Annotated in this window: 255 protein-coding genes, 5 tRNA genes and 1 pseudogene (2 of these 261 cut by a window edge); 127 read left to right on the plus strand and 134 right to left on the minus strand. The window is 62.0% G+C overall.

The features are described from left to right. Positions 1-535, minus strand: the 5' portion of a protein-coding gene (locus ACZ1II_RS11690; protein WP_465146578.1) for an RcnB family protein. The gene continues 131 nt to the left of window position 1, outside the view; only the first 535 of its 666 coding nucleotides appear in the window; the start codon lies at positions 533-535; its stop codon lies off the left edge, out of view. Between the two features lie 297 nt (positions 536-832). Between ACZ1II_RS11690 and dnaE the strand changes: the two genes are divergently transcribed. Further along, entirely contained in the window at positions 833-4432 is a 3600-nt protein-coding gene (gene dnaE, locus ACZ1II_RS11695; RefSeq protein WP_465146579.1) for a DNA polymerase III subunit alpha, read from the plus strand. Positions 4433-4441: 9 nt separating this feature from the next. On the opposite strand, the gene ACZ1II_RS11700 is transcribed toward dnaE, so the two are convergent. The 6 genes from ACZ1II_RS11700 to ACZ1II_RS11725 form a co-directional block, all read right to left on the minus strand. Further along, positions 4442-4666 (minus strand): hypothetical protein, encoded by a 225-nt coding sequence (locus ACZ1II_RS11700; protein ID WP_465146580.1) that lies wholly within the window; start codon positions 4664-4666, stop codon positions 4442-4444. Between the two features lie 71 nt (positions 4667-4737). Continuing rightward, entirely contained in the window at positions 4738-5088 is a 351-nt protein-coding gene (locus ACZ1II_RS11705) for a hypothetical protein (RefSeq protein ID WP_465146581.1), read from the minus strand. A 169-nt stretch (positions 5089-5257) separates the two neighbouring features. Beyond that, on the minus strand, positions 5258-6328 hold the full coding sequence (locus ACZ1II_RS11710; RefSeq protein ID WP_465147287.1) for a PA0069 family radical SAM protein: 1071 nt from the start codon (positions 6326-6328) through the stop codon (positions 5258-5260). A 299-nt stretch (positions 6329-6627) separates the two neighbouring features. Further along, positions 6628-6819, minus strand: coding sequence for a DUF6771 family protein (locus tag ACZ1II_RS11715; protein WP_465146582.1), 192 nt, complete (start codon positions 6817-6819; stop codon positions 6628-6630). Between the two features lie 107 nt (positions 6820-6926). After that, positions 6927-7460, minus strand: coding sequence for a hypothetical protein (locus ACZ1II_RS11720; protein WP_465146583.1), 534 nt, complete (start codon positions 7458-7460; stop codon positions 6927-6929). 195 nt (positions 7461-7655) lie between these two features. After that, entirely contained in the window at positions 7656-8327 is a 672-nt protein-coding gene (locus ACZ1II_RS11725) for a hypothetical protein (protein ID WP_465146584.1), read from the minus strand. Between the two features lie 100 nt (positions 8328-8427). On the opposite strand from ACZ1II_RS11725, the gene ACZ1II_RS11730 reads away from it, so the two are divergent. Then, entirely contained in the window at positions 8428-8853 is a 426-nt protein-coding gene (locus ACZ1II_RS11730) for a D-Ala-D-Ala carboxypeptidase family metallohydrolase (RefSeq protein ID WP_465146585.1), read from the plus strand. A 91-nt stretch (positions 8854-8944) separates the two neighbouring features. On the opposite strand, the gene ACZ1II_RS11735 is transcribed toward ACZ1II_RS11730, so the two are convergent. Further along, positions 8945-9694 carry a hypothetical protein gene (locus tag ACZ1II_RS11735; protein ID WP_465146586.1) on the minus strand — a complete coding sequence of 250 codons (750 nt, stop codon included), beginning with the start codon at positions 9692-9694 and terminating at the stop codon, positions 8945-8947. Positions 9695-10852: 1158 nt separating this feature from the next. On the opposite strand from ACZ1II_RS11735, the gene ACZ1II_RS11740 reads away from it, so the two are divergent. From ACZ1II_RS11740 to ACZ1II_RS11760, 5 genes are all read left to right on the plus strand, one after another. After that, on the plus strand, positions 10853-12298 hold the full coding sequence (locus tag ACZ1II_RS11740; protein ID WP_465146587.1) for a DEAD/DEAH box helicase family protein: 1446 nt from the start codon (positions 10853-10855) through the stop codon (positions 12296-12298). Positions 12299-12342: 44 nt separating this feature from the next. Then, complete coding sequence (locus ACZ1II_RS11745; RefSeq protein WP_465146588.1) at positions 12343-12675, plus strand: hypothetical protein; 333 nt, start codon at positions 12343-12345, stop codon at positions 12673-12675. Beyond that, the gene (locus ACZ1II_RS11750; protein WP_465146589.1) at positions 12672-12974 is read left to right on the plus strand and encodes a hypothetical protein; all 303 of its coding nucleotides are present in this window, start codon (positions 12672-12674) and stop codon (positions 12972-12974) included. Before ACZ1II_RS11745 ends, ACZ1II_RS11750 begins: the two co-directional genes overlap by 4 nt. Positions 12975-13194: 220 nt before the next feature. Further along, positions 13195-13926, plus strand: coding sequence for a DUF6440 family protein (locus ACZ1II_RS11755; protein WP_465146590.1), 732 nt, complete (start codon positions 13195-13197; stop codon positions 13924-13926). Beyond that, on the plus strand, positions 13923-14165 hold the full coding sequence (locus tag ACZ1II_RS11760) for a hypothetical protein (protein ID WP_465146591.1): 243 nt from the start codon (positions 13923-13925) through the stop codon (positions 14163-14165). Before ACZ1II_RS11755 ends, ACZ1II_RS11760 begins: the two co-directional genes overlap by 4 nt. A 56-nt stretch (positions 14166-14221) precedes the next feature. Here the strand turns inward: ACZ1II_RS11760 and ACZ1II_RS11765 are convergent, their stop codons facing one another. From ACZ1II_RS11765 to ACZ1II_RS11885, 25 genes are all read right to left on the minus strand, one after another. Beyond that, on the minus strand, positions 14222-14425 hold the full coding sequence (locus ACZ1II_RS11765) for a hypothetical protein (RefSeq protein ID WP_465146592.1): 204 nt from the start codon (positions 14423-14425) through the stop codon (positions 14222-14224). A 34-nt stretch (positions 14426-14459) separates the two neighbouring features. Next, on the minus strand, positions 14460-14720 hold the full coding sequence (locus ACZ1II_RS11770; protein ID WP_465146593.1) for a helix-turn-helix domain-containing protein: 261 nt from the start codon (positions 14718-14720) through the stop codon (positions 14460-14462). Beyond that, complete coding sequence (locus ACZ1II_RS11775; protein ID WP_465146594.1) at positions 14710-15048, minus strand: type II toxin-antitoxin system RelE/ParE family toxin; 339 nt, start codon at positions 15046-15048, stop codon at positions 14710-14712. Before ACZ1II_RS11775 ends, ACZ1II_RS11770 begins: the two co-directional genes overlap by 11 nt. An 89-nt stretch (positions 15049-15137) precedes the next feature. Beyond that, on the minus strand, positions 15138-15326 hold the full coding sequence (locus ACZ1II_RS11780) for a hypothetical protein (RefSeq protein WP_465146595.1): 189 nt from the start codon (positions 15324-15326) through the stop codon (positions 15138-15140). Further along, positions 15316-15543, minus strand: coding sequence for a hypothetical protein (locus ACZ1II_RS11785; protein WP_465146596.1), 228 nt, complete (start codon positions 15541-15543; stop codon positions 15316-15318). The genes ACZ1II_RS11780 and ACZ1II_RS11785 overlap by 11 nt, the downstream gene beginning before the upstream one ends. A gap of 38 nt (positions 15544-15581) precedes the next feature. Next, a complete protein-coding gene (locus ACZ1II_RS11790; RefSeq protein WP_465146597.1) occupies positions 15582-16199 on the minus strand; it encodes an SPRY domain-containing protein in 618 nt (205 codons plus the stop codon). Positions 16200-16202: 3 nt separating this feature from the next. Next, positions 16203-17324 carry a hypothetical protein gene (locus ACZ1II_RS11795; RefSeq protein ID WP_465146598.1) on the minus strand — a complete coding sequence of 374 codons (1122 nt, stop codon included), beginning with the start codon at positions 17322-17324 and terminating at the stop codon, positions 16203-16205. 141 nt (positions 17325-17465) lie between these two features. After that, positions 17466-17825 (minus strand): hypothetical protein, encoded by a 360-nt coding sequence (locus tag ACZ1II_RS11800; RefSeq protein ID WP_465146599.1) that lies wholly within the window; start codon positions 17823-17825, stop codon positions 17466-17468. Positions 17826-17882: 57 nt separating this feature from the next. After that, complete coding sequence (locus ACZ1II_RS11805) at positions 17883-21806, minus strand: hypothetical protein (protein WP_465146600.1); 3924 nt, start codon at positions 21804-21806, stop codon at positions 17883-17885. 45 nt (positions 21807-21851) lie between these two features. After that, on the minus strand, positions 21852-22004 hold the full coding sequence (locus ACZ1II_RS11810) for a hypothetical protein (RefSeq protein WP_465146601.1): 153 nt from the start codon (positions 22002-22004) through the stop codon (positions 21852-21854). Further along, positions 22001-22378, minus strand: coding sequence for a hypothetical protein (locus ACZ1II_RS11815; protein ID WP_465146602.1), 378 nt, complete (start codon positions 22376-22378; stop codon positions 22001-22003). The genes ACZ1II_RS11810 and ACZ1II_RS11815 overlap by 4 nt, the downstream gene beginning before the upstream one ends. Continuing rightward, positions 22375-25140: a hypothetical protein gene (locus tag ACZ1II_RS11820; RefSeq protein WP_465146603.1), complete on the minus strand. Its 2766-nt coding sequence runs from the start codon at positions 25138-25140 to the stop codon at positions 22375-22377. Before ACZ1II_RS11820 ends, ACZ1II_RS11815 begins: the two co-directional genes overlap by 4 nt. 522 nt (positions 25141-25662) lie before the next feature. After that, the gene (locus ACZ1II_RS11825; RefSeq protein ID WP_465146604.1) at positions 25663-26439 is read right to left on the minus strand and encodes a hypothetical protein; all 777 of its coding nucleotides are present in this window, start codon (positions 26437-26439) and stop codon (positions 25663-25665) included. Continuing rightward, positions 26436-26810, minus strand: a complete 375-nt coding sequence (locus ACZ1II_RS11830; protein ID WP_465146605.1) for a hypothetical protein — start codon at positions 26808-26810, stop codon at positions 26436-26438. The genes ACZ1II_RS11825 and ACZ1II_RS11830 overlap by 4 nt, the downstream gene beginning before the upstream one ends. 21 nt (positions 26811-26831) lie before the next feature. Next, a complete protein-coding gene (locus tag ACZ1II_RS11835; RefSeq protein WP_465146606.1) occupies positions 26832-30923 on the minus strand; it encodes a tape measure protein in 4092 nt (1363 codons plus the stop codon). 44 nt (positions 30924-30967) lie between these two features. Continuing rightward, on the minus strand, positions 30968-31333 hold the full coding sequence (locus tag ACZ1II_RS11840) for a phage tail assembly chaperone (protein WP_465147288.1): 366 nt from the start codon (positions 31331-31333) through the stop codon (positions 30968-30970). A gap of 8 nt (positions 31334-31341) precedes the next feature. Next, entirely contained in the window at positions 31342-31776 is a 435-nt protein-coding gene (locus tag ACZ1II_RS11845) for a hypothetical protein (RefSeq protein ID WP_465146607.1), read from the minus strand. Between the two features lie 123 nt (positions 31777-31899). After that, positions 31900-32874 (minus strand): phage tail tube protein, encoded by a 975-nt coding sequence (locus tag ACZ1II_RS11850; protein WP_465146608.1) that lies wholly within the window; start codon positions 32872-32874, stop codon positions 31900-31902. Positions 32875-32923: 49 nt separating this feature from the next. After that, the gene (locus tag ACZ1II_RS11855; protein WP_465146609.1) at positions 32924-33343 is read right to left on the minus strand and encodes a hypothetical protein; all 420 of its coding nucleotides are present in this window, start codon (positions 33341-33343) and stop codon (positions 32924-32926) included. Further along, positions 33343-33744: a hypothetical protein gene (locus ACZ1II_RS11860; RefSeq protein ID WP_465146610.1), complete on the minus strand. Its 402-nt coding sequence runs from the start codon at positions 33742-33744 to the stop codon at positions 33343-33345. Before ACZ1II_RS11860 ends, ACZ1II_RS11855 begins: the two co-directional genes overlap by 1 nt. Further along, positions 33744-34094: a hypothetical protein gene (locus ACZ1II_RS11865; protein WP_465146611.1), complete on the minus strand. Its 351-nt coding sequence runs from the start codon at positions 34092-34094 to the stop codon at positions 33744-33746. Before ACZ1II_RS11865 ends, ACZ1II_RS11860 begins: the two co-directional genes overlap by 1 nt. Further along, entirely contained in the window at positions 34094-34693 is a 600-nt protein-coding gene (locus tag ACZ1II_RS11870; protein WP_465146612.1) for a DnaT-like ssDNA-binding protein, read from the minus strand. Before ACZ1II_RS11870 ends, ACZ1II_RS11865 begins: the two co-directional genes overlap by 1 nt. A 96-nt stretch (positions 34694-34789) precedes the next feature. Next, on the minus strand, positions 34790-36040 hold the full coding sequence (locus ACZ1II_RS11875) for a phage major capsid protein (protein ID WP_465146613.1): 1251 nt from the start codon (positions 36038-36040) through the stop codon (positions 34790-34792). A 105-nt stretch (positions 36041-36145) separates the two neighbouring features. Next, the gene (locus ACZ1II_RS11880; RefSeq protein ID WP_465146614.1) at positions 36146-36835 is read right to left on the minus strand and encodes an HK97 family phage prohead protease; all 690 of its coding nucleotides are present in this window, start codon (positions 36833-36835) and stop codon (positions 36146-36148) included. 39 nt (positions 36836-36874) lie between these two features. After that, entirely contained in the window at positions 36875-38173 is a 1299-nt protein-coding gene (locus ACZ1II_RS11885) for a phage portal protein (RefSeq protein ID WP_465146615.1), read from the minus strand. A 300-nt stretch (positions 38174-38473) separates the two neighbouring features. Between ACZ1II_RS11885 and ACZ1II_RS11890 the strand changes: the two genes are divergently transcribed. Continuing rightward, the gene (locus ACZ1II_RS11890) at positions 38474-38959 is read left to right on the plus strand and encodes a hypothetical protein (RefSeq protein WP_465146616.1); all 486 of its coding nucleotides are present in this window, start codon (positions 38474-38476) and stop codon (positions 38957-38959) included. Here the strand turns inward: ACZ1II_RS11890 and ACZ1II_RS11895 are convergent. Both ACZ1II_RS11895 and ACZ1II_RS11900 read right to left on the minus strand, forming a co-directional pair. Further along, entirely contained in the window at positions 38956-40329 is a 1374-nt protein-coding gene (locus ACZ1II_RS11895) for a terminase large subunit domain-containing protein (RefSeq protein ID WP_465146617.1), read from the minus strand. The genes ACZ1II_RS11890 and ACZ1II_RS11895 overlap by 4 nt on opposite strands. Further along, the gene (locus ACZ1II_RS11900) at positions 40319-40858 is read right to left on the minus strand and encodes a hypothetical protein (RefSeq protein ID WP_465146618.1); all 540 of its coding nucleotides are present in this window, start codon (positions 40856-40858) and stop codon (positions 40319-40321) included. The genes ACZ1II_RS11895 and ACZ1II_RS11900 overlap by 11 nt, the downstream gene beginning before the upstream one ends. An 81-nt stretch (positions 40859-40939) precedes the next feature. Here ACZ1II_RS11900 and ACZ1II_RS11905 point away from each other — a divergent pair, with 81 nt between their 5' ends. The 4 genes from ACZ1II_RS11905 to ACZ1II_RS11920 all read left to right on the plus strand — a co-directional run bounded on the left by ACZ1II_RS11905 (position 40940) and on the right by ACZ1II_RS11920 (position 44298). Then, entirely contained in the window at positions 40940-41740 is an 801-nt protein-coding gene (locus ACZ1II_RS11905; RefSeq protein WP_465146619.1) for a hypothetical protein, read from the plus strand. Continuing rightward, positions 41737-42234 (plus strand): hypothetical protein, encoded by a 498-nt coding sequence (locus ACZ1II_RS11910; RefSeq protein ID WP_465146620.1) that lies wholly within the window; start codon positions 41737-41739, stop codon positions 42232-42234. Before ACZ1II_RS11905 ends, ACZ1II_RS11910 begins: the two co-directional genes overlap by 4 nt. A 715-nt stretch (positions 42235-42949) precedes the next feature. After that, the gene (locus tag ACZ1II_RS11915; RefSeq protein WP_465146621.1) at positions 42950-43591 is read left to right on the plus strand and encodes a hypothetical protein; all 642 of its coding nucleotides are present in this window, start codon (positions 42950-42952) and stop codon (positions 43589-43591) included. A 14-nt stretch (positions 43592-43605) separates the two neighbouring features. After that, positions 43606-44298 (plus strand): hypothetical protein, encoded by a 693-nt coding sequence (locus ACZ1II_RS11920; protein ID WP_465146622.1) that lies wholly within the window; start codon positions 43606-43608, stop codon positions 44296-44298. Here the strand turns inward: ACZ1II_RS11920 and ACZ1II_RS11925 are convergent. Continuing rightward, on the minus strand, positions 44295-44699 hold the full coding sequence (locus tag ACZ1II_RS11925) for a hypothetical protein (RefSeq protein WP_465146623.1): 405 nt from the start codon (positions 44697-44699) through the stop codon (positions 44295-44297). The two genes, ACZ1II_RS11920 and ACZ1II_RS11925, sit on opposite strands and share 4 nt — an antisense overlap. Before the next feature lie 497 nt (positions 44700-45196). Here ACZ1II_RS11925 and ACZ1II_RS11930 point away from each other — a divergent pair, with 497 nt between their 5' ends. Then, entirely contained in the window at positions 45197-45931 is a 735-nt protein-coding gene (locus ACZ1II_RS11930; protein ID WP_465146624.1) for a hypothetical protein, read from the plus strand. Positions 45932-46044: 113 nt separating this feature from the next. Here the strand turns inward: ACZ1II_RS11930 and ACZ1II_RS11935 are convergent, their stop codons facing one another. Further along, entirely contained in the window at positions 46045-46728 is a 684-nt protein-coding gene (locus ACZ1II_RS11935) for a hypothetical protein (protein WP_465146625.1), read from the minus strand. Positions 46729-46775: 47 nt separating this feature from the next. Beyond that, entirely contained in the window at positions 46776-47504 is a 729-nt protein-coding gene (locus tag ACZ1II_RS11940) for a hypothetical protein (protein WP_465146626.1), read from the minus strand. A 187-nt stretch (positions 47505-47691) separates the two neighbouring features. Between ACZ1II_RS11940 and ACZ1II_RS11945 the strand changes: the two genes are divergently transcribed. Beyond that, entirely contained in the window at positions 47692-47856 is a 165-nt protein-coding gene (locus tag ACZ1II_RS11945; protein ID WP_465146627.1) for a hypothetical protein, read from the plus strand. A gap of 419 nt (positions 47857-48275) precedes the next feature. On the opposite strand, the gene ACZ1II_RS11950 is transcribed toward ACZ1II_RS11945, so the two are convergent. Further along, positions 48276-48608 (minus strand): hypothetical protein, encoded by a 333-nt coding sequence (locus ACZ1II_RS11950; protein WP_465146628.1) that lies wholly within the window; start codon positions 48606-48608, stop codon positions 48276-48278. Continuing rightward, complete coding sequence (locus ACZ1II_RS11955; protein ID WP_465146629.1) at positions 48605-48892, minus strand: hypothetical protein; 288 nt, start codon at positions 48890-48892, stop codon at positions 48605-48607. Before ACZ1II_RS11955 ends, ACZ1II_RS11950 begins: the two co-directional genes overlap by 4 nt. Positions 48893-49029: 137 nt before the next feature. Between ACZ1II_RS11955 and ACZ1II_RS11960 the strand changes: the two genes are divergently transcribed. Beyond that, positions 49030-49554 (plus strand): tyrosine-type recombinase/integrase, encoded by a 525-nt coding sequence (locus ACZ1II_RS11960; RefSeq protein WP_465146630.1) that lies wholly within the window; start codon positions 49030-49032, stop codon positions 49552-49554. A gap of 94 nt (positions 49555-49648) precedes the next feature. Beyond that, positions 49649-50062 carry a hypothetical protein gene (locus ACZ1II_RS11965; RefSeq protein WP_465146631.1) on the plus strand — a complete coding sequence of 138 codons (414 nt, stop codon included), beginning with the start codon at positions 49649-49651 and terminating at the stop codon, positions 50060-50062. Positions 50063-50211: 149 nt separating this feature from the next. On the opposite strand, the gene ACZ1II_RS11970 is transcribed toward ACZ1II_RS11965, so the two are convergent. After that, complete coding sequence (locus ACZ1II_RS11970; RefSeq protein WP_465146632.1) at positions 50212-50571, minus strand: DUF2958 domain-containing protein; 360 nt, start codon at positions 50569-50571, stop codon at positions 50212-50214. A gap of 196 nt (positions 50572-50767) precedes the next feature. On the opposite strand from ACZ1II_RS11970, the gene ACZ1II_RS11975 reads away from it, so the two are divergent. Both ACZ1II_RS11975 and ACZ1II_RS11980 read left to right on the plus strand, forming a co-directional pair. Then, the gene (locus ACZ1II_RS11975; protein WP_465146633.1) at positions 50768-50962 is read left to right on the plus strand and encodes a hypothetical protein; all 195 of its coding nucleotides are present in this window, start codon (positions 50768-50770) and stop codon (positions 50960-50962) included. A 225-nt stretch (positions 50963-51187) separates the two neighbouring features. Then, positions 51188-51571 carry a hypothetical protein gene (locus tag ACZ1II_RS11980; RefSeq protein ID WP_465146634.1) on the plus strand — a complete coding sequence of 128 codons (384 nt, stop codon included), beginning with the start codon at positions 51188-51190 and terminating at the stop codon, positions 51569-51571. A gap of 81 nt (positions 51572-51652) precedes the next feature. Here ACZ1II_RS11980 and ACZ1II_RS11985 read toward each other — a convergent pair whose 3' ends face one another. The 3 genes and pseudogenes from ACZ1II_RS11985 to ACZ1II_RS11995 all read right to left on the minus strand — a co-directional run bounded on the left by ACZ1II_RS11985 (position 51653) and on the right by ACZ1II_RS11995 (position 55106). Next, positions 51653-53359, minus strand: coding sequence for a recombinase family protein (locus tag ACZ1II_RS11985; protein WP_465146635.1), 1707 nt, complete (start codon positions 53357-53359; stop codon positions 51653-51655). Between the two features lie 53 nt (positions 53360-53412). Further along, a pseudogene (locus ACZ1II_RS11990) lies at positions 53413-53661 on the minus strand (PA0069 family radical SAM protein); the annotation flags it as partial. A 221-nt stretch (positions 53662-53882) separates the two neighbouring features. Next, the gene (locus ACZ1II_RS11995; RefSeq protein ID WP_465146636.1) at positions 53883-55106 is read right to left on the minus strand and encodes an NADP-dependent isocitrate dehydrogenase; all 1224 of its coding nucleotides are present in this window, start codon (positions 55104-55106) and stop codon (positions 53883-53885) included. Between the two features lie 481 nt (positions 55107-55587). On the opposite strand from ACZ1II_RS11995, the gene ACZ1II_RS12000 reads away from it, so the two are divergent. The 5 genes from ACZ1II_RS12000 (at position 55588) to ACZ1II_RS12020 (ending at position 59541) form a co-directional block, all read left to right on the plus strand. Next, positions 55588-56613, plus strand: coding sequence for a hypothetical protein (locus ACZ1II_RS12000; protein WP_465146637.1), 1026 nt, complete (start codon positions 55588-55590; stop codon positions 56611-56613). Next, on the plus strand, positions 56613-56813 hold the full coding sequence (locus ACZ1II_RS12005) for a hypothetical protein (RefSeq protein WP_465146638.1): 201 nt from the start codon (positions 56613-56615) through the stop codon (positions 56811-56813). Before ACZ1II_RS12000 ends, ACZ1II_RS12005 begins: the two co-directional genes overlap by 1 nt. Continuing rightward, a complete protein-coding gene (locus tag ACZ1II_RS12010) occupies positions 56810-57142 on the plus strand; it encodes a hypothetical protein (RefSeq protein WP_465146639.1) in 333 nt (110 codons plus the stop codon). The genes ACZ1II_RS12005 and ACZ1II_RS12010 overlap by 4 nt, the downstream gene beginning before the upstream one ends. After that, on the plus strand, positions 57139-57783 hold the full coding sequence (locus ACZ1II_RS12015; RefSeq protein ID WP_465146640.1) for a hypothetical protein: 645 nt from the start codon (positions 57139-57141) through the stop codon (positions 57781-57783). The genes ACZ1II_RS12010 and ACZ1II_RS12015 overlap by 4 nt, the downstream gene beginning before the upstream one ends. Positions 57784-58662: 879 nt before the next feature. Then, positions 58663-59541: a DUF6236 family protein gene (locus ACZ1II_RS12020; RefSeq protein ID WP_465146641.1), complete on the plus strand. Its 879-nt coding sequence runs from the start codon at positions 58663-58665 to the stop codon at positions 59539-59541. 90 nt (positions 59542-59631) lie between these two features. Here ACZ1II_RS12020 and ACZ1II_RS12025 read toward each other — a convergent pair whose 3' ends face one another. Continuing rightward, a complete protein-coding gene (locus ACZ1II_RS12025; RefSeq protein ID WP_465146642.1) occupies positions 59632-60243 on the minus strand; it encodes an SOS response-associated peptidase in 612 nt (203 codons plus the stop codon). Between the two features lie 31 nt (positions 60244-60274). Beyond that, the gene (locus ACZ1II_RS12030; RefSeq protein ID WP_465146643.1) at positions 60275-60607 is read right to left on the minus strand and encodes a hypothetical protein; all 333 of its coding nucleotides are present in this window, start codon (positions 60605-60607) and stop codon (positions 60275-60277) included. Positions 60608-60667: 60 nt separating this feature from the next. Between ACZ1II_RS12030 and ACZ1II_RS12035 the strand changes: the two genes are divergently transcribed. The 8 genes from ACZ1II_RS12035 (at position 60668) to ACZ1II_RS12070 (ending at position 64181) form a co-directional block, all read left to right on the plus strand. Then, on the plus strand, positions 60668-60919 hold the full coding sequence (locus ACZ1II_RS12035) for a hypothetical protein (protein ID WP_465146644.1): 252 nt from the start codon (positions 60668-60670) through the stop codon (positions 60917-60919). A gap of 13 nt (positions 60920-60932) precedes the next feature. Beyond that, positions 60933-61310: a hypothetical protein gene (locus ACZ1II_RS12040; protein ID WP_465146645.1), complete on the plus strand. Its 378-nt coding sequence runs from the start codon at positions 60933-60935 to the stop codon at positions 61308-61310. Positions 61311-61695: 385 nt separating this feature from the next. Further along, a complete protein-coding gene (locus ACZ1II_RS12045) occupies positions 61696-62160 on the plus strand; it encodes a Panacea domain-containing protein (protein ID WP_465146646.1) in 465 nt (154 codons plus the stop codon). Further along, a complete protein-coding gene (locus ACZ1II_RS12050) occupies positions 62135-62554 on the plus strand; it encodes a hypothetical protein (RefSeq protein WP_465146647.1) in 420 nt (139 codons plus the stop codon). Before ACZ1II_RS12045 ends, ACZ1II_RS12050 begins: the two co-directional genes overlap by 26 nt. A 13-nt stretch (positions 62555-62567) precedes the next feature. Then, positions 62568-62819: a hypothetical protein gene (locus ACZ1II_RS12055; RefSeq protein ID WP_465146648.1), complete on the plus strand. Its 252-nt coding sequence runs from the start codon at positions 62568-62570 to the stop codon at positions 62817-62819. Positions 62820-63189: 370 nt separating this feature from the next. Continuing rightward, entirely contained in the window at positions 63190-63498 is a 309-nt protein-coding gene (locus ACZ1II_RS12060; RefSeq protein WP_465146649.1) for a hypothetical protein, read from the plus strand. Positions 63499-63600: 102 nt separating this feature from the next. Further along, the gene (locus ACZ1II_RS12065; protein ID WP_465146650.1) at positions 63601-63765 is read left to right on the plus strand and encodes a hypothetical protein; all 165 of its coding nucleotides are present in this window, start codon (positions 63601-63603) and stop codon (positions 63763-63765) included. A 68-nt stretch (positions 63766-63833) separates the two neighbouring features. After that, the gene (locus ACZ1II_RS12070; protein WP_465146651.1) at positions 63834-64181 is read left to right on the plus strand and encodes a hypothetical protein; all 348 of its coding nucleotides are present in this window, start codon (positions 63834-63836) and stop codon (positions 64179-64181) included. Positions 64182-64185: 4 nt separating this feature from the next. Here the strand turns inward: ACZ1II_RS12070 and lysC are convergent, their stop codons facing one another. Genes lysC through ACZ1II_RS12135 form a run of 13 tightly spaced genes read right to left on the minus strand, consistent with a single transcriptional unit; the run spans position 64186 to position 75895 of the window. Beyond that, a complete protein-coding gene (lysC, locus tag ACZ1II_RS12075) occupies positions 64186-64458 on the minus strand; it encodes an Rz1-like lysis system protein LysC (protein WP_465146652.1) in 273 nt (90 codons plus the stop codon). Further along, positions 64385-64777, minus strand: coding sequence for a hypothetical protein (locus ACZ1II_RS12080; protein ID WP_465146653.1), 393 nt, complete (start codon positions 64775-64777; stop codon positions 64385-64387). The genes lysC and ACZ1II_RS12080 overlap by 74 nt, the downstream gene beginning before the upstream one ends. Continuing rightward, positions 64774-65139, minus strand: coding sequence for a phage holin family protein (locus ACZ1II_RS12085; protein ID WP_186830211.1), 366 nt, complete (start codon positions 65137-65139; stop codon positions 64774-64776). The genes ACZ1II_RS12080 and ACZ1II_RS12085 overlap by 4 nt, the downstream gene beginning before the upstream one ends. A 16-nt stretch (positions 65140-65155) precedes the next feature. After that, positions 65156-65746: a hypothetical protein gene (locus tag ACZ1II_RS12090; RefSeq protein WP_465146654.1), complete on the minus strand. Its 591-nt coding sequence runs from the start codon at positions 65744-65746 to the stop codon at positions 65156-65158. A 5-nt stretch (positions 65747-65751) separates the two neighbouring features. After that, on the minus strand, positions 65752-66039 hold the full coding sequence (locus ACZ1II_RS12095) for a hypothetical protein (RefSeq protein WP_465146655.1): 288 nt from the start codon (positions 66037-66039) through the stop codon (positions 65752-65754). Further along, complete coding sequence (locus ACZ1II_RS12100; RefSeq protein WP_465146656.1) at positions 66032-66520, minus strand: hypothetical protein; 489 nt, start codon at positions 66518-66520, stop codon at positions 66032-66034. Before ACZ1II_RS12100 ends, ACZ1II_RS12095 begins: the two co-directional genes overlap by 8 nt. A gap of 53 nt (positions 66521-66573) precedes the next feature. Continuing rightward, complete coding sequence (locus ACZ1II_RS12105) at positions 66574-67305, minus strand: hypothetical protein (protein ID WP_465146657.1); 732 nt, start codon at positions 67303-67305, stop codon at positions 66574-66576. Beyond that, complete coding sequence (locus tag ACZ1II_RS12110; RefSeq protein ID WP_465146658.1) at positions 67305-67568, minus strand: hypothetical protein; 264 nt, start codon at positions 67566-67568, stop codon at positions 67305-67307. Before ACZ1II_RS12110 ends, ACZ1II_RS12105 begins: the two co-directional genes overlap by 1 nt. A gap of 41 nt (positions 67569-67609) precedes the next feature. Continuing rightward, complete coding sequence (locus ACZ1II_RS12115) at positions 67610-71623, minus strand: hypothetical protein (RefSeq protein WP_465146659.1); 4014 nt, start codon at positions 71621-71623, stop codon at positions 67610-67612. Beyond that, positions 71620-72048, minus strand: a complete 429-nt coding sequence (locus tag ACZ1II_RS12120; RefSeq protein ID WP_465146660.1) for a DUF6950 family protein — start codon at positions 72046-72048, stop codon at positions 71620-71622. Before ACZ1II_RS12120 ends, ACZ1II_RS12115 begins: the two co-directional genes overlap by 4 nt. Continuing rightward, complete coding sequence (locus ACZ1II_RS12125) at positions 72045-72680, minus strand: hypothetical protein (RefSeq protein WP_465146661.1); 636 nt, start codon at positions 72678-72680, stop codon at positions 72045-72047. Before ACZ1II_RS12125 ends, ACZ1II_RS12120 begins: the two co-directional genes overlap by 4 nt. Continuing rightward, entirely contained in the window at positions 72680-73279 is a 600-nt protein-coding gene (locus ACZ1II_RS12130; protein WP_465146662.1) for a hypothetical protein, read from the minus strand. Before ACZ1II_RS12130 ends, ACZ1II_RS12125 begins: the two co-directional genes overlap by 1 nt. Positions 73280-73324: 45 nt before the next feature. After that, a complete protein-coding gene (locus ACZ1II_RS12135; protein WP_465146663.1) occupies positions 73325-75895 on the minus strand; it encodes a tape measure protein in 2571 nt (856 codons plus the stop codon). 53 nt (positions 75896-75948) lie between these two features. On the opposite strand from ACZ1II_RS12135, the gene ACZ1II_RS12140 reads away from it, so the two are divergent. The 3 genes from ACZ1II_RS12140 to ACZ1II_RS12150 all read left to right on the plus strand — a co-directional run bounded on the left by ACZ1II_RS12140 (position 75949) and on the right by ACZ1II_RS12150 (position 77550). Further along, entirely contained in the window at positions 75949-76410 is a 462-nt protein-coding gene (locus ACZ1II_RS12140) for a zinc ribbon domain-containing protein (protein ID WP_465146664.1), read from the plus strand. Positions 76411-76895: 485 nt separating this feature from the next. Continuing rightward, positions 76896-77186 (plus strand): type II toxin-antitoxin system RelE/ParE family toxin, encoded by a 291-nt coding sequence (locus tag ACZ1II_RS12145; protein WP_465146665.1) that lies wholly within the window; start codon positions 76896-76898, stop codon positions 77184-77186. Positions 77187-77223: 37 nt separating this feature from the next. Beyond that, a complete protein-coding gene (locus tag ACZ1II_RS12150) occupies positions 77224-77550 on the plus strand; it encodes an addiction module antidote protein (protein ID WP_465146666.1) in 327 nt (108 codons plus the stop codon). 160 nt (positions 77551-77710) lie between these two features. Here ACZ1II_RS12150 and ACZ1II_RS12155 read toward each other — a convergent pair whose 3' ends face one another. From ACZ1II_RS12155 to ACZ1II_RS12335, 37 genes are all read right to left on the minus strand, one after another. Next, entirely contained in the window at positions 77711-78160 is a 450-nt protein-coding gene (locus tag ACZ1II_RS12155; RefSeq protein ID WP_465146667.1) for a hypothetical protein, read from the minus strand. Continuing rightward, a complete protein-coding gene (locus ACZ1II_RS12160; RefSeq protein ID WP_465146668.1) occupies positions 78157-78597 on the minus strand; it encodes a phage tail tube protein in 441 nt (146 codons plus the stop codon). Before ACZ1II_RS12160 ends, ACZ1II_RS12155 begins: the two co-directional genes overlap by 4 nt. A gap of 37 nt (positions 78598-78634) precedes the next feature. Continuing rightward, the gene (locus ACZ1II_RS12165; protein WP_465146669.1) at positions 78635-78904 is read right to left on the minus strand and encodes a hypothetical protein; all 270 of its coding nucleotides are present in this window, start codon (positions 78902-78904) and stop codon (positions 78635-78637) included. Positions 78905-78916: 12 nt separating this feature from the next. After that, complete coding sequence (gene gp17 / locus ACZ1II_RS12170; protein ID WP_465146670.1) at positions 78917-79336, minus strand: tail completion protein gp17; 420 nt, start codon at positions 79334-79336, stop codon at positions 78917-78919. 44 nt (positions 79337-79380) lie between these two features. Continuing rightward, complete coding sequence (locus ACZ1II_RS12175) at positions 79381-79815, minus strand: HK97-gp10 family putative phage morphogenesis protein (RefSeq protein ID WP_465146671.1); 435 nt, start codon at positions 79813-79815, stop codon at positions 79381-79383. After that, entirely contained in the window at positions 79815-80189 is a 375-nt protein-coding gene (locus ACZ1II_RS12180) for a hypothetical protein (RefSeq protein WP_465146672.1), read from the minus strand. Before ACZ1II_RS12180 ends, ACZ1II_RS12175 begins: the two co-directional genes overlap by 1 nt. Beyond that, positions 80189-80584 carry a DUF4054 domain-containing protein gene (locus ACZ1II_RS12185; protein ID WP_465146673.1) on the minus strand — a complete coding sequence of 132 codons (396 nt, stop codon included), beginning with the start codon at positions 80582-80584 and terminating at the stop codon, positions 80189-80191. Before ACZ1II_RS12185 ends, ACZ1II_RS12180 begins: the two co-directional genes overlap by 1 nt. 471 nt (positions 80585-81055) lie before the next feature. Continuing rightward, positions 81056-81358, minus strand: a complete 303-nt coding sequence (locus ACZ1II_RS12190; protein WP_465146674.1) for a Rho termination factor N-terminal domain-containing protein — start codon at positions 81356-81358, stop codon at positions 81056-81058. A gap of 3 nt (positions 81359-81361) precedes the next feature. Then, on the minus strand, positions 81362-82378 hold the full coding sequence (locus ACZ1II_RS12195) for a major capsid protein (protein ID WP_465146675.1): 1017 nt from the start codon (positions 82376-82378) through the stop codon (positions 81362-81364). 11 nt (positions 82379-82389) lie between these two features. Further along, complete coding sequence (locus ACZ1II_RS12200; protein ID WP_465146676.1) at positions 82390-82755, minus strand: head decoration protein; 366 nt, start codon at positions 82753-82755, stop codon at positions 82390-82392. A 3-nt stretch (positions 82756-82758) separates the two neighbouring features. Then, positions 82759-83835: a DUF2213 domain-containing protein gene (locus tag ACZ1II_RS12205; protein ID WP_465146677.1), complete on the minus strand. Its 1077-nt coding sequence runs from the start codon at positions 83833-83835 to the stop codon at positions 82759-82761. A gap of 497 nt (positions 83836-84332) precedes the next feature. Continuing rightward, a complete protein-coding gene (locus ACZ1II_RS12210) occupies positions 84333-84512 on the minus strand; it encodes a hypothetical protein (protein ID WP_465146678.1) in 180 nt (59 codons plus the stop codon). A gap of 63 nt (positions 84513-84575) precedes the next feature. Next, the gene (locus ACZ1II_RS12215) at positions 84576-85379 is read right to left on the minus strand and encodes a phage minor head protein (protein WP_465146679.1); all 804 of its coding nucleotides are present in this window, start codon (positions 85377-85379) and stop codon (positions 84576-84578) included. 88 nt (positions 85380-85467) lie between these two features. Next, positions 85468-87390, minus strand: a complete 1923-nt coding sequence (locus tag ACZ1II_RS12220; RefSeq protein WP_465146680.1) for a phage portal protein — start codon at positions 87388-87390, stop codon at positions 85468-85470. A gap of 68 nt (positions 87391-87458) precedes the next feature. Further along, positions 87459-87863, minus strand: coding sequence for a hypothetical protein (locus ACZ1II_RS12225; RefSeq protein WP_465146681.1), 405 nt, complete (start codon positions 87861-87863; stop codon positions 87459-87461). Between the two features lie 35 nt (positions 87864-87898). After that, positions 87899-89284, minus strand: coding sequence for a phage terminase large subunit (locus tag ACZ1II_RS12230; protein ID WP_465146682.1), 1386 nt, complete (start codon positions 89282-89284; stop codon positions 87899-87901). Further along, positions 89281-89544, minus strand: a complete 264-nt coding sequence (locus ACZ1II_RS12235; protein WP_465146683.1) for a hypothetical protein — start codon at positions 89542-89544, stop codon at positions 89281-89283. Before ACZ1II_RS12235 ends, ACZ1II_RS12230 begins: the two co-directional genes overlap by 4 nt. Further along, the gene (locus ACZ1II_RS12240; RefSeq protein WP_465146684.1) at positions 89541-89867 is read right to left on the minus strand and encodes a hypothetical protein; all 327 of its coding nucleotides are present in this window, start codon (positions 89865-89867) and stop codon (positions 89541-89543) included. The genes ACZ1II_RS12235 and ACZ1II_RS12240 overlap by 4 nt, the downstream gene beginning before the upstream one ends. Continuing rightward, entirely contained in the window at positions 89864-90040 is a 177-nt protein-coding gene (locus ACZ1II_RS12245) for a hypothetical protein (protein WP_465146685.1), read from the minus strand. Before ACZ1II_RS12245 ends, ACZ1II_RS12240 begins: the two co-directional genes overlap by 4 nt. Beyond that, a complete protein-coding gene (locus tag ACZ1II_RS12250; protein ID WP_465146686.1) occupies positions 90037-90306 on the minus strand; it encodes a hypothetical protein in 270 nt (89 codons plus the stop codon). The genes ACZ1II_RS12245 and ACZ1II_RS12250 overlap by 4 nt, the downstream gene beginning before the upstream one ends. After that, the gene (locus ACZ1II_RS12255; protein ID WP_465146687.1) at positions 90303-91139 is read right to left on the minus strand and encodes an HNH endonuclease family protein; all 837 of its coding nucleotides are present in this window, start codon (positions 91137-91139) and stop codon (positions 90303-90305) included. The genes ACZ1II_RS12250 and ACZ1II_RS12255 overlap by 4 nt, the downstream gene beginning before the upstream one ends. Then, positions 91136-91792 (minus strand): DUF551 domain-containing protein, encoded by a 657-nt coding sequence (locus ACZ1II_RS12260; protein WP_465146688.1) that lies wholly within the window; start codon positions 91790-91792, stop codon positions 91136-91138. Before ACZ1II_RS12260 ends, ACZ1II_RS12255 begins: the two co-directional genes overlap by 4 nt. A 23-nt stretch (positions 91793-91815) precedes the next feature. After that, the gene (locus ACZ1II_RS12265) at positions 91816-92193 is read right to left on the minus strand and encodes a terminase small subunit (RefSeq protein ID WP_465146689.1); all 378 of its coding nucleotides are present in this window, start codon (positions 92191-92193) and stop codon (positions 91816-91818) included. After that, positions 92190-92390: a hypothetical protein gene (locus ACZ1II_RS12270; protein WP_147222467.1), complete on the minus strand. Its 201-nt coding sequence runs from the start codon at positions 92388-92390 to the stop codon at positions 92190-92192. The genes ACZ1II_RS12265 and ACZ1II_RS12270 overlap by 4 nt, the downstream gene beginning before the upstream one ends. After that, a complete protein-coding gene (locus ACZ1II_RS12275; protein WP_465146690.1) occupies positions 92377-92949 on the minus strand; it encodes a hypothetical protein in 573 nt (190 codons plus the stop codon). Before ACZ1II_RS12275 ends, ACZ1II_RS12270 begins: the two co-directional genes overlap by 14 nt. Further along, a complete protein-coding gene (locus ACZ1II_RS12280; RefSeq protein ID WP_465146691.1) occupies positions 92946-93275 on the minus strand; it encodes a hypothetical protein in 330 nt (109 codons plus the stop codon). The genes ACZ1II_RS12275 and ACZ1II_RS12280 overlap by 4 nt, the downstream gene beginning before the upstream one ends. Next, positions 93272-93916 carry a hypothetical protein gene (locus ACZ1II_RS12285; RefSeq protein ID WP_465146692.1) on the minus strand — a complete coding sequence of 215 codons (645 nt, stop codon included), beginning with the start codon at positions 93914-93916 and terminating at the stop codon, positions 93272-93274. The genes ACZ1II_RS12280 and ACZ1II_RS12285 overlap by 4 nt, the downstream gene beginning before the upstream one ends. Next, positions 93852-94760: a helix-turn-helix domain-containing protein gene (locus tag ACZ1II_RS12290; RefSeq protein ID WP_465146693.1), complete on the minus strand. Its 909-nt coding sequence runs from the start codon at positions 94758-94760 to the stop codon at positions 93852-93854. Before ACZ1II_RS12290 ends, ACZ1II_RS12285 begins: the two co-directional genes overlap by 65 nt. Positions 94761-94923: 163 nt before the next feature. Beyond that, complete coding sequence (locus ACZ1II_RS12295) at positions 94924-95205, minus strand: hypothetical protein (RefSeq protein ID WP_465146694.1); 282 nt, start codon at positions 95203-95205, stop codon at positions 94924-94926. Then, entirely contained in the window at positions 95202-95354 is a 153-nt protein-coding gene (locus ACZ1II_RS12300) for a hypothetical protein (protein ID WP_465146695.1), read from the minus strand. Before ACZ1II_RS12300 ends, ACZ1II_RS12295 begins: the two co-directional genes overlap by 4 nt. Continuing rightward, positions 95351-95551 (minus strand): hypothetical protein, encoded by a 201-nt coding sequence (locus ACZ1II_RS12305; RefSeq protein WP_324695471.1) that lies wholly within the window; start codon positions 95549-95551, stop codon positions 95351-95353. Before ACZ1II_RS12305 ends, ACZ1II_RS12300 begins: the two co-directional genes overlap by 4 nt. Continuing rightward, positions 95551-95838 (minus strand): DUF2312 domain-containing protein, encoded by a 288-nt coding sequence (locus tag ACZ1II_RS12310; protein WP_465146696.1) that lies wholly within the window; start codon positions 95836-95838, stop codon positions 95551-95553. The genes ACZ1II_RS12305 and ACZ1II_RS12310 overlap by 1 nt, the downstream gene beginning before the upstream one ends. Before the next feature lie 38 nt (positions 95839-95876). Further along, positions 95877-96284, minus strand: a complete 408-nt coding sequence (locus tag ACZ1II_RS12315) for a hypothetical protein (protein WP_465146697.1) — start codon at positions 96282-96284, stop codon at positions 95877-95879. Between the two features lie 13 nt (positions 96285-96297). Next, positions 96298-96699 carry a hypothetical protein gene (locus tag ACZ1II_RS12320; protein WP_465146698.1) on the minus strand — a complete coding sequence of 134 codons (402 nt, stop codon included), beginning with the start codon at positions 96697-96699 and terminating at the stop codon, positions 96298-96300. Positions 96700-96702: 3 nt separating this feature from the next. Further along, on the minus strand, positions 96703-97017 hold the full coding sequence (locus tag ACZ1II_RS12325; protein ID WP_465146699.1) for a LexA family protein: 315 nt from the start codon (positions 97015-97017) through the stop codon (positions 96703-96705). After that, the gene (locus ACZ1II_RS12330; protein WP_465146700.1) at positions 97014-97223 is read right to left on the minus strand and encodes a hypothetical protein; all 210 of its coding nucleotides are present in this window, start codon (positions 97221-97223) and stop codon (positions 97014-97016) included. Before ACZ1II_RS12330 ends, ACZ1II_RS12325 begins: the two co-directional genes overlap by 4 nt. Then, positions 97220-97429 carry a hypothetical protein gene (locus tag ACZ1II_RS12335; protein WP_465146701.1) on the minus strand — a complete coding sequence of 70 codons (210 nt, stop codon included), beginning with the start codon at positions 97427-97429 and terminating at the stop codon, positions 97220-97222. Before ACZ1II_RS12335 ends, ACZ1II_RS12330 begins: the two co-directional genes overlap by 4 nt. A 99-nt stretch (positions 97430-97528) precedes the next feature. On the opposite strand from ACZ1II_RS12335, the gene ACZ1II_RS12340 reads away from it, so the two are divergent. The 18 genes from ACZ1II_RS12340 (at position 97529) to ACZ1II_RS12425 (ending at position 108029) form a co-directional block, all read left to right on the plus strand. Continuing rightward, positions 97529-98245, plus strand: coding sequence for a S24 family peptidase (locus ACZ1II_RS12340; protein ID WP_465146702.1), 717 nt, complete (start codon positions 97529-97531; stop codon positions 98243-98245). Between the two features lie 53 nt (positions 98246-98298). Next, entirely contained in the window at positions 98299-99132 is an 834-nt protein-coding gene (locus tag ACZ1II_RS12345; protein WP_465146703.1) for a hypothetical protein, read from the plus strand. Positions 99133-99656: 524 nt separating this feature from the next. After that, positions 99657-100064, plus strand: coding sequence for an HIRAN domain-containing protein (locus tag ACZ1II_RS12350; protein WP_465146704.1), 408 nt, complete (start codon positions 99657-99659; stop codon positions 100062-100064). A gap of 120 nt (positions 100065-100184) precedes the next feature. Further along, positions 100185-100568: a hypothetical protein gene (locus ACZ1II_RS12355; RefSeq protein ID WP_465146705.1), complete on the plus strand. Its 384-nt coding sequence runs from the start codon at positions 100185-100187 to the stop codon at positions 100566-100568. After that, a complete protein-coding gene (locus ACZ1II_RS12360; RefSeq protein ID WP_465146706.1) occupies positions 100565-100882 on the plus strand; it encodes a hypothetical protein in 318 nt (105 codons plus the stop codon). The genes ACZ1II_RS12355 and ACZ1II_RS12360 overlap by 4 nt, the downstream gene beginning before the upstream one ends. After that, a complete protein-coding gene (locus tag ACZ1II_RS12365) occupies positions 100882-101211 on the plus strand; it encodes a hypothetical protein (protein WP_465146707.1) in 330 nt (109 codons plus the stop codon). The genes ACZ1II_RS12360 and ACZ1II_RS12365 overlap by 1 nt, the downstream gene beginning before the upstream one ends. After that, complete coding sequence (locus ACZ1II_RS12370) at positions 101208-101420, plus strand: hypothetical protein (RefSeq protein WP_465146708.1); 213 nt, start codon at positions 101208-101210, stop codon at positions 101418-101420. Before ACZ1II_RS12365 ends, ACZ1II_RS12370 begins: the two co-directional genes overlap by 4 nt. After that, entirely contained in the window at positions 101420-101647 is a 228-nt protein-coding gene (locus ACZ1II_RS12375) for a hypothetical protein (RefSeq protein ID WP_465146709.1), read from the plus strand. Before ACZ1II_RS12370 ends, ACZ1II_RS12375 begins: the two co-directional genes overlap by 1 nt. A gap of 111 nt (positions 101648-101758) precedes the next feature. Further along, positions 101759-102529 (plus strand): hypothetical protein, encoded by a 771-nt coding sequence (locus tag ACZ1II_RS12380; protein ID WP_465146710.1) that lies wholly within the window; start codon positions 101759-101761, stop codon positions 102527-102529. 14 nt (positions 102530-102543) lie between these two features. Next, positions 102544-103533: a hypothetical protein gene (locus ACZ1II_RS12385; protein ID WP_465146711.1), complete on the plus strand. Its 990-nt coding sequence runs from the start codon at positions 102544-102546 to the stop codon at positions 103531-103533. 2 nt (positions 103534-103535) lie between these two features. Next, a complete protein-coding gene (gene ssb / locus ACZ1II_RS12390; protein ID WP_465146712.1) occupies positions 103536-104090 on the plus strand; it encodes a single-stranded DNA-binding protein in 555 nt (184 codons plus the stop codon). 11 nt (positions 104091-104101) lie between these two features. Next, complete coding sequence (locus ACZ1II_RS12395) at positions 104102-104458, plus strand: hypothetical protein (RefSeq protein WP_465146713.1); 357 nt, start codon at positions 104102-104104, stop codon at positions 104456-104458. Continuing rightward, complete coding sequence (locus tag ACZ1II_RS12400; RefSeq protein WP_465146714.1) at positions 104448-104879, plus strand: hypothetical protein; 432 nt, start codon at positions 104448-104450, stop codon at positions 104877-104879. Before ACZ1II_RS12395 ends, ACZ1II_RS12400 begins: the two co-directional genes overlap by 11 nt. Before the next feature lie 17 nt (positions 104880-104896). Then, positions 104897-105388, plus strand: a complete 492-nt coding sequence (locus ACZ1II_RS12405; protein WP_465146715.1) for a hypothetical protein — start codon at positions 104897-104899, stop codon at positions 105386-105388. Next, positions 105388-105843, plus strand: a complete 456-nt coding sequence (locus ACZ1II_RS12410) for a Lar family restriction alleviation protein (protein WP_465146716.1) — start codon at positions 105388-105390, stop codon at positions 105841-105843. The genes ACZ1II_RS12405 and ACZ1II_RS12410 overlap by 1 nt, the downstream gene beginning before the upstream one ends. 2 nt (positions 105844-105845) lie before the next feature. Beyond that, positions 105846-106259 carry a hypothetical protein gene (locus tag ACZ1II_RS12415; protein ID WP_465146717.1) on the plus strand — a complete coding sequence of 138 codons (414 nt, stop codon included), beginning with the start codon at positions 105846-105848 and terminating at the stop codon, positions 106257-106259. Beyond that, the gene (locus ACZ1II_RS12420) at positions 106256-106531 is read left to right on the plus strand and encodes a hypothetical protein (RefSeq protein WP_465146718.1); all 276 of its coding nucleotides are present in this window, start codon (positions 106256-106258) and stop codon (positions 106529-106531) included. The genes ACZ1II_RS12415 and ACZ1II_RS12420 overlap by 4 nt, the downstream gene beginning before the upstream one ends. Positions 106532-106709: 178 nt before the next feature. Continuing rightward, complete coding sequence (locus ACZ1II_RS12425; protein ID WP_465146719.1) at positions 106710-108029, plus strand: tyrosine-type recombinase/integrase; 1320 nt, start codon at positions 106710-106712, stop codon at positions 108027-108029. Between the two features lie 40 nt (positions 108030-108069). Here ACZ1II_RS12425 and ACZ1II_RS12430 read toward each other — a convergent pair. Both ACZ1II_RS12430 and cpdR read right to left on the minus strand, forming a co-directional pair. Continuing rightward, positions 108070-108144, minus strand: a tRNA-Val gene (locus ACZ1II_RS12430). 137 nt (positions 108145-108281) lie between these two features. Then, positions 108282-108656 (minus strand): cell cycle two-component system response regulator CpdR, encoded by a 375-nt coding sequence (gene cpdR / locus ACZ1II_RS12435; RefSeq protein WP_465146720.1) that lies wholly within the window; start codon positions 108654-108656, stop codon positions 108282-108284. Positions 108657-108821: 165 nt separating this feature from the next. On the opposite strand from cpdR, the gene ACZ1II_RS12440 reads away from it, so the two are divergent. Then, positions 108822-109775 carry an N-formylglutamate amidohydrolase gene (locus tag ACZ1II_RS12440; protein ID WP_465146721.1) on the plus strand — a complete coding sequence of 318 codons (954 nt, stop codon included), beginning with the start codon at positions 108822-108824 and terminating at the stop codon, positions 109773-109775. Positions 109776-110101: 326 nt separating this feature from the next. On the opposite strand, the gene ACZ1II_RS12445 is transcribed toward ACZ1II_RS12440, so the two are convergent. Together ACZ1II_RS12445 and ACZ1II_RS12450 are read right to left on the minus strand one after the other, a co-directional pair. After that, on the minus strand, positions 110102-110881 hold the full coding sequence (locus ACZ1II_RS12445) for a SapC family protein (RefSeq protein ID WP_465146722.1): 780 nt from the start codon (positions 110879-110881) through the stop codon (positions 110102-110104). 155 nt (positions 110882-111036) lie between these two features. Then, on the minus strand, positions 111037-112455 hold the full coding sequence (locus ACZ1II_RS12450; protein ID WP_465146723.1) for an FAD-binding oxidoreductase: 1419 nt from the start codon (positions 112453-112455) through the stop codon (positions 111037-111039). Between the two features lie 166 nt (positions 112456-112621). Here ACZ1II_RS12450 and ACZ1II_RS12455 point away from each other — a divergent pair, with 166 nt between their 5' ends. Then, positions 112622-113227: a hypothetical protein gene (locus ACZ1II_RS12455; RefSeq protein WP_465146724.1), complete on the plus strand. Its 606-nt coding sequence runs from the start codon at positions 112622-112624 to the stop codon at positions 113225-113227. A 206-nt stretch (positions 113228-113433) separates the two neighbouring features. Next, a complete protein-coding gene (locus ACZ1II_RS12460; RefSeq protein WP_465146725.1) occupies positions 113434-114870 on the plus strand; it encodes a DEAD/DEAH box helicase in 1437 nt (478 codons plus the stop codon). A 96-nt stretch (positions 114871-114966) separates the two neighbouring features. Here ACZ1II_RS12460 and ACZ1II_RS12465 read toward each other — a convergent pair whose 3' ends face one another. The 3 genes from ACZ1II_RS12465 to ACZ1II_RS12475 are packed head-to-tail and all read right to left on the minus strand — an operon-like array spanning position 114967 to position 119232. After that, on the minus strand, positions 114967-117264 hold the full coding sequence (locus tag ACZ1II_RS12465) for an ATP-dependent helicase (RefSeq protein ID WP_465146726.1): 2298 nt from the start codon (positions 117262-117264) through the stop codon (positions 114967-114969). Positions 117265-117313: 49 nt separating this feature from the next. Next, complete coding sequence (gene rsmD, locus ACZ1II_RS12470) at positions 117314-117889, minus strand: 16S rRNA (guanine(966)-N(2))-methyltransferase RsmD (RefSeq protein ID WP_465146727.1); 576 nt, start codon at positions 117887-117889, stop codon at positions 117314-117316. Continuing rightward, positions 117886-119232: a pseudouridine synthase gene (locus tag ACZ1II_RS12475; protein ID WP_465146728.1), complete on the minus strand. Its 1347-nt coding sequence runs from the start codon at positions 119230-119232 to the stop codon at positions 117886-117888. The genes rsmD and ACZ1II_RS12475 overlap by 4 nt, the downstream gene beginning before the upstream one ends. A gap of 99 nt (positions 119233-119331) precedes the next feature. On the opposite strand from ACZ1II_RS12475, the gene ACZ1II_RS12480 reads away from it, so the two are divergent. Further along, a complete protein-coding gene (locus tag ACZ1II_RS12480; protein ID WP_465146729.1) occupies positions 119332-121002 on the plus strand; it encodes an AmpG family muropeptide MFS transporter in 1671 nt (556 codons plus the stop codon). Here the strand turns inward: ACZ1II_RS12480 and ACZ1II_RS12485 are convergent. The 3 genes from ACZ1II_RS12485 to trpB form a co-directional block, all read right to left on the minus strand. Next, a complete protein-coding gene (locus tag ACZ1II_RS12485; RefSeq protein WP_465146730.1) occupies positions 120999-122294 on the minus strand; it encodes a bifunctional folylpolyglutamate synthase/dihydrofolate synthase in 1296 nt (431 codons plus the stop codon). The genes ACZ1II_RS12480 and ACZ1II_RS12485 overlap by 4 nt on opposite strands. 103 nt (positions 122295-122397) lie before the next feature. Beyond that, a complete protein-coding gene (trpA, locus tag ACZ1II_RS12490; RefSeq protein ID WP_465146731.1) occupies positions 122398-123174 on the minus strand; it encodes a tryptophan synthase subunit alpha in 777 nt (258 codons plus the stop codon). A 3-nt stretch (positions 123175-123177) separates the two neighbouring features. Further along, a complete protein-coding gene (gene trpB, locus ACZ1II_RS12495) occupies positions 123178-124419 on the minus strand; it encodes a tryptophan synthase subunit beta (protein ID WP_465146732.1) in 1242 nt (413 codons plus the stop codon). Positions 124420-124663: 244 nt separating this feature from the next. On the opposite strand from trpB, the gene ACZ1II_RS12500 reads away from it, so the two are divergent. Beyond that, positions 124664-125131 carry an outer membrane protein gene (locus ACZ1II_RS12500; protein WP_465146733.1) on the plus strand — a complete coding sequence of 156 codons (468 nt, stop codon included), beginning with the start codon at positions 124664-124666 and terminating at the stop codon, positions 125129-125131. A 132-nt stretch (positions 125132-125263) separates the two neighbouring features. Here the strand turns inward: ACZ1II_RS12500 and ACZ1II_RS12505 are convergent, their stop codons facing one another. Then, on the minus strand, positions 125264-125914 hold the full coding sequence (locus ACZ1II_RS12505; RefSeq protein ID WP_465146734.1) for a phosphoribosylanthranilate isomerase: 651 nt from the start codon (positions 125912-125914) through the stop codon (positions 125264-125266). A 47-nt stretch (positions 125915-125961) separates the two neighbouring features. Here ACZ1II_RS12505 and ACZ1II_RS12510 point away from each other — a divergent pair, with 47 nt between their 5' ends. Continuing rightward, the gene (locus tag ACZ1II_RS12510; RefSeq protein ID WP_465146735.1) at positions 125962-126384 is read left to right on the plus strand and encodes a DUF4019 domain-containing protein; all 423 of its coding nucleotides are present in this window, start codon (positions 125962-125964) and stop codon (positions 126382-126384) included. Positions 126385-126537: 153 nt separating this feature from the next. Here ACZ1II_RS12510 and ACZ1II_RS12515 read toward each other — a convergent pair whose 3' ends face one another. From ACZ1II_RS12515 to purB, 4 genes are all read right to left on the minus strand, one after another. Next, positions 126538-127296 (minus strand): SIMPL domain-containing protein, encoded by a 759-nt coding sequence (locus ACZ1II_RS12515; RefSeq protein ID WP_465146736.1) that lies wholly within the window; start codon positions 127294-127296, stop codon positions 126538-126540. Between the two features lie 150 nt (positions 127297-127446). Then, entirely contained in the window at positions 127447-128124 is a 678-nt protein-coding gene (gene pyrF / locus ACZ1II_RS12520; RefSeq protein WP_334183570.1) for an orotidine-5'-phosphate decarboxylase, read from the minus strand. A gap of 4 nt (positions 128125-128128) precedes the next feature. Next, the gene (locus ACZ1II_RS12525) at positions 128129-128473 is read right to left on the minus strand and encodes a LapA family protein (RefSeq protein ID WP_465146737.1); all 345 of its coding nucleotides are present in this window, start codon (positions 128471-128473) and stop codon (positions 128129-128131) included. Between the two features lie 191 nt (positions 128474-128664). Then, positions 128665-129978: an adenylosuccinate lyase gene (gene purB, locus ACZ1II_RS12530; RefSeq protein WP_465146738.1), complete on the minus strand. Its 1314-nt coding sequence runs from the start codon at positions 129976-129978 to the stop codon at positions 128665-128667. Between the two features lie 411 nt (positions 129979-130389). On the opposite strand from purB, the gene ACZ1II_RS12535 reads away from it, so the two are divergent. Continuing rightward, complete coding sequence (locus ACZ1II_RS12535; RefSeq protein WP_465146739.1) at positions 130390-131385, plus strand: alpha/beta fold hydrolase; 996 nt, start codon at positions 130390-130392, stop codon at positions 131383-131385. Positions 131386-131410: 25 nt separating this feature from the next. Here the strand turns inward: ACZ1II_RS12535 and ACZ1II_RS12540 are convergent, their stop codons facing one another. From ACZ1II_RS12540 to radC, 3 genes are read right to left on the minus strand one after another with little or no spacing between them, the layout of a single operon-like run. Further along, the gene (locus tag ACZ1II_RS12540) at positions 131411-132544 is read right to left on the minus strand and encodes an endonuclease/exonuclease/phosphatase family protein (RefSeq protein ID WP_465146740.1); all 1134 of its coding nucleotides are present in this window, start codon (positions 132542-132544) and stop codon (positions 131411-131413) included. 37 nt (positions 132545-132581) lie between these two features. Beyond that, positions 132582-133343 carry an NRDE family protein gene (locus ACZ1II_RS12545; RefSeq protein WP_465146741.1) on the minus strand — a complete coding sequence of 254 codons (762 nt, stop codon included), beginning with the start codon at positions 133341-133343 and terminating at the stop codon, positions 132582-132584. Position 133344: 1 nt separating this feature from the next. Continuing rightward, on the minus strand, positions 133345-134082 hold the full coding sequence (gene radC, locus ACZ1II_RS12550; protein WP_465147289.1) for a RadC family protein: 738 nt from the start codon (positions 134080-134082) through the stop codon (positions 133345-133347). Positions 134083-134123: 41 nt separating this feature from the next. Here radC and ACZ1II_RS12555 point away from each other — a divergent pair, with 41 nt between their 5' ends. From ACZ1II_RS12555 to purT, 10 genes are all read left to right on the plus strand, one after another. Further along, on the plus strand, positions 134124-137375 hold the full coding sequence (locus ACZ1II_RS12555; RefSeq protein WP_465146742.1) for an intermembrane phospholipid transport protein YdbH family protein: 3252 nt from the start codon (positions 134124-134126) through the stop codon (positions 137373-137375). 50 nt (positions 137376-137425) lie between these two features. Next, positions 137426-137659: a YnbE family lipoprotein gene (locus ACZ1II_RS12560; protein ID WP_465146743.1), complete on the plus strand. Its 234-nt coding sequence runs from the start codon at positions 137426-137428 to the stop codon at positions 137657-137659. Beyond that, a complete protein-coding gene (locus tag ACZ1II_RS12565) occupies positions 137659-138054 on the plus strand; it encodes a YdbL family probable chaperone protein (RefSeq protein ID WP_465146744.1) in 396 nt (131 codons plus the stop codon). Before ACZ1II_RS12560 ends, ACZ1II_RS12565 begins: the two co-directional genes overlap by 1 nt. Before the next feature lie 399 nt (positions 138055-138453). Further along, positions 138454-138774 carry an AtpZ/AtpI family protein gene (locus tag ACZ1II_RS12570; protein ID WP_465146745.1) on the plus strand — a complete coding sequence of 107 codons (321 nt, stop codon included), beginning with the start codon at positions 138454-138456 and terminating at the stop codon, positions 138772-138774. A gap of 53 nt (positions 138775-138827) precedes the next feature. Further along, positions 138828-139613, plus strand: a complete 786-nt coding sequence (locus ACZ1II_RS12575; RefSeq protein WP_021233351.1) for a F0F1 ATP synthase subunit A — start codon at positions 138828-138830, stop codon at positions 139611-139613. A gap of 40 nt (positions 139614-139653) precedes the next feature. Beyond that, positions 139654-139878 carry a F0F1 ATP synthase subunit C gene (locus ACZ1II_RS12580; RefSeq protein WP_007013775.1) on the plus strand — a complete coding sequence of 75 codons (225 nt, stop codon included), beginning with the start codon at positions 139654-139656 and terminating at the stop codon, positions 139876-139878. A gap of 98 nt (positions 139879-139976) precedes the next feature. Continuing rightward, entirely contained in the window at positions 139977-140471 is a 495-nt protein-coding gene (locus tag ACZ1II_RS12585) for a F0F1 ATP synthase subunit B family protein (protein WP_465146746.1), read from the plus strand. After that, positions 140464-141057, plus strand: coding sequence for a F0F1 ATP synthase subunit B family protein (locus ACZ1II_RS12590; RefSeq protein WP_465146747.1), 594 nt, complete (start codon positions 140464-140466; stop codon positions 141055-141057). The genes ACZ1II_RS12585 and ACZ1II_RS12590 overlap by 8 nt, the downstream gene beginning before the upstream one ends. A 278-nt stretch (positions 141058-141335) precedes the next feature. Beyond that, positions 141336-142694 carry a magnesium transporter gene (mgtE, locus tag ACZ1II_RS12595; protein WP_465146748.1) on the plus strand — a complete coding sequence of 453 codons (1359 nt, stop codon included), beginning with the start codon at positions 141336-141338 and terminating at the stop codon, positions 142692-142694. Between the two features lie 31 nt (positions 142695-142725). Further along, positions 142726-143892: a formate-dependent phosphoribosylglycinamide formyltransferase gene (purT, locus tag ACZ1II_RS12600; RefSeq protein WP_465146749.1), complete on the plus strand. Its 1167-nt coding sequence runs from the start codon at positions 142726-142728 to the stop codon at positions 143890-143892. Positions 143893-143925: 33 nt separating this feature from the next. On the opposite strand, the gene gloB is transcribed toward purT, so the two are convergent. The 4 genes from gloB to aroA form a co-directional block, all read right to left on the minus strand. Beyond that, positions 143926-144684 (minus strand): hydroxyacylglutathione hydrolase, encoded by a 759-nt coding sequence (gene gloB / locus ACZ1II_RS12605; RefSeq protein ID WP_465146750.1) that lies wholly within the window; start codon positions 144682-144684, stop codon positions 143926-143928. Positions 144685-144818: 134 nt separating this feature from the next. Further along, positions 144819-146531, minus strand: coding sequence for a 30S ribosomal protein S1 (gene rpsA / locus ACZ1II_RS12610; RefSeq protein WP_334183582.1), 1713 nt, complete (start codon positions 146529-146531; stop codon positions 144819-144821). A 302-nt stretch (positions 146532-146833) separates the two neighbouring features. After that, positions 146834-147457, minus strand: a complete 624-nt coding sequence (locus tag ACZ1II_RS12615) for a (d)CMP kinase (RefSeq protein WP_465146751.1) — start codon at positions 147455-147457, stop codon at positions 146834-146836. A 78-nt stretch (positions 147458-147535) separates the two neighbouring features. Next, a complete protein-coding gene (gene aroA, locus ACZ1II_RS12620; protein WP_465147290.1) occupies positions 147536-148858 on the minus strand; it encodes a 3-phosphoshikimate 1-carboxyvinyltransferase in 1323 nt (440 codons plus the stop codon). 204 nt (positions 148859-149062) lie between these two features. Here aroA and ACZ1II_RS12625 point away from each other — a divergent pair, with 204 nt between their 5' ends. The 5 genes from ACZ1II_RS12625 to rimM all read left to right on the plus strand — a co-directional run bounded on the left by ACZ1II_RS12625 (position 149063) and on the right by rimM (position 152464). After that, a complete protein-coding gene (locus ACZ1II_RS12625; RefSeq protein WP_465146752.1) occupies positions 149063-149383 on the plus strand; it encodes an FYDLN acid domain-containing protein in 321 nt (106 codons plus the stop codon). Positions 149384-149748: 365 nt separating this feature from the next. Beyond that, positions 149749-149824: transfer RNA gene (locus ACZ1II_RS12630), tRNA-Ala, on the plus strand. 201 nt (positions 149825-150025) lie between these two features. After that, positions 150026-151477, plus strand: coding sequence for a signal recognition particle protein (gene ffh, locus ACZ1II_RS12635; protein WP_465146753.1), 1452 nt, complete (start codon positions 150026-150028; stop codon positions 151475-151477). 30 nt (positions 151478-151507) lie between these two features. Continuing rightward, the gene (rpsP, locus tag ACZ1II_RS12640; RefSeq protein ID WP_086493416.1) at positions 151508-151936 is read left to right on the plus strand and encodes a 30S ribosomal protein S16; all 429 of its coding nucleotides are present in this window, start codon (positions 151508-151510) and stop codon (positions 151934-151936) included. Positions 151937-151954: 18 nt separating this feature from the next. Next, complete coding sequence (rimM, locus tag ACZ1II_RS12645; protein WP_465146754.1) at positions 151955-152464, plus strand: ribosome maturation factor RimM; 510 nt, start codon at positions 151955-151957, stop codon at positions 152462-152464. Positions 152465-152499: 35 nt separating this feature from the next. Here rimM and ACZ1II_RS12650 read toward each other — a convergent pair whose 3' ends face one another. Next, complete coding sequence (locus ACZ1II_RS12650; protein ID WP_465146755.1) at positions 152500-152817, minus strand: hypothetical protein; 318 nt, start codon at positions 152815-152817, stop codon at positions 152500-152502. A 128-nt stretch (positions 152818-152945) separates the two neighbouring features. Between ACZ1II_RS12650 and ACZ1II_RS12655 the strand changes: the two genes are divergently transcribed. The 4 genes from ACZ1II_RS12655 (at position 152946) to ACZ1II_RS12670 (ending at position 155726) form a co-directional block, all read left to right on the plus strand. After that, a complete protein-coding gene (locus ACZ1II_RS12655) occupies positions 152946-153836 on the plus strand; it encodes a LysR substrate-binding domain-containing protein (protein ID WP_465146756.1) in 891 nt (296 codons plus the stop codon). A gap of 61 nt (positions 153837-153897) precedes the next feature. Continuing rightward, on the plus strand, positions 153898-154644 hold the full coding sequence (gene trmD, locus ACZ1II_RS12660; protein WP_465146757.1) for a tRNA (guanosine(37)-N1)-methyltransferase TrmD: 747 nt from the start codon (positions 153898-153900) through the stop codon (positions 154642-154644). Beyond that, positions 154641-155009, plus strand: coding sequence for a 50S ribosomal protein L19 (rplS, locus tag ACZ1II_RS12665; RefSeq protein WP_147219281.1), 369 nt, complete (start codon positions 154641-154643; stop codon positions 155007-155009). Before trmD ends, rplS begins: the two co-directional genes overlap by 4 nt. 444 nt (positions 155010-155453) lie before the next feature. Next, the gene (locus ACZ1II_RS12670; RefSeq protein ID WP_147219283.1) at positions 155454-155726 is read left to right on the plus strand and encodes an HU family DNA-binding protein; all 273 of its coding nucleotides are present in this window, start codon (positions 155454-155456) and stop codon (positions 155724-155726) included. Positions 155727-155855: 129 nt separating this feature from the next. Here ACZ1II_RS12670 and ACZ1II_RS12675 read toward each other — a convergent pair whose 3' ends face one another. After that, on the minus strand, positions 155856-156689 hold the full coding sequence (locus ACZ1II_RS12675; RefSeq protein ID WP_465146758.1) for a hypothetical protein: 834 nt from the start codon (positions 156687-156689) through the stop codon (positions 155856-155858). Positions 156690-156713: 24 nt separating this feature from the next. Continuing rightward, the gene (locus ACZ1II_RS12680; RefSeq protein WP_465146759.1) at positions 156714-157541 is read right to left on the minus strand and encodes a TrmH family RNA methyltransferase; all 828 of its coding nucleotides are present in this window, start codon (positions 157539-157541) and stop codon (positions 156714-156716) included. 164 nt (positions 157542-157705) lie between these two features. On the opposite strand from ACZ1II_RS12680, the gene ACZ1II_RS12685 reads away from it, so the two are divergent. From ACZ1II_RS12685 to tsf, 7 genes are all read left to right on the plus strand, one after another. Further along, a tRNA-Tyr gene (locus ACZ1II_RS12685) sits at positions 157706-157791 on the plus strand. A gap of 142 nt (positions 157792-157933) precedes the next feature. Next, positions 157934-158683, plus strand: a complete 750-nt coding sequence (locus tag ACZ1II_RS12690) for a phosphatidylserine decarboxylase (protein WP_465146760.1) — start codon at positions 157934-157936, stop codon at positions 158681-158683. Between the two features lie 95 nt (positions 158684-158778). Further along, positions 158779-159585, plus strand: a complete 807-nt coding sequence (gene pssA, locus ACZ1II_RS12695) for a CDP-diacylglycerol--serine O-phosphatidyltransferase (RefSeq protein ID WP_465147291.1) — start codon at positions 158779-158781, stop codon at positions 159583-159585. 185 nt (positions 159586-159770) lie between these two features. Continuing rightward, positions 159771-159989: a hypothetical protein gene (locus ACZ1II_RS12700; RefSeq protein ID WP_465146761.1), complete on the plus strand. Its 219-nt coding sequence runs from the start codon at positions 159771-159773 to the stop codon at positions 159987-159989. Next, positions 159986-160456 (plus strand): hypothetical protein, encoded by a 471-nt coding sequence (locus ACZ1II_RS12705; RefSeq protein WP_465146762.1) that lies wholly within the window; start codon positions 159986-159988, stop codon positions 160454-160456. Before ACZ1II_RS12700 ends, ACZ1II_RS12705 begins: the two co-directional genes overlap by 4 nt. A 608-nt stretch (positions 160457-161064) precedes the next feature. Beyond that, a complete protein-coding gene (rpsB, locus tag ACZ1II_RS12710) occupies positions 161065-161820 on the plus strand; it encodes a 30S ribosomal protein S2 (RefSeq protein WP_465146763.1) in 756 nt (251 codons plus the stop codon). 146 nt (positions 161821-161966) lie between these two features. Next, positions 161967-162890: a translation elongation factor Ts gene (tsf, locus tag ACZ1II_RS12715; protein WP_147219298.1), complete on the plus strand. Its 924-nt coding sequence runs from the start codon at positions 161967-161969 to the stop codon at positions 162888-162890. Positions 162891-162967: 77 nt separating this feature from the next. On the opposite strand, the gene ACZ1II_RS12720 is transcribed toward tsf, so the two are convergent. Beyond that, entirely contained in the window at positions 162968-163576 is a 609-nt protein-coding gene (locus ACZ1II_RS12720) for an NAD(P)-dependent oxidoreductase (RefSeq protein WP_465146764.1), read from the minus strand. 54 nt (positions 163577-163630) lie between these two features. On the opposite strand from ACZ1II_RS12720, the gene ACZ1II_RS12725 reads away from it, so the two are divergent. From ACZ1II_RS12725 to rpmE, 11 genes are all read left to right on the plus strand, one after another. Then, a complete protein-coding gene (locus ACZ1II_RS12725) occupies positions 163631-164062 on the plus strand; it encodes a winged helix-turn-helix transcriptional regulator (RefSeq protein ID WP_465146765.1) in 432 nt (143 codons plus the stop codon). 167 nt (positions 164063-164229) lie between these two features. After that, positions 164230-164952: a UMP kinase gene (gene pyrH / locus ACZ1II_RS12730; RefSeq protein WP_147219303.1), complete on the plus strand. Its 723-nt coding sequence runs from the start codon at positions 164230-164232 to the stop codon at positions 164950-164952. A 3-nt stretch (positions 164953-164955) separates the two neighbouring features. Next, a complete protein-coding gene (gene frr / locus ACZ1II_RS12735) occupies positions 164956-165513 on the plus strand; it encodes a ribosome recycling factor (protein ID WP_465146766.1) in 558 nt (185 codons plus the stop codon). A 31-nt stretch (positions 165514-165544) separates the two neighbouring features. Beyond that, positions 165545-166234, plus strand: coding sequence for a polyprenyl diphosphate synthase (uppS, locus tag ACZ1II_RS12740; RefSeq protein WP_465146767.1), 690 nt, complete (start codon positions 165545-165547; stop codon positions 166232-166234). Continuing rightward, the gene (locus ACZ1II_RS12745; protein ID WP_465146768.1) at positions 166221-166991 is read left to right on the plus strand and encodes a phosphatidate cytidylyltransferase; all 771 of its coding nucleotides are present in this window, start codon (positions 166221-166223) and stop codon (positions 166989-166991) included. The genes uppS and ACZ1II_RS12745 overlap by 14 nt, the downstream gene beginning before the upstream one ends. A 5-nt stretch (positions 166992-166996) precedes the next feature. Continuing rightward, positions 166997-168148, plus strand: a complete 1152-nt coding sequence (locus tag ACZ1II_RS12750; RefSeq protein WP_465147292.1) for a 1-deoxy-D-xylulose-5-phosphate reductoisomerase — start codon at positions 166997-166999, stop codon at positions 168146-168148. A 32-nt stretch (positions 168149-168180) separates the two neighbouring features. Then, positions 168181-169566 carry an RIP metalloprotease RseP gene (gene rseP, locus ACZ1II_RS12755; RefSeq protein WP_465146769.1) on the plus strand — a complete coding sequence of 462 codons (1386 nt, stop codon included), beginning with the start codon at positions 168181-168183 and terminating at the stop codon, positions 169564-169566. Between the two features lie 186 nt (positions 169567-169752). Beyond that, positions 169753-172389: an outer membrane protein assembly factor BamA gene (gene bamA / locus ACZ1II_RS12760; protein ID WP_465146770.1), complete on the plus strand. Its 2637-nt coding sequence runs from the start codon at positions 169753-169755 to the stop codon at positions 172387-172389. Further along, positions 172389-172991 carry an OmpH/Skp family outer membrane protein gene (locus ACZ1II_RS12765; RefSeq protein ID WP_465146771.1) on the plus strand — a complete coding sequence of 201 codons (603 nt, stop codon included), beginning with the start codon at positions 172389-172391 and terminating at the stop codon, positions 172989-172991. The genes bamA and ACZ1II_RS12765 overlap by 1 nt, the downstream gene beginning before the upstream one ends. Before the next feature lie 21 nt (positions 172992-173012). After that, a complete protein-coding gene (gene fabZ / locus ACZ1II_RS12770) occupies positions 173013-173465 on the plus strand; it encodes a 3-hydroxyacyl-ACP dehydratase FabZ (RefSeq protein WP_334183611.1) in 453 nt (150 codons plus the stop codon). A gap of 122 nt (positions 173466-173587) precedes the next feature. Further along, the gene (gene rpmE / locus ACZ1II_RS12775; protein ID WP_232494211.1) at positions 173588-173815 is read left to right on the plus strand and encodes a 50S ribosomal protein L31; all 228 of its coding nucleotides are present in this window, start codon (positions 173588-173590) and stop codon (positions 173813-173815) included. A 102-nt stretch (positions 173816-173917) separates the two neighbouring features. Here the strand turns inward: rpmE and ACZ1II_RS12780 are convergent, their stop codons facing one another. Next, positions 173918-174295, minus strand: coding sequence for a PilZ domain-containing protein (locus ACZ1II_RS12780; protein WP_465146772.1), 378 nt, complete (start codon positions 174293-174295; stop codon positions 173918-173920). A gap of 182 nt (positions 174296-174477) precedes the next feature. Between ACZ1II_RS12780 and ACZ1II_RS12785 the strand changes: the two genes are divergently transcribed. Then, complete coding sequence (locus ACZ1II_RS12785) at positions 174478-175032, plus strand: superoxide dismutase family protein (RefSeq protein ID WP_465146773.1); 555 nt, start codon at positions 174478-174480, stop codon at positions 175030-175032. Positions 175033-175091: 59 nt separating this feature from the next. Here the strand turns inward: ACZ1II_RS12785 and ACZ1II_RS12790 are convergent, their stop codons facing one another. Continuing rightward, the gene (locus ACZ1II_RS12790; protein ID WP_465146774.1) at positions 175092-175724 is read right to left on the minus strand and encodes a prolyl hydroxylase family protein; all 633 of its coding nucleotides are present in this window, start codon (positions 175722-175724) and stop codon (positions 175092-175094) included. A gap of 178 nt (positions 175725-175902) precedes the next feature. Between ACZ1II_RS12790 and ACZ1II_RS12795 the strand changes: the two genes are divergently transcribed. The 10 genes from ACZ1II_RS12795 (at position 175903) to ACZ1II_RS12840 (ending at position 184495) form a co-directional block, all read left to right on the plus strand. After that, a tRNA-His gene (locus tag ACZ1II_RS12795) sits at positions 175903-175979 on the plus strand. Between the two features lie 105 nt (positions 175980-176084). Then, on the plus strand, positions 176085-176813 hold the full coding sequence (ccmC, locus tag ACZ1II_RS12800) for a heme ABC transporter permease CcmC (protein WP_465146775.1): 729 nt from the start codon (positions 176085-176087) through the stop codon (positions 176811-176813). Between the two features lie 54 nt (positions 176814-176867). Further along, entirely contained in the window at positions 176868-177008 is a 141-nt protein-coding gene (locus ACZ1II_RS12805; RefSeq protein ID WP_465146776.1) for a hypothetical protein, read from the plus strand. Between the two features lie 2 nt (positions 177009-177010). After that, the gene (gene ccmE, locus ACZ1II_RS12810; protein WP_465146777.1) at positions 177011-177499 is read left to right on the plus strand and encodes a cytochrome c maturation protein CcmE; all 489 of its coding nucleotides are present in this window, start codon (positions 177011-177013) and stop codon (positions 177497-177499) included. Between the two features lie 10 nt (positions 177500-177509). Continuing rightward, on the plus strand, positions 177510-179501 hold the full coding sequence (locus ACZ1II_RS12815) for a heme lyase CcmF/NrfE family subunit (protein ID WP_465146778.1): 1992 nt from the start codon (positions 177510-177512) through the stop codon (positions 179499-179501). Next, positions 179498-180052 carry a DsbE family thiol:disulfide interchange protein gene (locus ACZ1II_RS12820; RefSeq protein ID WP_465146779.1) on the plus strand — a complete coding sequence of 185 codons (555 nt, stop codon included), beginning with the start codon at positions 179498-179500 and terminating at the stop codon, positions 180050-180052. Before ACZ1II_RS12815 ends, ACZ1II_RS12820 begins: the two co-directional genes overlap by 4 nt. A gap of 20 nt (positions 180053-180072) precedes the next feature. Then, entirely contained in the window at positions 180073-180495 is a 423-nt protein-coding gene (locus ACZ1II_RS12825; RefSeq protein WP_465146780.1) for a cytochrome c-type biogenesis protein, read from the plus strand. After that, a complete protein-coding gene (locus ACZ1II_RS12830; RefSeq protein ID WP_465146781.1) occupies positions 180492-181181 on the plus strand; it encodes a tetratricopeptide repeat protein in 690 nt (229 codons plus the stop codon). The genes ACZ1II_RS12825 and ACZ1II_RS12830 overlap by 4 nt, the downstream gene beginning before the upstream one ends. A 104-nt stretch (positions 181182-181285) precedes the next feature. Further along, on the plus strand, positions 181286-183256 hold the full coding sequence (locus ACZ1II_RS12835) for a potassium transporter Kup (protein ID WP_465146782.1): 1971 nt from the start codon (positions 181286-181288) through the stop codon (positions 183254-183256). Between the two features lie 96 nt (positions 183257-183352). After that, positions 183353-184495, plus strand: coding sequence for a glycosyltransferase family 2 protein (locus ACZ1II_RS12840; protein ID WP_465146783.1), 1143 nt, complete (start codon positions 183353-183355; stop codon positions 184493-184495). 38 nt (positions 184496-184533) lie between these two features. Here the strand turns inward: ACZ1II_RS12840 and ACZ1II_RS12845 are convergent, their stop codons facing one another. From ACZ1II_RS12845 to ACZ1II_RS12865, 5 genes are all read right to left on the minus strand, one after another. Then, positions 184534-185187 (minus strand): inner membrane-spanning protein YciB, encoded by a 654-nt coding sequence (locus ACZ1II_RS12845; protein WP_465146784.1) that lies wholly within the window; start codon positions 185185-185187, stop codon positions 184534-184536. Further along, positions 185187-186128, minus strand: coding sequence for a signal recognition particle-docking protein FtsY (gene ftsY, locus ACZ1II_RS12850; RefSeq protein ID WP_465146785.1), 942 nt, complete (start codon positions 186126-186128; stop codon positions 185187-185189). The genes ACZ1II_RS12845 and ftsY overlap by 1 nt, the downstream gene beginning before the upstream one ends. Beyond that, positions 186125-187315 carry a MiaB/RimO family radical SAM methylthiotransferase gene (locus ACZ1II_RS12855; protein WP_465146786.1) on the minus strand — a complete coding sequence of 397 codons (1191 nt, stop codon included), beginning with the start codon at positions 187313-187315 and terminating at the stop codon, positions 186125-186127. Before ACZ1II_RS12855 ends, ftsY begins: the two co-directional genes overlap by 4 nt. Next, positions 187312-188130, minus strand: coding sequence for a diaminopimelate epimerase (dapF, locus tag ACZ1II_RS12860; RefSeq protein WP_465146787.1), 819 nt, complete (start codon positions 188128-188130; stop codon positions 187312-187314). The genes ACZ1II_RS12855 and dapF overlap by 4 nt, the downstream gene beginning before the upstream one ends. Positions 188131-188233: 103 nt before the next feature. Further along, complete coding sequence (locus ACZ1II_RS12865) at positions 188234-189169, minus strand: isopenicillin N synthase family dioxygenase (RefSeq protein WP_465146788.1); 936 nt, start codon at positions 189167-189169, stop codon at positions 188234-188236. A gap of 141 nt (positions 189170-189310) precedes the next feature. Here ACZ1II_RS12865 and ACZ1II_RS12870 point away from each other — a divergent pair, with 141 nt between their 5' ends. The 3 genes from ACZ1II_RS12870 (at position 189311) to ACZ1II_RS12880 (ending at position 190436) form a co-directional block, all read left to right on the plus strand. Continuing rightward, entirely contained in the window at positions 189311-189724 is a 414-nt protein-coding gene (locus tag ACZ1II_RS12870) for an EVE domain-containing protein (protein WP_465146789.1), read from the plus strand. A 118-nt stretch (positions 189725-189842) separates the two neighbouring features. Further along, a complete protein-coding gene (locus tag ACZ1II_RS12875; protein WP_465146790.1) occupies positions 189843-190025 on the plus strand; it encodes a CsbD family protein in 183 nt (60 codons plus the stop codon). A gap of 276 nt (positions 190026-190301) precedes the next feature. Further along, positions 190302-190436, plus strand: a complete 135-nt coding sequence (locus ACZ1II_RS12880; protein ID WP_465146791.1) for a hypothetical protein — start codon at positions 190302-190304, stop codon at positions 190434-190436. 4 nt (positions 190437-190440) lie between these two features. On the opposite strand, the gene ACZ1II_RS12885 is transcribed toward ACZ1II_RS12880, so the two are convergent. Then, positions 190441-191754 (minus strand): MFS transporter, encoded by a 1314-nt coding sequence (locus ACZ1II_RS12885; protein ID WP_465146792.1) that lies wholly within the window; start codon positions 191752-191754, stop codon positions 190441-190443. Between the two features lie 177 nt (positions 191755-191931). Between ACZ1II_RS12885 and pgsA the strand changes: the two genes are divergently transcribed. Next, positions 191932-192525 (plus strand): CDP-diacylglycerol--glycerol-3-phosphate 3-phosphatidyltransferase, encoded by a 594-nt coding sequence (gene pgsA / locus ACZ1II_RS12890; RefSeq protein ID WP_465146793.1) that lies wholly within the window; start codon positions 191932-191934, stop codon positions 192523-192525. A gap of 243 nt (positions 192526-192768) precedes the next feature. Continuing rightward, positions 192769-193887, plus strand: coding sequence for an MFS transporter (locus ACZ1II_RS12895; protein WP_465147293.1), 1119 nt, complete (start codon positions 192769-192771; stop codon positions 193885-193887). A 201-nt stretch (positions 193888-194088) separates the two neighbouring features. Here ACZ1II_RS12895 and ACZ1II_RS12900 read toward each other — a convergent pair whose 3' ends face one another. The 3 genes from ACZ1II_RS12900 to ACZ1II_RS12910 form a co-directional block, all read right to left on the minus strand. Beyond that, on the minus strand, positions 194089-194985 hold the full coding sequence (locus tag ACZ1II_RS12900) for a hydrogen peroxide-inducible genes activator (protein WP_465146794.1): 897 nt from the start codon (positions 194983-194985) through the stop codon (positions 194089-194091). Continuing rightward, positions 194982-196202, minus strand: coding sequence for a ribonuclease D (gene rnd, locus ACZ1II_RS12905; protein ID WP_465146795.1), 1221 nt, complete (start codon positions 196200-196202; stop codon positions 194982-194984). Before rnd ends, ACZ1II_RS12900 begins: the two co-directional genes overlap by 4 nt. A gap of 81 nt (positions 196203-196283) precedes the next feature. Beyond that, entirely contained in the window at positions 196284-196499 is a 216-nt protein-coding gene (locus ACZ1II_RS12910) for a hypothetical protein (RefSeq protein WP_465146796.1), read from the minus strand. Positions 196500-196673: 174 nt separating this feature from the next. On the opposite strand from ACZ1II_RS12910, the gene aspS reads away from it, so the two are divergent. From aspS to mltG, 4 genes are all read left to right on the plus strand, one after another. After that, the gene (aspS, locus tag ACZ1II_RS12915) at positions 196674-198458 is read left to right on the plus strand and encodes an aspartate--tRNA ligase (RefSeq protein WP_465147294.1); all 1785 of its coding nucleotides are present in this window, start codon (positions 196674-196676) and stop codon (positions 198456-198458) included. Positions 198459-198690: 232 nt separating this feature from the next. Next, entirely contained in the window at positions 198691-198927 is a 237-nt protein-coding gene (locus ACZ1II_RS12920) for an acyl carrier protein (protein ID WP_007013838.1), read from the plus strand. Positions 198928-199113: 186 nt separating this feature from the next. Then, a complete protein-coding gene (gene fabF, locus ACZ1II_RS12925) occupies positions 199114-200373 on the plus strand; it encodes a beta-ketoacyl-ACP synthase II (RefSeq protein WP_147219376.1) in 1260 nt (419 codons plus the stop codon). 19 nt (positions 200374-200392) lie between these two features. Continuing rightward, positions 200393-201367, plus strand: coding sequence for an endolytic transglycosylase MltG (gene mltG / locus ACZ1II_RS12930; protein WP_465146797.1), 975 nt, complete (start codon positions 200393-200395; stop codon positions 201365-201367). Between the two features lie 19 nt (positions 201368-201386). Here the strand turns inward: mltG and ACZ1II_RS12935 are convergent, their stop codons facing one another. Continuing rightward, positions 201387-201797, minus strand: a complete 411-nt coding sequence (locus tag ACZ1II_RS12935; RefSeq protein ID WP_465146798.1) for a sugar transporter — start codon at positions 201795-201797, stop codon at positions 201387-201389. A 120-nt stretch (positions 201798-201917) separates the two neighbouring features. On the opposite strand from ACZ1II_RS12935, the gene ACZ1II_RS12940 reads away from it, so the two are divergent. The 11 genes from ACZ1II_RS12940 to ACZ1II_RS12990 all read left to right on the plus strand — a co-directional run. Continuing rightward, on the plus strand, positions 201918-202460 hold the full coding sequence (locus ACZ1II_RS12940; RefSeq protein WP_465146799.1) for a 2'-5' RNA ligase family protein: 543 nt from the start codon (positions 201918-201920) through the stop codon (positions 202458-202460). A 109-nt stretch (positions 202461-202569) separates the two neighbouring features. Further along, positions 202570-202646: transfer RNA gene (locus ACZ1II_RS12945), tRNA-Met, on the plus strand. 201 nt (positions 202647-202847) lie between these two features. Continuing rightward, a complete protein-coding gene (locus ACZ1II_RS12950; protein ID WP_465146800.1) occupies positions 202848-204221 on the plus strand; it encodes a tyrosine-type recombinase/integrase in 1374 nt (457 codons plus the stop codon). A 192-nt stretch (positions 204222-204413) separates the two neighbouring features. Then, positions 204414-205136: a FadR/GntR family transcriptional regulator gene (locus ACZ1II_RS12955; RefSeq protein ID WP_465147295.1), complete on the plus strand. Its 723-nt coding sequence runs from the start codon at positions 204414-204416 to the stop codon at positions 205134-205136. A 163-nt stretch (positions 205137-205299) separates the two neighbouring features. Then, on the plus strand, positions 205300-207825 hold the full coding sequence (gene galA, locus ACZ1II_RS12960; protein ID WP_465146801.1) for a beta-galactosidase GalA: 2526 nt from the start codon (positions 205300-205302) through the stop codon (positions 207823-207825). 14 nt (positions 207826-207839) lie between these two features. Further along, entirely contained in the window at positions 207840-208943 is a 1104-nt protein-coding gene (locus tag ACZ1II_RS12965; protein ID WP_465146802.1) for a glycoside hydrolase family 53 protein, read from the plus strand. A 232-nt stretch (positions 208944-209175) separates the two neighbouring features. Beyond that, positions 209176-211821: a TonB-dependent receptor gene (locus ACZ1II_RS12970; RefSeq protein ID WP_465146803.1), complete on the plus strand. Its 2646-nt coding sequence runs from the start codon at positions 209176-209178 to the stop codon at positions 211819-211821. Between the two features lie 332 nt (positions 211822-212153). Next, positions 212154-212660 carry an RNA polymerase sigma factor gene (locus ACZ1II_RS12975; protein ID WP_465146804.1) on the plus strand — a complete coding sequence of 169 codons (507 nt, stop codon included), beginning with the start codon at positions 212154-212156 and terminating at the stop codon, positions 212658-212660. Continuing rightward, a complete protein-coding gene (locus ACZ1II_RS12980; protein ID WP_465146805.1) occupies positions 212657-213697 on the plus strand; it encodes a FecR family protein in 1041 nt (346 codons plus the stop codon). The genes ACZ1II_RS12975 and ACZ1II_RS12980 overlap by 4 nt, the downstream gene beginning before the upstream one ends. 151 nt (positions 213698-213848) lie before the next feature. After that, complete coding sequence (locus tag ACZ1II_RS12985) at positions 213849-216914, plus strand: TonB-dependent receptor (protein ID WP_465146806.1); 3066 nt, start codon at positions 213849-213851, stop codon at positions 216912-216914. A gap of 96 nt (positions 216915-217010) precedes the next feature. Next, positions 217011-218481: the 5' portion of a S9 family peptidase gene (locus tag ACZ1II_RS12990; protein ID WP_465146807.1), read on the plus strand. Its footprint extends 569 nt past the window's final position; 1471 of the gene's 2040 nt are visible here — the first part of the coding sequence; it begins with the start codon at positions 217011-217013; its stop codon lies off the right edge, out of view.

Raw genomic sequence — 218481 nt, forward strand, 5'->3', positions numbered from 1 at the left:
GGAACAGGTAGGTCGACGACAGGAAGATCGCCGGCAGCATCATGTTGATCGACCAGCGGCGATACTTGTAGCCGCGAGGGTAGCGATAGGCCGGAGCGCGCATCGGCCGGAACGTGCTAGGCCTGCCCGCGCCGGGACGATGCGGACGGCTGACTACGGGCGGACGCTGATGGCCCGGCTGGCCGGGGCGGTAGGCGCCTTGCGGAGGCCTGTGGTCATTGCCTGCGCCGGGGCGGCCAGGTTGCCCGTGGTTGCCGCCGGGCCGGGTGGGTTGCGGCTGGGGAACCGGCTGCGGCGCGGGCTGAGGCCGATTGCTGCCCGCACCCGGATTGGTCGGTCTTCCCCCGCCCGGTTGGCCACCTCCGGGCTGACCCGGACGATTGGCACCGCCGCTGCCTCCACCGCCGGGCGGTCTCGCGCTCTGGCCGTGCGACCCATCGGGCCGGTTTTGCTGCGCCAAGGCTGCGAACTCCGATGGCAGGATGCCTTCGGGTGCCAGCAGGAGAGGGACGAAAGCGAGATAGGCGAACTTCATTCACGCGTCTCCAGAACCGTCGCTTGGACAAAAGACGTTAAGCGCCGGAACCGGCGCGGCATGTGCATGAATTCTCAGGGTTCTTGAAGAAGCCGGAGCGGAATGTCCGGCAAGGACAGGAACGTGCGCGACCATGAGCCGATTTCCCGTCGTTATCAAGGCGCTCTTTGGAGGAGGGCGTGGTCGGGTTCCGGCAAGGTCAATCTGCGCCATTTTGGAGGCACCGATCTCCCTATCCCCCGGCTTATCCCCAGACGCGCCTTGATCGGGCATGGGGGCAATGCCTAAATTCCGCCGATGGCCCACGCACCTTTCGTACCGCTCCGCATCTTTTCCAGTTTCACGATGCTGGACGGCGCGATCGACCCCAAGGCCGCCGCCAAGCTCGCCAAGGAGCGCAATTTCCCCGCCGCCGCCATCTGCGACCGCAACGGTCTCTACGGTGCGCCGACTTATGCCCAGGCCTGCAAGGGCGCCGGAGTACAGCCGATCGTCGGCACTTTCCTCGCGGTCGCCCGACCCGGTGCGGTGAAGCAGGGGCAGGACCGCCCGATCGACTGGCTGGCGCTCTTCGCCCAGAACGAGGCGGGCTGGCTCAACTTGTGCGATCTCGTCAGCCGCGCACACCTCGACCGGCCGCTGCATCTCGAAGCCCATGTCGAACTGGACGACTTGCGTGGTCATACCGACGGGTTGATCTGCCTCACCGGCGGCGGCGAAGGCGCGCTCGCCCGGCTTTACGCGGCGGATCGGGTGGAGGCCGCCGAAAGCTATTGCGACAGCTTGCAGGCGCTGTTCGGCAACCGCCTCTACATCGAGATCGCCCGCACCGGCGACGCGGCCGAGGACGGCAGCGAGGAAGACCTCATCGCGCTCGCCTATGCCCGCGACATTCCGCTCGTCGGCACCAATCCCGCGCAATATGCCGAGGCGAAGTTCCACGCCGCGCATGATGCCATGCTCTGCATCGCCAATTCGACCCAGGTCGATGCCGCCGACCGCCCGCGCTCCTCGCCGGAGCGCTGGGTCAAGCCGGTCGAGACGATGCAGGAGATGTTCGCGGACCTGCCCGAGGCGCTGGCCAATACGCTCGTCGTCGCGCAGCGCTGCGCCTATATGCCGCCGCGCCGCAAGCCGCTGTTGCCCAGCCTCGCGGGCGACCTTGAGGGCGAGGCGCGGATGCTGGCGGACAATTCCCGTGCCGGCCTTGCCCGCCGACTCGCGCCTTACTGGCCGGAGGTCACCGAGGACGAACTCGACGCCGCCATGGCCTTGCAGGGCGAGGAGCGCGAGGCTGCCTACAAGGAGCTGGCCGAACGCGGGGTGACCGAGGATTTCCTCGACTATGCCAAGCGCCTCGATTTTGAAGTGCAGATCATCGTCGGCATGGGCTTCCCCGGCTATTTCCTGATCGTTGCCGACTTCATCAAGTGGGCCAAGGACAACGACATTCCGGTTGGGCCGGGCCGTGGTTCGGGCGCAGGCTCGCTGGTCGCCTGGGCGCTGACCGTGACCGACCTCGACCCGCTCAAGCTCGGCTTGCTGTTCGAACGCTTCCTGAACCCGGAACGCGTCTCGATGCCCGACTTCGACATCGACTTCTGCGAAACCCGGCGCGGGGAGGTGATCCGCTACGTCCAGAGCAAGTATGGGCACGATCACGTCGCCCAGATCATCACTTTCGGCAAGATGAAGGCCCGCGCGGTGCTGCGCGACTGCGGCCGCATTCTGCAGATGAGCTATGGCCGGGTCGACAGCCTCTGCAAGATGGTGCCCAACCATCCGACCGACCCCTGGACCCTGACCGAGGCGCTTCATGGCCGCAAGCAGCACGGCGTGACCAAGGACCCGCCGGTCGCCGAATTCCGCCGCGAATACGATGTCGATCACGAGGTGAAGCGTCTCGTCGATCTTGCCGTGCAGCTGGAAGGCCTGCCGCGTAACTCGTCCACCCACGCGGCGGGCGTGGTCATCGGCGATCGCCCGCTGGCGCAGCTGGTGCCGCTCTACCGCGATCCGCGCTCCGATATGCCGGTGACGCAGTTCGACATGAAGTCGGTGGAAGACACCGGCCTCGTGAAGTTCGACTTCCTCGGCCTCAAGACTCTCTCGGTGCTGAAGAAGGCCTGCGACCTGCTGGAACGGCGCGGCATCTCGATCAACCTCTCGACCCTCGCGTGGGACGATACGGCGGTCTACGAGTTGCTCAAGCGCGGCGATACGGTCGGCGTGTTCCAGCTCGAATCGGAAGGCATGCGCCGCACCCTGGCGGCAGTGAAGCCGACCAATTTTGGCGACATCATCGCGCTCGTTTCACTCTACCGTCCCGGCCCGATGGACAACATTCCGCTATTCGGTCGCCGCAAGAACGGGCTGGAATCGATCGAATATCCGCATGAGAAGCTCTCGGGCATCCTGAGCGAGACGTACGGGATCTTCGTCTATCAGGAACAGGTCATGCAGGCCGCGCAGATCCTGGCGGGCTACTCGCTGGGCGATGCAGACCTTCTGCGCCGCGCCATGGGCAAGAAAGTCCAGGCGGAAATGGACAAGCAGCGCCAGCGCTTCGTCGACGGCTGCAAGGAAGTTTCGAATATCGAACCGGCCAAGGCCAACGAACTGTTCGACTTGATCGACAAGTTCGCGGGCTACGGCTTCAACAAGTCGCACGCCGCCGCTTACGCGCTGCTCGCCTATCACACGGCGTGGTTCAAGGCGCACTACCCCCACGAATTCTACGCCGCTTCGATGTGCTTTGACATGCACCAGTCGGAAAAACTGGCGATCTTCGTGGACGACGCCCGCCGCAACGGCATCCAGCTCGCCGCGCCCGATATCAACATGTCGGAAGCCGAATTCTGCGTCGAGGAAACGCCGGACAGCCACGCGGTACGCTATGCGCTGGCGGGCATCCGCAATGTCGGCGAAAAGGCGATGGACGCGCTCGTCGCCGAGCGCGAGGCGAACGGCAAGTTCGTCAGCCTGGACGACGTGTTCCGCCGTGCCCCGGCCGGATCGATGAACCGCCGCCAGCTCGAAAGCCTTGCCGCGGCAGGCGGTTTCGACGGGCTGGAGCCGAATCGCGCCAAAGTTCTCGCCAATGCCGACACGCTACTGGCCGAGGCCGACCGTTCCTCGCGTGAGCGCAATTCGGACCAGAACAGCCTGTTCGGCGGCGACGATCATGTCGAGCAGGGCCTGCGCCTCGTGGAGGCCGAGCCCTGGAATCGCACCGACCAGATGGCGAAGGAGCGCGAGACTTTCGGCTTCTACTTCGCCGCGCACCCGGTCGAGCAATATCGCGCGGTGGCTTCGGCCAATGGCGCGCGGACTTATTCGAGCCTGATGACCGGCGGCGGCGCCGGGCGCACCGGCGGGGTGATGGCGGCCATGGTCGAGAACGTCCAGAAGCGGAAGACGAAGCGCGGCAAGGATTTCGTCATGGCCGACTTTTCCGACCAGTCCGGCAATTTCTCGGCCTCGTGTTTCGAGGAAAGCCTGGTCGAGAACTTCGTGCGCTGGTCGAAGGAAGGGGCCTGCGTGCTCCTCACCGTCGAACTGGACAGCCCCAGCCCGGATGAGCCGCCGCGCGTGACAGTGCGGGGGGCGAGGCCGCTGAATGAGGTGAAAGCGGACGCGCGGATGCTGCTGACGCTCGATATCGACCGGGTCGACGCGGTGCAGGAACTGGCGATGCTGATGCGTCCCGGAGCACCGGGCTGCGGCGAAGTCGTGGCAAGGCTCGATCTGGGCCAAGGGCGGCAGCAGAAGGTCCGGTTAGGACGTGATTTCGCGTTGGACGGTGACTTCGCAGAACACCTTTCCAGCGTGGCGGGAATATCCAACGTGTCGCTGATCGCGCGTCGCGGCCCCGAGGGTCTGCGCCGCGCTGCCTGACAGGCTTGTTCAGGTGCCGAGATTGCCGCCTGCTTCGGCAGCGGGATCGTCGTTTGCGGCGTGGTTCTTCGTGCCTTGGCTGAACAGATAGATTCCCCCAGCCACGACGATCAGCAGGATAAGCGCCATCACGATCCCGGTCGCACCCCCGGACGAGCCGCGTTCGCGAATGACCGTGGTCGTCGTCGAAGGGGCTTCAGGTGCGCGCTCGATGCGCTCGGGTTGATCGGCCATTCCACATCCTGTCCAATTCTGTCGTTGGGCAGAAAAACGTCCGAGCCAGCGTTTGGTTTCTGGCGTCCGCTTCAGGTCGTCACGCGAATCTGGTTCGCTTCGCCGACGCGGACATGGATTTGGTAATAGTATTTGTCGGAGGGTTTGCCGTTGCTGCTGAACGCGATCCGCACCCTTTGCGCCACGCCGCGTACGATAACGCGGTGACCTCCCAGTCGTTTGCGAATGCGGTCGAGGTCGGTGGTGCCGACGAGTTCCCGCATGGCGGTCGGCGTCATCGCCACGGTCAGGCAATTGCGGTCGCGATAGTCGGATTCGGAATTGAGGTAGAACAGACCGTTCTGTTGCCCCACTTCGGCAATCGGCATCTCGAACATGCCCGCGACCCCGGCCTTGTCGCCGAGGTATGAGGCATATGTCACGGCTTCGATGGGAGAGAGGCAGCCCCCGGCGCATGAAAGCTGCCGGAATACAGGGCGAGCGGCCTGGGCGACTGGCGGTAGGGATGCGGCGGAGAGCGCTGCTTCGGTCAAAAGAACGAGACTTGCCAGGAACATGCCGTCTGCCTCCGGAAAGGGTAGGATCGAAAGGCTATAGCAGCGAGAGTTGACCGTCCAGCGACGGTCTTCGAAAGCTGGAGCAGTCGAAGGCGTGGGCGGGGCGGGAAAACCCCATGCGCGTCATCGCCAGCCGGAAGCGGTGGCGGAACAGGTCTGCCCAGACGCCTTTGGGGCGCATGCGCGTGAAGAAATTCGGATCGTTGTCTTTGCCCCCGCGCATGGACTGTATCGTCGCCATGACCTTGCCAGCCCGGTCGGGGAAGTGGGCCTCCAGCCATTCGCGGAACAGCGGCGCCACTTCGTGCGGCAGGCGGATCATGATCCAGGTGGCATGACGGATGCCCTGGTCCAGCGATGCTGCGAGAATTTCCTCCAGGTACTGATCGGTGATCGAGGGAATGACCGGCGCGATCGAGACATGGGCGGGAACGCCCGCGGCGGCCAGCTTGCCGAGTGCCGCGATCCGCTTGGCGGGGGCCGCTGCGCGCGGTTCCAGCAGGCGGGAGAGCCGGGGGTCCATGCTGGTTATCGATATGGCCACGGATATGAGGCTATGCCGCGCCATTTCGGCAATCAGGTCCAGATCCTGCAACACTCGGTCGGACTTGGTGGTGATCGTGACCGGGTGGCGCGTTTCCAGGCAGAGTTCCAGCACGCTGCGGGTGATCCGGTAGCGTCCCTCGATCGGCTGGTAGGGATCGGTGTTCGTGCCCATGGCTATCGGTGCCGGGCGATAGCTCGGTTTGGCGAGCGCCGCACGCAGCAGGCGCGCCGCGTCTGGTTTGGCGAAGAGCTTCGTTTCGAAATCGAGACCGGGGGAGAGATCGTGATAGGCATGGGTCGGCCGGGCGAAGCAATAGATGCACCCGTGCTCGCATCCATTATACGGTTGCACGCTCCGATCAAACGGTATGTCCGGGCTTGAATTAAAAGACAAAATGGATTTCGGGAAAAGCTCTTGAACGGTCGTGCGTAGTTTCCCTGCAGGACCATCGATTGCTTCCCTTTCGTCGAGCCAATCCAAATCAGCTTCGCGCTGGGGCAGGTTGAAACGCTTGCTTACCGCGTTGCTAGGAGCGCCGCGTCCTGAGATTGGTTCGATCATTTTAACCTCGTAAGCGCCGGGCGAGTTCTTTCCATTTTCGATCATCAGACATCCACTCGGGCCGGTCAGGTTGTGCCGGGGTCGGGCGTATCTTGACCGGGCGGCGCTTACACTTGCGGCAGCGCAGATGAGCAGGAACCATTTCCATCGCGACGCTCCAACCGTGGAGCGCATACCATTGCCCAAGCTTTCCTGCGTCGAGCACGCCCTTATGCCCACAGCGGCAAAGCGCCTCTAGGTTCGCATCCCGGCGAGGGAAGTCGTAGAGGCTACGGAAGCTGATGTTCGCTGCCACGTCACGGGAACAGGTCTAGCTGGTCTGGGTCTGGAATGCCGGGATAGTCCTCGATTCGCTCAACGATTGACTGAGCGAGTTCGGCAGCGGCTTTCTCGCGCATCTTCTCGTCGGGCATGGTGATGCCAACCCTAGCCCACGCAGGGGCGTTGAGGATCGCCATTGAGAGTTGCTGGGGGTCGATTCGTTCCATGCGCTCAGGATAGAACAAATGTGGAACATCAAGCAAGGCCGCGACTCATGGAGAAGCCCGCCAGTTTCCTGACGGGCTCCCATACCAACTATAAGCGTACCTATTTATCAGTCCCTTAGGGGCCTGCCTGCTAGCGCGTCGCCAATCGTAGATACCAAATGGCGCACATCGTTCGGGTGAACCGGATCGAGGCGGTCATTCAGCCAACTCGCATACGCGGTTTTGATTAGGGCCATCGCAGCTTCGTTGCGCTCCTCCACGGAGGGGAAGTGATGCGGCCTCTCGTTGATCTTCATGCGCGGACCTTCCTTGAAGGTTGGCAACTGATCTCCACCGATAGCGAGATTCTTTATCTCGGCGCATACCACCTTGGCGGCTTCGGGCTGCTTTCCGTAAAGCTTCACCGCCTCGTCCCAAGCGTCACTGTAAGCTTGCTCGGTTTCCTTGATGTAGAGGTCAGCACGAACGCTATTGAGGATCGAGCCCACAACATCTAGGCGTTCCTCAAGCTGGCGAATGGCATCCCTGTTATCGTCATGAAGGGCGCGCATCTTATCGTCGAGCATCGTCAGACGAGCGTTCAAGGCGGTTAGCGCGGCGATCAAGTCAGCGTCGGCCATAATATCAATTTGTGTAGTCATCTCAGGTTTTCTCCCACTTCTTCTGGTGGTTTGTTGTTCAGTCGTTCTACTTATCAGGGCTTGTGAGCCTCGATAGCGCGATCCAGCGCAGCGAACATGATCGCCCAAAAGTCGGGCTTGCTCTCACTCAGAGTGGCGAGGTCTGTAGACATGATATCCACAACCTCCTCCACAGGCATCGGCGCGGCTGGAAGTTCAGGCATCGGAAGCACCTTCCAACTGGAAGAGGCCGGTTTCGTCGGTCTGGATGGGGGTTGCCTGATAATCGCGGGCATCAGTCCAGACGCCTTTGTTGGATGCCAGGAATTCATCAGCGTTCAGGAAAACGCGGTCCTCGATCACGAGGCTGATGGACGGCTCCGTACAAACCTGAGCAAACGGAGCGAACAAGAAGGTTGCTGAGAAGTCGCCTGCCGAATGGCCTTCAATTCCGATCTGGTCGGCAAGCAGGCTGGCGATGCGCGTGTAATCGTTGGGGCTGGTAATCGGCCTTTCGAGCACGACTGCGAGGATCAGTCGTTCCTCTGGTCGCTTGGTATAGGTCTCGTGCTGGCCGTGGATGAGGTAGCTGACATATGGGAAGTTTTGTAGCCTAGCGATAAGATGGGCTTTAATCTCGTATGGGAACGACAGCACCACTGCGGTCATTTCCTGAATGTCGATCTTGCTATGGGTTTGCTTGTAGCTTGCGAATGACCAGTAGTGCTCTTGCTTGTGCTTTCTGCTGTGCTCGATCAAGCTGTAGATATGGTCACTAGCTGGTGCGAAGTCATCAGTGCCGAAGAATGTCCCTACATAGGTTTCACGGACTTTGGCGCTTTTGGTTCGACGCTTGAATAGGCTCAAGCGGATAGATGGTTCGATCATTGTGTCTCCAATACAACGCGATAACAGCTTTGTTTGCTGTCAATATATTTATTGGAAACTGCCGATTTTTGGGGTCTATGGGCGACTGCTAAGTAGGTCTATGACAAACCTATCACCTCATTTCACGCTCGCAGAGCTAACCACGACCACTACCGGGATTGCCAACAATCCTAACGCGACTGAGTTGAAGCGCCTGACTGCGACGGCACAAGCAATGGAAGCTGTTCGAAAGCTTCTAGGTCATCCCATACGAGTGAACAGCGGCTTTCGTAGCGCGGCGGTCAATCGTGCTGTCGGGGGCTCTCCAACATCGGCCCATGCTCTCGGCTACGCGGTCGATTTCGTCTGCCCGGCCTTCGGTGATCCCATGGCAATCTGTCGCGCCATTGCGGCGTCAGGCATCAAGTTCGATCAGTTGATTATGGAGAAGAACCGTTGGGTTCATATCTCGTTCGATCCCCGCATGAGGCAGCAAGTGCTTTCGTGGTGGGGAGGGGCCTACAAGGTTGGTCTGGTCGCTAAGTAGAGCGACGACAGAATGCTCAACAGGGGCTGCTCAGTCTTGTGGTCGGAATCAAAGAACCCCGGAAAGCGGTTAAGCCTTCCGGGGTTTGCTCTTACTCGGTTTCCGCGAGTTCGGCGTTCTTGGCGGCGACCTGAGCCGCCTTCAAAAGCACCTTCCCGCGCTTCTTCGCGAGGTTGTCACGAGCAGCATCCTCAAGGGCTTTGAAGCCCATCAGGTAAACCTTGCCGCCTTCGACCTTGAACCAGACTTGGCCCTGCTGGGCGTCATCCGGGAGATCAATGACGGCTTCTCGCACGTCCTTCAAAGAACCAATCTCCAACGCGCCTCGCACAGACAGGCCGCGCTTCAACTCCTCCGCAGAGGAAGTCGCCGCACTCGCCTGCTGGTGTTCCTTCCGGTCCAGAATCTCGATGGCCTTGAGATGACCTTCGGTCCCCTCAATGTGGTCAACGATATCCTCGAGCGTCTGGAACTTCGATGCGCGCTTGTTGAAGTAGCGCATGACGCAAGCGTACTTCTCTGCGCTCCGATTGGGTTCGAAGAGGGTTGCGTCCTCTTCGTTCCACTTCCCGTAGAGAAGCTGGACAATCGGCAGATATGGGTTCGCACCGGGCTTGGTCGAAGCTTTGAGGCTGCGCTCCTTGAGAGCAGCATCCAAGCTCGCCTTCGGCTCGGCCTTGATCTTCTGGGCAACAAAGTACGCTTCCGCAATTTGCTTCCAGACGACGCGGTAACCCAAGACTTCAAACTCACGCTGCTTTTCGAGCGACTCAGGCAGAGTTGCCTTGAAGCCCTGAACCAGAGTGTTGACAGAGTTGGTCGAGTTGATGGTCTTCGTCATTGTTCGGCTTCCTTCTACCGAATTAACGGCCTAAGGGCCGCCAACATCACCTGATGTTGGCAACTCGGTTGTTGACCTTGTCGATCAACCAGCCAGCGCGAATGCTGACTGAGGACATCCGGTGAGCAGATACGACCAACGCACCATAGGGCTATGCGAGGGAAGAACAGTATCGCGACACTGCTGGGTCTGGCTCCTACATTGCTGCTGAGCCTACTCACACTAGGAGTGAGCACCACCACTGCCTGAGGCGAACCTCAACCAGATTTCCACGGCTTGTGACCGCAGCGTTTTTACTCATGACAAGCATGAGGCAACAGGTGAGTGGAGATGAAAACCTGACGATGATTTCAAAGAGCACTCGGGGTTGCCCCCGATGACTGCTGGGTAGATCGGCATTCGTTAATATCGGGTTATTCCTCAAAGATTTCGACGCAACGGCGCACCACCCCAAAAGCGGCTACGCCGTGTTTCTTTGATCCTTTCGTTCTGGCATGTTGACGAATTGGAAGGCCAGAACAAATCGTAATCAGAGGAACCGCAGTCCAGATAAAACCCGGCTGGAATGCGAGCTTGTCTCGCATGGAGGCAGGGAATTTATCTGGATTGCCGGTAGGGCCGCGAACGCGGTCATGCCGCCAGTCAGCTAGTAGAAGCTTTGGCATGTGGTGATTGATTGGAAGGCAAAGCCCTCAGGTCGGACAAGCCGCCCAGATGGCTTGCCTGCGAATGAGACTTCTCGGCCTGTCTCTTACGAGCCAGTCCAGAAGTCCCATCCGCGTTTTCTTCTGAAATAGATCGACGCAACGAAAAACCTATTAGTATATATTAATCGTTGCGTATGTACGGGTAGTGCGCCGTTGCGTCACTTCTATAATGACGCGGAAATATCGGATTTGTTATAAATAGAACTGTAGACGCAGGGCTCGAAACGCTGCCGTCTATGGCAGCAGAGTCTTGTTCTACCAGAAACAATGAATCAGACCCGTTGCGCAATTCGAGCCTGCGCAGCGGGTTCATTGTTTTCTGGAGTAAATGAATGTCCAAATCTTCTACCAATCGAAGCGAACTGCTTCCAGACAGCCACACGAGACACCAACTCTCATTCGCTGATTTTAACTCGGCATTGATGTTCACGCTGGCAATGGGTGGCGCAGTATGAGCCAGGTCATCCACTACGTCAGCGCGCCCGCAGGTTCGGGCAAGACGCACCAGCTAGTTCACCACGCGATCAACGAAGCCCACAACGGCCAGAAATATCTCATCGCGCAGCCCACAATCGAACTCATCAAGCAGACCCAGCGCAAAATCAAGGCAGCCGGATACGCTGGCGTGACCTCGATCTACAAGCTGTACGATTGGGAGAACGTAAGCGCCAAGATCAGCAAGCACCTGACACAGAGCGTTCCCGATCAGGGCGAGATTCTGCTCATCACCCATGAAGCTTTGCGTCGTTTCCGCGACAAGGGCTTGCTCACTCATTGGCACCTCGTCGTCGACGAATTCATGGGCGTATTCGAGCATATCCCACTGAACATCGCTTTGACGCACCACATCGTAACGGACCACCTAGAGCTATCTGAGGAGGTGAAACCGGGCGTCAGTGTCGTGCTTGCGAAGACGCCAGTTGAACTCGAAAAGCTGATTGCCAACCGCAAGGAAGACATAAACGTCGAAAACTTCCTGCCATTGCTGCGCCCGATCCAGAGCCTAGACCACAAAGTCTACGTGGACACCGAGCGCTATCTGGACCTCAGGAACAATGCCGACACAGAAGGCAGGATGAACTTCTTTGTCATCCTAGAGCCGACATTCGTTGAGGGTTACAAGTCCGTGACCTTCCTTGGCGCTAATGCCGAGCAGACAGAAATGTACGTGCTCTGGCAGCACTTGTTTGACGTTAAGTGGAAGCAGCACGAAGCTTTATCAAAGGGCTTGCTCTATCAGCAGCACACCTCAGGGCCACGTCTGACGATCAGCTATCTGTTCGAGAAGCCTTGGAGCAAGAAGCACGCAAGGTCGTTCGATGATGACGGTACGACGCTCGACAAGGTGCGCTCATTCGTAGTGAAGCACTTCGAAAACGAGCGTTTCCTCTGGCATGCGAACACGATGGTCAAGGATGGCTTCTTCCCTGCCGAAGATCGCCTGCCGAGTGTCGCCCACGGTCTTGATCGCGCCGACTACCGCAAATGTAATCGTGTGGTGCTCATCAGCGCGCTGAACCGCAGGGACGAGGCTTATGCGTTTCTCGACAGCATCGGTATCGACGCGCAGGCATCACATGCGATGATTTCCTATCAGGCCGACTATCAGGCCATGATGCGTTGCTCGCTTCGTGACCCAGCATCCATCGCGGAAGTTGAGGTTGTCGTCGGGAGCAAGGGCAATGCCGAATGGCTGGCCGAACGCTTCCCCGGCTGTTCGGTGCGCCAGCTTGACCATGGCATCGCAGGGCCTCGCCGTCGCGGTCGTCCAGAAGTCGAAAGGCCAATGACCAGCACGGAGCGTTCACAGAAGCGCCGCGCAAATGAGAAGGCCGCTAAGGAAGCCGCTTTCAGGGCACGTCAGGAAGCCGCAAAGAGGTTAGACGGCAAAGCCTAAATACCAACGAACTCCGTAGAACAAAACATAAGGAGAGAATGCAAATGACGACTTTTCACTACCCGCTAAAGGTACGCGCTCATGGTAGCTGGTACAGTTACAGCCAACCGTCCGTAGGCTGGCAGTCTGGCGATTGGCTTTGGTCCCTCGAAGATGAGTTGACCAAAATGCCTGAGGCGTTGGCCGAGAAGCTTGAAGGCTGGGAGGCTGTCTACATCGAGGACGACCGCGCCGAGGATTGCTGCGTATGGGCGCTATCCAGTGCTCAGGCGCAATGGTTCCACCGCGAAAGCGAGATCATGTCCGGCACGGTGTTCTGGTTTAGCGCGTCCTCTGATGCCGTGTATGCCAAGCTGGCGTTCGGAGGTTCGCAGTGAACGGCAATTCCATGTCCTACGGTCCAAGTCGCTCCGGCAAATCGATGGTCGGAATCAGCAACCTGTTTCCTGAGCATTTCATTCAACCCGAATGCTATTTCACGGTGGAGCGGTGGGCCGACAAATTCCGTGTCACCTTCCACGTCGATGAAGCCGAATTCAAACTCATCCACCAATGGTTCATAGAGCGTGATCTGAAACCCAAGCGGATCGCGTATGCCAATATCGCGGGCTGGGAAGTGGTTTGTGATCGTGACATAGCTATGCTGGCAAAGCTTTCGTGGGGTGGTGTTGTTTAATAGTGACGCAGTTATCTCTGAGATAGTATGATGTAATGGTAGGCCGGGTTATCTAGCGGTTCTCGGCCTACAAAGTGCTCTCGATAAATAGATCGAACGCAGAGGGCCACATTAGCGTTTCACGAGATTCAGCATCAAAGCGCGTAGCAGAGCAATGATGTAATGACCTCTAGGAAAGGTGGCCCTTTCCTAGAGGTTTTCTATTTGAAGGGCCACAACAATGACCATTAAGAAAGTCCATAGTCTCACGATAATCGAGCCATACAACGAAAGCATACATCGTCGTCCGGTATGGTCATTTCGCCAACAGTTCCATGAAGTAGAATACACCTACCGTGGGAAAATCGTAACACTTAATAGTGATCCGAACGTATTCGCAGCTTTTGAATTGGTGACGGAGAACAGCGAGTATATTGAGAACGTGTTTCTTGATAGGGCCGATTGCTTTGACGAAAGCTTGGGGCACTGGACCTTCACGTGGAAGACGGACAACGAAGAGGTCGCGCAGGAATTCTATGCGAGGTTTGGCACTGTTGCGGAGCAGTGGGCGCGCTACGAAGCAGAGAAAGAGCGCATCAGGGAGGAAGAGGCTGAAAAGGTCGCGTCTCAATCCCTGAATGAAGCCCTGGAACTTGAGGCCCACTTTCAGCTTGGATCATATCAGCCAGTCTACAGGCCGAAGGCGTCGGAACGACAGTCGCGACTGCCAACGCTCGTGATGTTTGCCGCAATCCTGACGGTGCTGATCCTCTTTCTAACCGGCTGTAATATCTCGCCGGTCGGGGAACGCATTGGCAGCGACGATGGGGTTCAGGTCTGGACCGACGAGACCACAGGTTGCCGCTACGTCATGTTGGATCGTCATTATGATGATCTTTATGCGACCCGAGCAAGCGGGATCACTCCGCGTCTCACAAAGGATGGCAAGCCTGACTGCGGAGTTGGTCGATGAGCGCTAATTCAAAAACAGATTGGATGAAGCTGAAAATCACATCAGCAACACGTTGGAGGCTTTACTCCATCAATCCGTTTCTCCCCGAGGAAGTCAGGACGAAAGAGGCAGCGAAATGGCTTGCTTATGAGGAGGCCGCTGACAACGCGCTGGACCTGATGAAGCAGGGCCACGAGCCAGAAGACGTCTGGCAGATGATGATGGATTTTCTGGAATGGAAGCTGGGATCAGCGCAGTAGACAGACGAAAGCCCGCTCAGGATGTTGAGCGGGCTTCGTTGTGGAGCGAACCGGGCTTACGACTTCGGTACTGGTTTCATCGTGCGCGGGAATTGGAAGACCAACGTGTCGCTCTCGTCACGCACTTCTACCCGCTCGGCCAATCCCGTATCGACCAGAAGGCGGGCTTTATCCTGAACGGCTGACAGCGGGAAATTCTTCCATTCCTCGCTGCCCGCGTCTCGGTGTCCGTTGTCGAAACGGATGATCTTATAATCCAACTGGCTCTCCATCGTTCGAGGAACCCTGATAATTTCAGGAGTTGAGCATCCGATCAACGGCTACCGGGTCACGATCGATCAACCGGAGCAAAACCTGTCCCACCTTATCGACGGGCTTGCCTCCCTCCCAATTCTGGACCGTGCGGACATTCAGGTGATACCGCTGCGCGAAAGCTGCCTGACTAAGCTGCGTCTTTGCGCGCACCTCCTTCACATACGAACCTTTGCGGGCCTTAATGTCGTCCACTGCTTCGCGCAGACCATCGACCAAGCCTGCGAAATCCTCATTGTCCATCCTTCAACTCCTTCACGATCTTCGCCAGCATTGCCACCTGAGCATCCGTCAGATTCTCGTTCCGGGACTTGGCAATCACCGTCAGCAGGTAGAGCGGGAAGTCGGAAGACCAGAAGAACGTAAACAGCCTTAGGCCGCCGCTCTTGCCCTTGCTTCCAACTGCGAAGCGCACTTTCCGAACGCCGCCGCTACCCCGGATTAAGTCTCCTGCTTCGGGATTTTCCGAGAGGAACAGCTTGATTGCTGCGCGATCCTCAGGGCTAATTCCCAGTTTGTCGGCCTGCTTCAAGTAAGCCTGCGTCTCTGCGATTGTGTTCTTGTCCGTCATTCCTATCTATACGCTTAGAGCGTATAACGGACAAGCGGAGATTGGCAGGAAAATGCTCATGGAAATGGCCCGCGCAGGGCGGGCCACTCTTAGTGATCGAAAGGGTTGAAATGCCTCTTCTGCCATTTGGCGTAGGCCCACTCTCCGATCCGTATGCCTGTCCAGACGAGGGACGCGACAGCCGCAACGGTCGGTAGCACCTGCGCCATCGTGCCCATCGCGACCCCCGCGCTCACAATGTCGATGACGTTTTTCACATCGTTGGTTTCACTGACCATCGGGTGATCCCTCCTTCTTCGTCTTCGCGAAGACGCCGATCACTCCTGCGGCAATCGCCATGTAACTGTAGGGCTTCTCCAAAGCGGCAGCGCCCATGATTGCTGTTGTGATACCGGCCCACGTAGAGCCTTCGCTGGCGCGGGCGCTCAGATATGCTGCGCATCGCTTTGCGCGCTCTACGGCCCCGCGCAGGGCATTCTTGATTGTGTCAGACATTCGATCCCCCACCCGTTTTCTATTATTTAAGCTGAGGCCTAGAACCAGCGGACTGATCGGATCGCCTTGCGCGTGGGGGCAGGGGGCGTGACCGTTCCCCCGTCGTCACCCCAGAATGAAGCACCAGCGGGCAGGCCGAACTCAATCGTCTCGGCGTTGCTGAAAAGCGTCGTGCTGTCGTCGGTGTAAAATCCGGTAAACATCGGGAAGATCGCGCCGCTGATGTGCGAGAAGTCGATACCGGCACCGCCCGCCGATGGATCACCGCCATGTGACCAAACCGTGCTGCTCGTCCTAATCCAAAGCTTTCGCGTTCCGGGATTGACGAGGAAACCTACGCGCTTGTCGTCTAGTCCTCCCGGTGAGCCGTAACCAGTTCCACCGGTATAAAGGGTGCCGTCATTGTAGAGGCCGAGCCCGAGTTCACTGCCGTATCCAAGCGGCGCGTTCAGGTCTGCGGCTGCTGATGCTACGCCAAATGACCCTTCACCGCGAGCAGGCACAAAGCCTTCAAAATATCGGAGGCCGGTCGTGTAACTGACCAAGCCCCTGATGCCGTGGTAGCTACCCGTCTGCGTCTTCCTGACAGTCGCGTTGTCGTTGGACAGTTCAAGGTCTGTCCACATATCTTGGGGGTTCCAGACTGCGTTCGGCATCGCTTACACCAGCACGTTGAAAGTGATGTCAGAAAGCGTTGCGTCGGCAGTTGCGGGAGCCACGATGGTAACGAGGTCGCCCTTAGCGATTGCTCCTGACGTGATGCTCTTGGTCGCAGTGGTCGCACCAGCGGCGAACGTGAACGTGCCTACAGTCGTCGTGCCCTTCTTGATCGTGAATACGGTGCTGGCCGTAGCGGCCACGAGGGCGTCGGCGGTCGAGTTAGTCGCGGTCGCGGTATAGGCGTATGGCGCGCGATAGAAGAACAGCGTTTCATTGGCCGCTGGTTTCCCTCCGCAAAAAGCGTTGAAGCCGCGCACGATGTTGGAGCCGGTGACGGTGCCGGTTGCCGCAACACTCGTCGGGGTGATCGCACCAAGGGTCAGCGAGATTGCTGGCGTAGTCGTGGCATTCGACACCGTGCCCGAAACGCCATTCGCGGTCGTGACGCTCAGGGTCGTGACAGAGCCAGAAGATGGGGTTGCCCAAGCGGTGTTGTAGTCCGTCGCATCTACCTTGCGCAGCACTTGCCCTGCCGTGCCGCCTACGGGCACTCCCTGTCCATTGGCTCCCGTTGCGCCCGTATCTCCCTTTGGACCGGCAGTGCCGGTATCACCCTTGGGGCCAGTAGCACCGGCAGCGCCGTCAGCGCCCTTGACCAAGCCCACGTCCTGAGTGCGTCCGTCGCTGAAAGTGACAATCAGGTGGCCGTTGGCATTGATGGCTAGGCTGTCTACGCTGATGCCATCAGCGCCGGGAGTGCCAGAGCCACCGCCGCTACCGGCAGAGACGAAAGCTTCCCAAGTGTAGCCGTCGGACATTTCAATCCTGAGCGTTCCGGCGTCGTAGGTGAAATCGGAAATGCTGCTTCCGGGTTGGCCTGGCACACCGGGCGCGCCAGCAGGGCCAGTTGCGCCGGTATCGCCCTTTGGGCCTTGTGGGCCGGGGACAGTGGAAGCTGCGCCGGTATCGCCCTTGTCGCCCTTGGGACCAGCGGGGCCGGTCGGACCATCGAAGCCGCGCAAGCCTTGCTCACCGCGAGGGCCGGTTGCGCCGATAGCGCCAGCAGCACCAGTCGCGCCGGGTTCGCCACGAAGGCCAGTGTCACCACGAGGACCGGCCACGCCAGCGGGGCCAGTAGGCCCGCGATCACCGGTATCACCCTTTGGTCCCTGCGGACCGATTGGTCCGATTTCTCCCTGCTCACCCTGAGGGCCGGGAACAGATACGATGCCTTTATCGTATCGCAGAACTCGATTAGCCACTTAACCCACCCTGACCGCTGTTACGGTTCCGTTTGTGATGATTGATTTGATTTCGCCGGTTGGTGTCTCGATCCAGAAATCGAGTTCCATGCTCCCATCCTCACGGATGAAGCGAAGCTGGCTGTTGCGGAGGATGACAAGCATAGACTTGGAAACGGAGTTCCAAATTAGACCATCACCAAGGCTGAATAGCTTCAACCTTCGTCCGTCTTGTGTGATGCTGAGGTACGCGGCAGGAGGATCGAAATCGATCAACTCCTGTGTTTCGTCGTCTAGAATCTCCCAGACTTCTTCAAACGACTTCGCATCGTCAGAGCCGGGACGGAAATACTGAATTAGGAAATCGTCTGTCTCGTCCACTTACTGGCTCCTCCATCCGTTCGGATATTTATGCGGAGGAGCCAGTTCGGAGTGTCGTTAAGGCTTGTAGGGCCTGTTGTTGGTTGTCTGGTGGTACTTGAACCTCTCAGAACCAGCGGCGGCAAAGCCAAGTGCCGATTCGCTTGTCAGCATCTCTTGGAAGTGCTGCTCTGCCTTTGCTGCTGCTTGTTCTAAGTCCGCTCCTGTCATACCCATATCGAGCAAGAGCGCGGCACCCGCTAAGTTAGCATCGTTGGCCTGTCCGTCGCGGCTGTAGACTGTAGTTCCATCCGTGAACTTATCCCAGCTAGGAGCCTTGAGCGGGTTGGCCGCGATCACCTGCGTGACATTTTGAGGCAGCTTGGAAACGTCGCCACCGGCAGCACTAATTTGCGCCCTTGTCCAATAGCAAACCTGATAATCGCTACCGTTCATGTTGAGCAAGTCACCCTCGTTCATGCGAGCAACGATACGCTTGCGATGCATGGCCTTCAGCCAGTTCACAATGGCCGCCGCCTTCGGTGACGCCTCGCTGAGAGCGTCGAGGAAGCCTAGTTTGTGCGCAGCATGAAGCGCAGAGAGCCAGTATCCGGCTTGGAACTCTGACAGCTCAACACCGTCACCACCAACATAACAAACGCCAAACCTAGCAGCGGCAGCAAAGATAGCTGCGTTATCATTGAGTGAACCGTCTGTGTTGGTGATATTCGAGGGCGGGTTCAGGAAGCCCGGTGTCGATGTGTACCACTGATCGTAGAAAGTCTCGAAGTCGAAGACCACCCAATCAAGGATTTCGGCACGGCTATAGAGCCTCGTCGAGTTCGTCGAAGCTGTCTTCCAGAGCAAAGCGGCATGCATGAAAGGCCACGCACTCTCACGCGCCGAGAAGTTCGTTGGCCCCCAAACGCTTTCGAGGATCGAGTTGCTATATAGGCGAACCTGATCGGAGAAGTTCACACCGAACATCGCGAACTCTGGCGTCTGCCAGAGTAGCGATCCCCAATGCGGGAACTGGTGAGCGTGAAGTGCGTCGATTTCGAAGCCACCAAAGTAAGGGCGGTCAGCCGTCTTACCACTACCGGGGATATTACAACGAAGAGGATTTCGGTTGGTCGTCCATTCAGACAGTCGGCCTACCTGCGCATACCACGCCTGATCGGCGGGAGTGGTCGCCTCGCCGGGACCGTAATAGTGGTTTCGCATCGTCTGGTTCTTACGAGCGTTACCCCTGTAAAGCGGCGTAAGCTTACGCGTCCTGCCGTTGACAGCATTGAATGGGTCACTCGCATAACCAGTCAGGTAGTCCAGTGCGATGTCTGCGATAGGGGCATGATCGTGAGGGCGCACCTTTGTCACGTCGCGCATGTACTGAGCTACTGGTTCAGCGATGATCTGGCGATCATCTCGCGTACCACCCGGCCCAACAACAGGGCATCGACCCATGGTATTGAATGGTGTGTATTCTAGCCACAATGCGGCGACCGGAGTTGCCGCAATGTCGGTGTAAAGGTTCTTGTATGGATCAAGCGTGTTGGCTGCGTAGGTCTTGATACTTTCGTAGTCGTACTGTCCCCAGCGAAGCGGCATCAGCTTCCAGTTAGCGAAGCCGTTCATCTGGCCGTCGCCACCTGCACCACCAGCCCCAATACGAAGGTCGAAACCGTTGACGGAGAAGCCGGTATGCGACGCGAACGGGACGCGCTGGTCATAGACCGGCAGATGGTTCCAAATGAACTGCTGGTCGTATGCCGGTGGCTTGCCATTGCGGTAGACTACAGAACTTCGGACAGTTCCGTGTGGATACCAGCGATTGCTTGAAGTGACCTGAGGGATTGAACGACCGTCATACTGGCCTTCCCAGACAGGCTTGTTCGAGAGAGCGTTCAGTGGTTCGCCGTTGGGTTTTTCAATGCGGCGGAGTTCGTTGCCCTCGTTATCGAGCACAACCCACTTGTGCGGACGCATGTAGGTTTCGAGGCCCGTTGGATCACCAAATGGTGAAGCGGGCCTATCGAGCCAGTAGAGGAACTGGAACATGACGTAATTGCCCTGACGAATGCCCTCGCAGCCGTAGGCGATTCCGTCCATAACGAGTGGGGACTCAACTGGCATAACCTCAGTCCAAGAACCCTGCGCGCCGAACAAGAGGTCGTCTTCAAAGCGGCAGTTCTGTGCTGCTGGGCGGGTCATGGTCAGGGTGCCGACTGTGACAGGTGATCCAGTGGACCAGTCCTCAAGACGAGCAGCATATGGGCGACCGGATGGCAGGACCATTCCACCGACGACGATGGTTAGGTCATACTGTTGATTGCCGTTCGCGATGTAGGAAAGGACGCGCTCAGGCTGCTGAGTGGTGACACCAGTTGCGTCAACAACGAGATTCTGTAGGTCGTCTGCGGTGACAGGGCCGTCGGCGATTGTGTGGTATGTAGTGGAAACATCTGGGAAGCCAATTGTGAGGCCGACGCTTTCGACTACCACGCCATCGCTGCTGTCAGATGTGTTGCCGACCGAAGCGTTGACCTGAAAGTCGGATGCTGCCGTGATACGAGGCTTCCATTCAGTGGGTTTTGCTGCGCCATACTGAACGCCATCCACGTAGAACGTAACCGTTCCGCCGGGGCCGTTTGGATCATTGACCCATTCGGTTTCCACCGTGATATCTCGCCCAGTCAGGATGGCGACTTCATCGCTCAGTACGCTTTCGCTACCGCCACCGCTTCGCGCGTAGTAGAATTCAACGCTGCGCTCGTTCCAGTGAATTGAATGTGTCGCGGCACCGCCACCCCAATCCTGTAGGCGACCAATCATGATGCCCTTTAGCGTTCCGGCCGGAGCGGAGCCCTTGTAATGTAGGCGAACGCTCGGTGGTGTCTGGGTGGTCGAGGGATCGCTGCTGGATTTGAATTCGAGGCCGAGCGCAGGCGACTTGAGGTAGGCGCCCCTGTTGAGCGTGATGCGACCATTCGCGTAAGAGCGTGTTCCGTCGCCTGCTGCTTCCAAGACCATCGAGGCCGGTAGCGCAGTGCCACTCACCGGATAGGGCGAACCGGTTGCGCCAGTCAGCCAAGTTGCGTTGCGCTGGGTCACAATGTCCGTGTCTACCTTGCGCATGATCTTGAGATTGCTTTGGGTGAAGGCGCGGCTCAGGGTCAGCGAGGTAGGCGATCCGATGATGGTGATGCCTAGCGGGGTGATCTTGTTAAATTCGGCGTAGAAGGTCGAGGAGCCCGAGAGGTCAATATCCTCGTTGCCGCCACCGGGTTGCGGAACAGGAACTTCCGTAAGGCCAAGAGTGATGCCGAGGGTGCCCGTGCTGCTATTGAGGTAAGCCCAGATGCCGATACCCGCGTTGGTGCTTCCCTGAGGGATAACGACACTGCTTTGCTGGGTCAGAGCGACCGTGGGCGCTCCGTCAGCAACGGGAACGATCAGCTTCACGCCCTTCGCGCCTGCTGGGAGGCCAGCGAACTGCGTAAGATCTACCACGCTTTGGATTGCCACTTCGCCGCCGCTGCCGGTGCCGTCCTGGCCGTCCTGACCATCAGCGCCCTTGACCATGCCCGCATCGATCGTGCGCCCGTCACTCAGAGTGATAATGAGATGACCGGCACTGTTGACGACCGCGCCAGTGATACCGGGACCACCAGAGCCGCCATTGCCACCACCGCCGATGCCGCCGTTCGCGATCAGGTTGTTGATGGCTTCAAGGACCGTGATAACGGCCTTCTGAGCATTGAGCGTTCCGGGATGGACAGGAACCAGCGCGTATTCCTTGCCCGCTGCTGTAGCGCCGACAAAGGGGTGAACAAGCGTTACGCTGTTGCGGCTGTTCACAGACTTTACGGGGTAGCTCAGGCCATCGAGCCAGAGAAGCAAGCCGGGGTAACTTGCGACCCAATTGGTGCCTACGCCAGTTACATCAACCGAACCATTCGTGACGTTTACGAGGCCGGTTGTTTCAAACTCAAAATCCGCCATGTTTGCTCCCGCGATATCTTTCCGATATTTATGCGGGCGTCTGGATCACTGGTCCTTTGGGATGCGAACCTTGATGGCGAGGTTGCGGGCAATGAGTGCTTCTGCTCCGTGGTGAGCCATGTAGTCTAGCTGCTCTTCTAGCGTCCCGTATGCCTCTTTGCGTAGTTCAGCATATCCCTTCTTGATATTGATCTTCATACATTCTCCGGTCCTGTCTGGACTTCAATATGGGTTGCTAGAAAGTGCGGATGATCCAGCCAGATGACTTTCACTTCTCGCATGTCTGCTTCAAACTCTGCTGATCCGTCATCAATGACGAACTCGCCTTCATTGATAGTGATGCGAGTTCCAGCCGGGATATTAGAAACCCGGTTATAGGAAATCTCGACCGCGAAAGGTTCTTTGTACCTTACTGCTGGATTATCTGGATCAGATATATCGAGGTAGATGGCGTTGCCGTTCGTAAAGTCTGGAACCTCACACATTACAACGTCTGGTTCTGGGTAACGTGTTTCGTGATTGGCCACCGAAAGCGGAGTTCCATCGGCTTTGAAATACGCATAGTAGGTCATCTCTTTGCTCCAATGAGTGTCATTGCGATGTTACGCACCCAGAAGGCGCGAGCCACCGAACGAGGAGTATGAGTGCCTGAGTTGATGCGCGCCAATACGCGGACGTTTGCTCCGTCAACACCACCTTGTAGGATTCCGGGAACGCGCCAGTACGTGTTACCATTGTTGGTAGATATGCCGATGATACCTGCGTCTACAGAGCGCCAACCAGCACCATTGCCATTGTCTAGGAACAGTTCGATGAAGGCAGCGGCGTCGTAATTGGCTGTTGCGTCGATGGTGAACTTCACAGTTACGATAGCGGAGCCGTCATAGGCGTCACCGATGTTCCAGAACCCGGTGTTCAGGAAGTCGATTGTGCCACCGGCAGGGCAGTAGGCATCGCCTGCGGTATGGAAGATGTTGGCCGTGATCGCGTTGCCTGCGACCTTCAAAGTATCGACAGTCAGGTTGTCGATCTGCGCGCCGCCAATCTGAGCCCGGCGGATGATGCCGTTGTCGAAGTAGACACCAGAGGCATCGGCTCCAAGGATGCGCTGCGCACCATTGGGCGTCCATACGTCGAAGAAGTCAGTCGTGATGGCCGTTGCCACGGTGCCGTTCTGGTTGAAGATGCCAAGACCGCCCACCACGACGCGGCCACCTGAGTTCGTCTGTACCTTGAAGGTCAGCGAACTGCTGGCCTGCCCGTTCAGATTCACAAGCGTTTGGATGTTTTGTTCATAGCTGGCCGAGTTCGTCGGGCTCAGGCGGCTTTCCAGCAATGTGATCCTGCCTGCTGTGACCTGATCGGGACCGGCCTGCGTGTTCTCAAGTTCACGGATTTTGCCTTCGGCAGCGCCCAAGCGAGAAGTGACGCCTGCGATCTGGACTGTAGCTGCGCCCTCAGGACCGACAATCGCGGTGAATGTCTCCTGCTTAGCAGCTTCGATCTTCTGGCCGGTTTCAGTCGTGATCTTGACGCCCATCTCCTCGATCTTCTCAAGGGTGGCGTTGTTGGGTTCGAGCACAAGGCGCTCAAACTCTTCTATCTTGCCCTCTGTGGTGCCTACGCGGCCCTCTAGGATTTCGCGGGCTTCAAGCTCTGCCTTATCGGCTTGCGCTCTGATTGTGCGCTCTGTGACGAACGCAGCCTCCACGTCTTCCCCGAATTTCGCGATGCCCGTCTCAAACTGCTCAACGACAGCTTCGACCTCGCTGGCGATAGTTCGGTCAACCTCTAAGAATCCTGCCTCGACGGTCTTTTCGCCTTCTTCCACACGGCTTGTAAGGTTGGTGATCTGTTCCGCTACGAGTGCGCCGTTCTCATCGACGCGGATGCCGATTTTGGTAATCGCAATGTGGTTCTGATTGTGGAGTGCGGTCTGAGCTTTGACGATGCCAGCGCCGTATTCCAGATTGGTAGCTTGAACCTCCTCGATCACCTCCGTCATCGAATCTCGGACCATGTTGCGGAAGTCTTGACGGATAAGATCGACGTTCTCTGTTACGTCGTTGACAGCCTTACCAATGCCGACTGCTACTTCCTCGATAGCATCCTTGAGTGCCGATGAAATCTCGTCGTCACTATGGGTGACAAAGCAGCGGCGACCACCAACACGGACTTTCCATGCGCGCTTTGGCACAGACGGTTTGCTGATGCTGCCATTGACCACGACAGGCGAGGTTGTGCCGTATTGTTGAATGGTCTGTGGTGCCTTCGCGGTGACATTACGACCGACGCGGAAGACCCCGAATTCGTCGCTGATGATGTAAGCGCCAAGCTGGTTTGCGCCTTCGCGCAGGAAGTCTACGACCTTTACCGCCTTCTCGTTTTCGTCGTCTGGTTTGTCCTGGCTATTGATGTAATTGCCCCACTTGTGCGGGAAATCGCGATCCAGCCTTTCGAAGCTGTCAAAGTTGATCTGGGCTTTGGGGATGCCGCCGATGGTGTGGAGCATCCAAGGCGCGATCTTGCCGAACGTCTCCATGGGCTCGCCGTTCTCATCGAGCGCACCGCCAACGTCGAGCGTGATCTTGCCTGTTGGTTCTGCGCCAAGTCGGAACATACCAACAGCGGGAGCATGAGCCCATGAGCCCGGTGGAAGCTGCTCGGCGGTTAGGCCGATTAGTTCCTCATAGGAATTCACTCGGCGGATGGGCTCACCCAGAGTGAGCGCGTTTTCGTAGACGGCCTTCACGCCATCGGTGGGGCCGTAGCCGTGATACTGATAGACCTGATAAACGAGGTCCACGGGATCGGCTTCGATGTTCTCCACGCCGCCCACCGCGAATGGCTTTAGAACGCCTTTGTGATCCTCTGCGCCTTCTGCTGCGCCATTGCCCGCATACTCAGCGGTCAGGATTTCCTTGTCCAACTCAGACTCAGGGCCGCTAAGGTCGATTTCGCCTTGGCCGGGATTGGGCGTGTTGATGACGCCAGTTCGTCCGGCAGGAATGCGGGTGAATGTCGAAAGCGGAGCATCGTACTCGCCCCACATGATCGTACAGGGGTAGCCGTCGAAGTCGTAGCCGCGCCAATGCTCGTTGGCCAAATCGGCACTGAACCATAGGCCGAGCGAACCATACTCCACTGTAGGTTCGGCGGGCTCGCCGTTGTCGCTCAGTGAAAGGCTATAGCGAGGGGGTTTCGCGATACACGGCACATAGGGAATGTCGTCGTAGACAACTGGCCCTTGACCGCCTGTGCTGGCATGGAGCGTGACCATCTCATCAGCACGCGGATCATAAGCGTTCAGTTCTGCGACAAATACAATACGCACTCTATCACCCCATATCCTGTCGGATATTTATCGGGGGGGCTCTGGGCGTCCGGGTGGTGCGCTATGCCGATGTGGAAAGCAGATCTTGCTGCCTTGACGGCTTTCTAACTAACAAGTAAAATCGAGGATACCGAGAGCTTTCACTCACCTGTTAGGACCGTGAAGTGTGCTGCCGACCGCAGGTCGGGTGCGAAGCACTTTACAGCACACTTCACGGTCCTAACAGGTGATGTGCATTCCGCAAAATCGCAAAGTATACGACGATTCTTGCTGCGAAGCAAGAGCGACTTGTTCATAACTCTTTGCTGGCGGTTGCGGTTTTTCATCTTCACTTGCCTTTCACTTTTGATGAAGTTGGTAATAGATGCCTATATAGGCGAGCTATTTTCATACCTGATATTCAGTGATTAGGCAAGTATTACTGACGGTTGAGTCTGTTGAGTGAAGCATTTTGCCTTTGTGGCGCAGTCCTGTAACTCAGGATCGCGCCACAACCTCGCGAACGTGATTTAGCCATTCGCCTTACGACCTCAGGCCAGACACCTCGATATCTACGTCCCACCAATTGTTATAGGGGTTCTGCCACTTGCTGGACTTCATACGACCATAGACGGTCCAATGCTGCGCTGTGGCGAGATTATCTGGCTCTGGTGCGAATAGGACTGGCTTCTTGTATCCAACGCGCATCTTGAATGCGTCCAACTCGTTGAAGCTGGCTTCGTCCAACTGCCCGAACGTCGCTTTGATGCCGGGACGGCTAGGGTATTCCTGAACGTCTTCGTAGTTCGGAGCGGTGGTTATCTGGCTGTCGTCATACATCAGCTTTTCCCAGCCGTAGTTGATGCCGGTCGGAATCTCGAAACGTTTTCCCATCACGATCCGGGCGATCTTCACTTGTCCGTCTGGATGGCCGGGAGAGGAGAAGTCGAAGCGCCAGAAGGGAGCCTGAACCGTTTGTCCCAAATCGATGATGGTCTTTGTCGTATATGGGGCGAACTTCGTACCCTGAAAGGCTGGCAGAATTCCGGTGTCAAAGACGGGATCGCTCACGGTTCCATCCCATGTTGCCCCGGCACGAACACGGACGCTATCGGTATCGCGCTGGTTAGTGAAAAGGACAGCGATGGTATCAACAGGAGCAGAGCAGCCGAGAATGAAGTAGGGCATGTCGCCTGTTGAGCGATACTCCAAGTCCATGTTGTCCACGGTCAGGTTGCGGCCCGGCGTGGCAGGAATCTCGAAGTCAGTAGTCTCGAACGTAATCGGCTCAGCAGCTAGGAGGAATGGCTGTTTAATCATCTGATCGCTCCCTTGATGAGCACGGTTGTTGTCCAGCTTTCATAGTTGACTTCGACACTCACCACCCTGAGCAGGTCAGTCAATTCAACCGGCCAGCTAGGGAAGTTACAACGGTAAGTCGGAGGTGAGCCGTCAAAGTCGGATGGGCTGATTACATCGACACCTTGAAAGGTGAAGCTATAAGCTTGAGCAAGTGGTCCTTGCTCAGATAGAATCTCATCAGCGAAACGCTTTGCTGCTTCAAGATCGAGATTGGTATCAATCTCGATCACTCTGGCCTGAGACTGCTTCGCCTTGATATCGTCGTTCTTAGCAACCTCATACCTATATTCGTCCTGAACGAACGCACCACGATTGCGATCAATAGCCATGATCCACCTCCATCATGCTATTTAAGCAGCCTTACCGTTGACCGTGCTTCCGCCAGTCCATGGGTTGTTGCTGTTTGATGCTTCAAGCACGGCCAGAATCTGCTCTAGTGTTGTGGTCTGCTTCGCGCTTTCCTTTACCGATGCGGCGAGCATCTGGGTTTGTGCGTCAAGAGCGGTCGCATTGCCGGTAGTGTCAGCCGAGTAGATATCGTTGATGTTGCTCGCTGCGCCATCAATCGCGCTGAGCAGTTGGCTCCTGATGTTCTGAGCCTGTGCTGTCGCGGTGCCGTAAGTGTCCTTGGTCAAGTCCCAGATAGCGTCGCCAAGGGTAGAGAGAGCAGAAGTGTCCACGCTCTTACCTGCTGCGATATCGCTCTGGAATTTGGCGAACTCAGTCAGCTTGTTATCAAGCTGTTGCTTGCTGGTCAGGCCGGAGCCTTCGCCCATCAGCTTGTCGCGGAGGCTCTTGAGGTCGGATAGCTGATCCTCAAGCATCTTCTGGCGCTGGACCATGTAGTAGCGGTCAGCGTTTGCGAGTTCTTCGGCGGTGGCCTTATTGGCGACCATCTCCGCGCGCAGCTTGCTCCACTCCTTGTTCAATTCCGCAAGAGGGGCGCCAATGGGATCATCGATGCGCGCCAATTCCTTGACGATGTTCTCATACTTGGCCGCGAGGTTCGTTGCGCGGTCGAGGTCTTGCGCAGCGGACAGGACGCGCTTGGAGAAGTCGCTGATGCCGGTGAGCACGCCCTGTTCCAATGCGACCTTGATGGCGTATTCGATAGCGGCTTCTTCGCCGTCCTTACCGAAGTCGGTAACGTCGCCGTACTTGCCCTTAAGCTTCCCTGTGCGCCCCGTGTCGGAAACGCGCCACTTGCCCTTATACTGGCCGATGGAGACATTCGGATTGCCCGTCAGTGACCCGCCTAGGGCTTCTGCGATTGTGTCCAGGCCGCTGATGACTGAGGAGGCCGCGCCGGTTGCTGCCTGCTTGTAAGCAGCCTTGTTGCCGGTCGTGCTGCTGTCGAGATAGCCGTCTGCCCCAAGCGTGATGTTGGCCGTGCCGTACTTCTTCTTCTTGAACAGACCGCCAATCAGGCCGCCACCGATGCCACCGATGATGCTGCCCAGCGGACCACCAACAACGCCACCGATAGCACCACCGATAGACGCGCCGGTCTTACTCGACGCGATGCCTAGGGACTTCATGATGCCGTCAGCCATCTGGCCCATCTGTAGACCGGAGGCAGCCTTACCCAGCGTGTTACCGATTGCGCCGGCGACGCTTCCCGGACCCTTGCCGGTGAAAACCTTCTTCATGTCGCCCTTGAAGCCCGAGAATCCATCGCTTAGGCTCTTGAGCGGATTAAGCAGGGCCGACTTCTGGCCGTTGCGACCAAGGATGCTGTCTAGGGTGTTCTGCGATGCCTTGGATGCGGCCTGACCGATACCATTGAGGGTGCCGTCGCCGTTCTTACCGATGATGTCGATCACCGAGCCGATAGCGCCAAGACCGCTGAACGATCCGCGAGCAGCGTCTGCCAGACCGGCGAGAAGCTGACCGAACTTGCTGATGGCTTTCCCGAAGACGCCGCTCAACTGACTGCCAAGCTGGTCAACGCTCTGTCCCATCTCGTAACCGAAGCGAGTGTTTACCTCTGCCAATGCGCGGTCGAGGCCGTCGATGGAACGATGGAATTCCTCAGGGGAGATTTCGAAGCTGTAGAGAAGGCGCTCTAGCTGTTCACGGTCCCGGCCAATCTGCTGCCTGTCCATGTCGGCGGCGTTCGCAGGGCTGTATTCGCGGAGCAGGGCGTCACGGCTCTTGATGAGGCTGTTCTGCTTCTGGATTTCGTATGTTTCGCCAGCGCGAGCCTTCACGATGGCGAGCTGCTTCTGGTATTCTTCGTCGCTGAGGTTCAGCTTTTCCTCAAGGGCGCGCTTCTCAAACTCCCAAGCAGCCTCGGCCATAGCTGCCTGCTTATCCGTCATTGTCAGTCGCGACTTCTGGTAGGCCAGTTCTGCTGCGCCATTGTCGTTGGCGACCTTCATGTCAGCGATGAGTTTGCGCTGGCGCGTCTCGTTCAGGATCGTCTCTAGGCTGTCCTTTCCTGCGGCAGCGCGTTCCTTTTCCAACTCCACGAGGGTCTTACCGCTGGCCTTCTGGAGATCCAACTGAGCGTTATACTTCTCGGCCTCGATGGGCATCATGCCCGCCAGCGAACGGTTATCCTCTAGGTTCTGCCACAGTTCTTCCGTGGCCTTCTTCATGCGCTCAGCTTCCTTGGCTGCGCGCTCGGCTTCGCGTTCTGCGTCGGTCCTCTTGTGCTTGGCGGGCTTGCCCGCGCCGAGTGTCAGAGTGCCGCCGGGATTGCGATCTTCGTCACGAACCCACTTTTCACGAGGGGCACGAGCAAGGTCACTGATGCGCTGGTCGATGCGAGCCATGGCATCTTTGCGCTGCTTCATGCCTTCGTCGATTTCCGCGTCAGGTGTGCCGAAGCCCGTAGCCTCGCCAAGTTCACCGCTGATGAGGCGACCAAGCGCCTTGAGGTTTGGACCTAGCTTGCGAGGAGTAGGGTCTGACAGCGGAGCGCGACGGCCAGCCTTGGAGTTGACGTAAAGCTCGCTGTATTCCTTCGAAAGCTTTGTGCGCTGCTGTTCCAGAGCCGCAAGGCTGTCTGCTCGGCGAGCGTCGGCGAGATCGTAAAGCTTCTGGGCGGCATTTCCGACTGCGCCAGCGAAAGCGTTGATCTTGGGTGTTGCGTCGTTGGCTTCTTTGCCCACGCCGGTCACAGTGTCCTTCGCGTCGTCGCCGCTCAGGGTCATCTTCTTGATGATCTCGTCCGTTTCCGCGACGATGGAGTTCGTGTTGCTCAGGATGTTTGCGGTGGTCGCAGCATTCATCGCCATAGCGGTGAACGCCACGCCGAGCGCAGTGACAGCCGCGCCCAGCGGACCACCGAAAACGCCTAGCAGAGCGCCACCGGCAGCGCGAAGACCACCAAGTGCGACAGTGGCAGAGCCAGCAACCGGGCTAATGCGGGAGAGGGCCATTGCGCCTGCGATTGCGCCCAAGTTGGCATTGCGGAACGCCACGAGGGCACCGACAGCGCGAACGCCGATAGCCTGAACGAACAAGCCGATCTTGGATGCGACCACGCCGCCAAGGATGACGCCAATGGTGGTAGCGTTGTCACCGATCACGCGGAAGACGTTCGCGATCACGGTGCCAGCATCACGCATGGTGGACGTGATCTTGCTCATGTTGCCCGTCGCGTCGGTCGCGAAGTCGTATAGGGACCTGCTGAACTGGCCGCCCTGATCGAACGCCCCAAAGGCATCCACAGCCGCGTTCTTAACCGCCGTCATGGCGTCCGAGAACGTGGGCGGGATATTCTTGAATTCCTCGTCGAGCGCAGCCGTGAACCTCTTGTCCGAGAGGGCTTTGAACAGAATTTCGCTGGTCAGCTTGCCCTCAGAAGCCAGCTTCTTCAGTTCGCCGCGGGGCTTGCCGATAGCGTCAGCCACAAGCTGCATGAGGCGAGGGGCGTTCTCAGTCAGGGAGCGGAATTCGTCACCGTTCAGCCTGCCGCTGGCAAGTGCCTGGCCTAGCTGTAGAACGGTCGAAGCAGATTCACCCTGAGTAGCACCGCTGATCTTGAGGGACTTCGTAACAGTCTCGGTGGCGCGGGCGATATCCTGCTGGGTCGCCTTCAGCGCCTTACCGTTCTGCGTCATCTTGGCGTAGAGCGTGGTGGTGCTGGTCAACTCACTACGAGTGCGCTTCGCAATGTCGTGGGTGTCTCGCTGGGCCTGCGCGTAGGAGTATTGCTCTCCCGCCGCTAGGCGCAGCTTGGCGTTCATCTGCGTGGCCGCGTCGGCCATGCTGGTAAATTCTCGGATGAGGAAACCAGCGCCGGTCGCAGCAAAGGCAGCGCGAAGACCGCGCATGTTGCGCGTCACGCTGGAAATGCGAATGTCGAGGGAGCCGAGGTTTCGATCTAGTCGGGTGGAAGCGGCACCAAAGCGATCAAGTGCGCGTTCGGCGGAGAGGCTTTCTGAGCGAGCATTGGTGCTATCAACAACAATGCGGACAACAGTTTCAGACATACAGGCAGACCTCCCCACGGATTACTGCCTGTATTTATTGGCCATCACTTTGGCGGATTGACCTTAGCAGACTTGCTTTCATCGTCTCTGCCCGAAGCGTTTAGGACTTCATCATCCATAGCCACGATAATATCGATGAAGGTTTCTGTTTGATCGAAAGTCATCTTGTAGTGCTGCGCCATACGAAGCATCGATGACCATGGAATACGCCCAGCACCACCTAGACCGGCGGGGGGTCTGTCACGCGCGAGTAGCTTGTAGGCTGTAAGATAGAATTTGTGCTGCTCACCGACGCGAGGCTCATCCTTGAGAATGTGGGTGAAAACAGCGTGGTTAGGTTTGTCCGTCGTTCGGGCGGTGTTGTAGTGGTTCTCAAGTTCACCGGGGGCGAACTTGAGTTCCCACGCCAGACGGTCAGTTAGTTTTTTTTGGCTTCCTTCGCGGACTGCTCAACCCTGAAATTGCTCGGGTTGGAGACGGACTTGTCGAAGTCCTGAGCCAAGTCCCAATTCTCTGGATCGATGAGGAAGCCTAGAACGGTAGCCTCGTTGTGCTCGGCCGCATTTCCTTCGTCGTCCAGCAGTGCGCTATCGGTCACGTAGTTGGAAACGAGGACGCCAAGCAGGAGGCGACGCTTCAGCAGAACGTCTGCTTCGGTCTTTGGGTTGTCGATGCGGATTTGCTCACTCTGAGTGAGCTGATCGACTGCGCGCATGAATGCCAGCGACCAAGCAGGAGCCTTTAGGTTCTGGTGCTTTGCCTTGATCTTGCCAAAGCAGTTGCCATCAGCATCATAAATCTCAAACCACTTGGATTCAGTCGAGACAGGAGTACGCTTCTTCAAATTCGTCATGTTATTACCTCAGGTTTTACCCGCAGCTAATCGCCGCATGGTATTTATCCCTTGGTAGTCATGGGTCGGGGCAGTGGACCTGAGATGAACCACTGCCCCGCGAAGCTAACCGAACAGAAACTCTTAAGGAGTTGGGGTCAGCTTCTGAATGATGAAGTCTGTATCCTGATCGTCAACAATCTGACCGATTGGAGCAAAGGTTACAGATACCATCTGGTTAGCGCCGTCCTCGCTGTCTTCAGGGAACGAGGGCTGAGCAAGTGTAGTGAACCTGTAGCCAGCGCCGCCGATGGTGTACTCCCACGAGATTTCGACTGCTGGGTTATCGGTGCCGTTCTTAATCAGCTTTTCTGGCGCGAGGTCTGCGCGGTAGAACGTAGCTACGATTTCGCTGCTCTTGCCCGCAGTACCAATACCGCGAGCATATGCGCTACCTAGCTTGGTCTGCGCTGCGCGATCCTGAGTGAGCGTGAAGTTGAACGTCGAGTAATCGACTTCGCCCAGCGTCTCGATGGTGATGTTCTTGACGTGCGAGCCAGCGAACTTGGCGTTCGTCGCTGCTGCTGAGTAGGTCGCGCCGCTCAGAATAGCACGGGCGGAAGCCAGTTCCTCGCCTTCCTCATCGGTGACGGGTTCGGTGCCTTGGCCGAGGACGGTGAAGTCAGCGGTTACAATGCCGCCAGATTCAGCGTTGATCGCGAGTTCGCTGACCAGCAGACCGAACATGCGAGTGAACAAGCCGGTCGCGCCGTCATTCCACTTACGTTCTGCGCAGAACACGGTTTCGGTTGTGCCAGCGAGCATTCTGCCGTTCGCGTCGAACTTGCCCGAAAAGGCGCTTTCCAGCAGCATGTCTTGACCAGCATCGCCGTAGGTCAATTCCGTGTTGAGCGTTCCTTCAACGCGCGGATTAACAAGGGACTGACCAGCGTTGGTGCGGCCCTTACGGCGAGTTTCGCTGACGACGCTGTCAGCAACACCAGTGAGGGTCGATCCTACCTTGGTGTCGAGGCGCTTGAACTGGGGATTGGTAGGAAACCTACCATCTGGACCAGCAACGCAGATGGACCATTCGGTATCAGAGGGGTTAATAGCCATTCAGGGCTCCTTCTTTTTATTATTGGGCCGTTGCTGGCCTCGTGGGTATTTATGCGACAGTCTTGTAATGGGTGCTGTCATAGCTCACTTTAACAGTGATGATGTGGTGCCTATCGTCAATCGAGGTGCTTCGTTCGACGGCAAGGCAGCGCAGAAGTCCATCGTCACTGTTCCAGCGGCGGAAGATCGCTGTAGCGTCGTCGGCCAATAGCACGGCGTCATTCACGTCAGTTTTAGGAACGCCAATCTGTATCCAAATGCGCCCATAGTTCTCGATGCGAATGCGGCCATCGCCCAGCGCCCTGTCTGTTTCACCTGACGGGCGGATTGAGAAGCGGATGAAGCGTTCTGGCGCAGGGTTCGTGACGATGCTGTTGTCGTAGAGCATCGTGACTTTTGAATGGGCGTATGCCTTCCAGCGTTGGTTGAAGCGTGCTGTTAGTGCTTTTGCGTCGAGTGCGTGGCTCATCATGACCCCCTTGTTGCGCGGTCAATCGAGCCTTCGATCCAGCCAGCAGGCTTGGACACGGCATTGCCCGCATTCAGGCCATCGACGTGAGGCTGATTGTTCACGATGTTGATTTTTGATCCGAGAGGGGCGGCAGCAATCTCGGCCTTGCCCTTTGCCAGCGCGTTCTTGCCTCCGGGATCGGCAGTGTTCACGAGCCCCGTAGGGTTGCTGTTAACGCCGACCTGCCAATCGCCTACTGTGACGCTGGTATCCTCAGGCGTGCCTTCTATGACCCCTTGTAGGATATCTGTGGCGACCTTGCGTTGCGTCTGGGTGATCGTGGCGCGCATTTCCTTCTTGGCATGCTCGATGCTCTTGTGAACGGCTGCGAGGTTCGGGATTCCTGAGCGGCGGGCCATTATGCTGACAACCCCGCTTCGTAGTTGATGACCGTCACGCCATTGGGCGCAACCGTCTTCACATCGGTGATCCTGTAGGTTGTCTTTCCGACGATCAGGAGGTCATCGGGCTTGGGCTCGATCTTGTTGTCCAGCACTGCCACGAGCCTGCTGCCCAGATACGAACCTTTGTCCCATTCCTTCTTGTCCTTGACCACGCCGCGAACGCGCTTGTCACTCTGAGTGACGGGAATAGCATCGCCGTTGTCGTCATAGCCACCACCAGAAGTCCTGCGCAGCACGAACGAGCCGCCCAGCTCACCGCCTAGAATCTGAGAAGCGGCCTTCGCGAATGTGCCGTAGATCGCCATTAGCGCGCACCGCCAGGACGAACCATTCCGGCGCCCCTGAACGAGCCCCAGCGCGCAAGGCGCATGAACACGGCGTCAGCGGCAGCAACAGCATTGGTGGGCTTGATGGTGCCAACGCCATCGACCTTCACCTCAGCGGCGTTGAACCCGTTGTCCTGCCAAAGCGTGATGCCCCTTTGCTTGAAAGCAGCGAGGATCGCTTGCGCCTCCAGCACTTCACGAGGGATGAGGTCTTCTGGAAGGTAGGAGACGCCAGCGGACAGACCGGGGCTCTCGAAATGGAGGAAATAGGCGTACTCTTCCATGTCAGGATCGAGGTGAGGGAAGTTTTGCGCAAACCAATCGCGACCGGGCTTCTTGCCCTCAAGAACCACACCTCTGCGGGGCCATGCGAGAGCCTGTAGCGGATCTACCTGTTCGCCCTTGAAAGCCCACATGCGCGAAATCTCTTTCGCAGCTTCGATCAAGTATGGCTCGTCGTCGTCTTGAAGTTCGGGACTATAACCAAGCATGGGATGGGCGAAGTCAGTCAGGAACTGATTTGCCTGCTCGATAGTCTGCCAGCTATTCGCGTTCTGGCCTGTGGATTCCAATCCCATCTTGCGCCCCCTTATTAGGTGTTACGCGAGTATTTATTTGCTCAAGGAAATGGCCCGCCGTTTCCGACGAGCCATTCTTGTTCCTTGTCCGTAGACTTAGGCGGTCAGCACCAGAGCGCGGATTGCCTTGTAGTCCACAATCGCAGCACCGACGCGACGCGAAGCGGTGTACTTCACGAACTGCGGTTCGGTGATTGGGTCCACAGCCCAGTTCATGCGGCCAAAGTCTGCGATGGTGTATGCCTTCGCAAAGTCAGCAAGCAGGATAGCTGGGGTGCCGTCTGCGACAGCCTCTTCGATGGTGGGCATCATGTCGTCGATGACATAAGGCAGACCGTAGATGGTGCCAGCGAACTGACCGGCGACCGATGCGTCAGCAGGCTTCCAGACAGGACGGCCATTGTTGTCCTTCTCCTGCATGATCGCGAGTTCGACCGACGAAGAGAAGACAAGCTTTGCGTTTGGCAGGTAGTTCGAGTGGAGGGTGGACTTGAGGATCAGCACGCCGTCGCTGATGTTGGCGGTAGCCGAACGACCGAACTTCACAGCGCCAACGGTGCCGAAGTTATCGGTATACTTGGTTGGAGCGATGGTCGAAAGCGTCTGAGCAAGCAGACCACAGTTGGTGGCAGCAACGCCCGCAACGTCCTGAACGCCGTTCTGAATGGTGCCATTCAGGAAGAGGTCGCTTTCCTTCTCAGCGATGTTGAGGACGATGCTGTCCTGAAGTTCCTGTGCCAGAGCGAGGACGCTCTCAGGGTGCTGGGAAATCCAAGCGGTGTGACGCTGCTGATCGAAAAGCTGTGTCTGACCCCAACGCAGCTTCGCGAAGGTATCGACGGTGTTACGAACGAATGCGTCCTTTTCCGACTTGGTCTTGGCTGCGCCAGCAGTGCGGAACTTGATGATGCGGTCCAGATCGCCGGATACGGCCAGAACGCGCGACAGGGCGCGAACAGGGCTAGTCTTGCCAAGACCACGAGTAACTTCGCTATCGAAGTGAACCGGGACCGTGTGACCACCCTCAGGGTTCACAAGGCGCGAGAACTCGTCTGCCTTAATGTCACCATGAGTGACCGCATGATTGCCCTTCACGAATGCGAAGGTAGCAGCGCGCAGATCGGCAGCTTCCTGATCGACCGATGACGTCTTGGTGCTGGACTTGCGGGCAAGCGCTTCTGCCTGCTCTTCAAGCTGAGCTTCCTGCTCAGCCATCTTGTCCTGAATGGACTTAATTTCGGTGTGTAGGTTGGCGACAGTGGCCTGATCTACAACATCCTTGGAATCTGCCTTGGTGGACAGAATCTCAAACATCTGTTCGATGTTTGCTTTCATGTTCTCGTTCACATTTCACCTCTGAATTGAGTTTCAGAGGAGTGCGAAAGGCGAGTCCTGCTGTTGTAGAAGGCGAGTCCTGTGCGGAGTGCCGGTCAGCGTTGCTGACAAATCTATTTATCGATTTCGGTATTGCTTGATGCGGTACGCGAACATCGCCCCTTCAAGAGCCGATTGAAGTTCGGACTCGTGATCGGATTCCAGTGACTTTACTGCCTCATCAACGATGTCTGTAGACTGTTCATCGGATAGGACGCGCGAGTGCTTTGCTTCCAGCATAGCGGCGAAATCAGCCACCAGTTGCTGGTCTTCGAGGCTCAAGGTTGGGAAGCTGGAAGCAATGTCACCCTTGACCGCCGAAACCAGCGCCATTTCATTACAGGCGAACGTGACTGCGCTAATCTCGTGAAGGCTGATTTCCTTCAAGCGAAGCACTCGCTGATCGTTTACGCGGTCAGCTTCCTTCTTGAGCACGCGATAGCCGATGGAGAAGCTATCAAGTGTGCCATCAAGGAACTGTTCGCGGGCGTTCTGGCCGTCACGGCTCTTGGAGAACTCACCCCTGAACCAAAGACCGTCAGGCGTATCGCGAAGTTCCTTAATTCTGCCGATCGGTAGGTCATGACGGTGGTGCGCAAGGAAAGGCATTCCGTTCTTGCGCTTGTTGAAAGCATCAATGGTGCGAGTGTAAGCGCCCGGTTCCACGATATCGCCCACATTGTCGATATTGCCGTATGTGGAGGCTAGTCCCTCTACCTCGTTCTCCTTGATAGGAGCAGCCTTAAAGCTTTTGAATTCCATCGTCATAAGTGCGTCAGTCCTATCAGTTCCACTTCTGGTTATTTATTAGGCGCGCTGATCTGCCCGGCGGCTAACATCGGCGTTGTGTCCGACTTCACGCGGTCTCGCGGTGTCAGGCTGTGGTTTTGGTTCTTTGTCCGGTTTGGACTCATCCATGTTGCCGACGCCGCTAACGGGCATTTGCTTTTCGCCCCATGGCTTCGGCTCCCATCCGTTCGCTACTCGATACTCATTGAACTCAAGAGCACCGTTGCGCGCCATCCTTTCCAGAACTTCAGACTTGTCTTCCTGAAGGTATGGGATTTTGGTTTCGTCGATGGTCAGGACGAGATTTGGGCAGTTCAACTCTTCCGCGAGGAATGCCTGTAGGTGTCCAAGGATGAACTCGGCGCGAGGCTTCAGCCATCCTGTGTAGAACGTGCGATCCGCAGTCCTCATGTTCGCCATCGAGGCTTCGCCCTCAAAGCCAAGCATGACGGGCTGAACGCCAAGGGCCATTGCGATGCGACGTTCCAATGCCTTCTGAATCTCGACGATATCGAGTTCGGCAAAGGTCATCTGGTTCTCGATGAAGTTCGCGCCGTTGACCAAGCCCTTGAGTTCGTCATCCTGACGAAGCTTATCCATGGCGCTGCTCAGCTTCGCCCAATCGTCATCGGTCATCTCGTCGATGCCCTCGATCTCGGGGAGGGTGATCCAGCCTGCTTTGCGACCGCCGTTTTCCAGACGGGCGTACATCAGCTTCACAGCGGCCATCAGGGTTTCTACGTCGCCCAAGATAGCGTCCCCGGCTCCGGTGCCCTGTAGGCTGCTCAGAGGGTTCGGAATGGCAATGTGAAGGAGCGCACCGTGGAGCACTTCATAGGTCTTGCCATCTGCGGTCAGGCGTTCGACCAACTGAGTGCGCCCGAAATCGTTAGGGTCCATCGTGAAGATGAGTTCTGGTTTGCTGTTGTTTTCACCCTTCAAGCGGCGCGCAGGATCGTAGGTGATTTTGCTGGCGGCTGGCTCTTGAAACATGAAGTCCTGACGGAGTGCTTCAAGAACGGGGCGGAGGCTCAGGTCCATGTTTAGGAACAGCCAATTGTCGCCACCAAGACCAAGGTCGTTTTCCACGACGCGGAATAGGTTGTTGATCGTGCGGTCACGGAAGTTGGGCTGCGTGAGCACCTTCTTCGCGGCGCGGTTGCCGCCCTCGATCTTGAGGGTGATGCTTGCCAGCCTTTCGGATCGAATTTCAAAGCAGCGTCGGCTTACCGGGCATCTGTAGAGCAGCTTTCTGACGCGAGCTTCGAAGTTCTCTTCGTCCGTCCACCCTTTGCTGACACCGCCGTAGGAATACATTCCCGAGAAGTTGACAGTGCGACTTCCCTCCGGCCTTTCGACCTTGCTCCAATCGCGAGACTTCCAGAACTGCCAATTCCAATCCACTGTGCCACCTTATTTGGTTGATCTACAGGGTATTTATTCAACAAAAATGAGTGGGAATTATTCATGAATAATCATGATGCGGTTCGGCACGAAGTACGCCCACGGTCTTATCTCATTTAAATAAAACGAAAACAAAGTGTAGTATGAAGCGTGTGATGATGCGTTATCCTTTTGTCGGCTTGAGTCGCCATTTAATTTAAAGATGGAGGATGTATGGACAGTCTGGAAACTAGTGAAGTTCCGGCACTCGACGAAAACGACGATGACGTAAGTATATTTGACGTCGGCATCGGTTACGACAAAAGCAAGGATGGGGGGCATGGGCCAGGTCGTAAGACGCTTCGGTGGGGGCCATTAGATTTGTCGTGGGGTGGCTGGACCACTCGCATCAATAACTTGAGAGTCGAGCTGGAAGAAATAGGCGACTATCAAACACGCTACCACTTATATTTCGAGGTTGAGAGTCCTGTCCGAGCAGACGATCGAAAGCCCTTCGACGGGGATATTAGTCTTTCAATAACCGGGCATGACGCAAACGGCGCCACTGTTCTGGCGCTGGCACACTATTGGCGTCGCGACTGCGGCCACGCTGTCGTTGATAAGGTCGAGGAAATCAAGACCGCAGCGGCTCACGCTGTGGAACTGGTTGCCAATGGCAATGCTCGTGTCTCATTCAAGCGGCGCGTAACTTGGTGTTAATGCCTGCCTAGGCTGACAACCCTGAACTTAGTTTTCGGCTTTGAACCCAGAACGTGGTTGACGCCTTGTGTGAAGGCGTCGCCACGGTCTGGAGAGTTCTTCATGTCGGGTTCCCATTCAACAAGCTGCTCCTCAAACCTAGAGGATCGGTGAAGCAAGCTGACCTTACCCAACTTACAATGCATGAAAGCTTCTTCTGCGCGGGCATACTTGCTCTTATCAGCAGTGACAGGGATCACGCGGACAGAGAATCCTGCTTCCTGCGCCATTTTGCGCAGGAGTGATGGACCGGACTTCTGGTTGTTGTCTTCAAACAGGATGAAGTCGCCGGGTTTCAGGTACTCCTTAGCCAACTCGATTACCCGACGATAACCAGCATCAAGGCTCATGAATTCCGAGAAGTCGTAGAGCATGACGACGCCCTTGGGCTTCTTGCCCATGAACTGAATGCCCCATTCGTCCTTTACACCGCCCGAGGGGTCAACACTCAGGAAACGGCGCGAACAAGTCTCAGCAAAGGGCTTGGTGCTCAGCTTCGTATCGAGCGCCATTGCCTCGATATCGTCGCGCGACCAAAGCTGGCTTTCGCCGGTCGTCCACTCGCCAAGGATTTCCTCTCGGGCCTTCGTCGTGCCCAGCTTTGCTTCCTCAGCCAATTCGGCCAGGTGCTCCTCGTCCTGATGGATGTTAGCCGTCGAAGCAGCCGTGCTGATGATGGTGTTCGGGCGAGATTCAATCGCCTTAACCCATTCCTGAGCGCGGATAGGCGAGGTTGTCAGGATCAGCTTTGTGCCGTTGACGTGCTTTTCGCGGACCGCGCGGAACAGGTTGTCGAAGGTATTTGAGTGCTTCCACTTTGTTAGCTCGTCACCCCAACCGAAGTTCAGCGAAGGACCACGGATACCCTGCGGATTATCGGCGGTCATGATGATCGCGCGGGTGCCGTTGGGCCATTCGACGCGCTTGTAGTGGGGGCGGTACTCGGGAACGCAATCGAGTGGGGCGGTAGCGATCAAGCCGCTAGTGCCTTCGATCATCGTTTCGCGCACATGGTCAACGGTAGGGCCGACTAAGATGCCGTAGCCACCGGGGAAAACGTCACGAGCAAGAAGGTTTGTGTTCGCACTGGCCGCGTGGGTTTTGCCGGCACCACGACCCATGCGCAGCATCCAGATACGCCAATTCAAATGAGGCATAATCTGGTGGTCTTCCAGCGAGAACGCGGGGTCCTGCATGACGCCGATTATGTCTTCGCGGAAATCCTCGTCCTCAGTGGCTAGCCAATCCCAAAATCCATCGACGCCACGGTAGACCGTTTCCTCACGGATGAATTTGATGAGGTCCAGATACTCAGCGAGTTTACTGGACATTGGATGCCTTGCCGCGCTTGCGCTCGGCGTCGTGAATGCGCTCCTGTAGCGAACGAGCCTTTAGAAGCTGATCCGTTCGCTTCTGGTCTTGCTGGTGGCGGCGATGGGCTTCTGCGAGGGCCGCTTGCTGCTCGTCGAATGCCTGCTTGTGGATGCGCTGCCAGATCTGGGCGCGCTGGTAATCCGACATATCGCCATAGAGGGCGAGGAAGCATTGTTGATCGAGGGTAGATCCCACGAGCGCGGCGAAAGCTTCGCGCGACATGCCCTTGTGGGCCTTCTTGAGAAGATCGGCAGTGCGGGCCAGCGGATCGGGGACGATGCCCTCGCTGTTGCGCAGCTTGTATGTTGGGACCGTCTCGCCGTCCTTCGCAGCATCCAGAACCCGCGACACTTCACCCCGAGTGGTGACGATCGAGACGCATGGGTCGCGCGTATGCGGAGGCTGACTTACGCTCTTTGGCTGAGCCTTTAGGTGTTTCGCCACCTGTTCAGAAGTTGGGGCTGGCGGTGTGTTGTTCTTTGCCATGCCGTTATTTATTGGCAGGCTACCAAACGCGACGGTTCACGTCAGAGGGTCAGAATGCTTCAATTAGATCTCGGTAGAATAATGACAGCACTGGGCCACGTTGCTTCCAGTTCTAAGCTGTTCGCGGCTTACGCGGCTTTCCTAAAGCCATACGATACCGTGCCATTCGATGAGGACGGGCGCCTTGGCTTTGGAGCGAGCGTAAAAATCCTGCGCGACACCTGCGAAGCGGCTAAATTTCGGACGGCCTACCGAGCATCAGAGCGAGTTTGGGCCACTATCCAAAGGATGCTCCCTTTCCCCGGCCCATTTCGCGTCTCTGAGTATGAGAAGTTAGGCGATGAAGCGATGAACTTCATTCAAGTGTTCTCGGATGAGCTATCGCATTTCAAAGGCCTGCTACTGGACGACGCCGCGACAGAGCGGTTTGATAAGCCATTCGATGATTTTGGCCGGGAAGTTCTGCTGAGGTTTCCGAGCGCTGAGTTTGACATCTTGGAAGCCGCACGATGCTTTGCGCTTGAACGATACACAGCAAGCGTTTTTCACGCGATGCGGATCATGGAAATTGGTTTGGAGGCGTTGAGCAATGCCCTTTCCCTCGACGTGGCCAGCAATTGGAACAACGCGCTGAACCAGATCGAGTCCGAAATCCGCAAGCGGTCCGTCAAGACGCACGGCGAGGGCTGGAAAATCGATGAGGGATTTTACTCTGAGGCTGCTGCCCATTTCCGTGTTGTAAAGAACGCTTGGCGCAATCACACGATGCACAGACGCGAACAGTTCGACCAGCAACGGGCGACCGCGGTATTGAACAGCACAATCGGCTTCATGCAGCATCTTGCGACCCGGCTGCGCGAAGTGGAGCATGAGGGGGAATGATGGTGAAGCTGACGACGATATTAATTGCTGTCGCTGGGATGGTTCCAAGCGTCGCGAGTGCTGAAACGCTGTATCTGACGTGCCAACAGGTTCGTGGGCCGGAACATACCTTCGCAGACATATATGCGAACCCAGCAGGGATGACCAAAGACCGATATCTTAAAGACCTTTGGAACAGTGACGTTAATGCGTTCACTATGGACCCTGCCCAGACGTGGATTGTGGACTTGGACGCGGGGAAGGTGACGACCCCGGAGAACACGCTGACTTATACCATTAAGGATCGCAGCCGAGCCAGCATCAACGCGAACTTCCGTAACGACGAGGGCGCAATGAAGGTCTGGTCCCTTAACCGGATCAGCGGCGAACTCAAAGCCGTCGCGCTACTTCCTCAAAGCTGGCAGGAGTCGTGGAAACAGGCGCATGGCAAAGCTTTTCCATACTACTGGTCATGGACATACCGCTGTACCTCGTCAGCCAAACCTAAAATGTAGAGTTCAGTTTAGAGTGCTGCGCAGAGTGAACCGGACTCAAAAATCACGGTCGTGTGTCGTAGCGGGTAACACCTGCGATCCACTCGCAATAACGAGGCTCTGTAGGGTGCCCCCAAGGGTTCGTGACCTGTCAACCAATCAATGGACTTGACTGCGGTTTTTCTGCTGTTTTGGCTATTACCTTGAGTGACGCATCTTCACTATCACACGATAGCATCAGGATACCAAATCGCAACACCATAGTAGGACAGGTATGGTTTTGCTAGATTGTCCATACCTTGGTGCGAACCGTGCTGAAATTATTTCCTCAAGAGCAAAGATATATCTTTTATTGCTGACAGTCTGAGTGTAACTATGAATTGTCGGAGAGCGATTACCTGATAGCGACCCAAACATGCTAGAGAGCATGAAAGATAGGTTGACAGGTAGTGTTCTCCAAGAGTCTCACTCAGAGTGAGCGATCCAGAGTGCCGGGCAGGGTAGACGGGATGATAAGAGAAAAGGTGACATAACGGTGACTTTTCTCTTGATTGTCTGAAAATCAGGAATGGCTCATTGCTGTTGTAAAGCTTCACAACAGTCTGCCCTTGATGCCTATTAGCCCACACCACATGCCGCATCACATCATAGGCGAACGGCTCACTACATACGGCTTCGCGTTTCCAATTGCCGTGGTGCCTGCCTTGTAATAAAGCTCACGCATACGGGGGCTTACATGGCAATCAATTGGTTTGAAGGTGGTCGTAGGATCACACAACTGCTTCAGGGTATCGTTTATCTTGGTGGTGCTGGGTATGTCTTACTCGGTGGCTCTACCGACTATGTGACGTTCGAGAGCAGTAATCCTGATCGCGAATGGACATACACACAGAAACCCTGTAACTATCCTGACCATAGCCAATATATCACTGATGGTATTAACATCGGTAAAGTCAAAGACGTAGAGCTTTGCTTTAGAGAAGTTAAGGGCGGACTTCTTTATGAGTTCGCGGGTTATCAGGAAGATGGCAATAAGCCTATTCCCGCATCTGCTTTATTGCCCGGTGCTCGTCGTGATCCCAATAAGACCCCCACTTACCACATGACAGACGGATACTCTCAAGAGGGTACTGGTTACATGAATGCTCGTAAAGAGGCGTTCAGGGTTAGCAATGCCGCTTATGAGGATGCCAGAGCGAACCAGTGGAAGAAGCGTTGGATTGCTGGCTGGGATCGCTTCGTGGAGGCTTTGCCGTGGGTTCTGGGTATTGCCTTCGGCTTCTGGGTGATCTCGTGCGTGATCGGCTGGATTGTGCGTGGGTTCGCTGGCGTTCCCGCTGGACAGGACTTTAAGCCCAAGAAGGTTGGTCAGGACTAATGGAGGGCGGTTCTTTGGCCGATTGGGTTTCTGGCATCGGATCGATGCTGGCCGTGTTTGTCGCGCTCTTTGGGTATTTCCTCGTCGAATGGCAGCGGAGGAAAGATGCGCGAGAAAAGATACAGGGGCAAATCTATCAAATCGGGTTCAAGCTTTCGACGTTCGCCAGTGAGGCACGAACAACGATGCGTGATCTCAATTCCAAGGGACTGCCTCTGGACAAGCTGCTCGCGCAGGAAGACCCGCAAATCATCATCGGCACTCAGGCTCCTGTGCTGGGGTATGACCGGACGATGGTTCGCGACTTATCGGACGAGGAGCAGAACCTGTTGATGCTCATGCGGGAAGAGGAGTTCCTGATGAACTTCTCGGAATGCGTGGCGCGAAATGAGTCCGTGCGCAGTTCGTTCGTGGATTATGGTCGGAGGCGCGAAGAGATTCTTGAGCGGCTTCCTAAGGTGGCCGCATTCAAGGGCCAGGCCGGTTCCTACGATATTTCTCGTGAGGAATTTACGGCTCTCATGCCCTACATGGTCCCCGCGTCATTCCTTGTGCGTCAGGCCCGGTATCTGGCTCATCTGAACGTAGAGATGATTACCAAGCTCTGCGACGATTTCATGCCGATGATGAAGCGCCACTATCCCAAGCTACACGTCCATAAGATCGAACTGATCGAACTGCCGCCGGGATCGAAGATCGGGCTTTAGTAGCCTCTGATCCTCCAGAGTTCGCTCCTCAGCTTGCGCACGTCCTCGCGGGCTTTCCTGCGTTCTTCCCTGAGGTTCTTGTTCTCGACCTGTAGCCTCTTCATCGCCTTGCAGATGCGCTTGTTCGTGCTGTTCACGTCGCAGATGTCGTTGCGCAATTCCGCTACAGTTTCGGCCAAACCAATCACGGCATCTGCGAGTTGTGACATTTGCTTTGGTAGAACCTCAGTCAGTCGCACTCGATCAATCGCTATGTTGGTTTCATGGTCCTTGCGAAGCTTTCCAGCACTGTAGGCGGTAATGCCCATCCTTTGTGCGATCTTGTTATTGCTCAGTCCCTCTGCGGCTAGTTCCGCAAAGGTAGTCCTGATCTCATCGTTGATTAGAGTCTTCTTCGCCATGGTGTCTCCCTTGTCCATTTAATTATCAGGAGACTGCCATTCTTTGGATGACGCGATAGTTTCTCGAACGCATAAACTGCTGGAAGGAGAGCAGTTATGTATGAGCGTTTCAGGAACTACCGTAGCACTGAGGTTGTAGCCATTGTGACTGCTGCGCTTGCTTGTCTCTACGCACTAGGCGGCATCTAAGCTTCACTCGTATTGATGCGTAAAAGGCCGGAGGGTTCTCCGGCCTTTTCTGTCTTTCTGTTGCTTAAACGGGCAATGCTCCCTGACGGCGTTGCCGCTCCCGCGTTAACTCTGTCGGCCGATATTCACCAATCGGGAGCAGCCTACCAGAGCAGCAACAGCCTGAACGATCCCGCGACAGCACGGACCTATGAATCTCCTTCGACTAGGAAGGAACGCGACAAGCCTTATTGCTCGATATTTAGCGGATTAGCAGTGGGTTAACGCCTGCGGCCTAGGACTGCCACTCTGAGTGAAAGGGGTGGGAAGTGACGACCACGTTTAAGATTTCCGATACGCAGACGCTTGACCAGATCGAGTTTGCGGCCTTCTTCGACACCATCAAGGGCAGGACAGATATCTGGCTTGAGGCGGAGGAGCGGAAGCCTGTTCGCATCATGCTTCTCAACGACAGCATCGTGGAGTTCCCCAAGGAATCGTGGGTTCAGACGCGAATTGGCGCACAGAAGGTTGATTGGCAGGATCACCTCGACAATGAGCTTCACGGACTGATTTCAACGCCGCACGCTCTGTTCGTTATATTTGACGACGACGCAGATGGGGCGTTGTTCGCGCAGCATATTGAGCAGCATTCGACCAAAGCAACGACGTTCTTCGATCTACCGGCGCAGTCCATGCCATCCGGCGATCCTCAGGCCCTACATGACTGGATCACCGCGAATGCGAAAGATCGCGTTATGGTGTGGCTAACTTGGGGTTCAGTCGAGGTGGACAGCGGAAACCCCGAAGCAGAGAACCCGATGTATTACCTCCGCTGGAATGAGGATGAAGAAACTCGTCTTCTTGGGACTTACGACCCCAATGATCCGAACGCTTATCCGGCTCATAGACACTACAGCATTCCCTATTCGGCGTATCAGCTTCACAGCGGGGATATGTTCTGCCGAGTGATGTTCCGCGATACGAACGACGCGATGCTGTTCAGGCTGTCATGGCTGAATGCCACTCGGAGTGAGCAGCCAGAGAAGAACCCGCTTCTTTGAACATAAAAGCCCGGTAGACCATGGTTGCGACCATCTACCGGGCTACAGTGCGACCTGCTGCGCTGACTATCGTATTGCCGTAGCGCTGCTATAGCAATATGTTTCTTAGAGTGCTACTTAGACAGCATAAGCTTGATATGAGTGGCTACTCTGCTGTCAGGGATTACTAGCTGAGGATAGCACGCCATATGGAGAGTATCATCCTCATCATCTTCTCTAAACTCGGTTACTCGCTCCCAAGAGTGGTCCTTATCATTATCGATGAGATACCTGACAACTTCGGACTTCTGGAGCAAACGCAGCGACCAGCTATATTCAAGCCAAGCCTCTAGTTGGACGACTAGTTTGCCTTTGGCTTGTGCTTTTGATGAAAGCACATCGTGATAATGCTGTTGCTCCGGGATAAAACTGAAATCCGGGAATTCCTTTTCGGCCAACATGGTGACGGCTTTGTCGCCCATCGCGACGAGGCGATCCCAATCTATTTCCGCCCGGATTTCTTCATGATCGAGGAGGGCAATGCTTAGGTCCATGTCGGCATGAGCGTCATCGTATGGCTTTATTACTAGGCGAAATGATGTGTCCTTAAATTCATTCGTGTTATCGCGAGTAAAGTGCGTAGGTAGAGGTCGATGATATTCTGCGACCTCCCATGCGGGATCAGTTATGTCCTCACACACTAATTTCATCTGGGTCATTAGTTCAGGGACGAGCGATTGATGCTCGTAATTGAAAATGTCGAATGCGTGTTCAGCGAAAGGGCTGAGGCGCGTCGTTTCAATAAGCGTCTGTGTCATGAGGGTTCTTGTTTCACTGATAAGAATTTAGAGAAGGCTTCGGGACTTTATGACTGCTCTTGTCCCGGTAAAGGTTTGAGCGTCACCTGCTCATCTGAACCGTTGGGATGCTCACTCATGAGCCGCTCCATTTCGGCTAGGGTTTCTGCTGGGATTTCGTCTTCTGTGTCGGGCTCCACACCCTCATGCGTCCGGTAGGGTTGTGAGGGGTCGAGGTATGGGAATGCGGCCCAACCGCGAGGCTGATCGGAATTGCCCATAAGCTGGACGATATAGCCGTCCATCGCCATTCCGTTGTCGTCGGGCGTCCACCAAAACTTGCTGAGGTCTTCGGGCGGCTCTGCGTTCAGGAGGAATTCTGCGATCTTGAGCAGCCGCAAATCCGTGCTGTCCTCGTCGATCCAAGTTTGGACCGTCTTGAGGCCGTCAGGGTAGAGCACCGGCCTGCCGTGCTGCGCATAGTAGCGTTCCTGGGCCACAAGGAACTTGAGGTCGCGAATCTCGTCGCTGGACATGCCCGACCATTCAAGCAGGCGTTCCATGTTCCTGCTGAGCAAGCCGCCTTCAGACCATTTCGCGGCAAATTGGCAGTTGTGGCAATTGTATACCACCCCATCGGCGTCCCACTTGATCCCGGCGCGGGTTCGGCGCTCGTTTGGCCGGACGTGATGGCCGCGATGAGAGCAGCAAACCGGAACAAGGTTCTGCCAGCCACTCGGAGTGGTGCGGCCTAGTCGGAGGTTCCGCGAAAGCGCGTCGTAGACGATATTGGTCATGCCCTCCGATTACGGCGCGATGCCTAACGTGCGGTAAAGGCTAGTCGTTTAGCCGACGGGCAAGGGATCGTAGGCTTCGGCTTTGTGCCTGAGCTTCTTTGACCTTCGGAGGTTGGCGGCTGCGGTTACAAGGCACGCAACTGACCACGAGGTTATCTGGGCTGTTGTTCTGATTATCCCAATCCAGATGGTCCACATCGACATCGCCCCATTCAAGCTGGATTTCGCACCAGTGGCATTTCTGTGGACCCGGCCCGTGCTTGTCGTAAGCAACCATGCGGTGCTGAAGAACTATGCCGCTGCTCATCGAAATCGGATGATCGGGAGCCCAGCCTTGGAGATAGCCATCTGACCGCGTTGTCCATTTGCTGGGTGACAGGATCGGTCGCAAAGTCCCGTTCGCAATGCGAGCGGCGCGGTTAGCCCGCATGTTCCTGTTGTAGCAGGTGTAACAGAGGTTTCGGACCCTGTTGCGGACCTTGCCCATACAACCATTGGTGAGGCAGTTTGGTGTTTCTTTCGTCTCCATCCAGTAGTTAGCTGGACAGGCAGGTCATCCAAATGCGAGTTTGAACCAAGCGGCTGCTTTGGGATCGACGAACCGGGCTTCTGTGTGAAGAACCACGCGCTTACCGTCTTCGCTTACTGAGCAAACATGGTTGGCGATCACAAAGTGACCCATTCGCTGGATTCGCTTGCCCCAACAGCACAAGCGTTCAACATCTGCGCGACTGGGGTTAACGGTCGTCACGTTTATGGTCGTCAGAAGGCTCACGCTACACCTCTCGCCAAAGCTTTCGCGGCTTCGACCACCGCCGTGCGGGTCTTCGTTGCCTTGCGCAGCGTGAAATAGGGTTCAGTCAGGAAGAAGCGTGGGGGTAGGTCGTTCACGTTGATGTGAGCAACCGCCTGTGCTGCCGCGCGACCGCTGACCGCGTGAATGTCGGCCTTGCTGATCGCGTCCAACTCGTATTCTTCCGCGAGGGCGACGAGCGCCTTTGTGGCAGCGGCTTCGCTGAGTTCGGCCATGTAGGTTTCGAGGTCGTGCCTGTTGTGCGTCAGGAATGCTGCGCGGGCTTCAAGGAACGTCTGGACGAGGCTCATTCGGCACCTCCGAGATTGCCAGCGTATTTGGCTTCAAACCAGAGAGCTTCGCCTGCGCTTGCGAAGCATAGGAGCCAGTTGCCGCCGGGGCACTTCGACAGCCAATAGTCGCTTCCCCATGTCAGGGCGCGGTTGATGAACCAATTGTCGAATAGCTCGTTGGCTTTCGCTGCTTCATCCTGAATGTAGTATTCCACGACAGTGCGGCCATCTACGGTGGTGTAGGTGTGCTTCTTGTCGATGGTGGCAGCAAGGCGCGTCGTGATATCAAAACTGTTAGCCATGGTGTCTCCAAGTAAAACGCTTTGCTCTACTTAGTAGTCAACGGCTCGTCGCTTTTCTGGAGATCAGGTGCGGTTTTGGTAGGAATGAGATTCAGGAGACTACACAAACAGGTTGTAACGCAGAAATGGAGTTGAATATGCGCGCACCTGTTATAACCGAAGATGACTTCGCAAAGCTGTTCGCATTTGCTGACCAGATGGAGCGCCCCGAAATGTATCGGCTGATGCTGCTCCTCACTAAGAAGCTTGGCCTGCGCCCGATGGAACTTGCCGGGATGGAAAGCACTTGGTTTGTCGGTCAGGAATTGCGCATCCCGCTTGGTCACTCTAAGCGCAAGCAGGGACGTTCGTTGCCCGTTGATAGTGAAATCCTACAAGCCCTGCGTGACCATATGGGAAACAAGTGGGGGAGGGTGTTCCTCAACGCAAAGGGTGATGCGTTTACCGCCGATGGAATTAGCGTTGCTATCCGGCGCATCTACAAACTCGCAGGAGTTCAGGGTTCCTGCTACTCGGGACGCCGCACGATGGCCACCAAGCTCGTTGATAGCAAAGTCAACATCCTTGTCGTTCAGGGCATTCTCGGACATAGCAGCCCGGAAACCACGATGAAGTATGTGGGCGTAACCGATACCATGATGCGCAACGCACTGTTTGGCTAAGTTGTAAAAAACTGGTTGCTCTGGCAATCAGGTGAATACATTAACTCAGAAGTCGGCAGCGCAGTGCTGCGCAAGTTAGCAAGGAGACGGTAAGATGGCACTGGATTGGAAGAAGGCAGTTAAGCCCGCAAGCGCAGTTGAAGGTTTCAGCAAGGCCAACGCCCGCACCCCGAAGACCGCATCTGAGGTGGTCGCAGCGGCCATCGAAAAGCAGATCGAACTGTTCAACAAGCCCAAGGAAGAGGGACGCCGCTGGTTTGAGGTCAAGGGCGACAACGTAGGGTTCAGCATCCGCTACGCTAACAGCCCGCTCAAGCTGGTGGGCGACGAAACGCAGGTTGTTGTGCCTAAGGCGCAGTTCGTAGAGGTCTTGGAAGCGATCAAGGCCGATGTGGTGAAGGGCAGCTTCAAAGCGCAGCTTGACCAAGGCGAGGCAAAGGTGCGCAGCCGCACTGCTTCGATGGCCGCAAAGCGCGCAGGGAAGGGCAAGGACGAGAAGATCGTCTAACACCTCACTCCGAGTGACAAAGCAGCCCCGGCAGAGATGCTGGGGCTTTTTTGTGGGCGTCGTATGGGCGAAAAAGAACCCGCCGAGTGTAACAATCTCGACGGGCTCCCGTTTTATTGGAGAGCAACACCGAAGTGTTGCCCCTCTATTTATGCCCTTATGCGCCCCGCAGAGCGCGCGTCAGCAGCGTATCCGCTTAGGGGCTTGTCGGATCGGAAGTGTAGGTCTTCCTCTACGCTGAGCCCTCCCGGCCCCTTGATCTCTGCCAGCTCGTCCAGCGAGATATATCCGAGTTCCGGTGTGCCGAACCCCAGGTCGGAAAGTCCGAACGCTAGGCCGTCCCCATCGCACTCTGTAATGAGGAAGGTCGCAGCGCCCCAAGGGACGAAAAGCTTCGCGACCGGCTCGAAGTCGATTTCGCGCCCGGTGCCCTTTTTGTCCTGCTGATCCTTGTAGTTTTGAAGCAGCTTGATGCGCGTCTCAGGACGCAGCAATTTGACCCATTCCATTAGGCACATTCCTTTCTGATTGAAGTGCCCAAGGACATACGAAGTCAACTGGTGGAGAAATCAACCAGAAAATAGATGCGCAATAGTGCTGTAGAACGGTGCGGTTTTGGACTTCCAGAAACCATACCTGTCAACGCCAAAGAGTGGCTGATTTCCTTCCTGACTGACAACATACAGTTGGGGAAGGAGACGACTAATGCTGCTTAACACTACCGAACTTGGCGCACTCGCAGATCACCTCATCACCGTAATCGACTGCTCTGAGGAATACGAAGAGGACTGCTTTGCGATCACGTTCAACGGTGTGCGCTGCTATGTCGAACGCTACCGAGATGCGTTCCGTGTAGAGGTTGGTCACGAGGACGATGTAGTGGAATTACCGCGTCACTGATGCCCTGTAAGGGTCTCTGAGAACCAAGGCGCCCCGGCAGCAATGCTGGGGCGTCCTGCCATTGCCTGCTTTGTCCAGCGTTCTGAGGGCTTTGCCTGATTACGTTCTATTAAGTTGTCCCGGCTAGTCAGTCCCCAGCCACGGCAATCTCCTGAGCGGCAAGATCGGACACCCGGTCCGTGAAGGAGAATTGAAATGGCAAATTGGTGTGAAAATAGTGTTGGATTGACTGCCCCCACGGCTGAGTTGGCTGAAAAGCTTCACAAAGCGGTGGTGAATGAAGCTGTGCCGAGCATGTTTTCGAACATGCCGAGCGAAGGCGACATTGGGGGCAAAGGTCTTCATCGCGGCGACGTGGATGGGACTGAAGTTACCCTTGAGTTCATGAGCAGGAACGAGCCGCCTATCGAGTTTTATCGCTACTTGCGAAAGAACGGATGGGGGGTGAATGCTTGCTACTGTGAACCAAATTGGCAGTTCTATGGGTATTTCGAGAATGGCGTTCACACTCGTGTCGAGTATGAGCGTGTGTCTCAAATGTCCTCGGACATCTTCGACCAGTTCGGGTTCCTCTTCAACGAAGATGATCTGAACAACGAAGAGGGTTAATCCGCTCTATTAAGCAGCTTTTGGGAGCCCTTGTGATTTCGGTCGCAAGGGCTCTTTCGATTCCGGTCGATTTAATACCGCTTACACGCTCTCGGTCTTTTTCTGGAGCAATGGATTGAGGCCCCCGATAATACGAGCAGGAGCACTTGCCCGAACCGGATCGGCAGTGTCGCGTCCCTCTGGTCGCGGATCAAGCGTCACCATATTGCCGTCCGCGTCTGGCAGTCGGATTGGTTGAAGCATTCGGAGCGCATCAGCTACGCCGATCAAGTCGCCATGCTTGCCCAGCTTCACGTTGAAATGGCCCTCAAGCATGACGATGGTTGCGCTACGGTCGGTGGGGTCCATGAGGATCGTGTCGATCAATTGGTCGAGGTAGCTTTGTACCTTCTGCCGCGTCTCAGCATCGTCCATGTTGTCGCGCAGCTTTTGAACCTCCTGCGCAATCTGACTAGGATTAAGCTGGGACTCCTTGTGGTCACTAGCTTGCTCCATCGCTTTCAGCGCGACCATGTCCTCCTTTAGGCTGGCCTTGGCACGTTCGTAAGCTGCGGCCAGAAATTCGTCGTCCGAGTTGAATACCCGGTCTGCCTGCTTTTCAATGCGAGCGCGTTTGGCCGCGATCTCTGCGCGGGCAAGAGCGATCTTACCTGCTGCGGTGTTTTCGACCGGCTTCGTGATTCGTGCTGCTAGGGGCAGGACGTGTTCGAGGATGCCGTTCAGAATGTCCGTGTAACGATAGCTTGCGTTACAGCCGCATCCTCGGCCCCGAACGAAGCTGCTACAGACCATCTGAGTTGGTCCGCGCTTTTGGGGTCGCATGGTCAGCTTGCTACCACAGGGGACGTTTTCGCCGGGATTGATGTAGGTACACCGCGCAAGGTGCGAGAGCACGTTTGCGGCTTTCGCGCGTGGGCCTCCGGTTGAGGTTCGGCTTTTTACCGCATCCTGAACGCGATGAAACAGGTCGATAGGCACCACGCCGGGGTATAGATTAACAGCCGGTCCAGCTTCGGCACGGTCATTGGCACCAACGCGAGTTTTCGGCTGATATTCTCCGATCACTCGACGATCTTTGAAGAGGATCGAGACAGTCCGAATATCCCATCGTCTCGTGGGCCAGCCATGCTGTTCATGCTGCTCATTGGCGTATGCCGCGATAGCTTTGTAACCGTTCCCATCAAGGCTCATCTGGAAGCAGTGACGGATCACATCTGCGCGAGATTCAATCGGCGTGAACTGGCCGTCGATGACTTCCATCCAAGCTGGGCAAAGTCTGGGATCGGCCTTGCCTTCCTTGGTGCTGCCAGCATCCTGGGTTTTGCGCCAAGCGCTTCGGACGCGATCAGCTTTAAGCTTGCTGCTATCATGGGCTTCACCAGCGCGGGCCAATGGGACGAGGAGGTTGCCCCAATTCGCATTGATGCGCTCAACATCATAAAGCTGCCCCGAACCTGCCTCGAAAATGGTCAGGCCGCGCTTACACAGGTCTACCAGTAGGTTGAGGCTTTCCATAGGAGCCTGACGACTGAGACGGTCCATGGCTTCAACGACCAGCACCTTGCCAGCGAGTTCACCGCGTATGGCGCGCTCTTCAATTTCCCGAAGCTTTCCCCGTTCAGCGCGGTTGCGACCATGGTAGGCCGACTTCCCGGCTTCAACGAACTCTTCGATAATCTCCCAGCCTCGCTGCCTACACGCAGCGCGGTTGAGGTCGAGTTGTCGATTGAGTGAGTCGCCGTCGTCCTGATTTCGGGTCGACCAGCGCACGTAGATAATAGCGTCCAAAAGTGCCTCCAAACATGGGCTTAGAGGCTATTTGTTGCCAATTCCTTTTACGTGCAACCGTTGAGGGGCTGGTCGCAGCCGCGATAGGCGTTGATCGAGCGGTCGAAGGGAATGTCGGGGGACGTGTTGAACGAGAGGATCGAGCGGGGGTGTTCTTCTGTCACCGTGGTTGCGGGATGGCGGGCAGGGCCGTCGATGTCCTCTATCGCATCCAGCCAGTCGCCGTCCGCCTCCCGCTGGGGGAGGTTGAAGCGTTTGCTCGCCTGGCCGCTAACGGCGCCTCTGCCCTTGTGGATTCGCATCCGTCGAGAATGAACAAAAAGAGAACAACTGGCAAGATGGGTATGCGGTTGGGCATCCGGAACGGAAATGAGCATCTTGGGCGCTTCGGGCTTTCGCTGGCCGTTTGGTGAATTCTTTTCGCCTTGTCGGCCTGGTCTCGCGAAACACGCTCACAAACAAAAGACCCCCCGCCTTGCGGCGGAGGGTCTTCTTCGAACTCAGTTCCAATCAGGCGAAGGGCTTAGGCCCAGCTTGCCATCTTGGTTTCGAGGTTCTTGACGATTTCCTCGAAGAACTGCTCGGTGGTCATCCAGTTCTGGTCCGGACCGATCAGCAGTGCGAGGTCCTTGGTCATCTTGCCGCTTTCGACGGTTTCGATGCAGACCTGTTCCAGCGTCTCGGCGAACTTCACCACTTCCGGCGTCTCGTCGAACTTGCCGCGATAGGCGATGCCGCGCGTCCAGGCGAAGATCGAGGCGATCGGGTTGGTCGAGGTCGCCTTGCCCTGCTGGTGCTGGCGGTAGTGACGGGTCACGGTGCCGTGGGCGGCTTCCGCTTCGACGGTCTTGCCGTCGGGCGAGAGCAGGACCGAGGTCATCAGGCCGAGCGAGCCGAAGCCCTGGGCAACGGTGTCCGACTGCACGTCGCCGTCGTAGTTCTTGCAAGCCCAGACGAACTTGCCCGACCACTTGAGCGCCGAGGCGACCATGTCGTCGATCAGGCGGTGTTCGTAGACGATCTTGGCTTCGGCGAACTTTTCCTTGAAGCCTTCGGTGTCGAACACTTCCTGGAACAGGTCCTTGAAGCGGCCGTCATAGGCCTTGAGGATCGTGTTCTTCGTCGAGAGGTAGACCGGCCAGCCGAGGTTGAGGCCGTAGTTGAACGAGGCGCGGGCGAAGTCGCGGATCGATTCGTCGAGGTTGTACATCGCCATGGCGACGCCCGGAGCCGGGAAGTCGAACACGTCGAGGTCGATCTTCTCACCGCTCTCGCCGTCCCACACCAGGCGCAGCTTGCCGGGGCCGGGGATCAGGGTGTCGGTGGCCTTGTACTGGTCGCCGAAAGCGTGGCGGCCGACGACGATCGGGTCGGTCCAGCCCGGAACCAGGCGGGGCACGTTCGAGATCACGATCGGCTCGCGGAAGACGACGCCGCCGAGGATGTTGCGGATCGTGCCGTTGGGCGACTTCCACATCTTCTTGAGGTCGAATTCGGTGACGCGGGCTTCGTCGGGGGTGATCGTCGCGCACTTCACGGCAACGCCATGTTCCTTGGTGGCGTTGGCGGCGTCGATGGTGATCTGGTCGCCGGTCTCGTCGCGCTTCTGGACCGAGAGGTCGTAGTACTTCAGATCGATGTCGAGGTAGGGGAGGATCAGCCGTTCACGGATCCATTCCCAGATGATCCGCGTCATTTCATCGCCGTCCATCTCGACGATGGGATTCTTGACCTTGATTTTTGCCATTCCGGAAAACTCCCCTGGAGATGAGAATTGGGGGTCTCTTAGGCAGGCGTAGTGCGGCTGGCAAGGCGAGACAGGGGCGCGCCGCCCGCTTTGCATGGAGGCGGAGTTGCACCGCTTGCATGGACGTCTGCAAGGCTCGCGGGGCTTTGTGGCCCGATTGTATCGATGTGCTGCCGGCCCCGGCTATCTGACCGTTGTGGCGGCAGGCCGAAAAGAGAAAGCCCCGCTAAGTCAAAGACTTGCGGGGCTCTCGAATGGTGGGCGTAGCAAGGATTGAACTTGCGACCCCTACGATGTCAACGCAGTGCATCGTCAGGGGAATGGCGGAAGACCGTGGGTTTGCCGCTCATGGCAATGAGAACGGAACTCGAACAAACCGGGTTTCTGCGCCAAGTTCACGCAAGTTTCACGCAAAAATTAGGGTGATTCGAATCGATAGGATCGAACCCGCGACACCCTTCATTTCCGGCGAGGTGTCGGCATGACAGACCAGCCGAAGATCAGCTCGGCGCAGAGCGCTGCGGCATCAGCCGGGGAGGACTTCCTCCAGCAGCTCCGTAGGGTGAATGGCGAGCGCTGGAAGGCGTGGGCACAATCCGATGGGCCAGACCCTCTCTTCATGTCGAACGAGTTCGGCGGGGAAGCGGGCGAGGTGCAGAACATCGTCAAGAAGCTGGTCCGGGAGGAGCGCGGCTGGAAGGGGAGCAGGGCCACTGTCGCCCAGCTCGGCGACGAGATCGCCGATTGCATCATCTGCCTCGACAGCCTGGCGCGCGCTTACGGTCTCCACCTGCCGGAAATCATTTCCGCCAAGTTCAACGCTACGAGCATGGCCAATGGTTTCGAGCACCGGCTGGGCGTCGATGACGTTCCCCGCCGCAAGTGCGGCATGTGCGACGACACCGGGTACAAGGACTATCCCGGCTTCGCCATGGACCCCTGCGACCACCAGACCGCCCCGGCTGCAGAAACTGAGAAGCTGTCGCCCGCGGACCCGGCTGCGTTGGAAAAATCGATCGTGTCGGTGGACGAGTTCATGGAAAGCGACGACAGCCACATGCTGACGCCCGAGCATGGTGAATCGATCATGCTGTGCATACAGGAACTGAAGCGGCTGCGTTCGCTCCCCACCCTAGGCAATCCCGAAAGGGCGGTCGAAGCGCCCGAGGGATTTCAGCCGGACGACAACGGCTTCTCTGATGCCGAATGCATCGCTATTGGCCTCGAAAGCCATGCGAGGGACAAGGATCGCGCGGGGCTTCCGGCCTCAGCCGGCATGTACCGCAGAGGCGCTGAGTTGCTGCGGATCGCAGAGAAGGCATTCTCCGCCGCGTCTGTGGAGGATGGAAAAGAAGTGGCGGCAAAGGCCCGCAGCGACGCCGAGGCGATCCTCGGCCGCCTGCGAGCTGGTGGGTACCGCGCGAGCATCGCCAACGTCGAAAAGCTGGCGAAACACGTCCTCAAGCTCACTGCCCCGGTTGCGGCCCCAGCCAAGGAGGCAGAGTGATGCGAGATTTCGATAAGCGCTGGCGCGAAATGGAGCGTCGTGGAGACCGCATCCGCCGTGTCGCTGCCGCCGTCATGCTTCTGACCTGGTTCGGGTTCGGGGCCTGCATCGTGGGCGGGGTGTACTTGGTGCTCCACCCGGAAACGATCGGGAATTATGCGGGTCGCATCGTCAGTGGTTTCGAGGAGGCCAGCCGATGAAGCTGCTCGTCAATGGCGCGGTTCTACTCTCGAAGCGCGAGTTCGGAGACCTCCTCGAATATTCCACCACACTACCGACCGGCACGACGCCGGGGAAGGCATGGAAGGCTCGGCGGCCATGGCATGCGCCCAAGGGAAAGGCAGAGTGGTGGAGGGGCGTTTACGGCACCCCGTACCCTGAAGGCCACCAGCATCACGGGCAGATCCCGATCGGCTGGCGCCGCATCGTCGTCGAGGGGCAAGCGCACCACTTCCCCGCTGACGTCACGGTTCCGCATCCTCCAATGCGCGGCCTCCTTGCAACCAGTTGCGCGGGAGCGGAGGCGTGAGCGGGTCGGCAGCAGAGCGCGAGATCCGCGACTACGCCGCCGCTCGCCTGCGGCAGATGATGCCCGGGGCGCGGATCATCCACGAACTGGTGGTGGGCGGGTGCCGCGCCGACCTGGCCGCCGTCCAGCCGGACCGGCTCACCCTGGTCGAGATCAAGTCCCGCAAGGACACGCTGAAGCGGCTGGAGGAGCAGGTGCGGCAGTTCGGCCGCGCCGCGCACGAGGTCATCGTCGTAGCGGACGAGAAGTGGTTCGACACCGCGCCCTATAGCAACGGCAACCCTCGCTTCGTGCCTTCCGATGCGTTGCACCAGGCAGGCGCCAACGTCACGATTTGGGCTTACCCGGAAAGCGCGGCGAGGCCGAACTACAGCGCTTGGTCGATCCCTCGCTGGTGGAGCACCCACGCCGAACCCCACGCGGCCCGGCTGCTGGAGATCTGCTGGCGGGAGGAGCTGCTTGCCGAGTGCAGGCGGCACCGCATCGCCGCGACGGGCCGCACGAACATGCCGACCATGATCCGTGACATGTCCTTGCTGATGACGGGGCGGGAGATCGCGCAGGCGGTGTGCCGCCAACTCCGCATGCGCTCGTTCCCTGTGGCTGACGCGCCCATTTTCGAGGAAAGGAGCGCGGCATGACCGGCTATGTGTCCCCCATCCCGGCAGCTGTCCAGCCGAACTACCGACGCCGGGTCGACGGTGACGCCGTCAGGGAGCGGCTTCACCTATGGCCTCGACATGAAGGCGGTATAGATTCCTGCAACCCGATATGCTGCCGGGAATGCGAGCGAGAGCGGACTTGGAAAAAGGGGCAGACTCGCGGGTTATGATCCAGCCGCATACGGAAGGATAACCGGGTCTATTGACACGACTGACACCGGATGATGGCCGTTCGAGCGCCCGCAAGCGCTAGATGTGCTTTTCTAAGCTGTGGGAAGTTTGGTCCAACCCGCTCCATAATGAGCAGAATCAGGTTATGACTAAGCCTCGTCCGACAAGAGCCTGCAAGCTCAAAATCGGACGAGGCTTAGTTAGCTGATACGAAGCTGGTGTGCCCCGAGGTCGCTATTTCCAAGTCCGCGTATGATTCAGGCGCGTGCTGCGGGTCAAGGGGAGCATCGGCAGATTCTGCAAAGGATATGTTGATATGAGCAAAAGCAGCAAAGACACTTCCCCGAAGGTATCATCCCTCGCGTCCGGTGTACTATCCGGAAGGGTAAAGCCAACACCTGCCCAGGTGAAGACGCTCGCAGCGTCGGCCCTATCGCAGGATCCCATTAAGGGAAACGGTCCAAAGCGTAAGTAAAGCGAGAGGGGCCTCGGCTGGGGCCCCTCTTCTCGATGCACTGGTCCACTTGCGAGAGCGGGCGCGAGGAGGGATTTATGAGCAAGTATTGGCCCAGCGGTCGTAGACGAGGCTGGAGTGACGCAGGAGGCAGCTTGCAGCCGCCAGCTTTTAGGTGGGCTGGGGCAGGAGCGGGGGCTAACCATTTCAACGCTCCGTTGGAGCTGGTACGCTTGGAGCTATCTCCTCGCCTCAAAGACGGAGAGCGAGGGGCCATCATATACCCGCATAATCGCCCTCTGATCGAAGGGGAGCTGCTCTCAGCGAAAGATGTGGGCTTCGATCCGGACGTGATACGGGCAACGCTCTTCTTTTTCGACAGGCTCGATTACCCTAAAAATTCGATCATTCACGTTGGCCCCGAGAAGCCGGAGGGGCTCGAGGATTGGCCGAAGCTCCAGCATAGTCGACTTGTCATGAATGGGATGGTCGAACAGGAGGTCTTCGACCGCGCTCTCCGCGATACTTTTGATGCTCACAGCAAGCGCGAACCTGGGCGATGGATGTTGGCGCGAGGAACCGATACTGTTGGGTTCCCGCCATCAGCGCTAGTCGACCAAGCAGCTTTTCAGATGAAGCTAATTAATGCGCTGCCCTTGCCGGATCGTAGCGTATCCTATGATGAAGTCCTTTCGTACAAAGAGAGGCGTGCGGCGGAGTTGCGGAACCTTCGTCACCACATTGAAGAGTTGGCCTTAAAGGTCGGAAAATCTGGGTTCGGTGGCCTAGAGGAGCAAATTGAGTGGGAGCGCTTTCAGGGCGCGCTTACCGACCATGCGAAGGCGATTAGGGAAGCGAACTTCTTCAAGCGAAACTTCAATTTGGATATTAAATTCAATTGGACGGAGCTTATCAAAAATATCCCTCAGAATGCGCTATTTGGCGGGGCTGGGCATCTCACGCTGGGCCTTTCGGTACCAGTCGCAGCCGTCGCGGCGGGAGCTAATGCGATTCGCTCGGCGGTCACTTTTGAGTCGACTGCTGGCCTAAAATTCAACGCCGAGAATCCAACTCCATTTGAGTATGTTTTCCGAGCTGAAGGCGAGCTATAGCGCCGCTTTCCTTGTAAGCGTTGCTGCGGCACGAGGGCTAGTCATCGCCAGCGGCCGTGCCCCAGTTCGTAATATGCAGGATGTCATCCATCACGCTTTGCGCGTGAACCACGGCAAATCAGTACGGTCGATAGCAAGCGGGCCACCCCAAGTCCGGCACAGAGCAAAGGCTTCGTCCGGCGTCCCGTCGGTCCACGTCGCCCAGTCTGCCTCCGCGAGTATCGTCGGCATGCGGTCGTGGACGTCGGCCATCTGCTCGCAGCCATCGACCATGACCATGGAGTAGGCGTTGCTCCACTCATCGGTCGGCCGCCAGATCCCGGCGACGGCGAACAGCTCCTGGTCGGGCAGGGAGTACCAGGTGCGCGTCATGGTCCCAGCCGCACCCTCGGCCTCTGCCCAGGCGCTGACCGGGATCAGGCAGCGCCGATCGCGGAAGCTGTCCCGCCACATCGGATTACCGCGCAGCTTGTCGTCCCGGGCATTGTTCGTCGCGGTGGGCTTCAGGGGTTTACCGGTCTTCTTGCTCACGGCGTGGCGGGGGAAGCCCCATGTCATGGCGCGCACCTCGCCCTCGGCGATCACAAGCCCGGTGTATTTCGGATAGACCTCGGCGGCAAAGTTAGGTGCCCCGGCGCTCCTGGCGCGGAACAGGGCCGCCACTGCATCAGCGGGTTTCGTCATCCGGTAGAGGTTGCACACGCCCGAATGCTGCGCTTGGCGGGCGCCAACGTCAACCGTCGCCTGGAGGGGGATATTTCCGCCGCCCTGCGATGACGAAGGGCGAATTGTAGCTGTCGAGGGCTGTGTGGTCCGCCAGCTCGATGTCGGCGAATGCCGAGCGGAACCGGTGGGCGTCTTCCGTGGTGCGGAAGTAGTAGGCAATGGTCCTGCAACCCTGCTCTGGACCGCCATGCTCGGCGTAATCGCCGCGCCTCATGTGGGTCATCAGCCAGTCGTGGATTCGCATATAATTTACGACCGCAATATCCTTTTCATAGAAGAGGATGCGGACGGGGAAGGCTCGATCGTCGACCTTCCGCTGGGGTGTGCTGCGTCTAACCATGATGCGAACATATAGAGAACATGCTACAGCGAGTCATTCGATTCGTATGAGGGCCACCCCATGGCAAACGACCAATTGACGCTCCCCCTGACTGATGAGGACCTGCTCAGGCTGGCCCGGCACCGGTACGCGCAGGCCGACAGGGAAGAGGCGACGAACGACGATTACGTCCAGCTCGTGGACATCTTCCCCGCCGTGCTCCGGCGGCTTGAGGAGAAGGTGGAGATAACCCGCGACCTGGTCTGCGTCGAAGAGATCGATCTGAACGATCCGGCTGCGTGGCAACGCCTGATAGCCGCGTCGGCCAAGTAGGAGCGAAACCGCTATGAGCGAAGCACCAAACAGCACCCCCGACGATCTCAGGCGCGAGATCACGCGCATTCTCGGCGGGAAGGGTATGTCGAGCGACTTCGGCCATGGCGCCGACTACAGGGCCTTCACCCCAGCGGCGCCTGACAGCCGCCTGCGACCCGCGGGCCGGACGGCTACGCCAGCCGAGCGAGGGCCTTTCGGCCGCTGGCTGCTGATGCAGGCCGAGCGCGGCGGGCTCGTTGGTGATCTGGCCAAGGGCGCCATGGCAGATCGCGGCTTCCCGCGCGACGGCGATCCCGAGGCGGTGCGCAAGCGCCTGAGCATGCTCCAGGCGGACGGCGACATGTTCGAGGCCCTCGACGAGGCCGAACTGGACTGGCTCGCGCTGTGAGCGCTGCCGTCCGCTTATACCCGCTCGAAGGCTTTCTGCTGAACTCAGGGCACTGTGGCGCACCCAGCGAGGACCGAATGTCTCTCTGCCTGCTTCAGAAAGGACACGAAGGCGAGCACGAGCTGGTATGCTGGGAAGGCTTTCGCGTCCGGTCGCCTTGGAATGATGGTATAACCGTCCCATTCCGCGGCTTTGCGGGGTGATGGAATCGCGAAAATCGGCCTTTCTGTCGTGACGCAGAATCAGATCGACGCAAATGGAGCGGGCGATGTCAATAAGAACGTTGCGGTAATCTTTTGGACTGCATATATGCGCGAAGCAGATGTTGGCAATTTGCCACATCAGGCCGACGAAAGTTGGCCGGGGTGTAATAGAAGGGTTCGACATGGCTGATGCTCGCATCGTCGCGAATCGCTTCCTTGAGCTCGCAAGAGAGCAGGGGCGGTCGCTGACCCCCATGCAGGTTCTAAAGCTCGTTTACATCGCACACGGATGGATGCTCGGCCTGAACGATAGGCCGCTGATAAACCAGCCGGTCGAGGCGTGGCAGTACGGGCCCGTGGTGCGCGACGTCTATAACGGCGTGCGCCAGTTTGGACGCGATTACGTCACCAGTGATCTCCTGGCCCCTCCGGGGCAATTGGAGCCGCTGGAAGACAACATGGTTCAGCAGGTCTTCGACTTGTACGGAAAGATGGATGGTATTCAGCTTTCGAATATCACCCATATGCCGAACACACCTTGGGCCCAGATGTATCGTCATGGGTCCTTCGGTATTCGAATTCCTGACCCGATGATCGCTGAGCACTACAAAAGACTGTCGCGTGAACGATCCGGGGTCGTTGCCTGAAATAAGCGGCGAGCCGCCGCCGAAGAAAATCCCCGGATTGCCTGCTACCGAGATCGCGGCAGCAGTCGAGGGGGTTTCTCTTCAAAAGGCAATCGCAGAGGTAGATTCTCTCTCGCGTGGTGAAACGCCAGAGCAGCTCGAGCGCGACGCACAACGGAAAGAGCACAGCCGCAATCAGCGCTTCCGGGACCACTTCGAGTGGATCGCGATATTCGCGCTCTGGATTGCCGCGACCTCTATCACGCTGGTGGGTGCGACATGGCTTTGGCACATGGCTGGACCGGAGAAGTGGCGATGGCTCAAGGGCGAGGATGTGTCCCATCTGCAAAGCATCATGACCGCGGGCTTGTTGGTTGGCGTCATTGGGCAGCACTTCAAAAAGCGCATGAGTTAACGCAGGGGAACCTATGGGAACGCTTTTCTTCACCGATGGGATGCACCCTTCAGACAATCACGACAGCGAAGGCGAAAGCCGACAGGTGGAAATCTATCGCCCCTCGGGTGAGGAGCACCTCGTGCTACGGATCGGCAATCCCGGCGACCAACATACGGCGTCGGGGCCTGCGGTGCAGCTGGACGAGGCCGGGGCAAGAGAATTGCTCGATGGGCTCGTAAGGGGAATGCACTATCTGGGCTTCAAGACAGACGGAATCGTTTAGTTGGCACAGCGCTAACGAAAAGAGGCCGCCCCCCGCAAAAGGGACGACCTCTAACTCGGTGGAACCGGGGGTGGTACTCCGCCGAACCACGGGATTAACATGTCGCAAGGGCGGTTGTTCCCACCTTTCTCCGTGATACCTTCCACTTGGCTGCGTCAAACCCGGCGGAGAAGCTATCGAACGCTGCCAGAGATCCGCCCCTCGTTGGGATATGGCTGAATGCTATTAGGGAGGGGGAGGTGATCCGCTTTGAACTGTGGCCGATTCGCTAAATTACAAAATTTTCACCGCACGCAGATTTGCATAACGATCGCTGGTGCGAAAGATTAGCTCCCGATCCGAATCAATCGGATATAGTGGAGTAAAGGTATTGTTAAGCAAAAAATTAGTTGCGTCGCTGATGGGTCTCGCTGCACTCTCGCTGTCCACACCTGCGTTCGCTGTTTACACGCCGCCGGTTTACGGTGATACGACGGGAACTCGCGAAAACGTCGCAGAACTGGCGCGCATGAGCTGCGAGGGGGATGCCTACGAAGGGTTGGGATACTCGTCTTACGGCGAATGCTACAACGACATCGTGTCTATGTATAACCCCGGAGGCGGCGCGCCGGGCAGTGGTGATGCCGTTGCCTTCTGTAACGCCTTCACTGCTCGTTTCGGCATCGCCTGCCACGTTTAACATGAGCGTGGCGCGCGGCCATAATCGCGCGGTTGGTGGGGGTTATAGGTGGCCCCCACCTTACCTCTCGGCGCGGGCCCGGGAAGATGGTAAGCTGATCGAATGACCGACCTATCCACCCTCCGCCAAGCTACCGAGGACGACGTAGAGCGCGCCCTCAAGGATGCGAACTTCATGGGCTGGCCCCATGACGAGGCGGCCCTGCTGGAGTTCTTCAACCGGATGCTCGACGTCCTGGCGGACGAGGGCGCCGGGTCTGACGAGTGATCCAAAACAAGAACGGATAGTGAACAAACCTCTTGACCCGACTCGGCCTGATGGCGCTTTGATCGGGCATGTCGGAAGCCTACTCAAACCTTGGTCGCATCATCCAAACCGGCATTCGTGTCCGGGTGAGGTGCGAGGCCTGCAAGGCCACGAAGGAGTTCACGCCTGCCGACATTGAGGCGCTGGCTGCCAAGACCAGCTACCGCTATTCTCTGGTGGACCGAAGGTGCAAATGCCGTCTTACGACCGGCTGCGATGGCTGGAACCGCTTCGATTACCACATGGGCGTGTGGCGCCCGATGAAGACCGATCACGGCATCGAGAACGAGGTAAAGCGCGATCGAAGGGCGCGGGAGAAGGCGGTGATCTTGATGAAAGAGGTGCTTGCCGAAAGTTCGGCGCGAAAGAGGCGCTGATCGGCTACTCGCCTGCCCGCGCCTCTGCATCATGCGCCCGGATCGCATCCACCTTCGCCGCGCATTTGTTGAACGCCTTGATGTAGATGCCCCGGCTCTCGATGATCGAGGCGACCGTCTCCTGCGGCACGTCCCGCACGGTGCAGCGCTCCATCAGCCCGGCGGGGATTCCCTGATAGACCGGGGGCGGCGCCGATGCGATCTCACTTTTGCTGTTCGAGCAGCTTGCGAAGATCGGCAGGCAGGCGCTGAGCCATAAGGCGGCGGACCTCTTCATTGCTTTGCTCCAAGTCTTTGATTTGGGCTGCCGAGGCGACGCCCTGCTTTTCGATGAGATCCACCTTGTCTTGGAGGAGCAGCGTATTCTTCTGCTCCAGCGCGCGCAGACGGTCCTGCTCGGCTACGTGCGCGGACAAACCTTTGTTGGCGACGCCAAGGTCCGCGATCTGCTTGTCCTTGGTGGTGAGCTGATCGTTCTGCCGTTGGATGTGCAGGTAACCCGCGATCGTCGCGCCGATGCCGCAGACGGCCAGAACCCCGACCATCGCGAACAGTTCGGACTTCCAGGGGGTCAGAAAGCTGATGAGCCATTTCACGGCCTGTCCTCCTCTTGAGCTTTCGCAGCCGCTACCCTCTTGTCGGTGTTGGCGCGCAGTTTGACCCCCAGCTTTTCGTAGACGATGCGTTCGAGCATCCGGATCGTGACGTTTGCCCCCAGCCATCCGAACAGGCCGACGATCGGGCCGGTCCACAGCGGGTCGAGGCCCATCGCCAGGCAGAGGAGCATGACAAGAAAGCCGACGAAGCCGGACGAAACAGCTTCGGTCATGGCCCGCAGCCAGTTCAGCTTATTGCCCTTGTCGTGCTCGCGCATGGCGTGCCCGAGAAGGCCGCCGACGGCTGCAAGCAGGGTGTAGGCCGCTGCCGTGAGCCAGTCGGATAGCGAGAAGTGTTCCATGTGCCCCCGCTGCGGCTCAGCGAGCCCACTCGCCGGTCTTGCCGTGCAGCCACGTCAGGAACTGGCCGACGGTTTTACCCTTGAGAATCGAGGGATTCGCGTCCGTCGCCGCGGCCCCGGCGATCTGGTCGGCGCGCGCGTTCACGTCAGCGGCGATCACCTTGGCTGCCGTGCCAGCGCCGAAAAAGTGCGCAGCGTAGAGCGATGCCTTGTTGATCGGGATGCCCTTGCCCTTGAGGACGGCGACGTTTTTCTCGGTGAACGTCTTGGCGCGCGCGGCCTGCTCGCTCTCCGGCGGGGTGAGGCCGCCGAAGGCCTTGCTGGCGTCCGCGCCCCACTTGCCGCCCTCACCGATCCAGGTCGACTTGATGAACTGGTAGAGGCCGGACGCGCTGGAGGTGCTCGCCTTGATGTACGGGCGATTGTTGCTCTCGATCTTGGCGAGCATGGGCCAGTAGTCGTCGGGAATGTCGGTTGCGGACATGCGGGGTGCTCCGAATGCGTCGAGCAAATTATCCATGGCCAGGACGTTGCCGGGGTCGTTGAACAGGCCGGGCCGGGAGATGGCGCGAACGGCATCGAAGGCGGCCTTGCGTGGATCATCCACGGCGATCAGCCCTCGGCCTGGGCGTCGACGATCGCCTGAATGCGACCAATATCGCCGTCGATCAGGTTGCGGCCGCCGGTGAGAACGCTGATGATGTTCTTTGCCTGCTGGTATGCCACGGTCTGCGGGGACATGTTCGCGATGCGGGCTTCGAGGTCTTCGGCAAGCGTGGCTACCTTACCTGCACGGAGGTCGGCAGCGACCAGCTTGGAATCATCGAGCGACTTGATGTCGCGCTGGCGTTGAAGCTCCGCAATCTGAGCGTCGATTTCGGACACGGTCTGATCAGCCATGGTTCGGTTCCTGGGGCAAAGGCATGGGGATTGGCGGGTCGATCGGCACGTCGTCCGTCTCCACACCGTCCAGTTCGTCGAGCGTGTCGGCCACGTTGATGCGCATGGTCTGCCCGGTCAGGTTGACGAACAGACCGGCGCGGATGCCGTTGGGGTCGTCGAGCACTTCGCGGCGACCCTCGATGCGCGACCGGGCGAAGATCATGCGGCCCTGCTGGAGAGCCGTCGCGGCTTCCTCGCCTTCACCGACGAGCACCGCCTCGATGATCTTGACCTCGATCGGGTTGATCATGCCCCCGGCATCGAGGACGGTCTTCTTTACGAAGCCGTACTGATCCGAAAGCTGGTCGACCGCTGGCCCGGCACCCATGTCGTACATGATCGCGCTGGGGTTGATGCCGTCGCACGGACGCATGACCGCGATGATGCATCCGGCAGGGATTTCAAGCCGCTCGCCAGCGGCAGTCTTGAGGTGCAGCATGAAAACTCCTTCCGCCCGAGCATGCCGGGGGAAGGGCGGTCAGATTACCGCCGTCAGATGCCGGTTACGTCCACTATCAACGACCGATGGTTGTCGGCCTGTGTTCCCGTGTTAGATGTTTGGGGGCTGGAGCCGCAGAAAAGCGGGATGCTCGTGGTCGTCGTCGAGGTGTCAACGCTGATGCTTGTGCCGCTAATAGCGACCATGCGGGTTGTCCAAGTGCGGGTCTGGGTGATCTGGTACCCTGCCGACCCGCCCACCTGGTAGCATGATCCAAGCTGCCCTGACGATGTGGCAACGGTGGCTATCCGTGAGCGCCGCTGAGGCAGGTGGGCAATGGTTCGCCCTGTCAGCGAAACCCCGGCATACGATCCATTCTCGAACACGCCGACCGGCCGTAGGACCGGAGTCAGCGCGCTGAATAGCGGCCCACCCTCGTCATAAAGGACAAATCCGAAATTTGCATCTGGCGGCCGCCGATTCGAGAACAGATAAACGGTGACAGCGGCCCGTGTGCCTCCAGACTTCTGCGATAAAACGATATTGATCCCGCCGGTAGCGTTCTCAACGCGAGCAAAAGTTCCGTTGACGCTGGACAGCGCAACGACAGGAATGTCGGAGAGCGTCAGGCCTGAAACAAACACGGTCTTGGAGACTGTGGTTTCGCTTTCTCCAACCCAACTGCTGGCATCCACTTGGATCTTCTGCTCGAAGCGAAAATACCGCTGCTTGTCGGTTAGCTGGAGCCATTGGTCCTGCGTGAAGATTTCAGCACCAGCGACCATCAGTAGCCGCCATAGAAGACGGTTTCAGTGGGAATGGTCGGCGCGGTCGCCCCTCCTAGCAATGTCATTTCATAAACCCAGGTTATGATGCCTGTCGAGCTGTCGAGCGTGACCTTTGGGCCGCCATATTCACTGCTGTTCTGCGCAACGAAGTGCGATAGCCGCCGGTTGACGAGGCGGGAATCCGTGAAGGTGCCGGTCTGCTGACCGGCAGTGGAGAACGAACCAAACGCACCGCTTGCGGACGCGATGATGTCGAACACTTTGACGGAATTCCCGTCGTAAATTTCCAGACCCTCTGGCATCAGGACCACACACCAAGGCGCACGCGAAGCACTCCGTTCGCGTCATAGACACGCCAGTTCCCGCCCGAGTATTCTGTGCGCTGACCTGACCCACTGGAGCTCTCGAAGCTCACAAGGTCGGACTGGAAGCGCAGGCTCGTCGCCGATCCGTTGTTCGCCAATTTGATCCCGGCAACGAGGCCGCCCGCATTCACGTTGAGCACGTACTGGCCGAAGATGGTCGTGATGTTCCCGTTGATCGTCGTGATCGCCGTCTGCTGCTGGGTGATCGTTACGCCTTGGGTGCTGACGGTGGTCGAGAGGGAGGCGTATTGGGTGGTCAGGGTGGTAAGGGTCTGGAAAGACTGAACGACGCTCGATTCATTCGTGTACGCAGTCATGACAGAGCCGCGCTCAAACTTGATTTGTCTGGCGATCATGCCGTCGCCGCGCTGTCCGGCAGGCACCTTGAATACTACACGAATGCGGACGCTAGCCACGCCAGCAGGGACTGTGAAGGTCCCCGAATACCTGTTTCCAAATGGTATCGCCCCAACTCTGCCTGCGGCAGAGACCTGCCCAGCAGAATTACCCGAGGCGTCGTAATACAGTATGTCGAAATAAGTCAAGTTTTGCGACGAACCTTGCGCCCACAAATCACCTGATATGGTGTATTGTGTGTTTTCAACACCTATTGTGTCGACGCTATCAATGAAGAAGAATCTATCGGCAGATGTTGTGCTATTTACTGCGCAATATACATATGCTCCCCACGTCGAGCCGGGGCCTGACCAGCCCCATGCGCCAGCACCCTGCGACCACGAGGTCAGACCGTTTTCGAACCCGCCATTCTTTAGGAGGTTCGGACTGCCGGAAGATACCTGCGTCGTTAGGGTTGCCGTCTGAGTTTGCAGCGTGGTGATTGCCGTCGCGTTCGCCGTTATCGATGCACCTTGCGTCGATACCGTCGTGCTCAAAGAAGCGTATTGCGTGTTGAGTGTGGAAAGTGCTGTAAAGCTTTGCGCAACGCCAGCTTCATTGGTGTACGGCGTCCATACCGAACCCAGCTCAAGCTTTATTTGCCGGGCGTCTACATAAACCGGGCTTGTTCCAACAGTGCCGCCATTTGTGCCGACGATGAGAACGCGGACTGTGGCAGCACCGGTTGGGGCCGTACCTGTAACGGCATTCGCAGGGCGATTTGCTCCATTGTTGAATGAGTGCGCGGCCCTCAAGGGTCCGTATGACGCCGATACCTCCACGTCGCTTGAGTTGCGCCAACTCAGCATTATGCGGAAGTATCCACCGCCCGCAGTGCCATTACCCGCGCCTGCCCCCACATACTGAGTGTCAGCGGATGCGGTGTAGACCTGATTGGCTGTAACGGCGATCTGTGGGCCATATAGTGCGGTAGTAGCCGCCGTCGAATTGACGCGAAGCGATATCCCAACCTGAGTATCAATCGTCAAGACGGCTGCCGATCCGGCCCACGTCGAAGTGCCGTTTTCGGGGCCGCCGTTCGGCAAAAGGTTCCCGTTTCCAGCGGTTACCCTTGTGGTCAGCGTCGCAAGCTGCCCGGCCTGCGTAGACGAAGCGGTCTGAAGCTGCGTGATCGACGAACCCTGCGCCGATACCGTTGAGCTCAGGCTGGCATAGTTGCCCTGCAGCGTCGTGATCGCCGTCGAGTTCTGGCTGATCGTGGAACCCTGCGTCGAGACCGTCTGCTGCAACGTCGACACGCTGCCCTGAAGGGTGGTGACGTTCTGCTGCAGGGTGGTGATCGAGCCGCCTTGGGTCGCCACGGTCTGTTGCAGGGTCGAGATCGAGCCCGCCTGTCCCGAGACCGTCTGCTGCAAAGTCGTGATGCTGGAGCCCTGCGCGGAGACGGTGTTCGAGACGGTCGAGATCGCGCTCGCGTTGGCGATGATGTCGCCTTGGGCTGCGACGATCTGGGCGCCTTGGGTCTGGATATCGTTCTGCGCCTGCGTCAGCGCCGCCTGCGTGGCTGCTGCGTCGGATTGCAGGGTGGCGATCGTCGCCTGCGCCGCGGCGATGTTGGCCTCGGCCTGCTCAATGTCTTCGTCGAGCTGGGCGAGGGCTTCGTCTTGGTCCTGAAGCTGGTTCTCGATCGTCGTGATCTTGCCGACGCCAGTGATGACCTGTTCGAAGATCGTGGTGTCGCCGTCGATCACGCCCACGCGGTAACTGATCCGCACGTCGTATGCGGTCTGGCTTTCCAGTGGGGTGATGACATGGCGCACAGCGTCGACCGCCGAAAGGATTGCCGAGTTGGTCCAGCCATCGGCCTGCGTCTCATCGGGGGCATGCAGGCGGTAGTCGATCACGATCGCGTCAGCCGAGGGCATCTCGCTCTCGCCCGCCACCAGCAAGGCAGGGAATCCTTCGCCGGAGGTGGTGCCAGTGACGGACCATTCCGCCGCGACCGGTGCCGGTGGCTTCAGGTCCGGCGCGGAAGGCGACCACGGCGCGGGCGGGGTGGTGGTCTCGCCGAGTGCAAAGGCGTGCTTGGCATGCGTCTCGGTCTCGGCCGTGAACGTCACCTTGCCCGTGGCTGGGTTGATGCCGCGCTGCGTGATCAGCACCGGCTGATTATCGAGACCTTCCTCGGGAACGTTGAGGTTGATCACGTCGCCGGTCTTCAGGCCGATCCATTCCGGTCCGGTCGTGAACGTCCAAGGCCCGGCCTCGCGGCTGTTTACGATCTCGTAGGCCGCCAGCTGGCCGGGCTGCTTCGCTTCGGCGCCTGAGAATACCTGAACCAGCGGGAAGTCGATTTCCTTGGTGCGCTTACCCCTATCGGCGGTCACGTACTCCGGGACGGTGATCGCGGTGCCGCTGATGACCGACCAGTCGCTATCCTCGTCGACATACCGAGGGATTACCGAGCTGATGCGCTCGCGGCGGGTCTTGGTCGCTGCGATCGAGAGGCCGTCGTGAAGATGGTAGCTCTGGATCGTCGCGATGGCCGTGCGCGGCATGTTGACCAAGCAACCGATCATTGCGGCCGTTTGGGTCGGGCGGGCACCACCGGCCTGAAGGATGCGCTTCAGCGTGTCCCACTTGCTGTCGGTGGTCCATTCGACGCCGCCGACCTTCCAGCCATTGGCCTCGCAGACGTTGGCGCATTCGACGAATTCGGCGACGCGAATGTTTGCGATCGGCGCGCCAATGCCGCAGGTGCGCTCACCGTTCTGCCAGCGACCCAGCGCCCAGGTCAGCGCATGGAGGCCGGGATTGTCCGACCAAACATAGGTCGATTCTTGGAGCGCACGGCAGGCGCCGGAACCGCCGGGATATGTGCTGTCGAGACGTGGATCGTAGACCTTGACCCACTTGCCGATCCAAGCAGGCTCCGGCGCACCGGCACCGTACATCTCGCCCTGCTTGTTGTAGCGCAGGCACCACATCGCGTGGGTGATGCCGGAGAGCTTGTGCTGCGAGGTCCAGCCCGGCGCGGTGCCGCCGCCCAGTGAGAGGGCCAGCGCCGACGCCATCGGACTGCCGCCGGTGTGGACCTTCTGCGCCTGATAGTCGTGATAGGTGCCGATCGCGTTGCCGCTGGCGTCGAAGGTCACCACCTCATTGTCGGCGGTGAACTTTTCGATGCTGTCGATCTGGCCGCCAATGCTGAGCAGGGCGCCGAACCAGAGCAGGTCGTTGAACTTGGTGTAGCCAGGCCGGGTGTTGGTATTGGCGTAGATGCGCAGGCCGGACATGCGGGTGCGGCCCATGGCGTAGGGCAGGCCGCTCTGGGGATTCGTCTGGAAGCTGGTGGCGCTGCCTTGGTTCGAAATGCCGGGAGCGGCTACAGCGGTGACGGCCGACAGGACGCCCGCAGCAAGGCCGCCATATGCACCGATGGCGCCAAGGGTTGCCGCCGAGACGCCAGCAATGCCGCCTGCGGTTGCCGCGGTGGTGGCGGTTGCAGCGACAGCCGGGGCGGCAAGGCCAGCAGTCGTGGCAACGAGGGCAACAGCGGCGACGACCATTCCGGCGGTGCGCAGCGTCTTCATGGCAGAACGCTCCAGGCGCGCAGGATCGATTCCGGCTTGGGCTTGAGTGTGATCAGACCGGGATAATCGTCATGAAAGCAGAAGACGTTCCCGTTGCTGGCATAGATGCCGATGGCTCCGATGGGGTTCTCGGCCACGATCTCGACGATATCGCCGGGGAGCATGCGCGCGGGGACGATCGGGACCAGACCGAGGCCGTCGGCCATTTCCGCGAGGGTGGAGTAGCCCAGACGCTTCAAGGCCTTGGCCGCGCCGAGCAGGGTGGTGTACCGACCAGCCTTGCTGATCGAAATCTTGTAGCCGAGTTGCTTGAGATGGAAGGCAGCGACGCGGGCGCAATCGACCTTGCCCCATTCGAAAGGCTGATCGCGAAACTTGGCCATAGTCGCAAAGGTCGCGGCGTGGCGGCGTTCGAGCGGGGTCATGAGTTTGCCACCCGCTGATTGCCGGTGATGACCGAAACACCCTTGGCGGTGGCGGAGCTCTTGGGCCCCTTAGTTCCCCAGTACAGATTGACGTCGGTGCCAGTCATGAATTCGAGGCCCTTCTCGCCGGGCCAGATGGACTGGTGCCAACCGTTGGAGGCGCGCTGGCCTTCCTCGACCTCGAACAGGCGCTCGAACACGCTGACGATGGTGAATTCGACCGTGCGGGCGCCGGACTGGTCCACGTCGATCTTTGGCACATCTATTTCGCCGAGGAACACGGTCTCCGGCTGCCCAAGGAGCAGGCCGGTGATCGGATCGACTGCGCCAACCATAAGGCGGGCTACGCTGCCCTGCATCGCGGGGTTCGCCAGCGCCGCGGTCGCGGGAAGGTCCGGCGGCATGAGCGTCACGCTGATCTCCGGCGCGCTGTCGCCGATCTCTTCATTCAGGTCGGAGAGGGTGGCGATGGTGCCGAACGTTTCATCACGGCCGACATAGGTTTCGCCATCGATCACGAGGCTGGCCGAGCCATCGAGCAATCGGATCGTGTAATTGGGAAGCTCGATGCGCAGGGCGCCGAACAGAAGGACGGACGGCTGCGCCAGCGCGTTCTTGAGGGTCGGATCCACTACGCCGCCTCCATCACGGAGAACGAGAAGGCGCGGGCGTTGTCGAGGCCGATCTGCCAAGAGATTTCGTCGCCGGGCAAAACAAGGCCCTCGATCATGGGCTGGGCGATCTCAAGCACATCGTTCGCGGAGAGCGGGGTGCGCAGCATGGGGAAGATCGAGGCCGTCAGATTGCCCCCGGCGCTGGCTGTGCCGTCGGCGGTGAACATGTAAACGTAACGGCGGCCGGAATGGATGATGCTGAAGAACTGGCCTTCCTTCACCGTGTACGCAGCAGCAAAGCCTTTGATGGGGATCGAGGTGCCGCTCGCCACCGCCGCGCTGATCTGCGGAGCGCCCGGCGTGCCGGGGTCGAAGTCCAGTAGCGGCCAGGGCAGGATGACGGTGGACTGCCGCCCCTGGAGCAGGCGGGAGATGTAGACCATGCCGCCGTCCTCGACACCCAGCGGGGGCATCTCGACCTTGAGGCCGAAGCGGGTGCCCAAGCGGTTGATGCGCTGCTCGGGACCGCCGAGGAAGGGCGTCAGGACCGTGCCGAAGTCGCGCAGCAAAGGCTGGTAGTCGGTCGGCATCGGGCAGGTGGGCAGGGAGATCGGCATTGCGCCTGAAAGGGTGCGCGATTGGGGTGGTGGCTGTTACCGCCGTTACCTGCCGGGGATGCGCCTGCGTGCCGCGCGCGCCGCGTCCGTACCTGCTGCCGACCGGGCCTGCTCGCCGGATGCCAACGCCATGGGAGCCGCCACCCGCGTTGCGCCTTGCGTCACCTTCGCGTCGAAGTAATCGTTGGCCTCAACCTTCACGACCACGGTCTGCTGAACGGGCCGCGCCGCGGCGCCAGCGGCGGTAACGCCCGCCATGGAAGCTGCCGATCGCGCATTTGCCATGGCCGAGAGGTTCTGCACGCCGATGCGTTTCACCGCATCCGCCGGAACCACGAATTCGCCTTTGTGGACGATTCCCGCGGCCTGGTCGGCAGGGCCGTCGCCGGTATACCCACCCGTTGCAAAGCCGGGGATCTTCACCGAATTCGCCGCACTGGTGAGGGTGACATAGTTCACTCCGGAGAGCTTGCTGCCGCCGCCCAGGCCGAACATGGAGAACAGCCCGCCGCCCGCACTCCCGAAGATGGCTTGCTTGATCTGGAGCTTGATCAGGTCGGAGATGATCGAGTTGATGACGTCACCCGCCACTCCGCCGAGCTTGATGTATTCCTCGGTCGCGTTCGCCAGGCTATCGCCCAAGCGGTCAACGGCATCGATCTGTATGTTCTCGATCGCATCGCCCATGTTCGCGGCAGTATCGCGCGCCTCGCGGCGGCGCTGCTCAAGCGGCGATTCATACTGCCGGCCGATGCGCTCTGCGTCATAGCCCTTGATCTGGTCCAGGATGCGGAGGCGCTGTTCGGCGATTTCCTTTTGGGCGTCGGACGCGGTATTGCTGTTTTGGACGGCCTCCAGCTCCGCACGCTCCTGCTCATAGCTCAGGTCGAGTAGGCGGAGCTCGATGTCCCTGCGCTCCTGGCGCGTAGCCACCAGGTCGGCTTGCGCGCGGAGAAGATCGCTATTGTCCTGGATGGAGGCGTTGTATCTCTCCAGATTGTCTCGGCGATTGCTTTCGTCAGCAATCCGCTGTGCGCGTTCGCGCTGGAGTTCGGCAATCTCCTTCACGGCGGCCGTCCGCTCGGCAAGCTCCTGCTCGCTGATGCGGCCCAATTTGCGTTGGGTCTCGTACTCCGCGAGCCTCTGACGCTCGTCACTATCGATCGCTTGAAGGTTGTAGGCGAGAACGTCTTCCGTGGCCGTCGCCAAGGCGGCCTTGGCGGCATTCACATCATCTTGCAATCTCGCTGCGTCACGCGCTTTCGAAGCGTCGTCGCGGATTGCACGGAGGCGCTCTTGCTCCGCCCTCCTGGCCTCGGCTTCAGCTTTGCGCTGGGCGGCGGCAGCTTTTTTCTGATCGGAGTCCGACGGTCCTGCCGCCTTCGGGACATTCCGTTGCAGCGGATTGCCGAACCTATCGAAGTACGTATTGGCGAGATCAGCGGTCGAGCGCTCCGCCATTTCATTGCGAAGACGATTCGCGGACGCGTCACGGCTTTTCCGGTACTTGCCAAGCAGGTTGGGGTCATATCCACTCAGGCTGACCGCGCCATCGATGTTGTAGAGCAGGCCCTCAACGCCGATGCTGGCACCCGTTTTCTGCTTCAGGTAATCGGACACCTCGGATGCGCTCTCTCGAATGAACGCAAACGTTGTCTTGGCCGCCTGGAACAATGGATCGAACACATCGCCGAGACCCTCAAGGCTTGAGCGAACGGACACACCGAGGTCTAGCGCGTCTTGCTCCAGATCGCCGAACCCATCAGCGCCCTGCGTGATGAAATTCGCGAGCGCGGTCGAAAACTGCCCGCCTCGATCGAATGCGCCAAAGGTTGTGATAGCGGCATTGTTCACCGAGGTCATCGCCTCGTCGAATGTCACCGGAAGCTGCGCGAATTCAGCATCAATGCCCCGCGTGATAGACTTGTCATTGAGGGCATTGAAAAGCATCTCGCCAGTGAGCTTGCCATCCTCGGCCATCTTCTTCAGTTCTTGGCGCGTGATGCCGAGGGAATCGGTAAACACCCGCGCCAGGCGGGGCGATGCCTCAAGGATCTGCCCGAGCTCTTCCCATTGGACATTCGTGGAGGCGAGGGCCTGACCCATTTGCAGCGTGGCTGACTGGACTTGCTGGGTTCCCGCGCCGCCGACCTTTAGAGCCTTCGTGAAGGTCTCCGTTGCTTGGGCCGCCTCCTCCTGTGATCGTCCGAGTTCGCTGGAACTGCGCGAGAAGCTGCCATACAGCGAGGCGGTGTCTTCCAGCCCGGCGCGGGCATTCGCCGAGATCCGGCGAACATCCTCCTGAGCTTGGGCGAACGAACCGAAGCCAGCGGTCGCAAGCCGCAATTGCGCCTCCAACGACTTCGAGGCATCGGCCATGTCGAGGAATGCCCTAGCAAGGGCCACGGCAGAGACACCGGCCAAAGCACCCTTAAGGAGGCCGAGAGAGCTTGAAATGACGCCCGATGAGCGAGACATCTGCTGCTCCAGGCTTTGCACCGCATTGCCCTGCTTGCGCAGCGAAGAATCGACGAGGGTGGTCGTCGCGAGGATGTCGCGACGGTATTGTGCCACTTCCGCCTGCAACCGCAGGATAACCTTGTCGTCTTCAGCCATCTCGATAGGCTAAAGGGCGGCAGGCATATCAATTACCGCCGTCCGGAGATGTTATGAAGCGATGCCCGAAATGTGCGGAGAAGATCCAGAATAAGGCCACGGTCTGCCGCTATTGCGGCCATGAGCAACCGAAACTGGCTACATCCAGCAACTGGCCCATCTTGGTTGTGGCGGCTGCAGTGCTGGGAATCTCCTACGTAGTGAGCATCAACACAAACAGCCCCGAGCCATCTCCTGTAAAGGTTGCTTCTGCCCCGACCGTCGCGCCCGAAGATCGGTGCAAGGGGCTGAATGGTGAGGCGCGCAACTTCTCTGGCCTGGTAAAACAGAACCTTCGCAATCCTGCCAGTTTTGAGCATGTGCGAACTAGCTATGGCCCCCTGGAGAATGGGACAATGCTGGCGACGATGCGATATCGCGCAACGAATGGGTTCGGCGCGGTCGACACATACACGGCCGTCGGCGAAGTGAGGGTGCCGGGCTGCGCAGCTCGGGTTGTTAAAGCCGAGGGGTAAGGGCGGTCCTAGAACCGCCCTCGGCAGCACGATTAACTTTCTGAAATAGAGCCCGAATCGGCTGCAATCGAAAATCGTCACAACCTAAACCCCCTTCATCACAGGGGGATTACATGGACAGACGATCATTCATTGCGTCGCTACTGGCTGCGGCCGTCATTGGCATCAGCGCGGAAGAACCGGCGGACGCGCGGCGCCGGTCAAGCCGATCGAGCTACCGTCGCCGTTCGACGACCAGGCGGCGCAGCTCTGGTGGCTATTCAGTGCCTGCTGGTGCGCGGGGTGTAAGCGATGATGGTGAGTGTTCCTGCCGCAGTGGCAAGGTGTGCGTTGGGCCGCGAGGCGGGCGCTACTGCATTACGAGCGGCGGGAATAAACGGTATGGGGTTTGAAACCGACCCAGGTCGTTTCAGGCGGCCGAATTCATGACTGCGAAATTTCAAACTCCACTTGAAATGGATGAAATTGTCGTCTATAGAAGACACATGAGCTACGAGGTCGCCACCACCGATGAGTTTGATGAGTGGCTGGACCGGCAAGAGGCTGATGTCCGGGAAGCTATTTCAACCCGCATCATTCGCGCGCAATCGGGGCTCTTCGGCGATGTCGAACGCGTGGGCGACAAGGTAACAGAGATGCGGTTCCACATGGGGCCAGGTTATCGGGTATACTACACGATTCAGGGTAGAGTTCTGATTATCCTGCTTTGTGGCGGTGAAAAGAAGACCCAAAAGCGCGACATCAAGAAGGCGAAGGACATGGCCGCTGAATTGTAGCGGTGTTAAGACTAGGCTTAGTCCAGGAGGACAAGTTATGGCACTCAAAATTAAGAGCTTTGATGCTTCGAAGCATTTCGAGAGCCCTGAGGCGCAGGCGCGTCTCATTGATGATGCGCTTCAAAGTGGTGATTCAAAATACATCGCAAATGCGATTGGCGTTGTCGCGCGTGCTCGCGGCATGTCGGCGGTGGCCAAAGATGCAGGCCTCAGCAGGCAGTCGCTTTATGCGGCGCTCAGCGATGACGGAAACCCTTCTCTTGATACAATCATGAAGGTGACCAAGGCGCTTGGCATCGCGCTACACGCGGGGCCTGCCGACGAAAAACCGGAAGCGCGCAATGAGATGCGAGCTTACGCCTGATCTCTGTGCGCCTCAACAAACCTCCGAAGCCGCTCGGGATCGCCGGGGGCTTTCGGTTCTGACCCTGGCGCTGCATGCGCCTCGTTGTGGGCTTCCAGTGCTTCCAGATAATCGCTGAGGCTGTCAGCCTTCCAGTCGATGCCGAGCGCCTGGCAGTTCGTTAGGACTTGGCCTTTGCGGAACGGCTTCGCGGCTTCTTCGCGGCGGGCTCCGCTTTTTTTTTAAGGTCGATGCCCTCGATCGTCGCATTCAAGATTGCCCAGGCGATGCGCTGGCTCTCGACAAGGGGGCGTGCCGGATAGGTGTAGTCGTCCACGAGCTGGACTGCGAGCCGCGGGCCGACGGTGATTTCTCCACCATTCACCGACGCGGAGTTGCCCCCGATCAAGGCTAGGCGGATCGTCTCGCGTATATCGGTGAACATGGCGCCGCCGCCGCCCATGTAGACAGCCTCCCCGGCATTGATGCCGAGGCCAGCGCCGATCTCGTCGTACATCTTGAAGATGCTCTTGCCGCCGCACTTACGCTCCAGCTCAAGCACCTGCTGGATGGGGAGAGCGAATGTGTAATTGCCGTCGGCGAAATCGAGATCGACGCTGGTGGATTTCACGGCGCGACCGTCCAGGCCAGCAGGCCTTCGCCTTCGAGCGTCAACTCGGTTGTGCCGGGAGTGTCGGTGTAGCCCTGGTTGCGGGCGGTCATGATGGCGCTGCCGGTGTAGGTGCCCATCAGTTCGCCGCCATCGGTTCCGTCATCGCGGAAGAGGTCGATCTTGTAAGTCTTCCGAACACCGAAGGCGTCGGTATAGTCTTCCTCGATATCGATGTTGTCGGCGCCGGACGCACTGATCGACCACGAAGACCCGGTGACGCGCAGCTTGCGACGCCCCGGCCGGTTCGGCGCGGCACAGTCTCGGCTGTACGTTTCGTTCGTCTGGGCAGAGCGGTTGATGGTGACGGATTCGACGCCGCAAAGCTTCACGTAGGTGTCGGGGGCGGTGTCGAGGACGCTGATCAGCGCGAAATCAGCCCGGTTCGGTTCTGACACAAGAAATCTCCAGCAGTTTGCCGAAGATTATGGGCGTTCAAATATCCGCTTTACCGCCGTCAGGCTTGGCCTTGCCCTCTAGCAAGGCGGTGCGCTCACGCATCTGCCTGCGCCGGTACTCCGCTTCGAACTCGGATGCCGTCATGGAATGGGCAGACATCCAGAGCATTTCCAGATTATGGGCTGCATCCGGGCTGACACGCTGAAGATTGTCGACCTCGACCTCCATCTCTTCAGCGGTGATAATACCTTTGCGGATGAGGATCTTCGCTATCGCTTTGAAGACGAGGTAATCGACATCGTGCATCTGGGACTTGTATCACCCCTGGTACGCTCTGGCCACCACGGTCGCGACGCCGTGCCAAGCGTCAGCCTCGGCGCCGTCGCGCATGATCCTAGATGCTCGCACAGACAGGCCGTAGCGCCTCCCATCGACCTCGTAAGCATGGTTGTGCAGTGCTTCGACGACTGCGCTATGAATGCGCGCCGCATGATCCTTTGCGGTCTCGATCATGGCGCCGCCCGCATTGTACCGCGGCTTTGCGAAACTATGAATCGAGAGGCTCACCTCGGCGCCCGCGGTGCAACCGCGCCCCTGCGGGAGTGACTGCATTGCTTCGACCACAACGAAAGGCCAGATCGGCGCCCCCTGCGCGTCAACGCCGGTAGTTTTGGGCTGGGGGTCGATGGAAGTTTTCGGGAGAATGGCGAGCAACGGTGCATTGGCTTTGAGGCTCACGGTTATAGCCCGTTCTGTGGGCCTGATTAGGTCGATTGCCATGGTCAGTCCTTCGCGCTCGATCGGCTCTGGCGCATAGCTGCGCGCTTGGCCTTTTCGACGAGCTGCTTGATGTTCTTGAGGTTCGCCTGGAGGGCAGGTCGCATGAATGGTCTCGCGGGCATGCGAGAGGTGCCGTACTCCAGCGCTGCCGAATAGGGCGCGTTAGAGGAAACCTCGACCTCCTCCGGGCTCACGAGAACATTTTCGATGTTGTTGGCAAGCACGCCGGTGTCTTGATTCGGCGGGGCCGGAGCTACAGACGGCACGTGGTTCCTGCCGCTGACGCTTCCCTGGGTGATAGAAATCTGAGCGTCAGTCCGGACGAGATCGCCCCCAACGTATAACGCCTTGCCTATGAGAGCGGTCGTCTGGGGGCTTGCCAGCTTCCTGAGACGCGCGACATGGGCCTTGCGCCCCGAGATGCCTGACTTCGCCATCAGGCTTTGCGCCCCGTACCGACCCATCCGGCGGCGACCGGATCGCGCTCCAGCGAAGATACCGACCAGATACCGGCGAACGGCCCCTCCAGAACCTCGATTCGCGCCTCGGTGCCCAGCGAGCCCGCCAGCGTGGCGGCGAGGACGATGAACCGTACATCCGTATCCACGAAGCCATCTGCCTGGCGCATCGCTTGCGTGGCCACGTCGATCTGCACGCTGCATTCCCGGTGCTCGACGCCGCCGGGCTCGATGATCGATCCACCATCGTCGTAAACCGGATCGGTCTGCTCGATCGTGCGGGCAGAGTGGAACGGACCGCCAAACGCCTGCGAGAACGCAAGGCCGATGTCCGCGAAAGCTTGATCCAGCATCAGCAGGGCACTCCGGTGCAGCCGACCAAGCGCGGGCCGCCAAAAAGTCGCTGCTGGATCTCGGCGAACTGCTGCCCGTAGACCGTGGCCGCGTATCCACCTTTGGCGCGCTGGGCGACGACGGTATCCGACACGCTGGCCGAGAAGGTGCCCGATTTGAAGCTGGTCGCGCCGGTGGCCGCCAGCATCGCCGCGCCCGGTGCGCCGCCGATTCCGTTGAGGGCCAGCAGGTGGGCAGTCAGAAGCTCGGTCGCGTCCTGCTGCTCATCGCCGTAGTTCTCGCCGACGCGGGCCTCGGCCTTGGTCGCCCATGCGGCATAGGGCGGCTCCGTCAGCGTGGAGAAGGCCGGGTAGGTTGCTTGGAACTGGGCGAGCGGGAGGCGAGCGTAAGCCATGCTGCAAAGTGCCGGGAAGGGACGGGGGAATTACCGCCATCAGCATGGAGAACGCGCCGGTGGTGCCTGGACACTCACCGGCGCCCCCTTGGTGCGACCCGACGGGGTATGTGTCCAATATAGAACCGGTGATAACGATTTAATACGAAAATATTGTAACAGGCGTGTAATTGTGCACACTCCTGGTGGAGTGCGAGGCACCAAAAAAATACCCGACCTAACAAATAGGCCGGGTAGTTATCCAGAGAGTTCGCTTTCGCTCATCCCCTTCGGGTCGCCATGCATTGCTGCGCCAAACAGTAGTGGATGACAAGCGATTCCATCGTCCCGTCCTGGAACAAACAGTCCCAGTCGATTCTCGGGAACTTTCCGGCGGGACAATGGTTTAGGCGTCCCTCGATCCTGCATTTCATGGGAAAGGGCCGCCGCGACAATGTGAGGCGGCCCGATTTCGTCGAAGTTGCGATCAGGTCAGGCTTCGAGGCCTATCTCGATCGCTGCGATGATGTCGTCCTTCTTGGTCGCATCGCCCAAGTCGATGCCGTTCGTTTCAGCGAAGCCCTTGAGTTCCGCCACCGTCATCTTCGAAATGTCCGGCGCGTCCACATCCTCGTAGCCCTCGTCGTCGAGCAATTTGGCCTTCAGCCCCTCGACTTCGCCGATGGGCTGGGAAACGTGGATCGTGGCGGTATCGCCCGGCTCCACCAGCTTGACCCCATCCGGAGTTTGGAAGGCCTTCGCGCGGAAGTCGTTGTTGGTCACTTTGTACTTCATGGCTCAGGTCCTCGTGCCACGGGCGATGAGATCGGGCCGCTGGTTGAAGTACAGCGGGTAGCTGTAGAGTTCGCCACGCGACCATGCTGCGCGCTGGAGGTCCGGGATGTTCAGGGCATAGATGTCCTGACCCGGCGTGTTGACGTAGGGGCCGAACTCGGCGGGGGCCATCGCCTTCTTGAACACGTCCTGCGCGCCGACGGGGAAGAAGATGGCATTGTCGACGCCGACAGCGACGGTCGAATTATCGTCGGTGCCCTGGTAGTTATGCCAGGTGATGCCGCCGTACTCGAAGTCGCCGAAGCTGTTGTTGCCGCGGAGGTCAGCGGCGGCCGACCAGTTCAGGTAGGTTTCGCGCACCTGCGGGTGGTTGATCAGCGCGTCATAGAACGCATCGCCGACCAGCGCGTGCACCTTCGTCGCCGGGGTGAAGGCGCCCTTGGACGCGCGCTTCATCGAGCGGATAACCTGAGCGCACTTTCCTCGCACGTCGGTAGTGTCGATGTTCAGTGCGAAGCTGATTGCGGCAGGCTGGGCCACACCGAAGGCCGTGTAATAGTTGTAGATGACGGTGGTGCCGTCAGCGTCGAGCAGCAGGCCTTGCAGCGCGCCGAGGCGGTGGAACTCGTGGGTCAGTTCCATATCGTTGCGGACGCGGGACATCCGGCGCAGGTACTCGCCCTGAACCGACTGAAGTTCCGTCTGCGAACCGAACGCGCGGATGCCCTGAACCTCTTCCGCGTAGATCGTGAAGCCCTTGGCGAGGCGCGTGGTCTTGAGCGGCACGGCATCGCGATTGTCGCGCACCAGCTCGGCGGGCGGCGCGCCGACTGGCGACGAGGGGATCAGTGCGAGAGTTGCGCCCCGGCGATCAACCCAGATGTCGCGGGTGTTGACCGGCATTGCGTCGAACAGGCCAAGCTGTCCGAGAAGCTGCGGGTTGAAGTCCATCTTGTCGACCGCGCCGGTGAGCGAGGTCATCGAGAAGGCCGACGAGTTGAAGACGTCCATTCCAGCCATTTTCGGCCCCTTTATCGAACGATGATGCCGAGCGCGGCGAGGGCCGCGTTGGCGGTTGCGATGGCTGCGGCGTCAGCGCCCGCCGAATAGGTGAGGTGAGCGCCCACCACCTGCGCGTCGCGCGAGACGATGGTGCGCTTGGCCGTGCCGACGACGCCCTCGAAAAGGATGCCCGCCACAGTCTGCGAACCATCCGATGCACCGGGCGCATAACGGACGAAATTTCCGCCTGCGGTCAGCTTGCCCAGCAGCGTGCCAGCGACGAGGCCGGGGGCTGCGCCGCCCGCGACCGTAACCTGGTCGCGAGAGCGATACATGCCCTGCGCCTCCGAGATCAGGAATCCAGCGGTGTGGATGCCCTCGGTGAGAGTTGCCATGGCTTAGGCTCCCTTCTTGATGGCCACACCGGCCGACTGGAATACGTTGTCGTTCCACGCCGCTGCGCCGTCCGACATGTTGATAGGCGAGCCGAGCGGCTGCACACCATTGTCCTCGACCTTCGCGTCCTTGGTCAGGACGGCGAACGAGGCGGCGATCTGGTCGGCGGTCCAGCCCTTGGCGGCGTCGCCCATCTGCTTCGAGACGGTGGCCGACATGATCGCGGCTTCGTCCATCTCGTCGGAGACGGTGACGCCGAGGGTTTTGGCCTTGCCAGCGGTCACGAGCAGGGCCTTGCCCGCGTCGCGCAGCTGGGCCGGGGTCGGCTTCGCGTCCTTCACCTGCTGTTCGAGCGTGGTGATCTTCGCGTCCTTGGTCTGGCCCTCGGCGGTGAGGGTGGCGACTTGGGTTTCGAGGCCTGCGACCTTGCCGTTGGCAGCGTCACGGGCGGTCATGAGGGTGGTGATGGTCGTAGCGGCGATGTCCGCGTTCGACACGTCGACGGAAAGCCCGTCGATGAGAACGATCTTCGGCACAGGGCTCTCCTGAGTGAGTGAATCGAGAATGTTGGAGGGAAGGGCGTCGCAGACGGCGAACCCGTCCTTGATGGCGCACTCGGAACCGGCGCGGCCGCGATCGACCAGCGCAACGTGGTTTCCGAAGATGGACTTCTGGCGGGCCTGGCACTTGGTGCCGTCCGCTGCGGTGAAGTCGCCGAATTCGAGGTCGCTGCTGTAGCCGTTGCTCAGCTCGCGCTTGCCGCCGTCTACCTTGGCGATGGCCTCGGCGTCGGTCAGCAGCAGGTCGAAGGCGAGGTAATCGCCGTCGCGCATCGCACCCATGATCGTGCCGCGCGCGTGATCACGCCAGTTGGCGGTCGTGACCGGCGCGTCAGGGTGATCGTCGGTGACCGGTTTGCCGATGAAGCTGCGGACGGATTTCTCGTCGAAGACGGTGGCGTCGTCGCGGAGCACGTTGACCAAGGCGGTATCGCGGTGGCCGTGCTTGTTCTCGGGATCTACGTCGGTGCCCGCGTACTGATATACTCCAGTACGGGCCGCGCGTGCACGAACGGCCATGGCGCCGCCTTCAATACGGCGCGGGGCATCAAGAGTCAGAGTGTCCCGAAATTGCATACCCCGACAATATTGTCAGGGAGAGGGCTGGTTTACCGCCGTCGAGAAACCTTATAACTATTCCCGAAGGGATATGAGGCTATGGCGACGTATATATATGAGTACTCTGGGGGGAATTGTTACGGTTATTTCCAAGGGAAATACCTGTACACGATGAGTGGGCAATGCACCCATTACATTTCGGGTTCCGATAACAAATACCTGTATGCCTACGCTGGTGGCCAATGTGAATTTTACAGGAGTGGGAAGTACTTCTACGAATATTCTGGAGGACAGTGTCGCTGGTATATGACGAAGGATTTCGATCAAACTTGACGACGACATGAAAACGGCACCCGCAGCAGGTCAGTTGGCCCGGCATATCCTGCAATGCCGACGCATCGAAGGCGGAATTCTATCTCGCGCACAGAAGGCCGCGCGCGAGACATGAAATTTCGTCTTCAGACTTGCAGTTTTAAGGCCACGGCTTTGAAGTTATCAGCGACCGTTACATAGTCGTCTTTGCTGAAGTGGATCAGCGCACTGGTCGAATCGAGCGCATTAGGCGTGATTCGAGTAACGAGTTCTGGGTTGACGCCCACTTCACCACCTATGGGTGTTTTAAAAAATACCAGTTTCATAAATACTCCATTCCAACATTGGGTGGCCGGAAGTATCCACGGAACAAGCCTAAATCCAGTAGGTTAATCGAATTTCACTATCCCCTGAGCCCTGCATCCGCAGAAGGGCAGGCGCCCCGGCAAATCCTGCGGTGCCGTATCATAAGTGTATTCCTTCCCATCCCGCGCCTGGTGATCCGCGCGCGGGTGGGCTTTCCGGCTGTGCCGCCAGATCCACGTATCGATTCCCGCCTCACGCCGCCGCTCATCCGCGAGGGAGCTGGTCAGCTTGTTGAGCTGGTCCGAGGCGATCCGGGTCGACCGGCTGCGGCTCATGCCCACGCTGTCCCGGATCGTCTTCGCCACCTCGCGCGCCGGTGTCCGGTTGCGCAGGCCATCGAACACGGCGTTGCTGATCTTCTGGCGCGTCACGTCGGACACGTCCTTGACCAGGGCGACGTTCCACTCGATCGAGGTCTCTAGGCTGGCGCGCACGTCACCGGCGCCGATCATGGTGTCGAGATCCACGCCGGTGGCAGAAAGGACTGCGCCTCGCCAGCGGCCACGGAACCATTGCTCTGTACGCAAAGCCCAGTCTCGCACCTCTGGTGTCAGCAGCAGCACAAGCCGGTTGATCTGCTCGGCAGCACCGTCGATCTCGGCGCGCACGTCGGCGGGGGCGTCCGTGGTCATCTCAGACACGGTGGCGGCATAGGCGGCGATGATGCGTTCTGCACCGGATGCCCACGCTTGAACCACAGGGTTATACACAGCCCGGAACAGGTTCGTTGCAAGCGTTCCCGGAGGATCGATGTCGCGCAGGACGATAGAGCGCTTGCGCATGCCCGGCTTGGCTCGGCGCGCCATGGCTGAGAGATCATACGTCATTGCGCGCTGACCGCGAAGTCGCTACAATGCAGCTTCCCACGGGTCGTTTCGGACGTGTGTTTGAGGCTCGCTTCATCAAACCCCGTGGTCATTTCACCCACCATGCATTCATCGGATAGACGGCTTTCGAACTCGTCTCGTAGATGACCGTCATCGTTCCGCGACGGTTGGTATAGGTCGCCTCGAAGCGAGGGCCGTTCATGCCGCGCGACTTGGCGGGACGAACGTCGGTTGCTTGGTTGAGGCCGGTGGCGGCGCGCACGAGATCACCCTTCGTCAGTGCTTTCGCGCCGTGCACCTTGCCTTCGGGGCCGTGGTTCTTCCAGGCATGTGCGATACCGGAATGATCGAGCCGCAGTTCTTTTCCTGCGATGTCGATCCCTGTGCGTTGCTTTACGAGACGCGCAGCAGAGGGCGACACGTCACCGACCGGTCGCTGCTTCTGCCCGCGCCCTCCGCCGATGGCCCTGCCGACATAATCGCCCGGTGATCCACCCCCTCCAGGTCCAGACTTGAACTGACCGCCGCGAGCGCCGCGTCCCCAGTGGTGCTTATTTCCGTCCTCAAAAGGGAGGTTGCCAGTCGGCACACCCCCGTCACTGACAGCACGGCGGGCGGGCACATTCGTCCCGCCCCCGGCAGACGCAGGATCACCTTCCTTTCCGGCCTGGAGCTTGGACGGGTCATCGCCCGTACCGTCGTCGTCCGGGTTCAACCCGAACCTCTCGTTTTCGGGGATCTCGGCAAGCGCCTGATCGAGACCGGGGATGTACTCCCGCTCGGCCATCAGGTTCTGAAGGCCCTTCGCGAATGCCTCGTCGGGAATCGCGCCGGTGGCTTGCAGCTTGGTCACCGCGTCCATGGTGACGTTGAAAGTGTCCGCCTCTTCCTTCTCGGTCGGGACCGAGAGCGGGGCGAACTTCCACGTCACCTTCGCCGGATCGGCGCCTGCCGACCGGATCAGGAACGGGTCCAGTTGCTCAAGGCAGGGTCGGGTCTCCAGCTTCTGACCGGAGACGACCGCCTTGTTCCAGTTGTCCATGTCGTGCTGGCCGGTGGCGTTCATGCCAGCGGGGGAGCGGCCGAGCAGTCGCGTGAAGGGGATATCGGACACGGCAGATACGCGCTGGTCGAAGGCGTCCATCATTGCGGGGATGCCTGCCCAGGACACCTGATAGTCGGTGATCGTTTCGCCTGCGTCGTCCTGACCGCCCGAAGAGCGGTAGACCGTGGCGTTGAGGCTGCTCTCGCCAAGCGCAATGACCTCGATACGCTTGTTCAGCTGCTCCGGGTTGCGGCTGTCGAGGTCGGGGATACCGATGCGCAGGAGCTTGGCCTTGCGGACCAGTGCAGCGAACCACGCCTGTGTCTCGTCGGAGCGGGTAACCTCGGTGTAGACGCGCAGAAGGCGGCTATCGCCCCAGAACGCCTCATCGTCGGCCACAGCCGAGCCAGCGGGCAGGCGGGCGCCACGAAAGCAGATGACGCGGCTCGGGTGGATGCGGACCTGATCGCCCTTGTCGCCCTGCATTTCCCACATGGTGGGTTCGCCGTAGCGCGGGGACGCGAGGTCCTTGATCCAGTCCTTGCCAGTGATCTGCCAGCGGGAGACGACGTTGATGGCGACGATACCGCCCTTGCGGACCTGATCGGGCTTGAGCTCGCTCGCATGGTCGCCAGCGGTGATGATGATGAGGGCGCCGCCGCCGATGCCGCGCAGGTTTTCGGCTTCCTGCACCTTAGCCTGAAGCGAGAGGCGGCGCTCTTCGGCCTCGATCGCTTCGATGACCTTCGCGTCGGCCTGCCAGTCTCGCCACTCGCGAACCCGATCCTCGGCGGGGATCGAGATCACCTTCTTCATCATGCCGGAAGCCATGTAGGCGGCTATGGCAAGCTGGTGGGTGAAGATGCCGGGGAGAGCAGTAGAGCCTGCGAGGTCTCCGCGAGTGAAGGGGTTCAGGCGGCCGACTGCCTCGATCGCGCCTCGGAGACTATCGGTGATCCAGGCCATGTGGGTGAGGGTATGAGAGCTACGGCCCTGATTTTACCGCCGTTGCAAGTTCACCAAGTTCATCATTTCTAGGTGAACAAAGATACAACACCAAGAGCCAACCCCAGCACCCCGAGGCCAACAGATACTAGGCCAAGTCTGGCGGCAATGCGCGGCATCGCATCGGTCGCCGACCAAGCCCATCTGAATTCATGCCAGAAATTGGCATCCCTAAATTCGATAACCGCTTCCGAATTTGGCTTGATCTTTAGTTTTTGGCGAGACCGCAAGTCCATGTATATCGTATCTTGCACATTGCCCCTAGCGCCCCGAGCAACAAGTGGGATGCACACATTATTATGGCAAACCAATATGATCTGTCCGGCGGACGAGAACGACCGGTGTTTTTTCGCGACTCTGACGACATCAGAGAAGACATCCTCTTGGGCTATTTCTGCTACTTTAAGCGTAACTGTGCTGATGTTCTTGGACATGATTGGTCCATTATACGCAAGCGGATACCAAATGATTAAAGCAGGTTGTCCATCGAGTACCCAGCCTTCCCCATCATCAGTTCGGTCATAGCCCAAACGAGGGCGTCGGCGCGGTCAGGCGAGTTGTCGCCCACATAGCCAGCGGCGGTGAAGTTGCACATCTGGTCCTCCAGGTCCGGGAAGTTGCCGACGTGGCTGACCTTGCCCTGCTCGTAGAGTGCGGCGATCGGCTCGGCGCGGATCACCTTGCCGCGTGTGGCGGTGACCTCCTTGAACCGGGTCTTGATGCCCGCTGCGCGCAACACAGCCCCCACCATGGCCCCGCCGAAGTTCCGCTCGGCGACGATGCAGTCTGCGCCCCAGCGCTCGGCCACCTCGACGACACGGCGGCCCCATCCCTCGGGTGACAGATTGCAGGTGGCATCCTCCAACACATAGGCCCGGCCGTCTATGCCCTTGCCGGAAGCGATGATGCCGATGTCGTCGCCCCCGTCGTCGCCCTTGGTACCCGAGGGATCGACCGAGACGACGATGCGCTGCATGTCGGGCAGGGCGCCCTTGTCGATGCGGAAGCGATCAATGCCGGGTATCTCGCCGCCCTCGGTCTGCCGATCCTCCAGTGTCCAGAGCGCGCCGTTCACATCGCTGGCCCATTCACCCGCCTCGAAGCGCAGGCGTTGCGCAGCGCTCATGGACGCCAGCACGTCGAAGTATTCCGCAGGCAGGTTGTCCGCGTTGTCCGAAGGGTTCACCTTCATCTCGGCGTAGTCGTCGGGGTTTGGCAGAGCTTCTTTCGTGCCCGGCTTCAGCTTGGCGCGGAACAGTTGGTAGGACCAATGCAGTTTGCTCGGCGGGTTGCAGTCGAAGTAGGCCTTGAGCGCGAGGTGCGTCCGGCCGGTGGCGGCGGCGATCTCCGGGGCCAGCTCGCACTTCTGCGCCAAGCGGGACATCGCCATTTCAACCGAGCCCCACGGGATCTGCGAGGACTCGTTGAAGTAGAGGGTCACATACTCGGCGCCGAGGATCTTCTCGACGCGCTCCTTGTCGTCGAGACCAGCGATCCAGATCTGCGAGCCGTTCGGAAGCTCGATGTAGAAGTCCGTGCGATCGTAACGGACGCGTAGCGCCGGGAAGCACAGCTTCAGCACCTTCGGCAGGGTGTCAGCCCATACCGAGGTCTTCGCGTGGTTGAAGCGGAAGCGGAAGATCGCGTGCCGGGAGCCAGGTGCGTTGATTGCGCGCTGGATGATCGCCCGGCAGAGGATGAACGTCTTGCCCGAGCGCGAGCCTCCGCGGAGCATGATGTTGCGGGCGGCCGAGGCGAGCAGCTGGTTGGCCACGCGCTGCTTCGGGGTGAGCTTGGCAATGGGTGGGCCGCCGTTGCGGCCTATGCCGGGAGCGATGGAGGTGTGGGCATTCACAGGTGCACGCGGTCCTCTCGCAGCATCTCGGCGACCCGCCGGAGGTAGGCGAAGTGCACACCGGCGCGGCCATCCTTCGACAGGAGCGATTCCACCATCCGTGCCGCCAAGAGATGCGCAGGGCTGGCGAAGCAATCGCCGCCGTTCATGCATCGCCCGTGGAATGAGCAGTCAGGCGTGAAACCCTCGCACTTGGACACCGCCACCCCGAAGCGCTCGGGATCGGCATCGTGGCAGAGATCGCGCTCGCTGACCTTCACACTCCCTCCCTCTCACCGCTGCGGAGGGCGCGGATTGCGTCGATCGCTGCTTCGGAATACTGAGCAGGCGTCACATTCTGACCGTTGCCAGCATCGCTCAGCGCCAAATCGAATATGGCGCCGTGCGCAGCGAATGCCGCCTGCTCCAGCGCCTCGGCGCGGGCCTCGTGGCGGTGGCGGGCGAAGGCTTCTGAGAAATCTCCTCCTGCTTCACCATCGCGAACATCGGCCAAATACTCGGCAGACGAATACAACTCCTTACGGCTTTCGATCAGTGCCGCAGCCGCGTTCCGATCCCGCTGCGTAATCTCGATCTTGCTCATACCTTGGTCTCCATCGAGACGACGTAATCGAGGCGAGCGCGCCAGTATTCCGCGATGCCTCCCTGCGGCGGTTTCCGGTAGAACACGATCCAGTCTTCAGTTAGCCGAAACTCGTCAGCCTCGACATGGCGCATGTCCTGCCCGTGCTTCATTTCGATGCGGTAGGTTTTCATGCCTTGTCCTTTCCGAGAGCGCGGCGGGCTGCGCGATAGTGCTTGATGAGCAGACGGAACTTCGCCCATTCCTCACCGTCTTCGGTGTCGGCTATCTGATCGCAGCATTCCGCGAACGGCACCAACGCCTCCCTGAGCCGCTTATTGTCCTCTGCCATTGCGAGGATGGCGTCGCGGTTCTGGTAGAGGAAGTGCTTGAGCGCATCGACGGATTGAAGGCCGGGTGCCTCATCCAGCGCGCGCAGCTTGTCGGCGTCAAAGGTCATAGCTTGATCCACTTCCGCTTGTTGGTTGGGGAAACAGAAATGCGACCGGCTTTCCGCTCAGCCTGCATCAGTCGGTCTGCGGCCCGGTCGGTATCGACGACGCCAGCCCGAGCAAGAGCATGGCGAACGCTCCACGATGTGAATTCACCGACCATCGCGGCGCGCCCAGCGCTCAACTGCGCATCGCTGATGATCTCGGCACCGATCTTCATGCCTTTGCCGCCCTTGTATCCTGTGGCAATTTGCCAACCTCCCCTCCCGCGGCTCAACATGTCTTCCATGTTTTCTGCCTGCGTTCCCCAACGAAGGTGCTTGGGGTTGACGCATCCGGTGATGTCGCAGGAGTGGAGGCAAAGCGCCTCGCTATCCTCAGGCTCGCCGGATTTGATGATGAGCGAAAGCCGGTGGGCAGGAATGAATTTCCCACGAACGCCGAGGACGCCGTATTTCTCGCGGAATGTGCCCTGCCACATCCAGCAGTCGCCCCATGGGCCGTATCCTTCGGTCTTATCGACTTTTGACCAGAAGCGCTTCTCCGTGTCGGTCTCTTTCGTCCCCGCGTAGAGATGGGCTGGATTGACGCAATTTACGTCGCCACATGTTTGCCGGACTACCAATCCGATTTCGATTGGCTTGCCTGTATGCAGCATGAGAGAAATACGGGTCGCCTTGAAACCCCTTCCTCGCAGATGGAAGCATCCGAGTTTCCCTGGCTTCGATCCAGTCCACGGCCAACAAGCATCCGCATCCCGCTTATCCACGCGGGACATGAACCTTGCCCGCTCCTCAGCCGTGAGCGGGTAAGGCATTTCGCGTGTCGCTACCGCCATCATTCTCCCTCCTTCAAAGGCGCGGCGGGCAGAGGCATCCAGTGCGTCGGCTCCGGCGTATCGGTGACGTACTGGCCGCAGTTGGCCTTCCAGTTCTCATCGCCGTCCCACGCTGCCGCATAATGGGCGCCATCGATTGCGTCGCAGGCGAGGAACCACGATCCATCCTTCGGCGCGCTGTCGATCGGTTTCCAACCCTCCACCAACCTTTCGGGATTGGTCGGGGTTGCGGGGCGGAGGGCCTTAGCGAAGCGTCTGATGCCCTCGCGAATGTATTGCGCCCCCACGCTATCTGCGCTGCATTCCTCGAAGGGAATGCCTAGCGCATCGCTCATGACGCTTCGGGCAATATCCGACGGGCACGCTATCGGATCCTCGCCCGCAGGTTCGGGACTCCGGGCTTGCAGTGCGGCGATGGCGGCGCGGGCGATCTTTTCGAAATCGTTGCACCCCGGAACAGTGACGTTCTCCGCAATCGCCCTCGCCACCGCCTCCACCTCATCGGCGGCAGGGGTGGGGGGCTTGAGCGCTTTCTGGATCGCAACAGCCATTTCATCAGCGAAATACCTGGGCGCCGTCAGGATGAAAGCCTCGGGGTTATCCAGATCGCTGTTGCGGGCCATCCAGTCCGTAATCGGCATCAGCTTCTCAGTCATGGTCTTGGTCTCCGGGGAGGGGGTCAAAGGGCCGCGTCCTCAGGGTTGATGGTGATGTTGATGGCGCCGGTGTGCTGGGTCTTGTCGACGATCAGGCCGAGGACTTTGGCCTTGCCCATGGAGGCGGCGACCATCGCACCCGCAGCTTGAACCGACTTCGCAAAGGCACGGTCCTCGTCGAGCTGGCGGGCGATGTCTGCGGCAGTCAGGACGGCCATGTCAGCCGCCTTTTCCTGCAACTCGGCGATACGAGCGGTAACCCCCTCATTTTTCTTCAAGCGGGCCGCGTTCTTCTCGTTCGGCTTGTAACCGGCGGTGACATAGGCCTGCCCTAGCGTCTCCCCGCCGACGAGTGCCTGGCAGAACCGTTCGTGCTTCTCGTTCCGTAGCGGGCCGCTCATCGCGCAGCTTCCTCCTTCAGGAACCGCTTCCGCTCAGCAGCCATGCGCTTCGCCCCGATCGCCTTGCGCCAGGCGAGCACCGTGGACTTGCCCCAGATCTGTTCGACCCGGCGCCATCCGTGCTTCTTGAACTTCTCCATGAACTCCGGCGGGATGGGCTTCGGTGCAGAGGTGGGCAGGAGCTTACTCTTCGACATCGGAGGCCTCGTCTTCGTCAACAATTGCGAACCCGTGGGAGGCGGCGAGCTTGAAGTGCTCGAAGGCGCTCTCTCGGGCTTCGGGGGTGGCGCGGTTCCATGCGCGGACGATCAGGGTGCAGAGCGTGCTGTCCGTGTCGTCGTCCGCGAAGTTGGCCCCGGTCTCATAACGGCGCTGGGTCACATGCTCCCGGAGAGCGTTCACCGGCAGGTGGTCGGTGCTGGCGCGCTTCAGCAGGGGCAGGGCCTCATCCTGGGGAAGCGAGGCGACCGCGGCGTAGTGGTCTACCGACAGGGTGCGGTCGCGCAGGGCTGGGGGGAACGTCGTTGCAGCCTTGAGCGCGTCCTTCAGGCGCTTCGGGGCGAGGCCGAGGTTCTCGCTCAGGAAGTCGAAGCCGGATTGCGTGAGGTATCCAGCCTCTTTGCCCTCGGCCATCCAATCGCCAAGTGCCCAGTCCACTTCACGACGCTGGTCGGCGAGGGTGCGGCCGCGCTCGATCCATTCCTCTTGGGTGGTGGCCGGGGCGCCGGCGGGGATGATGGTGGTGATCGCGTTCACCAAGCAATCTCCTTGCGAGGGATGGACTTCCGTTCGGCGCGGGCCTCCCATTCTTTCAAACCTGCCCAAATCTTGTTCTTTGGATCGCCCTCTTGCGGCCAAGGGCTTGGCGGGCGGGCGACGATGACGGCGCGCCGATCCCCGAGCCCATTCTGCTCGGCGGCGAAAACCCAGTAACCGGCCAGATCGTCGTCGCGATCGGACCAGACGCATTGAACCTTGTAGGTCTGGACTACCGACCAATCTTCGCGCGCCTCGTCGACAAGGGCTGCGTGAAGTCGGGCTACCCGGCGCTCGGCCAGCCAGCGGGTTATCGCGCGGATCATGCGGCGGGTACTCCGCATTCCGGACAATCAGCCTCTTCTCCTTCGAGAGTGAGGATGCGACCGAGGTCGTGGCACTTGCGGCAGGACGGTCCGCGGGTATGCGCAGCCGTCTCCGTGCGGTCGGCGGCAGCTTCCGGCACCGGGCGCGCATCGACCCGCGACACGTACCGACCGTCATCCTCGCGGCGCAGATAGGATCGGGTCTCGCCCACCGCCTTCCACTGGTCCGGCAGCGCGTCGATCTCGTCCTGACCGACGGTCCCCGCGGCAAGGCGACCCATCATTTCGTCGAACCGGGCCTGACGCTCCCAAAGCACCATGCTCTTCGCTCGTTCCTGGAGCCGCAGGGCGTCGTCATCGCGCTTCCATTCCGCAATGATGCTCAGGCACTGCTTGATCGTCGGGAACCACTCGCAGCGCTCCAAGGCCTGATCGGTCAGGTAGCCGATCTGCTCCCGCGAGAAACCGCCGAGCTTGCCGGAATAGGCGGTGATCAGGAGGTCACCGCTCAGGTCGTCGGAGTTGCGCTTGGGCAGGTTGGCCAGCAGAATGCGCAAGCACTCGTCGAACTGCTGCTCAGAACAGGCGACGAGGACCGGCAAGGGCGCGACTGCGATCTGGCGAGCCTGCGCGATCGTCATGGTACCGGAGTTCGCTAGGGCCGCCGTCCAGTCCCATTTTTCGATCAAGCGCAGCGATGGCGCCGTCCTTTGGCCTTCCGCCGTTGCGGGCATGATGCGGGCCAGCGTTGTTCCGAGAGTTTCCATTGCGGTTTTCCTTGGGTTCGTAGAGGCCGGTCCAGTTGCATTCGGTGGCGGTATTCAAGATGGTCGCTGGGTCGTGGCCATCGGCGCGCCAGCGCTCGAGCTTTCCGATCATCAGGCTGATCGCGTAGTCCGTCGGCGCCTTGCCGATGCCTTTCCGCATTTCGAGATATCCGTTCCAAGCGTCCGTAGGCATCCAGTCGGGAATTGCCGGCTTGGCCTTCGGCTCAGTCTTCCGGGAAGGCTTCGCGGGCGGGCGCGTGTCTTGAGGATGCGAAGCATCCGATAGGTTCAAGGATGGTTCTAGGGTGGTTTGGGTCAAATTCTCTGACCGGTGGGGTAAAGGAGATTGACCGGTGGGGTCTGTCCTCTTGACCGGTGAAGCAGCTTGACCGGTCAAATTCTCTGACTGGTCATCCGCATGTGATTTTACGAGCGGCAGCGAGCGAAGGGCGCGAACATTGATCGCGTATTCGACGGTGTATCCGTTGGCGCAGCGGCGCTGCCCATGCTCCCGAAGGAGACCGTCTTCGATGAGCGCCTTGATGGTCGCGATGACGGTCTGCTTCGACGCACCGATCTCGTCTGCCATGCGCTGCTTCGATGCCCAGATGCCGGAGCCGTCATCGCTGGCCTTGTCTGCCATGAGCACCATGACGGCCTTGCGGGCGATATTGCCCACCTGGCGCTTGTACACTTCGGAGGTGAGGTGATTGCTCATGCAGGCACCTCGCCGCTAGTGACGGCATATCGGTCGCGGTGCAGGGCAGAGCGGAGGTTGCCACGCGTTCCCACGCAACGGTGATTGGGCATCGCGCCGCATTGCGGGCAAAACGCCTTCATTGCCTTGCGACGGCGGCTCTCGTGGCCGTGTAGCCGTTCTCTCACAGGATCACCTCGATCCGGCCGGGCTTTTCAGGCTCGGCGAAATGGTACTCAGGGCGGAAGCGGCGGTCAGGGGGATAGAAGGTGATCTTCACCGGGATCGACCCGGCTTCGGCCAGTTCTACGCCAATGGCCTTCACGCCAGGGCCGAGGGCGGCGCGCGCTAGCAGCGCAGCCTCTTGCCGAGCATTGCGCTTGACGCGTGAGGTCCGCGACCAGTGCGAGCGAGCATTGGGCGAAAGGCGCTTGTCCGGCCAGGGAAGGGGGATCACCCGGCTCACTGGCGCGTAGCCTTCGGCTGCTCGATAAGCTCGGTCATGCCATACCGGCGCGCCTCGGCTTCGAGCATGGCTAGCTTGCGGCGCGCGGCCTCGATCTGCCCAGGCAGATAGCAGCGGCGTCGGTACTCGCTTTCGGACATCGCGGTCACAGCGCACTCCAATCGATGGCCGGCTTGTCGATTCCGCGAGCGCGCATGTCGGCGCGCATCTGGTCGGCACGATCGCGGATGATCTTGCGGGCTGCGGCCCGGCGCTTCTCGGCGCCGTGGCTGGCGAGTTTCGATGCCGCGACCGGGGTGGTGGGCGGCACGGGCGCAGCGGCGCGCCGGAAGAGCCGGGACAGCATCAGTCGATGCCCAGCGCGATCTTGTAGGTGTCGAGCAGCATGTCCATTTCACGGCGATCGTCCGGTTTCATCTTCCGGAGGCGGATGATCTGGCGCATGATCTTCACGTCATATCCTACGGCCTTGCCTTCGCCGTACACGTCGCGAACATCGTCGCTGATCCCCTTCTTTTCTTCCTCCAAGCGCTCGATGCGCTCGATCAGCAGGCGAAGGCGATCGTCGGCGGCGCGATGCTCTTTGCGCTCGGTGCCGGGGATGGAGATCTGTGCGGGGTCGGTGGAAAGCATGTCGGTTCTCCGTGGGGAGGGGAAAGGGAGTGGCTGGCTCAGGCGACGGCGCGGAGCTTCGCAGCCTTCCGATTGAGCGTGACGACCTCGCAGTCAGCGAGTTCACGGCCGCCGGGGCTATCGGGGTGGTGGGCCTCGCCCTTGGCCGCCAGGAACTCGCGCGCCGCCTTCTCGATCTCGTCGTGGCAGATGCCTTCAGGGACAGAGACGATCGCGTGGCCAGCGGGCAGCAGGAGCGAAAGCAGCTCGTCCGGCAGGACATCGACCAGAGCGTCCAGCGCCGTCATCGGCATGACCGTCTCACCAGCGGCGTAGTTGCGCACGCTGTCGAGGCCGAGGTCCGCATCGGCGGCGATCATCTTGAGCGTGAGGCCGTAGCGGGTGGGGTCCTGCGCAATGCGGAACATGCGCTTCTGGCGGTCGAGGATTTGCGACTTGCGATCCATGATTGTCGTCCTGTCAGAGTGCATTAGGCTGCGTATGAGCAGCGAAATTGAAAGAGCCCGCCCGGCCTTGGAGGGGGGTGTGGGTTTCAGACCGGGCGGGCAGGGTCACGACCTCGCGGGCAGGGGCATGCGGGGTGTGGGTTGGGAGATCGTGACCGGGGACGCGGAGGTCCGCTTCGAAGGCTTCGCGCTCTTCGTCGGTCAGGGGGCGGATTTTGCGGAAGCGGATAGCCGCGTGACCCATGATGTCGTCGACACCCTCGAAGTGGAGGGCAATCTGAGGCCCGAACTTGACGTGGACGCCGTGGGAAAGGTCCGTCACGCGATAGATCGACCCCTTGCGGATCAGACCCATCGCCAAGTTCGTGTCGTCGACGCAGAGCGCGAGATCACCGACCTGCCAGTCATCAGCCATGGCTCAGACCCCCACGACTTCTGGATTGGTCTGGACGGACCCGACACGGCGGCGTTCGAGTTCTGCGATGAGGTCGGCAGTGGACACGGCGTGGAGCGGTCCAACGTCTATGATCTCGATAGCGCGCGCTCGGTTCGGCGAACGGCGGATGCGTCCTCGTTCTTCGAGGGCGCGCAGCCGATTGAACAGCGTGCCTCTGGAGTTGATGCGCAGGTGCGACATCATCTCGTCGAAGCTCGGCGCTACTCCGCCCGTGCTCTCGATATAGCCCGTAAGGTAGGAGAGCAGGCTGCTCTGCTTTCTGGTGAGGCCGATCATAGGCGACCTTCCGGCGATGACGGCGACCAAGGCACAGCGCCATCAAGGGTGCCGATTGCGGTGTCGGCCTGCTCGACGCTCCTCATCGCGCAAGAGAGCTGCCAAAGGGCGTCGCGGCTCTCATTGGTGCGGGGTATCTCGCTGTGAGCGGCTTCGATGAGCTCAAAGGCTTCCCGAAGGTACTCGTTCACCCAGAGCGCGCTCATGCTGCGGCCTTTCGCGGCGCGCGCTGCGCCTTGATCCACCGGCGGACCTTTGCCTCGGTCTCCGGCCAAAGGCGCCGATTGTTCCGAAGGTCTCGCACGAAGTGTGGATCGCTCATCGCTTTTCGGCCGAAGGTGATCTCAGACATCCCGGCTTTCGCCACGAACGCTTCGATCTCGGCCAGCAGGTCAGGGTGATGCTTGGACATGCCCACGCTTGTAACGTAGGACAGGTCCTACCGTCAATAGGACAAAGTGGGATAAGTCCCAGCCTTCCGGAAACCCCCGGAAAGTGGGATGCGCCCTACATGCAAGAGGACACTACTCCCCTACAGCGGTTTATCCGCGCGGCCGTCGCGGCGATGCCGCAGAGGCGCGACTATTACGATAAGCAGCTGCAGGCGATGTTCGGCACCAAGGGAAAGCCGATCTACGACATCGATCGCGGAAAAAGTAAGAACCCGAGCCTCGCGCAGCTTAATGCCATATCCGAGGTCCTCGGTCAGCCGAGAGAGCTCTTTGAGCGTGCGATCGGTGGCGAAGATGTTGAGCCGGTTCCTATCGGACACGTCGGCGCCGAGGCTCCATCAAATCACCCGATGATCGTGGCTGACGACGTGGTCCAAATCCAGAAACTCGACCTCTCCCTGTCGATGGGGCCGGGAACGCTGATCGAGGACTGGGTAGAGGCGGAGCCTGTCACCTTCGACCTGGCGTTCATCCAGGCGATCACCCGCACCCCATCTAACCGCCTGAAGCTGGTCACCGGCATCGGCGACAGCATGTATCCGACCCTGAATTGGGGTGACGTGATCCTGATCGACACGACGGAGCGCCAGCTGGCCCGTCAGGATGGTGTCTATTGGATCGATGTGTACGGTGCAGCAGGACTGAAGCGTTTACGTAATGTGGGCCGTGGCCGGGTGCTGGTAATCTCCGATAATCCGACGGTGCCGGATATGGAAGTTGATGCGGCTGATTTACGAATACAGGGTAGGGCAATCTGGCTGGCGCGCGGAATTTGAAGTCCGTAAGATTGCCGTAGGAAGTAATTATACTGTAATGCAGCGGGGGCTGAATGGCGGAGTTTGAAAAGCTAAGGATCTCACTGGCGCGTACGGAGCAAGGCCCTTTGTTGCAAGCAATTGGTCCAGATGAGTCTCACCGTAGCCGCAGTCAGTTCTTAATAGACGCGTTTGGCGAGGAGCGTTCGTTCCTACATTCGCGGACTGGTCGAAGATTTGACTTTATACCTCTGGAGGTTGACGGGCCGTATGTTGGGGGCATTTTCCGTCGGGCTGCTCCAGTTCCTTTGCATGATGAAAGCCTTGAGACATACGAAGCTGAGAACTTTGAAGGAGCAGTGTTTGTACTTTCAGTCTCGAAGGACCAAACTGCTTGGATGCAATTCAACCGCAAGCTTGGTGCGCCGAAACCTATACTGACTTCATTTTTTGATTACATCTCGACTAAGACTGATATCGCAGACTGGTCTGTTTATGTGAAACATTTTGAGGATGAACGAGAGTATTTCGAGGTGATCCGGCGCGAGAGGCACAAGATTGCCGAGATCGCCTTTACTTTCATTCCTCCTAATGCGCTAAGCGCAGACGACGAAGTTTACAATTTCGTGAAAGCGGTTCAAATTGAGGCTCATCCTGACGTCCAGAAACACGTCTACCGAGCCGAGCCCGGTAAAATGAATCCTGATACAGATCATATGAATGCAAGTGCTCGCATTGCCATGGCTGGGGGCGGTGACGCCGAAGTTCGAGATCGAAAGCGGCGGCTGCTGTATGGCACAGCTAACGGCAAGGTGACAAAAGAGGTCCCGGACGAAGAATTACCCACCCCTAATCACGCCCCGTTCATGAAGCGTGTGAGAAACTGGCTTTTCGGTGATGAAGTATAAGCGTTCTTTTGTTTGGCGCATTGGCATCCTTTTCGCATTTATTGCGATCATGGGAAGCCTTAGCGTTAGCAGGCCAAGCGTCCTGCCGAAGAACGAGTTTGTCAAAGCTTTCATGGGGCCAGACCTGGTATCGGTTCTTGTGGTGGCGCTAACCATCACTTTTGCCTCGGTCGCAAACATTCATTTAACGATCAGTCGCATGATAGGCTCGTCCTCAAATAAAGACGCAGCTGAAAAGGCGGCCAGGAAAGCCCGTAGCGAGATAAATTCTAATGCGTGGACAATTTTCTGGGCGTTTGGATTGGCATTGACTTGTCTTTTTGTGTATGGAGCCTATCCGGAAGACGAAACTATAAGATCGTTATGTATAACAGGATGTTCGTCTATAATAATCCTTAACGGACTTGTTATGCATGATTTGTATAGAAGTATATTCATTCTAGTATCGTCGGTGACCGGAGCTATCGCTCGGGGAGAAGAGGACTTCGGGTCCGATACACCACCCACCGAATGAGCAGAATCCATTGCCGATTTCTCAAGTATCCTTACTCATAGTCGGGGCGGACTTTCCAAATAAGGGCAAGAGCCCCGGCCGCCGGTTTGAGATTGCTCTCTGTGCGCCCGGAGACCCGCTAGAGCTTCGACCGGAACCCGACAACCCGGCCGACGAACACGCGATCGCCGTCTACTCGGAGCGCGGCGTGCAGCTGGGTTATGTCTCGTCCCAGCGCGCTGTCCGCATCGCCCAGCTGATCAGGCAGGGCCACACCATCACCGCAATCTTTCAGGAGGCGACGCGCTTCGGCGCGGTCGCCCGCGTGTCGTTTGATGGAACGGTGCCCGATCTGCCGCAGCCCGTGCCAGCGATCGATGGGCCTGAAGAGGGTACTGACGTCGAGCCGGAATGGTATCCGGACGATTCCTACGACTGAAAGTAGGACGCGTCCCACATTACTGATTGACAGGTAGGACCAGTCCTACTACAACGATCTCCATCAGCCCAGCAGTGAGCCGCAAGCGCAGACCTGCCGGGACCACCGATGGAGACCCCAATGGGCATTCATTCCCGTTTCACTGCTGAGGTTCGCCGCGCCGAGTGGCACGAAACCCCGGCTGTCCTGGCGGTAATCGCCAACATCGACATCTACGACCTGTTCCTGCACCGCCCGCGTCTGGTGATGGGCACGGATCAGCTCGTGATCACCGGATCGCCCGTCGAAGTTCTCGACCGCCTGCGCGCCGAGCATGCCTCCAACACCATGGGCAGCTTCGAGAATGCCGCCGACAAGCGCGCGTACATTGCTGCCATGGGTCCGGACGCTCGGGACGTTCTCGCTGACTGCTTCGGCGATCCCCACAAGTTCAACGGCTACTCGGAATACGAGGCTACCGCGATGTGGCGGTGGGACTTCGAAGCTCGGGGGATTGCGGCATGAGCGCGCACTACACCTTCACCACGTTCATCTCGTGGATGGACGGCGAGGACGAGCGCGAGGCTGATGTCCGCGTGACCTACACGCACCACAAAGGTTCGCGCCAGACGATGACTGATCCCGCCGAGGACCCCTCGGTGGAGATCGTCGAAATCAAGCCCACCGACCCGAACGTCACCCTGCCCGAAGAATGGACGGACGGCAGCCGCGACGAGGAACTGCACGACGAGTGCTTCGAAAATTTTGTCGCCGAGATGGAAGCTGCTGCCGAATGGCACGGCGAGGCCCGCCGCGACGCGCTGATGGAGGATTTATAATGCTCGACCTGACCCTTACCTCCGAACAGCGCGAAACGCTGAATGCCGCCGAAGCTATCCTGCGCGACGTGTTGCGGCCTAACGCGGTGTGGATGCTCTCGATGGCCGCCCGCTCTGAACCGGGCGCCGGCACTTACTGCACCGCAGCTTACTTCGACAGCAACAAGACGCAGCATAGCGACCTCTGGGCTCCTGATTGCAGCTTCGCGGACAAGATCCAGATGGGTCTAGATCGTGAGCGGAATCTGCCGACCGCCGAGGAAGCCAAGGCTGCCCGCGTTGCCGAACTGCAGGCGCAACTTGCTCAGCTGACGGGAGAGTTCGCATGAGCCGCCTCGCACAGACCGAGCGCGCCCTCATCGCCGCTACCGACGACGCCCGGTTCAGCTGGGACCGTTACGCCGCAGAACAGTGCGCCGCGCGTGACGACTTCATCGCCCGACTGGACACTGCTGAGGCTCGAAACGCCCGCTTCGGCGCCATGCTCGACAACATCGCAGCTGGCCTGAACGCTGGCATTGATGAGGGGTGCGCCTGATGGCTCGGCTCGTTCTCGCCTTGGCTGTCGCCGCCTCCGTTCTTTTCGGCACGGATGCCCTGATCTCTCACTGGTTCCGCAACAACCCGTCGGCGCTGAGCTTCGCCTTCACCGATTGGTACGGCGTGTTCGCTCTGGCTGGCGGCATCATCGTGGCCCTCTCTCCGGTCGCAGGCATTGCCTTCGTCATCTGGTGGGAAAGCCGTTGCAGCGGGGAGGGCCAGTAATGTCCGTCCGCCGTGAACTGACGCTGATCGTCGTCACCTTCTCCATCGCTTCCGGCCTCGGCGCTCTCTGGGCGCTGATGACTGCCTGGCACTGACCTCAAGGACACGCACATGAACGCTGTGACCAAGATCGAGCCGTCGCCGCTGGCGAAGCTCCGCGAACCCTTTCCCGAACACCAGATCAGCAAAAAGCCTGCGCCGACGAAGGCTCAGAACGACGCGGTAAAGGCGGACTATCGCAAGGGCATTCGGTGCCCTGAGTGCGGCGGATGGCACCACCCGGAGGTGGTTCACCTCGACTACGTGGGCCACGCTGCCGCAACTGATCGCCTTCTCGATGCCGATGAGCGCTGGGGCTGGGAGCCTGTTGCCGATCCCGCGTCGCTGGGCCTGCCCGTCACGCCTGGCGGCATGTGGATCAAGCTCACCGTCGATGGCCATAGCCGCTATGGCTTCGGCTGTGCGGATGGAAAGACTGGCGGGAACGCCGTCAAGGAGATCATCGGCGACGCGATTCGCAACGCGGGCATGCGCTTTGGAATGGCGCTGGACCTCTGGCACAAGGGTGACCTCCACGGCGACGACGCCGATCATGCCGAGGAAACCGGCAAGCAGCAGTCCGGCAATCGCGACGGTGAAACGCGCGAGCAGGGTATGCCAGATGCCGCCTGGGCGAAGCTGGCCAACCTGATGAAGGCCACCAGCACCGCGCCCGGCGCCCTGATCGACCACTACAAGGTCAAGGATCTGCGCCACCTCAACAGCCGCCAGTACAACGACGCGATCGATCGCCTCGAACAGCGGCTTGCCGAAGCGGCCAAGGCCGAAACCAACCGCACCGCTACCGGCAACGACCTTGCCGACGACGAAATACCTTACTGAGAGGCGACCGAACCATGATGTACAAGTCCAGCAAGGGCGACAAAGAGATCGCCTCCATGCCGCTCCCCTACGCGAAGAACGCGCTGAACAAGCTGGTTCGCGACGAGCCGGAGCGGAAGGCCGAAATCGACGCTCTCCAGGAGCACGTCGATCGCCTGACCGCCGAGGCTGAAGCGAAGGTGCTGGCCGGTAGCGACGATGCCAACCCGCGCGCCGTGATCGGTGGGAACAATCCCCCCGAGGAAACCCCGGCACCGAAGGCTGATGGCCGCGCCGCGATCGACACCCATGTTGCCGACCTGCTGACCGAGGCCACGAATTGGGCGGACGGCGCGGCGATCGAGAACGATGGGCAGGCCGCTGCCGTTGGCAAGCTGCACCGTGACATGCAGACCGCCGTCGCACTGGTGAAGGACAACGCCACCACCGAGAAGAAGCCGCACAACGAGGCTATTGCCGAAATCCAGGCATGGCAGAACGGCTATGTCGCCAGCGGCCTCAAGGGCACACCGGACGGCAAGCTGACGAAGGCTATCGCTGCGACCGGTCGCTTGTCCGCTGCTTGGCTCCAGAAGGCCGAGGACGAACGCAAGGCACGCGAGAAAGCCGCCGCCGATGCTGCTCTCGTTGCTGCGCAGGAGGCTATGGCCCTCCGTGCCGAGGCGAAGGAAGCCACGGACCTCGCCGTCATGGACCGCGCCGAGGATGCGCTTGCCGGGGCCAAGGCTCTGCTGCGGGAAGCTGAGGGTGTGGCGAAGGAGAAGGTCCGCGTCGATGCTGGCGAGGGCCAGCGCGCGATGACGCTACGCTCGATCTACCACGCTGAGCTGATCGACGCCCGGAACAGCTGGGCGCTCGCCTACGGTCACTACAAGCAGAATCCCGAGTTCATGGCCGAATTCCACGGCCTGATCCAGCGCTGGGCAACCCGTGACGCCCGCATCGAGGCGACCCGCGTGCGCGGCATCCCCGGCTTCACCATTCGCGAAGAGAAGGTGGTCTGATCATGGCCGGAAGCGTCAACAAAGTCATTCTCATCGGCAACCTGGGCGCCGATCCGGAGGTGAAGAGCTTCCAGAACGGTGGGCAGATCGCGACCCTTCGCATCGCCACCTCGGAAAGCTGGAAGGATCGCGCTACCGGCGAACGCAAGGAGCGAACCGAGTGGCACTCGATCGTCGTGAATGGCGACGGTCTGGTCAGCGTTGTCGAGCGGTTTCTGCGCAAGGGCTCCAAGATTTACGTCGAGGGCCAGCTCCGCACCCGCAAGTGGCAGGACCAGAACGGCAATGATCGATACTCCACCGAGGTAGTCGTCGGCGGCATGCACGGTGTGCTGACCATGCTCGACGGCGCCAACAGCGGCGGCGAAGGGCAGGGCGGTCGCCAGCAGCAGCGCGGCAACGGCCAGCGTGAGGGCAATGACCGCGGCGGCCAGCGGACCGGTGGCAACTGGGGTCACCAGTCGGGCGACAAGGAGGTTTACAACTCCGGTCGTGGTGGCTGGGCCGACGATAAAGGCGGTTTCGGCGACGACCTCGACGATAACATTCCGTTCTGAGGGGCGCCGCGATGAAGATCGACATTCGCCCCCGCCGCCGCAACGCCCCGCGTCCGGCATGGAAGGTAGCCGAATCCTTCAAGCAGTGGCTGCGCGGCCGCCAGTGTGCCGCCGACGGATTCGGACTGTGCGACGGCAAGATGGAGGCCGCCCATGTCGATCACGCGGGCGGCAAGGGCATCGGGACTAAGGTGGCAGATCGTCACTGCATCCCGCTCTGCAGCGGTCATCATAACCGCCAGCATAGCCGAGGATGGGCAACCTTCGAGCGCGAGTGCCTCGGCGGGAAATCGGCCGTCGCGATGGCCGCAGCTTACTGGAGCGCGTGGCCTGGCCGCGCAGACTGGGAGGAAACCAATGGCCAGTGACAGCCCACCGCTTCTGTTCGAGGTCCGCCTCGGCATGCTCAAGCCTGCCAACCGCACGGCCGAAGATGCCATGCGCGAGATTAAGGGCAAGGTTCGCTGCGAGATCAAGGGCGGAACCGCCAACCGGCGCCGCCGGGGCCTGTACTGGTCCGTCGCCGCGCTGGTCGCCCCGCTGCTTAACGACCTGCACAACCTGACCTTGGACGAGCAGGACCTGCACGACATCACCCGCGACAAGCTCCGGCTCTACGACGAGCAAGTGCTTCCCTCGGGCGAGATCTACCGCCGCCGCCGGTCCACCAGCAACCGCGCCATGAATGAGGCCGAACGCGCCGACTTCACGACGCGCGCCCTCCACCTGTGGAGCACTTGGACCGGCGTCGATGTCACCACCCTTCGGGAAGAGGCGCTGGCAGCATGACAAGACTTCGGCATGGGATGGCCAAGACCAAGGTGTACCGCATCTGGTGCGGCATGAAATCGCGCTGCTCCAATCCCAACGTGAAACAGTATCCCGACTATGGCGCGCGCGGAATTACGGTGTGCGAGCACTGGTTGGTGTTCGACAACTTCTTCGCTGACATGGGTGAGCCGCCTGAGGGAATGACCCTGGAGCGCGTCGACAATGACCAGGGCTACAATCCGGGGAATTGCGTATGGGCGCCCCGCGTCGATCAGGCGCGCAACCAGCGCAGCAACCGCCTTCTCGCCATCGATGGGGAAACCCTAACGATGACCGAGTGGGGCGAGCGCTCCGGGATAAAGGCGGCGACCATCTGGAACCGGCTGAAGCTTGGCTGGCCGCCTGAGGACGCCGTGAAGGTCTCCACCACTCACAAGCGCAAGGGCATCCCTCGGGGCCAGCGCATCTACGCCTTCGGCGCCGAGCACGGTGTCGAATGGAGCGAACCCGCTGAAAGGCACGCCTGATGAGCACCACCACCTCCGATATCGCTGCGGGCGAACTGCTCCCGTGCCCGTTCTGCGGACGCACCAATGCAATGACGATCCACATCCGGGATGGCCGCAAGGTCGCCTGCATTTGTGGCGGATGCGGGAAGCCTGAATTCAATGGGAGGCTCGACCATCCCAGCGCGGAAGCGCGGGCGATCTCGTCATGGAACCGCCGGGCATCCCCCTGGCAGCCTATCGAGACCGCGCCAGAGGTAAAGGGTAAGTATTTCTTCTGCCGCCTCGCATGGGGCCCAGAGGGCAATCGCTGCACCGGAGATGGCTTCCGTTGGAATGGCCGTTGGTTCGCCGCTGCACTGTTCTACAACAATGCGCGCTTCGATGAATGCCAACATGAGTTCCGCCAGATCGAGGTTAAGCCGACGCACTTCATGGAGCATCCTTCCGCCCCCTCTCAGATCGGGGAGGGGTGAGCATGGGCCAAGTCGACCGATATCTGGAAAACAAGGCGATGGACCACATCGACCACGCGCTGGGCCGCCCGGTCGATCCCCTCTCGGAATCCTACCGCAACTACTTCTACGTGATCGGCGACACCGATCTGCGCCGCGATATGGCTGCATCCCCGCACTGGCGGGGCGACGGGAAGGGCGGCGAGGGGGAATACTTCTTCGTCACCAATGAAGGCCGGGCTGCGCTTTCTGCGCACCTCGAGGCCATCGGCGACAAGCATCGGCGCTGGATCGTCTCCTACGACGGCTATCAGTTGGAGGTCGTCGCCACCACGCGAGGAAGGGCGCGCTACTCGAAGTGGCTGTCCGTCAGCGACGTCAGACCCGATCTGACGTTTGGTGAATTCCAACGCAGCAGCAAAGTGAGGGCAGCATGAGCAGCGAACCGGGTTGGTACTGGTGGGCCGGGTACAACGGCGAGGTCGATGGCGAGGGGCTTTACGCCTTGGGCGATTTCCCCAGCCGCGAGGAAGCGATTGTCGCAGGAAAGGCCAACATGCCGGACATCGACGGCAACCAGTCCTTCCACATCATCGAGGCCCAGTTTGGCGCGGCGGAGGTGGATGAGGACGGCGTTCTGCTCGACGATTTCGTGCCGTTCTCGAACACGCGCAACCACGAGATCATCGAGGCGAAGGAGGCGACATGATCCAGCATGAGGAAACGTCCTGCGAATCGCTGGTCAAGCTCGACCGAAAGCTCTCGCGGGCAGTGAACAACAGGGGAGGGGTGAAGCTCTCCGCAGACGATCTCGACCTTCTCGCCACGCTGGGCATGCTCAGCAACGTGGCGAAGGCGAAGGCGCAAGCATTGGAGGAACAGGCGCGGTGTCGACGGTTAAAGGTGGTGTCTACCAACGAGGGCCCTTCTGGCTCGACTACGTCCGCGGGGCGGATGGGAAGCCGGCCAGCGACCGGTTCTACATCTGGTGGTACGACACCGCCGCAGGGCGCCAGCAGCGGCGCAGCACGCGCACGTCGGATGTTCGGTTAGCCTGCGACAAGCTCGACGAGCATTTCCTTGCCAGCCATCGCCCGACTGTCGCCGAGCAGGAAGCCTACGGCGTCGAAGACGCTGTCGCGGACTACTGGATCGAGCACGCCCAGCACCTGCCGAGCGCGCCCGCCACGAAGGCCCAGTTCAAGCTACTGACCCGATTCTTCGAGATCGAGCAGACGGCTGGCCGTCTGGCGGCGCCGATCATGCCGGATCACCTGGACGACAAGCTGCTGACCCGTTTTCGCAAATGGGGCGTCGCGGATCCGATCGTCGCGAAGAAGAAGGATGCCAAGGGCAACTGGATCGACGGCAAGTCGCGACCCCGGTCGGCGTCGACGGTCGAGGAGAGCGTCATCAAGCTCAAGGCCGCGCTGAACTATGCCTTCAAGGAGCGCCGGACCCGGTATGTCCCGCCCCTGCGGCACAAGACGCGCGAGCAGGTGACCTCGGCGCGGACGTTCCGCCTGTCGGTGGAAGCGATCGGCGAGCTGCTCGACTACACGATGCAGGGCGCCGGGAACTACGCTGGGCATGCCGACAGGCTGTTGCCCCTCCGCAGGTACCTGATCGCGGCGATCTGCACTCTCGCGCGCCCGGACGCGATTTTCGACATCAGCATCCAGCCGGAGCGGGAGCAGTGGATGCGCGATGAGCGGCTGCTGTTCCTAAACCAGGCAGGCCGCATCCAGACGCGCAAGGTCCGTCCGATCCTCCCCGTGGTGGATTTGATGCACTCGTGGCTGCTGGCAACGGATGACTGGTTCGTCTGCAACGAGCGGACCGCGTTCGACGCCAAGCTGCAGAAGGACGTCACGACTCAGTACAAGGTCGCGGCTGTGCGCTCGGCTTGGGATTCGGCGAAGGAGAAGATGGGCATCCCGGCGGGGTGGGGTCCGAAGCTGCTTCGCCACTCAATGGCGAGCATCCTGGCGAACCGCCGCGTGGATTTGGTCGAGTTGGAGATCGCGCTGGGACACCGGGCCATCAAGAAGACCTCGGGCCACTACATCGTGTTCGATCCGGACTATCTCGCGACGGTGCGAGACGGGATCAATGACGTCGTTTCAGATCTGACGAGGATGGCTGGTCCGGCACTTCACGCAAAACTCACGCAAAAACATGAGAATGTCGCTGTGCTTCGCGCTTAGGCGAGGCGGTCAATTTCCAGCTTTTAGGAGGACTTCCGAATGGTGGGCGTAGCAAGGATTGAACTTGCGACCCCTACGATGTCAACATAGTGCTCTACCACTGAGCTATACGCCCGCACCATTCGGTCAGTCCGTTACGGCTCCGTAGTGCCGCTCGGTGGAGTGGGCCTCTAACGGTGAGGCCTGAGGTTGGCAACCGGTTTTTTCAAAAAAGTTTCACGAGCCTGTGGGTAGCCCTGTGGATAGCCGGAATTACAGCCGGACATGCTCGGAAAGACCGAAGAGGCGCTGAACTTCCATAACGATATCACGCAGATGGAAGGGCTTCGACAGCACCTTGGCATGGGGCGCTTCGCGGCCCGCGCGCAGCGACACGGCGGCGAAACCGGTGATGAACATGACTTTGGTCATCGGGGAAATTTCCGCGCAGCGCTGCGCAAGCTCGATTCCGTCCATCTCGGGCATGACGATGTCCGAGAGCAGGAGGTCGAAATGTTCGTTCTGCAGATAGGGAAGGGCTTCGGTGCCTCGGTCGACCGCCTGCACCTCGTAACCGGCGTTCTCCAGCGCGCGGGCGAGGTAAGTGCGCATGGCCTGGTCGTCTTCGGCAAGCAGGATGCGGATCATCGTGTTTTCGTGTCCAAATTCGTTGTTTGCGTGTCGTAGGCTGGTACGCGCGCTCGTATGCCCCAAGGCATATACCTTGTCCGGTTAAAATTCTTGTTCGGAATGTTTACCTGACCGGGAACAGGACGCTTTGACACTCGCGCACGAAAAGGTCAGCTTGAAGACATGATCGATCCTTCGGGCGAGAATGATTCGCAACAAGGTTCCGGAGGGCGCATCCCCGATGCTCCCGGCATTCCGGCATTCGTCCTTTCCGGGCAGGAGCCTTCCGCGATACCCGTACTGATTGCGGTGCCGCATGCGGGCAGGGCCTATCCCGCCCGCCTGCTGGAAGGGATGCGCAAGCCCGGCACGGTTTCCGTCAGACTGGAGGACCGCTTTGTCGACCGGGTTGCCCGCGGTGTGGCGAAGGCGACTGGCGCGCCCTTGCTGCTCGCCCAGGCGCCGCGGGCGATGGTCGACCTCAATCGCGCGCCGGACGATATCGATTGGGAAATGGTCAAGCGCACTTCTCCCTTGGAAGGGCGCCGGCCGTTGCCCAGTCGCCGCGTGCGCAGCGGGCTGGGTCTCGTCCCGCGCCGTCTTTCCGGTTTCGGCGAGATTTGGCGGGGGCGTCTGGACGAGGCGGAGCTGCAGGCGCGGATCGATCTCGTGCACGAGCCTTATCATGCAGCGCTGTCCCGCGCGCTGGCGGCGCTGTGCGACAGATGGGGTGCGGCGCTGCTGCTGGATTTCCATTCGATGCCGCCGCTCGTGCCGCGTCCGGGAAGCGAACCGGCTCGTTTCGTCATCGGGGATCGCTTCGGGGCGAGTTGCCACGGCAGCCTCGTCGGCGCGGCGTTTTCGCATTTTGCCGCGGAGGGTTGGGAGGCGGCGCACAACAGGCCTTACGCCGGAGGCTATGTGCTGGACCGGCACGGCGCGCCCGGCGATTCGATTCACGCCATGCAGCTGGAAATCGATCGCAGTTGCTACCTCGATTCGCAGCTTCTGGAACCGGGGGCGGGCATGGAGCCGATGATCGATCTGCTGTCGGGACTGGTTCGCCGACTGGCTGCGACCGTCTGCGAACTGGCGCAGGGGCCTGGCGGCAGGCGCTGGGCGCAAGCCGCAGAATAGCTTGCGGCAGTTACTGTGATGATGCTGATTTAGCGAGGAATGCCTGCCTGTGCGGCGGGCATTAAAAAACCACCTCGCGCGATGCGCGAGGTGGCCAAGGTTCAGGGAGGAGGTGCACGATGTGCACCAGCCTGACCGGGCCATGAGGGTAGCGCCGATCAGGTAGCCCTAACATAGCAACCTTGATGGCACATTCAACCCCTAGAATGAAGCAGGCGACATATGTTTTGCAAGTGCGCGTTTGGATAGCGTCGCATAATGGAGTGGGGGTGTGACAAAATTGTCATAAACCCCCGCTCCGAATAGGGCGTCCTGCCGGCCTTCTATCAGAGGGCGGGCTGAACCTGCGGGCCCTTGCCCTGCGAGACCTGGCGGCCGAAGATTTCACGCACGAGATCGAGCGAGAAGAGGTGGGCGTAGATCAGCGGCAGCATGCCGTTCTGGTTCCACTGGCGCAGCACGTCGCCGCGCACTTCGCGCAGCTTGGTCTCGTCGACCATCTGGAAGCCGCGGTAGGTGAAGGGCTGGCCGTTGCCGATGTCGATGTTCAACTCGCCGTCCATCAGCAGGTTGTGCTTGGCCAGCTCGGCCATGAAGTTCGCGGTCTTGGTGCCGGCGATCTCGAAGTTCTCGCAGAACTGGAGCATGTTCTTGGTGACTTCGGTCGGCTCGGCCGGATCGGCGTCGGTGAACAGCGGCTGGCCGTCTTCGCCTTCGCCCACGAGGTCGCTGGTCGGGTCGACGCAGAGCGACAGCTCTTCGGCGTCCGGACGCAGGCGGGCGAGCATGAAGGGATAGCGGCGCGCATAGGCCGGGATGTAGACGGGCGTGTTCACGGTGCCGTCTTCGTCGACGTAGACGTTCACGCCTTCGTTCATGCCCATCAGGATCAGCGGAACCGGATTCTCACCGGCGGTGAAGATGATTGGGAAGTTGCGCTGGGCCTGCGGGAATTCCTCGACGGTCAGCGGGATCGAGTTCACGCCGACGAGCCAGGTCGCCTTGTCGGTGGAGCGGGTCTTCCAGGCCGCGTGCTGCTGCGAGTTGAGCGGCACGAGGTCCTTGTAGAACAGGGGCAGGGCAGGATTCTGCGGCGCGGTGGCCATTGCGTTACTCTCCGCAAGACAGGGAAATTTTGAAGGCGACGCTTTAGGGGCTGGAGGCCCCACGCGCAAGCGCGCTGACCCGTGGAAACGGGGATATTGGGCGAGTCGGGCCGCCGAAGCGGGGTGGGCTGCCCGATGCTCGCGAATTCTGCCGTTCAGATCAGTTTTCCGGGGTTGAACAGGCCCTTGGGATCGAGCGCCTGCTTGACCGCGCGCAGCATCGACAGCGCCACCGGATCGCCGAGGCGCGCCAGTTCGTCGCGCTTGAGCTGGCCGATGCCGTGCTCGGCGGAAATCGAGCCGCCCCATTCGGTGACGAGATCGTGGACGTAGCGACTGATCGTCTTGCCTTCGTTCGCCTGCCAGGCCGGGCCGTCGGTCACGCTGGGGGCGATGACGTGGTAGTGCACGTTGCCGTCGCCGAGGTGGCCGAACGCGATCGCTTCGGTGCCTGGCCACTTCGCTTCGATCATCGGGATCGTCGTTTCCACGAAGTCCGGCATCTTCTCGACGGGAACCGAAATGTCGTGCTGCACGGCGGGGCCGCGGGCGCGTTCGGCAGGCGAGATCGATTCGCGGATCAGCCACATGGCTTCGGCCTGGGCTTCGCTGGCGGACATCGCCGCGTCTTCCACCAATTCCGCCTCGAAGGCATCGGCCATCATCGTCTCGCAGCGGTCGCGCAAGGTGGCCGCGGCGGAGCGATCGGCGACGACTTCGATCAGAACGTGCCAGGCATGGGCCTCGGACAGAGGTGCGCGGGTGTCGGGCAGATGATCGAGCACGGCTTCGAGACAGGCCTGGGGGAGTACTTCGAAGCCCTCCAGTGCCTCGCCTGCCGCTGTCTCGCAATGGAGCAGCAGCTTGCGGGCGATGCCGAGAGAGGGAACCCCGGCCCAGATCACCACGCGCTCGGCCACGGCGGGCAGGAGTTGCAGCGTGGCGGCGGTGATCACGCCCATCGTGCCTTCGGAGCCGATCAGCAATTGCTTGAGGTCGAACCCGCGATTGTCCTTCTTGAGCGGGGTCAGCATCGAGAAGATCTGTCCGTCCGCCAGCACCGCCTCAAGCCCCAGCACCAGCGCGCGCATCGAGCCGTGGCGCAGGACCTGGGTGCCCCCGGCATTGGTGGAAATCAATCCGCCGACCGTCGCCGAACCCTTGCCGCCCAGCGAAAGCGGGAAGCGCAAGTCCTGCGCCTCGGCTGCCTCGTGCAGGGTCTGGAGCACGACGCCGGCCTCGCAGGTGACTTGCCGGGCCTCGGTGTCGAGCGCGCGAATCGCGTTCATCCGTCGCAGCGACAGGATCAGCGCCGAGCCGCTGGCGTCGGGCGTGGCGCCGCCCGACATGCCGCTGTTGCCGCCCTGGGGGACTATCGGCACGCCATGCCGGGCGCAGAGCCGCACCAGTTCCGCCACTTCCTGCACATCGGCAGGAGAGGCGAGGGCGAGCGCCTTGCCGGTATAGCGTCCCCGCCAGTCGGTAAGCCAGGGCATCACCAGATCGGCATCAGTGGTCAGCCCGCGCGGGCCGAGCAGGTCGAGGGCTTCGGCGAAGAAGTCGGAATGAGGCATCGTCATGCGTGCGATATGACACAGGCGCGAAAGGGTTTCATCCCAGCAGTTTGCGGGATATCGACCGCTACGCGCGTTGCGCCGAGTTAAGGGCTGGTTCAAGCTCTTGTCTTATGGCCACTTGATCGTGGGCCGCCTGACCGTTGCCTGGGGACCGTTCCTTTTCATGAATCTCGCCTCCGTCCTGCTCTATCCCTTCGCGCTGCTGCTGCCTGCAGTCGGCCTGGGCGGCGGCGCGCGCACGAAGCATGAGGATCGCCGGGAAGTGACGGCGGCGCCTGTGCCCGAGGAGCAGGGCTATGCCTGGCCCGACGAGCTGCCCGATTCGCCAAGCGCTTGGCCTTTCGCTGCCGAGGCATTCGAACATGTCGAGCCGGACAGCGCGTGGCAGGTGCGAATCGAGCAGCGCATGACGATTCGCATCACACCGCGCGCGCAGATGCCTTCGCCGCCGGACATGCTGATGGGCATGCCGGGGCGGGGCGATGCGCCGCGCTATTCGGAGCGCAAGATCGGCAAATGCCTGCCGATGTCGGGCATTGCCGGGGTCCAGCCCGACGGCCAGACCCGCCTGCTGCTGTTCATGCGCGACCGCCGGGTGGTGGGCGCAGACCTAGAACGCGGCTGCCGGGCCGGGGCATTCTATTCGGGATTTCTGCTCTCGCGTACCTCGGACGGACAGCTTTGCGTCGATCGCGACGAATTGCTGTCGCGCAGCGGAACGACCTGCAAGCTGACGCGCATTCGCCAGTTGGTAGTGGCCGGTCGCTGAGAGAAGATGGCGACGGTTTGTTAGGCCGAATCGCTGTCTATGCGCGGATTTCCTTGACTTCTGCGGGATTTTCCGCATAGGCGGCGCGCAGGTGTACGATTGGCATGCGCGTGGATCGATTGATTCGTGGCTCGCTGCCGCGCCGCGACATTATCGAAGTACCCCGTATTTCTCGCAAGACTCCTGCCAACGAGACCTGTCTGTCTATGAACTTTGCCGATCTCGGCCTTTCCGACGAATTGCTGCAAGCGGTGGAAACCGCGGGCTACAGCGAACCGACTCCGATCCAGGCGCAAGCGATTCCGCCGGTCCTGATGATGAAGGACCTGATCGGTATCGCCCAGACCGGCACCGGCAAGACGGCCAGCTTCGTGCTGCCGATGATCGACATTCTCGCCCACGGCCGCCGCCGCGCGCTGATGCCGCGCTCGCTCATTCTTGAGCCGACGCGCGAACTGGCCGCCCAGGTCGCCGAGAACTTCGAGAAGTACGGCAAGAACCACGACCTCAAGATGGCGCTGCTGATCGGCGGCGTGCAGATGGGCGATCAGCTCAAGGCCCTGTCCGCCGGTGTCGATGTGCTGATCGCCACGCCGGGCCGTCTGATGGACTTGTTCGAGCGCGGCAAGATCATGCTGACCGGCTGCGAACTGCTCGTCATCGACGAGGCGGACCGCATGCTCGACATGGGCTTCATCCCGGACATCGAGACGATCTGCTCGAAGCTGCCGACCAACCGGCAGACCCTGCTGTTCTCGGCGACGATGCCGCCGGTCATCAAGAAGCTGGCGGATCGCTTCCTGTCGAACCCCAAATATATCGAAGTTGCGCGTCCGGCATCGACGAACACCAATATCGTCCAGCACAAGGTTGCCGTGCAGACGCGCAAGAAGCGCGAAGTGCTGCGCCACCTGCTGCGGAATGACAACGTTTCGACCGCGATCATTTTCGCCAACCGCAAGACCACTGTGCGTGAACTGGCCAAGAGCCTGAAGAGCCACGGTTTCGCTGCGGGCGAGATTCACGGCGACATGGACCAGCCGGCCCGTCTGGCCGAACTCCAGCGCTTCAAGGACGGCACGGTCAACATTCTCGTCGCCTCCGACGTCGCCGCGCGCGGGTTGGACGTTAAGGGCGTGAGCCACGTCTTCAACTTCGACACGCCCTGGCACCCCGACGACTACGTACACCGCATCGGTCGCACAGGTCGTGGCGGCGCTTCGGGCCGGGCCTTCACGTTCGTGTCGCCGGAAGATGCCGAAGCGATCGAGAACGTCGAAAAGCTGACCGGCGGCAAGATTCCGGTCTACGAAATGCCCGCTGCCGAAGCGGCCGAGGCGCCGAAGACTCGCGCTCGCGATGACAAGCCCAGCACCCGTGAGGAAAAACCTCGCCGCGAGAAGCGCGAGCGTGCGCCGGTTCGTGAGGAGCGTTCCGCACCGCGCGAGGAGCGTCAGGAAGTCCGCGAAGAACGTCCTGCCTTCCGCGAAGAGCGCGCGCCGCGCCGGGAAAGCCGCGGCGACGAGCAGCGCCGCGAGCGCCGGGCCGACGGCAATCGTTCGCGTCGCCGTGAAGAAGACCCGGTGGATGACGGCTGGAACGGCCCGATTCCTGAGTTCCTGAGCGTTTCCGCTCTGGCCTGACAGGCGCTTCGGGGATTTTGAGGTCCCCGGCCCGTCACCGAAACATCGCAAGACCCGCAGCCGAAAGGTTGCGGGTCTTGGCGTATTGAGGGCCTATCAGGCCGGCTTCACGAAGCTGTCGAGCACGCGCTTGGCACCGGCCTGCTCGAAGTCGATCTCCAGCTTGTTGCCTTCCTGTCCGGTGACTTTGCCGTAGCCGAACTTCTCGTGGAAGACGCGGTTGCCGATGGCGACATCGGTGCGCGGCTTGGCTGCGAAGCTGGCGGCGCTGCGGGTCGATTCGGCGATCTTGCGCGGGGCGGCATCGAATTCCCGCGCGGCGGCGCGCTGCCAGCCGGGGCCGCGCGTGATCGTGCGGGCAGGCTGGGCGCGGGCGACTTCGGCGAAAGGATCGTTGTGCTCGCTCCACTGCGCGCGCCACAGCGAGGCGCCGCCCGAGAGCGTGGTCTCGCTGTCGACATGATCGTCGGGCAGTTCGGCAATGAAGCGCGAGGGGATCGAGCTGGTCCACTGTCCGTAGATGCGGCGGTTGGCGGCATGGAGGATCGTGCACTTGCGCCGCGCCCGCGTGATCGCGACGTAGGCGAGGCGGCGCTCCTCTTCCAGACTGGCAAGCCCGCCTTCGTCCATCGCCCGCTGAGAGGGGAACACGCCTTCCTCCCAGCCGGGCAGGAACACGTTGTCGAACTCCAGCCCCTTGGCGGCGTGCATGGTCATGATCGTGACCTTTTCCTCGTCCGAGGCCGCCTCGTTGTCCATGACGAGGCTGACATGTTCGAGGAAATCGCCGAGGCTTTCGTATTCCTCCATGGCGCGGGCGAGTTCGACGAGGTTTTCGAGGCGTCCGCTGGCCTCGGGCGTCTTTTCGGCCTGAAGCGCGTCGGTATAGCCGCTTTCGTCGAGCACGGTGCGCAGGAGGTCGGCCGGGTTTTCGGTGCCCGAGAGGTCGCGCCAGCGGGCGAAATCGCGCATCAGGGCAAGGAAGGTGTTGCGCGCGCGGGCGGGCAGTTCGTCTGTATCGGCGATCTCGATCGCGGCCATGGCGAGCGGAATGCCCCGGCGGCGGGCGAGCGTGTGCAGCGCCTCCAGCGCCTTGGCGCCGAGACCGCGCTTGGGGGCGTTGTAGATGCGCTCGAAGGCGAGGTCGTCGGCGGGCTGGGCGATGACGCGCAGATAGGCGAGGGCATCGCGGATTTCGGCGCGCTCGTAGAAGCGAAAGCCCCCGACGATGCGGTACTTCATGCCGATCGAGATGAAGCGGTCTTCGAACTCGCGCGTCTGGTACTGCGCGCGCACGAGGATGGCGATCTGGTCGAGCGGGGCGCCTTCGCGTTCCAGCCGCTCGATCTCGTCGCCGACGCGGCGCGCTTCCTCGGGGGCGTCCCAGACGCCGATCACGCGGACCTTGTCGCCCGCGTGGCGCTCGGTCCACAGCGTCTTGCCGAGGCGCTGGGTATTCTCACCGATCAGGCCCGAGGCGGCGGCGAGAATCTGCGGGGTGGAGCGATAGTTCTGCTCCAGCCGGATCACCTTGGCGCCGGGGAAGTCCTTCTCGAACTTGAGGATATTCGCCACTTCCGCGCCGCGCCAGGAGTAGATCGACTGGTCGTCGTCGCCCACCACGCAGATGTTCTTGCGAACTTGAGCGATCAAGCGCAGCCAGAGGTACTGGACCTGATTGGTGTCCTGATATTCGTCCACCATCACGTATTTGAAGCGCTGCTGGTATTGCTCCAGCACTTCGCGGTTCGTGCGCAGGATGTTCAGCATGTGCAGCAGCAGATCGCCGAAATCGCAGGCGTTCACGGCTTTCAGGCGGTCCTGGTAGAGCTGGTAGAACTTCTGCCCGCGCCCGTTGGCATAGGCCTCGTTCTCCGCCGCATCGAGATCGCCGGGATTGAGGCCGCGGTTCTTCCAGCGGTCGATGCATCCGGCGAGCTGCCGCGCGGGCCAGCGCTTTTCGTCCAGCCCCTCGGCCTGGATCAGCTGCTTGAGCAGGCGGAGCTGATCGTCGGTGTCGATGATCGTGTAGTTCGGCTGCAGGCCGACGAGTTCGGCATGGCGGCGCAGCATCTTGGCGGCGATGGCGTGGAAGGTGCCGAGCCAGGGCATGCCTTCCACCGCCGGGCCGACCAGATGGCCGACGCGCTCGCGCATCTCGCGCGCGGCCTTGTTGGTGAAGGTCACGCAGAGAATTTCGCTCGGCCAGGCGAGACGGTTGCGTACGAGATAGGCCAGCCTGCGCGTCAGCGCCGCCGTCTTGCCGGTGCCCGCGCCTGCCAGCATCAGCACCGGGCCTTCGGTGGTCAGCACCGCTTCGCGCTGGGGCGGATTGAGCCCTTCGATCAGCGGGTCGGAGGAAGGCTCGGGCAGGGGGGATTGCAGATCGTTCACCCGCGAACATCTAGAGAACGGGGGTGAACGGCGCAAGGCCGCTTCGCGGTCAGTCCTCGCTGCGGCGCAGGATATGCAGGCGGGCCTTGCCGACATCGCGCGTGGCTTCCACCGCGAAGCCGCGAATGGAAACCGATTCCGCCTTGCCGGTTTCGAGGCAGAGCCAGGTCTGCTCGCCGATCCAGCCGAGCCGGTTGAGCTTGTCGATCGCGACGCTGCCCGCGCCGGTCTCGTAAGGCGGGTCAAGCAGCACGAGGTCGAGCGTCCCCTTGGCGGCGCCCAGCGACATCACCGAGCTGGCGCGCACGTCGGTCTGGGCCTGCGCGTGCAAGTTGGCGATATTGCTGCGGATCGCGCGGATCGCCGCCGGGTCCTGATCGACGAAGAGGCAGTGCGCGGCGCCGCGCGACAGGGCTTCGAGGCCGAGCGCCCCCGATCCCGCGAAGAGATCGGCGACTTTCAGGCCCTCGAAGGTGCCGAGTCGGCTCGCCAGCATCGAGAACAGCGTCTCGCGCGTGCGGTCCGCAGTCGGGCGCGTGGTGTCGCCCTCGGGCGCGGCCAGTTTGCGGCCGCGCCATTCCCCGGCGACGATGCGAAGTCCTGTTTTTATGGGGCCACCCTTCATACCTTGCTGCCCGGAAGCGAGCGGCGGAAGTTTTCGAGATCGCGCGGGGAAATCTCGATGGCCATGCCCTTGGGCAGGTCGAGCAGGCGGAACGGACCGTAGGAAGTGCGGATCAGGCGGCTGACCTGAAGGCCGAGATGCTCCAGCACGCGGCGCACTTCGCGGTTCTTGCCTTCGGTCAGGGTCATTTCGATCCACTGGTTGCGCCCGGTGCGGCGCTCCATGTTGGCGTCGATCTTGCCGTAGACGACGCCTTCGATCTCGATGCCCTCGATCAGGTCTTCGAGCTGTGCCTGCGAGATATCGCCGAAAGTACGCGCACGGTAGGTGCGCGGCACGCCGGTGGCGGGCAGTTCCAGTTCGCGCTTGAACGCACCGTCGTTGGTCAGCAGCAGCAGGCCCTCGGTGTTGAGGTCGAGGCGTCCGATCGGCATCACCCGGCCGCTGCCTTCGGGCAGGGCATTGCGCAGCGCGGTGTAGATCGTCGGGCGACCGGCAGGGTCGCGCTCCGCGGTGAGCAGGCCGGCGGGCTTGTGGAAGGCGAAAAGGCGGGTTTCTTCCGCGTCGCGTACCGGATTGCCGTCCACGGTGATGCCGCGCAGGCTGGTGAGCACGGTCGAGGGCGTCTCGATGACATCGTCGCCCAGCTTGACGCGGCCTTCGATGATCAGGCGCTCGACCTCGCGGCGGCTGGCGACACCGGCGCGCGCGAGCAGCTTGGCGATGCGTTCGCCTTCGCGCACCGGCAGTCCGGGCGTCTTCGGCGTCGGCGCGGCAGCCTGCGGAGCGGCACGGGGCGGCTTGCGGCGGGGGCGCTCGGCGTCCGGGTAGCGGCTATCGGCGGAACGGGGACCGCCGCGCGCGGCATAGGCGCCGCCGCGCGGGGTGAATTCGCCGGAGCGGGCGCCGGGGCCTCGGCGCGGTGCACCGTCACGGGCAGGACGCTCGCCGCGGGCAGGGCCTTCGTCCCGGAACGGTCGTTCCGTGCGGCTCGGACGCTCGTCGCGTGAGCGTCGTTCGTCGCGGACGGGGCGTTCGTTGCGGCCGAAGATTTCGCCGCGATCGCTACGCCCGCCGCGAGCCGGGCGGTCGTCACGCGAAGAGCGCGTATCGCGCGAAACGCCGTCGCGAGGGCCACGGCCACGTCCGCCGTTTTCGTCCCGGCGACCGTCCTCGCGCCCGGCTCCGTCGGCGCCGCGCCGACCTCCGGGGCCTGAATGGGCGTTATAGCGGCTGCCGGAGTCGGTGCCTGAGCCGGTACGGGCGGGGCCACGGGAAGAGCCGCCATCGCGGTAGGAGCCGCCGCGCTTCGGGCCGCCGGACTTGAAAGGAGGTTTGGACATTCGCCCGCCCATACCTGTTGATCGCCGCTTCATCCAGCCTTCCCTTCGGGAAACCATGCGTTAGGGTCGCCGGCGGTTCGCTCACGAGGAGAAAACGGGATGTCTGAAGCCACTGCTGCCCCGAAACCCGGCTGGGGGGCGGTGATTCGCGCTTTGGGCAATCGCAAGACCGGCTTCATGGCCGTCTTCGGATTCGCAGCGGGCCTGCCCTATTCGCTGCTGCTCGGCACGCTCTATGCCTGGCTCTCCGATGCGCATGTCGATCTGGAAACGATGGGCGTGTTCTCGCTGATCGGGCTGGCCTATGCCTTCAAGTTCCTCTGGTCCCCCGCGCTCGACCGTATCGATCTGCCGGTGCTGCGCCGCCTCGGACGGCGCAAGCAGTGGATCGTGACGGCGCAAGTCCTGCTCGGCATCATCCTCGTGACATTGTCGCAGCTCGATCCGGTCGCGGCGCTGGGGCTGTTCTCCTTGCTTGCCGGGATCGGGGCTTTCGCCTCGGCCACCCAGGATATCGCCATCGACGCCTGGCGCGTGGACGTGGCGGACGAAGTGGCGACGATCGACATGCTCTCCACCGTGTTCCAGATGGGCTATCGCATCGCCGCGCTGGTCGGCGGGGCCCTGGCGCTGATCCTGGCCGAGCGCATCGGCTGGACTTCGGTGTTCCTGGTCATGGGTCTGATTCTCGTGGTGGCGGGTGTGGTCTGCCTTTTCGCGCCCGATGCCGACGCCACCGCGCCGAGCGCCGAGGACCGCGACGAACTGCTCGAACTGCGTGAGGCAGGCCAGCTCAGCCCGCGCGTGCGCGGCATCGCGCTGGGGCTGGTCGGCCTGCTCTGGGGCTGGGCGCTGGTGACGGTCGGCCTGTTCATGGTGCGCTCGCTCGGCAGCGATCCCGGCGCGCGGCCGGATGCGGTGGACTTCGTGGCGAAGACCGGCCCGTTGATCGTCGTCGCGACGATCATCCTGCCTGCCGCGATTGCCGCCGTGCTCGTCTATCTCCAGCGTAGCGGGCGTCATTTGCTGCCCGAGGCCGTGCCGCACAGCGGCGGCGGCGCGCGCGCGGCGGACCATCTCTATCGCGCGCTGATCCTGCCGCTGACCGAACTGGTCGGGCGCATGGGCTGGGGCCTCGTGCTGGCGCTGGCGCTGGTGCTGACCTACCGCCTCTGCGATTCGATCTGGGGCACTTTCGCCTATCCGTTCTATCTCGGCGAGCTGAAGTACACGAAGGACGAAGTGGCGATCGCCTCGAAGTTCTTCGGCGTTGGCGCGATCGTGCTGGGCCTTGCGCTGGGCGGCACGCTGCTGACGGTGGCGGGCCGCATGGCGACGCTGACCTTGGGCGCCGTGCTCGCCGCTGCGACGAACCTGCTCTATGCCGACCTCGCCCTCGGCGGCGCGCGCATGGCGGTAATCGCCGATGTTCTGGGGGTCAGCTGGCTGGTCGAGCAACTGGGCGGCCAGCCGCGTCTGGCCACGCTGATGGTCACGATCGGCATGGAAAATCTTGCGACCGGCATTGCCGGGGCGGCCTATATCGCCTGGCTCTCGTCGATCGTCTCGAAGGGCTACAGCGCGGTGCAATATGCGCTGCTGTCGTCGCTGACCCTGCTCGTCGGCACGCTCGGGCGCGGCGCGCTGGGCCAGCTCATTCAGGAGCAGGGCTATTACCGGATGTTCGTGCTCGTCACCTGGATCGGCACGATCGCGATCGTCCTGTGCCTGCTCGAATGGTGGCGGGTGGCCCGGAAGAAGCCCGCTTAATCGGGCACTTCGTCGTTGGCTTCAAGCACCACGCCCGAGAGGTAGAGCGATCCCGCGATCAGCACCGGCAAGCCATCGTCCGGCAGGCCTGCGAGCGCATCCGCCACGCTGTCGGCGGCAAGGGCTCCGGGGCTGAAGCTGGCGGGACCGTGACAGTCATGGCCGGGCACCGGCACCGCGCGGATGCTGGCGATGCTCGCAGCCAAAGGCGCGGTGAGCGCGCGTGGGTCCTTGTTCGCCAGCATGCCGATCACGAGATGGAGCCGCTGCCCTGCGAAATGGCGGGCGATGGCGAGGCCTGCGTCGGGATTGTGGCCGCCGTCGAGCCAGACTTCGCGGGCACCGGCATGGCGGGTCAGCGGGCCTGCGGAAAGGTGCTGCAGGCGGGCGGGCCAATGCGCTCTGCGGATGCCCTCGGCCATGGCTTCGGGCGAGACCGTGACGCGGTCCTGATGGCGCAGGATGGCGACGGCCAGAGCGGCGTTTTCGGCCTGATGGGTGCCTGGCAGAGTGGGCAGCGGCAACGCAAGTTCGCCGTGGCGGTCGGAATATTCGATCACGTCGCTTAACGCCGCATCCCAGTCGCGCCCGCGCATGTGCAGCGGCGCTCCGGCATTGAGCGCGGCGCGCTCGATTTCGAGCGTGGCGCTTTCCGGATAGGCCAGCGTGACGAGCGGCGCCGGGCCGCGCACGATCCCGGCCTTTTCGAAAGCGATGCGGGCGAGCGGTTCTTCCGGGGCGCCGTCTTCGGGGCGCAGCAGGAAGGCCTCGTGGTCGATGCCGAGGGTGACGATGCCGCAGGCTGCGGGACGGTCGAGGACATTGGTGGCGTCGAGCCGCCCACCAAGCCCGACTTCGATCACGCAGGCATCCGCCGGTTCGCGGGCGAAGGCGAGGAAGATCGCCGCCGTCGTCGCTTCGAAGAAGCTGGGGCCGAGGTCTTCGCCCGCGTCGAGCACTTCGCGCAGCAGGTCGGCCAGCATCTCGTCTGAGATCAGCTTGCCGCCGAGGCGGATACGCTCGTTGTAGCGGACCAGATGCGGCTTGGTGGCGGAATGGACCTTCAGGCCCTGCGCTTCCAGCATGAAACGCAAGTAGGTGCAGGTCGATCCCTTGCCGTTGGTCCCGGCGACATGGAAAGTCGGCGGCAGGCGCTTGTGCGGATCGCCGAGCCGTTCGAGCAGCGCGTGGATCGTCTCTAGCCCGAAGCGGCCCTGGGGAAGCGAGAGCGCGGCGAGACGGTCAAGCTGGGCCTGAACGCGCGGGTCTTCGGAGGTGGCGAAGTCTTTCATGGCACTCGTCCGGAAAAAGAACATCGCGGCAAGCCTTGGCGGCTGCCGCGATGCACGGAATTGCTGCGTCGTCATGCGTTGCGCAATGACGAAATTTGACGGATCAGCGCTCGGCGTGAACCGCTTCGGCCAGCGCCGAGGTCAGCGCGCGCAGATGGGCAGGCGCTGCAGTGCCGTGCTGCTTGACCAGATCTACCAACGCCGAGCCGACGACCACGCCGTCCGCGACCTTGGCGATCGCGCTCGCCTGTTCGGGTGTGCGCACGCCGAAGCCGACCGCGACGGGGATCGAGCTGGCGGCCTTGAGCTTGGCAACCGCATCCTCGATCGAGCCCTGCGCCGCCTGCTGCATGCCGGTCACACCCGCGACCGAGACGTAATAGAGGAACCCCGAGGAGCCATCGAGCACGGCCGGAAGGCGCGCGGCGTCGGTGGTCGGAGTGGCGAGGCGGATCAGCGAGACGCTCTTGTCGCGCAAGGCCGGGCCGAGTTCGGCATCTTCCTCGGGCGGAATGTCGACGCAGATCACGCCGTCGACTCCGGCCTTGGCGCATTCGTTCGCGAACCAGTCCGCACCGCGCGCGATCATCGGGTTGGCGTAGCCCATCAGCACCAGCGGAACCTGCGGATGACGGGTGCGGAACTCGCTGGCCATCTGGAAGATGTCGGCGGTCTTGGTGCCGGCATCGAGGCTGCGGATGTTCGCTTCCTGGATCGCCGGGCCGTCGGCCATGGGATCGGTAAAGGGCATGCCGAGTTCGATCACGTCGGCGCCGCCTTCGACCAGCGCGTCGAGATTCGCGGCGGTGTCGCCGTCACCCCCGGTGATGAAGCAGACGAGCGCGGGGCCTTTGGCGAATGCGGTTTCGAAGCGGGTCATCGATTAAAGCTCCACGCCCAGCGCTTCGGCGACGGTGAAGATGTCCTTGTCGCCGCGGCCAGAGACGTTGACGACGAGCAGCTTGTCCTCGTCCAACTCCGCCGTCAGCTGCGGCAGCGCGGCAAGCGCGTGCGAGCTTTCCAGCGCCGGGATGATGCCTTCCAGTTCGCAGCAGAGCTGGAACGCTTCGAGCGCCTCGGTATCGGTGATCGGCACGTAGTTCACGCGGCCGCTCTCATGCAGCCACGAGTGCTCCGGCCCGAGTCCCGGATAGTCGAGACCGGCCGAGATCGAGTGCGCCTCGGTGATCTGGCCGTCATCGTCCTGCAGCAGATAGGTCTTGTTGCCGTGGAGGATGCCGGGCTTGCCGCCGGTGAGCGAGGCCGCGTGCTTGTCGGTGTCGATGCCGTGGCCCGCTGCCTCGATGCCGGTCATCTGGACTTCGGGATCGTCGAGGAAGGGGTGGAACAGGCCGATCGCGTTCGATCCGCCGCCTACCGCTGCCACCAGCATGTCGGGCAGGCGACCTTCCTTCTCCAGCATCTGTTCGCGCGTTTCCTTGCCGATGATCGACTGGAAGTCGCGCACCAGTTCCGGATAGGGGTGCGGGCCGGCGGCAGTGCCGATGATGTAGAAGGTGTCGTGGACGTTCGCGACCCAGTAACGCAGCGCGTCGTTCATCGAGTCCTTGAGGGACTGCGAGCCGCTTTCGCAGGACACGACTTCGGCCCCCAGCAACTTCATGCGGAACACGTTGGGCTTCTGGCGCTCGATATCCTTGGCGCCCATGAAGATCTTGCAGGGCAGGCCGAAGCGCGCGGCGACGGTGGCCGTGGCAACGCCGTGCTGGCCCGCGCCGGTCTCGGCAATGATCTTGGTCTTGCCCATGCGGATCGCGAGCAGGATCTGGCCGATGCAGTTGTTGATCTTGTGCGCGCCGGTGTGGTTCAGTTCCTCGCGCTTGAAGTAAATCTTCGGACCTTTCCCGGCGGGGGCCTTGGCGCGGAAATAGTCTGTCATGCGCGGGGCGAAGTAGAGCGGGCTCGGGCGACCCACGAAGTCCTTCATCAGCGCATCGAATTCCGCCCAGAACGCCGGGTCCTGCTGTGCCTTGCGGTATTCCTTCTCGAGATCGAGAATCAGCGGCATCAGCGTTTCCGCGACATAGCGTCCGCCGAACTGGCCGAAATGGCCGGTCTCGTCGGGGAGCGTGCGGAAGCTGTTCACGGGCGTTTGGGTGGTCATGATCCGGCCGATTGGCAGAGCGCGGCGGTCAAGTCCAGCGCCTAACATCCGTTGGGATCGCCATGCCCTTTTTCAATTGCAAAGCTTGCAACAGGCATAACTGCATTGGCAAGATAGTGTCTGTAAGTGGCAGTTTCGTGACGATTTTCGGAAATTATAAAATTTTCGTTCATCTGGGCGAAAGGTTCGGGGGAGCAGCGGGGCCTCCCCGGTGAGGGCCGGGAACATACTGGAGTTTAAGAATATGCGTATTGCACTCGTTTCGCTCGCCGCGGTTGCTGCCGTGGCCGCCGCCACCCCTGCTCTGGCCAACGAAGCGCGCGTCGAAGCCCGCACCGGCATCATCTGGGACGGCAGCGACAGCGAAGCAGTCGGCGGCGTTGCAGTCGGTTACGACTACGACCTGGGCGAAAAGTTCTTCGTGGGCGTTGAAGGTTCGGCGGACAAGATCCTGGCCGACAACTATCGCGTTTCGTGGGGCGTCGGCGGCCGCGCCGGCTTCAAGATCACCCCGACCACCAAGCTCTATGCCAACTCGACCTGGCAGTCGAAGTTCAGCAAGTACGGCAACAGCGCTGTTGCTGTCGGCGGCGGCGTCGAGCAGGCCCTGAACGACCGCTTCTACGGCAAGGTCGAATACAAGCACCTGCTGGTCGGCGACAACACCCCTGACGCAGACGTCGGTCTGGTCGGCGTTGGCGTGAAGTTCTGATCGGATTTCGGCCCGACGCAGCTACCGAGTTCGTCGGGCCGAAGCCCGTATAAGGAATCCGCTCTGCAAGGAGCGTAAGCCAGGGAAGGGCGGTCTATGAGGGGCCGCCCTTTCTTGTTGTTTAAGAGCCTCTCAGAAGTCCGAGGCGCTGCGCACGGCGCGCGCGAAGGCTTCGATGCGGTTCAGATCCTTGACCCCGGGTGCACTTTCGACGCCCGATGAGGTATCCACCAGCGGCGTGCCGGTGAGCCGGACGGCCTCCGCGACGTTCTCCGGGTTCAACCCCCCGGCCAGTCCCCAGGCGACGGGGCCTTTCCAGTTCGCCACCAGCTTCCAGTCGAAGCTGAGGCCCATGCCGCCGGGCAGGGTTCCCTTCGGCGTCTTGGCATCGAACAGTACGAGATCGACCGCGCCCGCATATGTGCTCGCCCGGGCAGCATCTTCCGCCGTCGCGACCGATAGCGCCTTCCACACGGGAATGCCGAAGCGGGCGCGAAGCTGGGCTGCGCGTTCCGGCGTCTCGCTGCCATGAAGCTGCAGCGTGTCGAGCCGGGCGCTGGAGACGGCCTCGGCAATCGTCGCGTCATCGGCATCGACGAAAAGGCCGACCCTCCCGATCCGTCCCTCCGCACGATCCGACAGCAAGGCGGCCTCGGCCGGGGTGACGTTGCGGGGACTCTTGGGGAAGAACACGAATCCGGCATGGGCGGCGCGCGCGCGAATCGCGGCTTCGAGGGATTCGGGGGTGCTTATCCCGCAGATCTTGATCGCCGCAGTTGGCATGTCGCGTTTCCGGCCTAGATTGCGGTCCCGAAGCAAAGGGACCGACGATGAACAGACTGGGCCGCTATCTAATGCCATTTGTCGCCGCCGCAATGCTGGCGGGCTGCGGGGTGAAGGAGTCGTTCAAGGACGCCGAGGTCGAAGTCGGCAAGTTCCACCAGGCGCTGGACGCCGGTGACTTGCCCGCGATCTGGCGGCAGGCCGATCCGGCGCTGCGGCAGGGGGCGCAGCGGAGCCAGCTCGAAAAGGTGCTGGATGCGGTCCACCGCAAGCTCGGGAAAGTGAAGGAAGCCAGGCAGGTGGGCTGGAATGCCAATGCCACCACTGGCGGAGCCTTCGTCACCCTGACCTATCAGACGACATTCGAGCACGGTTCGGGCGTCGAACAGTTCGTCTATCGCAAGGGTGACGAAGGCAAAGTTACGCTGACCGGCTATGATATTCAGTCGCAGGACATGATGCTCAACTAGGACGGGCCGCCATTCAGCCCATGCGAGCCTGCGAACCGCGATTTTCAGTGCTCCGGTGCTCACGGACATAATGTCCGCTGCGCTCCGGTGCTCGAAAATCACGTTTCTTGGCTCCACCTGGCCTAAATGGCGACCCGTCCTGAAGTCTGCCTATCAAGGAGCCAGTTCGAACTGGACCGTGACGTTGACGTTGGTTTCCAGCTCCCCGGCGGCGACCGGCGGGGCGGAAGCGAGCGAATCCATCGCGGCCTTGGCGCGGTACATGACCGGTGCGGGCGCATAGCCGCCGCTTTCGCTGATCGAGACGATGCGGGTGACGTGCATCCCGGCGGCGCCTGCATAGAGGTCGGCGCGGGCGCGGGCGTCCTTGATCGCGGCGACGCGGGCCTCGTTCTGGGCAGCGTCGGGCTGGGACAGCGAGAAGTTGGGGCCGTTCACCTGATTCGCACCGGCCTTGGCGAGGGCATCGATCACTTTGCCCATGTCGTCCAGCTTGCGCTGACGCACGCCGACGGTGTTGCTGGCCTCGTAGCCGACGATTTCGCGGGGGCCATCGACATAGCTGCCGTCGGGCTGGCGCTTGGGCTGGGCATAGACCGGGTTCAGGCTGAGATTGCTGGTCTGGATGTCCTTGTCGGCCACGCCTGCGCGCTTCAGCGAGGCGATTACCTGGTTCATCCGCGTGGAATTGGCATTGAGCGCTTCGCTGGCCGTGGCGCCCTGTGTGGTGACGCCTGCCGAGAAGCTCGCCATATCGGGCGTGCGGGTGGACGAACCCTGGGCGTTGACGGTCAGCAGGGTGTGCCCGGCGGCGATGGCGGGAACCAGGCCGGAGTCCTGGGCCATGGCCGGTACGGCCGCTGCCGAGACGATCGCGGCCGTGGTGACGGCAAGCAGGTTCAGGGAATTCATGAGGTCGCACTCTCCATTCGGCCATCCATTGGCCGGATCAACGATCTGGAGGGGACGAGGTTGCCCGGCGCTGAACCGTGCATTTTGCGCTGTGAAAGGTTTGGGTGAATCGGGCGCCGATCCAGTTCGTCGACGCCCGGACATTTTAGGTTAAAGCGTGGCTTCGATCGCGCGTGCCGCGGCCAGCGGGTCTTCGGCGCGGCTGATCGGGCGGCCGATGACGAGCACGCTGGCACCGGCATCGCGGGCGGCGCGCGGGGTCATGATGCGCTTCTGGTCGCCGTTGCCATCGGTGTCGGGACGCAGGCCGGGAACCACGAAGAAGCCGTCCTTCCACTGCCGGTGCACCGCGCCGACTTCATGGCCGGAGCAGACGATGCCGTCGAGACCAGCCGACTGGGCCAGTTCGGCCAGGCGCAGCGCTTGTTCGTGCGGCTCCGCAGCGACGCCGATGGCATTGAGATCGCCGCCGTCGAGGCTGGTGAGCACGGTGACCGCCACGACCTTGGTGTTCTCGCCCGCCGCGGCCTTGGCGTCTTCCATCATCGCGCGGCCACCGGCGGCGTGGATGGTGACGATCGAGGGTTCGAGGACGTGGATCGCCTGCATCGCGCCGGCGACGGTGTTCGGAATGTCGTGGAGCTTCAGGTCGAGGAAGATCGGCAGGCCCAGCTTGTGCAGTTCGTGCACGCCGTGATGGCCGTGGGCGCAGAAGAATTCGAGGCCGAGCTTGATCCCGCCGATATGCCCGGAAACCTTGCGGGCCAGCGCCTCGGCGGCATCGAGGCGGGGAAGGTCGAGGGCGAGATAGACGGGATTGCTGTTCATGGTCTCAGGATTCCGGGGAAGGTTCGGGAGTGGAGAGGGTTGCGGCAGGCGATGCTTCGGGAACCGCTGCCGGAACGCTCGAAGGCACGCTGTTGGCCCGCAGCGAGTTTTCGAGGCTGGCGATGCGGCGCTGGAACCGCCAGCGCAACGCGCGCAGGTAGAGCCAGACCGGCGCCATGCCGAGCACGAAGAAGACCAGCGCGACGAAGCCAACCGGCCACTGGAAGTGCATGTAGTTGGCACCGTCGAGGGGCCAGAAGTTCACGTCGACCCAGGTCCAGTTCATGACGATGAATGCGACCAGGATCGCGGTGATTGCGACCCACAGCACCGTGCGGACTATATGCATGTTCCCTCCGGCAATTCGTGTACCAAGACATTCGCAATCGCCTTGGGGCGCGGGCGGTTCCAATTGAACCCGATCGCGCCCCAAAATCCTTGTTCATCGCATTTTCCGAGTCGGCAGGTGTATGCACCTGCCTTGAAAATGCTTCGGATGCTAAGCGCGATTGCGAGGCATGGGAAGTGTCGGAAAGGCGCTTAGTTCCCGAAAACGCGAGCGAAGATCGTGTCGACCTGCTTGAAGTGGTAATCGAGGTTGAACTTCTCCTCGATCACTTCGACCGGCAGGGCGGCGGTGACTTCCTCGTCGGCCTTGAGCAGTTCGAGCAGCGAGAGCTGGCCGTCCGATTCCCAGACCTTCATCGCATTGCGCTGCACGAGGCGATACGACTGGTCGCGGGTGAGGCCGGCTTGCGTCAGCGCCAGCAGCACGCGCTGCGAGTGGACGAGGCCGCCCATGCGGTCGAGGTTCTTCTGCATGCGCTCGGGGTAGACGAGCAGCTTGTCTACCACGCCGGTGAGGCGGGCGAGCGCGAAGTCGAGCGTGATCGTCGCGTCCGGGCCGATGAAGCGTTCGACCGAGGAGTGCGAGATATCGCGCTCATGCCACAGCGCCACGTTCTCCATGGCCGGGGTAACCGACGAGCGGACGACGCGGGCAAGGCCGGTCAGGTTTTCGGTCAGCACCGGGTTGCGCTTGTGCGGCATCGCCGACGAACCCTTCTGGCCGGGCGCGAAGTATTCCTCGGCTTCAAGCACTTCGGTGCGCTGCAGGTGGCGCACTTCGATGGCGAGGCGTTCGATCGAGCTGGCGATCACGCCCAGAACCGCGAAGAACATGGCGTGACGGTCGCGCGGGATCACCTGCGTGGAGACCGGCTCCACTTCGAGGCCCATCTTGTCGGCGACGTACTGCTCCACCGCCGGATCGACGTTGGCGAAGGTGCCGACCGCGCCCGAGATCGCGCAAGTGGCGACTTCTTCGCGGGCGGCGATCAGGCGCTTCTTGCAGCGCGCAAATTCCGCATAGGCTTCGGCCATCTTCAGGCCGAAAGTCACCGGCTCGGCATGGATGCCGTGGCTGCGGCCGATGGTCGGGGTGTACTTGTGCTCTTCGGCGCGGCGTTTGATCGCGGCGAGCAGGGCATCAAGGTCTTCCAGCAGGATGTCGGCAGCCTTCACCAGCTGCACGTTCAGCGTGGTGTCGAGCACGTCGGAGCTGGTCATGCCCTGGTGCATGAAGCGGGCCTCGGGGCCGACCTGCTGGGCCACCCAGTCGAGGAAGGCGATGACGTCATGCTTGGTCACGGCTTCGATGGCGTCGATCGCGGCGACGTCGATCTTCGGGCTGGTGCCCCACCAGTCCCACAGGGCCTGTCCGGCGCTTGCAGGGACGGTGCCCATTTCGCCCATCTTCACGGCGGCGTGCGCCTCGATCTCGAACCAGATGCGGTAGCGGGCTTCGGGCTCCCAGATCGCGGTCATTGCGGGGCGGGCGTAACGGGGGACCATGTTCGACTCCTAGTGTGACCTAGCGGGATGTGACCTTGAGGGGGCCGGCTACTGCCTGGGCCTCTTGCCGGGAGCCGCTAGGGCGGGCTTGCGATAAAGGCAAGGGCGAGCAGGACCGACCAAGTGCCGGTTCCCGCACAGGTTGACACGGTTTACACGGTCCAGGGGAGAAAAAATCCGGCCCTCCCATCGCCCTTCCACGCTTGCGAAAACCGGAAGGGAAGGGCGATAGGATCTGCGCATGCGTGGGAGCATATCGGCCCTAGCGGTTGTAGGAAAACGATTTTCCGGGTCTATGGAGCCATTCGAAGCTTCACGCGCTTATCCGTGAAGGGCTGAAGAGAGGCCGCACCGGCTCTCTTCGCAACAGAAAGGACCGCGATGCGACGCGCGCTTCTGACAATTCTCGCCATGACTCTGCCCTTGGGCTGCGCTCCATTTCAGGCCGAGGCGCAGGACATCAAGCTGGAGGAATTCGGCACCGACCTCGAGCGCTTCCCCTATCCTTGGCCGGTCGCGCGCATGGACGTGAAGCTGGGGGCCGAGGAAGCCTCGATGGCCTATATGGACATCCAGCCGGAGCAGCCGAACGGCCATGCGGTGGTCCTGCTGCACGGCAAGAACTTCTGCGGCGCCACCTGGGAAGATACCGCGAAGACGCTGCTAAGCGCGGGCTACCGCGTGCTGATCCCGGACCAGCTCGGCTTCTGCAAGTCCTCCAAGCCCGTCTCGGCGCAGTACAGCTTCGCGATGATGGCGGAAACGACGCATCGGCTGATGGAGAAAGTCGGGCTGGAGAAGGCGATAGTGCTCGGTCATTCGACCGGCGGCATGCTCGGCCTTCGTTTCGCGCTGATGTATCCGCAGGCGGTCGAGCGGCTGGTGCTGGTCAATCCGCTGGGACTGGTCGATTCGATGGCCGAAGGCGTGCCCTATGTCCCGCTCGACAAGCTGCTCGCCGCCGAGCGTGCCAAGGACTATGCGGCCATGCGGCAGTACCAACTCGATACGTATTACCATGGTGACTGGAACCCGCGCTATGATCGCTGGGTGAAGATGCTGGCCGGGCAATATGCGACGCCGGACCAGGACGCGGCGGAACTGGCGCAGGCGAAGACCGCCGAGATGATCCTGACCCAGCCGGTCAGCCACGAGTTCGGCAGGCTGGCAGTGCCGGTCACGCTGATGATCGGCATGAAGGATACGACGGTCTTCGGCAAAGGCCAGGCACCCGCCGAGATTCGCGGCAAGCTGACTTCGGTTCCGCAAGCCGCCCCGCAGGCGGCGGCGGCGATGCCCTCCGCGCGGATCGTCGAATTCCCCGATTACGGCCATTCGCCGCAAGTGGAGGCGCCGGAAGTTTTCGGCGCGAAGCTGCTGGAAATCCTGTCCGCGCCTGCGCCGTGATGGGCCTGCGCCGTGAAGGCGTGCCTCAGCGCCCCGCGACCAGCGCCCCCGGTATCGGGCTGCAACCGGGGCGGCGGGTGTCGGCGGCCTTCCAGCTAAGTTCGTAGGTCACGAGAAAGCCGTCATGGTCGGAAAGCTGCGGGCTGCCGGGCCTGCCGTCGAACAGCGCCTCGACGCGGATCGGGCGAATCTGCACGCGGTCGCCGTTCCACAGGAACTGGAGGTCCTGGGTGTCCATCCACGGCTCGTCGCCGTCCCACGACATGCGCACGTCGCAGCCCGAGGCAGGGTCGTTGCAGATTCGGTGAACCAGTTCGAGCGACTGGTAGCGCGAGAAATTCTCCCAGCGCGGCTCGGAGTGGCGCATGTTGAAATCGCCGCCGAAGATCACCGGCGTTGCATCGTCATGGGTGCGGTCGATGAATTCCGAGGCCTCCAGCGCCTGCCGGTCGTGGGCGGCGAGGTTGCGCGGGGCGGGGGCCTTGGAGGCGCCGCGCGAGTTCATGTGGGTGTCGTAGACGTCGATCAGCGTGGGAACGCCGGGAATGTCGATGCGGGCCAGCGCAATGCCCTTGTTGGCAAGGCAGTCGAATCCGGCACAGGACTTGCGGCCATAAGCGCGCCGGTCGCTATCGACGATGGCATAGCGTGAGGCGATGGCAAGGCCGCTGCCGTAGACGTGGAGGCCGAGTTCGCCGCGCTTCCACTTGGAACTACCGGGCAGTTTCTCCTTGGTCGAGCCGCGCGCGCGGGTGGTGCGGCGCGGACCGGATTCGATGGCGGGGTAGCCCGAGGACCGCACCGCTTTCTTGGCCGGGTCTCCGAACATCTCCTGAAACAGCACGACATCGGGCGCGGTGCCTGCCGCACGCATCTCGGAAAGGTGGCGGCCGATTTCCATCAGCGAAGGCTTGCGGCCGCTGCGCGCGGGCCAGCCGAGGCCTTCGATGTTGTAACTGAGCACCGAAAGCGTGGTCTTGGCGCTCTGGCCGTCGGCGGAGAGCGTGACTTTGGGGGGCAGCGCGGCGTCGCAGGCGATATCGCGCGAGGGTGGGGAGACCGTGCTGCATCCCGCGGTCAGCAGCAGGAGGTAGCCGCTGAGCAGTCTGGATGGGGAAAGAATGGGGCGCCTCGTTCGATCGGCTGGTCGTTGTCGCATAAGGTCCCCTGTCGCACCGAACCGTCGGCCGGTCCATTCATACAGGGGTTTGGGCCGAAGAGGACGGGTCAATTGTCCATGAAAAGTCGATGCGGACTTCGCCTGTCACTTCTCCGTCCGGCGCGAAGCTGCGCTCGGCGATCAGGCCGCTGCCGCTGCGGTTTACGGCGATGACCGTGCTGCACCGCGTGCCGTAGACCGGATCGCGGATGAAGACCGGGGCAAATCGCGGTTCCGGGCCGTTTTCCGGGCGGGCTTGGCGGGGATCGGGCGTTTCGGTGCGCAGGCTGTCCAGCAGCGGAACCGGATCGCCGGACCCCGCCGCAAGCCACTGGGCGAGGGCCTGCTCGACTTGCACGGTCTTGGGCCAGGGCAGGTCGAAGCCGCCGTTGGACAGGCCGTGGATGCCGGGCGTGAGCGGGCGCGATTCGATTTGCGGGTAGTTGGTCAGGAACCGCGCCTCGCCGGATGCCACTTCGACGAGATTGAACGGTTTCATTGCTGTGAGCGACTCTGGCTCGCGGCCTTGCAGCAGGTCGGTGACGAGCTTGCCGCGCGAGGGTCTGCCCGGAACCGAGCCTTCGGGCACGCGGTAATTGGTGACGAGAACCATGCGGCCTTGCGTCGAGACACCCAGCCAGGTTCCGCCGCCCAGCAGGTCGCGTCCGGCGATGATCGTGCTGCCGTCCTGCCAAGGCGCCAGCGGTGCGGCGGGGCGGGTGTGGAACTCGTCGCGGTTTCCGGCGACGACGAGCGGCCAGTCCGGATGAGCCTGCCAGGCGACGGCGGCGACGCACATGTCAGATCAGGCCCTTGGCGCGCAGGCTGATATGGCCTTCGCGGCCGATGATGACGTGGTCGTGGACCGAGACGCCTAGCAGGCGCCCGGCTTCGGCGATGCGGTTGGTCACGTCGATGTCGGCGCGGCTGGGTTCGGGCGAGCCGGAAGGGTGGTTATGGACGAGAATCAGCGCGGTCGCGCCGATGTCGAGCGCGCGGCGAATCACTTCGCGGGGATGGATCGCGGCTTCGTCGATCGAGCCGTCGCCGACGAGATCGTCGAGGATCAGCATGTTCTTGGCATTGAGATAGAGCACCCGCACCCGCTCGCGCGTGAGGTGGGCCATGTCGATCGTCAGATAGTCGATCAGCGCCTGCCACGAGCCGATCACCGGGGCCTCGCGCAGTTTCTGGCGGGCAAGGCGGGTGGCGGCGACGGTGACGATCTTCAGCGCCGCCACGGTGGCCTCGCCCATGCCGGGATGGCCTTCCAGAGTGCGCGGATCGGCCTGGAGCACGCCCGCCAGCGAGCCGAAGCGCTGGATCAGGCTGCGGGCGAGCGGCTTCATGTCGCGGCGGGGAACCGCCTGCATCAGCAGGAGTTCGATGACCTCATGATCCCCCAGCGCTTCCGCTCCGCCGTCGAGCAGTCGCTTGCGCAGCCTGGAGCGATGTCCGCTGGCGTCCTTGCTTGCGTCGGGGCCTGCGTCGGGCGCCGCATCGGCAGGTTCATCGAAGAGACTGTTGCGGTCGGGCATAACGTGCGCAGACAATTGCCTTTCCCGAGCGGCGAGCGCAAGTGAAGGACCGAATGCCGCAGGAGCATGACGAACTTACCGCATCGGCGGAACCGCCCCCGCCATTGTCCTCGCCGCGCCGCAAGCGCAGGCGGGCGATCGCGCTCGCCCTGCTCACGAGCGCGGCGGTCGGGCTGGGCGCCGTGTGGCTCCTGCGCGAGGATATCGCCGAGAACCTGATCTCGGGCGAACTGGCCAAGCTGGGGCTTCCGGCGACTTACGAGATCGAGGAAGTGGGGCCGACCGAGCAGGTGGTCCGCAACCTCGTGATCGGCGATCCGAAGCATCCCGACCTTACGATTGCCGAACTGCGTGTCGCCACGCGCCTCAACTGGGGCTGGCCGGGAATCGGGCGGATCACGGTGATTCGCCCGCGCCTGTTCGGCTCGCTCCATCATGGCCGGTTCAGCCTCGGCTCGCTCGACAAGCTGATGGAGTCGAGCGGCGAGACCAAGGATTACGCGCTCCCCGATTACGACGTCGCGGTGGTCGATGGACGGGCGCTGATCGAGAGCGACTATGGCCGGATCGCCGCGAAACTGGCGGGCGAGGGCGGCCTGCGCGGAGGCTTCAAGGGCGAACTCGCCGCACTTTCTCCGCATCTGGCGGCCGGAGGCTGCGAAGCGGGGCGGACGACGCTCTACGGCAAGCTGCGGGTGTCCGATGGCAGGCCGCGCTTCACCGGGCCGCTGCGGCTGGCCGGTCTCGCCTGTCCGCAGCAGTCGCTGAAACTCGCGCAGAGCGGTGCGCAGCTCGACGTCACGCTGGACCGCCTGCTCGACGGCGGCGAAGGCAAGATCGGCCTCGACGCCGGTGCGGGTTCGTTCACGGCGAATCGCCTGTCAGGGCTGACCGGATCGGGGCGGTTCACCTTCCGCAAAGCCGCTTTGAATGCGCAGTTCGAGGTAAAGGCGCGCGGGCTAGCGACGCCGCAGGCGCGGCTGGCCGAACTCGGTTTCGATGGGCGGATGCGGGCGAGCGCCGGCTTCGCCCATTTCGATCTCGACGGCGATGTGACGGGCCGCGATCTCGCACTCGGCGAATCGGTGGACGCGCTGCTCGCAGGCGCGGAGAAGTCCGGCGAAGGCACGCTGGCCGCGCCGATCCTGCGACAGGTCCGCACGGCGCTCGCCCGAGAGACGCGCGGCAGCAGGCTCGATGCCAGCCTTGTTCTGCGCCGCGAGGACGGGCGCATGAGCCTTGTCCTGCCGCGCGGGCATTTGCGCGGCGGCAGCGGGGCCTCGCTGCTCGACCTGTCGAAAGTGCAGGCGGTGTTCGGCGCGCGCCGTCCCGTCGTCACAGGCAATTTCGCCAGCGGCGGCAAGGATCTGCCGAACGTGACCGGCCGCATGGAGAGCGACGCGCGCGGACGGCTCGCGCTCCAGGTCGAGATGCCGGAATATCGCGCAGGCGATTCGCGCCTTGCTGTGCCCCATTTCGCGCTGACCCAGACGCCCGACGGCACGATGCATTTCACCGGCGAGACCCGGCTTTCCGGTGCGCTGCCGGGCGGTTCGGCGCAGAACCTGGTCCTGCCCGTCGACGGCCGCTGGGGCGCCGATGGCACGCTTTCGGTCTGGCCGAATTGCACGAAGATCGGCTTCGACCGTCTTGCCTTCGCCAATCTCACGCTCGACCGGCGAGCCTTGCAGGTCTGCCCGGCGCCGGGGCAGGCAATCCTGCGCAGCCGGGGGCAGGGCTTCGATATCGCGGCGGGCGTTCCCGCGCTCGACGTGTCGGGGCGGCTGGGCGAGACGCCGATTCGCATCGCCAGCGGTCCGCTCGGCTATGCCCAGTTGGCGGGCAGGCCCGGCGCCCTCACCGCAAAGGCGATCGACGTCAGCCTCGGCCCGCAGGAGGCACCTTCGCGGTTCCGGCTCGCCACGCTCGACGCGCAAGTGGGCAAGGATATCGGCGGCGCCTTCGACGAGGCCGACATTGCGCTGGCGGCGGTGCCGCTCGATCTCAAGCAGACGGCCGGAAACTGGCGCTATTCCGGCGGCGTGCTGAGCATCGACCAGGCGCGCTTCACCCTCGTCGATCGCCAGTCGGTGCCGCGTTTCCAGCCGCTGGTGGCCCGTGACGGCACGCTGCGGCTGGAAAACAACGTGATCACCGCGCAGGCGGCGATGCGCGAGCCGAAGAGCGACCGCGAGGTGGTCCGCACCGATATCGTCCACGACCTCGGCACCGCGAGTGGCCATGCCGACCTCGCCGTGTCGGGGATCACCTTCGACAAGGACTTGCAGGCCGAGGCGCTTTCGCCGCTGCTGCTGGGCATCGTCTCCAACCTTCAGGGCGAGGTGCACGGCAGCGGGCGAATCGACTGGAACGAGAAGGGCGTGACCAGCAAGGGACGTTTCGCCACAGATGCTCTCGATTTCGCGGCGCCCTTCGGTCCGGTGAAGGGCCTGACCGGCGAAGTCGTGTTCACCGATCTGCTCGGCCTCGTCACTGCGCCCGACCAGAAGCTGAAGATCGCCTCGATCAACCCCGGCATCGAAGTGAACGACGGCGAACTCTCGTTCCAGATGGAGCCGAACTTCCTGCTGCGCCTCAACGGTGCGCATTGGCCGTTCATGGCGGGCACGCTCACGCTCGATCCGGCGACCATGCGAATCGGCGTGGCCGAGACGCGGCACTACAAGCTCAATGTGAAGGGGCTGGATGCCGCGACCTTCGTGCAGCATCTGGAACTCACCAATATCAGCGCCAGCGGCGTGTTCGACGGCGAAGTGCCGATGGTCTTCGACGAGCAGGGCGGGCGCATCGTCGACGGCTACCTCGCCTCGCGCGATCCGGGCGGCAGCGTCAGCTACCTCGGCGCGCTGACCTACAAGGACCTCTCGGCGATGGGCAATTTCGCCTTCGGTGCGCTGAAATCGGTCAAGTACAGGCACATGGAGATCGGCCTCGGCGGTTCGCTGGCGGGCGATATCTTCACGCGGCTGAGCTTCGACGGGCTGAGCCAGGGCGATACGGCGCAGCGCAACTTCCTCACCCGCCAGATCGCCAAGCTGCCGATCCGCTTCATCGTCAAGATCAAGGCCCCGTTCTTCAGTCTGTTCGGCTCTATGCGCTCGCTTTACGACCCCACTTACGTCACCGATCCGCGCACCCTGGGCATCCAGAACGGCACGCCTTTCGTGGTGCCGCCCGCACCTTCGTCCTCGTCCTCACCTTCGTCTACGCCGGACTCGGTTCGTCCCGCGCCAGCCACCATTCAGCCTCCAGTCAGCGAGAATAACCCATGAAGGCCCTGGAATTGACCGGAAGCGTTCCGGCTGCGACAAGCCCGGCCATGATGAGCCAGGCACAATACGACCCGCAGCGGCAGGGTTTCCGGTTCGGTGGGCGCGCCGTTTGCGCCGCGATGCTGGTGCTGGGTTTAGGATCGGCGCTGGGGGGCTGCGTGAACGTATCCGCTCCGGACAAGCCGATCGTCATCGAACTCAACATCAACATCAGGCAGGAAGTGATCTATCGGCTCTCCCAGGACGCGGAGAACACGATCAAGGAAAACGAAGGCGTATTCTGATGAGCAAGACCCGTTTGAACAGCTTCGTGACCCTTTGCGGTGCACTCGCCCTGACGTTCGGCGCCGGCAGCGCCGCACTGGCGCAGGATGGCCGCGACCCGGCCTATGCCGCCGCGCGCGCCGCAGGGCAGGTGGGCGAGCAGAAGGACGGCTACCTTGGCGTGATCGGCAATGCTTCCGCCGATGTCCGCGCCATGGTCCGCGATCTCAACAACAAGCGCCGCGCCATCTATACCGAGAAGGCCGCGGGCAAGAGCACGATCGAGGAATATGCCTTCGCCACCGCCTGCCGCCTGATCGCGCAGACCCAGCCGGGCGAGAAGTACCAGGCGACCGACGGCTCGTGGCAGGTTCGCGGTGCCGGTGCACCGGATCGCGATCCGCGCTGCCCCTGACGGTTATGTCGCCGGGCTTCAGGCAGGCGATGATTGCAGGCTGACAAAGGAGCGGTCGGAATTCCCGGCCGCTCTTTTTGTATGTCAAATGCCTGACGCGCGTGTGACCGAAAACCGACGAGGCCGCGTTCGGCTTGACGTTGAAGGCGACAGGCGGGGGCGCGGGATAACCCTCGTGACGATTTTTTCTTCGCCGCCGTCCTTGCGGTCTTGTCCGAGCATTACCATTTTCGAGACCTGTTCGGGACTTGGGCACACGGCATGGCGTGTGAACAACTGTTGCCGCGCGCGACCCCTCATGGTTGACTCGGGAAGGACCCCACCCTAAGGGGTCGGCGCCCTCGGCGGGCAGCCGTTGAACGCGTCATTACGTTCCTATTCGATTGAGGAGGACCGGACATGAACGACGAGCCGTCCGCACGGGACCCTATTGGCGAGGATGCGCGCCTCGATTCGCTGGACGATCGGCTGAAAGCCCTTCGCGAGCGGGAAGCGCAGCGTCAGAAGCCGGTTGCGGGTGCGGAAACCGACGATGCCTATCGTGCCGGTAACCGCGTCCTGGCCGACTTGCTTGGTGGGGTTGCCGGTGGTCTGTTCCTTGGCTGGGTGATCGATCACTTTGCCGGAACATCGCCCTGGGGTCTGATGGTGATGCTATTCGCAGGAATATTCGTCGCCTTCAGGAACATTATCAGGAATTCGAACCGGCGCCCGGATTGACCCGAAAGGGATGAGCAGGGGCGCTGTCGTTCATTGGCGACAGGGATATTCGCGTGGCAGCCGAAGCGAAGGTCGATCCGATGCACCAGTTCAGCATCCAGCCGTTGTTCGGCTCGGAAGGCTGGAGCATCGCCGGTTACAACATCGCCTTCACCAACAGCACGCTGTGGATGGCGATCGCCGCCGTGACGCTGGCGTTCTTCGTTGCCGGCGGCATGAAGCGTCAGCTCGTGCCCGGCCGCTGGCAGATGGCCGTTGAAAGCTTCACCGGCTTCATCGACGGAATGCTGGCCGCCAACGTCGGCCCCGGCGGCAAGAAGTACGTTCCGTACATCTTCTCGCTGTTCATGTTCATTCTTTTCGCGAACTTCCTCGGCCTGCTGCCGCTGGGTGTGATCGGCCTCCACGCCTTCACCTTCACCAGCCACTTCTCGGCCACGGGCGTTCTCGCGGTGCTTTCCTTCGCAATCGTCCTCATCGTCGGTTTCGCGAAGCACAAGCTGCACTTCTTCTCGCTGTTCGTGCCGCACGGCACTCCGGTGATCATGATCCCGCTGATCTTCTGCGTGGAACTGATCTCGTTCCTGGTGCGCCCGTTCAGCCTCGGCCTGCGTCTTTTCGTCGCGATGATGGCCGGTCACGTTCTTCTCGAGGTTCTTTCGAGCTTCGTGATCAGCTCCGGCAATGCCGGCATCGGCCTCTTCGCCATTGCCGGTCTGCCCAGCTTCATCCTGATGGTCGGCATCTGCGCTCTCGAGCTGCTGGTGGCTGGCATCCAGGCTTACGTTTTCGCTCTTCTCACTTGCGTCTATCTGAACGACGCAGAGAACCTTCACTGATTTTCAGTCTCACTCGAGTTTTCCAAAGGGAGTTTTTGAAATGGACGCAGAAGCTGCAAAGCTGCTTGGTGCCGGTCTCGCTGCTATCGGTTGCGGCCTCGCCTCGATCGGCGTGGGTAGCGTTTTCGCCAAGTTCCTCGAAGGCGCGCTGCGCAATCCGGGCGCCGCTGACGCCCAGCAGGGCCGCCTCTTCATCGGCTTCGCCGGCGCCGAACTTCTCGGCCTGCTGTCGTTCGTCGTTGCCGCGCTGCTGATCTTCGCCTGATCGCGCGCACTGATCCCTTCCGGCTGCCCGAACCCTTTGGTTGGGCGGCCGGAGAGGACGCAAGAATTCTACCGGCCACTTCGAGACAGGGCTGACCCATGCCTCAGATCGCACAGCTAGCCGCGACTTATTCCAGCCAGATCTTCTGGATGCTGATCTTCTTCGGCTTCACCTTCTTCGTCGTCGGACGGGGAATGGTTCCCAAGGTCATGGATACGGTTGCGCAGCGCGACAAGCAGATTGCCGACGACCTCGCCGCTGCCGAGCGCGCCCGCGCCCAGGCCGATGCGGAGGAGGAAGCCTGGCGCAAGCGTGAGAACGCCAACCGCGCCGAGGCGCAGGCCCTGATCGCGGAAGCCCGCGCCAAGGCCGCTGCCGTCACGACCGAGCGTCTCGCGACCGCCCAGGTGGCCATCGACGCCACGCTCGCCGAAGCCGAAACCCGCATCTCCGAGGCGCGCCGTTCAGCCGCCGCCGAGATCGAGGACGTCGCCGCCGACGCCACTCGCGATATCGTCAGCCGCATCGCCGGCCTGACGCTCGACGACGGCGCGGTTCGTTCCGCCGTGAAGGAGAACCTGGTCCATGGCTGAGAACACGGAACTGTCCACCACGGACACCGCCGTCGCTGAAGGCACCTCGCACGAGGGCGCCGAGATGGCCGGGACCCAGGCTGGCACCGAGCATCACGCCGAACCGCTGCTGCTGGGCGTCGCCCCGCCGGTCGCGGTCGTCAGCGCCTCGATGCTGGTGCTCATCGCGATCATGGTCTGGAAGGGCCTGCCGAAGATGATCTCCGGCGGTCTCGACAGCAAGATCGCCGAGATCAAGGCCCAGCTCGAAGAGGCGAAGACCCTGCGTGCCGAGGCGGAAGCCCTGCGCAAGGAATATGCCGACAAGATCGCCGGTGCCGAAAAGGACGCCACCGCTCTGCTCGACCACGCCCGCCACGAAGCGGAGACGATCGTCGCCAAGGCCCAGGCCGACACGACCGACGTCATCGCCCGCCGCGAGAAGATGGCCCAGGACAAGATCGGCGCCGTCGAACGCGCTGCCGTGACCGAACTGCGCCAGCAGGCTGCGGCTGCCGCCGCTGCCGCCGCCGGTGGCCTGATCAAGGCCAACCACTCGGCCGATGCCGACAAGGCGCTGGTCGATCAGGCGATCGCCGGTATCTGATCCTTCCGGATCGGCTACGAAGCAAAGAGGCCTCCGTGCGCTGCACGGGGGCTTTTTTTGTGTGCCGATCAGGGTCATGTTCGCTCCGGATGCGATCCGGAGTTGACGGGCGAGGCAATTGAGATCAGAGCGACGCCCGCGCAGCCGATGTTGCTGCGGTGTTTCAGGAAGCGAGGACATGTCAAGCGACAGTTCCAGTAGGACCGCACGCCCCAAGGGCGCTGGCTAGTTCTCGCTGGCCATCGTCCGCCCGGGTCGTGCGGACGAAAGGTTTGAAGATGGTGAACGACCTCCTCGCCGGCGTGACCGCCGGTGCCCGTCCCGCCAAGAGCGGGCTCTACATTGCCGATATCGTCGAGATGCTCCAGGCGCTGGCGCCCGAGGCCGCTGCCGCCAAGCTTGGCCGCATGGCCGACGTGCGGGCGGTTGCCGTGCTCGACCGTCCCGAATTCACGGCGGCGCCCGAAGTGCTGCCGCTGCTGCCGTTGCCGCGCGCGGTGCATCTGGTCGCCCAGATGGCCGAGGACCGCGCCGCCGACGTGCTGGCGGAGATGGATGAGGGGATTGCCGCCCAGATCCTCGGCGCCCTCGCGCCCGATGTGCGCACGTCGCTACGCAGCCTGCTCGCCTGGCCGGAAGACAGCGCGGGCGGCATGATGACCACCGAATTCGTTGCCGCGCGGGTCTCGGCCAGCGTGGCGGAAGTGCTCGATCTCATCCGCACCGTCGAACGCAGCCGCGAGACTGTCTATTCGGTGTTCCTGCTCGACGAACGCGGGCGCCTCGACGCGACGATCTCGCTGCGCCGCCTGATCGCTGCCGCCCCCGATTCGCCCGCGATCGACCTCGCCCGAGACCGCGAGCCGGTGACGGTGACGCCTGCCACCGACCGCGAGGCGGTGGCCGACCTGATTCGGCGTCACGACCTGTTGGCGCTGCCGGTGGTGGACGAGGCGGGCCGTCCGCTCGGTATCGTCACTGTCGACGACGTGCTCGACGCGCTGGTGGCCGAACATACCGAGGATGTGCAGAAGTTCGGCGGCGTCGAGGCGCTCGACCGGCCCTACCTCGAAACCGGCTTTTTCGAGATGATCCGCAAGCGCGCCGGGTGGCTGAGCGTGCTGTTCCTCTCGGAAATGCTGACCGCCAGCGCCATGCAGCACTTCGAGGACGAACTCGCCCGCGCGGTTGTGCTCACCCTGTTCATCCCGCTCATCATGAGTTCGGGCGGCAACAGCGGCAGCCAGGCGACCTCGCTCATCATCCGGGCGCTGGCGATGGGGCAGGTGCGCCTGCGCGACTGGTGGCGCGTGGCGCTGCGCGAACTGCCCGCGGGCATGGTACTGGGCGGCATCCTCGGCGCAGTCGGCTTCGTGCGGATCGCCGCGTGGCAGGCGCTGGGCTTCTACGATTACGGCAGCCACTGGGTCTTGATCGCCACGACCGTTTCGGCGGGGCTGGTGGGCATCGTGACCTTCGGCTCGCTGGCGGGTTCGATGCTGCCGTTCCTGCTCCAGAAGCTGCGTTTCGACCCGGCGAGCGCCTCGGCGCCGTTCGTGGCGACCCTGGTGGATGTGACGGGGCTGGTGATCTACTTCACGATCGCCCTTGCCATTCTCTCGGGAACGCTGCTCTAGGGCGGCGCAACCTAACGAAAGGACCGCCGCCATGGCATTCACCGCGAAGATCCTGCTGCTCGGCTCGGGCGAGCTGGGGCGCGAATTCGTCATTTCGGCCAAGCGGCTCGGCTGCGAAGTCGTGGCCTGCGATGCCTATGAAGGCGCGCCCGCCATGCAGGTGGCAGACCACTTCGAGGTTTTCTCGATGCTCGACGGTGAGCGTCTGCGCGCCGCCATCGAGAAGCATAAGCCCGATTTCATCGTTCCCGAAGTCGAGGCGATCCGCACCGAAGTGCTGGCCGAAGTCGAGGCGGAAGGTTTCTGCGTCGTGCCTTCCGCGCGGGCCACGCAGATGACGATGAACCGCGATGCCATCCGCGAAGTCGCCGCTGTCGAACTCGGCCTGCGCACTTCGCGCTATCGCTATGCCGAGAGCCTCGACGAAGTGCTGACGGGCGCCGAGCACACGGGTCTGCCCTGCGTCATCAAGCCGGTCATGTCCTCATCCGGCAAGGGCCAGAGCACGGTGCGCGATGCCGCCGATCTGGAGAAGGCCTGGGACTACGCCGTTGCCAACATGCGCGGCTACCGCAAGCGGGTGATCGTCGAGGAATTCGTCGCCTTCGACTACGAGATCACCCTGCTGACCGTGCGCAGCCGCGAGGGTGTGTCGTTCTGCCCGCCGATCGGCCACCGGCAAGAACGCGGCGACTATCAGGAATCCTGGCAGCCGACGCCGATGGCGCCTGCCGCCATCGCCGCGGCGCAGGACATGGCGCGCAAGGTGGTGGACGATCTCGGCGGCTACGGCCTGTTCGGCGTCGAGTTCTTCGTGAAGGGCGAGGAAGTGATCTTCTCCGAACTCTCGCCGCGTCCGCACGATACCGGCATGGTCACGCTGATCTCGCAGAACCTCTCCGAATTCGACCTCCACGCGCGGGCGATCCTCGGTCTGCTGATTCCGGAAGTGACGCTCCATGGCCCGAGTGCCTCGGCAGTGATCCTGGCCGACCGGGACAGCGATTCCTTCGCTTGCGAGGGCCTTGCAGAGGCTTTGGCGACGCCGGGTGCGGCAATGGACCTGCGCATCTTCGCCAAGCCCGTGACGCGCCCCTATCGCCGCATGGGCGTCGCTCTGGCGCTGGCGGAGAACACCGATACCGCGCGCCGGGTGGCGGCGGAAGCGGCGGGCAAGGTCCGCATCGTCTACAAGTAAGGGGAAGGGGGGCTGCTTGCCCCCCTTTTCGTATCAGAAGCCGTTCTTCGCTTCGCGCAGGGCGGCGAAGGTCTCGACGGCATTGCCGCCGCCCCAGCGGGCCTGAAGCGCCGGATCGTCGGCGCGCAGGAACGGATTGGTCAGGAGTTCACGGCCGAGCTTGGTCGGAACGGTGGGCAGTCCGGCTGCGCGCGCGCGCTCGACATCGCGGGCATAGGCGGCCAGTTCCTCGTTCTCGGGATCGGCATGGAGCGCGAATTTCGCATTCGCCGCCGTATATTCGTGCGCGCAGTAGAGCATCGTGTCGACCGGCAGCGCCTTGATGCGCTGAAGGCTTTCCCAGAACTGCGCGGGCTGTCCCTCGAACATGCGCCCGCAGCCGAGTGCGAAGACCGAATCGCCGACGAAGGCGATATGCGCGCCGGGCAGATAGTAGGCGCAGTGGCCCAGCGTATGGCCGCCGACATCGAGGACTTTCGCCTTCCAGTCGCCCAGCATGACCACGTCGCCCTGATCGACGCGGCGGTCGACGCCCTCGATCTTCCCGGCATCGCCTTCGGGGGCGATGACCGTGCAGCCGGTGGCGGCCTTGATGGCGCCATTGCCGCCGGCATGGTCCGGGTGCCAGTGGGTGTTCCAGATCTGGGTGATCTGCCAGCCCTTGTGTGCGGCCTGGCGCAAGTATTCGTCTGCGTCCGGCGTGTCGATACAGGCGGTCTGGCCGCTCGCCGGATCGTGCAGCAGGTAGCCGTAATTGTCGCTGAGACAGGGGAACTGATGGACTTCGAGCATGGGATCTCTCCTTGCGGAGGGATTTAGGCGCTCGGTCGGGGGAGGGGAAGAGGATTGGGAAAAAGCAAAAGCCCGCCCGGATCGCTCCGGACGGGCCTTTGTTGGTTCACCTCGCGGTGAAGCCCGAACTGTTCTTACGAACGGTTCTTGAGGGCTTCGCCGAGGATGTCGCCGAGCGAAGCGCCCGAGTCCGACGAACCGTACTGTTCGACAGCTTCCTTCTCTTCGTGAAGCTGGCGAGCCTTGACCGAGAAGTTCGGCTTCTTCGAACGATCGAAGCCGGTGACCATGGCGTCGAGCTTCTGGCCGACCTGGAAGCGGTCGGGGCGCTGCTCGTCGCGGTCGCGGCCGAGGTCCGAACGCTTGATGAAGCCGGTGGCGCCATCGTCGCCAGCCTGGACTTCCAGACCGCCGTCGCGAACTTCGAGAACGGTGACGGTGACGACTTCGTTACGACGCAGCGAGCTGCCGCCGGTCGCGGCAACGCCGCCAGCGGCCGGAGCGCCACGCTCAAGCTGCTTCATGCCGAGGCTGATGCGTTCCTTCTCGACGTCGACGTCGAGAACCACGGCCGAAACCTGCTCGCCCTTGCGGTGCAGAGCCAGCGCGTCTTCGCCCGAGATGCCCCAGGCGATGTCCGACATGTGAACCATGCCGTCGACGTCGCCGTCGAGACCGATGAACAGGCCGAATTCGGTGGCGTTCTTGACTTCGCCTTCAACCTGCGAACCGACGGGGTGCTTCTCGGCGAAGGCTTCCCAGGGGTTCTGCTGAGCCTGCTTGAGGCCGAGCGAGATGCGGCGCTTGTCCGAATCGACTTCGAGAACGACCACTTCGACTTCCTGCGAGGTCGAGACGATCTTGCCGGGGTGGACGTTCTTCTTGGTCCAGGACATTTCCGAAACGTGGACGAGGCCTTCGATGCCGGCTTCCAGTTCCACGAAGGCACCGTATTCGGTGATGTTCGTGACGGTGCCCGACAGCTTGGCGCCGACCGGGTACTTGACGGCTGCGCCTTCCCACGGATCGCTTTCCAGCTGCTTCATGCCGAGGCTGATGCGCTGGGTGTCCTGGTTGATGCGGATGATCTGGACCTTCACGGTGTCGCCGATGGCGATCACTTCGCTCGGGTGGTTGACGCGCTTGTAGCTCATGTCGGTGACATGGAGCAGGCCGTCGATGCCGCCGAGGTCAACGAACGCACCGTAGTCGGTGATGTTCTTGACGACGCCTTCGATGACCTGGCCTTCGCTCAGCTTGTCGATCAGCTCGCTGCGCTGTTCGGCGCGCGTTTCTTCGAGGACGGCGCGACGCGACACGACGATATTGCCGCGGCGACGGTCCATCTTCAGGATCTGGAAGGGCTGCGGCACGTCCATCAGCGGGGTGACGTCGCGCACGGGGCGGATGTCGACCTGCGAGCCGGGGAGGAACGCAACGGCGCCGTCGAGGTCGACGGTGAAGCCGCCCTTGACGCGGCCGAAGATCACGCCTTCAACGCGCTTGCCTTCACCGAATTCGTTTTCGAGCTTGTCCCAGGCGGCTTCGCGGCGTGCGCGGTCGCGCGACAGCATCGCTTCACCGTCGGCGTTCTCGACGCGGTCGACGTAAACTTCGACTTCGTCACCGACCTTGAGACCGTGCTCGCCTTCACCGCGGGCGAATTCGCGCAGGGCAACGCGGCCCTCGCTCTTCAGACCCACGTCGATGACGGCCTTGTCGTTTTCGATGGCGGTGACGGTACCCTTGACGACGCGACCTTCGAAACCGTCGTCGGCAACGCCGCCGAGCTGGTCGTCAAGCATCTTCGCGAAATCGTCGCGGGTGGGATTGGCAGAAGTAGCCATTAAAGGTTTAATCCTGTTTAGTTCTTTCCGGCCAAGCGGTTTTATCCGCCGGTCTTTCCTCCGCGCTTCGCACCATGCGAGGCCCGGGCCAAAAGGGCCGAACCGCCGTGGGGGCCGGATGCCGTCCACGGCGTCCTTCAAACCTTGCGGTTCTCCAGACCGGCGGCCCCTACGCCCATGAGGGGCGAAATGCAAGAAAATTGGCGGATACGACATGGTTTCGTCGCATCCGAAATGCAGTCAATCGACCTCGGTTATCCATCCTGGCGGGTCAGGAGACCCAAGCTATCAATCGTAGCGGGTCAGGAGACCCGCAGGGCATCCACCGCGGCGATGGCAGCGGCGATGGCTTCCTCGCGCTTCAGCTCGGATGTGTCGATCTCGATGGCGTCGGCGGCGGCTACCAGCGGTGCGTCCTTGCGATTGCGGTCGCGCTCGTCACGTGCGGCGAGGTCGGCGGTGATCGCTTCCAGAGTGACGTCGCGGCCATGGGCCTGCATTTCGAGGAAGCGGCGCTGGGCGCGTGCTTCGACCGAGGCGATCACGAAGAGCTTGGCTTCGGCCTCCGGCGCGATCACCGTGCCAATGTCGCGTCCGTCCAGAACGGCGCCGCCGGGCTGCGTGGCGAAGGCGTGCTGGCGTTCGTAGAGCGCCTGGCGGACGGTGGGGTGGATCGAGACGCGGCTTGCCAGGCCGCCGCTGGCTTCGGAGCGCAGCTCGGGGTCTGCCAGAAGGCCCTCGGGAAAGGCACAGGCGGCGAGGGCGTCCACGGGATCGTCGGGGTTGCCGCCGTCCAGGAAGCACTGGCGGCCGACCGCGCGATAGAGCAGGCCGGTGTCGAGGTGGGGCAGTCCGAAATGGTGGGCGAGGGCCTTGGCAATGGTGCCTTTGCCCGAAGCGGTGGGTCCGTCTACGGCGATAATCATCGCGCGGTCATGGCGGCTTGGGACGTTCAGCGCAAGGTCGGCGCGGGAATGCCATCTGCCATCCCCGCGCTGATGCCCTTATCCGGCGAGGCTGGCCAGCAGGGCCTCGAAGTTGGGGAAGCTGGTGGCGATCGGGCGGGTATCGTCCACTTCCACGCCGCCGCTGCTGACGAGGCCTGCGACCGCCATCGACATGGCGATGCGGTGGTCGAGGTGGGTGGTGACTTGCGCATCGCTGGCGGTGCCGGGCAGCGGAGTGCCGCCGGTGCCGGTGATGACGAGGCCGTCCTCGCGCTCCTCGATCTGCGCACCGGCCAGCGTCAGCGCTGCGGCCATGGCGGCGAGGCGATCCGATTCCTTCACGCGCAACTCGTCGAGGCCGCTGGTGACGGTCACGCCCTCGGCCAGCGAGGCGGCGACGAAGAGGACGGGGAACTCGTCGATCATGGCAGGCGCGATTTCGGGATCGACTTCGATACCCTTCAGTGCCGAGTGCTTCACCAGCAGGTCAGCCACCGGCTCGCCGCCGACTTCGCGCTCGTTCAGGAACTCGATCTGGCCGCCCATCTGGCGCAGCACTTCGACAAGCCCGGCGCGGGTGGGGTTGAGGCCTACGTTCTCGATCACGACTTCGCTGCCCGGCGTCACCAAAGCGGCAACGATGAAGAAGGCTGCCGAGGAGGGGTCGCCCGGAACGTCGATGACTTGCGGCTTGAGTTCGGCTTCGCCTTTGATGGTGATGACGCGGGTGCCGTCGGCTTCCACGGTGACGGTGAGGTCGGCACCGAAGCCCTTGAGCATGCGTTCTGAGTGGTCGCGGGTCGGCACCGGCTCGATCACGGTGGTCTCGCCCGGCGTGTTGAGGCCGGCGAGCAGGATGGCGCTCTTTACCTGTGCGGAGGCAACCGGCAGGCGGTAAGTGATCGGCACGGCAGGCGAAGCGCCGCGCACGATCAGCGGCAGGCGTCCGCCTTCACTCGCTTCGAAGCTGGCGCCCATTTCCGAAAGCGGATCGATCACCCGGCCCATCGGGCGCTTGGAGAGCGAGGCGTCGCCGGTGAAGCTCACGTTGATAGGGTGGCTGGCGACAAGGCCCATCAGGAGACGGGTCGAGGTTCCGGAATTGCCCATGTCCACCGGGCCTTCGGGCTGGAGCAGGGCGCCTACGCCCACGCCGTTCACCCGCCATTCGCCGTCACCGACGCGCTCCACGCTGGCGCCCATGGCGCGCATGGCGGCGGCGGTGGCCAGTACGTCCTCACCTTCCAGCAGGCCGGTCACGCGGGTTTCGCCCACGGCCAGCGCGCCCAGCATGATCGAGCGATGGCTGATCGACTTGTCGCCCGGCACGCGGATACTGCCTTTCAGCGGTCCTGCGGGCAGGAAACGGCGGGGGCGCATGGGGGTGGTGGTGTCGTGGCTCACGGGCGTGCTTCTTTCGAGGCTGGAAGGCTGCAAAATCGCCGGGCTTTTGACAGCGGGGGCGGCCTATGGCAAGGCGCGCGCCCTGATGGTGCCGGAGCGCTTGATTTTGCGTGCCGTCACTCCCATCAAGACACGGAATTCTCGCCCGTACTCTTCGGGCGCGCAGTATGAGGACATTTCATGGCAAAGCCTGAGTGGGGCGCCAAGCACGGCTGCCCGAAATGCGGCACCCGCTTCTACGACCTGGGCAAGGACGACCCGGTTACCTGCATCGAGTGCGGCCATTCGTGGAACCCGGAACCGGTGCTGAAGTCCAAGCAGCCGATTCCCTATGAGGAAATCCAGAAGAAGGAAGTCGTCGAGAACGAGGATTCGGATCTCGCTGACGACGATCTGGACATCGACGAAGACGGCGATTCGCCGGACAACGACGTCGACCTCGGCGGTGACGACGATCTCGGCATCGGCGGCGGTGACGACGATGGCGACCGCGACGAGTAAGTCTCGGCGGGTTTCGTATTCAGGAAAGGGCGCGGCGCTTCGGCAGCCGCGCCCTTTCTCGTTTCTGAGATAATTGCTTTCAACCCGCTCAGGCTGAGCTTGTCGAAGCTCCCTGCGGCGTGGCGCGAGGCCTCCATCCTTCGACAGGCTCAGGATGAGCGGGGGTGGATGGGGAAAGGCAATGGAAAGGCGAGAGCGCGCGTTTCCGGCCTCTATTCTAAAAATGACAGGCCCGTGAAAATTTCCTCTTGCCAGCCCGGAGAACCCCATCTAGAGGGCGGCCTCCCAAGCGGAGGCAAGTCACAGCGACTGGCTGAAACGCGGGAAACGGAACGAACCTCCCAGGTCGATCCGGTGAAATGAATGGGGCCTTAGCTCAGCTGGGAGAGCGCCTGCATGGCATGCAGGAGGTCAGCGGTTCGATCCCGCTAGGCTCCACCATTTCTTACGAAACAGCCTTTCAAAGTCAGCTTCGATCGGTTATTTCGACATATCAGTTTCGCGGAAACGCGATACGCTGGCCGACGAGGTTTCGTCCGCCGGCGTTTTTCGCATAAGGTTTCCGTCACGCCGGTCAGCGAGGTTTCGCCCACCGGCGTTTTTGGCGTTCTGGCGGCTGTGGCCGTCGAAAAGGAGTTTGGCATGTTCGACAGCCTGTCTGATCGTCTTGGTGGCGTTTTCGACAAGCTGCGTGGCCGCGGCGCGCTCAAGGAGCAGGACGTTCGCGATGCCATGCGCGAAGTGCGCATCGCGCTGCTCGAAGCCGATGTCGCGCTCCCCGTCGTGCGCCGCTTCATCGATCAGGTTACCGAAAAGGCTGTCGGCCAGTCGGTCCTGAAGTCGGTCACGCCCGGCCAGCAGGTCGTCAAGATCGTCAATGACGCGCTGATCGAGATGCTCGGCGGCGAAGAAACCGCCGAACTCGATCTCAATGCCGCGCCGCCGGTCGTCATCATGATGGTCGGTCTGCAGGGCTCGGGCAAGACCACCAGCACCGCCAAGATCGCGCGCATGCTTCGCGAGAAGCAGGGCAAGAAGGTCCTGATGGCCTCGCTGGACGTCAACCGTCCGGCCGCGCAGGAACAGCTTCGCGTGCTGGGCGAGCAGGTCGGCGTCGCCACCCTGCCGATCATCGCTGGCCAGCAGCCGACCGAGATCGCCACCCGCGCGATGCAGTCCGCCAAGCTCCAGGCCGTGGACGTACTGCTGCTCGATACCGCGGGCCGTCTCCACGTCGATACGCAGCTCATGGACGAGATGAAGGCGGTTGCCGCCATCTCGAACCCCCGTGAAACGCTGCTGGTGGTCGACTCGCTGACGGGTCAGGACGCGGTCAATGTCGCGCAGTCGTTCTCCGGCGAAGTCGATCTGACCGGCGTCGTGCTCACCCGTATGGACGGTGATGCGCGCGGCGGTGCGGCGCTGTCGATGCGAGCCGTCACCGGCAAGCCGATCAAGTTCGCAGGCACCGGCGAAAAGATGGAGGCCCTTGAGGTCTTCCACCCGAGCCGCGTCGCCAACCGCATTCTCGGCATGGGCGATATCGTCTCGATCGTCGAAAAGGCGGCCGAAGCGGTCAAGGTCGAGGACGCCGAAGCGCTGGCGAAGCGCATGGAGCAGGGCAAGTTCGACATGAACGACCTGCGCATGCAGCTTGGCCAGATGCAGAAGATGGGCGGCCTCGGCGCGCTGGCAGGCATGATGCCGGGCATGAAGAAGGCCAAGGCGGCCATGGCGCAGTCGGGCATGGACGACCGCGTGCTGCTGCGCATGGATGCGATCATCGGTTCGATGACCCAGAAGGAGCGCGTCAACCCGGCGCTGCTCAATGCCAAGCGCAAAATCCGCGTCGCCAATGGCTCGGGCACCAATGTCCAGGACGTCAACAAGCTGCTGAAAATGCACCTGGAGATGTCCAAGGCCATGAAGCAGATAAAGAAGATGGGCGGCCTCAAGGGGCTGGCCGCGATGTTCGGCAAGGGCGGCCTTGATGCTGCGATGCCCGGATTGGGCGGCGGCCTCGGCGGTGGCGCCGGTGGTCTTCCGGGAATGGGCGCAGGCGCGCCCGATCTCAGCAAGTTTCTTAAGAAGTAATTTTTGAAGATTTGAAGGAAAGGTAGAGCAATGTCCGTTTCGATCCGTCTGTCGCGCGGTGGCGCGAAGAAGCGTCCTTACTACAAGATCGTCGTCTCCAACTCGCGCGCTCCGCGCGACGGCAAGTATCTTGAGCAGGTCGGCACCTACAACCCGATCCTCGCCAAGGACGATGAAAACCGCGTCCGTCTGGTCGAAGACCGCGTGCGTTACTGGCTCGGCGTTGGCGCCCAGCCGACCGACCGCGTTGCCCGTCTGCTCGACAAGGCCGGCATCAAGGAACGCGCCGCTACCGTGAACGCCAAGAAGGGTGAGCCGGGCCAGAAGGCCAAGGACCGCGCCGAGGAAAAGGCCGAGAAGCTGCGTGAAGCTGAAGAAGCTGCCGCCGCTGCTGCTGCCGCTCCGGCCGCTGAAGAAGCTCCGGCTGAAGCAGCCGCCGAGGAATCGACCGAAGCCTAAGCTTCAGGTTCGATCCAGATGGCTGGTCAAGACCGCCCCGTCACGCTTGCTGCCATCACTGGCGCGCACGGCGTGACGGGCGAGGTTCGCCTCAAGCTGTTCGGTGAAGGCGTGGCGGCGCTCAAGCGCTACCGCGCCTTCAACGATTCCACCCTGACGCTCGCCAAGCTGCGCGATGACGGCAAAGGCGGTGCGATTGCGCGTTTCGAGGAAGTGCCGGATCGCACGGCTGCCGAGAAGCTGCGCGGCACCGCGCTCACCGTTCCCCGCGCGTCGATGCCGGAACTGGAGGAAGGCGAGTATTATCACGCCGACCTGCTGGGCCTGCGCGCCGTCTCCGACGCGGGTGACGAACTCGGCATCTGTATCGCGGTTGAGAACTTCGGCGCGGGTGACGTGATCGAGATCGAGCGTCCGGCAGGCGAGGATTGCAAAAGGCGCCGCTTCATGGTGCCGATGACTCCCGCCGCCGTTCCCGAGTGGGATCACGAACGGTTGGTCATCAGCGCCGTCTTCGCGGAAGAATAAGGAAAGGCCGTCCTTCGGGGCGGCCTTTCTTGCTTTCAGGCAAGCGCGGCCTGGGTGCACGAGCGGGCCGCTTCGAAGGGTGTCTGTGGGCAGTCGATGGCGAGGACCAACGGTGCCATCATGCCCAGACTCGCCCCAGTAAGAATGCCGCCGATAACGCCGATCGTAGTCAGGCGGGCCTTGCGGGCCAGCGCCGTTTCCGTTCCGCGCTGTTCCGGCTTGCGGCGGCGCGGCGCCCGGCGGCGAATGCGTGCCGCAATCTTCCCGGCCAGCTTGGCCAGTCCGTGATCGAGTCCTTCGGAAAACCGGTCATGACCGGCGTTCCACTGCTGCATGAAATGTTGATCCTGCATTGTCCGGTTCCTCCATCGGATGACCGGAATTTGCGCGATCCGCCGTGACTTCGCCAACAAAGCCTCTGGCGAAGGTTATAAGGCAGCCTTATCATGTGAGGATGGAACGCCTTCCGCCCCTGACTGCCGTGCGCGCCTTCGAGGCTGCCGGTCGCCACGAGAACTTCTCGCGCGCAGCCGAGGAACTGGGCATGACGCAGGCAGCGGTTTCCTATCAGATTCGCCAACTGGAGGATCGCGTCGGCAAGCCGCTGTTCGTGCGTGAAAAGGGTAGGGTGCATCTTTCCGATGCCGGAAGGCGTTTGATACCCGCTCTGAGCGGCGCTTTCATCGCCATGGCCGATGCCTTTGCGGCCATTCGCAGCGAGGACGAGGATGTCTTGGCGATCAACGCCTCCGTTTCCCTCGGCGCAAACTGGCTGAGTACACGCATCGGACGATTTCAGCTTCGACATCCGGATATCGCCGTCCGCATGTCGCTTGCCAACGAAGTGATCGACTTGGGGACATCGAATTACGACGTCGCCATTCGTGGCGGGATGGGGCAATGGGACGGGCTTCGCAGCGAGTTCCTGTTCCGCCAGCACTACTCTCCTATCTGCTCTCCGGAATTTCTGGAACGGTATCGTATTCGACAACCAGAGGATTTGCTGGAGGTCGAGCGCTTTGCCCCGAACGACCCCTGGTGGAATGCCTGGTTCGCCGTTGCAGGCGTGGGGCAGCTGCCGTCGCCTTCGCGGCGCGGATTTACTTTCGATAACCAGCTGCAGGAGGGCGGCGCGGCCCGCGAAGGTTTCGGCGTGGCGCTGATGACGCCATTGATCTGGCGGGAGGATCTGGAGGCTGGCCGTCTCGTGCAGCCGTTCGAGACAATGTACCTGCCGGGCAATGCGCATTGGATGGTCCATCCCGAGAACCGCGTGGGCGTCCGCAAGATCGAGCGCCTGCGCGAATGGTTCCGCGACGAGATCGCGCGCGACCGCGCATTCCTGCCTGCCGAAGTCTGGGAACCGCTCTGAAAGGCGCAATTCCGGCGCTTCCCCCTTGCCGCAGCCGCCGAATTGGGCTTTGCGCGGGGGCATGACTTTCAACGCGACCGTCCTCACCCTCTATCCGGAAATGTTCCCCGGCACGCTCGGTATCAGCCTTGCGGGCAGGGCGCTGGAGGAGGGCAAGTGGGCCATGAACCCCGTCCACATCCGCGATTTCACGAAGGACAAGCACCGCACCGTGGACGATACGCCCGCCGGTGGCGGCGCCGGCATGGTGCTCAAGGTGGACGTTCTGGCCGCCGCGATCGATCATGCCCGTTCGATCAATCCCGACGCGCCGATCATCGCCATGACTCCGCGCGGCAAGCCGATTTCGCAGGCGCGCGTGCGTGAACTGGCGCAGGGCCCTGGCGTGACCATCCTGTGCGGCCGGTTCGAAGGTTTCGACGAGCGCATCTTCGAAGGCCGCAATGTCGAGGAGATGTCGGTCGGCGATGCGGTGCTTTCGGGCGGCGAACCCGCGGCAATCCTGCTGTTAGACGCTTGCATTCGGCTGCTTCCCGGCGTAATGGGCGCGGCTTCCAGCGGGACCGAGGAATCGTTCGAGGACGGTCTTCTCGAATACCCGCAATTTACCCGACCCACCGAGTGGGAAGGGCGCACGATCCCTGAAGTGCTGCGATCGGGGGATCATGCGAAGATCGCCGCCTGGCGGAAACAAAAGGCGGAGGAAGATACACGGTCACGCAGGCCGGACCTTTGGGAACGTCGCAGTGACGTTCGGGGCCAGTCTGCCTCTGGTGCGCGGCGCAAAAACGAGGACTTAGGTTCATGAACCTGATTCAGCAGATCGAGGCCGAGGAAATTGCCAAGGCCGCCAAGGATATCCCGACCTTCCGTCCGGGCGACACCGTCCGCGTCGGCGTGAAGGTGGTTGAAGGCACCCGTACCCGCGTCCAGGCTTACGAGGGCGTGTGCATCGCGCGTTCGAACCGTGGCATGGGTTCGAACTTCACCGTCCGCAAGATGAGCTTCGGTGAAGGCGTGGAGCGCGTATTCCCGCTCTACTCGCCGAACATCGATTCGATCACCGTTGTCCGTCGCGGCGTCGTGCGTCGTGCGAAGCTGTACTACCTGCGTGGTCGTACCGGCAAGCGCGCCCGTATCGCCGAGCGCCGGGTCAACGACGCCAAGGCATAAGCCCTGGTCGATTGTCTGGCTCGCGAGAGCCGGACAGCTTGAGAGGCGGTTCGATTTCGGACCGCCTTTTTTGCGCCCGGATTCTGCCGGGGCACTTCCGGTCAGCCGATACTTTTCGAAAAGCGGTGGCCAGTTTAACCCGGTCTTTACCGAGTTGACTCCATTCGCCGAACCGGTCGCAATCCGCCAGACGGCGGGGCGTTCCAGATCGGCTCACATCTTCCTGGCGGCTTCAGGGGCGGTACCGCGATCCGCGCCCGTGTCATGCTGCACTGCACAATTCGGAAATCGTCATCTGAATGGCGGAAAAACGCGATAAACTGCCAGTTTTGGTTTTGTTTAGGCTTTGACACCGTGGGTAAAACCCGCTCAATTCCGTCCGTCCTGAGGCGATTCAGAATATCCCATCGCATCCTTCCATTGAAAGCTTAGGGGGTTCCCATAATGAACAAGAACGATCTCATCAGCGCTGTCGCGGACACGAGCGGTCTTACCCGCAGCGATGCCACCAAGGCTGTCGAAGGCGTGTTTGAGGCCATCACCGGCGCGCTGAAGTCGGGCGACGAAGTTCGCCTCGTCGGCTTCGGCACCTTCTCGGTCGCCAAGCGCAAGGCCTCGACCGGCCGCAACCCGCGCACTGGCGAGCCGATGGAAATCAAGGCTTCGGCTCAGCCGAAGTTCAAGGCCGGCAAGGGCCTCAAGGACGCTGTCAACTAAGCATCCTTGCAGCTTGCTACGCCTCGCAGGCTGAAAAGATTACGCCGTGCCGACCTTGGGGTCGGCGCGGCGTTTGTCGTTTGGGAGTAATTGAGCGGCAGGCGGCGCGAGCCGCCCGCCGCGCCCGGATCAGGGCGTCAGCTTGACCAGCGCGGTCGGTGCGGCGGGGCTACGGGCATCGATCTTCCAGGCCAGCGCCTTGCCGTTCGGTGCGGCAGTCGGTCCTTCGTCGGTATTGTTGGCCAGAATCTCGCCATCGGTGGTCAGCGTGAACGTGCCGTCGGGCTGGACTTCGCCTGGCTTGGCCTCGCTCTCCTTGTCTGAAGCAAGGTCGCCCATCAGCGCGCCCATACCCGATGCACCGCCCTGCGGACCGAACGAGGGCGCCTCCATTCGCACCGACCCGTCCCGGCGCAGCGAGAGCTGGACGAAGCTGTTACTCATCGCGAAGCCTTCGATGGTGGGGAAGGCGAAGTCGTGGTCGAGCCGTCCGGTCGTCGCGAAGTCGACATCGAACTTGCCGTTGCCGACGTAGACCACCTTGTTCCACCCGACCTGTCGGCGCAGCTTTTCGGCAATCTGCTCCCCGGCCTTGGGATCGCTGGGGTCGAGGCCACCGGTCAGCATCTGCGCGGCCTTCTCGTCGCTCTTCTTCTTTTCGGCGCTCGACTTTTCCCAGTCGGCTTTCTGCTGGGCGAGTTCCTCGTCGGTACAAGTGCGTTCCGCGTAGTCCTCGTCATGGCAGTCCTCGGGCGCAAAAGGCTTGGGCTTCGACATCTGAAGGGGCACCATCACGATTTCGCCTGCATAGCGGAACGTGAACGTGCGGTTTTTTCGCAAGTCCAGACTTGAGGTGAATTTACCCGGTGCGAAGATGCAGGCCGCCGCCAGCAAGGCGAGGGCGGTGACGCCCAGCGCTGCGAGGAGGCGGCGCCCCCATGGATGCCGTTCGGTGCAATTCATGATCTGTGCCCCTCTGATATGCGCTTACGCAGGCCGGGTCGCGGCGGCGTAGAGCGCGATGGCGGCGGCGTTGCTGACGTTGAGGCTTTCCATGGCGTCGCTGATCGGCAGCTTGGCGATGGCGTCGCAGTGCTGGACGATATTGTGGCGCATGCCATCACCCTCGGCGCCGAGCACGAGTGCGACCGGACCTGCGGGCAGGGCCTCGCCAAGCGTGGACTGCGCTTCGCCGTCGAGACCGATTCGCCAGTAGCCCGCCTCGGCGATCTCTTCGAGCGCGCGCGCGAGATTCACGACGCGGACCCAGGGCAGCACTTCCAGCGCGCCCGAGGCGCTCTTGGCCAGGGTGCCCGATTCGGGCGGGGCATGACGGTCCTGGGTGACGATGGCGCAGGCGTTGAAGGCCGCCGCCGAACGCATGATGGCGCCGACATTGTGCGGATCGGTCACCTGGTCGAGCACGACCACCGGGCGCGAGGGATCGCCGTCGAGCACGTCGTCGATGAAGATGTCATCGAGCGGCGCGCATTCGAGCACGAGGCCCTGGTGCGGTGCGTCGCGGGCGACGAGGCGGGCGAGGTCGGCGGGCTGCGCCCATTCCACCGGGAAATCGGTGGGCAGTTCGCCGTCGAGCGATTCGACGCCTTCGCGAGTCGCCCAGAGCTTGCGGTGGCTGCGATTCGGATTCTTGAGGGCAGCCTCGACGGCGTGGCGGCCCCAGAGGCGAACCATGCCGGTGCTCGCACGCCCGCTGCCACGGCCGTTCTTCATCCGGCCTGCGCGGCCGCGCAGCGGTTTCCCGGAGCGGCCGCCTTCGCGGTCACCGTCTTGCCGGTCGCTACGATTGGTCATGAAAATTGTCCTTATTCGAAAAAACTATGCCGCTCCTGCCATTCCCCCCATTGACAGGCAAGGCCGGGTTCTACATAGGCGCGCTCCTCGGCAGCGAGGCTCTGGTTTCAGAGCTTCAACACAACGGGTCTTTCGATAGATAGACCCCCGCCAGTAACTGGTGTGGACAGGTGGCCGAGTGGTTAAAGGCAGCAGACTGTAAATCTGCCCGTGCAAGCGTACGCTGGTTCGAATCCAGCCCTGTCCACCACCGGTTCTCTTCAAAAGAGCATTCCCTTCGGGGACCCCGGACACTATCCCCGTCACGAAATATCCCCGCCAGTCTCGGCGAACGGGAACGCGGCGCGCCTCCCGGCATTGCGGGGGCGGTGCACAGTGACTAGAGGACGGTGATGCCCGGAGAAATTCTCGATAATCAGGGACGCGGCGAAGCGTCCTGGAGCTGGCCTTCCGTTCATCCGGAAGGTCGCAAGTTCGGCGCCATCTCGGGCGTCGTCGCGCTGATCGGCTGGATCGTGTTCGGGCCGCTCGTCGGCCTGCCGCTCGCCCTGCTGACCTACTGCGTGCTGGCGTTCTTCCGCGATCCCGTGCGCGTGACGCCGCAGGACGACCGCTATATCGTGGCACCAGCCGATGGTCTGGTGACGCTGATCGGCAAAGTCGCTCCCCCGCGCGAACTGACCGTCGAGGATGGCAGCGGCTCGCAGCCGATGCCGACCGAGCCGGTGACGCGCATCTCGATCTTCATGAGCGTGTTCGACGTTCACATCAATCGCAGCCCGATCAGCGGCACGGTGCGCCGGGTGATCTACATTCCCGGCAAGTTCCTCAATGCCGACCTCGACAAGGCCAGCGAAGAGAACGAGCGCCAGCACATCCTGGTTGAGCGCGGCGACGGCCTGCGCGTCTGCTTCACGCAGATCGCGGGTCTGGTCGCGCGCCGGATCGTGCCTTTCGTGAAGCCGGGCGACATGATCGCCGCCGGTCAGCGGATCGGCCTGATCCGCTTCGGCAGTCGCGTCGACGTCTATCTTCCCGCCGGGGTCGAGCCGAAAGTGCTCATGGGCCAGCGCATCGTCGCCGGTGAGACGGTTCTGGCCGAACTCGGCTCGGCGCCGATGATCGAGGGTATCGCACAGTGAACGGCGAGCCCGGCGGAATTCGGGGTGATGCAGAGGTGGGTGCCGAAGACGGTGATCGCCAGCGCTTGCATCGCCGCCTGGCCGGCGGGCTGCCGATGCGCGTTTTCGTTCCCAATGCCATTACTGCCGCCGCGCTCTGTTCGGGCCTTACCGGCATCCGCTTTGCGATCGGTGGCGACTATCAGCGGGCGGTGCAGGCGATCATTCTGGCGGGCCTTCTCGACGGTATCGACGGCCGCGCCGCGCGCCTGCTGAAGGCGCAGACGCGCTTCGGTGCGGAACTCGATAGTCTGGCCGATTCGATCTCGTTCGGCGTCGCGCCTGCGCTGATCGTCTATCTCTGGACCTTGCACCAGCTTCCCAGCATGGGCTGGATCGCCGCGCTGGCATTCGCGATCTGCTGCGTACTGCGCCTCGCGCGCTTCAATTCGCGGCTCGACGAACTGGACCAGCCGCACAAGGAAGCCGGTTTCCTGACCGGCGTTCCCGCCCCGCTCGGTGCGGGGCTGGCGTTCCTGCCGATCTATCTCTGGATCGCGACCGGCGTATCCGAATTCGCCAATCCGATCGCGGTCGGCGTGTGGATGGTGCTCGTGGCCGTGCTGATGATTTCCAGCCTGCCGACTCTGGGCTGGTCCCGTATGCGTCCGCCGCCCAGCATGCGCCTTGGCGTTCTGGCGCTGGTGGGCCTGACCGTAGCCGCGCTGCTGACCGAGCCGTGGTACACGCTGGCGGTCATCACACTCGTCTATCTGGTGCTGATCCCGATCGGGATCGCCGCTTATGCGAAGTTCAGGCGACGAGTTCCGCTCCAGAATCCAGTCCGGGCCACTCCAGGCCAGGCCGTTCCGCCGCATTCCATTGCGGATGACGGCGAGGACGCAGCGGACGGTCCTTTCTGAGCATGGCGAGCGCGGGCAGGGGCACGCGTTCGGCCGTCTTCCACACGATTGTCAGCGATTCGTCGCAGGCGCGAAGCTGCGCCGGGAGGGCACGGGCGGTGCCGAGATGGCGACGCCAGCTTGCAGCGATGACCTGGGCGGAGACCAGCGCAGCCACGGCGAAGAGACAGGCGGCAAAAGCAGTCATGACCGTTCCTTTCGAACCATCGTCCATGATCCCGGCATCTTCCGTTATCCTGACGGGGGCGGCGCTTGCGACCCCTGTGGAGAGCTTGTGGAAAATTCAGAATCGTTCTATTAATGTTCCTGTGATGTCGTTGTTCTCAATTTGTTCTCACGCTGTCAAGCTGAAAACCTTCGGTCTTCGCGGCGCGATCCTGGCCTTCGCGGGAGCTTCGGCATGAGTGCGGATACGCGCAGTGCGCTGGCGGAGCTGGAAGGGCTGCGCGACTGGTGCGAAGTGAACCAGTTCGAGATCGAGGAAATCGATTCCGAGGAACTCGCTCTGACCGATCAGGAGACGGGCAGCGTCTGGTCCGTGTTCGGCGTAGACGACTGGATACAGATCAAGGGCCTCGTTCTCGAGGAAGTGGAGCCGGGTCCGGCCCTGTGCCTGACTTTGGCGCGGCTGCACGACCGTCTGCTGGGATGCCGCTTCTCGATCGATTCGCAGCACGGGCTGGTCATCATCGTCGATCTCATGCCCTCGTGCCGCTCCGGGGAAGCCATCGCCGAGGCCATCATGCAGATGCAGGCGATCATCGATCACACCAGCGATCTGATCGAGGAGGCTATCGCCAACGAAGTGCCGGCCGATGATCGCACGATCGATCACGCCTTCAGGCTGGAAGGTTCACGGCGCCTGCACTAGCCGCTGCTTACGCCGGACGGTGCGACGCCGGGCGGCTTGTCAGCGGTCTCCGGTTCGCAGGCGATTTCGATCCTGGCGCGGGCCGCCGCATGCTCTTCTCCCGAAGCCGAACATTACCGAGTGCGGGAACGAATTCCCGCCAAGCGACAAGGAATGTTCTGACGGCCAGCGCCGCGGCGATTCCGAACAGGATGGATATGACGGCATTCATGGGCTGCGTTCCTGGGCCTGTGTCCTCTCCCCCGAAAGGCGTTGCTTGATGGTTCTTCGGCGAGGTCCGCCGCGAAGGGCTTTCGCGGTGACGGACTGCTGTGGGTTACCCTGTGGAAAAACGGTTGAAGACGGTTGGTTTCCGGCAGGAAACCGCGCTTTCCCGGCTCTGCGACGAACTGCCTCAGCAAAACGCCGGATCGCGGTTCAGATTGGGGCTGGCCTTTTTCGGGGAATATCGCTAAGGGCGGCCCCGCTCGACGAACGATACCGAATTGGCGGTATTCGGCGACTCGGGCAATCCACATGGAAAGGGCACATACCGGTGCTTTGACGGTCGGGTTTCCCCTCCGCCAGGTTCCTGCTTTCCAGAGGTTCAACCGGAAAGGAATTCTATTATGGCGGCACCCGTCGTCACCATGTCGCAGCTCATCGAAGCCGGCGCGCACTTCGGCCACCAGACCCACCGCTGGAACCCGCGCATGAAGCCGTACATCTTCGGCGCGCGCAACGGCATCCACATCATCGACCTGTCGCAGACCGTGCCGCTCTTCGCGCGCGCTCTCGAATTCGTGCAGTCGACCGTCCAGGCCGGTGGCAAGGTGCTCTTCGTCGGCACCAAGCGCCAGGCTCAGGAGCCGATCGCCCAGGCCGCCCGCGCCTGCGGCCAGCACTTCGTCAACCACCGCTGGCTGGGCGGCATGCTCACCAACTGGAAGACCATCTCGGGTTCGATCAAGCGCTTCAAGGCTCTTGAAGAGCAGCTCGCCGGCGACACCACCGGTTTGACCAAGAAGGAAGTCCTTCAGCTCACCCGTGAGCGCGACAAGCTCGAGCTGTCGCTCGGCGGTATCCGCGACATGGGCGGCATCCCGGACGTGATGTTCGTGATCGATGCCAACAAGGAAGAGCTGGCGATCAAGGAAGCCAACGTCCTCGGCATCCCGGTCGTCGCCGTGCTCGACACCAACGTGAACCCGCAGGGCATCGCCTTCCCGATCCCGGGTAACGACGACGCCAGCCGCGCCGTGCGCCTGTACTGCGAAGCGATCGCTCAGGCCGCCACCAAGGGTGGTCGTGACGCGCTCGTCAACAGCGGTGCCGACATCGGCGCCATGGACGTGCCGGTTGCCGAAGAGACCGTCGAGGCCTGATAGGTCCGGCGACGACTTTTTCGTCATGGAATTGTCGCGCGCCGGGTCCAATGGGCCTGGCGCGCGTTTCATTTCCGGGTCGCGGGTGCGGCCTGGGCATTTTAAGGTCGTGATATGCGGCCCCACCAAGCAAAAGGATTTGAGCGATGGCTTACACCGCCGCTGACGTGAAGAACCTGCGCGAGCGCACTGGCGCCGGCATGATGGACTGCAAGAAGGCCCTCGACGAAACCGGTGGCGATCTCGAAGCCGCTGTCGACGCGCTGCGCGCGCGCGGTCTGGCCGCTGCCGCCAAGAAGTCCAGCCGTACGGCTGCCGAAGGTCTGGTCGGCGTTGCCGTCACCGGCACCAAGGGCGTTGCCGTCGAAGTGAACTCGGAAACCGACTTCGTTGCGAAGAACGACCAGTTCCAGGACTTCGTCCGCAAGACCACCGAAGTCGCTCTTGGCGTTGCCGGTAACGACGTGGAAGCCCTCAAGGCTGCTGCCTATCCGGGCGGCGGCACCGTTGGCGACGCGCTGACCAACAACGTTGCGACCATCGGCGAGAACCAGCAGGTTCGCCGCCTGAAGACCGTCGAAGTCGCTCAGGGCCTCGTCGTTCCCTACATGCACAACGCTGCTGCGCCGAACCTCGGCAAGATCGGCGTGCTCGTCGCTCTCGAATCGGAAGCCTCGGCTGACGTTCTCGAAGCGCTCGGCAAGCAGATCGCGATGCACATCGCCGCTGCTTTCCCGCTGGCGCTCAACGCCGACGATCTCGATGCCGAGCTGATCGCTCGCGAGCGCAAGATCGCCGAAGAAAAGGCTGCCGAATCGGGCAAGCCGGAAGCCGTGCAGGCCAAGATGGTCGACGGCGCGATCGCCAAGTACGCCAAGGAAAACGCGCTGCTCTCGCAGGTCTTCGTCATGGACAACAAGACCCCGATCCAGCAGGTCGTCGACCAGGCCGGCAAGGACGCCGGTGCCAAGATCGTGCTGAAGGACTACGTCCGCTTCCAGCTCGGCGAAGGCATCGAGAAGGAAGTCACCGACTTCGCAGCCGAAGTGGCTGCTGCCGTCGCTGGCTGATCCTTCGCGGATACCGAACAAGAAAAGGGCCGGGGAGCTATGGCTTCCCGGCCCTTTTTCTATGCCTGTTTGCGTCTTCAGTAGGCGGCGGTGAAGCGCGCCCGGCTGTGCTTGTGGGCTTCCAGTTCGTCGACCATGGCGATGGCGTAGTCGGCGAAGCTGATCTTGCTCTCTCCCGCCTCGTCGGTGACGAGCTGGTCGGTGCCGGGGCGATAGGTGCCGGTGCGAGGGCCTTCGAAGATCAGTGCGGCGGGTGAGAAGAAGGTCCAGTCCACGTCTTCGACCTGCCGGAGTGCGTCGAGGAAGGTGATGCCGCCCAGCGCGAAGGGCTTCCATTCCTCGGGGAACTCGGGCGAATCGATCAGACGCTGGCCGGGCGCGACTTCGAGGCTGGCGGCACCGCCGGTGACGAGCAGGCGCGGCACTCCGGCCTTTCGGATTGCGGAGAGCAGGGTTTCGGCGGAAATGTCGAAGTGCAGGGCGCTGATCGCCGCGTCGCTGCCCGCGATGAGCGCGGCGAGGGCTTCGGGATCGGAGGCGTTGCCCGCTTTTGCGGTCACGCCGTCTATGGCCGGAATCTTTTCGGGGTTGCGCGCGATGGCGAGAACCTGATGCCCGCGTGCGGCGGCTTCCCTGGCGATTTCCGATCCGGCGCGGCCGCTGGCGCCGAGGACTGCAATCTTCATTCCGGATACTCCACTGGTTTCCAATAGTGACCAAGTGTGTCATGGAGTTCATCTATGCAAGAAGGCACTTTCATCGCACCGGGTTACCCGGAGGAAACCGGCGGCAGGCAGCCCGACGTCTACGCAGCGAACTGCCCGACCCGGCAGTTGCTCGACCGCATTGCGGACAAGTGGAGCGTGCTGATCCTCACCACTCTCGGCGCGGGCGAAATGCGTTTCAATGCGTTGAAGCGCCGGATCGACGGCATCTCGCAGAAGATGCTCAGCCAGACCTTGCGCTCGCTGGAGCGTGACGGGTTGGTCGCGCGCCATGTCGTGCCGAGCGTGCCGGTGACGGTCAGCTATGCGATCACGCCGCTCGGCAGCGAACTGATCGAGGCGCTCCAGGCGATGATCGACTGGGCGGAGCGGCGCATGGCCGACGTCACGCTCTCGCAGCTTGCCTACGATGTTCGGGAGCGGGAACTGGCCGAGGCGATGGGCTGAACTTGCGTCGGGCCGAGTTGATTGAGCGGCTGTCTCGGAAGGGGTAGGCGGAGGCGTCGCGGCAAGGCAGCACCGGCTCGGTCGCGCTCATCCACAAGCTCGCCCCTTGGCAAGCCGCCCGTGCGCTCCTAAAGCCGGGCGAAATGCCCAGAGGAGATTGTGCGGCCATGAGTTCTTCCCCCTACAAGCGCGTCCTTCTCAAGCTGTCGGGCGAAGTCTTGATGGGAAGCCAGCAGTTCGGGATCGACCCGGATTTCGTCGCCGAACTTGCCAAGGAAGTGAAGGCGGCCAAGGAAACCGGCCTGGAGATCTGCCTCGTGATCGGCGGCGGCAACATCTTCCGCGGCATGGCCGGTGCCGCGCGCGGCATGGACCGGGCGCAGGCCGACTACATGGGCATGCTGGCCACCGTCATGAACGCGCTGGCGATGCAGAACGCGCTGGAGCAGCTCGGCGTCGAGACCCGCGTGCAGTCCGCCGTGCAGATGGACCAGGTCTGCGAGCCGGTGATCCGCCGCCGCGCCGAGCGTCATCTTGAAAAGGGCCGCGTGGTGATCTTCGCCGCCGGTGTCGGCGCGCCTTACTTCACCACCGATTCGGGCGCTGCCCTGCGCGCCGCCGAAATGCGCTGCGATGCCCTGCTCAAGGGAACCAGCGTGGACGGCGTCTATGACAGCGACCCCAAGACCAACCCGGACGCCAAGCGTTACGATTCGGTCGATTACGACACCGTCCTCGCCGACAACCTGAAGGTTATGGACGCTTCCGCCGTGGCGCTCTGCCGCGACAACGCAATCCCGATCGTCGTGTTCTCGATCCGCGAGAAGGGAAATCTTGCCACCGTTCTCGCGGGCGGCGGCACCAAGACGATCGTCCAGAAAGGAGCCTGATTCATGGCCAAGTACGACAAGGCGGACCTCGAACGCCGCATGACCGGCGCGATCGAAGCGCTCAAGCACGACCTCTCGGGCCTGCGCACCGGCCGCGCCAATACCGCGCTGCTGGAGCCGATCATGGTCACCGTCTACGGTGCCAACACCCCGATCACCCAGGTCGCGACGATCTCGGCCCCCGAGCCGCGCATGCTTTCGGTGCAGGTCTGGGACAAGTCGAACATCGGCCCCGTCGAAAAGGCGATCCGTTCGGCAGGGCTTGGTCTCAACCCGATCAATGATGGCAACACCCTGCGCCTGCCGATCCCGGACCTGACCGAGGAGCGCCGCAAGGAGCTTGCCAAGCTCGCCGGTTCCTATGCCGAGAAGGCCCGCGTCGCCATTCGCAACGTGCGCCGTGACGGTATCGAGAACCTCAAGGCCGACGAGAAGAAGAAGGAAATCTCGGAAGACGAGCGCAAGCGCGGCGAAACCGAAGTCCAGAAGCTGACCGATGACATGATCAAGCAGCTCGACGAAGTCTTCGGCGCCAAGGAAAAGGAAATCCTCGGCAAGTGAGGCCTTGCGGCACCGGCTTGAGGACCCTTTGATGGCGAAGAGCGAACCCGTTTCCGCGCGTCACGTTGCCATCATCATGGATGGCAACGGCCGCTGGGCGAAAAAGCGCCACCTGCCGCGCGTGCTGGGCCACCAGCGCGGCGTGGAGGCGGTGCGCCGCGTCGTGCGCGGCGCCCGCGAGATGGGACTGGAAGCGCTGACGCTCTACGCCTTCTCCACCGAGAACTGGCGGCGGCCGGAGGAAGAGGTCTCCGACCTCATGAGCCTGATGAAGCGCTTCATCCTCTCCGACCTCGACGAGTTCGCGGCGGCGGGCGTGCGGCTGAAGATCATCGGCGACTACCAGGCCTTTAAGCCCGATGTCGTCGAACTGATCGAAGGCGCGGTGGCGAAGACCGCCGCCAATACCGGCACGACGCTGGCCGTGGCGCTGAACTACGGTTCGCAGGACGAGATCGCCCGCGCCGCCACCAAGGCGGCGGCCAAAGGTCCGATCACGCCGGAAACCATCGCGGCGGAACTGGATACGGCTGACCTGCCGCCGCTCGATCTGGTGATCCGCACCTCCGGCGAAGTGCGCCTGTCGAACTTCCTGCTCTGGCAGGCGGCCTATGCCGAAATGCTGTTCACCGAAGTGCTCTGGCCGGACTTCACTGCCGAGCACCTGCGCCAGGCGCTCGACGACTTCACCGCCCGCGAGCGACGTTATGGCGGACGCTGATCCCGCGAAGAAGTCCGACCTCGGGGTGCGGACGGTTTCGGCAGCGGTCATGCTGGTCGTTTCCGGCGGTGCGCTCTGGCTGGGCGGCGTGGTCTGGACTGCTTTCGTCTGCGCCGTGGCGCTCGGCGTATTGTGGGAATGGGTCAGGCTGGCGCGCGGCGGCACGCAGCATCCGGGTGAGCGCGCCGCGTTCAATTTCGGCGGCATGCTCTATGTCGGGATCGGCGCCGCGATGCTGCTGTTCCTGCGCAACCCCGCTTTCAGTCTTGCCCCGCTGCTGACGATTCTGCTGGCGGTGATCGGCGTCGATGTCGGCGCTTACTTCACCGGGCGCAGCCTCGGCGGCCCCAAGATCGCCCCGTCGATCAGCCCGTCCAAGACCTGGTCCGGCCTGCTCGGCGGCGTGCTCGGCGCGACGCTGGTGCTGTTCGGTGCCGCGCGGTTCTGGCAGGAGGGGCTGCTCTCGGTCCATCCTCAGGGCAATGCCGCCGATGCGCCTGCCTGCTTCGGCATGCAGCCCTGCTGGTATCTGACCGCGAACGCGCTGCCGCTCTTCGTGACATGCCTGCTGACCGGCATTCTCGTCGCCGTCTGCGCGCAGGCGGGCGATTTCTTCGAAAGCTGGATGAAGCGCCGCGCCGGAGTGAAGGACTCCGGCAACTTCATTCCCGGCCACGGCGGTTTCTTCGACCGTCTCGACGGCTTGCTGGCGGTGCTTTTCGTGCTAGGCCTGATGATCCTTTTCCAGCCGCGATGACGACCATGCGCACCATTTCCGTTCTCGGAGCCACCGGCTCCATCGGCGCATCGACGCTGGACCTCGTTCGCCGCAATCCGGCGGACTGGCGCGTCACCGCGCTGACCGCCAACGGCAATGTCGCCGAACTGGCGAAGCTGGCGATCGAATTCTCCGCTGAACTCGCCGTCGTTGCCGACGAGACACGGCTTCCCGCTCTGCGCGAGGCCCTAAGCGGAACCGGCATCGAGACTTCCGGTGGCGCGGCTGCACTTGTGGAAGCGGCGGCGCGCGGTGCCGATGTTACCGTCGCGGCCATCGTCGGTTGTGCAGGCCTCGCGCCGACGATGGCGGCAATCGAGCAGGGCGGGGTGATCGCGCTCGCCAACAAGGAAGCGCTCGTCTCGGCGGGTGAAGTGATGACGGCGGCGGTCGAACGCCACGGCGCCACCTTGCTGCCGATCGATTCGGAGCACAACGCGATCTTCCAGTGCCTCCAGGGCAACAGCCTCGACCATGTCCGCTGGATCACGCTGACGGCAAGCGGCGGCCCGTTCCGCGACTGGTCGCTCGACCGGCTGACTCTGGCGACCCCTGCACAGGCGGTGAAGCATCCGAACTGGGACATGGGCGCGAAGATCAGCGTCGATTCGGCGACGATGTTCAACAAGGGCCTCGAATTGATCGAGGCGCATTACCTGTTCCCGGTCGGCCTCGACAAGTTGCGGATCATCGTCCACCCGCAGTCCGTGGTCCATTCGATGGTCGAGTACCGGGATGGGTCGACATTGGCGCAGCTTGGCCCTTCCGACATGCGCGTGCCGATCGCCTCGGCGCTGGCCTGGCCGGAGCGGATGGACACGCCCTGCGCACCGCTCGACCTTGCCGAAATCGGTGAACTGACCTTCCGCAAGCCCGACGAAGTGCGCTTCCCCGCCACCCGTCTCGCGCGCGAGGCGGCGGAAGCGGGCGGCGGCATTCCTGCCGTTTTGAATGCCGCGAACGAGGTGGCTGTGGCCGCCTTCCTCGGCGGTCAGATCCCGTTCACGCGCATCGCCGCACAAGTCGAGGACGTGCTCGGCGCCTACTCTCCGCCCGCGCCTGCGAGCCTGTCGGACGTACTTGCGGTTGACGGCGAGGCGCGAGCAAGGGCAAGCATGCTGGCCGGGACTGCGTGACGATACGCGGTCCGAAGAGGATTCCCTGAATAGTGACCGCATCGCCGAACCTGCTGACGACGATTTTTGCTTTCCTGCTGGTGCTGGGGCCGCTCGTGCTGATCCACGAGCTTGGCCACTATCTGGTCGGGCGGCTGTTCGGCGTGAAGGCGGATGCCTTCTCGATCGGTTTCGGCAAGGAGATCGCGGGCTGGACCGACAGGCGCGGCACCCGCTGGAAGCTCTCGATGCTGCCGCTTGGCGGCTATGTCCAGTTCGCAGGCGATATGAACCCGGCCTCGGCACCCTCTGCCGGAGAAGACGGCCTGACGGCTGAGGAACGCGCGAAGACTTTCCATGTGAAGCCGCTGTGGCAGCGTGCGCTGATCGTCTTTGCCGGGCCGCTGACGAACTTCGTGCTCTGCGTGCTGATCCTCGCGGGCTTCGTCTATGCCCACGGACGCCTGATCGCGGAGCCGGAAATCGTCGGTTTCTCTGAGACCTCTTCGGCCAAGGCGGCGGGGCTTGAGATCGGCGACCGCATCACGGCCATCGACGGCGAAAAGATTTCCAGCGTCACCGAGATTCCCGAGCATACCGTCTACTTCCCCGGCAAGACCGTGAACCTCGCGGTGGAGCGCCAGGGGAGCACGGTCGTCCTGCCGGTGAAGATCGCCGGTGAAGAAGTCAGCGACGATTTCGGCAACAAGGCCAGGATCGGCGATCTGGGGCTCGACTTCGCGGTTCCGGTGGTCAGCGGGATCATGGACGGTTCTCCGGCGGATCAGGCCGGAATGAAGATCGGCGATCGCATCGTCGCTATCGGTGAAACCCCGATCAACAGCTTCCGCGAAGTGCCGCCGCTGGTCATGCCCAAGGCCGGGCAGCGGATCACCGTCACCGTCATGCGCGGAGGCGAGGCGCATGTCCTGCCGCTGACGATCGGCAGCGCCGTCCAGAAGGACGAGAAGGGCCAGTCGGTCACTGTCGGCCGGATCGGTGTCGAGTCCGGTTTCGGCCGTCTCGAAAAGGTCGGCCCGGTTCAGGCGCTGGGCATCGGCGTGGAGCGCAGCTTCGGCCTGATGGGCACGATCGTCACTGGAATCCGCCAGATCGTGACGGGTGACCGCTCGGTTCGCGAACTGGGCGGACCGATCAAGATCGCCAAGTATTCGGGCGAACAGTTCTCGCTCGGCTGGGAGCCGTTCGTGGGCTTCGTGGCGATGATCTCGATTAACTTGGCATTCATCAATCTCCTGCCAATTCCTGGGCTCGACGGCGGGCACCTGGCTTTCTACGCGGCCGAACTGGTTCGCCGGAAACCGCTGGGCCTGCGCAGTCAGGAATGGGCGATCCGAACCGGGGTGGCACTCGTGCTTGCCCTGATGCTGTTCGTCACGGTCAACGATCTGGCATCTCTTCCGATTTTCGGGGGCTGAATTTCGGGGGATAGCCTGGAGAATTCATCAGCCATCACATTTCCGCCGGGATTGGCTGCTTGATTGGACGTCGTCCATCGGGCAGATGGGCGCGATTACCTGTCGTCATGACGGGCAGCCTGGCGGGTCGGTCGAAGTCCTCGCGAAAGCGAATACGGGAATTTGCGTAGAATGATCGGATTGGAAATGGGTCGCAGCACTGAAGCTCGCCGTGCGCCGCAGCTTGCCATAGTGCTTATGGGGACCACGATCCTCGCCGGAGCGCCCCAGCTCGCGTTTGCCCAGAATGCACCGGCAACCACACCCGCACCCGTTGCGGCTCCCGCTACGGAAGCGGGTGAAACGATCCAGACGATCCAGGTCAAGGGTTCCGAGCGTCTCGAACCGCAGACCGTGCTGTCCTACATCCAGCTGCGCGTCGGCCAGACCTACACCAAGGCTGCGGGCGACGCTGCGCTGAAGGACCTTTACGCGACCGAGCTGTTCTCGGACGCGCAGGTCAGCAACGACAACGGCGTCGTGACAATCACGGTCAAGGAAAACCCGGTCGTCAACCGCATCATCCTCGAAGGCAACAAGCGCATCAAGGACGACAAGATTCTGCCGGAGATCAAGGTTTCTCCGCGCCAGATCTTCACCCGTTCGAAGATCCGCGCCGACGTGGCCCGCATCATCGAGCTCTACAAGCGTCAGGGCCGCTACGCCGCGACCGTCGAGCCGAAGATGGTCATGCTTGACCAGAACCGCGTCGACATCGTTTTCGAGATTACCGAGGGCGACAAGTCCAAGGTCCGCCAGATCAACATCCTGGGTAACGAGCACTTCTCCGCCGGCGAACTGCGCGCGCAGATGGTGACCAAGCAGGCCCGCTTCACGCGCCTGTTCAGCTCGGGCACCAGCTACGATCCCGATCGCATGGCCTTCGACCAGCAGAAGCTGCGCCAGTTCTACCTGACGCAGGGCTATGCCGACTTCCGCGTGGTTTCGGCCGTGGCCGAACTGACGCCGGACAAGAAGGACTTCATCATCACGTACGTGGTGGAGGAGGGTAAGCGCTACAAGTTCGGCGACGTGAAGGTCGAGAGCCAGCTGCGCGACTTCGACGGCGACAAACTCGCGAAGAACCTGACGATCCACAAGGGCGACTGGTACGACGCGAAGAAGGTCGAAGACACGATCGAGGGTCTGAACGACACCGCCGGTGCCTTCGGCTACGCCTTCGCCGACGTTCGCCCGCAGTATGATCGCGACAAGGAAAACCTCACCATGGGGCTGACCTTCGTGATCCAGGAGGCGCCGCGCGTCTACGTCGAGAAGATCGACATCAACGGCAACACGCTGACGCAGGACAAGGTCGTCCGCCGCGAGTTCCGTCTGGCCGAGGGCGATGCCTTCAACTCTCTCCAGGTCAAGCGCTCGACCAACCGCATCAAGTCGCTCGGCTACTTCCAGGAGAAGTTCGAGGTCGAGCAGAAGCCTGGCAGCGCCGAGGACCGCATCATCCTCGAAGCCAACCTTGAGGAAAAGCCGACCGGCGAACTCCAGCTCTCGGCCGGTTTTTCCAGCCTTGAGCGCTTCATCTTCCAGGCCTCGATCCGCCAGCGGAACTTCCGCGGCCGCGGCCAGACGATCGGCCTTTCGGGCAGCTATTCGTCCTACTCGAAGTCGATCGAGGCCAGCTTCGTCGAGCCGTACCTGTTCGACAAGAACGTGTCGCTGGGCATCGACGTTTACCGCCGCGACTACAACAGCTTCAATTACTACAATTCCGACCGCAATACGACCTACGAACAGTCGACCACCGGCTTCCAGGTTCGTGCGGGTGTGCCTCTGACCGAATACCTCACGGCGATCGCTCGTTATACGCTGAACTACGATGACGTCTCGCTGGACAAGGGGACGTATTATACGATCGATCAGAACGGCAACTACACTTGCGATCCCTTGCGCGCGGGTCGCTATCTCTGCGACGCCATCGGCAAGCGTCTGAGTTCGATCATCGGCGGATCGCTGATCTACGACAACCTCGATAACCGCATGCGTCCGACGCGCGGCGAAACCATTTCGGCGAACGTGGACATTGCCGGTCTCGCCGGTGACGTGAAGTATTATCGCATTCGCGGCAATGCAGCGAAATACTGGCCGCTGGGTAAGGGCTTCATCTTCTCGGTTCAGGGCGAGGGCGGTCTGATCAAGGGCTGGGGCGGCAACGACATTCGTCTGACTGACCGCTTCTACCTTGGTGAACCGCAGATTCGCGGTTTCGGTATTCGCGGCGTCGGTCCGCGTGTGGTGCGTCAGTACCTCACTGCCGACAGCGACGGCAACTACACCGTCAACGGCCAGGATTCCGACGACGCGCTTGGCGGTAAGTATTATTACATGAGCCGCGCCGAGCTGGAAATTCCGCTTGGTTCGGGTGCCCGCGAGATGGGGCTGCGTCCGTCGATCTTCCTGGATGCCGGTGCCGTGTGGTCGATCAAGTCTCCGGCGCTGAGCGATTGCAAGACCGGCTGTTTCATCGGTTCGCGCGATTCCAGCGGCAATCAGCTCTACACCCAGACGGCATCCGACGGCACGACCACGACCACGACGAGCGCGACGAATACGGTCACGGGCGCGGCTAACACGGCGATCGGTACGACGAGCTACTTCACCGAGTCCTTCCTCGGCAACACCTGGAAGCCGCGTGTGGCCATCGGTTTCGGCGTGAACTGGAATTCGCCCTTCGGGCCGTTCCGCATCGACATTTCCAAGGCGCTGCTCAAGTACGACGGCGACAATACCAAGACCTTTACTTTCAACGTGGGAACTCAATTCTGATGAACATGCTTCTCAAGTCCGCCGCTCTCGCCTCGGGCCTGGCGTTTGTCGCTCTCGCCCAGCCTGCGCTGGCGCAGGCCGTGCCCGCGTCGAAGGTTGCCGTTGTCGATCTCGACCGCGTTGCGCGTGAATGCAACGCCTGCAAGACGGCCAACCAGTCGCTGCAGCAGCAGATCCAGGCCTTCGAAGCCCGTCGCAACCAGCTCCAGGCTTCGCTTCAGCCTGAAGCGCAGGGTCTCGAAACTGCCGTCAAGGCGCTGAACGGCAAGCAGCCCGACGCCGCGCTGCAGACCCGCATCCAGGCCTACCAGCAGAAGGAACAGCAGGCCGGCCAGGAACTGCAGGGCCAGCAGCAGCAGATCCAGCGCAACCAGGCCTATGTCGGTCAGCAGATCCAGGCGCAGCTCCAGAACCTCTACAAGCCCGCGATGCAGAAGCGCGGCGCCAACGCGCTCGTCGAAGTGGGCCAGACGCTCGCTTACGACCCCTCGCTGGACATCACCACCGACGTGCTGACCGCGCTGAACGGCGCGCTGACCACGATCAACACCACGGCACCGGCTCCGCAGCAGCAGCCGGCTCCGGCGGCCTCAGGCCGTTAAGGGTAGCGGCGGGTTAAAGCGATGAGCGATTCGACCGAGTTCGTCTACGACACCGCGAAGATCCTGGCGGCCCTGCCGCATCGCTACCCGATGCTGCTGGTCGACCGTGTGGTCTCGTTCGACGAGAACGAGATCCACGCGGTCAAGGCCGTGAGCTTCAACGAGGACTTCTTCCAGGGGCACTTCCCGGGCCGTCCGATCATGCCCGGCGTTCTCCAGATCGAGGCGCTGGCGCAGGCGGCGGGCATCCTTGCCATCGAATCGCTCGGGCTGGCCGGAACCGGCAAGCTCGTCTATTTCATGGCGATCGAGGAAGCGAAGTTCCGCAATCCGGTGACGCCCGGCAACTTGCTCGACCTGCGGGCCGGCTTCGTCCAGAAGCGTTCGCGCGTCTGCAAGTTCTGGGGCAAGGCCTCGATCGGCGACAAGGTGACTTGCGAAGTCAACTTCACCGCGATGATCGCTGACGCCTGACGGGGTAGGGGGAAGGCTCCGGCCATCCCCTTGACCCTTGCTTTTTCGGGGGCTCCCGTGTAAGGGCGCCGCTTTCCCAAGCAGGCCGGTCGGAACCGGCCATATGCGAAGAGAGATACGACATGAAGGCCGATACGCATCCCGACTACCACACGATCACCGTTCAGATGACCGACGGTTCGACGTTCCAGACCCGCTCGACCTGGGGCAAGGAAGGCGACACGCTGGTTCTCGACATCGATCCGACGTCGCACCCGGCCTGGACCGGCGGCAAGGCGCAGCTGCAGGACGGCGGCCGCGTTGCCCAGTTCAACAAGCGTTTCGGCGGTCTCTCGCTCAAGAAGAACTGAGCGAAACCCGTTTACGAACACGAAGAAGGCGGTCCTTGCGGGCCGCCTTTTTTGTTGTGCGTCTGATTCGCAAGTGTCGGGGTGCCGCGGTTTCCGGCAGGTTCAGTCTTCCAGGCCGAAGTCCATGACGTCCTGCCAGTCCAGCCGCTCGGCTGGAACCGGACGCAGAAACTCCATTCCGGCGGTATCGCCGCGCACCCAGCGGACGACGGCCTGTAGTCCGGCCATTTCGGAGCGTGCCCGGTTTTCCAGGCGGATGGCTACGAAAGCACCCAGGCGCAGCCAGTCTGCACGATCGTCGGGGCCGGGCCGGCGTATGCAGCAGCCGTGGGTCGATACATCGGCCAGTTCGACTTCCAGGATATCGCCGGGCGCCGTTTCCAGCGTAGCTTGATAACGGGCAGGGCGCCGATGTTCCCGCCGTCGTTCGGTGCTGGTTCTGGTCGCGCCGGGCATGAGCCTTGCGAGCGGTGCATTCACTGTGCGATGTCCTTCAGCGATGTCTTTGGCGTCCCGTTGAAAATTCGGAGCCATTCTCCGTCATTAGGATTAACGGTTTGTCATCGTGTTGCCGCGCCTGTCCGGAATTCGGTCGAAAGCGGGGAGCGGTGACCATGAAAATGCAGGTGCCGGGGCTCCCGGCGCGCAGTTGGAGAAGCGTAATGACCCGTACCTTCCGAATTCTTGCCGCATGCGGCGCAGCCGCCCTGGCAGCCGGTGCCTTTGCTGGCCAGGCCGCCGCGCAGGACAAGGCGGCCCCTGCGTCGGTTCGCGCCGATGTCATCGGTCTCGACGGCAAGCCGCTGGGCACCGTCACGCTTCAGGAAACGCCTTCGGGGGTCCTCGTTTCCACCGACCTCAAGGGGCTGCCTCCGGGCGACCATGGCTTCCATTTTCACGAGAAGGGCCTTTGCGAGCCTGCGCAGAAGTTTACCACTGCCGGTGCCCATTTCGCCGGTGGCGGTCATATGCACGGGTTGATGGCATCGGGCGCGCCGCATGGCGGCGATATGCCGAACCAGCATGTCGGTGCCGACGGGGTGCTCAAGGTGCAGGTGCTCAATACCGGCGTGTCGCTGGGCGCGGGCGGCAAGTCGCTGATCGACGCCGACGGTTCGGCTTTCGTGATCCATGCCGATCCGGACGATTACACCAGCCAGCCTGCCGGTAACGCCGGTGGCCGTATCGCCTGCGCAGTCGTCAGCCCGCCCCAGTGATCTAAGCCGTGACGTGGAGAGGGGAGGGGCCGCCCGCCGCTCCCCTTCACCCGCTCCCCTCATCCCCAGGGGCGTTCGCGATACCACTGGGTAATGACGTACTTGAAGCCCTTGCGCACTTTCATGGCGTGATGGAGTGTCGCCGCATTGAGCGCGCCGTCGGTGCGGCGGTTGTTCCAGGCGATCAGTTTTCCGCGCTCCGGCTGGATGAGCTTGTCGATCGCCTTGAAGCGAGTCGCGCCGCCAGCCTCGACATCGTTGAGATAGATCATGAAGGTCCAGGTCCGCTGCCCGGCGACCGAGCAGTACCTGTCGTAATCGGCATTGTTCGGCTCGAAGTAGTCGGTGTGCGCCTTGAACTCCTGCCCGACCTCATAGCGCTGCCCTTGCAGAGGTTCGGCATGGGTGAGGTCGATTCGCGAAAGCGCCGCCAGTTTGTCGGCCAATGCCGCCACGGCGGGTTCGCTGCGGGAAAGGTCGCAGGTCGAACTCGTGCGGAAGGCATCGTCGCCGTTATAGTTGGCGATCGTCGAGGGACGGTGCTGCGCCTCGATCATCGCCACCAGCTCGTCGCATTCTGCAGGGGCCAGGAAATCGCGCAGGACGAAGAGATCCAGTCGCGATGAGGGAAAGCGCTGAACGCCGGGGTGCGCGAGCAGAATCTGCGCGGATGATTCGCCTGGAGCCGTCATGACGCACCTTTAGCGGGCCGATCCGGGCGGGAAAATTGCAGGAGTTTTCGCTCAAACCAATTTTTTGCTTTGCAAGACGCCAAACCTTGTGCAAAGGGCGCCCTCCGCACCGAGCGCTGCATAGCGACACGGAGCGGACTTCGGAAAGCCCGGCGATATGGCACGTGCTTACCGTGTGGCGATTGTAGCTCAGTTGGTTAGAGCGCCGGTTTGTGGTACCGGAGGTCGTGGGTTCGAACCCCATCAATCGCCCCATTTTTCCCCTTCTATCGAAAATTCGGGCGTCTGCCGGGTTTAGGGCCCGGATATTAGCATAGCCCACTTGCTCCTTCCCTCGCGGACGATAGAACGCCCCCTGACATGCACGGCCTTGCCAATCCCGCCCGGTTCCTGCGCATCGCCCGTTGGTTGATGCCTCTCTGCATGAGTGCAGGTTTCGTCATCGCCTTCGGTGCGCTTGGCTGGGGGCTGTTCTTCGGTCCGGCCGAACGCCTTCAGGGTGAGACGGTGCGGATCGTCTATCTTCACGTACCGGCGGCCTGGCTCGGCATGGCCGGCTGGATGGGCATTGCAGGGGCCAGCTTCACCGAACTGGTCTGGCGTCATCCGCTGGCGGGAATCGCCGCGCGGGCCTGCGCGGTGCCGGGCGCGGTGTTCACGGCCGTCTGCCTGATCACCGGATCGCTCTGGGGCCGACCGGCCTGGGGGACCTGGTGGGTATGGGACGGGCGGCTGACCAGCATGCTGGTGCTGCTGTTCCTCTATTTCGGCTGGATCGCGCTCTCGCAGGCGAGCGAGGCTGCCGATGGCGGCCAGAACCGCGCTCCGGCGATCTTCGGACTGGTCGGCGCGGTGAACATTCCGATTATTCACTATTCGGTGATCTGGTGGAACAGCCAGCACCAGGCGCCGAGTATCACGGTCGGCAAGTCGGCGATGGCAGGCGCCTTCCTCTGGCCGCTGCTGCTGGCGATGCTGGGGTTCACGCTGCTTTTCGCAGGCTGCGTGCTGGCACGGATGCGGGCGATTCTCGCGAATCAGCAGGCCGAGGCGCGGCTGCGGCGCAAGGCCCTCAGCGATGCCTGGTAATGTGCGACAGCTGGTGAAAAAGACGACAGACGAAATGACGGGCACGAATATCTGATGCGCGAGGCCATGAATCCCTGGACCTTCGTGGTCGCGGCCTACGCCGTTGGCATCGGTGCCACTCTGGCGATGGCCGGCTGGTCGCTGCTTTCGATGAAGCGCGCCGAGAAGCGCCGCGACAGTGCGAGAAAGCGCTGAGCATGGAGCGGAACACTGCAAACGGCACTGCCGTGAAGGGCGCGATCAAGGCCAAGCATCAGCGGCTGGTGCTGCTGGTCGTCGCGCTCGTGGTGCTGATCGGCGCCGCGCTGCTGGCGGCCTGGGCGCTGCGCAACCAGGCGAGCTATTTCTACGTTCCGGCGGAGATCGTCGCCAAGCCCCCTGAACCGGACCGTGCCGTGCGGCTCGGCGGCATGGTGGCGCGAGGTTCGCTCAGGACCGAGGCCGACGGCGTGACGATCGCTTTCGCGGTCGAGGACGGCAAGGCGCGCGTTCCCGTTCGCTTCAGGGGCATCGTGCCTTCGCTCTTCGTCGAAGGCTCGGGCGTCGTCGCCGAGGGGCACATGGGCAGGGAGGGCACGTTCGTGGCCGACAACCTCCTGGCCAAGCATGATGAGAACTACGTGCCGCGCGAAATGAAGGACATGAGCAGGGAGCAGGCCGAACAGGTCATGCAGCAAACCAAGTGAGGCAGCGCTGATGATTGCCGAACTCGGTCTTGCCGCCCTCTGGCTCGCCGCCGCCCTTGCAGGGCTGCAACTCGTGGCCGGAGCGCTCGCGCTGACGTCGCGAGGGGCGTCGCTGGCGGGGATTGTCCGCCCGGTCGCGGTGGTGCAGGGCGCTTTGGCGCTGATCGCCTTTGCCTGCCTGATAACGGTTTTCGCCACCACCGACCTCTCGGTGAAGCTGGTGGCGATGAATTCGCATTCGCTGAAGCCGCTGATCTTCAAGATCGCCGGGACCTGGGGCAACCATGAGGGCTCGATGCTGCTCTGGGTCACGGTGATGGGCGTGGCGGGCGGCTTCGTGGCATTGATCGAGAAGCATCTGCCGGAACCTATGCTGCTGGCCACTCTTGCCGGGCAGGCTTTCGTCAGCCTCGGCTTCTATGCCTTCCTGCTGATTGCCTCGAATCCCTTCGAGCGGCTCTTTCCGGTTCCCGAGGAAGGCAACGGCCTCAATCCGCTGTTGCAGGACCTCGGCCTCGCGTTCCATCCGCCGACGCTCTACCTCGGCTATGTCGGGCTTTCGGTGGCCTTCAGCTTCGCGATCGGCGCGCTCGTCACCCGGCAGGTCGGTCCGGCCTTTGCGAGGGCCATGCGGCCCTGGGTACTGGGTGCCTGGATATTCCTGACGGTGGGCATCACCGCCGGGTCCTACTGGGCCTATTACGAGCTGGGCTGGGGCGGCTGGTGGTTCTGGGACCCGGTCGAGAACGCCTCGCTGATGCCCTGGCTGGCGGCTACCGCCTTGCTGCATTCGGTCAGCGTGCTAGCGGCGCGCGACGCCTTGCGGGCCTGGACGGTGATGCTGGGCGTCGTCGCCTTCTCTATGTCGATGATCGGCACGTTCCTGGTGCGCTCGGGCATTCTCACCAGCGTCCATGCCTTTGCGGTGGACCCCGAGCGCGGCTCGTTCATCCTCGCGCTCTTGGCGATCAACATCGGCGGCGCGCTGACGCTCTTCGCCTTGCGTGCCGGCACCGTGACCGAAGGCGAGCGCTTCGCTCCGGTCAGCCGCGAGGGCGCGCTGGTGTTCAACAATGTCATGCTCTCGGCGATCCTCGGCATTGTGCTGTTCGGCACGCTCTATCCGCTCGTGGCCGAGGCGATGGGCGCGAAAGTCTCTGTCGGCCCGCCTTACTTCAACCCGATGGGCGCGCTTTTTGCGGTGCCGATGCTGGTGGTGCTGGCGGTGGGACCGATGCTGCGCTGGCGGCGCGATTCGTTCGCGCGCATCGGCAAGTCGCTGGTGATCCCGGCGATGCTGGTGGCGGCGGGCATGATCGCCATGATCGCATTCGGCGGCGTGGGCGTGTTGCCGACGCTTGGATTCGCGCTGGCGCTGGGCCTCGGCTGGGCGAGCGTGTTGCCGCTGAAGGACCGCAACTTGCGCCGCACGCCGCTGCCGATCTGGGGCATGGTGATCGCGCATTTCGGGATTGCCGTCTCGCTTTTCGGCATGAGCTGCGAAAGCGCCTTCTCGGTGGAGAAGCTGGTTGCGGTGAAGCTCGGTGAAGTTACTGCGGTCGGTCCCTGGCAGGTCAAGCTCGACGCCGTGGAGCCGATGGCCGGGCCGAACTGGACCGCGCTCGAAGCGCGGCTGCTGGTGCGTTACGGCGATCACGGCAGGGTCGTGCAGATCGATCCCCAGTCGCGCAGCTTCTGGGCGCCGCCGCAGCAGACCAGCGAATCGGCGCTGCTGACCCGCTGGAACGGCCAGCTCTATGCCGTGCTGGGTGGTGAGGCGGATGCGAAGGATGGAAGCAGCCGCTGGCAGCTCCGGCTCTGGTGGAAGCCGTTCGTGACGCTGATCTGGCTGGGCGGTCTTTTGATCGCGCTGGGCGGCGTGCTGGCGCTTGCAGGCCGGGTCGCAAGCGACGTGCGCCGCATCTTCGCGCGCGAGAAGATTGCCTATCGCCGCGAGCGGATGGCCCTGCTGGACAATGGACAAGAAGGAGATCAGCCGTGAGCGATCCATCGCGTCCGAAGGCACCGCGTTGGGCGATCTGGTTGCCGCTGGTCCTGTTTGTCGGTTTCGTGGCGCTGGTCATGATCGGGCTTTATCGCCCCGCCGACAGGACGGTGGCGAGCGCGCTGGTCGGCAAGCCCATGCCCGCCTTCGCCTTGCCCGCCGCACTGCCGGATCGTCCGGGGCTGGCCAGCGCCGATATCGCGAACGGGCGGCCCCATCTCGTCAATATCTTCGCCTCGTGGTGCATTCCCTGCCGGGTCGAGGCGCCGCAGCTTGGCGCGTTGGCCCGCGCGGGCGTACCGGTGGTGGGCATTTCGGTGCGGGACAGCGCCAAGGCCCTGCAGGGTTTCCTCAAGGAGAACGGCGACCCCTACCAGCGGGTCGGCGCCGACGACGACGGCAAAGTGCAGCTCGCACTCGGGTCTTCGGGCGTTCCCGAGACTTACGTGATCGATGGCAAGGGCGTGATTCGCTACCAGCACATCGGCGAGATTCGGCCCGAGCATGTGCCGATGATCCTCGCAAAGCTGAAGGAGGCTGGTCAGTGAGCGCGCCGGTGATTCGGTCAGTGCATCGGTCTCTGGCCGCGCTCGTGCTCGCTTTGGGAGTCTGTTTCGCCGGGTCTCTGGCCGCGCAGGAGGAGCAATCGACGGCGCCTTACGCCTATCGCCAGCTCGACGATCCGGCGAAGGAGGAGAAGGCGCAGGCGCTGATGGAGACCTTGCGCTGCCTCCAGTGCCAGGGGCAGTCGATCGCCGATTCGGATGCGCCGATCGCCGGGTCGATGCGCTCGCTCGTGCGCGAAAGGATCGCGGCGGGTGAGGAACCCGAAGCGATTCGCGGCTGGCTGATCGAGCGCTACGGTGATTACGTCAGCTATGCGCCGCAGCTTACCACGCTCACATGGCCGCTCTTCGCGGTGCCGCTGGTTCTGGTGGCGCTGGCGGTGCTGCTTCTGCGGGGGCGCTTCCGCCGGGGAGATTCGCGATGACCTGGATTTTCGTGGCGCTGCTGGCGATCCTTGCCTTCGCGGCCATCGCTTTCCTGTTCAAGGCGCCCAAGGGCGGCCGTGAGGCCGTGGCTGCCGCACTGATGCTAGGCGTCGCCGGCTATGCCGCGCAGGGCAGGCCGGGCGAGGCGGGCGCGCCGAAACCGCAGGCCGAAGCGCAGAACCCCGCTGCCGGGCAGTTCTTCGTGGAAGCGCGCGCCAAGCTTAGCGGCGACGGCATTCCGACCGGCAACCGCTGGGTCGTGATCTCCGACGGCCTTGCGCGCAACGGCCATTACAGCGACGCCGCGCAGCTTCTGCGCGGCGCGATCGAGGACAATCCCAAGGACTCCGAAGCCTGGGTGGCGCTCGGCAATGTGCTAGTCGCCCATGCCGAGGGCGTGCTGACGCCGCCGGCGCTTTATGCCTATCGCCAGGCAGCCAAGGCCGATCCCAAGGCGCCGGGGCCGCCCTATTTCCTCGGCTTGGCCATGGCCCAGTCCGGGCAACTGGAGCAGGCGCGGGCGCTCTGGGTCGATCTGGTCAAAAAGGCGCCGGAAAACGCGGAATGGCGGCTGCCGGTGGCGCAACAGCTCCAGCGGCTGGATGCCTTCATTGCCAGCCAGTCTGGCCCAAAAACTCAAGCCCAACCTCAGGCCGAATCCCAAGCGATGCCGTCAGGCCGATGAACCTTCGGCTAACGGTCGTTGCTAGGCTCCTTTCATGCTGCTAACGGCGGGCGCTTGTTGCGGGGGCGAATGTCGACGCGGCAAAGCCATTACGGGGCGCTGGAATGAGTGATACAGGTTCGGACACGGCTGTCGTCCCGACGGTGATCGATCCGGCAGAGGGGCAACAAGCCCCTGCCGCACAAGGAAATGGTTCCGGACACGGCTCCGGAAACATCACCAAGCTGGCATTGGGCGCGGTGGGTGTCGTCTTCGGCGACATCGGCACCAGCCCGCTTTACGCCTTTCGCGAAACTTTCGTCGGCCCGCATCCGCTGGCGATCGACGAGTTGCACGTCCTCGGTGTCGTCAGCCTGATCTTCTGGTCGATGACGCTGGTGGTTTCGGTGCAATATGTCGGCCTGCTGATGCGCGCGGACAACAAGGGGCAGGGCGGCAGTCTCGCCCTCGTCGCGCTGATCTCGGGCGTGATCCGCAAGAGCCGGTTCGGCCCGCTGGTGGTCCTGCTCGGCGTCTTCGCGACTTCGCTGTTCTACGGCGATTCGATGATTACTCCGGCGGTTTCGGTGCTCTCGGCGGTCGAGGGCCTCACCGTCGTCGAAACGCGCCTCGCGCCGCTGGTCCTGCCGATCGCGCTGGTGCTGCTGATCGCGCTCTTCGTGATCCAGAAGAGCGGCACCGCCAAAGTCGGCGCGCTGTTCGCGCCGGTCATGGTCGTCTATTTCTCGGTCCTCGCGATCCTCGGCATCTACCATCTGGTGCAGATGCCCTCGGTGCTGGTGGCGCTGAACCCGTGGTACGCGATCCAGTTCTTCCTGACCGACAAGGTGCTGGGCTTCCTCGCGCTCGGTTCGGTCGTGCTGGCCGTCACCGGCGCCGAGGCGCTCTATTCGGATATGGGCCATTTCGGCCGCGGTCCGCTGCGCCTCTCGTGGTTCGCCTTCGTCATGCCCTGCCTGCTGATCAACTATTTCGGCCAGGCGGCGATGATCCTCGGCCTCGACGATTCGGCGGCGCTCGATGCGATGAAGAATCCGTTCTTCAACCTCGCGCCGGAAAATCTGCGTCTGCCGCTGGTGATCCTGGCGACTTGCGCCACGTTCATCGCCAGCCAGGCGGTGATCTCGGGCGCGTTCTCGATCACCCACCAGGCGATGCAACTCGGCTTCATCCCGCGCCTCTCGACCCGCCATACCAGCGAGCACGAGGTCGGCCAGATCTACATTCCGTTCGTGAACTGGGCGCTGATGACCGGCGTGATCGTGCTGGTTCTGGTGTTCCAGAATTCGTCGAACCTCGCTTCGGCCTATGGCATCGCGGTGACCGGGGCGATGCTGATCGACACCTGTCTGATGGCGGTGCTGGTGATCGTGCTGTGGCGCTGGAAGCTGTGGCTGGCGGTGCCGGTGATCGTGACCTTCTTCGTGGTCGACGGCGCCTATTTCGCCGCCAACGCGACCAAGGTTCCGGACGGCGGCTGGTTCCCGCTGCTGATCGGCGGAATCGCCTTCACCCTGCTGACCACCTGGAACAAGGGCCGCCGCCTGATGCGCGAGCGCATGACCGAGGCGGCCCTGCCGCTCAACGTCTTCGCCAAGAGCGCCCACGGCTCGGCCGCGCGGGTGCCTGGCACGGCGATCTTCATGGCATCCAGCAATGCGGGCGTACCTTCGGCGCTGCTGCACAACATCAAGCACAACAAGGTGCTTCATGAGCGCGTGGTGGTGCTGACTGTCGAAGTCCAGGACGTGCCCTATGTCGAGCCTGCCGAGCGCTATTCGGTGACCGACCTCGGCCAGGGCTTCTACCGGATGAACTTGCGCTACGGCTTCATGGAAGAGACCGACATTCCGGTGGCGCTCGCCCATGCCGACTTCTGCGGCGGGGCCTTCGAGATGATGAAGACCAGCTTCTTCCTCTCGCGCCAGACGCTGGTTCCCTCGGCCAAGCCGGGCATGGCGATCTGGCGGGAAAAGCTCTTCGCGTGGATGATGCGCAATGCCGCCAGTGCCATGGAATTCTTCCGCCTGCCCACCAACCGCGTGGTCGAACTGGGCAGCCAGCTCGAAATCTGATCATCCCTCTGGCCGAGTGCAGGGCATGGCTCTAAGGCGCGCGCTGTCGGTGCGATTCGCAAGTGATCGCGTCCGGTATTTGCGGGGGCAATTTCGATGGCGGGGATGAATGCGGGTGTGGCCGGTGACGGCCATGTCTGTAGCACGAGTGCGGCTGCGCACGGTGAATTGCCGGAGCAGCCCTGGCTCAGTATTCTGGTGCCGGTCTACAATGTCCGGCCTTTCGTGGAAGCGTGCCTGGCCTCGATCATCGCGCAGGTGACCGGGCAGGGCGGGGTCGAACTCGTCATCGTCGACGATTGCTCGACGGACGGTTCGGCGGACCTCTGCCGCCATGTGCTGGACGGCTGCGACATCGACGGCCGCCTTCTGCGGCACGACCAAAATCGCGGCATCGGCGTGACGCGTAATACCCTGTTGGAAGCGGCTCGGGGCGACTACCTGTGGTTCGTCGATTCCGACGACATGCTGCTGCCGGGAGCCATCGCGGGGCTGCGCGATGTGGTTCTGGAGCATGGACCCGATGTCGTCCTGTGCGACTACGTGCGGGAGAAGGGCAGGCCCTTCGCCACGTTCTGCGGCAGGAGCGGCGTGGAGAGCGGCGTGCCGATGCAGTGCACCGAGACACTGATCGCGGGGACCTTCGCCCGGAGGCGGCTTCATGCCTGGTCGAAAGTCTGGCGGCGGGATCTGTTCGGCGATGCGATTCGCTTTCCCGAGGGCGCCAGTTTCGAGGACGTGGCGACGGTGCCCTGGCTGCTGCTGGGCGCGAAGAGCTTCGTCTATATGGCCCAGCCGTGGATCTACTATCGCACCCGCAAGACCAGCATCATGGCCCAGCTCAATTGTCGGGGCCGGTTCGACCGCTGCGGCAACGACGAACTCGCAGTTGCCCTGCAAGGGTTCAGCCGGGCGCTGGCGCAGCGGTTGCCGGAAGCGCGATCACGGGTGGACAGCGCCGTGGCCGAGTTCTGGGCGCGCGAGTTCGTGAAGATCGTCAAGCGCCTTGCGCGGTCGGGAGGCGTCGGGACTCAGGGCAGGGGCTGGAGTGCGTTCCAGGCCGAAGCCCGGCGCTATCGGGAGCTGATGGAGGCCTCTTCGCCGCAGAGTTTCGATGCGGTGATGCGCGATTATCTGCGCAAGGGGCGGATCGTGCGGGGCGGGGCGCTGGCCCTGTCGCTGGCGGTCGCCATGCCGCGTCGGATTTCGGTGAATGCGGAGCTAAGTCCGGAATCTTGAGAGCGAAGGGGGCCGAATGATCCGGCCCCCTCATTGTCTCAGTCGTGCGGCGGGTTCTCGATCACTTCTTCCTTCGCCGCCTCGCCCATGCCGTGCTTCAGCACCATCGGCAGCTGCGAGAACGTGAAGACGAACGAGAGCACGGTGAAGCCCCAGAGCTTGGCCTGAAGCCAGGTGTCGAAGCTGACCGTGAAGACCAGCGCGGTGTTCAGCACGGCCAGCAGGACGAAGAACCACGCCCAGTTGCGCGACAGCTTCATCCAGCCTTCTTCGTTCAGCCCCTCGAAGGCCGACTGGAGCAGGTATTTCAGCATGGGCTTGCCGCGCATCAGGCCGAAGAACAGCACGCCTGCGAACATCAGGTAGACGGCGGTGGGCTTGATCTGAATCCAGAAGGCATCGTGGAAGACCACGGTGAGCGCGCCGAAGCCGACGATCAGCACGGTGGTCAGCCAGAGCATCGGCGAGATATGGCCGAGCCGCCATTTCGACACGCCGAGCGCAATCACGGTGGCGACCATGAAGGCGATCGTGCCCTTGATGACCGCGGAAACGGTGCCGATCGTATCGCCTTCGCCTGCCGGAGAGAAATGGCGATAGGCGAGGAAGAAGACCAGCAGCGGCCCGAAATCGACGACGAGATTGACCCAGCTGGACTTCGGCTTCTGGGCGGGTGCGGTTTCGGCGTTCATCAGGCGATCCCCGCGATCACGCGGGCCAGCAGGTCCGGGTTGAACGGGCGCAAGTCGTCGATCTTCTCGCCGACGCCGATGGCGTGGATGGGGAGGCCGTATTGCTCGGCCGCCGCGACCAGCACGCCGCCGCGCGCGGTGCCGTCCAGCTTGGTCATGATGAGGCCGGAAACGCCCGCCACTTCCTTGAATATCTCGATCTGCGAGAGCGCGTTCTGGCCGTTGGTGGCATCGAGCACGAGCACCACGTCATGCGGCGCCTCTGGATTGAGGCGGCCCAGCACGCGGCGGATCTTGGACAGTTCGTCCATTAGCTCGCGCTTGTTCTGGAGGCGACCGGCGGTGTCGACGATCAGCGCGTCGATGCCCTGATCGGTCGCGGCCTTGACTGCGTCGAACACGATCGAGGCCGGATCGCCGCCTTCGGGTCCCTTGACGAGCGGAATGCCGAGACGGTCGGCCCAGACGCCGAGCTGGCCGATCGCGGCGGCGCGGAAGGTGTCGCCCGCCGCCAGCATGACCGAATAGTCCTGCTCCTGGAACAAGTGCGCGAGCTTGGCGATCGTCGTCGTCTTGCCCGAGCCGTTGACGCCGATCACCAGGATCACCTGCGGGCGCGGGAAGGCCACGACGTCGAGCGGCTTGGCCACCGGGCGCAGGATCTCGGCGATCTCGCGGGCGACCACTTCCATGATCGCGCGCTCGTCGGCGTCACGTTCGAAGCGTTCGTCGGCGAGGCGGGCGCGGATGCGGGCGGCGGCGCGGGGGCCGAGGTCCGACATGATCAGCGCATCCTCGATATCGTCGAGCTGCGCTTCTTCCAGCCTGGTCTTGCCGACGATGCCGGAGAGGTTCTCGCTCAGGCGTTCGGAGGTCTTGCGAAAGCCGCCAAACAGGCGGTCGGACCAGTCGCGCTCAGCCTGCTGGCCTTCGGTACTCATGATTCCAGTATTCCTTCGACTACCCTTGCGGGCGTAACGCGGATCAGCGTGCCGGGCTGCGCATCGGGGGGCAGGCGCACGGCAGCGAAGTTTTCCGCATGGCCTTTCGCGCCTCTTTCGGCAAGCACCGATAGCGGCTGGCCGATAAGCCCGGTGAGCCATTCGGCCCGGATTTCGGCGATCCGCGCGCGCAGCTCGGCGGCTCGGGCCTTGATCGTGGCGGGATCGACTTGTGGCATACGCGCCGCCGGGGTGCCGGGGCGCTGCGAATAGGGGAAGACATGGCCGTGGACGACCTGCAATTCCCCGAGGATGGAGAGATTGGCGGCGTGGGCCTCCTCGTCCTCGGTCGGGAAACCGGCGATGAGGTCGGCACCGATGGCGATCTCGGGACGGCGCGCGCGCAAACCGGCGACGAGTTTCACTGCATCGGCGCGGCTGTGGCGGCGCTTCATGCGCTTGAGGATCAGGTCGTGCCCGTGCTGGAGCGAGAGGTGGACATGCGGCATCACCCGCGCCTCGCCTGCCAGCAGCTCGAACAGGGCCTCGTCCACTTCGGCGCCGTCGATGGAGGAGAGGCGCAGGCGGGGCAGGGCCGGGAACTTGGCGAGGATCGCTTCGCAGAGCGCGCCGAGGCGGGGCGCATGCTTGGGATCATCGGCAAGATCGCCGCCCCAGGAGGTGAGGTCCACGCCGGTCAGGACGACTTCGTTCACCCCCGCGTCCAGATGGACGGCCACGTCGTGGAGCACTTCGGCCACGCTGCGCGAGCGGCTGGGGCCGCGTCCCTGCGGGATCACGCAGAAGGTGCAGGCATGGTCGCAGCCGTTCTGCACTTGCACGAAGCCGCGCGTATAGGCGCGGCGTTCGACGGGAGCAGGGGCGACGGGCACGTTCCAGGCGCGCGGGTCGAGCTTGGCGGTGTTCGGCACCAGACCGTCGACTTCGGGCATCGCCGCGAGCATCGCGCGTTCGACTTCGGCGGCGCAGCCGGTGACGATCAGACGCGCGTCGGGGCGCTCCTTGCGGGCGCGGCGGATCGCCTGGCGGGTCTGCCGCACCGCTTCGGCCGTGACCGCGCAGGAGTTGACCACGACCAGGTCTTCGGCTCCGCGCAGCAGGCCCCGCAGCGTCTCGCTTTCGGAAATATTGAGGCGACAGCCGAGCGAATGGACTTCGACGGTCAATCTGGAATCCCGTAGTCCGCCGCCGCGAAGGAGCCGCGGAACGATTCGGTGGCCGGGCCGGTCATGACGATCTCGTCGTCGCCGCGCCATTCGATGGTGAGCGGGCCGCCGGGCAGGGTGACGGTGACCTTGCGGTCCACAAGGCCGCGCTTCATCGCGCCGATGGCAGTGGCGCAGGCGCCGGTGCCGCAGGCGCGGGTGAGACCGGCGCCGCGCTCCCAGACGCGCAAGCTGATCGCATCGCGGGCGGTGACAGCGGCGACATTGACGTTGATGCGCTCGGGGAACAGCGGATCGGTCTCGATCAGCGGGCCGAGGCGGGCCATGTCGATGCGGTAGGGGTCTGCGACGAAGAAGATCACATGCGGATTGCCGACATTGACGGCGATCGGATTGACCAGCTCTTCCCAAGCCACCGGCATTGCATGGGTGTCCATTGGGTAGCTGAGGGGGATCAGGTTCCAGTCGAAACGGGGCTTGCCCATCTCCACGCTGATGCCGCTGTCGGTCGGCGTCGTGGCGACCATGCCGCCGAGCGTCTCGATGCTGGCGGGGCGGCCGTGGAGCAGGCCGATGGCGCGGGTGGCATTGCCGCAGGCTTCCACTTCGCTGCCGTCGTTGTTGAAGATCCGCATGCGGAAGTCGCCGCGATCGGACGGGGCGAGGACGATCAGCTGGTCGCAGCCGATGCCGGTGTGACGGTCGGCCAGCGCGGCGGCAAGCGCCGCGTCGACGACCGGCAGCGCGCCGGTGCGTCCATCGAGCACGACGAAGTCGTTGCCCAGCCCATGCATCTTGGTGAAATCGATCCGCATGGCGCGCGATTTATGCGCTGCGGGGCGTCAGGTCCAGCGAAAGCGATCCAGTGATAGCGAAAGGGCCATGCCTCCCGGCGGCAAAGCCGGGAGGCATGAAGGATCACATCTTCAGGCCGATCTCGCGCAGACGCTCCTGAAGATAGTCGTCGGCGGTGATGCTGACCGGGTAGCGGTCCGGGTTCTCGTCCGTGATGCACTGGTCCAGCGTCTTGAACGGGAAGTCGCTGCGCAGATGCAGGAAGAACGGCATCGAATAGCGGCTGTGGGCGGCGCGGTCGCCATCGGGATTGCGGACGCGGTGGGTGGTCGAGGGCAGAACGTGGTTGGTCAGGCGCTGGAGCATGTCGCCGATGTTGATGACCACCGCGCCTTCAGGCGGCGCGACCGAGAGCCATTCGCCGTTCTTGCCGAGCAGTTCGAGACCGGCTTCCTGCGCGCCGAGCAGCAGGGTGATGAGGTTGATGTCCTCATGCGCGCCCGCGCGGATGGCGCCGCCAGCGCCTTCGCCGACCGGCGGGTAATGCAGCAGGCGCAGCACCGAGTTGCCGTCCTCGATCGCCGGATCGAACCAGCGGGCGTCGAGGCCGAGGTAGGTGGCGATGGCGGAGAGAATCTCGGCACCCGCCTTGTCGAACTGGGCGTAGAGTTCGGCGAAGGTTTCCTGGAAACCTTCGATTTCGCCCGGCCAGATGTTCGGCGGCATCGAGGCGGCCAGAGGCGAACCATCGGGAAGGTCGCGGCCGATGTGCCAGAATTCCTTGAGGTCCTTCTCGGTCGCGCCCTTGGCGACTTCGGTGCGGAACGGGGTATAGCCGCGCGCGCCGCCCTGGCCGGGGATGAAATGGCCGCGCTTCACGTCGTTGGGCAGGGCGAAGAACTGCGCGGTCAGTTCCCAGGCGCGGTCGATCAGGGCCTGGTCGATGCCGTGGTCGCGAACCATCGCGAAGCCGAAAGTGCGGAAGCTCTCGCCGATGCGCTGCGAGAACTCGGCGCGGTCGGATTCGAGGCTGAGGACGGGAATCTGGGCAAGGTTCATCATGGTCTTCCAACAAGGCTCGGCGGCCCGTGACCGGCGCTGTCGACGCGCGCCGAATCACCGATGTTGTTTCCGCCGATTGAATCGTTATGCCGCCCCCATATAAGTTTATTGCCGGAAGGCGAAATCGAAAGGCACGACATGGCGAAGCGCTACTGGCTCATGAAGTCCGAACCGGACGCCTATGGCTGGAAGGACCTCGTGTCGGAAGGCGAGGGCACCTGGGACGGCGTGCGCAACCACCGCGCCGCCAACAACCTGCGTGCCATGGAGGTGGGGGACGAGGCGTTCTTCTACCATTCGAACATCGGCAAGGAGATCGTCGGGATCGTCACGATCAGCGAGGCCGGCCTGAACGATCCCAGCGATCCCGAGGGCAAGTGGGCGGCGGTGAAGGTCAAGCCGGTGCGCAAGCTGGCGCGCCCCGTGACGCTGGCGAAGATGAAAGCCGATCCCAAACTGGCCGAGATGGAGATGCTCAGGCTGTCGCGCCTGTCGGTTGCCGAAGTGACGCCCGAGGATTGGGATTATATTCTTTCGCTGGCGGGCGGCTGAGCTTCGTCGTTCTCAGGCCACGGTCCGACGCAGGGGGCGGCAACTTCCGCGCCGTCTGGCGGGTTCCTTCGATGTGCAAACGGCGGATTTCCGCCGGAACCGAGAAGGAGCAACGATCATGGGCGAACTGAAGGACACCATCAAGGGCCTGGGCAACGAGATCGCAGGCAATGCCAAGCAGGCTCTCGGCAAGGCCCGCAACGACCCGGCCCAGCAGGCCGAGGGCAAGGTGCAGGAGAAGAAGGGCGAGGTCCAGCAGGGCATCGGCAAGGTCAAGGGCGCGCTCGGCGACCGGATCTGACGTTCCTCTTCAGGAAACATGCCGCAGAGGGCCGCCTTCGGGTGGCCCTTTTTCGTTTTGGCGCCCTTTTTCGTTCTGGTGCAGGGGCTTGTTAAATGTTCTTCATCCGGCGGCGCGTTCGTTTCCGTCCCGGATCGGGATGCCTCTTTCGGACGAGTGGTCAAAGGTAAACAAAGTCTTAAGCTGCGCGCCATGTCTCGACGCGCCAGCATTCTCGCTCACGGTAAGGCCGGTCATCCATTCCGGCGCTCCTTGCCCCGTCACGTCTGTCGCGGGGTGAAGTCGCCTGCGGTCGAAGCGGCCGAGGATGCGAGGGCCAAGGCCGCCTGGGAGATGAGCGGCGGCGACTGGCGGCGTTTCCTCTCTGCCTATTGCGCGGCGCTTGTCGTGGTGACGACCTTCATCGCCTGAGGCGTCAGGGCCGCTTGGCGGCCCGCTCGGCGCGGTAAAGCAGCAGGCCGAGCCAGGCCGAGGCGACGCAGCACAGCGCCACCACCATGAGCTGGGTCACGACCGCCAGGCCCAGCAGCGACATCAGCCCGGTCGCCATCGCGCCGACCACCATGGCGCCGGAATTCACGATATTGTTGGCGGCGATGGTGCGCGCGGTCTGCGACTTGTCCACGAAAGTCGTCAGGAAGGCGTAGAGCGGCACCACGAACATGCCGCCGCAGACAGCGATGCCGAGCAGGGTCAGCAGCAGCGGGATCGCCAGCGGCTGGACCACGAAGGTTCCCACGTTCATCAACGCTTCCGGTCCGCCATGCGGGGGCCACGAGGCGCAGACTTCCTGGAAGGCCAACAGGAACAGCCCCATGCCGATCACCGAAAGCGGCGACCAGCGGGCCGAGACCGTGCCCTTGAGCAGCGCGTTGATCGCCACCGAGCCGATTGCGACGCCGACCGAGAAGATCACCAGGAACAGGCTGGCCACTTCCTTGCTGGCGTGGAGCATATTCTTGGCGAGCGGAGGGAAGTGGACGAAGAGCACCGTGCCGATCGCCCAGAACAGGCTGATCGAGCAGATCGCGAGATAGACCCGGCGGTCCTGCATCGTCGTGCGCACGAGGTTTATCGAGGAGCGGATGACGTGGTAGTCGATCGGCTCCGGCTTGCCGAGCGGCGGGGCGGGGGGCACCTGGCGGCCCACCAGATAGCCGATGGCGGCGATCCCGACGACCATCGCGGCGGCGGTATCCACGCTGATCCAGCCTGCGACGATCGTGCCTGCCAGGACCGCGATATAAGTGCCTGCTTCGACCAGTCCGGTGCCCGAAAGCACTTCGCCGTCCTTCAGGTGCTGCGGCAGGATCGCGTACTTGATCGGGCCGAAGAAAGTCGAGTGGATGCCCATGGCGAAGAGCGCCAGCAGCATCAGCGGAATCGCCACGGCATGAAGGGCGATGCCCTGCCAGGCGAGGGCGAGGCCGGTGCCGCCCACCAGCATGATGACGATTTCGCAGAACTTGACGATGCGGATGATCCGCGATTTGTCCCGCATGTCCGCCATCTGCCCGGCCAGCGCCGAGAGCAGGAAGAACGGAATCACGAAGATGCCCGAAGCCAGCGCGCTGAATCGCGCCTCGGCAGCCTCCGAGTTGTAGACGCCGTAGACCACGAACAGGACCATGGCGTTCTTGAACAGGTTGTCGTTGAACGCGCCAAGCAACTGGGTGACGAACAGGGGCAGGAAACGCCTGGCCCGGATGAGTTGGGTCGTCGTTGTCATGTCGGAGAAATTCGGCGGCCTCGCTTCATCATGGGGGCGACACTTAATGCGGTAAGGCGAGGGCACAAGCCCCGTAAGCCGTTTTTTGCCGAACGGGCGGGGCAGGAGGCGGACGGGAACAGCGCGATTCACAAGCCAATTCTCGAATCGAAGAATCGCGGCTATGGGCAAAGGAACATGCTGACCTTGCCGAATATCCTCACCCTCTCGCGCATCGTGGCGCTGCCGCTGCTGGCCTTCCTGCTCTGGTGGCCGCGATGGGAGTTCGGCTACGGCCTGGCCTTCGGTCTCTACTGCCTGATGGGCGTTACCGACTATTTCGACGGCTATCTTGCGCGGTCGAGCGGCACGGTGTCGAAACTCGGCGTGTTCCTCGATCCGATCGCCGACAAGATCATGGTCGCGACGGTGATTCTGGTGCTGACGGCGCAGGGCATCCTCACCGGGCCTTACGTTGGCGACATGCATGTCATCGCCGGGCTGATCATTCTCGTGCGCGAGATCGCGGTCTCGGGCCTGCGCGAATTTCTCGGCGGCCTGCAGGTCTCGGTGCCGGTAAGCCGCCTCGCCAAGTGGAAGACGACCTTCCAGATGATTTCGCTCGGCGCTCTTGTGCTGGGCGCGGCGATGCCGTGGTGGAATCTCGACCTCGGCGCGATCGAGGTCAACGTGCCCCATACGGTGGGCCTGACGACGCTCTGGGCCGCTGCCGCCCTGACGCTGATCACGGGCTGGGACTATCTGCGGGTCGGCCTCAAGCACATGGACTGAGGGCCAGCCCGCCCTTTCGCCCGCCCCTTAGATTGACGAATTGCGAAAATTGCGCGCGGGCTTGATCTCGTTGCGTTTGGTACAATCGTCCTTGCTCGGCAGAGGGCGGCCCATGGGGGCATCATCAGCAAGGAAAGTCCCATCACCGCGCCCCGTCCCGCTTCCACCGCCCCACTTCAGAGCCATGTCGATGGGCCGCAGCCGTCTCGCGAGCGTGCCTTCGGCCGTGCCCTTGTCTTCGCGCTGGCGGCCTCGGCCGGGCTGACGGTCGCCAACATCTATTACGGCCAGCCCATGCTCGGCCTGATGGAACGCGAGATTTCGGGCACGGCGATCACTTACGTGCCCACCGCGACGCAGCTCGGCTATGCGGCAGGCCTCGTGCTGCTGGTGCCGCTGGGCGACCTGCTGGAGCGCAGGCGGCTGATCGTGACGCAGTGCATCGCGCTTTCGCTGGCGCTGGCTCTGGTGGCCCTGGCCCCGACCGGCGTCACGGTGCTCGCCGCCTCGCTGCTCGTCGGACTGCTTGCCTCGGTCGCGCAGCAGATCATCCCGCTCGCGGCGAATCTCGCGCCGGAGGACCGGCGCGGCGCCGTCGTCGGCACGGTCATGGCGGGACTGCTCTGCGGCATCCTGCTCAGTCGCACGCTGGCGGGCTTCGTCGGCGGTGCCTTCGGCTGGCGCGCGATGTTCTGGCTGGCGGTGCCGCTGGCGCTGATGACGGCGGGCCTCCTGGCCTGGCAGCTTCCGCGCAGCCATCCCCATCGCGGGGGCCTCGGCTATCTCGGCCTGCTCGCTTCCCTGCGCGACCTCTGGCGCGAGTTTCCCGCGCTGCGCCTCGCCACGTTCACCCAGTGCACCCAGTTCGGCGTGTTCAGCGTGTTCTGGACGATCCTGGCGCTGCACTTGCAGGAGCCGCGCTTCGGCCTCGGTTCGCAAGTGGCGGGCCTGTTCGGCGTGCTCGGCGCGGCAGGCGTGCTGGCGGCGCCGATCGCCGGGCGCATCGCCGACCGCCGCGGCCCACACCCGGTGATCGTCGCCGCCAGCGCAATGACGCTGGTGTCGTGGCTGGTCTTCGGGTTCTGGACCTCGATCGCCGGACTGATCGTGGGCGTGCTGCTGCTCGATTTCGCGATCCAGGCGAGCCAGATTTCCAACCAGAGCATCATCTACGCCCTGCGCCCCGAAGCGCGCTCGCGAATCAACACGGTCTATATGGGCACGATGTTTCTGGCCGGGGCTGCCAGCTCGGGCGCGGCGACTCTCGCGTGGCACAACTGGGGCTGGACTGGGGTTACGGCGCTGGGGACGGGGATCGCGGCGCTCGGGCTGGGTTTGCAGGTGCTGCGGGTAAAGAAGTGAAGGGGAAGTCCTGGGGGATGATCCCCCAGACCCTCGGAATGTCCTCGTTGCGCGCCACCTATCTGTAGTGCGCTCCTTGCGGCGCAGCCATTAAGTCTCCCGACGCAGCCGTGGGCGCGCAACGGCGTTGGCCCGCGTGACCTAGACGGTATTGGGGGTGCAGGGGGGGCTATGCTCCCCCGCTTCTACTTTTCCTAAAAACTACCCAGCCCGAAGCTCATCCGCGAGCAGACGAAACTCGTCCGCACGGGGCGAATTCTTCCGCCAGACCAGAGCGATCTCGCGATTGGCATTGGGTGAGAGCAGCGGCCGCGCGACGACATTGGTGCCGTTGAGGATACCCGCGTCGATCGCCATTTCCGGCAGCATCGTCAGGCCCAGCCCGTTGTCGACCATCTGCACCAGGGTATGCAGCGAGGTGCCGATCATCGTTGCCGAGGCGCGCAGTTCCGGGCGGTTGCAGGCCGCCAGCGCGTGGTCCTTCAGGCAGTGGCCGTCTTCCAGCAGGAGGAGGCGGTGTTCGTCGATCACTTCCGGGCCGACTTCGGCGGGCGGATTGCGCGGATCGTCGTTGGGGAAGGCGACGAAGAAGGCGTCGAGTTCGATCGTTTCCTTGTCCACTTCGCCGGTGGCGTAGGGCAGGGCGAGCAGCACGCAGTCGGCGCGGCCGTGGTGCAGCGATTCGATCGCGGCCTGGCTCGGCTCCTCGCGCAGGAACAGCTTGAGGTTCGGACGCTCGCGGCGCAGGCGGGGGAGCATCCGGGGCAGCAGGAACGGCGCGATCGTCGGGATCACGCTCATCCGCACTTCGCCGGAGAGCGGCTTGCCGCTGGACTGCACGAGGTCTGAGAGTTCCTCGGTCTCGCGCAGGATGCGGTGGGCCTTGGCGACGACCGCATTGCCCAGCGGCGTGAAGCGCACCGCGCGCTTGGTGCGCTCGACCAGCGTCACGCCGAGCAGCGCTTCCAGATCGCGCAGGCCTGCCGAAAGCGTGGACTGCGACACGAAGCAGGCATCGGCGGCGCGGCCGAAATGCCCGTGTTCGTGCAGGGCGACGAGGTACTGGAGCTGCTTGAGCGTGGGCTGGTAGACGGTCACTCGTCCCCCAGGGCCTCGTCCGGCGTTGTCGTATCTTCGGTCGCAGCGTCTTCCTCGACGCGGGTCATCTTGAGCTTGCCGTTCTCTACCGCGAAGGCGAGCTTGCCTTCGACGAGGGCAAGGGCGTCGCGGCCGAAGACTTCAAAGCGCCAGCCTTCGAGGATCGGCAGCTTCTTGCGCACGCCGGCGGCCAGAAGTTCGAGGTCCTCGCTGCGGGCAAGCAGGCGGGCGGCGACGTCGATCTCGCGGGCGCGGATCTTGAGCAGCAGCTTGAGCAGGTCGGCGACCAGCGAGCCTTCCTTACCCAGCGGCGCGCCCTTGGGCGTGCGGGGCGGGAGTTCGTCGTCGGTCAGCGGCTCGGCCTTGGCGATGGTGTTCATCAGGCGCTTGCCGATGTCGTTGTCCTTCCAGCCCTGCGAGAGGCCGCGGACCTTGGCGAGGTCGGCCTGCTGCTTGGGCGGGTGGCTGGCGATGTCGGCCAGCGTTTCGTCGCGGGCGATGCGGCCGCGCGGGATGTTCTTGCCCTGGGCTTCCAGTTCGCGCCACTCGGCGATGGCCTTGAGGCGGCCGAGCATGGCCGGGTTGCGGCCCGCCGCCTTGATCCGCTTCCAGGCCTGGGCGGGATCGTTGCGGTAATGCTCGGGATCGGCGAGCTTTTCCATCTCCTGATCGAGCCATTCGCCGCGCCCGGTCTTGATCAGGCGCTTGAGCATCTTGGGGAAGATCTTGGAGAGGTGGGTAACGTCGCCGATGGCATATTCGATCTGCCGCTCGGTCAGCGGACGGCGCGACCAGTCGGTGAAGCGGGCGCCCTTGTCGATGGTCAGGCCCATCCACGATTCGACGAGGTTCGAATAGCCGATCTGCTCGGACTGGCTGATCGCCATCATCGCGATCTGGGTGTCGAAGATCGGGTGCGGGGTGCGGCCGGTGAGGTTGAAGATGATCTCCACGTCCTGACCGCCCGCGTGGAAGACCTTGAGGACCTCCTCGTTGGCGGTGAGCAGGTCGAGCAGGGGCGTCATGTCGAGCCCCTGTGCGAGAGGGTCGATGGCGGCCGCTTCCTCGGTATTGGCGATCTGCACGAGGCAGAGTTCGGGCCAATAGGTGTTCTCGCGCATGAATTCGGTGTCGACCGCCACGAAATCGGATTTCGCAAGGCGTTCGCACAGCGCGGCGAGGTCTTCGGTCTTCGTTATCAGCGGGTGGATTTTCATTTCGACCGTCGCGGTAACGCGAACCGGGCGGGGGATCAATGTTTCCGGACCGTCATATTCTCCGACAAATGCCGAATTTGCCTATTTTTTGCGCAGCAGGCCGCCAAACACCCGGTTCAGGAGGCTTGGGGCGACCTCGTTTTCCAGTTCGGCGATGCTTTCCGGTGTCACCAGGCGGCGGCGCAACTGGGTCCCGGTCATGTGGAGTCCCGGCGGTGGCAGGTGCCAGGCTTCGGGACCTGCGTCGGCGGCCCGAGCGGCATCCTCGGCCACTTCAGAAATCTGCGCGTTGTCCATGTGATCCATTGGCGAAACCCGTTTTGCCGCAGGGCATAAGCCCGCAATGGTTTATTTCGGGTTATCGACGCAGGCGTAGGCCGATGTCCGATTCGAAACTGGAAATCGCCGCGCCACTCGACTAGGGGGCACGGCTTGCAACCTCATTCCGATCAGAAGAAGCGCGAGCCTGCCATGACTCATCCCTATCGCTCCCACACCTGCGGCGCCCTGACCGCTGCCGAGGTCGGCCAGACCGTCCGCCTCTCGGGCTGGGTGCATCGCAAGCGCGATCACGGCGGCGTGCTCTTCGTCGACCTGCGCGACCATTACGGCATGACCCAGGTCGTCGCCGATACCGACAGCGCCGCGCTGGAACTGCTCGATTCGCTGCGCGTCGAATCGGTCGTCACGATCGAGGGCACGGTGAAGGCCCGCACCGAATCCACGGTGAACGCCAACCTCGCCACCGGCGCGATCGAGGTCTACGCCCGTTCCGCCACGGTCATCAGCCGCGCCGAGGAACTGCCGATGCCGGTGGCCGGTGAGCAGGAATATCCCGAGGATATCCGTCTGCGCTATCGCTTCCTCGACCTGCGCCGCGACACGCTGCACGCCAACATCGTCAAGCGCACGAAGATCATCTCGGACATGCGCCGCAAGATGGAAGGCATCGGCTTCACCGAATATTCGACGCCGATCCTCACCGCCTCCTCGCCCGAAGGTGCGCGCGACTTCCTGGTGCCGAGCCGCATCCACCCCGGCAAGTTCTATGCGCTGCCGCAGGCCCCGCAGCAGTACAAGCAGCTGCTGATGGTCGCCGGTTTCGACCGCTACTTCCAGATCGCCCCCTGCTTCCGCGACGAGGACCCGCGTGCAGACCGTCTGCCGGGCGAATTCTACCAGCTCGATCTCGAAATGAGCTTCGTGACGCAGGAAGAAATCTGGGAAACGATGGAGCCGGTGCTCCAGAGCGTCTTCGCCGACTTCGCCGAAGGCAAGCCGGTGACGCCTGCCGGTGAGTTCCGCCGCATCCCGCACGCTCAGGCGATGCTGGACTACGGTTCGGACAAGCCGGACTTGCGCAACCCGCTCATCATCAAGGACGTGACGGAGCACTTCGTCGAATCGGGCTTCGGCATCTTCGCGGGCATCGTCGCGAACGGCGGCACGATCCGCGCGATCCCGGCTCCGGGTGCAGGCGCGGGCAGCCGCAAGTTCTTCGACGACATGAACGTCTGGGCACGCGGCGAGGGCTACTCCGGCCTCGGCTACATCAACATCAAGGACGGCGTCCCCGGCGGCCCGATCGCCAAGAACCACGGCGAGGAAAAGACCGCCGCGCTGATCGAGGCGCTGGGTCTCGGTCCGAACGACGGCGTGTTCTTCGCCGCGGGCAAGGAAGAGCAGGCTGCGAAGCTGGCCGGTCTCGCCCGTATCCGCACCGGCGAACAGCTCGACCTGATCGACAGGGACCGCTTCGAGCTGTGCTGGATCGTCGACTTCCCGTTCTACGAGTGGGACGAGGACAACAAGAAGGTCGACTTCGCGCACAACCCGTTCTCGATGCCGCAGGGCGGCATGGAAGCGCTGGAAGGGCAGGATCCGCTGACGATCAAGGCGTTCCAGTACGACCTCGTCTGCAACGGCTACGAAATCGCCTCGGGTTCGATCCGCAACCAGTCGCCGGAACTGATGGTCAAGGCCTTCGAGATGACCGGCCTGACCCAGCAGGACGTGGAAGATCGCTTCGGCGGCCTTTACCGCGCCTTCCAGTACGGCGCCCCGCCGCATGGCGGCATGGCGGCCGGTGTCGACCGCATTGTCATGCTGCTCTGCGGCGCGCAGAACTTGCGCGAAATCACGCTGTTCCCGATGAACCAGCGCGCCGAAGACCTGCTGATGGGCGCGCCGAGCCAGGCCGAGGCCAAGCAGCTGCGCGAACTGCACATGCGGGTGGTGGAGCCCCAAAAGGCTTAAAACATCGTTGCAGTCTCCGGTGGAACCGCTATTCCGCCGGGACTGTCTTCTCACGCCAGCCTCGGGCATCGTCCGGAAATATTCCGGAAACATGGCCGGGGCGGGGGTAAATCGGGACATGGCGCTTCGGCGTCGCGATCCTATCTCGTGTGCGAGGCTTGCCAGCGCGCCGCCCAGTCTTTAGGGCGGCAGGCGAGATTCCACACCTCGCGAATTTTTGAAGGGGTTTACAATGAGCGATACCGCCGATCGGGTTAAGAAGATCGTCGTCGAACACCTGGGCGTCGAAGCCGACAAGGTGACGGAAGAAGCAAGCTTCATCGACGATCTGGGCGCTGACTCGCTCGACATCGTCGAGCTGGTCATGGCGTTCGAAGAAGAATTCGGCGTCGAAATCCCTGACGACGCTGCCGAAAAGATCAGCACCGTCTCGGATGCGATCAAGTACATCGAAGAGAACAAGGGCTGAGCCCGGCTTTTCGGCCTTTCTCGCGACTTCCGGCCCCGTGCCGGATCGCGGGCGGCTGTGATCCCGGTTCATAACCGGATTGAACTCGACAGGCTCGACCTCTAAGGGGGCGGGCCTGTTGCCGTTTCTGCGTCTCGGTTCGTGCCGTTCGCATTTTCGGCCAAATTGCTTTTTCGGAGAGCATGAATGCGTCGTGTTGTCGTCACCGGACTTGGTCTTGTCACCCCCCTGGGTGCTGACGTCGAGACCACCTGGGCCAACATCCTTGCCAGCAAGAGCGGGGCAGGCCCGATCACCAAGTTCGACGTCTCGGACCAGAAGTGCACGATCGCCTGCGAAGTGAAGCCGGCCGACCACGAATATGGCTTCGATGCCGGCAAGCGTGTCGATCACAAGATCCAGCGCCAGGTCGATCCCTTCATCGTCTTCGGCATTGATGCCGCGGGCCAGGCCCTCGAAGATGCGGGCCTCACCGACATGAGCGAGGAAGACAAGCTCATGGCCGGTTGCTCGATCGGTTCGGGCATCGGCGGTCTGCCGGGCATCGAGAGCGAATCGCTGGTGCTGGACCAGAAGGGGCCGGGCCGCGTCTCGCCGCACTTCGTCCATGGCCGCCTCATCAACCTGATCTCGGGCCAGGTCTCGATCAAGTACGGCCTCAAGGGTCCGAACCACGCGGTCGTCACCGCCTGCTCGACCGGCGCCCACTCGATCGGCGACGCCGCGCGCATGATCAAGGACGGCGATGCCGACATCATGCTGGCGGGCGGCGCCGAATCGACCATCTGCCCGATCGGTATTGCCGGTTTCGCGCAGGCCCGCGCGCTCAACACCAGCTTCAACGATCGCCCCGAACAGGCCAGTCGTCCCTATGACAAGGACCGCGACGGCTTCGTCATGGGCGAGGGCGCGGGCGTCCTCGTGCTCGAAGAGTACGAACACGCCAAGGCGCGCGGCGCGAAGATCTACTGCGAAGTGATCGGCTACGGCCTCTCGGGCGATGCCTACCACGTCACCGCCCCGCATCCGGACGGCGACGGCGCCTATCGCTCGATGGCGATGGCGCTGAAGAAGGCCGGGATGACCCCTGCCGACATCGACTACATCAACGCCCACGGCACCTCGACAATGGCCGACACCATCGAACTCGGCGCCGTGCGCCGCCTGTTCGGCGATGCCCTCGGCACGGTTTCGATGAGCTCGACCAAGTCGGCCATCGGCCACCTGCTCGGCGGCGCCGGTGCGGTCGAATCGATCTTCTGCATCCTGGCGATGCGCGACCAGATCGTTCCGCCGACCCTTAACCTCGACAACCCGGACGAGGGCTGCGAGGGCGTCGACCTCGTGCCGCACGTCGCCAAGAAGCGTGAAGTGCGCGCGGTGCTGAACAACTCGTTCGGCTTCGGCGGCACCAATGCCAGCCTGGTGATGCGCAAGATCGACTGACCTGAGAGGATATCGGGCGATGATGTCGCGGCGCAAATGGATACTCGTCGCGGCCATCGGCCTGGCGGCGGTGATCGCCTTGTGGTCCTTCGTGGGCGGTTGGTACGGTTCCGGCCCGCTGACGAAGGACCAGCACTTCATCGTTCCCAACGGTGCGAGTCTCGCCACCGTTGCGGAGCGGCTGGAGGAGAAGGGCGTGATCCGCTCGGCCAGCGGCTTCGCCCTGCGCGCCCGCGTCTTCGGCGGCGGCAGTGCGATCAAGGCGGGCGAATTTGCCATCCCCGCCCATGCCAGCCCCTCGCGCGTGCTGGCGATCCTTTCCAGCGACGAGGTAATCCGCCGCTTCGTCACCGTGCCGGAAGGCATGCCCTCGATCATGGTCTACGAGCGCCTCAAGGCGCAGGACCAGCTCAGCGGCGATGTCGCGATGCCGGGAGAGGGCAGTGTCATGCCAGACAGCTACGCCTTCGAGAACGGCGAACCGCGCGCGGCGGTGCTGCGCCGGATGCAGGCAGCGATGACCGCGACGCTCAAGGACTTGTGGGAGAAGCGCGCGCCGAACCTCGTCGTCAAGACGCCGGAACAGGCGCTGATCCTCGCCTCGATCGTCGAGAAGGAAACCGGCAAGCCCTCCGAACGGCGCATGGTGGCCGGGCTTTACTCGAACCGCCTCAAGCAGGGCATGCTGCTCCAGGCCGACCCGACGATCATCTATCCGATCACCAAGGGCAAGCCGCTGGGCCGCCGCATTCTCCAGTCGGAAATCCGGGCGGTCAACGATTACAACACTTACACGATGGTCGGCCTGCCCAAGCATCCGATCACCAATCCGGGGCGCGAATCGATCGCTGCCGTGCTCAACCCGGCCAAGACCGACGCGCTCTACATGGTCGCGGACGGCACCGGCGGCCACGCTTTCGCGGACACGCTGGCGCAGCACAACGCCAATGTGAAGAAGTGGTTCGCGATCCGCCGCGCGCGCGGCGAAATCTGAAGAGAGACGGGGCGCTCGCTTACCTGAGCGTCCCGTCCGCCCGCTTGCGCCGCGCATAGACCGTCGAGGCAAGCGCGATCCCCGCGATCACGAGCGGGAACAGCGCCGAAGAAGGTCCTTTCGTGCCGAGCATGTCGAAGCCGAGGAAGCTCCAGCCGAACTGGATTACCACGGCCACGAAAGACAGCGCGAACAGCGCCCAAGCCCAGCCGCGCCTCAGCAGCAAAAGGATCGCGCCGAGTGTGCCGCTGGTCACTGCCACGGCATAGGCGCCCCAGGCCCATCCCGGCATCTCCCGAAAGGCTTGCGCCTGCACCGGGTCGCGCGCGGCGATCTCGTCGATATCGGCGCTGGCCTGCATCAGGTAAGCCGCGTCGCCGAGTAGGTTCCACAGCAGGATGAGAACGGCGATGATCCAGAACTTACGCATGCCCGCTCCTTTCGCACAGGACGGTTTTTCAAGCACTTTGCCGGAGCGGCGCAGTTCTGGCAATTGACCGCTCGGGCGAGGGCAGTGGTCTAAAGGAGCAGGGGCCAAAGGAGCAGGCACATGAACCGTGAAGGCGAAATTCTCGCACCCGAGCGCAAGCCCGGCGCGCCGCTTCTTGTCACCGCCGAACTGCCGCCCGACGTACTTGGCTGGGCGGATGGCCTGCGCCGGGCGCATTACCCGCCGGAGCGCAATCGCCTGCGCGCCCATGTCACCCTGTTCCACGCGCTGCCGCCTGCGGTGGAAGGCGAGCTCGTGGACGTCCTGGCCGATCTCGCCCGTGCCGCCCCGCCGCGGGCGCGAATCGACGGACTGATGAAACTGGGCAACGGTACGGCGCTTTCGGTCGAATCGCCGGAGATGGTGGACCTCCACGCCGTGATCGCCGAGCGCATGCACGGATTGTTGACAGATCAGGATAGTCGACCGCTGCGGCTTCACATCACCGTTCAGAACAAGGTGCCACCTGCCGCCGCCCGCGCGCTCCAGGCTGAACTCGGCCCGGCCCTGACCCCGCGTGGCTTCCGTTTCCGGGGCTTCGGTCTCTACGCCTGGGAGGCGGGAATATGGCGCCCGCTCCGCCTTTTGTCTTTTCGCGGCTGAAATGCATTTTTGGGTGTTGACCGATCCCGACCTTGCCCCTAGAGGACGCCACCTGCCCGGCAGCGATGCCCGGCACCGGATCGAGCCACCCACGCGGCGGCCTTGGTTTGGCGGAGTAGCTCAGCTGGTTAGAGCAGCGGAATCATAATCCGCGTGTCGGGGGTTCGAGTCCCTCCTCCGCTACCATTTCCCATTTTCCGAGACAGTCCAGCTTTGTCCGTAGACGTCTTTGGTTATCTTTTTTCAAAATAAAATCAAACATTTATGGCGTTCGCGGCGCTCCGCTGGCGTCCACTCTCGTCCATGCAAGACCGCCCACGTCGATTTGAATTGGGGGTGGAATTGGGGGTATTTTTTGCCTGCACCCCAAACAGGCGATACCCCCAGATGGCTCTCAAGGAACTTGAAGTTAAATACGCGGCGATCCGGAGCCGCGCATACAAGCTGACGGACGGCGGTGGATTGCACCTATTCGTCCAGCCGAACGGCTCGAAGCTGTGGCGGATGAAGTACCGATTCGGCGGCAAGGAAAAGCTGCTGAGCTTCGGGAAATATCCCGACGTTCCGCTCGCGGCTGCGCGGACCAAGCGCGACGAGGCCAGAGCCTGCCTTGCCGAGGGGCGAGACCCGGGTGTGGTGCAGGCGGAAGAACAGCAGGCAGCAGAGCGTACGTTCGAAAAGGTAGCACGCGATTGGCACGCCAATCGCGCTGGCGGATTGAATGCCGCCCACGCCCAGCGGGTAATCAGCCGGATGGAAAGGGATGTCTTTCCTGCGATCGGTCACCGTCCTCTCACTGAGATAACCGTTCCCGAGATTCTGGACATGATCAGAAAGATCGAGGCGAGGGGGGCTCTCGATATCAGCCGGCGCGCCAACCAATGCGTAAGCCAAGTATATAGGTTTGCGATCGTGAAAGGGTGGGCGCGGGAGAATCCAACTGTACACCTACTTGGCGCCCTGAAGCCCCGTCCGCGCGTGAAGCACATGGCGCGCGTGCCGCTACAGGAAGTTCCGGATCTGGTTCGCGCCATCGCTGGGTACGACGGTGAAGATGGAAGCCGGCGGCGTGATCGAACCAGGGACGCCATGATGTTCACGTTGCTCACTTGGGCTCGCACTGGTGAAGTGCGCGGTGCGGTCTGGCGCGAGATCGAGGATCTGGATGGCCGGCAGCCCGTATGGAGAGTGCCGGCGGAGCGCATGAAGAAGAAGCGCGAGCACCTCGTCCCGTTATCGGCCCAGGCTGTTGTGATTCTGAAGCGGCGAAGGGGCACTACGAAGGCGACGCCCGGAGGGTTCATTTTTCCAGGAGATCGACAGGGAGCAGAGATGTCGGAGAACACCATGCTCTACGGCTGCTATCGAATGGGCTATCGGAGCCGACAGACCATCCACGGCTTTCGGGCGTTGGCATCGACGTGGGCAAACGAATCCCAGAACTATCGATCGGATTGGATCGAGTTGGCTCTGGCTCACGCAGAGGATGATACCGTTCGGGCTGCTTACAACAGCGCACAGCATCTCGCTCAGAGAGCACGGATGCTTCAGGATTGGGGCGATTATGTCGAGGGTTGCGAGCGGCCGCAAAACGATGATGCGAACGCTTCCGGTGCTGAACGAAATCGCACTTCTAAAGTTCAGGCCACTTGTTCGCGTGGTGGAGCACGTCCGGTGAATTTGCGAGTTGCCGGGAAGAAAGTGGAAACTCGCGATAACATCATCAATTTTCCAGTCGTTCCGCGGTTACGCGAGAATTGAGCCGTCGGCAGGGAGGTGCTGATTACAGCGATGCCTTTTAGGGGGCTGCCTTCGATGTCTGCGGCCCATTAACCGGAACTCGGCCATCCCTGGGTATGAGGAACACAGTTTTCGAGTTTATACTTGCCAAACTCGAGGCGGCTGACTTTTATATGATTAAAGAGATATTTTTATGAGGATGCCCGGACCGTGATGTCGATAGACCCGCAGGAAAACCGCGACACCCTGGGGCGAAATCTTACTTATGGGCTACTGGATCGCCTGGGTTCTCAGATTGTCGGAGGTACGTGGACGGGGCGCTCCTTTCCTACCGAACTCGAGCTTTCGCAGCAAAATGGGGTAAGCCGTTCGGTCACGCGCGAGGCAGTGAAGATGTTGAGCGCGAAGGGCCTCGTCACCGCGCGGCCTCGGCAGGGTACCTCGATTCTGCCGGTTAGCCAGTGGAACCTGTTCGATACCGATGTGCTGCGCTGGATGCTGGAGCGGCGCTTTTCAATCGACCTCCTCAAGCAGTTCAGCCAATTGCGTGTCGCCATCGAACCCGCCGCTGCAGCGCTTGCCGCGCAAGAGGCGGGGGACGAGGGGTGCGAACTGATCGAGGCGGGCTTCGCGCGCATGCAGGCGGCCGAGGCCGGGGAGGACGATGAGTTGGAGGCGGACGTGGCTTTCCACGTCGCCATTCTCAAGGCTTCGGGCAATCCTTTCTTCGGGCAGTTCCGCGATGTCGTGTCCACTGCGCTCAAAACCTCGATCCGTTACACCAACGGGATCGTCGGGCGGAGCGCCGATCTCGGTGCACACGAGGGGGTGATGCGGGCCATTCTGGCGCGTGACCCGCAGGCGGCGCGGGCGCGGATGGAGCGGATCATTGTCGATGCCCTGAACGCCATCGAACATAACGCAAGGGCGGGATGACAGTCAGGCAGGGTGGTTGACCCTTCTGAACATATATATCATACAAATACAACAAGAGTTGGGAGCCTGAACTGCAGGGTCCGGTCGCGCGGCGATCGGACAGGCTCCCCACTGTGCCGAGAACAAGCTGCCACAGCGACACGCAAGAGAGCCCCTGAAAGACATGACCGACACCCCCCAAATTGTTCGGCTCCAGATACTGACCACCGACCGGCGCAAGGCAATCGCGCTTGGCGCAGCCGGTCTGGCCGCGACAACGCTGCCGCAAGTGGCTCTGGCGCGCACGGAAGCGGCTGCCGCTGTCTCTGCCTCTGCGGTCAACCCTCGCCGTTCGGTGCTGCTCGACCGGGGCTGGCGTTTCCACATGGGTCATGCGGCGGACATGGCGAAGGATTTCGACTGGGGTATCAACCAGCGCACTTATGCCAAGCCCGGCCTTGTCACCTCGCCGGCGGCCGTGGCCGATTTCGACGAAAGCGCCTGGTCGGAAGTTTCGGTGCCGCACGACTGGGCAGTGGACCTGCCTTACGCGCCGCCCGCAACGCCCGCGCCTGAGGACAAGGCCGATGCCGTTGCCGCGCATGGTTTCAAGGCCATCGGCCGCGCTTTCCCGGAAAACAGCGTGGGCTGGTATCGCCTGCGCCTGCCGGTGAGTGCCGCCGATAAGGGCCGCGCGGTCTGGCTTGAATTCGACGGCGTGTTCCGCGCCTGCAAGGTCTTCGTCAACGGCTTCGAGGCGGGCGGCAGCGAGAGCGGCTATGCGCCGTTCAAGGTCGATATCGCCGATTTCCTCGACTACGAGGGCGGGGCGAACCAGCTCGCCCTGCGCGTCGATGCCTCGCTGGGCGAGGGGTGGTTCTACGAAGGCGCGGGCATCTACCGCAATGTCCACCTCGTCAGCGCCGATGCCGCCCACGTGCCGCAGTGGGGCACCTGCGTGCGCAGCGAGATCGACGCGGAAGGCGCCAAGGTTTCTCTGGCGACGACGCTGGCCAACCGGTCCGAAGGCAAGCTGTCGGTTACGCTGCGCCAGTCGATCCACGACACCGAGGGCCGTCAGGCCGCGCGTTCGGCGGATCAGCAGGTGGACCTTGAACCGCTCGGCAAGACCGAGATCGAGCAGGGCGTGCATATCCGTACCCCGCAGCTGTGGTCGCCCGCGAGCCCGGTGCTTTACACGCTGGTCACCGAAGTGCTGCGCGGCGATACGCTGGTGGACCGTTACGAGACGCCGTTCGGCATTCGCACCGTAACGTTCGATGCGGTGAAGGGCTTCACCATCAACGGCCAGAACGTGAAGCTGATGGGTGTGTGCAACCATCAGGACCACGCCGGTGTCGGCTCCGCGATCCCCGATGCGCTGCACGAATGGCGCGTCGATCGCTCGATCGAGATGGGCGTCAATTCCTGGCGCAGCGCGCACAATCCGGCCGCGCAGGCACTGCTCGATATCTGCGACCGCAAGGGCATGATGATGATCGCGGAAACGCGGCTCAACACCACCAATCCGGAAGCGATGGACGAGCTGGAGCGGATGATCCTCTCCTCGCGCAACCACCCTTCGGTGATCCTGTGGTCGGTGGGTAACGAGGAAGGCCATCAGGGCAGCGAGCGCGGCCGCCGGATTTCTGCCGAACTGGTGGCGCGCTGCAAGGCGCTCGATCCCACGCGCCTCACCACGCAGGCGATGGATCAGGGCTGGGACGGCGGTGCTGCCGAAGCGGTGGATGTCGTCGGCTTCAACTACCGCACCGACAAGATCCCGGCCTGGCACGAACGCCACCCGAACAAGCCGGTGATCGGCACCGAAACGGGCAGCACCGTCTCCACCCGCGGCGCTTATGAGAACGATGCCGCGCGCCATATCGTGAAAGCTTACGACACCGAACACCCCTGGTGGGCTTCGACCGCCGAGGAGTGGTGGACCATCGTCGCCAATGCGCCCTACATCGCGGGTGGCTTCATCTGGACCGGCTTCGACTATCGCGGCGAGCCCACGCCCTATCCGGCGTTTCCCAGCGTTTCCAGCTACTTCGGTGCCATGGACATCTGCGGCTTTGCCAAGGATAACTACTACTATTACCGCGCATGGTGGCGTCCCGATCAGCCGCTGGTCCACCTGCTGCCGCACTGGAACTGGGCGGGCCGGGAAGGCCAGCCGATCCCGGTCTGGGCGCATGGCAATTGCGAGGAGATCGAGCTGTTCCTCAACGGCAAGAGCCTTGACCGCAAGCCCATGCCGCGTAACGGCCACCTCGAATGGCAGGTGCGTTACGCCCCCGGCAAGTTGGAGGCGCGCGGCTACAACGGCGGCAAGCTCGCCGCGCAGGACACGCGGGTGACAGCAGGCGCTCCGGCCAAGCTGCGCGTCACGGCCGACCGCAAGCGCTACACCGCCGCGATTGCCGATGCGGCGATGCTGCGCGTGGAAGTGCTCGACAAGGCAGGCAACGTGGTGCCCACCGCCGAAAATGCGCTGACATTCGCAGTCTCCGGACCGGGCAAGATCATCGGCCTCGGCAACGGCAATCCCACTTCGACCGAGCCGGACAAGGGCTCGTCGCGCAAGGCGTTTAACGGGTTGGCGCAGGCGATCGTGCAGGGCACCGGCCAGAGCGGCTCGGTGCGCGTCACCGTCTCGGGCGCGGGGCTTGCCAGCGCTGCCCTCGACCTCAGCTTCCATTCCTGAAAGATCCGCATTCCATGAAAGTGTTTCGCGCGTTTCTCGCCGCCGCCACCCTGCTGTCCGCCGCGCAGGCTCATGCCGCCGACAAGCTCTACCTCGGTGCCGACTTGTCGTTCGCCAATGAGATGGAGGACTGTGGCGCGGTCTTCCGCCAGAAGGGCAAGCCGGTCGATCCCTTCGTGCTGATGAAGCAGAAGGGCGGCAACATCATGCGCGTGCGCATCTGGAACAACCCGGACTGGACGCACTATTCGAATTACGACGATGTGCTGAAGACCATTCGCCGCGCCCATGCGGCGGGCCTCGAAGTGCTGCTGGACTTTCACTATTCGGACGACTGGGCCGATGGCGACAAGCAGATCGTCCCCAAGGCCTGGGCGGGCATGACCACCGAGCAGCAAGTCGCCGCCGTGCATGACTATACGCGCGATGTGCTGGCCAGGCTCAACGCGGCGGGTGAACTGCCTGAACTGGTGCAGGTCGGCAACGAGACCAACCCCGAAGTCATGGGCGGCGTCAAAGGCAAGGCGATCGACTGGAAGCGCAATGCCAGCCTGCTGAACGCGGGCGTCGCTGCCGTGCGCGAGGCATCGAAGGCCACCGGCAAGCCGATCAAGGTCATGCTCCACATCGCCCAGCCCGAAAACGTGCTGCCCTGGTTCGACGAGGCGACGGCGGCGGGCGTGCTCGATTACGACATCATCGGCATCAGCTATTATTCGAAGTGGTCGACCTACAACCTGTCGGGCCTCGCCAAGGTGATCTCGGCCGCGCACCAGCGCTACGGAGCCGATGTCATGGTGGTGGAGACGGCCTATCCCTTCACCGAGGAAAGCGCCGATGCCTCCACCAACCTGCTGGGCACGGATTCGCTGATCCCCGGCTATCCGGGGAGGCCGCAGGGCCAGCTCAAGTACCTTGAGGACCTGACCCAGACGGTGGTGAATGCGGGCGGCAACGGTGTCGTCTATTGGGCGCCGGACTGGGTCTCCACCCAGTGCAAGACGCGCTGGGGCACCGGATCGAACTGGGAAAACGCCGCCTGGTTCGACCTCAAGCGCCACGAAGTGCTGCCGGCGATGGACTTCCTGTCGAAGACCTACACCAAGGTCACGCAGTAATCTGAATGCGAAACGGTCGGAGTGCGCGTTTAGCCAGCTCCGACCGTTTCGCATGAAATCATCGCGGGCCCTCTACGTTTTCGATCCGCCCGCTCGCCATGAAAAGAAAGCATCTGCTGCCTGCCGATTCCCGGGCGAGGGCGGCCCTATCCGCATCCGCTTCGCATTGACTCTTATGTCCGACAAATATATTTATCGGATAAATAAGACATCTGCTTGTTGGGAGGGATACGTGGACCTGAAACTTCGCACCGCATTCCGTGCGTCGAGCGCGCTCGCCATCGCACTTGGCGTGCAGGCGCCTTCGCAGCCGGCATTGGCACAAACTACCGGCGCACAATCAACCGACACCGCCGCAGCCAATCAGAGCGCGACCGAAAACGACGCCATCGTCGTCACCGGCCTGCGTGCCTCGCTGCGCGACGCGCTCAACGCCAAGCGCGCACAGACCGTCGTCACCGAGCAGATCAGCGCGAAGGACATCGGCGCGCTGCCCGACGTCACCATCGCGGATTCGCTTGCCCGTCTGCCGGGCGTCACCGCCACGCGCGACCGCGGCAACGCCAGCCAGGCGGCCGTTCGCGGCCTCGGCCCGCGGCTCGTGCTCGGCCTCATCAACGGCCGCGAAGTCGCCTCGTCAGAGCCCGACCGCAACGTCCGCTGGGAAATCTACCCGTCCGAAATCGTCTCGGGCGTGACCGTCTACAAGTCGCAGGCTGCCGATATCATCTCGGGCGGCGTCGCGGCCACCATCGACATCCGCACCGTGCGCCCGCTCGACTATCAGGGGCCAGCCCTGACCGTGCGCGCCGGCGCGCTCTACAACGACGGCGGCAAGGACATTCCTGGCTATTCGGGCTGGGGTTCGCGCGGCAGCGCCCAGTACGTCGGCCACCTGACCGACAACCTCGCGGTCGTCGTCGGCGGCACCTTCCAGCGCCAGAAGAACGGCTACAACTCGTTCCAGGGCTGGGGCTACAACACCTACGACGTCAACGGCGCCTCTGCGCCCACGCTGAACGGCGATCCGGTCAACGCCCCCTGGGGGGCGCAGGCCGAGATCAAGGCACTCAAGGAAACCCGCTGGTCTACCAGCGGCGCCATCCAGTGGAAGCCCACCACCGATTGGGACATCAACCTCGATCTCCTTTACTCGAAGGTGAAGATCGACGAGCGGCAGGCGCAGCAGTGGTACGGCCGCTCGAACGGCTGGGGCGACTGGGGCGGCACCATCGGTGCCCCCGGCGATATCTATCAGGACGGCAACTACACCCTCTCGGGCAACACGATCACCGGTGCCACGCTGAACAACTACTCGTCGGTCACCAATGCGATCGCCAAGTACACCGAGGACAAGAACCTTTTCGTCACCGGCCTCAACGCCAAGTACGACGATGGCGACTGGACCGTGAAGTTCGACGCCTCGTACTCGCGTGCGCGCCGCGACAACTCATGGGGCGCGCTCTACGTCGATATGTGGCCCGAAAGCACGACTTTCGCCACTGGCCGCAATCAGGTGCCCAGCGTCTCGGTCAGCTCGGACACCGCCGACCTTTCGAACCAGGTCGTCTCGGGCGGTCAGTATGACGGCCCGCAGCGCCTCAAGGACGACCTTGGCGCCGGCCAGGTCGATTTCTACCGCCATCTCGACAGCGGCTTCTTCACCGGCTTCGGCGCGGGCCTGCGCTATTCGAACCGCGTGAAGAGCTACGATGCCTACAGCGCGTCGGTCTCGGGTAGCGGCACGATCGATTCCTCTTACCTCACCGCCTTCGACGTCCACGGCTTCGACGTACCCACGCTCGTCTGGGGCAACTACAAGACGCTGGCCGCCGAATACCTCACCATCGGCACGCCGGTGCAGGACAAGTCTAAGTACTGGCGCGTCAAGGAAGACAACTTCGAAGGCTACCTGATGTCGGACTTCGCGAGGTCCTTCTTCACCGGTAACCTCGGCGTGCGCTTCGTCAGCGTCACGACCCATTCGAATGCCTTCTCGGGCCGCACCTACTGGGATGGCACGCAGAACGTGACCGAATATTCGCCGGTCAATGACAACAGCAGGTACTTCCGTGCGCTGCCGAGCCTCAACCTCAACTTCGAACTGACCGACACGCTCAAGCTGCGCGCCGGCGCTGCCCGCGTCATCTCGCGTCCGCCGCTGGACGAACTGCGCGCCAGCCTCGCGCTCAGCAACTATCCGCCGACAAACACCGCGTCGGGCGGGAATCCTTACCTGAAGCCGCTGATGGCGACACAGGGCGACCTCAGCCTTGAGTGGTACTTCCATAAGGATGCGATGATCGCCGTCGCCGCCTACTACAAGGATGTGTCGAGCAACGTCGGCTACACCCAGACGCAGCAGGTAATCGGCGGCGAAACCTACACCGTTACCTCACCGGGCAACGGCAAGGGTGGCCATGTCGCCGGTGTCGAAGGCACGATCCAGATGCCCTTCTACTTCCTGGGCACCGAAAACTTCGGCCTTTACGCCAACGCCAGCTACGTGGATTCGAACATGAAGGAGCTGGCGCCCGCCAGTAATCCGTTCCCGGCGGTGGGGCTCACCAAGTTCACCGGCGAGTTCGACCTCTGGTACTCGGGCCACGGCATCGACGCCCGCGTTGCGCTCAAGCACCACAGTCCGTTTACCGTGATCTACGGTTGGGATGCCTCACAGCTGACCCGTCTCGAATCCGAGACGACGCTGGGTGCGAGCGTGTCCTACGCGATCAACAAGAGCATTTCTGTGCGCCTCCAGGCGAACAATCTGACCAACCAGGTGGCCCGCTTTTACTGGAACAATGATCCCGACCAGATCGCGCGCTATGAGAAGTATGGCCGGAGCTATCTTGCAGACGTTACTTTCAAGTATTGATGGTAATCGATGCTTGCATAAGAAATTCTGCAATATTATTATATAATGAAATTAAAAACCTTTGTTTTCTCAATTTACGCCATTTTTGATTATGGTGTACTGGTGAGTGGTTCCAGTTACACTTCCTTGCTACACTGAAGTTGCGTCCTTTCGTGGTTGAATCCTTGGAAGGACGCCAACAGTGTATGGATGGCCCAGGTTCGCGTGGGTATTTTCTGACACTCTTGGCGCGGCGCTCGACCGATCGCTGCTCTACCCTCTTGAACTAGCGGAATTGCTGTCCCTAATCGCGCCTCGCGCGTCTCACTTGGCGCAGACCAAGGAGATTTTGGGTGCGGGCACAGCCACGCAATGACATCGCAGAGTTCGACAGGCGCTGGCGACGTGTGCTGATGTCGTTTTTTTCGCGCAGGATCGGGGATCGCGCCGAGGCTGAGGATCTTACGCAGGAAGTCTTCGAGCGGATGCTGCGCTGCGATGCCGGTGTCGATCGTCCCGATGCCTTTGTGTTCCAGATCGCCGTGAATCTTCTTGCGGATCGCCATCGCCGCTATCGGGTGCGCGAACGCTATCGTCATTTCGTCGAGGCGGAGGAGCGGCGTGACGTCGAATTCGTGGACCCACATGCAATTGCGAGCGGTCGCCAAAGTGTCGAACAACTAATCGGCGCGCTGGAGGCATTGCCGGAACGGACTCGCACGATGTTCGTCCTCTACAAATTCGAGCAACTCAGCCAGGATACCATCGCCGAGCGCTACGGTATCTCGAAGAGCGCCGTGAAACAGCAAATCGCAAAGGCAATGGCGCTGCTGGCCTCCCAGATGGGAGATGTTAAATGAAGGACTCCAGCATTTCCGATACCGCCGGTTTGCGCGCGGAGGAGGCCGCGTTCTGGTATATTAGCCTGACCGAGGGGGCCTTGGCCGAAGCCGATCAGGTTCGGTTCGACGAATGGCTGGCAGTGTCCGAGAATGCCGATCTCTTTGCCGACATTGCACGTATGTCCCGGACAATCGATTGTCTCGCGGAAGAGCCGGAGATCATCAGCCTGCGCACTGCTGCGCTTTGCGACTATGAGCACCGTGATGGCGGAAGGGATCGGCGCGGTGAAGTCCGCAAATCGCTGTTCATCGTCGCGATTGCCGCGTCGCTGCTCCTGGGATTTGTGGGCATACTCTCGGTCTGGGGCGTCCGTTCCGAACATTACGTTACAGGTGTCGGCGAGCAGCGCGTCGTGCTGCTGGAAGATGGGTCACAGCTGGCTCTCGATGGCGATTCGGCGGTGGACGTCGATCTTGGCCATTATCGGCGTTCGCTGGTTCTCATGCGTGGGCGCGCTCGCTTCAATGTGGCCAAGGACCCCTTGCGCCCCTTCACGGTCACTGCAGGAAACCGCATCGTCGTTGCGATAGGGACTTCATTCTCCGTCGAATTGCTGGGTAAGGCCGTTCACGTCCAATTATTCGAAGGGCATGTGGCCGTCGTCAACCGAACGACGGTGCGCGGCAAAGAGCAGAACGAACAGTTCCGTCCGCGCAGGCTGAAGAGCGAGCCGCAGCTAACTCCCGGCAACGAGATGATTGCTTTGGCCGAGGGCAGTGAACAGCCGAAAATTGCTCCTTTCCAGATGGCTGCCGGCGAGGCGTGGCAGGACGGCGAACTGGTCTTCGAAAACGAGACACTGGCGGATGCCGTGGAACGGGTTAACCGCTATTCGCGTCAGCGTATTGAGCTCGTGGACAAGCAGACCGGGGAGCTTCTCGTCAACGGTGTATTCCGGACGGGTGATGCGGGCGCTTTCATCGACGGTGTTTCCGCGCTCTATCCGGTTCGAATCCGGGGGACCGATAGCGGTTGGAGGATTGAGAGGCGGTAAGGCAGGAAGCGCGGCTCGGAAATTTTTCGGGAATTTCTTCTGTCCCTGTATCTGCGCGGTGCGTCTCACCGTTCGGCAACAATTATTCAAACAGGGGTCGCCAAACATGGGGAAATTTCGTTCAGCATCCCGTTGGGGTGTGGGAAGCGTCGTGGCTGCAATTCTGGCGGTCCAGGCTGTGCCGGTATTCGCGCAGGAACAGCGCATCGACTTCGACATTCCAGCCCAGAGCCTTGCCGCCGCCCTGCGCAGCGTCGCTTCGGCTGCTCATCAGCAGGTCATTTTCGACGGCGCGAGCGTCAAGGGACGTAAGTCCGAGGCCCTGAAAGGCAGCTTTACGACACGCGCTGCCCTGGCGCAGTTGCTGCGCGGTACCGGGCTCGTGATCGAGCAGGGCGGCTCAGGCATATTCATCGTCCGCAAGCCCGCCCCGACGCCTACTCCTGCCACGGAAACGGTTGCCGCTGCCGATGACGTCGGCGCAGAGATGCCCGAACTGGTAGTGACCGGGTCGCGCATTCGCCGCACCGAATTCGACTCTCCGATCCCTGTTGTCGCGCTCCAGAAGGAAGATATTTCCGAGCACGGCTACCGCGATCTCGCCGAAGCGCTCCAGGACGTCCCAGGGGTGGACCAGGGGCTGAACCTTTCGGCTGGACAGACTTCGACGCAGACCAACGGCCTGTCGACGGTCAGCCTGCGCGGGCTGGGGCAGAACCGCACGCTGACGCTGATCGACGGGCATCGTACGGTGTCCAATGTCGGCAATTCGAATGCCGTCAGCCTCAGTACCATCCCGACCTTTCTGGTCGACCGCATCGACGTCAGCACCGGCGGCGCTTCGGCGGTCTACGGGTCCGATGCCATTGCCGGGGTTGTCAACATCATCACCGACAGCAACCTGACGGGGATCAAGGGCAGGGTGTCCGGCACCGCGACCAACGATGGCGGCGGTGACGGCACGGAATATTCGCTCGCGGCCGGGGGGAATTTCCTCGACGACCGCCTCTACGTCATGGCTACCGGGACTTACGAGAAGCAATATGCCCTGCGTGCGAAGGATCGCGACTGGGCGCTGGAATCGGTCAGCTACGACCCCTCCAGCAATACGGTCACTTCGCCAGACCTCAGCACCTACACGCCGGGCGGCCGTTTTCTCAGCAGTCGGGGCGCTTATTACTATGACGAAAGCGGCATGCATTCCGGCTTCGTCACAGCCGAGAACGGTTACGATTCCCGAGCCAACGGCACTCTGATCGTTCCGCGCGAGAGCATCAGTGCGGCGGGCAAGCTGGGCTACGAGTTCAGCGACAGCCTGAAGTTAAAGGCGACGGTGCTCTATTCGCGGATCACCACCAATTCGGTTCGAGAACCCTACTACATTTACAATTCGTCGAGCTATGGCGTCGATGACGAGTACACGCTGGGCCGGATTTCCCGCAGCAATCCGCTTGTTCCTTCGGTGATCGCGGCGGCCTCGACCAGCTCGGGCATCGATTTTCGTCGTCGCCTCACGGAAGTGGGCGAGATGGCCATCGACAACAAGCGCGAGACCTGGCGCGCCTGGGCCGGTTTCGAGGGCACACTTTTCGGCGACTGGAACTGGGACGTGACTTACGGCTTTGGCCGTTTCGAGCAAAACCAGGTGCGCACCAACGGCGTGAACTTCCAGCACGTTCAGTATGCACTCGATGCGACGAAGCTGGCTGACGGCTCGATCGTCTGCGCCGACGAGGCTGCGCGGGCGGATGGCTGCGTCCCGCTCAACCTCTTTGGGGTCGGCTCGATCAGCGACGCGGCAGCAGACTACATTCGTGGGGACGTCTGGTATCAGTCGATCAACAGCCAGCACACGCTGAGCGGAAACCTGACCGGAACGCTGTTCGAATTGCCCGCGGGGCCTGTACAAATCGCCACCGGCTTCGAACTGCGCCGCGACCACACCGAAACGCACACCGACGAGCTGACCGCCAGCGGCTACAGCAATTTCGCCTATATTCCCGAATATGCGGGCACGGTGAAAGTCGGCGAGGCCTATGCCGAGGCCAATGTGCCGCTGCTACGCGATCTCCCGCTTGTGCATAGCCTCAGCCTTGATGGCGCCTTGCGCGTTGCCCGTTACAACCTTTCGGGCGTGGGAACGACGCTGAGTTATCGCGCCGGTGCCCAGTGGGAGCCGGTGCGGGGCATGAACCTGCGCACCACCTTCAGCCGTGCCCAGCGCGCACCGGATACGACGGAACTCTACTCCCCGCCCCGCGACGACTACGATACCGTTGTCGACCTCTGCAGCGGGGTCACGGCAACCGCGGTCGGGACGGTCGCCGACAATTGCCGTGCCAACGCCGGGATCGCGGCGGCCATCGCGGCGGACGGCGTGTTCCGGCAGGACAGTACCAGCGTCAATGCGCCCAACTCGGGCAATGCCGATCTCAAGGAGGAAACCGCCTATACCTTCACGGCCGGTGTGGTGGTGAACCCCGCCTTCCTTCCGGGCCTGCAAGCCAGCGTCGATTATTACGACATCAAGGTGAAGGATGCCATTTCCGCGCTTTCCAACACCAATCAGATGCTGGAATGCTATTCGGACACCAACGGCTTCGGTAACCGCTTCTGCGATGCCATCACTCGCGATGCGGAAGGGCAGATCACGCGGCTCGTCAACGAGCAGGAAAACCTCGACGAACTGCGCGCCCGCGGCATCGACGTGGCGGTAGCCTTCCAGTTCCGTCCGGAGGTGATCCCCGGCCGGGTCCGGTTTTCGCTAAACTACAATCACCGGCTTGAACTCGGCACGAAGTATCAGGGCATTGCCAGTCAATCGACGGACGACTGGCTTGGTGAAGTCGGAACCTCGAAGGACACCGCCAAAGGCAGTGTCGAGTGGAGTTCGAAGCGGTTCATGTTGAAGTGGACCGCGGTCTATATCGGCAAGGCCGTGGACAGTAACGAATCTGCAGCGACTTTCGCTGCGGCGGGTATCACCGATCCGCTGTTCCTCGATGTCCCGGCCTACTGGCGCCATGACCTGAGCTTCCGGATTACTCCACCGCTGAACGCGCCGAACCTGCGCATCTACGGTTCGATCCGGAACGTGTTCAACAAGTATGGGCCGTTCCTGCCGGATGGAACGAACAGCGGCAACAAGTACAACTACAGCTCTGTCTACGGTGTGAGCGGCCGTGCCTTCACGCTGGGAGCCCAGTTCCAGTTCTAGGCCGAGCGGCTGCGCATCCGCGCTCCCTTAAACCGATAATCCATCCCCTCCCGGCGATGCCGAGGCTTCGCCGGGCCCTTTTTTTCCGAGATTCTCATGGTTGCTGTTTCCCGCCTGTTCCGATCCGCCCTGCTGATCGCAACCCTCTCCGCTGCTCCTGCATGGGCGGGTGAACCCGGGACGATGGGCGCCGTCGATCTCCTGAGCATCACGCGCGCAGGCGCATCTCTACCCGCGAACGACGGGGCCTCGATTCTCTACCGGGTCACCCAGGCGGACTGGAAAAAGAACCGCACGTCGACCGAATTGTGGAACGTCGATACCTCTTCTGGCAAGGCGCGGCGCATGCTGGCGGGCAGCGGGACGAGTGCGGCATGGTCTCCTGACGGCCGGACCATCGCCTTCGTCGACCGGCGCGACGGGGACAAGGTGAGCCAGATCTACCTGCTGCCCGTCGATGGCGGCGAGGCGCGAAAGCTCACCACGCTGCGAACGGCTCCGGCCGATCTCGCCTGGGCTGCAGACGGCAAGTCGATCCATTTCCTGGCCGACGTTCCCGATGACAAGGAACTTGCCGCGCGCAAGAAGGTGCGAGACGATATGTTTGCCTTCGAGGCGCCTGGCGCGCGCCGGGCCCTTTGGAAGGCAGACCTTGCGACCGGCAAAGCCGCAAAGGTCATGTCCGGGGACTTCGAGGTGAGGGGCTTTGACTTCTCTGCCGATGGCCGCGTGCTGCTCTATCGCCGCGCGGTCTCACGGCTGTTGGACGACCAGTCCGCTTCGGAACTCTGGGTGCATGTCGAGGGCGCCGAGGATCGCCGCCTGACCGATAACGACTTTCAGGAGATGGGCGCCCGCCTCTCGCCGGACGGCCGTACTGCACTGTTTCGCGCAAATGCGAAGAACGGCCACTATGGTACGTTCAACGCCAACCTCTTTGTGATCGACCTTGCGAGCGGAAGTACCCGAGAACTTGCGGACGGCCCTGCCTGGGCGATAGAGGAAGCGCTGTGGTCTGCCGACGGCCGTACCGTCTATTTCACCGCACAGGAAGGCGTCCGCACCGGCCTATACGCAGTGCCCGCTAACGGTGGCCGCTGGCGCAAGCTGGCGGGCAGCGACAGCGTGATTTCCGCCATCGCCCTGTCCCGTGACGGGCGCACGCTCACTTACACTGAACGCAGCGCGACCCAGCCGGAAGAAGTCTTGCGGATCGATCCGCGCCGTCCCCGCCCGGTGCGGATGACGCATCTCAACGACGATATCGCCGCGCGTTTCCGGCTGCCGCGTCAAGAGGCGATCCGCTGGACGGCACCTGACGGACAGGTGTTGGAAGGCCTGGTAACCTACCCGCTCGACTACGTGCCGGGCCGTGCCTATCCGACGATTGTGCAGAGCCACGGTGGACCGCGCTCGGCGGACCAGTTCAACGTCTTTGCCTATGGCCGGTTCCTGCCGCTACTGACTGCAAAAGGCGTGCTGGTGCTCAGCGTCAATTATCGGGGCGGGACCGGTTACGGAGATGCATTTCTCCAAGGCATGAACGCGGGGTACTTCCGTCATGCCG

The organism is Novosphingobium sp. BL-S-20, from assembly GCF_055521635.1.

Excerpts from the sequence above, each read along its gene's own strand:
- dnaE (WP_465146579.1), top strand. The coding sequence starts at position 833 with ATGGCCCACGCACCTTTCGTACCGCTCCGCATCTTTTCCAGTTTCACG.
- ACZ1II_RS11700 (WP_465146580.1), bottom strand. The coding sequence starts at position 4,666 with ATGGCCGATCAACCCGAGCGCATCGAGCGCGCACCTGAAGCCCCTTCG.
- ACZ1II_RS11715 (WP_465146582.1), bottom strand. The coding sequence starts at position 6,819 with ATGGAACGAATCGACCCCCAGCAACTCTCAATGGCGATCCTCAACGCC.
- ACZ1II_RS11720 (WP_465146583.1), bottom strand. The coding sequence starts at position 7,460 with ATGACTACACAAATTGATATTATGGCCGACGCTGACTTGATCGCCGCG.
- ACZ1II_RS11725 (WP_465146584.1), bottom strand. The coding sequence starts at position 8,327 with ATGATCGAACCATCTATCCGCTTGAGCCTATTCAAGCGTCGAACCAAA.
- ACZ1II_RS11730 (WP_465146585.1), top strand. The coding sequence starts at position 8,428 with ATGACAAACCTATCACCTCATTTCACGCTCGCAGAGCTAACCACGACC.
- ACZ1II_RS11735 (WP_465146586.1), bottom strand. The coding sequence starts at position 9,694 with ATGACGAAGACCATCAACTCGACCAACTCTGTCAACACTCTGGTTCAG.
- ACZ1II_RS11740 (WP_465146587.1), top strand. The coding sequence starts at position 10,853 with ATGAGCCAGGTCATCCACTACGTCAGCGCGCCCGCAGGTTCGGGCAAG.
- ACZ1II_RS11745 (WP_465146588.1), top strand. The coding sequence starts at position 12,343 with ATGACGACTTTTCACTACCCGCTAAAGGTACGCGCTCATGGTAGCTGG.
- ACZ1II_RS11755 (WP_465146590.1), top strand. The coding sequence starts at position 13,195 with ATGACCATTAAGAAAGTCCATAGTCTCACGATAATCGAGCCATACAAC.
- ACZ1II_RS11760 (WP_465146591.1), top strand. The coding sequence starts at position 13,923 with ATGAGCGCTAATTCAAAAACAGATTGGATGAAGCTGAAAATCACATCA.
- ACZ1II_RS11770 (WP_465146593.1), bottom strand. The coding sequence starts at position 14,720 with ATGGACAATGAGGATTTCGCAGGCTTGGTCGATGGTCTGCGCGAAGCA.
- ACZ1II_RS11775 (WP_465146594.1), bottom strand. The coding sequence starts at position 15,048 with ATGACGGACAAGAACACAATCGCAGAGACGCAGGCTTACTTGAAGCAG.
- ACZ1II_RS11780 (WP_465146595.1), bottom strand. The coding sequence starts at position 15,326 with ATGGTCAGTGAAACCAACGATGTGAAAAACGTCATCGACATTGTGAGC.
- ACZ1II_RS11785 (WP_465146596.1), bottom strand. The coding sequence starts at position 15,543 with ATGTCTGACACAATCAAGAATGCCCTGCGCGGGGCCGTAGAGCGCGCA.
- ACZ1II_RS11790 (WP_465146597.1), bottom strand. The coding sequence starts at position 16,199 with ATGCCGAACGCAGTCTGGAACCCCCAAGATATGTGGACAGACCTTGAA.
- ACZ1II_RS11805 (WP_465146600.1), bottom strand. The coding sequence starts at position 21,806 with ATGGCGGATTTTGAGTTTGAAACAACCGGCCTCGTAAACGTCACGAAT.
- ACZ1II_RS11810 (WP_465146601.1), bottom strand. The coding sequence starts at position 22,004 with ATGAAGATCAATATCAAGAAGGGATATGCTGAACTACGCAAAGAGGCA.
- ACZ1II_RS11815 (WP_465146602.1), bottom strand. The coding sequence starts at position 22,378 with ATGACCTACTATGCGTATTTCAAAGCCGATGGAACTCCGCTTTCGGTG.
- ACZ1II_RS11825 (WP_465146604.1), bottom strand. The coding sequence starts at position 26,439 with ATGATTAAACAGCCATTCCTCCTAGCTGCTGAGCCGATTACGTTCGAG.
- ACZ1II_RS11830 (WP_465146605.1), bottom strand. The coding sequence starts at position 26,810 with ATGGCTATTGATCGCAATCGTGGTGCGTTCGTTCAGGACGAATATAGG.
- ACZ1II_RS11835 (WP_465146606.1), bottom strand. The coding sequence starts at position 30,923 with ATGTCTGAAACTGTTGTCCGCATTGTTGTTGATAGCACCAATGCTCGC.
- ACZ1II_RS11845 (WP_465146607.1), bottom strand. The coding sequence starts at position 31,776 with ATGACGAATTTGAAGAAGCGTACTCCTGTCTCGACTGAATCCAAGTGG.
- ACZ1II_RS11850 (WP_465146608.1), bottom strand. The coding sequence starts at position 32,874 with ATGGCTATTAACCCCTCTGATACCGAATGGTCCATCTGCGTTGCTGGT.
- ACZ1II_RS11855 (WP_465146609.1), bottom strand. The coding sequence starts at position 33,343 with ATGAGCCACGCACTCGACGCAAAAGCACTAACAGCACGCTTCAACCAA.
- ACZ1II_RS11860 (WP_465146610.1), bottom strand. The coding sequence starts at position 33,744 with ATGGCCCGCCGCTCAGGAATCCCGAACCTCGCAGCCGTTCACAAGAGC.
- ACZ1II_RS11865 (WP_465146611.1), bottom strand. The coding sequence starts at position 34,094 with ATGGCGATCTACGGCACATTCGCGAAGGCCGCTTCTCAGATTCTAGGC.
- ACZ1II_RS11870 (WP_465146612.1), bottom strand. The coding sequence starts at position 34,693 with ATGGGATTGGAATCCACAGGCCAGAACGCGAATAGCTGGCAGACTATC.
- ACZ1II_RS11880 (WP_465146614.1), bottom strand. The coding sequence starts at position 36,835 with ATGACGATGGAATTCAAAAGCTTTAAGGCTGCTCCTATCAAGGAGAAC.
- ACZ1II_RS11885 (WP_465146615.1), bottom strand. The coding sequence starts at position 38,173 with ATGTATTCCTACGGCGGTGTCAGCAAAGGGTGGACGGACGAAGAGAAC.
- ACZ1II_RS11890 (WP_465146616.1), top strand. The coding sequence starts at position 38,474 with ATGGACAGTCTGGAAACTAGTGAAGTTCCGGCACTCGACGAAAACGAC.
- ACZ1II_RS11895 (WP_465146617.1), bottom strand. The coding sequence starts at position 40,329 with ATGTCCAGTAAACTCGCTGAGTATCTGGACCTCATCAAATTCATCCGT.
- ACZ1II_RS11900 (WP_465146618.1), bottom strand. The coding sequence starts at position 40,858 with ATGGCAAAGAACAACACACCGCCAGCCCCAACTTCTGAACAGGTGGCG.
- ACZ1II_RS11905 (WP_465146619.1), top strand. The coding sequence starts at position 40,940 with ATGACAGCACTGGGCCACGTTGCTTCCAGTTCTAAGCTGTTCGCGGCT.
- ACZ1II_RS11910 (WP_465146620.1), top strand. The coding sequence starts at position 41,737 with ATGATGGTGAAGCTGACGACGATATTAATTGCTGTCGCTGGGATGGTT.
- ACZ1II_RS11915 (WP_465146621.1), top strand. The coding sequence starts at position 42,950 with ATGGCAATCAATTGGTTTGAAGGTGGTCGTAGGATCACACAACTGCTT.
- ACZ1II_RS11925 (WP_465146623.1), bottom strand. The coding sequence starts at position 44,699 with ATGGCGAAGAAGACTCTAATCAACGATGAGATCAGGACTACCTTTGCG.
- ACZ1II_RS11935 (WP_465146625.1), bottom strand. The coding sequence starts at position 46,728 with ATGACACAGACGCTTATTGAAACGACGCGCCTCAGCCCTTTCGCTGAA.
- ACZ1II_RS11940 (WP_465146626.1), bottom strand. The coding sequence starts at position 47,504 with ATGACCAATATCGTCTACGACGCGCTTTCGCGGAACCTCCGACTAGGC.
- ACZ1II_RS11945 (WP_465146627.1), top strand. The coding sequence starts at position 47,692 with ATGGTCCACATCGACATCGCCCCATTCAAGCTGGATTTCGCACCAGTG.
- ACZ1II_RS11950 (WP_465146628.1), bottom strand. The coding sequence starts at position 48,608 with ATGAGCCTCGTCCAGACGTTCCTTGAAGCCCGCGCAGCATTCCTGACG.
- ACZ1II_RS11955 (WP_465146629.1), bottom strand. The coding sequence starts at position 48,892 with ATGGCTAACAGTTTTGATATCACGACGCGCCTTGCTGCCACCATCGAC.
- ACZ1II_RS11960 (WP_465146630.1), top strand. The coding sequence starts at position 49,030 with ATGCGCGCACCTGTTATAACCGAAGATGACTTCGCAAAGCTGTTCGCA.
- ACZ1II_RS11965 (WP_465146631.1), top strand. The coding sequence starts at position 49,649 with ATGGCACTGGATTGGAAGAAGGCAGTTAAGCCCGCAAGCGCAGTTGAA.
- ACZ1II_RS11970 (WP_465146632.1), bottom strand. The coding sequence starts at position 50,571 with ATGGAATGGGTCAAATTGCTGCGTCCTGAGACGCGCATCAAGCTGCTT.
- ACZ1II_RS11975 (WP_465146633.1), top strand. The coding sequence starts at position 50,768 with ATGCTGCTTAACACTACCGAACTTGGCGCACTCGCAGATCACCTCATC.
- ACZ1II_RS11995 (WP_465146636.1), bottom strand. The coding sequence starts at position 55,106 with ATGGCAAAAATCAAGGTCAAGAATCCCATCGTCGAGATGGACGGCGAT.
- ACZ1II_RS12000 (WP_465146637.1), top strand. The coding sequence starts at position 55,588 with ATGACAGACCAGCCGAAGATCAGCTCGGCGCAGAGCGCTGCGGCATCA.
- ACZ1II_RS12005 (WP_465146638.1), top strand. The coding sequence starts at position 56,613 with ATGCGAGATTTCGATAAGCGCTGGCGCGAAATGGAGCGTCGTGGAGAC.
- ACZ1II_RS12010 (WP_465146639.1), top strand. The coding sequence starts at position 56,810 with ATGAAGCTGCTCGTCAATGGCGCGGTTCTACTCTCGAAGCGCGAGTTC.
- ACZ1II_RS12030 (WP_465146643.1), bottom strand. The coding sequence starts at position 60,607 with ATGGTTAGACGCAGCACACCCCAGCGGAAGGTCGACGATCGAGCCTTC.
- ACZ1II_RS12035 (WP_465146644.1), top strand. The coding sequence starts at position 60,668 with ATGGCAAACGACCAATTGACGCTCCCCCTGACTGATGAGGACCTGCTC.
- ACZ1II_RS12040 (WP_465146645.1), top strand. The coding sequence starts at position 60,933 with ATGAGCGAAGCACCAAACAGCACCCCCGACGATCTCAGGCGCGAGATC.
- ACZ1II_RS12045 (WP_465146646.1), top strand. The coding sequence starts at position 61,696 with ATGGCTGATGCTCGCATCGTCGCGAATCGCTTCCTTGAGCTCGCAAGA.
- ACZ1II_RS12055 (WP_465146648.1), top strand. The coding sequence starts at position 62,568 with ATGGGAACGCTTTTCTTCACCGATGGGATGCACCCTTCAGACAATCAC.
- ACZ1II_RS12065 (WP_465146650.1), top strand. The coding sequence starts at position 63,601 with ATGACCGACCTATCCACCCTCCGCCAAGCTACCGAGGACGACGTAGAG.
- ACZ1II_RS12070 (WP_465146651.1), top strand. The coding sequence starts at position 63,834 with ATGTCGGAAGCCTACTCAAACCTTGGTCGCATCATCCAAACCGGCATT.
- lysC (WP_465146652.1), bottom strand. The coding sequence starts at position 64,458 with ATGAAGAGGTCCGCCGCCTTATGGCTCAGCGCCTGCCTGCCGATCTTC.
- ACZ1II_RS12085 (WP_186830211.1), bottom strand. The coding sequence starts at position 65,139 with ATGGAACACTTCTCGCTATCCGACTGGCTCACGGCAGCGGCCTACACC.
- ACZ1II_RS12095 (WP_465146655.1), bottom strand. The coding sequence starts at position 66,039 with ATGGCTGATCAGACCGTGTCCGAAATCGACGCTCAGATTGCGGAGCTT.
- ACZ1II_RS12100 (WP_465146656.1), bottom strand. The coding sequence starts at position 66,520 with ATGCTGCACCTCAAGACTGCCGCTGGCGAGCGGCTTGAAATCCCTGCC.
- ACZ1II_RS12105 (WP_465146657.1), bottom strand. The coding sequence starts at position 67,305 with ATGGTCGCTGGTGCTGAAATCTTCACGCAGGACCAATGGCTCCAGCTA.
- ACZ1II_RS12115 (WP_465146659.1), bottom strand. The coding sequence starts at position 71,623 with ATGAAGACGCTGCGCACCGCCGGAATGGTCGTCGCCGCTGTTGCCCTC.
- ACZ1II_RS12120 (WP_465146660.1), bottom strand. The coding sequence starts at position 72,048 with ATGACCCCGCTCGAACGCCGCCACGCCGCGACCTTTGCGACTATGGCC.
- ACZ1II_RS12130 (WP_465146662.1), bottom strand. The coding sequence starts at position 73,279 with ATGCCGATCTCCCTGCCCACCTGCCCGATGCCGACCGACTACCAGCCT.
- ACZ1II_RS12135 (WP_465146663.1), bottom strand. The coding sequence starts at position 75,895 with ATGGCTGAAGACGACAAGGTTATCCTGCGGTTGCAGGCGGAAGTGGCA.
- ACZ1II_RS12140 (WP_465146664.1), top strand. The coding sequence starts at position 75,949 with ATGAAGCGATGCCCGAAATGTGCGGAGAAGATCCAGAATAAGGCCACG.
- ACZ1II_RS12145 (WP_465146665.1), top strand. The coding sequence starts at position 76,896 with ATGAGCTACGAGGTCGCCACCACCGATGAGTTTGATGAGTGGCTGGAC.
- ACZ1II_RS12150 (WP_465146666.1), top strand. The coding sequence starts at position 77,224 with ATGGCACTCAAAATTAAGAGCTTTGATGCTTCGAAGCATTTCGAGAGC.
- ACZ1II_RS12165 (WP_465146669.1), bottom strand. The coding sequence starts at position 78,904 with ATGCACGATGTCGATTACCTCGTCTTCAAAGCGATAGCGAAGATCCTC.
- ACZ1II_RS12175 (WP_465146671.1), bottom strand. The coding sequence starts at position 79,815 with ATGGCGAAGTCAGGCATCTCGGGGCGCAAGGCCCATGTCGCGCGTCTC.
- ACZ1II_RS12180 (WP_465146672.1), bottom strand. The coding sequence starts at position 80,189 with ATGCTGGATCAAGCTTTCGCGGACATCGGCCTTGCGTTCTCGCAGGCG.
- ACZ1II_RS12185 (WP_465146673.1), bottom strand. The coding sequence starts at position 80,584 with ATGGCTTACGCTCGCCTCCCGCTCGCCCAGTTCCAAGCAACCTACCCG.
- ACZ1II_RS12190 (WP_465146674.1), bottom strand. The coding sequence starts at position 81,358 with ATGAAGTACAAAGTGACCAACAACGACTTCCGCGCGAAGGCCTTCCAA.
- ACZ1II_RS12195 (WP_465146675.1), bottom strand. The coding sequence starts at position 82,378 with ATGGCTGGAATGGACGTCTTCAACTCGTCGGCCTTCTCGATGACCTCG.
- ACZ1II_RS12200 (WP_465146676.1), bottom strand. The coding sequence starts at position 82,755 with ATGGCAACTCTCACCGAGGGCATCCACACCGCTGGATTCCTGATCTCG.
- ACZ1II_RS12205 (WP_465146677.1), bottom strand. The coding sequence starts at position 83,835 with ATGGCCGTTCGTGCACGCGCGGCCCGTACTGGAGTATATCAGTACGCG.
- ACZ1II_RS12210 (WP_465146678.1), bottom strand. The coding sequence starts at position 84,512 with ATGAAACTGGTATTTTTTAAAACACCCATAGGTGGTGAAGTGGGCGTC.
- ACZ1II_RS12215 (WP_465146679.1), bottom strand. The coding sequence starts at position 85,379 with ATGACGTATGATCTCTCAGCCATGGCGCGCCGAGCCAAGCCGGGCATG.
- ACZ1II_RS12220 (WP_465146680.1), bottom strand. The coding sequence starts at position 87,390 with ATGGCCTGGATCACCGATAGTCTCCGAGGCGCGATCGAGGCAGTCGGC.
- ACZ1II_RS12225 (WP_465146681.1), bottom strand. The coding sequence starts at position 87,863 with ATGTCCAAGAACATCAGCACAGTTACGCTTAAAGTAGCAGAAATAGCC.
- ACZ1II_RS12240 (WP_465146684.1), bottom strand. The coding sequence starts at position 89,867 with ATGAGCAAGATCGAGATTACGCAGCGGGATCGGAACGCGGCTGCGGCA.
- ACZ1II_RS12245 (WP_465146685.1), bottom strand. The coding sequence starts at position 90,040 with ATGAAAACCTACCGCATCGAAATGAAGCACGGGCAGGACATGCGCCAT.
- ACZ1II_RS12250 (WP_465146686.1), bottom strand. The coding sequence starts at position 90,306 with ATGACCTTTGACGCCGACAAGCTGCGCGCGCTGGATGAGGCACCCGGC.
- ACZ1II_RS12255 (WP_465146687.1), bottom strand. The coding sequence starts at position 91,139 with ATGATGGCGGTAGCGACACGCGAAATGCCTTACCCGCTCACGGCTGAG.
- ACZ1II_RS12260 (WP_465146688.1), bottom strand. The coding sequence starts at position 91,792 with ATGACTGAGAAGCTGATGCCGATTACGGACTGGATGGCCCGCAACAGC.
- ACZ1II_RS12265 (WP_465146689.1), bottom strand. The coding sequence starts at position 92,193 with ATGAGCGGCCCGCTACGGAACGAGAAGCACGAACGGTTCTGCCAGGCA.
- ACZ1II_RS12270 (WP_147222467.1), bottom strand. The coding sequence starts at position 92,390 with ATGTCGAAGAGTAAGCTCCTGCCCACCTCTGCACCGAAGCCCATCCCG.
- ACZ1II_RS12280 (WP_465146691.1), bottom strand. The coding sequence starts at position 93,275 with ATGATCCGCGCGATAACCCGCTGGCTGGCCGAGCGCCGGGTAGCCCGA.
- ACZ1II_RS12285 (WP_465146692.1), bottom strand. The coding sequence starts at position 93,916 with ATGACGATCGCGCAGGCTCGCCAGATCGCAGTCGCGCCCTTGCCGGTC.
- ACZ1II_RS12290 (WP_465146693.1), bottom strand. The coding sequence starts at position 94,760 with ATGAGCAATCACCTCACCTCCGAAGTGTACAAGCGCCAGGTGGGCAAT.
- ACZ1II_RS12305 (WP_324695471.1), bottom strand. The coding sequence starts at position 95,551 with ATGCTGTCCCGGCTCTTCCGGCGCGCCGCTGCGCCCGTGCCGCCCACC.
- ACZ1II_RS12310 (WP_465146696.1), bottom strand. The coding sequence starts at position 95,838 with ATGCTTTCCACCGACCCCGCACAGATCTCCATCCCCGGCACCGAGCGC.
- ACZ1II_RS12315 (WP_465146697.1), bottom strand. The coding sequence starts at position 96,284 with ATGGATCGCAAGTCGCAAATCCTCGACCGCCAGAAGCGCATGTTCCGC.
- ACZ1II_RS12320 (WP_465146698.1), bottom strand. The coding sequence starts at position 96,699 with ATGGCTGATGACTGGCAGGTCGGTGATCTCGCGCTCTGCGTCGACGAC.
- ACZ1II_RS12325 (WP_465146699.1), bottom strand. The coding sequence starts at position 97,017 with ATGATCGGCCTCACCAGAAAGCAGAGCAGCCTGCTCTCCTACCTTACG.
- ACZ1II_RS12330 (WP_465146700.1), bottom strand. The coding sequence starts at position 97,223 with ATGAGCGCGCTCTGGGTGAACGAGTACCTTCGGGAAGCCTTTGAGCTC.
- ACZ1II_RS12335 (WP_465146701.1), bottom strand. The coding sequence starts at position 97,429 with ATGTCCAAGCATCACCCTGACCTGCTGGCCGAGATCGAAGCGTTCGTG.
- ACZ1II_RS12340 (WP_465146702.1), top strand. The coding sequence starts at position 97,529 with ATGCAAGAGGACACTACTCCCCTACAGCGGTTTATCCGCGCGGCCGTC.
- ACZ1II_RS12345 (WP_465146703.1), top strand. The coding sequence starts at position 98,299 with ATGGCGGAGTTTGAAAAGCTAAGGATCTCACTGGCGCGTACGGAGCAA.
- ACZ1II_RS12355 (WP_465146705.1), top strand. The coding sequence starts at position 100,185 with ATGGGCATTCATTCCCGTTTCACTGCTGAGGTTCGCCGCGCCGAGTGG.
- ACZ1II_RS12360 (WP_465146706.1), top strand. The coding sequence starts at position 100,565 with ATGAGCGCGCACTACACCTTCACCACGTTCATCTCGTGGATGGACGGC.
- ACZ1II_RS12365 (WP_465146707.1), top strand. The coding sequence starts at position 100,882 with ATGCTCGACCTGACCCTTACCTCCGAACAGCGCGAAACGCTGAATGCC.
- ACZ1II_RS12370 (WP_465146708.1), top strand. The coding sequence starts at position 101,208 with ATGAGCCGCCTCGCACAGACCGAGCGCGCCCTCATCGCCGCTACCGAC.
- ACZ1II_RS12375 (WP_465146709.1), top strand. The coding sequence starts at position 101,420 with ATGGCTCGGCTCGTTCTCGCCTTGGCTGTCGCCGCCTCCGTTCTTTTC.
- ACZ1II_RS12380 (WP_465146710.1), top strand. The coding sequence starts at position 101,759 with ATGAACGCTGTGACCAAGATCGAGCCGTCGCCGCTGGCGAAGCTCCGC.
- ACZ1II_RS12385 (WP_465146711.1), top strand. The coding sequence starts at position 102,544 with ATGATGTACAAGTCCAGCAAGGGCGACAAAGAGATCGCCTCCATGCCG.
- ssb (WP_465146712.1), top strand. The coding sequence starts at position 103,536 with ATGGCCGGAAGCGTCAACAAAGTCATTCTCATCGGCAACCTGGGCGCC.
- ACZ1II_RS12395 (WP_465146713.1), top strand. The coding sequence starts at position 104,102 with ATGAAGATCGACATTCGCCCCCGCCGCCGCAACGCCCCGCGTCCGGCA.
- ACZ1II_RS12400 (WP_465146714.1), top strand. The coding sequence starts at position 104,448 with ATGGCCAGTGACAGCCCACCGCTTCTGTTCGAGGTCCGCCTCGGCATG.
- ACZ1II_RS12405 (WP_465146715.1), top strand. The coding sequence starts at position 104,897 with ATGGCCAAGACCAAGGTGTACCGCATCTGGTGCGGCATGAAATCGCGC.
- ACZ1II_RS12410 (WP_465146716.1), top strand. The coding sequence starts at position 105,388 with ATGAGCACCACCACCTCCGATATCGCTGCGGGCGAACTGCTCCCGTGC.
- ACZ1II_RS12415 (WP_465146717.1), top strand. The coding sequence starts at position 105,846 with ATGGGCCAAGTCGACCGATATCTGGAAAACAAGGCGATGGACCACATC.
- ACZ1II_RS12420 (WP_465146718.1), top strand. The coding sequence starts at position 106,256 with ATGAGCAGCGAACCGGGTTGGTACTGGTGGGCCGGGTACAACGGCGAG.
- cpdR (WP_465146720.1), bottom strand. The coding sequence starts at position 108,656 with ATGATCCGCATCCTGCTTGCCGAAGACGACCAGGCCATGCGCACTTAC.
- ACZ1II_RS12440 (WP_465146721.1), top strand. The coding sequence starts at position 108,822 with ATGATCGATCCTTCGGGCGAGAATGATTCGCAACAAGGTTCCGGAGGG.
- ACZ1II_RS12445 (WP_465146722.1), bottom strand. The coding sequence starts at position 110,881 with ATGGCCACCGCGCCGCAGAATCCTGCCCTGCCCCTGTTCTACAAGGAC.
- ACZ1II_RS12450 (WP_465146723.1), bottom strand. The coding sequence starts at position 112,455 with ATGCCTCATTCCGACTTCTTCGCCGAAGCCCTCGACCTGCTCGGCCCG.
- ACZ1II_RS12455 (WP_465146724.1), top strand. The coding sequence starts at position 112,622 with ATGAATCTCGCCTCCGTCCTGCTCTATCCCTTCGCGCTGCTGCTGCCT.
- ACZ1II_RS12460 (WP_465146725.1), top strand. The coding sequence starts at position 113,434 with ATGAACTTTGCCGATCTCGGCCTTTCCGACGAATTGCTGCAAGCGGTG.
- rsmD (WP_465146727.1), bottom strand. The coding sequence starts at position 117,889 with ATGAAGGGTGGCCCCATAAAAACAGGACTTCGCATCGTCGCCGGGGAA.
- ACZ1II_RS12475 (WP_465146728.1), bottom strand. The coding sequence starts at position 119,232 with ATGTCCAAACCTCCTTTCAAGTCCGGCGGCCCGAAGCGCGGCGGCTCC.
- ACZ1II_RS12480 (WP_465146729.1), top strand. The coding sequence starts at position 119,332 with ATGTCTGAAGCCACTGCTGCCCCGAAACCCGGCTGGGGGGCGGTGATT.
- ACZ1II_RS12485 (WP_465146730.1), bottom strand. The coding sequence starts at position 122,294 with ATGAAAGACTTCGCCACCTCCGAAGACCCGCGCGTTCAGGCCCAGCTT.
- trpA (WP_465146731.1), bottom strand. The coding sequence starts at position 123,174 with ATGACCCGCTTCGAAACCGCATTCGCCAAAGGCCCCGCGCTCGTCTGC.
- trpB (WP_465146732.1), bottom strand. The coding sequence starts at position 124,419 with ATGACCACCCAAACGCCCGTGAACAGCTTCCGCACGCTCCCCGACGAG.
- ACZ1II_RS12500 (WP_465146733.1), top strand. The coding sequence starts at position 124,664 with ATGCGTATTGCACTCGTTTCGCTCGCCGCGGTTGCTGCCGTGGCCGCC.
- ACZ1II_RS12505 (WP_465146734.1), bottom strand. The coding sequence starts at position 125,914 with ATGCCAACTGCGGCGATCAAGATCTGCGGGATAAGCACCCCCGAATCC.
- ACZ1II_RS12510 (WP_465146735.1), top strand. The coding sequence starts at position 125,962 with ATGAACAGACTGGGCCGCTATCTAATGCCATTTGTCGCCGCCGCAATG.
- ACZ1II_RS12515 (WP_465146736.1), bottom strand. The coding sequence starts at position 127,296 with ATGAATTCCCTGAACCTGCTTGCCGTCACCACGGCCGCGATCGTCTCG.
- pyrF (WP_334183570.1), bottom strand. The coding sequence starts at position 128,124 with ATGAACAGCAATCCCGTCTATCTCGCCCTCGACCTTCCCCGCCTCGAT.
- ACZ1II_RS12525 (WP_465146737.1), bottom strand. The coding sequence starts at position 128,473 with ATGCATATAGTCCGCACGGTGCTGTGGGTCGCAATCACCGCGATCCTG.
- purB (WP_465146738.1), bottom strand. The coding sequence starts at position 129,978 with ATGGTCCCCCGTTACGCCCGCCCCGCAATGACCGCGATCTGGGAGCCC.
- ACZ1II_RS12535 (WP_465146739.1), top strand. The coding sequence starts at position 130,390 with ATGACTCTGCCCTTGGGCTGCGCTCCATTTCAGGCCGAGGCGCAGGAC.
- ACZ1II_RS12540 (WP_465146740.1), bottom strand. The coding sequence starts at position 132,544 with ATGCGACAACGACCAGCCGATCGAACGAGGCGCCCCATTCTTTCCCCA.
- ACZ1II_RS12545 (WP_465146741.1), bottom strand. The coding sequence starts at position 133,343 with ATGTGCGTCGCCGCCGTCGCCTGGCAGGCTCATCCGGACTGGCCGCTC.
- radC (WP_465147289.1), bottom strand. The coding sequence starts at position 134,082 with ATGCCCGACCGCAACAGTCTCTTCGATGAACCTGCCGATGCGGCGCCC.
- ACZ1II_RS12560 (WP_465146743.1), top strand. The coding sequence starts at position 137,426 with ATGAGCCAGGCACAATACGACCCGCAGCGGCAGGGTTTCCGGTTCGGT.
- ACZ1II_RS12565 (WP_465146744.1), top strand. The coding sequence starts at position 137,659 with ATGAGCAAGACCCGTTTGAACAGCTTCGTGACCCTTTGCGGTGCACTC.
- ACZ1II_RS12570 (WP_465146745.1), top strand. The coding sequence starts at position 138,454 with ATGAACGACGAGCCGTCCGCACGGGACCCTATTGGCGAGGATGCGCGC.
- ACZ1II_RS12580 (WP_007013775.1), top strand. The coding sequence starts at position 139,654 with ATGGACGCAGAAGCTGCAAAGCTGCTTGGTGCCGGTCTCGCTGCTATC.
- ACZ1II_RS12585 (WP_465146746.1), top strand. The coding sequence starts at position 139,977 with ATGCCTCAGATCGCACAGCTAGCCGCGACTTATTCCAGCCAGATCTTC.
- ACZ1II_RS12590 (WP_465146747.1), top strand. The coding sequence starts at position 140,464 with ATGGCTGAGAACACGGAACTGTCCACCACGGACACCGCCGTCGCTGAA.
- mgtE (WP_465146748.1), top strand. The coding sequence starts at position 141,336 with ATGGTGAACGACCTCCTCGCCGGCGTGACCGCCGGTGCCCGTCCCGCC.
- purT (WP_465146749.1), top strand. The coding sequence starts at position 142,726 with ATGGCATTCACCGCGAAGATCCTGCTGCTCGGCTCGGGCGAGCTGGGG.
- gloB (WP_465146750.1), bottom strand. The coding sequence starts at position 144,684 with ATGCTCGAAGTCCATCAGTTCCCCTGTCTCAGCGACAATTACGGCTAC.
- rpsA (WP_334183582.1), bottom strand. The coding sequence starts at position 146,531 with ATGGCTACTTCTGCCAATCCCACCCGCGACGATTTCGCGAAGATGCTT.
- ACZ1II_RS12615 (WP_465146751.1), bottom strand. The coding sequence starts at position 147,457 with ATGATTATCGCCGTAGACGGACCCACCGCTTCGGGCAAAGGCACCATT.
- aroA (WP_465147290.1), bottom strand. The coding sequence starts at position 148,858 with ATGCGCCCCCGCCGTTTCCTGCCCGCAGGACCGCTGAAAGGCAGTATC.
- ACZ1II_RS12625 (WP_465146752.1), top strand. The coding sequence starts at position 149,063 with ATGGCAAAGCCTGAGTGGGGCGCCAAGCACGGCTGCCCGAAATGCGGC.
- ffh (WP_465146753.1), top strand. The coding sequence starts at position 150,026 with ATGTTCGACAGCCTGTCTGATCGTCTTGGTGGCGTTTTCGACAAGCTG.
- rpsP (WP_086493416.1), top strand. The coding sequence starts at position 151,508 with ATGTCCGTTTCGATCCGTCTGTCGCGCGGTGGCGCGAAGAAGCGTCCT.
- rimM (WP_465146754.1), top strand. The coding sequence starts at position 151,955 with ATGGCTGGTCAAGACCGCCCCGTCACGCTTGCTGCCATCACTGGCGCG.
- ACZ1II_RS12650 (WP_465146755.1), bottom strand. The coding sequence starts at position 152,817 with ATGCAGGATCAACATTTCATGCAGCAGTGGAACGCCGGTCATGACCGG.
- trmD (WP_465146757.1), top strand. The coding sequence starts at position 153,898 with ATGACTTTCAACGCGACCGTCCTCACCCTCTATCCGGAAATGTTCCCC.
- rplS (WP_147219281.1), top strand. The coding sequence starts at position 154,641 with ATGAACCTGATTCAGCAGATCGAGGCCGAGGAAATTGCCAAGGCCGCC.
- ACZ1II_RS12670 (WP_147219283.1), top strand. The coding sequence starts at position 155,454 with ATGAACAAGAACGATCTCATCAGCGCTGTCGCGGACACGAGCGGTCTT.
- ACZ1II_RS12675 (WP_465146758.1), bottom strand. The coding sequence starts at position 156,689 with ATGAATTGCACCGAACGGCATCCATGGGGGCGCCGCCTCCTCGCAGCG.
- ACZ1II_RS12680 (WP_465146759.1), bottom strand. The coding sequence starts at position 157,541 with ATGACCAATCGTAGCGACCGGCAAGACGGTGACCGCGAAGGCGGCCGC.
- ACZ1II_RS12690 (WP_465146760.1), top strand. The coding sequence starts at position 157,934 with ATGCCCGGAGAAATTCTCGATAATCAGGGACGCGGCGAAGCGTCCTGG.
- pssA (WP_465147291.1), top strand. The coding sequence starts at position 158,779 with ATGCGCGTTTTCGTTCCCAATGCCATTACTGCCGCCGCGCTCTGTTCG.
- ACZ1II_RS12700 (WP_465146761.1), top strand. The coding sequence starts at position 159,771 with ATGACCGTTCCTTTCGAACCATCGTCCATGATCCCGGCATCTTCCGTT.
- ACZ1II_RS12705 (WP_465146762.1), top strand. The coding sequence starts at position 159,986 with ATGAGTGCGGATACGCGCAGTGCGCTGGCGGAGCTGGAAGGGCTGCGC.
- rpsB (WP_465146763.1), top strand. The coding sequence starts at position 161,065 with ATGGCGGCACCCGTCGTCACCATGTCGCAGCTCATCGAAGCCGGCGCG.
- tsf (WP_147219298.1), top strand. The coding sequence starts at position 161,967 with ATGGCTTACACCGCCGCTGACGTGAAGAACCTGCGCGAGCGCACTGGC.
- ACZ1II_RS12720 (WP_465146764.1), bottom strand. The coding sequence starts at position 163,576 with ATGAAGATTGCAGTCCTCGGCGCCAGCGGCCGCGCCGGATCGGAAATC.
- ACZ1II_RS12725 (WP_465146765.1), top strand. The coding sequence starts at position 163,631 with ATGCAAGAAGGCACTTTCATCGCACCGGGTTACCCGGAGGAAACCGGC.
- pyrH (WP_147219303.1), top strand. The coding sequence starts at position 164,230 with ATGAGTTCTTCCCCCTACAAGCGCGTCCTTCTCAAGCTGTCGGGCGAA.
- frr (WP_465146766.1), top strand. The coding sequence starts at position 164,956 with ATGGCCAAGTACGACAAGGCGGACCTCGAACGCCGCATGACCGGCGCG.
- uppS (WP_465146767.1), top strand. The coding sequence starts at position 165,545 with ATGGCGAAGAGCGAACCCGTTTCCGCGCGTCACGTTGCCATCATCATG.
- ACZ1II_RS12745 (WP_465146768.1), top strand. The coding sequence starts at position 166,221 with ATGGCGGACGCTGATCCCGCGAAGAAGTCCGACCTCGGGGTGCGGACG.
- ACZ1II_RS12750 (WP_465147292.1), top strand. The coding sequence starts at position 166,997 with ATGCGCACCATTTCCGTTCTCGGAGCCACCGGCTCCATCGGCGCATCG.
- bamA (WP_465146770.1), top strand. The coding sequence starts at position 169,753 with ATGGGTCGCAGCACTGAAGCTCGCCGTGCGCCGCAGCTTGCCATAGTG.
- ACZ1II_RS12765 (WP_465146771.1), top strand. The coding sequence starts at position 172,389 with ATGAACATGCTTCTCAAGTCCGCCGCTCTCGCCTCGGGCCTGGCGTTT.
- fabZ (WP_334183611.1), top strand. The coding sequence starts at position 173,013 with ATGAGCGATTCGACCGAGTTCGTCTACGACACCGCGAAGATCCTGGCG.
- rpmE (WP_232494211.1), top strand. The coding sequence starts at position 173,588 with ATGAAGGCCGATACGCATCCCGACTACCACACGATCACCGTTCAGATG.
- ACZ1II_RS12785 (WP_465146773.1), top strand. The coding sequence starts at position 174,478 with ATGACCCGTACCTTCCGAATTCTTGCCGCATGCGGCGCAGCCGCCCTG.
- ACZ1II_RS12790 (WP_465146774.1), bottom strand. The coding sequence starts at position 175,724 with ATGACGGCTCCAGGCGAATCATCCGCGCAGATTCTGCTCGCGCACCCC.
- ccmC (WP_465146775.1), top strand. The coding sequence starts at position 176,085 with ATGCACGGCCTTGCCAATCCCGCCCGGTTCCTGCGCATCGCCCGTTGG.
- ACZ1II_RS12805 (WP_465146776.1), top strand. The coding sequence starts at position 176,868 with ATGCGCGAGGCCATGAATCCCTGGACCTTCGTGGTCGCGGCCTACGCC.
- ccmE (WP_465146777.1), top strand. The coding sequence starts at position 177,011 with ATGGAGCGGAACACTGCAAACGGCACTGCCGTGAAGGGCGCGATCAAG.
- ACZ1II_RS12815 (WP_465146778.1), top strand. The coding sequence starts at position 177,510 with ATGATTGCCGAACTCGGTCTTGCCGCCCTCTGGCTCGCCGCCGCCCTT.
- ACZ1II_RS12830 (WP_465146781.1), top strand. The coding sequence starts at position 180,492 with ATGACCTGGATTTTCGTGGCGCTGCTGGCGATCCTTGCCTTCGCGGCC.
- ACZ1II_RS12835 (WP_465146782.1), top strand. The coding sequence starts at position 181,286 with ATGAGTGATACAGGTTCGGACACGGCTGTCGTCCCGACGGTGATCGAT.
- ACZ1II_RS12840 (WP_465146783.1), top strand. The coding sequence starts at position 183,353 with ATGGCGGGGATGAATGCGGGTGTGGCCGGTGACGGCCATGTCTGTAGC.
- ACZ1II_RS12845 (WP_465146784.1), bottom strand. The coding sequence starts at position 185,187 with ATGAACGCCGAAACCGCACCCGCCCAGAAGCCGAAGTCCAGCTGGGTC.
- ftsY (WP_465146785.1), bottom strand. The coding sequence starts at position 186,128 with ATGAGTACCGAAGGCCAGCAGGCTGAGCGCGACTGGTCCGACCGCCTG.
- dapF (WP_465146787.1), bottom strand. The coding sequence starts at position 188,130 with ATGCGGATCGATTTCACCAAGATGCATGGGCTGGGCAACGACTTCGTC.
- ACZ1II_RS12865 (WP_465146788.1), bottom strand. The coding sequence starts at position 189,169 with ATGAACCTTGCCCAGATTCCCGTCCTCAGCCTCGAATCCGACCGCGCC.
- ACZ1II_RS12870 (WP_465146789.1), top strand. The coding sequence starts at position 189,311 with ATGGCGAAGCGCTACTGGCTCATGAAGTCCGAACCGGACGCCTATGGC.
- ACZ1II_RS12875 (WP_465146790.1), top strand. The coding sequence starts at position 189,843 with ATGGGCGAACTGAAGGACACCATCAAGGGCCTGGGCAACGAGATCGCA.
- ACZ1II_RS12885 (WP_465146792.1), bottom strand. The coding sequence starts at position 191,754 with ATGACAACGACGACCCAACTCATCCGGGCCAGGCGTTTCCTGCCCCTG.
- pgsA (WP_465146793.1), top strand. The coding sequence starts at position 191,932 with ATGCTGACCTTGCCGAATATCCTCACCCTCTCGCGCATCGTGGCGCTG.
- rnd (WP_465146795.1), bottom strand. The coding sequence starts at position 196,202 with ATGAAAATCCACCCGCTGATAACGAAGACCGAAGACCTCGCCGCGCTG.
- ACZ1II_RS12910 (WP_465146796.1), bottom strand. The coding sequence starts at position 196,499 with ATGGACAACGCGCAGATTTCTGAAGTGGCCGAGGATGCCGCTCGGGCC.
- aspS (WP_465147294.1), top strand. The coding sequence starts at position 196,674 with ATGACTCATCCCTATCGCTCCCACACCTGCGGCGCCCTGACCGCTGCC.
- ACZ1II_RS12920 (WP_007013838.1), top strand. The coding sequence starts at position 198,691 with ATGAGCGATACCGCCGATCGGGTTAAGAAGATCGTCGTCGAACACCTG.
- fabF (WP_147219376.1), top strand. The coding sequence starts at position 199,114 with ATGCGTCGTGTTGTCGTCACCGGACTTGGTCTTGTCACCCCCCTGGGT.
- mltG (WP_465146797.1), top strand. The coding sequence starts at position 200,393 with ATGATGTCGCGGCGCAAATGGATACTCGTCGCGGCCATCGGCCTGGCG.
- ACZ1II_RS12935 (WP_465146798.1), bottom strand. The coding sequence starts at position 201,797 with ATGCGTAAGTTCTGGATCATCGCCGTTCTCATCCTGCTGTGGAACCTA.
- ACZ1II_RS12940 (WP_465146799.1), top strand. The coding sequence starts at position 201,918 with ATGAACCGTGAAGGCGAAATTCTCGCACCCGAGCGCAAGCCCGGCGCG.
- ACZ1II_RS12950 (WP_465146800.1), top strand. The coding sequence starts at position 202,848 with ATGGCTCTCAAGGAACTTGAAGTTAAATACGCGGCGATCCGGAGCCGC.
- ACZ1II_RS12955 (WP_465147295.1), top strand. The coding sequence starts at position 204,414 with ATGTCGATAGACCCGCAGGAAAACCGCGACACCCTGGGGCGAAATCTT.
- galA (WP_465146801.1), top strand. The coding sequence starts at position 205,300 with ATGACCGACACCCCCCAAATTGTTCGGCTCCAGATACTGACCACCGAC.
- ACZ1II_RS12965 (WP_465146802.1), top strand. The coding sequence starts at position 207,840 with ATGAAAGTGTTTCGCGCGTTTCTCGCCGCCGCCACCCTGCTGTCCGCC.
- ACZ1II_RS12980 (WP_465146805.1), top strand. The coding sequence starts at position 212,657 with ATGAAGGACTCCAGCATTTCCGATACCGCCGGTTTGCGCGCGGAGGAG.